At 65.8% G+C, this 216,653-nt stretch carries 220 protein-coding genes, 7 tRNA genes, 4 pseudogenes and 1 riboswitch; of the genes and pseudogenes, 100 read left to right on the top strand and 131 right to left on the bottom strand.

Annotated elements, in window-relative coordinates:
* Positions 1-5: 5 nt before the first annotated feature.
* The 12 genes from WS61_RS08170 to WS61_RS08120 all read right to left on the bottom strand — a co-directional run bounded on the left by WS61_RS08170 (position 6) and on the right by WS61_RS08120 (position 10,699).
* Entirely contained in the window at positions 6-1,334 is a 1,329-nt protein-coding gene (locus WS61_RS08170; RefSeq protein ID WP_059500000.1) for a hypothetical protein, read from the bottom strand.
* A gap of 3 nt (positions 1,335-1,337) precedes the next feature.
* Positions 1,338-3,632, bottom strand: coding sequence for a transglycosylase SLT domain-containing protein (locus WS61_RS08165; RefSeq protein WP_059499999.1), 2,295 nt, complete (start codon positions 3,630-3,632; stop codon positions 1,338-1,340).
* Complete coding sequence (locus tag WS61_RS08160) at positions 3,632-5,668, bottom strand: hypothetical protein (protein ID WP_157692713.1); 2,037 nt, start codon at positions 5,666-5,668, stop codon at positions 3,632-3,634. The genes WS61_RS08165 and WS61_RS08160 overlap by 1 nt, the downstream gene beginning before the upstream one ends.
* 12 nt (positions 5,669-5,680) lie before the next feature.
* Complete coding sequence (locus WS61_RS08155) at positions 5,681-6,109, bottom strand: hypothetical protein (protein ID WP_157692712.1); 429 nt, start codon at positions 6,107-6,109, stop codon at positions 5,681-5,683.
* A gap of 168 nt (positions 6,110-6,277) precedes the next feature.
* A complete protein-coding gene (locus tag WS61_RS08150) occupies positions 6,278-7,243 on the bottom strand; it encodes an AAA family ATPase (protein WP_059499996.1) in 966 nt (321 codons plus the stop codon).
* Positions 7,243-7,752, bottom strand: coding sequence for a hypothetical protein (locus WS61_RS08145; RefSeq protein WP_059499995.1), 510 nt, complete (start codon positions 7,750-7,752; stop codon positions 7,243-7,245). The genes WS61_RS08150 and WS61_RS08145 overlap by 1 nt, the downstream gene beginning before the upstream one ends.
* A 5-nt stretch (positions 7,753-7,757) precedes the next feature.
* Positions 7,758-8,558, bottom strand: a complete 801-nt coding sequence (locus WS61_RS08140) for a hypothetical protein (RefSeq protein WP_059499994.1) — start codon at positions 8,556-8,558, stop codon at positions 7,758-7,760.
* Positions 8,555-8,830 (bottom strand): hypothetical protein, encoded by a 276-nt coding sequence (locus WS61_RS08135; RefSeq protein ID WP_059499993.1) that lies wholly within the window; start codon positions 8,828-8,830, stop codon positions 8,555-8,557. Before WS61_RS08135 ends, WS61_RS08140 begins: the two co-directional genes overlap by 4 nt.
* Positions 8,831-8,838: 8 nt before the next feature.
* A complete protein-coding gene (locus WS61_RS32880) occupies positions 8,839-9,102 on the bottom strand; it encodes an AlpA family transcriptional regulator (protein WP_095211633.1) in 264 nt (87 codons plus the stop codon).
* A 102-nt stretch (positions 9,103-9,204) separates the two neighbouring features.
* Positions 9,205-9,930 carry a hypothetical protein gene (locus WS61_RS08130; protein ID WP_059499992.1) on the bottom strand — a complete coding sequence of 242 codons (726 nt, stop codon included), beginning with the start codon at positions 9,928-9,930 and terminating at the stop codon, positions 9,205-9,207.
* Between the two features lie 90 nt (positions 9,931-10,020).
* Positions 10,021-10,341, bottom strand: a complete 321-nt coding sequence (locus tag WS61_RS08125) for a hypothetical protein (protein ID WP_059499991.1) — start codon at positions 10,339-10,341, stop codon at positions 10,021-10,023.
* Positions 10,334-10,699, bottom strand: coding sequence for a hypothetical protein (locus WS61_RS08120; RefSeq protein ID WP_089424780.1), 366 nt, complete (start codon positions 10,697-10,699; stop codon positions 10,334-10,336). The genes WS61_RS08125 and WS61_RS08120 overlap by 8 nt, the downstream gene beginning before the upstream one ends.
* A 339-nt stretch (positions 10,700-11,038) precedes the next feature.
* Between WS61_RS08120 and WS61_RS35570 the strand changes: the two genes are divergently transcribed.
* Together WS61_RS35570 and WS61_RS08110 are read left to right on the top strand one after the other, a co-directional pair.
* Positions 11,039-11,383: a helix-turn-helix domain-containing protein gene (locus tag WS61_RS35570; protein WP_257127199.1), complete on the top strand. Its 345-nt coding sequence runs from the start codon at positions 11,039-11,041 to the stop codon at positions 11,381-11,383.
* 39 nt (positions 11,384-11,422) lie between these two features.
* Positions 11,423-11,701 (top strand): hypothetical protein, encoded by a 279-nt coding sequence (locus WS61_RS08110; protein ID WP_059499989.1) that lies wholly within the window; start codon positions 11,423-11,425, stop codon positions 11,699-11,701.
* On the opposite strand, the gene WS61_RS08105 is transcribed toward WS61_RS08110, so the two are convergent.
* From WS61_RS08105 to WS61_RS36040, 3 genes and pseudogenes are all read right to left on the bottom strand, one after another.
* Positions 11,695-12,420: a hypothetical protein gene (locus WS61_RS08105; RefSeq protein ID WP_059499988.1), complete on the bottom strand. Its 726-nt coding sequence runs from the start codon at positions 12,418-12,420 to the stop codon at positions 11,695-11,697. The genes WS61_RS08110 and WS61_RS08105 overlap by 7 nt on opposite strands.
* 193 nt (positions 12,421-12,613) lie before the next feature.
* Positions 12,614-13,069 (bottom strand): AlpA family phage regulatory protein, encoded by a 456-nt coding sequence (locus WS61_RS32875; protein ID WP_179949664.1) that lies wholly within the window; start codon positions 13,067-13,069, stop codon positions 12,614-12,616.
* A 50-nt stretch (positions 13,070-13,119) separates the two neighbouring features.
* Positions 13,120-13,434: pseudogene (locus WS61_RS36040) on the bottom strand (AMP-binding protein); the annotation flags it as partial.
* Between the two features lie 303 nt (positions 13,435-13,737).
* Here WS61_RS36040 and WS61_RS34795 point away from each other — a divergent pair.
* The 4 genes from WS61_RS34795 to WS61_RS35170 all read left to right on the top strand — a co-directional run bounded on the left by WS61_RS34795 (position 13,738) and on the right by WS61_RS35170 (position 16,708).
* Positions 13,738-14,334, top strand: a complete 597-nt coding sequence (locus WS61_RS34795; RefSeq protein WP_081079311.1) for a hypothetical protein — start codon at positions 13,738-13,740, stop codon at positions 14,332-14,334.
* Positions 14,331-15,461: an ImmA/IrrE family metallo-endopeptidase gene (locus WS61_RS32870; protein ID WP_081079312.1), complete on the top strand. Its 1,131-nt coding sequence runs from the start codon at positions 14,331-14,333 to the stop codon at positions 15,459-15,461. Before WS61_RS34795 ends, WS61_RS32870 begins: the two co-directional genes overlap by 4 nt.
* 188 nt (positions 15,462-15,649) lie before the next feature.
* Positions 15,650-16,513 (top strand): hypothetical protein, encoded by an 864-nt coding sequence (locus WS61_RS08080; RefSeq protein WP_257127198.1) that lies wholly within the window; start codon positions 15,650-15,652, stop codon positions 16,511-16,513.
* A gap of 18 nt (positions 16,514-16,531) precedes the next feature.
* Positions 16,532-16,708: a hypothetical protein gene (locus WS61_RS35170; protein WP_179949663.1), complete on the top strand. Its 177-nt coding sequence runs from the start codon at positions 16,532-16,534 to the stop codon at positions 16,706-16,708.
* 55 nt (positions 16,709-16,763) lie between these two features.
* On the opposite strand, the pseudogene WS61_RS08075 reads toward WS61_RS35170, so the two are convergent.
* The 4 genes and pseudogenes from WS61_RS08075 to WS61_RS08060 all read right to left on the bottom strand — a co-directional run.
* Positions 16,764-17,565, bottom strand: a pseudogene (locus WS61_RS08075) (iron chelate uptake ABC transporter family permease subunit); the annotation flags it as partial.
* A gap of 372 nt (positions 17,566-17,937) precedes the next feature.
* Positions 17,938-18,291: a DUF4148 domain-containing protein gene (locus tag WS61_RS08070; RefSeq protein WP_059499984.1), complete on the bottom strand. Its 354-nt coding sequence runs from the start codon at positions 18,289-18,291 to the stop codon at positions 17,938-17,940.
* A 359-nt stretch (positions 18,292-18,650) separates the two neighbouring features.
* Complete coding sequence (locus WS61_RS08065; protein WP_059499983.1) at positions 18,651-18,920, bottom strand: hypothetical protein; 270 nt, start codon at positions 18,918-18,920, stop codon at positions 18,651-18,653.
* A gap of 101 nt (positions 18,921-19,021) precedes the next feature.
* Complete coding sequence (locus tag WS61_RS08060) at positions 19,022-20,128, bottom strand: substrate-binding domain-containing protein (protein WP_059499982.1); 1,107 nt, start codon at positions 20,126-20,128, stop codon at positions 19,022-19,024.
* Between the two features lie 131 nt (positions 20,129-20,259).
* Here WS61_RS08060 and WS61_RS08055 point away from each other — a divergent pair, with 131 nt between their 5' ends.
* From WS61_RS08055 to WS61_RS08040, 4 genes are read left to right on the top strand one after another with little or no spacing between them, the layout of a single operon-like run.
* Complete coding sequence (locus WS61_RS08055; RefSeq protein WP_059499981.1) at positions 20,260-20,760, top strand: NAD(P)H-dependent oxidoreductase subunit E; 501 nt, start codon at positions 20,260-20,262, stop codon at positions 20,758-20,760.
* Entirely contained in the window at positions 20,757-22,334 is a 1,578-nt protein-coding gene (locus WS61_RS08050; protein ID WP_059499980.1) for an NADH-quinone oxidoreductase subunit NuoF, read from the top strand. The genes WS61_RS08055 and WS61_RS08050 overlap by 4 nt, the downstream gene beginning before the upstream one ends.
* A gap of 17 nt (positions 22,335-22,351) precedes the next feature.
* On the top strand, positions 22,352-25,303 hold the full coding sequence (gene fdhF / locus WS61_RS08045) for a formate dehydrogenase subunit alpha (protein ID WP_059499979.1): 2,952 nt from the start codon (positions 22,352-22,354) through the stop codon (positions 25,301-25,303).
* A gap of 7 nt (positions 25,304-25,310) precedes the next feature.
* Complete coding sequence (locus WS61_RS08040) at positions 25,311-25,562, top strand: formate dehydrogenase subunit delta (RefSeq protein ID WP_059499978.1); 252 nt, start codon at positions 25,311-25,313, stop codon at positions 25,560-25,562.
* A gap of 8 nt (positions 25,563-25,570) precedes the next feature.
* On the opposite strand, the gene WS61_RS08035 is transcribed toward WS61_RS08040, so the two are convergent.
* Positions 25,571-27,217: an FAD-dependent monooxygenase gene (locus WS61_RS08035; RefSeq protein ID WP_059499977.1), complete on the bottom strand. Its 1,647-nt coding sequence runs from the start codon at positions 27,215-27,217 to the stop codon at positions 25,571-25,573.
* 58 nt (positions 27,218-27,275) lie between these two features.
* Between WS61_RS08035 and WS61_RS08030 the strand changes: the two genes are divergently transcribed.
* Complete coding sequence (locus tag WS61_RS08030; protein ID WP_059499976.1) at positions 27,276-29,183, top strand: tetratricopeptide repeat protein; 1,908 nt, start codon at positions 27,276-27,278, stop codon at positions 29,181-29,183.
* Between the two features lie 81 nt (positions 29,184-29,264).
* Here WS61_RS08030 and WS61_RS08025 read toward each other — a convergent pair whose 3' ends face one another.
* A complete protein-coding gene (locus WS61_RS08025; protein ID WP_034206702.1) occupies positions 29,265-30,560 on the bottom strand; it encodes an MFS transporter in 1,296 nt (431 codons plus the stop codon).
* A gap of 346 nt (positions 30,561-30,906) precedes the next feature.
* On the opposite strand from WS61_RS08025, the gene WS61_RS08020 reads away from it, so the two are divergent.
* Entirely contained in the window at positions 30,907-31,851 is a 945-nt protein-coding gene (locus tag WS61_RS08020) for a hypothetical protein (protein WP_179949665.1), read from the top strand.
* Positions 31,852-31,929: 78 nt separating this feature from the next.
* On the opposite strand, the gene WS61_RS08015 is transcribed toward WS61_RS08020, so the two are convergent.
* Positions 31,930-32,622, bottom strand: coding sequence for a DUF2968 domain-containing protein (locus tag WS61_RS08015; protein WP_059499975.1), 693 nt, complete (start codon positions 32,620-32,622; stop codon positions 31,930-31,932).
* Positions 32,623-32,737: 115 nt separating this feature from the next.
* Positions 32,738-33,928: a gamma-glutamyl-gamma-aminobutyrate hydrolase family protein gene (locus tag WS61_RS08010; protein WP_059499974.1), complete on the bottom strand. Its 1,191-nt coding sequence runs from the start codon at positions 33,926-33,928 to the stop codon at positions 32,738-32,740.
* Between the two features lie 271 nt (positions 33,929-34,199).
* Between WS61_RS08010 and WS61_RS08005 the strand changes: the two genes are divergently transcribed.
* The 8 genes from WS61_RS08005 to WS61_RS07970 all read left to right on the top strand — a co-directional run bounded on the left by WS61_RS08005 (position 34,200) and on the right by WS61_RS07970 (position 42,208).
* Complete coding sequence (locus WS61_RS08005; protein WP_059499973.1) at positions 34,200-34,880, top strand: GntR family transcriptional regulator; 681 nt, start codon at positions 34,200-34,202, stop codon at positions 34,878-34,880.
* 6 nt (positions 34,881-34,886) lie between these two features.
* The gene (locus WS61_RS08000; RefSeq protein WP_059499972.1) at positions 34,887-36,263 is read left to right on the top strand and encodes an amidase; all 1,377 of its coding nucleotides are present in this window, start codon (positions 34,887-34,889) and stop codon (positions 36,261-36,263) included.
* Between the two features lie 147 nt (positions 36,264-36,410).
* The gene (locus WS61_RS07995) at positions 36,411-36,923 is read left to right on the top strand and encodes a disulfide bond formation protein B (RefSeq protein ID WP_059499971.1); all 513 of its coding nucleotides are present in this window, start codon (positions 36,411-36,413) and stop codon (positions 36,921-36,923) included.
* Positions 36,924-37,552: 629 nt separating this feature from the next.
* Positions 37,553-38,557, top strand: a complete 1,005-nt coding sequence (gene xdhC / locus WS61_RS07990) for a xanthine dehydrogenase accessory protein XdhC (RefSeq protein ID WP_059499970.1) — start codon at positions 37,553-37,555, stop codon at positions 38,555-38,557.
* 18 nt (positions 38,558-38,575) lie between these two features.
* On the top strand, positions 38,576-39,601 hold the full coding sequence (locus tag WS61_RS07985) for an adenosine deaminase (RefSeq protein WP_059499969.1): 1,026 nt from the start codon (positions 38,576-38,578) through the stop codon (positions 39,599-39,601).
* A gap of 27 nt (positions 39,602-39,628) precedes the next feature.
* On the top strand, positions 39,629-39,970 hold the full coding sequence (locus tag WS61_RS07980; RefSeq protein ID WP_257127197.1) for a hypothetical protein: 342 nt from the start codon (positions 39,629-39,631) through the stop codon (positions 39,968-39,970).
* A gap of 16 nt (positions 39,971-39,986) precedes the next feature.
* Entirely contained in the window at positions 39,987-41,306 is a 1,320-nt protein-coding gene (gene guaD / locus WS61_RS07975; protein ID WP_059499968.1) for a guanine deaminase, read from the top strand.
* 113 nt (positions 41,307-41,419) lie between these two features.
* Positions 41,420-41,557, top strand: a riboswitch (yybP-ykoY riboswitch).
* A gap of 78 nt (positions 41,558-41,635) precedes the next feature.
* Positions 41,636-42,208, top strand: a complete 573-nt coding sequence (locus WS61_RS07970; protein ID WP_059499967.1) for a TMEM165/GDT1 family protein — start codon at positions 41,636-41,638, stop codon at positions 42,206-42,208.
* A gap of 74 nt (positions 42,209-42,282) precedes the next feature.
* Here WS61_RS07970 and WS61_RS07965 read toward each other — a convergent pair whose 3' ends face one another.
* Entirely contained in the window at positions 42,283-42,984 is a 702-nt protein-coding gene (locus WS61_RS07965; RefSeq protein ID WP_059499966.1) for a DUF4136 domain-containing protein, read from the bottom strand.
* A 187-nt stretch (positions 42,985-43,171) separates the two neighbouring features.
* Here WS61_RS07965 and pepN point away from each other — a divergent pair, with 187 nt between their 5' ends.
* From pepN to WS61_RS07950, 3 genes are all read left to right on the top strand, one after another.
* Positions 43,172-45,865 carry an aminopeptidase N gene (gene pepN, locus WS61_RS07960; protein ID WP_059499965.1) on the top strand — a complete coding sequence of 898 codons (2,694 nt, stop codon included), beginning with the start codon at positions 43,172-43,174 and terminating at the stop codon, positions 45,863-45,865.
* 283 nt (positions 45,866-46,148) lie between these two features.
* Positions 46,149-47,162 carry a class 1 fructose-bisphosphatase gene (locus WS61_RS07955; RefSeq protein ID WP_006485729.1) on the top strand — a complete coding sequence of 338 codons (1,014 nt, stop codon included), beginning with the start codon at positions 46,149-46,151 and terminating at the stop codon, positions 47,160-47,162.
* A 206-nt stretch (positions 47,163-47,368) separates the two neighbouring features.
* Positions 47,369-47,444: transfer RNA gene (locus WS61_RS07950), tRNA-Thr, on the top strand.
* 167 nt (positions 47,445-47,611) lie between these two features.
* Here WS61_RS07950 and WS61_RS07945 read toward each other — a convergent pair.
* Positions 47,612-47,848: a hypothetical protein gene (locus tag WS61_RS07945; RefSeq protein ID WP_059499964.1), complete on the bottom strand. Its 237-nt coding sequence runs from the start codon at positions 47,846-47,848 to the stop codon at positions 47,612-47,614.
* Between the two features lie 446 nt (positions 47,849-48,294).
* Between WS61_RS07945 and WS61_RS07940 the strand changes: the two genes are divergently transcribed.
* The gene (locus WS61_RS07940; RefSeq protein WP_006476609.1) at positions 48,295-48,549 is read left to right on the top strand and encodes a GlsB/YeaQ/YmgE family stress response membrane protein; all 255 of its coding nucleotides are present in this window, start codon (positions 48,295-48,297) and stop codon (positions 48,547-48,549) included.
* 174 nt (positions 48,550-48,723) lie between these two features.
* Here WS61_RS07940 and WS61_RS35565 read toward each other — a convergent pair.
* The 3 genes and pseudogenes from WS61_RS35565 to WS61_RS07930 all read right to left on the bottom strand — a co-directional run.
* A pseudogene (locus tag WS61_RS35565) lies at positions 48,724-49,095 on the bottom strand (exo-alpha-sialidase); the annotation flags it as partial.
* A gap of 1 nt (position 49,096) precedes the next feature.
* A complete protein-coding gene (locus WS61_RS07935; protein WP_059499963.1) occupies positions 49,097-51,460 on the bottom strand; it encodes a TonB-dependent receptor in 2,364 nt (787 codons plus the stop codon).
* Between the two features lie 128 nt (positions 51,461-51,588).
* The gene (locus WS61_RS07930) at positions 51,589-51,981 is read right to left on the bottom strand and encodes a DUF2946 domain-containing protein (RefSeq protein ID WP_059499962.1); all 393 of its coding nucleotides are present in this window, start codon (positions 51,979-51,981) and stop codon (positions 51,589-51,591) included.
* 240 nt (positions 51,982-52,221) lie between these two features.
* Between WS61_RS07930 and WS61_RS35165 the strand changes: the two genes are divergently transcribed.
* Entirely contained in the window at positions 52,222-52,326 is a 105-nt protein-coding gene (locus WS61_RS35165; protein ID WP_162499609.1) for a chorismate mutase, read from the top strand.
* 223 nt (positions 52,327-52,549) lie between these two features.
* Positions 52,550-53,143, top strand: coding sequence for a chorismate mutase (locus WS61_RS07925; RefSeq protein ID WP_059499961.1), 594 nt, complete (start codon positions 52,550-52,552; stop codon positions 53,141-53,143).
* Positions 53,144-53,172: 29 nt separating this feature from the next.
* Here WS61_RS07925 and WS61_RS07920 read toward each other — a convergent pair whose 3' ends face one another.
* Together WS61_RS07920 and WS61_RS07915 are read right to left on the bottom strand one after the other, a co-directional pair.
* Positions 53,173-54,300 carry an exonuclease domain-containing protein gene (locus WS61_RS07920; protein ID WP_059499960.1) on the bottom strand — a complete coding sequence of 376 codons (1,128 nt, stop codon included), beginning with the start codon at positions 54,298-54,300 and terminating at the stop codon, positions 53,173-53,175.
* A 141-nt stretch (positions 54,301-54,441) separates the two neighbouring features.
* Positions 54,442-54,645, bottom strand: coding sequence for a cold-shock protein (locus WS61_RS07915; RefSeq protein ID WP_059499959.1), 204 nt, complete (start codon positions 54,643-54,645; stop codon positions 54,442-54,444).
* Positions 54,646-55,038: 393 nt separating this feature from the next.
* On the opposite strand from WS61_RS07915, the gene WS61_RS07910 reads away from it, so the two are divergent.
* Both WS61_RS07910 and WS61_RS07905 read left to right on the top strand, forming a co-directional pair.
* Entirely contained in the window at positions 55,039-55,305 is a 267-nt protein-coding gene (locus WS61_RS07910; protein WP_034206682.1) for a hypothetical protein, read from the top strand.
* Positions 55,306-55,806: 501 nt separating this feature from the next.
* Positions 55,807-56,958, top strand: coding sequence for a porin (locus WS61_RS07905; RefSeq protein ID WP_059499958.1), 1,152 nt, complete (start codon positions 55,807-55,809; stop codon positions 56,956-56,958).
* Positions 56,959-57,066: 108 nt separating this feature from the next.
* On the opposite strand, the gene greB is transcribed toward WS61_RS07905, so the two are convergent.
* Positions 57,067-57,633: a transcription elongation factor GreB gene (greB, locus tag WS61_RS07900; RefSeq protein ID WP_059499957.1), complete on the bottom strand. Its 567-nt coding sequence runs from the start codon at positions 57,631-57,633 to the stop codon at positions 57,067-57,069.
* 129 nt (positions 57,634-57,762) lie between these two features.
* Between greB and WS61_RS07895 the strand changes: the two genes are divergently transcribed.
* The 3 genes from WS61_RS07895 (at position 57,763) to WS61_RS07885 (ending at position 58,121) form a co-directional block, all read left to right on the top strand.
* Positions 57,763-57,839 (top strand) — tRNA-Arg (locus WS61_RS07895).
* Between the two features lie 66 nt (positions 57,840-57,905).
* Positions 57,906-57,982 (top strand) — tRNA-Arg (locus tag WS61_RS07890).
* 62 nt (positions 57,983-58,044) lie between these two features.
* A tRNA-Arg gene (locus tag WS61_RS07885) sits at positions 58,045-58,121 on the top strand.
* Between the two features lie 200 nt (positions 58,122-58,321).
* Here the strand turns inward: WS61_RS07885 and WS61_RS07880 are convergent.
* From WS61_RS07880 to WS61_RS07865, 4 genes are all read right to left on the bottom strand, one after another.
* The gene (locus tag WS61_RS07880) at positions 58,322-60,688 is read right to left on the bottom strand and encodes a bifunctional (p)ppGpp synthetase/guanosine-3',5'-bis(diphosphate) 3'-pyrophosphohydrolase (RefSeq protein WP_059499956.1); all 2,367 of its coding nucleotides are present in this window, start codon (positions 60,686-60,688) and stop codon (positions 58,322-58,324) included.
* 63 nt (positions 60,689-60,751) lie between these two features.
* Positions 60,752-60,955 carry a DNA-directed RNA polymerase subunit omega gene (gene rpoZ / locus WS61_RS07875; RefSeq protein ID WP_006025620.1) on the bottom strand — a complete coding sequence of 68 codons (204 nt, stop codon included), beginning with the start codon at positions 60,953-60,955 and terminating at the stop codon, positions 60,752-60,754.
* A gap of 58 nt (positions 60,956-61,013) precedes the next feature.
* Entirely contained in the window at positions 61,014-61,697 is a 684-nt protein-coding gene (gene gmk, locus WS61_RS07870) for a guanylate kinase (RefSeq protein WP_059499955.1), read from the bottom strand.
* A 6-nt stretch (positions 61,698-61,703) separates the two neighbouring features.
* Positions 61,704-62,627, bottom strand: coding sequence for a YicC/YloC family endoribonuclease (locus tag WS61_RS07865; protein ID WP_059499954.1), 924 nt, complete (start codon positions 62,625-62,627; stop codon positions 61,704-61,706).
* Positions 62,628-62,800: 173 nt separating this feature from the next.
* On the opposite strand from WS61_RS07865, the gene rph reads away from it, so the two are divergent.
* The 5 genes from rph to WS61_RS34790 all read left to right on the top strand — a co-directional run bounded on the left by rph (position 62,801) and on the right by WS61_RS34790 (position 66,003).
* Positions 62,801-63,541 carry a ribonuclease PH gene (gene rph, locus WS61_RS07860; RefSeq protein ID WP_059499953.1) on the top strand — a complete coding sequence of 247 codons (741 nt, stop codon included), beginning with the start codon at positions 62,801-62,803 and terminating at the stop codon, positions 63,539-63,541.
* Positions 63,534-64,160 (top strand): RdgB/HAM1 family non-canonical purine NTP pyrophosphatase, encoded by a 627-nt coding sequence (rdgB, locus tag WS61_RS07855; protein WP_059499952.1) that lies wholly within the window; start codon positions 63,534-63,536, stop codon positions 64,158-64,160. The genes rph and rdgB overlap by 8 nt, the downstream gene beginning before the upstream one ends.
* Before the next feature lie 34 nt (positions 64,161-64,194).
* The gene (gene hemW, locus WS61_RS07850) at positions 64,195-65,409 is read left to right on the top strand and encodes a radical SAM family heme chaperone HemW (RefSeq protein WP_059499951.1); all 1,215 of its coding nucleotides are present in this window, start codon (positions 64,195-64,197) and stop codon (positions 65,407-65,409) included.
* Positions 65,410-65,453: 44 nt separating this feature from the next.
* Positions 65,454-65,541 (top strand) — tRNA-Ser (locus tag WS61_RS07845).
* A 102-nt stretch (positions 65,542-65,643) separates the two neighbouring features.
* Positions 65,644-66,003 (top strand): hypothetical protein, encoded by a 360-nt coding sequence (locus tag WS61_RS34790; RefSeq protein ID WP_157692711.1) that lies wholly within the window; start codon positions 65,644-65,646, stop codon positions 66,001-66,003.
* 83 nt (positions 66,004-66,086) lie between these two features.
* Here the strand turns inward: WS61_RS34790 and WS61_RS07835 are convergent, their stop codons facing one another.
* From WS61_RS07835 to WS61_RS34785, 6 genes are all read right to left on the bottom strand, one after another.
* A complete protein-coding gene (locus WS61_RS07835; protein WP_059499949.1) occupies positions 66,087-66,359 on the bottom strand; it encodes a pyocin activator PrtN family protein in 273 nt (90 codons plus the stop codon).
* A gap of 158 nt (positions 66,360-66,517) precedes the next feature.
* Positions 66,518-66,817, bottom strand: a complete 300-nt coding sequence (locus tag WS61_RS07830; RefSeq protein ID WP_157692710.1) for a hypothetical protein — start codon at positions 66,815-66,817, stop codon at positions 66,518-66,520.
* Positions 66,810-67,082, bottom strand: a complete 273-nt coding sequence (locus WS61_RS07825; RefSeq protein WP_059499947.1) for a hypothetical protein — start codon at positions 67,080-67,082, stop codon at positions 66,810-66,812. The genes WS61_RS07830 and WS61_RS07825 overlap by 8 nt, the downstream gene beginning before the upstream one ends.
* On the bottom strand, positions 67,075-67,278 hold the full coding sequence (locus WS61_RS07820; RefSeq protein ID WP_059499946.1) for a hypothetical protein: 204 nt from the start codon (positions 67,276-67,278) through the stop codon (positions 67,075-67,077). Before WS61_RS07820 ends, WS61_RS07825 begins: the two co-directional genes overlap by 8 nt.
* The gene (locus WS61_RS07815; protein WP_157692709.1) at positions 67,271-67,513 is read right to left on the bottom strand and encodes a hypothetical protein; all 243 of its coding nucleotides are present in this window, start codon (positions 67,511-67,513) and stop codon (positions 67,271-67,273) included. The genes WS61_RS07820 and WS61_RS07815 overlap by 8 nt, the downstream gene beginning before the upstream one ends.
* Positions 67,506-67,811 (bottom strand): hypothetical protein, encoded by a 306-nt coding sequence (locus WS61_RS34785; protein ID WP_157692708.1) that lies wholly within the window; start codon positions 67,809-67,811, stop codon positions 67,506-67,508. Before WS61_RS34785 ends, WS61_RS07815 begins: the two co-directional genes overlap by 8 nt.
* Positions 67,812-67,896: 85 nt before the next feature.
* On the opposite strand from WS61_RS34785, the gene WS61_RS07810 reads away from it, so the two are divergent.
* On the top strand, positions 67,897-68,151 hold the full coding sequence (locus WS61_RS07810) for an Arc family DNA-binding protein (protein ID WP_059499944.1): 255 nt from the start codon (positions 67,897-67,899) through the stop codon (positions 68,149-68,151).
* Between the two features lie 4 nt (positions 68,152-68,155).
* On the opposite strand, the gene WS61_RS07805 is transcribed toward WS61_RS07810, so the two are convergent.
* From WS61_RS07805 to WS61_RS07730, 17 genes are all read right to left on the bottom strand, one after another.
* The gene (locus WS61_RS07805; RefSeq protein WP_059499943.1) at positions 68,156-68,422 is read right to left on the bottom strand and encodes a DUF4224 domain-containing protein; all 267 of its coding nucleotides are present in this window, start codon (positions 68,420-68,422) and stop codon (positions 68,156-68,158) included.
* 210 nt (positions 68,423-68,632) lie between these two features.
* Positions 68,633-69,082, bottom strand: a complete 450-nt coding sequence (locus tag WS61_RS07800) for a hypothetical protein (protein ID WP_157692707.1) — start codon at positions 69,080-69,082, stop codon at positions 68,633-68,635.
* Between the two features lie 20 nt (positions 69,083-69,102).
* On the bottom strand, positions 69,103-69,510 hold the full coding sequence (locus WS61_RS07795) for a DUF2280 domain-containing protein (RefSeq protein WP_059499941.1): 408 nt from the start codon (positions 69,508-69,510) through the stop codon (positions 69,103-69,105).
* Between the two features lie 89 nt (positions 69,511-69,599).
* Complete coding sequence (locus tag WS61_RS34780) at positions 69,600-69,818, bottom strand: hypothetical protein (protein WP_157692706.1); 219 nt, start codon at positions 69,816-69,818, stop codon at positions 69,600-69,602.
* A 10-nt stretch (positions 69,819-69,828) separates the two neighbouring features.
* The gene (locus tag WS61_RS07790) at positions 69,829-70,842 is read right to left on the bottom strand and encodes a hypothetical protein (protein WP_059500008.1); all 1,014 of its coding nucleotides are present in this window, start codon (positions 70,840-70,842) and stop codon (positions 69,829-69,831) included.
* 201 nt (positions 70,843-71,043) lie between these two features.
* A complete protein-coding gene (locus WS61_RS07785; protein WP_157692705.1) occupies positions 71,044-72,789 on the bottom strand; it encodes a phage tail tip lysozyme in 1,746 nt (581 codons plus the stop codon).
* Positions 72,782-72,967, bottom strand: coding sequence for a hypothetical protein (locus WS61_RS07780; RefSeq protein ID WP_059499939.1), 186 nt, complete (start codon positions 72,965-72,967; stop codon positions 72,782-72,784). The genes WS61_RS07785 and WS61_RS07780 overlap by 8 nt, the downstream gene beginning before the upstream one ends.
* Positions 72,964-73,467, bottom strand: coding sequence for a phage tail assembly chaperone (locus WS61_RS07775; RefSeq protein WP_059499938.1), 504 nt, complete (start codon positions 73,465-73,467; stop codon positions 72,964-72,966). Before WS61_RS07775 ends, WS61_RS07780 begins: the two co-directional genes overlap by 4 nt.
* Positions 73,468-73,661: 194 nt before the next feature.
* Entirely contained in the window at positions 73,662-73,913 is a 252-nt protein-coding gene (locus WS61_RS07770; RefSeq protein WP_157692704.1) for a hypothetical protein, read from the bottom strand.
* Between the two features lie 62 nt (positions 73,914-73,975).
* Complete coding sequence (locus tag WS61_RS07765; RefSeq protein WP_157692703.1) at positions 73,976-74,848, bottom strand: hypothetical protein; 873 nt, start codon at positions 74,846-74,848, stop codon at positions 73,976-73,978.
* Between the two features lie 23 nt (positions 74,849-74,871).
* Complete coding sequence (locus WS61_RS07760; RefSeq protein WP_059499935.1) at positions 74,872-75,306, bottom strand: hypothetical protein; 435 nt, start codon at positions 75,304-75,306, stop codon at positions 74,872-74,874.
* Positions 75,307-75,342: 36 nt separating this feature from the next.
* On the bottom strand, positions 75,343-75,933 hold the full coding sequence (locus tag WS61_RS07755) for a hypothetical protein (protein WP_157692702.1): 591 nt from the start codon (positions 75,931-75,933) through the stop codon (positions 75,343-75,345).
* Complete coding sequence (locus WS61_RS07750; RefSeq protein WP_059499933.1) at positions 75,930-77,138, bottom strand: replication protein; 1,209 nt, start codon at positions 77,136-77,138, stop codon at positions 75,930-75,932. The genes WS61_RS07755 and WS61_RS07750 overlap by 4 nt, the downstream gene beginning before the upstream one ends.
* A 12-nt stretch (positions 77,139-77,150) precedes the next feature.
* Complete coding sequence (locus tag WS61_RS07745; RefSeq protein WP_059499932.1) at positions 77,151-77,441, bottom strand: hypothetical protein; 291 nt, start codon at positions 77,439-77,441, stop codon at positions 77,151-77,153.
* On the bottom strand, positions 77,438-77,647 hold the full coding sequence (locus WS61_RS07740; protein WP_218921201.1) for an AlpA family transcriptional regulator: 210 nt from the start codon (positions 77,645-77,647) through the stop codon (positions 77,438-77,440). Before WS61_RS07740 ends, WS61_RS07745 begins: the two co-directional genes overlap by 4 nt.
* Before the next feature lie 123 nt (positions 77,648-77,770).
* The gene (locus WS61_RS07735; protein ID WP_157692701.1) at positions 77,771-78,355 is read right to left on the bottom strand and encodes a hypothetical protein; all 585 of its coding nucleotides are present in this window, start codon (positions 78,353-78,355) and stop codon (positions 77,771-77,773) included.
* A 143-nt stretch (positions 78,356-78,498) separates the two neighbouring features.
* The gene (locus WS61_RS07730) at positions 78,499-79,950 is read right to left on the bottom strand and encodes a site-specific integrase (RefSeq protein ID WP_059499930.1); all 1,452 of its coding nucleotides are present in this window, start codon (positions 79,948-79,950) and stop codon (positions 78,499-78,501) included.
* A gap of 309 nt (positions 79,951-80,259) precedes the next feature.
* Here WS61_RS07730 and WS61_RS07725 point away from each other — a divergent pair, with 309 nt between their 5' ends.
* The 5 genes from WS61_RS07725 (at position 80,260) to WS61_RS07705 (ending at position 84,000) form a co-directional block, all read left to right on the top strand.
* Positions 80,260-80,652, top strand: a complete 393-nt coding sequence (locus tag WS61_RS07725; protein ID WP_059499929.1) for a hypothetical protein — start codon at positions 80,260-80,262, stop codon at positions 80,650-80,652.
* 347 nt (positions 80,653-80,999) lie between these two features.
* A complete protein-coding gene (locus WS61_RS07720; RefSeq protein ID WP_059499928.1) occupies positions 81,000-81,293 on the top strand; it encodes a hypothetical protein in 294 nt (97 codons plus the stop codon).
* Between the two features lie 317 nt (positions 81,294-81,610).
* Positions 81,611-82,102 (top strand): energy transducer TonB, encoded by a 492-nt coding sequence (locus tag WS61_RS07715; protein WP_059499927.1) that lies wholly within the window; start codon positions 81,611-81,613, stop codon positions 82,100-82,102.
* A gap of 302 nt (positions 82,103-82,404) precedes the next feature.
* On the top strand, positions 82,405-83,715 hold the full coding sequence (locus WS61_RS07710) for an MFS transporter (RefSeq protein ID WP_059499926.1): 1,311 nt from the start codon (positions 82,405-82,407) through the stop codon (positions 83,713-83,715).
* A 105-nt stretch (positions 83,716-83,820) separates the two neighbouring features.
* Positions 83,821-84,000: a hypothetical protein gene (locus WS61_RS07705; RefSeq protein ID WP_059499925.1), complete on the top strand. Its 180-nt coding sequence runs from the start codon at positions 83,821-83,823 to the stop codon at positions 83,998-84,000.
* Positions 84,001-84,019: 19 nt separating this feature from the next.
* Here the strand turns inward: WS61_RS07705 and waaC (WS61_RS07700) are convergent, their stop codons facing one another.
* Positions 84,020-85,018 (bottom strand): lipopolysaccharide heptosyltransferase I, encoded by a 999-nt coding sequence (waaC, locus tag WS61_RS07700; RefSeq protein WP_059499924.1) that lies wholly within the window; start codon positions 85,016-85,018, stop codon positions 84,020-84,022.
* Between the two features lie 196 nt (positions 85,019-85,214).
* On the opposite strand from waaC (WS61_RS07700), the gene WS61_RS07695 reads away from it, so the two are divergent.
* Entirely contained in the window at positions 85,215-86,762 is a 1,548-nt protein-coding gene (locus WS61_RS07695; RefSeq protein WP_059499923.1) for a chloride channel protein, read from the top strand.
* Positions 86,763-86,878: 116 nt separating this feature from the next.
* Here WS61_RS07695 and WS61_RS07690 read toward each other — a convergent pair whose 3' ends face one another.
* From WS61_RS07690 to WS61_RS07670, 5 genes are all read right to left on the bottom strand, one after another.
* Entirely contained in the window at positions 86,879-87,280 is a 402-nt protein-coding gene (locus tag WS61_RS07690) for a YXWGXW repeat-containing protein (RefSeq protein WP_059499922.1), read from the bottom strand.
* A gap of 160 nt (positions 87,281-87,440) precedes the next feature.
* Positions 87,441-87,695, bottom strand: a complete 255-nt coding sequence (minE, locus tag WS61_RS07685) for a cell division topological specificity factor MinE (protein ID WP_006476634.1) — start codon at positions 87,693-87,695, stop codon at positions 87,441-87,443.
* 12 nt (positions 87,696-87,707) lie between these two features.
* Positions 87,708-88,523 carry a septum site-determining protein MinD gene (gene minD / locus WS61_RS07680; protein ID WP_006476635.1) on the bottom strand — a complete coding sequence of 272 codons (816 nt, stop codon included), beginning with the start codon at positions 88,521-88,523 and terminating at the stop codon, positions 87,708-87,710.
* Positions 88,524-88,582: 59 nt separating this feature from the next.
* Entirely contained in the window at positions 88,583-89,368 is a 786-nt protein-coding gene (gene minC, locus WS61_RS07675; protein WP_059499921.1) for a septum site-determining protein MinC, read from the bottom strand.
* A gap of 170 nt (positions 89,369-89,538) precedes the next feature.
* Positions 89,539-90,162: a GNAT family N-acetyltransferase gene (locus WS61_RS07670; protein WP_257127200.1), complete on the bottom strand. Its 624-nt coding sequence runs from the start codon at positions 90,160-90,162 to the stop codon at positions 89,539-89,541.
* A gap of 553 nt (positions 90,163-90,715) precedes the next feature.
* Between WS61_RS07670 and WS61_RS07665 the strand changes: the two genes are divergently transcribed.
* Positions 90,716-91,876 carry an alkane 1-monooxygenase gene (locus WS61_RS07665; protein WP_059499919.1) on the top strand — a complete coding sequence of 387 codons (1,161 nt, stop codon included), beginning with the start codon at positions 90,716-90,718 and terminating at the stop codon, positions 91,874-91,876.
* Positions 91,877-92,294: 418 nt separating this feature from the next.
* Here the strand turns inward: WS61_RS07665 and WS61_RS07660 are convergent.
* Together WS61_RS07660 and serS are read right to left on the bottom strand one after the other, a co-directional pair.
* A tRNA-Ser gene (locus tag WS61_RS07660) sits at positions 92,295-92,385 on the bottom strand.
* A gap of 117 nt (positions 92,386-92,502) precedes the next feature.
* Positions 92,503-93,804: a serine--tRNA ligase gene (gene serS, locus WS61_RS07655; protein ID WP_059499918.1), complete on the bottom strand. Its 1,302-nt coding sequence runs from the start codon at positions 93,802-93,804 to the stop codon at positions 92,503-92,505.
* Between the two features lie 258 nt (positions 93,805-94,062).
* Here serS and WS61_RS07650 point away from each other — a divergent pair, with 258 nt between their 5' ends.
* Positions 94,063-94,335 (top strand): DUF2164 domain-containing protein, encoded by a 273-nt coding sequence (locus WS61_RS07650; protein WP_059499917.1) that lies wholly within the window; start codon positions 94,063-94,065, stop codon positions 94,333-94,335.
* 43 nt (positions 94,336-94,378) lie between these two features.
* On the opposite strand, the gene WS61_RS07645 is transcribed toward WS61_RS07650, so the two are convergent.
* From WS61_RS07645 to WS61_RS07635, 3 genes are all read right to left on the bottom strand, one after another.
* On the bottom strand, positions 94,379-95,689 hold the full coding sequence (locus tag WS61_RS07645) for a replication-associated recombination protein A (protein ID WP_059499916.1): 1,311 nt from the start codon (positions 95,687-95,689) through the stop codon (positions 94,379-94,381).
* A 175-nt stretch (positions 95,690-95,864) separates the two neighbouring features.
* On the bottom strand, positions 95,865-96,554 hold the full coding sequence (gene lolA, locus WS61_RS07640) for an outer membrane lipoprotein chaperone LolA (RefSeq protein ID WP_059499915.1): 690 nt from the start codon (positions 96,552-96,554) through the stop codon (positions 95,865-95,867).
* A gap of 37 nt (positions 96,555-96,591) precedes the next feature.
* The gene (locus WS61_RS07635) at positions 96,592-98,901 is read right to left on the bottom strand and encodes a DNA translocase FtsK (protein ID WP_059499914.1); all 2,310 of its coding nucleotides are present in this window, start codon (positions 98,899-98,901) and stop codon (positions 96,592-96,594) included.
* Positions 98,902-99,325: 424 nt separating this feature from the next.
* Here WS61_RS07635 and trxB point away from each other — a divergent pair, with 424 nt between their 5' ends.
* From trxB to WS61_RS34770, 5 genes are all read left to right on the top strand, one after another.
* A complete protein-coding gene (gene trxB / locus WS61_RS07630) occupies positions 99,326-100,288 on the top strand; it encodes a thioredoxin-disulfide reductase (protein ID WP_059499913.1) in 963 nt (320 codons plus the stop codon).
* 135 nt (positions 100,289-100,423) lie between these two features.
* Positions 100,424-101,203 carry a Smr/MutS family protein gene (locus WS61_RS07625; RefSeq protein WP_034206656.1) on the top strand — a complete coding sequence of 260 codons (780 nt, stop codon included), beginning with the start codon at positions 100,424-100,426 and terminating at the stop codon, positions 101,201-101,203.
* Positions 101,190-101,813 carry a trimeric intracellular cation channel family protein gene (locus tag WS61_RS07620; protein ID WP_006491172.1) on the top strand — a complete coding sequence of 208 codons (624 nt, stop codon included), beginning with the start codon at positions 101,190-101,192 and terminating at the stop codon, positions 101,811-101,813. The genes WS61_RS07625 and WS61_RS07620 overlap by 14 nt, the downstream gene beginning before the upstream one ends.
* A gap of 167 nt (positions 101,814-101,980) precedes the next feature.
* Positions 101,981-102,550 (top strand): hypothetical protein, encoded by a 570-nt coding sequence (locus tag WS61_RS34775; RefSeq protein ID WP_157692700.1) that lies wholly within the window; start codon positions 101,981-101,983, stop codon positions 102,548-102,550.
* Between the two features lie 2 nt (positions 102,551-102,552).
* On the top strand, positions 102,553-103,377 hold the full coding sequence (locus WS61_RS34770) for a hypothetical protein (RefSeq protein WP_157692699.1): 825 nt from the start codon (positions 102,553-102,555) through the stop codon (positions 103,375-103,377).
* Here WS61_RS34770 and WS61_RS34765 read toward each other — a convergent pair.
* The 5 genes from WS61_RS34765 to WS61_RS07590 all read right to left on the bottom strand — a co-directional run bounded on the left by WS61_RS34765 (position 103,367) and on the right by WS61_RS07590 (position 108,133).
* Positions 103,367-103,552, bottom strand: a complete 186-nt coding sequence (locus tag WS61_RS34765; protein ID WP_157692698.1) for a hypothetical protein — start codon at positions 103,550-103,552, stop codon at positions 103,367-103,369. The two genes, WS61_RS34770 and WS61_RS34765, sit on opposite strands and share 11 nt — an antisense overlap.
* Before the next feature lie 178 nt (positions 103,553-103,730).
* The gene (locus WS61_RS07605; RefSeq protein ID WP_059499910.1) at positions 103,731-104,849 is read right to left on the bottom strand and encodes an ABC transporter ATP-binding protein; all 1,119 of its coding nucleotides are present in this window, start codon (positions 104,847-104,849) and stop codon (positions 103,731-103,733) included.
* Between the two features lie 112 nt (positions 104,850-104,961).
* A complete protein-coding gene (locus WS61_RS07600; protein WP_011544828.1) occupies positions 104,962-105,819 on the bottom strand; it encodes a carbohydrate ABC transporter permease in 858 nt (285 codons plus the stop codon).
* Positions 105,809-106,747: a carbohydrate ABC transporter permease gene (locus WS61_RS07595; protein WP_059499909.1), complete on the bottom strand. Its 939-nt coding sequence runs from the start codon at positions 106,745-106,747 to the stop codon at positions 105,809-105,811. Before WS61_RS07595 ends, WS61_RS07600 begins: the two co-directional genes overlap by 11 nt.
* Before the next feature lie 138 nt (positions 106,748-106,885).
* Positions 106,886-108,133 carry an ABC transporter substrate-binding protein gene (locus WS61_RS07590; RefSeq protein WP_059499908.1) on the bottom strand — a complete coding sequence of 416 codons (1,248 nt, stop codon included), beginning with the start codon at positions 108,131-108,133 and terminating at the stop codon, positions 106,886-106,888.
* A 427-nt stretch (positions 108,134-108,560) separates the two neighbouring features.
* Here WS61_RS07590 and zwf point away from each other — a divergent pair, with 427 nt between their 5' ends.
* The 3 genes from zwf (at position 108,561) to WS61_RS07575 (ending at position 112,705) form a co-directional block, all read left to right on the top strand.
* Entirely contained in the window at positions 108,561-110,030 is a 1,470-nt protein-coding gene (gene zwf, locus WS61_RS07585) for a glucose-6-phosphate dehydrogenase (RefSeq protein WP_059499907.1), read from the top strand.
* A gap of 88 nt (positions 110,031-110,118) precedes the next feature.
* Positions 110,119-110,799 carry a 6-phosphogluconolactonase gene (pgl, locus tag WS61_RS07580; protein WP_059499906.1) on the top strand — a complete coding sequence of 227 codons (681 nt, stop codon included), beginning with the start codon at positions 110,119-110,121 and terminating at the stop codon, positions 110,797-110,799.
* Positions 110,777-112,705 (top strand): bifunctional transcriptional regulator/glucokinase, encoded by a 1,929-nt coding sequence (locus WS61_RS07575; protein WP_059499905.1) that lies wholly within the window; start codon positions 110,777-110,779, stop codon positions 112,703-112,705. Before pgl ends, WS61_RS07575 begins: the two co-directional genes overlap by 23 nt.
* Positions 112,706-112,809: 104 nt before the next feature.
* Here the strand turns inward: WS61_RS07575 and WS61_RS07570 are convergent, their stop codons facing one another.
* Positions 112,810-114,027, bottom strand: a complete 1,218-nt coding sequence (locus tag WS61_RS07570; protein WP_059499904.1) for a Bcr/CflA family multidrug efflux MFS transporter — start codon at positions 114,025-114,027, stop codon at positions 112,810-112,812.
* A gap of 247 nt (positions 114,028-114,274) precedes the next feature.
* Between WS61_RS07570 and WS61_RS07565 the strand changes: the two genes are divergently transcribed.
* The 9 genes from WS61_RS07565 (at position 114,275) to WS61_RS07525 (ending at position 122,441) form a co-directional block, all read left to right on the top strand.
* The gene (locus WS61_RS07565; protein ID WP_059499903.1) at positions 114,275-114,727 is read left to right on the top strand and encodes a hypothetical protein; all 453 of its coding nucleotides are present in this window, start codon (positions 114,275-114,277) and stop codon (positions 114,725-114,727) included.
* Positions 114,728-114,905: 178 nt separating this feature from the next.
* Positions 114,906-116,189 carry a glutamate-1-semialdehyde 2,1-aminomutase gene (gene hemL / locus WS61_RS07560; protein ID WP_059499902.1) on the top strand — a complete coding sequence of 428 codons (1,284 nt, stop codon included), beginning with the start codon at positions 114,906-114,908 and terminating at the stop codon, positions 116,187-116,189.
* A 15-nt stretch (positions 116,190-116,204) separates the two neighbouring features.
* Entirely contained in the window at positions 116,205-117,326 is a 1,122-nt protein-coding gene (gene ribD / locus WS61_RS07555; RefSeq protein WP_059499901.1) for a bifunctional diaminohydroxyphosphoribosylaminopyrimidine deaminase/5-amino-6-(5-phosphoribosylamino)uracil reductase RibD, read from the top strand.
* A gap of 14 nt (positions 117,327-117,340) precedes the next feature.
* Positions 117,341-117,970 (top strand): riboflavin synthase, encoded by a 630-nt coding sequence (locus tag WS61_RS07550; RefSeq protein ID WP_059499900.1) that lies wholly within the window; start codon positions 117,341-117,343, stop codon positions 117,968-117,970.
* A 383-nt stretch (positions 117,971-118,353) separates the two neighbouring features.
* A complete protein-coding gene (locus tag WS61_RS07545) occupies positions 118,354-118,872 on the top strand; it encodes a DUF1993 family protein (protein WP_059499899.1) in 519 nt (172 codons plus the stop codon).
* Positions 118,873-119,029: 157 nt separating this feature from the next.
* Entirely contained in the window at positions 119,030-120,172 is a 1,143-nt protein-coding gene (gene ribBA / locus WS61_RS07540) for a bifunctional 3,4-dihydroxy-2-butanone-4-phosphate synthase/GTP cyclohydrolase II (RefSeq protein WP_059499898.1), read from the top strand.
* A 53-nt stretch (positions 120,173-120,225) separates the two neighbouring features.
* Positions 120,226-120,741, top strand: a complete 516-nt coding sequence (ribH, locus tag WS61_RS07535) for a 6,7-dimethyl-8-ribityllumazine synthase (protein ID WP_034206641.1) — start codon at positions 120,226-120,228, stop codon at positions 120,739-120,741.
* Complete coding sequence (gene nusB / locus WS61_RS07530) at positions 120,738-121,175, top strand: transcription antitermination factor NusB (protein WP_006476662.1); 438 nt, start codon at positions 120,738-120,740, stop codon at positions 121,173-121,175. Before ribH ends, nusB begins: the two co-directional genes overlap by 4 nt.
* Positions 121,176-121,244: 69 nt before the next feature.
* Positions 121,245-122,441 carry a pyridoxal phosphate-dependent aminotransferase gene (locus WS61_RS07525; protein WP_059499897.1) on the top strand — a complete coding sequence of 399 codons (1,197 nt, stop codon included), beginning with the start codon at positions 121,245-121,247 and terminating at the stop codon, positions 122,439-122,441.
* 107 nt (positions 122,442-122,548) lie between these two features.
* On the opposite strand, the gene WS61_RS07520 is transcribed toward WS61_RS07525, so the two are convergent.
* Positions 122,549-123,676: a lytic transglycosylase domain-containing protein gene (locus tag WS61_RS07520; RefSeq protein ID WP_059499896.1), complete on the bottom strand. Its 1,128-nt coding sequence runs from the start codon at positions 123,674-123,676 to the stop codon at positions 122,549-122,551.
* 596 nt (positions 123,677-124,272) lie between these two features.
* On the opposite strand from WS61_RS07520, the gene WS61_RS07515 reads away from it, so the two are divergent.
* Positions 124,273-125,829: a UbiD family decarboxylase gene (locus WS61_RS07515; protein WP_059499895.1), complete on the top strand. Its 1,557-nt coding sequence runs from the start codon at positions 124,273-124,275 to the stop codon at positions 125,827-125,829.
* A gap of 65 nt (positions 125,830-125,894) precedes the next feature.
* The gene (locus WS61_RS07510; RefSeq protein ID WP_059499894.1) at positions 125,895-126,563 is read left to right on the top strand and encodes a LysE family translocator; all 669 of its coding nucleotides are present in this window, start codon (positions 125,895-125,897) and stop codon (positions 126,561-126,563) included.
* A gap of 117 nt (positions 126,564-126,680) precedes the next feature.
* Here WS61_RS07510 and WS61_RS07505 read toward each other — a convergent pair whose 3' ends face one another.
* Positions 126,681-126,977, bottom strand: a complete 297-nt coding sequence (locus tag WS61_RS07505) for a hypothetical protein (RefSeq protein ID WP_006488565.1) — start codon at positions 126,975-126,977, stop codon at positions 126,681-126,683.
* A 514-nt stretch (positions 126,978-127,491) separates the two neighbouring features.
* On the opposite strand from WS61_RS07505, the gene WS61_RS07500 reads away from it, so the two are divergent.
* Together WS61_RS07500 and WS61_RS07495 are read left to right on the top strand one after the other, a co-directional pair.
* Entirely contained in the window at positions 127,492-128,421 is a 930-nt protein-coding gene (locus tag WS61_RS07500; RefSeq protein WP_059499893.1) for a Rossmann-like and DUF2520 domain-containing protein, read from the top strand.
* Between the two features lie 75 nt (positions 128,422-128,496).
* On the top strand, positions 128,497-129,060 hold the full coding sequence (locus tag WS61_RS07495) for a YggT family protein (protein ID WP_059499892.1): 564 nt from the start codon (positions 128,497-128,499) through the stop codon (positions 129,058-129,060).
* Between the two features lie 14 nt (positions 129,061-129,074).
* Here the strand turns inward: WS61_RS07495 and WS61_RS07490 are convergent, their stop codons facing one another.
* Both WS61_RS07490 and crcB read right to left on the bottom strand, forming a co-directional pair.
* Entirely contained in the window at positions 129,075-129,425 is a 351-nt protein-coding gene (locus tag WS61_RS07490; protein WP_059499891.1) for a DUF190 domain-containing protein, read from the bottom strand.
* A 23-nt stretch (positions 129,426-129,448) separates the two neighbouring features.
* On the bottom strand, positions 129,449-129,835 hold the full coding sequence (crcB, locus tag WS61_RS07485) for a fluoride efflux transporter CrcB (RefSeq protein ID WP_059499890.1): 387 nt from the start codon (positions 129,833-129,835) through the stop codon (positions 129,449-129,451).
* A gap of 403 nt (positions 129,836-130,238) precedes the next feature.
* Here crcB and WS61_RS07480 point away from each other — a divergent pair, with 403 nt between their 5' ends.
* Positions 130,239-131,450: a S53 family peptidase gene (locus WS61_RS07480; protein WP_059499889.1), complete on the top strand. Its 1,212-nt coding sequence runs from the start codon at positions 130,239-130,241 to the stop codon at positions 131,448-131,450.
* Positions 131,451-131,480: 30 nt separating this feature from the next.
* Here WS61_RS07480 and WS61_RS07475 read toward each other — a convergent pair whose 3' ends face one another.
* The 3 genes and pseudogenes from WS61_RS07475 to WS61_RS07465 form a co-directional block, all read right to left on the bottom strand.
* Complete coding sequence (locus WS61_RS07475) at positions 131,481-132,350, bottom strand: Sir2 family NAD-dependent protein deacetylase (RefSeq protein WP_059499888.1); 870 nt, start codon at positions 132,348-132,350, stop codon at positions 131,481-131,483.
* A 183-nt stretch (positions 132,351-132,533) separates the two neighbouring features.
* Positions 132,534-132,850: pseudogene (locus WS61_RS07470) on the bottom strand (DUF4406 domain-containing protein).
* The gene (locus WS61_RS07465; protein WP_059499887.1) at positions 132,847-133,446 is read right to left on the bottom strand and encodes an NUDIX domain-containing protein; all 600 of its coding nucleotides are present in this window, start codon (positions 133,444-133,446) and stop codon (positions 132,847-132,849) included. Before WS61_RS07465 ends, WS61_RS07470 begins: the two are co-directional and overlap by 4 nt.
* Positions 133,447-133,545: 99 nt before the next feature.
* Between WS61_RS07465 and WS61_RS07460 the strand changes: the two genes are divergently transcribed.
* From WS61_RS07460 to WS61_RS07450, 3 genes are all read left to right on the top strand, one after another.
* Entirely contained in the window at positions 133,546-134,301 is a 756-nt protein-coding gene (locus WS61_RS07460; protein ID WP_059499886.1) for a DeoR/GlpR family DNA-binding transcription regulator, read from the top strand.
* Positions 134,302-134,431: 130 nt separating this feature from the next.
* Positions 134,432-135,040: a chromate transporter gene (locus tag WS61_RS07455; protein ID WP_059499885.1), complete on the top strand. Its 609-nt coding sequence runs from the start codon at positions 134,432-134,434 to the stop codon at positions 135,038-135,040.
* Positions 135,037-135,579: a chromate transporter gene (locus WS61_RS07450; RefSeq protein ID WP_059499884.1), complete on the top strand. Its 543-nt coding sequence runs from the start codon at positions 135,037-135,039 to the stop codon at positions 135,577-135,579. Before WS61_RS07455 ends, WS61_RS07450 begins: the two co-directional genes overlap by 4 nt.
* A 38-nt stretch (positions 135,580-135,617) precedes the next feature.
* On the opposite strand, the gene scpB is transcribed toward WS61_RS07450, so the two are convergent.
* The 3 genes from scpB to WS61_RS07435 all read right to left on the bottom strand — a co-directional run bounded on the left by scpB (position 135,618) and on the right by WS61_RS07435 (position 138,959).
* Positions 135,618-136,427, bottom strand: coding sequence for a methylmalonyl-CoA decarboxylase (gene scpB, locus WS61_RS07445; RefSeq protein ID WP_059499883.1), 810 nt, complete (start codon positions 136,425-136,427; stop codon positions 135,618-135,620).
* On the bottom strand, positions 136,424-137,647 hold the full coding sequence (locus tag WS61_RS07440) for a CaiB/BaiF CoA-transferase family protein (protein WP_059499882.1): 1,224 nt from the start codon (positions 137,645-137,647) through the stop codon (positions 136,424-136,426). Before WS61_RS07440 ends, scpB begins: the two co-directional genes overlap by 4 nt.
* A gap of 61 nt (positions 137,648-137,708) precedes the next feature.
* Positions 137,709-138,959 (bottom strand): MFS transporter, encoded by a 1,251-nt coding sequence (locus WS61_RS07435; protein WP_059499881.1) that lies wholly within the window; start codon positions 138,957-138,959, stop codon positions 137,709-137,711.
* Between the two features lie 181 nt (positions 138,960-139,140).
* Here WS61_RS07435 and WS61_RS07430 point away from each other — a divergent pair, with 181 nt between their 5' ends.
* Entirely contained in the window at positions 139,141-140,070 is a 930-nt protein-coding gene (locus WS61_RS07430; protein ID WP_059500006.1) for a LysR substrate-binding domain-containing protein, read from the top strand.
* Between the two features lie 108 nt (positions 140,071-140,178).
* Positions 140,179-140,805, top strand: a complete 627-nt coding sequence (locus tag WS61_RS07425) for a LysE/ArgO family amino acid transporter (protein ID WP_059499880.1) — start codon at positions 140,179-140,181, stop codon at positions 140,803-140,805.
* A 3-nt stretch (positions 140,806-140,808) separates the two neighbouring features.
* On the opposite strand, the gene WS61_RS07420 is transcribed toward WS61_RS07425, so the two are convergent.
* The 3 genes from WS61_RS07420 to WS61_RS07410 form a co-directional block, all read right to left on the bottom strand.
* Positions 140,809-141,975, bottom strand: coding sequence for an enolase C-terminal domain-like protein (locus WS61_RS07420; RefSeq protein ID WP_059499879.1), 1,167 nt, complete (start codon positions 141,973-141,975; stop codon positions 140,809-140,811).
* 346 nt (positions 141,976-142,321) lie between these two features.
* Positions 142,322-142,666, bottom strand: coding sequence for a cupin domain-containing protein (locus WS61_RS07415; RefSeq protein ID WP_027783759.1), 345 nt, complete (start codon positions 142,664-142,666; stop codon positions 142,322-142,324).
* 153 nt (positions 142,667-142,819) lie between these two features.
* Entirely contained in the window at positions 142,820-143,689 is an 870-nt protein-coding gene (locus WS61_RS07410) for an oxidoreductase (protein WP_218921200.1), read from the bottom strand.
* Positions 143,690-143,794: 105 nt separating this feature from the next.
* On the opposite strand from WS61_RS07410, the gene WS61_RS07405 reads away from it, so the two are divergent.
* Positions 143,795-144,730, top strand: a complete 936-nt coding sequence (locus tag WS61_RS07405; protein ID WP_059499878.1) for a LysR family transcriptional regulator — start codon at positions 143,795-143,797, stop codon at positions 144,728-144,730.
* 40 nt (positions 144,731-144,770) lie between these two features.
* Here the strand turns inward: WS61_RS07405 and WS61_RS36035 are convergent, their stop codons facing one another.
* Positions 144,771-145,121: a hypothetical protein gene (locus WS61_RS36035; protein ID WP_157692697.1), complete on the bottom strand. Its 351-nt coding sequence runs from the start codon at positions 145,119-145,121 to the stop codon at positions 144,771-144,773.
* 35 nt (positions 145,122-145,156) lie between these two features.
* On the opposite strand from WS61_RS36035, the gene WS61_RS07400 reads away from it, so the two are divergent.
* The 3 genes from WS61_RS07400 (at position 145,157) to trmB (ending at position 146,820) form a co-directional block, all read left to right on the top strand.
* Positions 145,157-145,669 carry a GNAT family N-acetyltransferase gene (locus tag WS61_RS07400; protein WP_059499877.1) on the top strand — a complete coding sequence of 171 codons (513 nt, stop codon included), beginning with the start codon at positions 145,157-145,159 and terminating at the stop codon, positions 145,667-145,669.
* A 177-nt stretch (positions 145,670-145,846) separates the two neighbouring features.
* Positions 145,847-145,921, top strand: a tRNA-Gly gene (locus WS61_RS07395).
* Positions 145,922-146,052: 131 nt separating this feature from the next.
* Positions 146,053-146,820, top strand: coding sequence for a tRNA (guanosine(46)-N7)-methyltransferase TrmB (trmB, locus tag WS61_RS07390; RefSeq protein WP_059499876.1), 768 nt, complete (start codon positions 146,053-146,055; stop codon positions 146,818-146,820).
* A 125-nt stretch (positions 146,821-146,945) separates the two neighbouring features.
* Here trmB and WS61_RS07385 read toward each other — a convergent pair whose 3' ends face one another.
* From WS61_RS07385 to WS61_RS07375, 3 genes are all read right to left on the bottom strand, one after another.
* Positions 146,946-147,776 (bottom strand): undecaprenyl-diphosphate phosphatase, encoded by an 831-nt coding sequence (locus WS61_RS07385; RefSeq protein WP_059499875.1) that lies wholly within the window; start codon positions 147,774-147,776, stop codon positions 146,946-146,948.
* 79 nt (positions 147,777-147,855) lie between these two features.
* A complete protein-coding gene (locus WS61_RS07380; protein WP_059499874.1) occupies positions 147,856-148,437 on the bottom strand; it encodes a DUF1439 domain-containing protein in 582 nt (193 codons plus the stop codon).
* Positions 148,434-148,751, bottom strand: coding sequence for a YkgJ family cysteine cluster protein (locus WS61_RS07375; RefSeq protein WP_059500004.1), 318 nt, complete (start codon positions 148,749-148,751; stop codon positions 148,434-148,436). The genes WS61_RS07380 and WS61_RS07375 overlap by 4 nt, the downstream gene beginning before the upstream one ends.
* Before the next feature lie 172 nt (positions 148,752-148,923).
* On the opposite strand from WS61_RS07375, the gene hemN reads away from it, so the two are divergent.
* The 16 genes from hemN (at position 148,924) to ureG (ending at position 163,814) form a co-directional block, all read left to right on the top strand.
* Positions 148,924-150,315 carry an oxygen-independent coproporphyrinogen III oxidase gene (hemN, locus tag WS61_RS07370; RefSeq protein WP_059499873.1) on the top strand — a complete coding sequence of 464 codons (1,392 nt, stop codon included), beginning with the start codon at positions 148,924-148,926 and terminating at the stop codon, positions 150,313-150,315.
* Between the two features lie 86 nt (positions 150,316-150,401).
* On the top strand, positions 150,402-150,659 hold the full coding sequence (locus tag WS61_RS07365) for a hypothetical protein (RefSeq protein WP_059499872.1): 258 nt from the start codon (positions 150,402-150,404) through the stop codon (positions 150,657-150,659).
* Positions 150,660-150,763: 104 nt separating this feature from the next.
* Positions 150,764-151,420 carry a protein-L-isoaspartate O-methyltransferase gene (locus WS61_RS07360; RefSeq protein ID WP_059499871.1) on the top strand — a complete coding sequence of 219 codons (657 nt, stop codon included), beginning with the start codon at positions 150,764-150,766 and terminating at the stop codon, positions 151,418-151,420.
* Positions 151,421-151,434: 14 nt separating this feature from the next.
* Positions 151,435-151,758 (top strand): rhodanese-like domain-containing protein, encoded by a 324-nt coding sequence (locus WS61_RS07355; protein WP_006476692.1) that lies wholly within the window; start codon positions 151,435-151,437, stop codon positions 151,756-151,758.
* Positions 151,759-152,105: 347 nt separating this feature from the next.
* Positions 152,106-153,413: an urea ABC transporter substrate-binding protein gene (gene urtA / locus WS61_RS07350; protein ID WP_059499870.1), complete on the top strand. Its 1,308-nt coding sequence runs from the start codon at positions 152,106-152,108 to the stop codon at positions 153,411-153,413.
* Positions 153,414-153,561: 148 nt separating this feature from the next.
* On the top strand, positions 153,562-155,181 hold the full coding sequence (gene urtB, locus WS61_RS07345; RefSeq protein ID WP_059499869.1) for an urea ABC transporter permease subunit UrtB: 1,620 nt from the start codon (positions 153,562-153,564) through the stop codon (positions 155,179-155,181).
* Position 155,182: 1 nt separating this feature from the next.
* Positions 155,183-156,370: an urea ABC transporter permease subunit UrtC gene (gene urtC / locus WS61_RS07340; RefSeq protein WP_059499868.1), complete on the top strand. Its 1,188-nt coding sequence runs from the start codon at positions 155,183-155,185 to the stop codon at positions 156,368-156,370.
* Positions 156,367-157,224 carry an urea ABC transporter ATP-binding protein UrtD gene (urtD, locus tag WS61_RS07335; RefSeq protein WP_034206610.1) on the top strand — a complete coding sequence of 286 codons (858 nt, stop codon included), beginning with the start codon at positions 156,367-156,369 and terminating at the stop codon, positions 157,222-157,224. Before urtC ends, urtD begins: the two co-directional genes overlap by 4 nt.
* A 4-nt stretch (positions 157,225-157,228) precedes the next feature.
* Positions 157,229-157,921, top strand: coding sequence for an urea ABC transporter ATP-binding subunit UrtE (urtE, locus tag WS61_RS07330; protein WP_034206609.1), 693 nt, complete (start codon positions 157,229-157,231; stop codon positions 157,919-157,921).
* Positions 157,922-158,331: 410 nt separating this feature from the next.
* The gene (locus WS61_RS07325) at positions 158,332-159,207 is read left to right on the top strand and encodes an urease accessory protein UreD (RefSeq protein ID WP_059499867.1); all 876 of its coding nucleotides are present in this window, start codon (positions 158,332-158,334) and stop codon (positions 159,205-159,207) included.
* Positions 159,208-159,445: 238 nt separating this feature from the next.
* Entirely contained in the window at positions 159,446-159,748 is a 303-nt protein-coding gene (gene ureA / locus WS61_RS07320) for an urease subunit gamma (RefSeq protein ID WP_006406310.1), read from the top strand.
* A gap of 13 nt (positions 159,749-159,761) precedes the next feature.
* Complete coding sequence (locus WS61_RS07315; protein ID WP_059499866.1) at positions 159,762-160,067, top strand: urease subunit beta; 306 nt, start codon at positions 159,762-159,764, stop codon at positions 160,065-160,067.
* A gap of 28 nt (positions 160,068-160,095) precedes the next feature.
* A complete protein-coding gene (gene ureC / locus WS61_RS07310; RefSeq protein ID WP_059499865.1) occupies positions 160,096-161,802 on the top strand; it encodes an urease subunit alpha in 1,707 nt (568 codons plus the stop codon).
* 18 nt (positions 161,803-161,820) lie between these two features.
* On the top strand, positions 161,821-162,483 hold the full coding sequence (gene ureE, locus WS61_RS07305; protein WP_059499864.1) for an urease accessory protein UreE: 663 nt from the start codon (positions 161,821-161,823) through the stop codon (positions 162,481-162,483).
* A complete protein-coding gene (locus WS61_RS07300; protein ID WP_059499863.1) occupies positions 162,470-163,150 on the top strand; it encodes an urease accessory protein UreF in 681 nt (226 codons plus the stop codon). The genes ureE and WS61_RS07300 overlap by 14 nt, the downstream gene beginning before the upstream one ends.
* Before the next feature lie 16 nt (positions 163,151-163,166).
* Positions 163,167-163,814 (top strand): urease accessory protein UreG, encoded by a 648-nt coding sequence (gene ureG / locus WS61_RS07295; protein WP_059499862.1) that lies wholly within the window; start codon positions 163,167-163,169, stop codon positions 163,812-163,814.
* 64 nt (positions 163,815-163,878) lie between these two features.
* Here the strand turns inward: ureG and waaA are convergent, their stop codons facing one another.
* The 4 genes from waaA to WS61_RS07275 all read right to left on the bottom strand — a co-directional run bounded on the left by waaA (position 163,879) and on the right by WS61_RS07275 (position 168,738).
* Positions 163,879-165,231, bottom strand: coding sequence for a lipid IV(A) 3-deoxy-D-manno-octulosonic acid transferase (gene waaA, locus WS61_RS07290; protein ID WP_059499860.1), 1,353 nt, complete (start codon positions 165,229-165,231; stop codon positions 163,879-163,881).
* Positions 165,232-165,268: 37 nt separating this feature from the next.
* Positions 165,269-166,153 (bottom strand): Kdo hydroxylase family protein, encoded by an 885-nt coding sequence (locus tag WS61_RS07285; RefSeq protein WP_059499857.1) that lies wholly within the window; start codon positions 166,151-166,153, stop codon positions 165,269-165,271.
* 23 nt (positions 166,154-166,176) lie between these two features.
* Positions 166,177-167,172 carry a lipopolysaccharide heptosyltransferase I gene (waaC, locus tag WS61_RS07280; protein ID WP_059499856.1) on the bottom strand — a complete coding sequence of 332 codons (996 nt, stop codon included), beginning with the start codon at positions 167,170-167,172 and terminating at the stop codon, positions 166,177-166,179.
* Between the two features lie 171 nt (positions 167,173-167,343).
* On the bottom strand, positions 167,344-168,738 hold the full coding sequence (locus WS61_RS07275) for a phosphomannomutase/phosphoglucomutase (protein WP_059499854.1): 1,395 nt from the start codon (positions 168,736-168,738) through the stop codon (positions 167,344-167,346).
* A 244-nt stretch (positions 168,739-168,982) separates the two neighbouring features.
* Here WS61_RS07275 and WS61_RS07270 point away from each other — a divergent pair, with 244 nt between their 5' ends.
* Genes WS61_RS07270 through WS61_RS07250 form a run of 5 tightly spaced genes read left to right on the top strand, consistent with a single transcriptional unit; the run spans position 168,983 to position 174,420 of the window.
* Entirely contained in the window at positions 168,983-170,239 is a 1,257-nt protein-coding gene (locus tag WS61_RS07270; protein WP_059499852.1) for a lipopolysaccharide biosynthesis protein, read from the top strand.
* The gene (locus tag WS61_RS07265; RefSeq protein WP_059499851.1) at positions 170,236-171,060 is read left to right on the top strand and encodes a glycosyltransferase; all 825 of its coding nucleotides are present in this window, start codon (positions 170,236-170,238) and stop codon (positions 171,058-171,060) included. The genes WS61_RS07270 and WS61_RS07265 overlap by 4 nt, the downstream gene beginning before the upstream one ends.
* 51 nt (positions 171,061-171,111) lie before the next feature.
* The gene (locus WS61_RS07260) at positions 171,112-172,248 is read left to right on the top strand and encodes a glycosyltransferase family 4 protein (protein WP_059499850.1); all 1,137 of its coding nucleotides are present in this window, start codon (positions 171,112-171,114) and stop codon (positions 172,246-172,248) included.
* A gap of 15 nt (positions 172,249-172,263) precedes the next feature.
* On the top strand, positions 172,264-173,286 hold the full coding sequence (gene galE, locus WS61_RS07255) for a UDP-glucose 4-epimerase GalE (RefSeq protein ID WP_059499849.1): 1,023 nt from the start codon (positions 172,264-172,266) through the stop codon (positions 173,284-173,286).
* Positions 173,287-173,313: 27 nt separating this feature from the next.
* A complete protein-coding gene (locus tag WS61_RS07250) occupies positions 173,314-174,420 on the top strand; it encodes a glycosyltransferase (RefSeq protein ID WP_059499848.1) in 1,107 nt (368 codons plus the stop codon).
* 84 nt (positions 174,421-174,504) lie between these two features.
* Here the strand turns inward: WS61_RS07250 and WS61_RS07245 are convergent, their stop codons facing one another.
* From WS61_RS07245 to WS61_RS32810, 3 genes are read right to left on the bottom strand one after another with little or no spacing between them, the layout of a single operon-like run.
* Entirely contained in the window at positions 174,505-176,388 is a 1,884-nt protein-coding gene (locus WS61_RS07245; protein WP_059499847.1) for a nucleoside-diphosphate sugar epimerase/dehydratase, read from the bottom strand.
* 12 nt (positions 176,389-176,400) lie between these two features.
* On the bottom strand, positions 176,401-177,417 hold the full coding sequence (locus WS61_RS07240; RefSeq protein ID WP_059499846.1) for a glycosyltransferase family 4 protein: 1,017 nt from the start codon (positions 177,415-177,417) through the stop codon (positions 176,401-176,403).
* A 7-nt stretch (positions 177,418-177,424) separates the two neighbouring features.
* Positions 177,425-178,393, bottom strand: coding sequence for an SDR family oxidoreductase (locus WS61_RS32810; RefSeq protein ID WP_095211634.1), 969 nt, complete (start codon positions 178,391-178,393; stop codon positions 177,425-177,427).
* Between the two features lie 345 nt (positions 178,394-178,738).
* Between WS61_RS32810 and WS61_RS07230 the strand changes: the two genes are divergently transcribed.
* Positions 178,739-180,163, top strand: coding sequence for a UbiA family prenyltransferase (locus tag WS61_RS07230; protein ID WP_059499844.1), 1,425 nt, complete (start codon positions 178,739-178,741; stop codon positions 180,161-180,163).
* Between the two features lie 129 nt (positions 180,164-180,292).
* Here the strand turns inward: WS61_RS07230 and WS61_RS34755 are convergent, their stop codons facing one another.
* The 18 genes from WS61_RS34755 to rfbB form a co-directional block, all read right to left on the bottom strand.
* Positions 180,293-182,260, bottom strand: a complete 1,968-nt coding sequence (locus tag WS61_RS34755) for a hypothetical protein (RefSeq protein WP_157692695.1) — start codon at positions 182,258-182,260, stop codon at positions 180,293-180,295.
* 55 nt (positions 182,261-182,315) lie between these two features.
* Complete coding sequence (locus tag WS61_RS07225) at positions 182,316-182,663, bottom strand: hypothetical protein (protein WP_059499843.1); 348 nt, start codon at positions 182,661-182,663, stop codon at positions 182,316-182,318.
* 100 nt (positions 182,664-182,763) lie between these two features.
* The gene (locus WS61_RS07220) at positions 182,764-183,966 is read right to left on the bottom strand and encodes a glycosyltransferase (protein WP_059499842.1); all 1,203 of its coding nucleotides are present in this window, start codon (positions 183,964-183,966) and stop codon (positions 182,764-182,766) included.
* Positions 183,963-185,039, bottom strand: coding sequence for a glycosyltransferase family 1 protein (locus tag WS61_RS07215; RefSeq protein WP_059499841.1), 1,077 nt, complete (start codon positions 185,037-185,039; stop codon positions 183,963-183,965). Before WS61_RS07215 ends, WS61_RS07220 begins: the two co-directional genes overlap by 4 nt.
* A gap of 25 nt (positions 185,040-185,064) precedes the next feature.
* Positions 185,065-186,216 (bottom strand): glycosyltransferase family 1 protein, encoded by a 1,152-nt coding sequence (locus WS61_RS07210; RefSeq protein WP_059499840.1) that lies wholly within the window; start codon positions 186,214-186,216, stop codon positions 185,065-185,067.
* Entirely contained in the window at positions 186,213-187,130 is a 918-nt protein-coding gene (locus WS61_RS07205; protein WP_059499839.1) for an NAD-dependent epimerase/dehydratase family protein, read from the bottom strand. Before WS61_RS07205 ends, WS61_RS07210 begins: the two co-directional genes overlap by 4 nt.
* Positions 187,108-188,142: a GDP-mannose 4,6-dehydratase gene (gene gmd, locus WS61_RS07200; protein ID WP_059499838.1), complete on the bottom strand. Its 1,035-nt coding sequence runs from the start codon at positions 188,140-188,142 to the stop codon at positions 187,108-187,110. Before gmd ends, WS61_RS07205 begins: the two co-directional genes overlap by 23 nt.
* Positions 188,143-188,156: 14 nt before the next feature.
* The gene (locus WS61_RS07195) at positions 188,157-191,867 is read right to left on the bottom strand and encodes a glycosyltransferase (RefSeq protein WP_059499837.1); all 3,711 of its coding nucleotides are present in this window, start codon (positions 191,865-191,867) and stop codon (positions 188,157-188,159) included.
* Complete coding sequence (locus WS61_RS07190; protein WP_257127196.1) at positions 191,867-193,378, bottom strand: methyltransferase domain-containing protein; 1,512 nt, start codon at positions 193,376-193,378, stop codon at positions 191,867-191,869. The genes WS61_RS07195 and WS61_RS07190 overlap by 1 nt, the downstream gene beginning before the upstream one ends.
* On the bottom strand, positions 193,345-194,565 hold the full coding sequence (locus WS61_RS07185) for an ABC transporter ATP-binding protein (protein ID WP_059499836.1): 1,221 nt from the start codon (positions 194,563-194,565) through the stop codon (positions 193,345-193,347). The genes WS61_RS07190 and WS61_RS07185 overlap by 34 nt, the downstream gene beginning before the upstream one ends.
* Positions 194,565-195,359, bottom strand: coding sequence for an ABC transporter permease (locus tag WS61_RS07180; RefSeq protein WP_059499835.1), 795 nt, complete (start codon positions 195,357-195,359; stop codon positions 194,565-194,567). Before WS61_RS07180 ends, WS61_RS07185 begins: the two co-directional genes overlap by 1 nt.
* Positions 195,359-196,804: a mannose-1-phosphate guanylyltransferase/mannose-6-phosphate isomerase gene (locus WS61_RS07175; protein WP_059499834.1), complete on the bottom strand. Its 1,446-nt coding sequence runs from the start codon at positions 196,802-196,804 to the stop codon at positions 195,359-195,361. Before WS61_RS07175 ends, WS61_RS07180 begins: the two co-directional genes overlap by 1 nt.
* A gap of 516 nt (positions 196,805-197,320) precedes the next feature.
* Positions 197,321-197,608, bottom strand: a complete 288-nt coding sequence (locus tag WS61_RS07170; RefSeq protein WP_059499833.1) for a hypothetical protein — start codon at positions 197,606-197,608, stop codon at positions 197,321-197,323.
* Positions 197,608-197,883: a hypothetical protein gene (locus WS61_RS34750; protein ID WP_373557112.1), complete on the bottom strand. Its 276-nt coding sequence runs from the start codon at positions 197,881-197,883 to the stop codon at positions 197,608-197,610. Before WS61_RS34750 ends, WS61_RS07170 begins: the two co-directional genes overlap by 1 nt.
* 158 nt (positions 197,884-198,041) lie before the next feature.
* Complete coding sequence (gene rfbD / locus WS61_RS07165; RefSeq protein ID WP_059499832.1) at positions 198,042-198,941, bottom strand: dTDP-4-dehydrorhamnose reductase; 900 nt, start codon at positions 198,939-198,941, stop codon at positions 198,042-198,044.
* Positions 198,934-199,485 carry a dTDP-4-dehydrorhamnose 3,5-epimerase gene (gene rfbC / locus WS61_RS07160; RefSeq protein WP_059499831.1) on the bottom strand — a complete coding sequence of 184 codons (552 nt, stop codon included), beginning with the start codon at positions 199,483-199,485 and terminating at the stop codon, positions 198,934-198,936. The genes rfbD and rfbC overlap by 8 nt, the downstream gene beginning before the upstream one ends.
* Complete coding sequence (gene rfbA / locus WS61_RS07155) at positions 199,470-200,363, bottom strand: glucose-1-phosphate thymidylyltransferase RfbA (RefSeq protein WP_059499830.1); 894 nt, start codon at positions 200,361-200,363, stop codon at positions 199,470-199,472. Before rfbA ends, rfbC begins: the two co-directional genes overlap by 16 nt.
* An 11-nt stretch (positions 200,364-200,374) precedes the next feature.
* Positions 200,375-201,436, bottom strand: a complete 1,062-nt coding sequence (gene rfbB / locus WS61_RS07150; protein ID WP_059500002.1) for a dTDP-glucose 4,6-dehydratase — start codon at positions 201,434-201,436, stop codon at positions 200,375-200,377.
* A 342-nt stretch (positions 201,437-201,778) separates the two neighbouring features.
* Here rfbB and WS61_RS07145 point away from each other — a divergent pair, with 342 nt between their 5' ends.
* Positions 201,779-202,618 (top strand): symmetrical bis(5'-nucleosyl)-tetraphosphatase, encoded by an 840-nt coding sequence (locus tag WS61_RS07145; protein WP_059499829.1) that lies wholly within the window; start codon positions 201,779-201,781, stop codon positions 202,616-202,618.
* 32 nt (positions 202,619-202,650) lie between these two features.
* Here the strand turns inward: WS61_RS07145 and WS61_RS07140 are convergent, their stop codons facing one another.
* The 8 genes from WS61_RS07140 to WS61_RS07105 all read right to left on the bottom strand — a co-directional run bounded on the left by WS61_RS07140 (position 202,651) and on the right by WS61_RS07105 (position 209,254).
* A complete protein-coding gene (locus tag WS61_RS07140) occupies positions 202,651-203,508 on the bottom strand; it encodes a 1-acyl-sn-glycerol-3-phosphate acyltransferase (protein ID WP_059499828.1) in 858 nt (285 codons plus the stop codon).
* 19 nt (positions 203,509-203,527) lie between these two features.
* Positions 203,528-204,805 carry a dihydroorotase gene (locus tag WS61_RS07135; RefSeq protein WP_059499827.1) on the bottom strand — a complete coding sequence of 426 codons (1,278 nt, stop codon included), beginning with the start codon at positions 204,803-204,805 and terminating at the stop codon, positions 203,528-203,530.
* A 61-nt stretch (positions 204,806-204,866) separates the two neighbouring features.
* Entirely contained in the window at positions 204,867-205,898 is a 1,032-nt protein-coding gene (locus tag WS61_RS07130) for an aspartate carbamoyltransferase catalytic subunit (protein ID WP_059499826.1), read from the bottom strand.
* Between the two features lie 73 nt (positions 205,899-205,971).
* Positions 205,972-206,484, bottom strand: a complete 513-nt coding sequence (gene pyrR / locus WS61_RS07125) for a bifunctional pyr operon transcriptional regulator/uracil phosphoribosyltransferase PyrR (RefSeq protein ID WP_059499825.1) — start codon at positions 206,482-206,484, stop codon at positions 205,972-205,974.
* A complete protein-coding gene (gene ruvX, locus WS61_RS07120) occupies positions 206,471-206,920 on the bottom strand; it encodes a Holliday junction resolvase RuvX (protein WP_059499824.1) in 450 nt (149 codons plus the stop codon). The genes pyrR and ruvX overlap by 14 nt, the downstream gene beginning before the upstream one ends.
* A complete protein-coding gene (locus WS61_RS07115; protein ID WP_006491354.1) occupies positions 206,917-207,495 on the bottom strand; it encodes a YqgE/AlgH family protein in 579 nt (192 codons plus the stop codon). The genes ruvX and WS61_RS07115 overlap by 4 nt, the downstream gene beginning before the upstream one ends.
* 182 nt (positions 207,496-207,677) lie before the next feature.
* Positions 207,678-208,979: a hypothetical protein gene (locus WS61_RS07110; RefSeq protein ID WP_059499823.1), complete on the bottom strand. Its 1,302-nt coding sequence runs from the start codon at positions 208,977-208,979 to the stop codon at positions 207,678-207,680.
* A 104-nt stretch (positions 208,980-209,083) separates the two neighbouring features.
* Positions 209,084-209,254 carry a rubredoxin gene (locus WS61_RS07105; protein WP_004186709.1) on the bottom strand — a complete coding sequence of 57 codons (171 nt, stop codon included), beginning with the start codon at positions 209,252-209,254 and terminating at the stop codon, positions 209,084-209,086.
* A gap of 254 nt (positions 209,255-209,508) precedes the next feature.
* On the opposite strand from WS61_RS07105, the gene WS61_RS07100 reads away from it, so the two are divergent.
* Positions 209,509-210,375, top strand: a complete 867-nt coding sequence (locus WS61_RS07100) for a hydroxymethylpyrimidine/phosphomethylpyrimidine kinase (RefSeq protein ID WP_012492910.1) — start codon at positions 209,509-209,511, stop codon at positions 210,373-210,375.
* 187 nt (positions 210,376-210,562) lie between these two features.
* Here the strand turns inward: WS61_RS07100 and groL are convergent, their stop codons facing one another.
* From groL to WS61_RS07070, 6 genes are all read right to left on the bottom strand, one after another.
* A complete protein-coding gene (gene groL, locus WS61_RS07095; protein WP_059499822.1) occupies positions 210,563-212,203 on the bottom strand; it encodes a chaperonin GroEL in 1,641 nt (546 codons plus the stop codon).
* 45 nt (positions 212,204-212,248) lie between these two features.
* Positions 212,249-212,542 carry a co-chaperone GroES gene (gene groES, locus WS61_RS07090; protein WP_004186661.1) on the bottom strand — a complete coding sequence of 98 codons (294 nt, stop codon included), beginning with the start codon at positions 212,540-212,542 and terminating at the stop codon, positions 212,249-212,251.
* A 402-nt stretch (positions 212,543-212,944) separates the two neighbouring features.
* Positions 212,945-213,457, bottom strand: a complete 513-nt coding sequence (locus tag WS61_RS07085; RefSeq protein ID WP_059499821.1) for an SRPBCC family protein — start codon at positions 213,455-213,457, stop codon at positions 212,945-212,947.
* Between the two features lie 41 nt (positions 213,458-213,498).
* Positions 213,499-214,131, bottom strand: a complete 633-nt coding sequence (locus WS61_RS07080; protein WP_059499820.1) for a hypothetical protein — start codon at positions 214,129-214,131, stop codon at positions 213,499-213,501.
* Entirely contained in the window at positions 214,128-214,547 is a 420-nt protein-coding gene (locus WS61_RS07075) for a hypothetical protein (RefSeq protein ID WP_059500001.1), read from the bottom strand. Before WS61_RS07075 ends, WS61_RS07080 begins: the two co-directional genes overlap by 4 nt.
* A gap of 384 nt (positions 214,548-214,931) precedes the next feature.
* Positions 214,932-216,653: beta strand repeat-containing protein (locus tag WS61_RS07070; protein ID WP_373557111.1), on the bottom strand; the 1,722-nt coding region annotated here is incomplete at its 5' end.

The following is a 216,653-nucleotide window of genomic DNA, read 5'->3' as shown; positions in this document are numbered from 1 at the left end:
ACGGGCTACACCCTTCGCGCCAATGCGCGCCAGCATGAAAAACCAACCACTGTCAGATTTAGTCTAGTCCACCGCAAGTCAGAGATGGACGCGATGAGCGTCCCCTGCAGCTTGCCGAACGTCTCGATCGAGCGAATCATCTGCGCGATGTTCGACACCCGCGCGCTCGCGGGTGTCGACAACTCGCCGTTGACGAGCCCCCAATACGTCTGAGGACGCACGCCGAAGCTCTTCGGCAAATCCGATACCGGCCGGCCGTCTACCTTCGCCGCGAGCTCGAACTGCAGGCGCATCTGGCTGTTCGGGTTCGGCCCGTACGCCTCGACGAGCGCGATGTCTTTCGACATCCGCCCGAGGTGGCCCATCATCGCCTGGAACGCGCTGCCCTTGCCGAACTCGTTCATGTACTCCAGGTAAGCCTCGGCATCCTTGAAATGGATCTGCCGCGCCTCGCTGCCGCGGTTCGCTCGCGCGCCCGTTCCGGGCATGCCGCCGTTACCCGGTTCGAGCTTGTTCAGTCCGTCCGTGCTGATCGTTTCCCACGCGGCACGCAGCAGATCCGTCACCCGGTCGTCGCTCATCAGCGTCCCGTCTTCATTCACGTATCGGTCGCGCGCGAGCTTGGGCATCAGCTTGTTCACCCATTCATCCCGCGCAGCGTCACCGCCCTTGCCAAGTACCTTCGTGGAGTCGTGGGGCTGCGGCGTGTACCCATAATCCAGCCGGCCGACGTCGCCGCCGCTCCGATTGAAGCGCTCGCGCAGCGCGCCGATCACGTCGAGCCACGCGCGCGCGCCCCTCTGGGCGATCGCATTGCCGCTGCTGCCGTCGGCGTTGGCGAAAATTTCACGGAACAGGTCACGCGTCATCGTCGGGTTGTCGGCATCGAACAGGTACATCGCGATGCGTCGCGTGAGTCCAGCTCCCTCGTTGGACTTCACTGCGGTGATGTATTCCATCAACTGGCCGATTGACTCATTTTTGATCGCGGCGGCGTTGTCCTGCGTGCGAACGATGTCCTCGACGAGCGCATGCGCGCGCTTGCCGCCGCGGGCGAGGTCCCCCGCAATCCGCGTGTCGGTTTGCACCGTCTTCAGAGCGGCCAATTGGGCATTCCGATACGTGCGCTCAGCCTCAGCCTTCATATCGGCCGCCGCCTGCTCGGCGGCCGCCATCGTTCGGTCATCAGCCGACATGGCCATCCACTTCGCCCGATCCTGGCGCGCGAGCCGCCGCGCCGTGTCACGGATCCGGTTGTCGATCTCGTCGATCTCGCTGCGCGCGAGCGCCCGGCCAGCGGCCCGGGAAACGGCTTCAATGCATGCGGGATTCACGTTTCATTCTCCATTCGCGAGGAAGCACTGTGCCGCGATGCGGAACAGCGGGATGATTTCGTTCTGCCGAGCCATTTCGGCATCGATCAGGGCCATTTGCTCGGATAGCGTCGACAATCGCGTTTCCCCTGTCTCGGGGTTTGATTCCGCCCACACGGGGCGATCCGCGTTCGCCGCGTGAAACTCGGGCGTGTAGTCGGTCAACTGCCCCGCCGGCGGCAAGGCGGTATGCTCCATCACCGGCAGGGATGCGTCGTCCTGCGCTGGTACAGTCACCGCTTCGTGCTTCGGCGCAGCCTCTGCCGCTGCCTCGCGCGCTGCGGTCGCGATCGCTGTTCGGCGGCTCGGCGGCGCGCCGACCACATCTCGCTGGTTACGGAGTGCGGTGAGTTGCTGGTCAACACGTGGCAGCGCCGCGCGCGCGAGCTCCGCGTTCCGGTTCGTCTCGATGGCGCCGCGCAGTCGCGCGATCTGAGCGTCTTGCGCATCGATGCGCGACTGCAGCTCGACGGGTGCGTCGCGCTCCATCTGCGCTTGCTCGCGCGCCATACGCGTCTTCGATACCGAATACGTTCGACGCGACTGCATCGAATCCATCACGTCCTGCAGCGTGGGTCGAGGCTGCGCCTCTAAGTCCGCAAGCTGCGCTCGGAGTTGCGACACCTGCCCTCGCTCGGCCGTGTTGCCGATATCGGCGAGCAGATCAGCGCGCGTATCTTCCAAGCGGCCGATCATGTCGTTCAGCGCGTCCACGTGCCGAATCTGGTCCGGCTGGATCAGATCGCCGACTTCGACACGGTCGCCGATCGACAGTTGATCGATCGTACGCTGGAAGGCCGTCAGATGCGTCGCCAATGCGTCGAGGTCATCGGGCTGGCCGAGGCTGGCCTGCTCGAGAAGCTGACGGTTATAGACGACCCGCGCGGCGTCGACCTGATCCGGGGTTGGCTGCGCGCCACGCAGCGCCTCATCGGCGCCGCGATCCGCCAGATACTGCTGAACCCGCCGAAGGTATGCACGCGTTTCGGCGGCCGGTGGCTGCTTACCCTGGCGCACCGCATTCGCCTGAGGTGGCCCCCCGTTGTAATCGGCGATGATGACAGCCAGGTTGTCCCCGTACTGTCGCCGAGTGGCGGCCAAATACCGCGCCATGCCGTCGATCGACTGCACTGGGTCGGTGGGGTCGGTCACGCCGAACTTCCGCATGTTGCCCGGCATCATCTGCGCGATACCGGCCGCGCCCTTGCGAGAGACCTGCCCGGAATTTGAGCGCTCCCCGGCATTCTTCAGCGCGACCATCAGGTCGCCGAATTCCGGTGGCAATCCTTCGCGCTGTGCGGCCTGCACCGCATATGCATCGAGACGTGAGTCGTTGAACGGAAGTGCCTTTCGCTCGCTCAAGCTCATCGCCGACAACTGCCGTGCGGCAGCCGGATCAACCTGCGGCGCCGCTGCACGCGCCTGCGCTTCGGCATGAACACCTCGATAACCGAGCGCACCAAAGATGCCCGCCGTCGCAGCCGCAACAGCCAACGCAATTGGGTCGAATGGATCGTACTGATCCGACAACTGCTGATAGCCGGCGGACTGAAGTACGGCCTTCGTCATCGCTGTCTGCGCGATTTGCAGACCCGGCCCTGCGGCAAGGCCGAGTGCGACCGTGCGGGCAATCGTGCCGCCGGCGACCGGGATCACGCCAGCGAGCGCGGCGCCCGTGCCTGCGACCGCGCCGGCGGCCGTCCGGGTGCCGAGATCAACACCCTTCTCGCGAAGCCCCTGCGACGTCGTTTCGCCTTCGCTCGCGCCGGTCAGCGCCGCGCCGGTGAACGGGTTACCCGTGGCGAGCGAGAATCCGATGTATTTCGTCAACCCGCGCGACAGGCCAAACACCGTCTGCTCGGCAATGTTGGAGGTAGCCGGATCCGGCGCCAGACGGGACGAGAATCCATACAGGTTGTCACCGATCGTTGAAGAATACGAGGCACCGCTGGCGAGGTTCGCACGAGCCTGCTCACCCTCCTGCCAACGCTTCGCCTGTGCCTGCGGATCGGTCAACAGGGATGGATCCGTGTTTGCCGTATACCCGGCCACCACGTCACCGAACGACTTGATCGAGTCGAACCCGAAAGCCCCGACCTCGGCAGCCGCCGCCGCGACACCGCGGAACGGCGCTGTGACGGTGTCGATGACCTTAAACGGGGGCGACACCTGCGGCGATGGCAGTGGATTTGAATTCGCGGCGTCGATCGCGCGAAGCGTGTCCTGCGCGTACGGGTCGGTAAAGAGTGTCTGCGCCATTATTTCAGCCTGATCAGGATCGGTTGCTTTTGCGAGTTCGTCGCGTAGCCGGTGCCGGCCGTCACGGCGTACACGCCCTGCGGTGAGACGCGAACCAAGCGCGCAGCGGGCAACTTCGTTACGAAGTCGGCCACCGGAACCTCTGTCTGTCCGATGTGCACCTTGCCGTCATCGATCGGGGTCATGATGCTCGACGCGCTCACGCCCTTGACCGAGGTATTGAAGCGTGCGTCGTCCCACCCGTACGGCTTGAGCGTCTTTCGTCCGTTCAGGTCGACAACGCCGCCTGTCGCGCCGCTGATCGACGCATTCAACTGGCCATCGTCGACCGCCGCGTTCGAGAGGTTGTTTTTGGCTGCCCCATACGCGTACAGGTATTTCGTCGTGTCGATCGCATCCTGGGCGGCTTTCGCACTCGCGAAGGCTTCGCGCAGTTGGGCCGACGCCAGTGCCGTGACGCCCTGCAGCAGCTTGTCGTCGACACCCGCACGCTTGTCGCGGATCGCCTCGGCGCCCTGATAGATCAGGGACGCGATACGCTTGCCGCCCGTCGACGTGAGCTGACTGGACCCGGCGAGCAAAGCGAGGCGGTCGACCGGTCGCTCGTCATGCAGCTGATCGGCGAGCGCACCGATGCGATCCGCGTTCCCGATCGCGAAGCCAATATCGCTGACCTCCTGCCCGCGCTGATCCGCCGGCAACGCGTCGAGCATTCGCGCGAGCTGCCGCGCTTCGTCGTTTGTCAGCAGCGAGATCGGGTGGCCGGCTTTTTGCTCGACTACGCCGGCCGCAGCGGAACGCACGGACAGCGATTTCGCGATGGTGGTCGGGTTCGCGAGGTCCAGTTGAGGAATCTCTCGAATCGCCCCAACCGACGCCGCGGTTTCCCACGGTGCCGTCTTGTACCCGTCGGTCAGGCGGCTGTTGATCGTCCGCCACGTTGCGAGCTGCTTCTGCTCGAGCGGGTCGGTACCGATCTTCGGGTTGGCCTGATCCCGTTCCATCCCTTGGATCATCGCTGCGCGCTCACTCGCACTTGCCGTCGAAAAGGCGTTGGCCGGACCGTTCAGGCGAACCAGCTCCTGGGCCTGTTTCTCCATCGCGGTGCCCTTTGTCCGCGCGAGGAAGTCGGTTTTGTACTCGGGCGACATGTACGAACCCGAATCGTTGAACTCGATCGCTTGATTCACGGCCGTGATCGCGTCGTTTTCCCGCGCGCGATTCTGAGACGCGATCTGGTTTTCGATCTGCGCCTTCAACGACACTACCGTCGACAGCACCTGGTTATGCTTGCCCGCGTCGAGCTTGCCCGCGTAGTAGCCGTCCGGCGACGTCAGATCCTTCTCCAGCTTCGTCAGCGCGGGAAGGTCGTCGTTTGCGCGCGCAGTGATCGCCATCGACTGCGCATGCGCTGCCCATTGCGAATCCGTCCAGTCCTGCAGTCGCTTCTCCGCGATAGGTTTCGCGATTCCTGCCAGCGCAGCCATATTCGGGTACACCGCCCGCACCCTCGCAATGGCTCTATCGATTCCGGCCGGGTTCGTTGCTATTTCCTTGCCCGCCGTATCGAGCAGCGTTTCCGTGTTCGCCCCGATGAGCTGCTGATTGTTCTTCGTGAGCGTCTCCTGCACGCTCAAGGCCGTGGCTCGATCCAACGCCTGCGCCTGGATCATCGCAACCTTCTTGAAATGGCTGTCCGGCTGCGCGCCGATCGTCGAGTCGAACGACTGCTTCTGCGCGTCGGCGAGCTGCTTTTCGTACGTCGGTTGATCAATTGCGCCGCTCATCAACTGCTCGTCGAGCGATTTTTTCGCTGCCTTGACGTTCACCTCATGTGTCTGGAACGCAACGACGTTGTTCGTCCGGGCGAGATCTTGTTGCTGTTGCATGAAGTCAACGGTGGCCTGCGTGCCGGCCTCGCCAAGACCCTGCAGCGCGCGTCCGGTCGCCGCGCCGAACGCGGCCGGATCGGCTTGGACTGCCGGGCCCGGCTGCGCGACAGCGCTCGCTGGATCGCCAAGGGGAATTCGTGCCATGTGTCCTCCGGTTTAGCTGGTCAGTTTTTTCCAGCCGGTTATCAGTTGCGACGCCCCCGACAGCACCGACGTCATTGCACCGATGCCGCCAGCGCGCTGCTGCTGTTGCCCGGCGGCCAGCGTCATCTGCGCCTGCCCGCGCATCGCCTGTGCCTTCGTGTCGGCGCTCAGAATCGTGTTGAACGCGTCGGTCTCCGTGTTCTGACCGATGCGCTCGCGCACGTCGTTGGACGTGCCGGTGCCGACGTCGACGCCGGACGCCGACAGTGCTGCGGTCGCTTGTCCGGCCGTGGTACGCCCCTGCTCGCGGATACGCTTCGCCTGCTGGTAGCCGGCCGCTTGCGTCTGGTCAGCCTGCATCAGCTCCTGCTGCGCGTTGAACTCGGCCGCTTGCTGCGCTGCGGCGCCCTGTTGCGCGACACCGCTCGCAGACGTCAGCACCGACCCAACCGCCGGCAGAAGCTTCGCGCCAGTCGTCACAGCTCCCAATACCGTCACCGGATCACACATGCGACACCTCGAAAGTCATTGCGGCCCTGTTCAGGCCATACGAGTTACAAAACCACGCAGCTCGGCCGACAGATCGGTCGGCGGCCGCGGCGAGTACAACTAGCGACTCCATCCATGCCTCCACGTACCGGAGGCCAGATCCAGATACCGCGCGCCATCGGCCCGGCAATCGCGAAATTGCAGGCTTGCGGCATCGAACCAGAGACGCACAGTGCCCTCCCATGTGTGATGGCGCTGCTTGGCGCAGATCAGAGCGGTATCAGCCTGCTGCTCGGCTTCTTCGCGCTTCTCATCGGAGAGCGTGTCCTTGCGCAACAGCGCCTCTTTGGTCTTGTTCCGGTGCACGATCAGCACGTTATCGACCAGGTCCGTAATCTCGCCGGCGCCCTTCATATCGAACTTATCCGGCACGACGGCCTCCTTCTCACCCTTGCGCGCGTGGTGCACGAGGTGGATGTGCACGCCCGTATCTCGCGCCAGAGAGCACAGCGCGTCGACGAACGTTTTCTGGCCGGCGTAATCGTCCGGGGCGATACCGCACCTCAGCAGGCTGTCGATCACGACGTGATGCACACCGAGTTCCTTGCGGCAGTACCGCGCGACGGCGAGCATGCGCGCGCGCTCGACCGTACCGACATGCGCGTACAGCCACAGCCGATCGTTCGTCCACCGTCCGAAGCTGCGAATGAAGTCCGGCGCCGGCATCGCGGTTGCCGCGGCCTGGCGCGTCAGGCGCTCCATGGTCGCGATCGGCCGCATCTCCATCGACGCGATGCACACGCGGTCGCCGGCCGACATGGCGTGCAGCATCGCCTCGCCGAGCACCGCGGACTTGCCATGACCGTTCACGCCGCCCCAGAGCGTCACCTCGCCCTCGCGGAAGCGGAGGGCGTCGCCAACGCTAGACCACGGCGTTGCCGTACCGGATGCGACTTCCTTCGGGCTGTGCAGGTGCTCGACAAGATCTTCGATGAACTCGCTGGCACGGCGCACGTCCGCGCGGCCGTCGTCCTCGTCTCTGGCGTATGCCTCCCAGTCGATCGAGTCGGGTAGTGTTCGGGCCATCAGGCCACCTCCTTGGTGTTTCCGTTTCGTTCTGCGGCGAGCTGCGCCACGAGCTGGCACGCGTGGTCATAGGGATTCGGCAGCGTGTCGCCCAACGCATCGAACAAACGGCGCGCAAGCGTGTGCGATGCCGGCCAGCACATCGGCGCGATCACCATCGGGAACCAGTCGAAGAGCGCGAAGTCCTCGCCCGGCACCGCGCGCCGCTCGCCGCAATGGACGCGCGGACCTTCGCGGAACGTGAGCACCAGCGTGTCGGGCACCGCGGCCGCGATGTCAGCGAGCGTGTGCAGCAGATCGCTCCAGGGCACGTCAGCCGACGCGAATACCTCGACGTCGAGCGCGGCGATAGGACGCCAGTCGTAGCGCTGGCCGGCGGCCGCCGAGAGCGTCACGTTGTCGAAACGCAGCGGCCCAGCCAGCGCCACGAGCACCGGCAAATCCGGTACGCGGCCGGCGCGGCGCATGGACACGAGCGCGGCACCGTTGGATGGATAGCGAAGGCTCATGGCGGTCAGGCGAAGGGGTTGTCGGCGGACTGGCCGTTCGCCCGCGGGGACGAGCTCTCGAGCCAGTCCGCCTTGAAGCCGCCCCACCCGCGGACAACACATGTCCGCAGAGCGTCAGTCATCGAGATCCCCGCCTTGTCCGCCTCGGCCTTGGCGGCATCGAACGCTGTTGCAGTGGGCGCCAGCCTCTTGGTCCTGCGGACAGCGAGCCAGTCCTTGGCGAGTTCCGAGGGAACCCCAAAAGATTCGAGATGCGCCTGCGCATCGAAGCGCGGAGCGCGCTGTGTTTGTTTCTTTGAAGATGAAGAAGAAGATGAAGAGCCGTCACCCAAGGGGGGCTTTGGTGAAGCTTTGGTGCCATCACCCAAGGGGGGCTTTGGTGCGCCCTTCGATGCGCTGCCGTCGCCTGTCTGAAATCGCGACGACTCGCCACGAACCGAACGCACGTACTCGTCCTTGACCATCCGCGACGAGTACCATAGCGGGCCTTCCTGCTCGGCAACCAGCGTCACCGGTTCGCCGTCACGGCGACCGGAGCGCGGCACGTAGATGCACGCGGCGCACGGCTGCCCGTTGTCGGCGCCCTTCAATACGCCCTTGTGGACGATGGCTCGGAGCGTCGCGAGCGGCGCACCGATCGCCTGGGCAATCTCCTTGAGCGGCCAGCGCAGGACGCCGTATTCCTCCGAGTCGTGCAGCAGGCACATCACGTCGATCCACACGCCCTTCTCGGCGTGGGTGCAGCGCCGCAGGTTACTGTTCGCCTGCCAGTCGCCCGGGTAAAACTGGAACGATGGACGCGTCATGCCGGCAGCCCCATCGCATCTTCCATGCGCCGGATCTGCGCCGCGCTGCGGTGCCGGATTTCCAGACGCATGAGATAGCTGCAGCGAGCGCGCAGGACGCGCGTGCCGGCCGCGCACATCAGCCGCCCGAGCGCGTCGATACGCAGCTCGCGCGCGTGGTCATCGACAGATCGCCCGAGCGCGGCCGCAGAGCGTATGGCGGCGCACGTCGACCAGCTTCGCAACTGGATAGTGCCGACGCGGCGCGCGCGGGTCGCAAGGTTTGCCGTCATGGCGCACCTCACGCGGGTTGGAGAACGCGGTAGCCGTCCGGGTCGGCCAACCAGCGATGAATCTCGCGATTCGGCCAGCCGACGCATCGTGCAGAGCCAATCTGCACACGCCGAGGAAACCGTCCATTCATCTCGCGTCGCCGCAAGGTCTCATGGCTAAAAGGGACGATGTGCTTGAGATCCGCCCAGCGCGTGAAGCCATCGAGCGGCAGCGACTGGGGGATGGGATTCGCACCATCAGCGATCGGTGCGCGGGCAGGGGTTGTAGACATGTGCAGAACCTTGCGGTCGTTTGAACACGTCCGATACTAGGGATGTCGATGTTCTCTGCGAATCCCCGAAAATCTCGCGTTAATTTACCCCCATGGCGTGCGTCACCCTGGCCCCTTCTCGCGTCTGTAGCGCTCCCCGCTCGCGTTCATTAATTTTCTGGCGCGCAATAGCGACTCTGTGCCGAATTCCGGAGCACCGTCATCCACGAAGGGATCTCGGAAGTCATGGACTTGATCCCGATACTTGTTCTGCCACTTCTCGACGGTGTCTCGATCCACGGCAAAAGAGGCCATGACAGATTTGACCGGATCGTCATCGATACCAAATTGCGCTCGCATCTCAGGTGCAGGACGACGACGCTTGATCTTTGTGAGAGCGATGATCTCCAACACCCGCTCTGGCGTGGTGCCGAATTTTTCGCAGCCACCGTCAATATGCGGATCCTCCGCAATGGACTTGCACCAGTCGCGGGCCGCCTTCATCAGGCGGATATATTGCACGGCGATTGCTACACACCCTGCTGCAACGAGCGTGATAGGTCGAGGCCCCGGTTTCGGAATACCCTTCAACAGCCCAGGCTCCTCTCGCGTATCGACCATGCGAAGCGCTGCAATCAGTTGCATCGCAACGCTTTCGTCGACTGCTTGAATGTCACCCCGAACATAGGCCTCAAGATGCTCCACGATACCAATCCTGGCCTCCTGTCGATTGGCCAGAAAGTCTTGTTCGGACACAGACAGTGTTCGGAAACGCATATCGTGCAAATCATTTTCGGCGGTCTGGAACCGTAACAGCCCCTCGTCCGTTCCTTTGTCCTCGCGATCCATTGCGCCCTCACGCACCCCCTTATGAGGAACCGCGCCGGCCGGGTAAGGGAGCCCGGTTTTCGCCCCGTCGAGCTAGGCGCGGTGAAACGATTATGCCGCAGCAGCGCGCTCCCCCTGCAGCGTGTTCACATAGGCTTCCGTCAACTGCGCGAGCCGGCGCACCTCCGCCGCGGCGTCAGCCAGCATCTCGATCAGGACGGCGCGATCGTCATCAGGCATGACCGCTGCGCCCGCCGGCGACATGCTGTCGCGAAGCAGCACCGACGCCAACACATCGAGCCGCGTCGTCTCGCACGCGAGCGTCACGTCCGGCGACTGCTGATCGTAACGTCGGCAGATCGACGTCGCGCCGGCCTCGAAGGTCGCCGAAAACTCGCCCGATTCCGATCGAAGTTGGGACGCTTTAGCCATGCTGGACCTCCCGTTCAGCCTCGAATCGAGCGCGCGAGTCGGCCGTTTGACGCATCCGCCCCTCAAGGTCGACAAGGTACCTCGCGATCACTTCGGCCGCGTTCAGCAGACCCAGATGAGCAGACAGCCCGAGCGGCTCGGCATCCGACATTTCCGGCTCGGAAAGGCTGTTGTGAACGAGACGGGAGATGGTCCGAAGCGCGTCGCCTGCACGCGCAACATCAGCCAAGTCGGAAAAATAGACAAAGCCGCCTTGATCTGCGCCAGTGTACTGATCGCGCATCAGCGCGCCGCGAAATGCAGCGTCGGTGTAATCGGACTTCGGAGAGGAAATAAGCGAGGGATTTTGGGTCGACATGACGGGTCCTTTGTGATCAAAGAACCTGCGCCCCCATCGCCAAATAGGGGTGGGCAGGCAGATGACGAGGTTGGCGAACCGGACACAAAGGAACCCGGCATACCCGAAGGTATCCCCACCACTGCCCGCCCGTTGATTGGACGCACGCGTAGTGTACAGACGAAAAAATACCGCCATATGGCGGTCGTCGTCCGCCTTTGTGGAATCAGGTCGCCAAACCCGGCCGCTGTTGTTTCAGCGACGGTTCAGATTATCCCCCCGATTCGCAACCCGTCAAGTAGGAATTTGTAAACTTGCGCGATCGTGGCAAGATGGCGGCTCGTATTCGGGGAGAACGTCATGGCTGACCCGATGGAAGAACTGCGCGCGACGGCGGCCCGGCTGAAGCGTGAAAGCGATGATCTGGTACGCAAGGTCGATGCACTCCCACGGCACCGTGAAAGTTCGGGCGGCTCGTTGTCGGCAGAACAAATTCTGCAGATCGCACGCCGCGCCGTGCAGTTGTTCGAACAGCAACCGCCACGGCCGGTGCATGTGACGCAGGCGCAGGCCGCCGATATGCTCGGCATCACCGCCCGGACAGTGCACACGCTCGTGCGCACTGGGAAGCTGAAGCTGAACGGCGTCGGCCGTATCCCGATCGGGCAGATCGATTTGTTTCTCGCCCGCACGAAAAACAAGTGACCATTTCGCCGCTCCAGTGCGGCATACCGGGGGACCACCATGAAGAAAAAAGCATTGCTTCTGATCGCCTGCATCGCCGCGGCGCCGACCTTCGCCCAGTCGCTGTATGGGAGCCATCGATCGAGTCCGAATCTGTACGGCGGCTCGACGGGCTTCGGGTCCGATCAGACCGTCAGCGGCTACACGCGCAGCGACGGATCGTACGTGCAGCCCTACCATCGCTCCGCGCCCGACGGGAACCCGTACAACAACTATTCGACGCAGGGGAACGTCAATCCGTACACGGGCCAGCGCGGCTACAAGAATCCCGGCTACTGATTCCGCCGGCGACGACAGAAAAACAGCTTGCTGGACCGAATGAAGAACTGCAGTTGCACGGGCCACGCCGCCGCACATGCCGGTCGATAGTGATGCGGTAGCGGTGGCGACGCCCATCGACCGGCCAGTGGCACGAAATCAGCTGGAATCGCCTCGATGCCATCGAACATCGACGGCTGGGTTTCCTCGGTATGTGACGCGCGCGCCACTCGTCGATTGAGCGTCCGCGGTCCAATCGCCAGATACGTCGCCACACGCACTGCGTCACCATCGAATCGTTCAAACGTACGCAGGTATGCGATGGCCTCGGAGAATCGGCCACCGATCGCCCTCGCTGCAGCAGCGGCTTCTTCGCGCATCTCAAGCGCGACGAGCGGCTCGTATTTTTCTGGAGATGAGAGGCGTGCGCCGACGGCACTGGGAAGAAAGTCGCCATCGTCGTCGATATCGTCTCGATCGATTCGCAACGCGAACCGCTCCTTCCGATTGACGAATTTCCCGAACTGCCGCTGCAGTCGAGCAACAATCATGTTGCGCAGGCTTTCGTCGCCCGGGTCAGGGGCTGCATCGGGATCTGCGTGGAACTCATCCACGATCAGCCAGGTTTCGCTCATCAAATCGTCAACGGAGTGATCCCCTTCCGAAGACCAGGCGATCCGCTCAAGCTGCTTGCGGATCAGGATCGTGATGCGCTGGAAGAACGCGAAGGCCCTGTTCAACGGCCCTCCCAGCGCGCCAGAGGCGCCTTACGCGCCGGTGAATCACCAGCGCAGTACTTCCTCGACGACGATGGCCGGACGCGACGTTCGGTACTCGATCTAGAGTGCATCGCGCGATGCTAAATCAATCGTATGAAAGATCAACGAATCACGGCAACTATCGTAGGAGCAGTGCTTCTTAGTTTGACGAGCGTCACGGCTCGATACAACTTTCCGCCCACGCGATCACGTCCTTCGCGCGCCAGAGCGGCCGTGCACGCTCGGTCGCGCTCTTGCCTGACGGGATGCGGATCGGGTGCGGGAAACCGTCCTGCGTGGTTATCCATTGCCGCGTGTGCTGCTCGCTACGGTGCAGATAGGCGGCCAGTTCGGCGAGATCCCAGAGCGCGTGCGGCGTCAAGCGTGAAGCAATCTTGCGTGCCAGTTCGTCGATGCGCAGACTCTCATCTTTCGTCGGCACACTCTGCGATACCCGCTCCTGCCCTGCTTGGCGCGCCAACCACGCATCAATGTCTTTCTCCAGCCACGCCGCGCGGTCCGGCACTAGTTCGAACGGCTTCGGGAACGTGCCGGCGTTGATCATGCGGAAGAGCGTCGATTGGCCAAGACCGACTTTCTTGACCACTTCCTTCATACGGAGCGCGCGCATAGCATCCTCCCACGTTGCAACTGGCGTTCACGCATTGTGTGCGCAGGCGCGCGAGGGCCGGTACGGTACACCCGTGCGCCCGGCGCGCCGTATGGATCTGGCACGAAGCGCTAGGCCGTTTGCGCCGGACGCGCAAGGTTGCCGCGCGCGACGCCCGGGGTCGCCCAGATACAGCTCGCCCGTCGCGCCGGCGGGCACGCACGCGCCGAACGCATCGAGCACCAGCGTGCGCGCATTCGGCAGCGGCAGCCGAGCGGCACGCCGCTCAACGGATCGCGCGCGTCGGCGGTAATCACCCCAGTATCGCATGGGATCGCGCCGACCGTCGCTTCGGTCGGCCCGTAACCGTTGATCAGGCGCACCGCCGAGAACGTACGGCGATGGCCGCGAATTCACGCCGGTACGCCGGCGGAAATGCGGCGATGCTGGGGCCGCTTACCGTCGTCAACGAGGGCACCGCGCAGGGCACGAGCATGCACACGCACGGCGGCGTGCAGATCGGTAGCGGCAATACCGAGATACCGAACTGATGTGCTGCGTGGCACATCGAGCCAGCGGCACTTGCAATCAGCCGGGTAAACGCGGCAACAGATCCTAGTTGACGATCATTGGATTTTCCGACAATATCCGGTTGACGATTCCGTCATTAACCGAAAAAGTGAGCGCTGATGCAAATGCCATTGCCGTGGAAGTCAAAGGCCGCCTTGTCCGAAGACCGCCTGAACCTGATTGCCTCGAATCTGCGTGAAATCTTCTACGGCGTCGAGACGCTTCTCGACTCCGAAGACGATTGTAACTACGGCCGGGGTGCATTGTTCTTCAGCCGTTCGCGCCAACGTCTTATTCGTCTGGCAACTTCGGGCGACTATCAGTGGCTGAAACTGACCAACCCCGCGATGGACGTTACGCTGGAGATCGGTGGACTTCCGTTTCGGTTCTTTCGAGACGATCACGAAACTCCCAAAAAGAAGGGCTTTTGGCGCCGCAACGATTCCGATCGACTGTTCGATCCGGACGATCGCGAGCCGGTGATCTTCCGCTTTATCGTTCAGCGTCCTTTGACGGACGATGATGAACTCGAGATCTATTTCGTCGGCTACAACGTCATGCAGGAGGCAGTGTGCGAGTGGCGTTACGGTCATGTTCGTGTTCTCCGTGACGTCAATGATCAACTTCCGGCAGAGGTGCCTCAAGCACCCGCGCGTGCAGATATCCCGGAATCCGAGGAGTCCGCTCCGCGTGCAGGTAATGACAACGCGAAATGACAGCCGTATTTGATGGAGCAAACCTTCGCCTCGTTCGCTGCGCACAGGGATTGTCGCTGGCGGACGTTGGCGAGGCTGTAGAGAAGTCCAAGCAATATATTCAACGTATCGAGGCGGGAACTGATACGCCGACGTCTCAATTGGTTGATGCATTAGCGTCCTTCCTCAACGTTGAGCCCGAGTTCTTGTTCGCAGGTGACAAGCAGGCGTTGAGAGAGGACGTGTTTCATTTTCGGAAATTGATCGGAACGAAGCCAACGGACAAGCAGGCCGCTATGGCTACGGGGGAGCTTTTTCGAAAGATAGTTGATTTCATCGACAGTACGCTTAGGCTGCCGAGAGTCGACTTCCCGGAACACGATATTGGGTCGCCGGAAGCCGCCGAACGTGCAGCCGAGAAATGCCGCATTCACTGGGGGCTTGGTGTCGGCCCGATTGGGAATATGGTTCGGGTTGTCGAAAATGCCGGGGCTGTTGTTACTACATTTGAAAGTGCGGGGCGTGGGATTGATGCACTCTCGATTGCCGCGCCGCGACCTATCGTAGTTACGAACAGCAATGACGTCTCTGCATGTCGAGTGAGGTTTGACCACGCCCATGAAATCGGCCATCTCGTCGGCCATGTTGGCCGGAGCACCGGGGACAAAGCGACCGAAGCAGAGGCGAATCGTTTTGCGTCAGCATTCCTGTTGCCGCGGAGTTCGTTTGCGAAGGAGTTTCCGGCGCTACGCGGCGGCACGCAAATTAATTGGATTGCTCTATCAGAAATGAAAATGCGTTGGCGTGTTAGCAAGGCCGCATTGCTGTACCGCGCACGCCAATTGGGGATTCTGTCCGAGGATCTGTACAAGCGCGCTCTGATCGGACATTTGTTTGCAAAGGGCGAGCGATATGGCGAGCGCGAGGATCCTCAGATTCCGCATGAGAGTCCCGAACTGTTCGACAGTGCCATATCACTCTTGTCTGAACGACTCGGTATGTCGCTTGAGCAAATTGCTGCATCGGTGAAGATGAAGAAGGCACTGCTTTTGTTGGTAGCGCCTCAGGCTCGTGCTCTTGAAAGACGGTCGACGAGCGCAGTGGTTTCGCTTAGGGCATATCGCAAAACGGCTCCTGGCAGGGTCTGAGCCAGGGAGGCGCGCGTACTCACTTTATGCCTGCGGGTTGGCATTGGGCCAACCGGCTGAGTGAGTACGCTCCTTGAGCGTAGGCAGGCTTGCACGCTCCTGAATCGAACAACGGCGCATAGGCCGGATATGTAACTCGAGCGAGGCGTGCATTGATCACGATAAATACCGAAAAACAGCTCATCCGAGTGGATGACTGGTCGACAATCGTCGAACGGGCTGGATTCACCAACAATCTGGATCCGAAGCAGCACGAGCTCAAGGAAATCATCGGCCGCTACGTGTTCAAAGATAAGTTGCGATGCGGCTTGTCGAGTTGCCATACGCCGCACAATCGCGGCTTCATCGTAGTGACCAAGAGTGGCTTGGAAACCAATATCGGAAAAGATTGTGGGAAAACGCACTTCGGCGTGGATTTCAATGACAAGTCCCGCCAGTTCGAGCGCGATATCACCGAAAAGGAAAACCGTGAGACGCTGTGGAGCTTCCATTTCCGCCTGGATGAGCTGATGCAGACCATCGAAGAAATTCGTAAAGGGGAGAGAGGTGCGGACTGGGTTTACAGGCACACCCGCCCTCTCGTGGAATTGAATAAAGGAGTTCCTGAAAAAATCGTCCGATACGTCTGCGACATGGTTAAAAGGGGAAGCAGCATCGTGACGGTCCCGCGTCAGGCCACCAAGGAAGAGGCGGACGCGGAAGAAGCGCGCATCGGCCGCCACGTGCCGCGTCCGTTCATCATCGACGAACCTGTTGGCCAAGTCAGTAATCTCGATGCGCTGTATCGCGAGAACGATTTGAGGGAGATACTCGTTCTCGACTTGGAAATGAAGTGCAAGGAACTGTCCGAGTTGGATGTGGATACCCTTACCTACGACCAATTGACGAAGTGGGTCAAATGGGTGGGGACAGTCGAGGCGAAGCTCCAGCGCGCTCGGGATGCAGTAGCGTCGGGCCGGCAACTTCTCACCGTTGCCAATCTGTCCTGTCTAGGCGAGGTGTCATCGGCCGACGCATGGGAGTTCGAGCAATATCTCAAGCCCCTCAACTGATCGATCGCAGAGAGAGCCATGGATAAAGACCGGATCAAGGAACTCTACGGCATTGAGCTCAAGCCACGCGTGCTCGTCCGGCCGAAATCTTCGGTTAGCCTCGCCACGCCGGAAGGAAGGCGGGAGATCACCGCGACGATCCGGAAGGTCATGGTCCAGCATCGCGACGTACTGATCGCCCTCAAGGATCGGTAATCGGCTTTCACGCGGGCTTCTGCGTGGTGCTCAAGATCGCCATCGGCTGCCCTGCGACAGCGGCACCGGCACGCCAAGCTGCGCGTGCGCCGCGCACCTGGCGCAGCAGGTTCGGTGCGACCAGCCCGACATACGACAGCGGGCCCGCGATGCTGACGGCCACGCTCGTGAACGCGACGGCGACGATCGGCGCCGCGAGCGGAGTCGCGTCGACGCGCATCCCGGCCGCCGCCTCGCCGCCGAGCACGAGCGGATTCAGCGGTCGGATCACGAACGGTAGTGCGATCAGCGGCACGACGAGCCAGCGCACGGCGAGCGCGAGGCCCGTCGCGCCCGGCTGGTTCAGGCTGCCGTTGGTCCACAGCGCGGCGCCCGCGATGTTCTGCTCGAAGAAGGCGAGCACGAGCGTCGACGGCGCCGCGAACAGCAGCATACACACATTGCCGGCAAGCACGAGCCGCAACGGCGTCGCGCGCCAGCCACCCGCCGCGACGATCGCGCACGCGGCCGCCGCGAGCCCGCACACGAACAGCAGCGGCACCGACGCGACGCCGGCCAGCGCCGGCACCAGCATCGCCGCGAGCAGGCCGAGCTGGGCGCCGCCCATCACGCCGAGCAGGTCGGGCGACGCGAGCGGATTGCGCGTGAGCGACTGGAACAGCGCGCCGGCGATGCCGAGGCAGCCGCCCGCGACGAGCGGCAGATTGAGGTCGAACAGAAACACGTGCGCCAGCGAGCGCGACATCGCTGCCTGGTACCGTGTCCCGCCACACGCAAAGGTCGGGCCCGACGCGTTGCGGCACATGGTCCGCGTACGGCACGCGGCCGGACTGTGGCACCAGAGCAACCAACGAAATCGCGAGTAGCCGAGTGAAACAGGGGGTTCTTCTGGGGGTTTTTTATTCACCATTCCGCATCGGATCATTGCCAGATAAGGCATAGCGGCCGCAATGCTGTTGCCGCCGCCCCACCAAATTCCGCGCTCGTCGCACGAACCCCGCATGACGGAAGTCTGCGGGGTTTTTTGTTTCCGGCGTCCGACTCCCTCCGAAAAAGCGCCCAGCCACGGATGGGCCGGGCGGAATGCCGCCGATGTCCGGCGGCAGGAGGTGACGGATGTTCTGCCGCGCCCGCGCGATCGTCGCTGCGCCGAGCGGTGACCGGCCTGATGGTTCGGGCGTCGGACGCAGCGCCGCGCCCGCACCTGCCCATACCGGGCGATACGCGGCTTAGCTGCCGCGATACAGCGACTGCATTTCTTCCGCGCTGGCCGGGCGCACGCCCATTGCGCGCGAACCCGACGCCGATGCGCCCTGTGCCTGCGCACCGTAGCCGCTGGCGTCGGCGCCTTGAGCTTGTGCCAGCGCGCTGCGCTGCTGCTCAGCGATACGGGCCGTGGCGGCCTGGATCGCTTCCGGATAGTGCGGATCTTCGCCGCGGGCTGAGTTGTAACCGGCCTGCTGGAGTTGAACCAGTTCGGCGCGCACCTGCGCTCGGGTGATCGTCGAACCCGACTGGGCGAACGAAGCGACCGGAGCAACGAGAGCAGCAGCAACGACAACGGCTTGAACGAGCGACTTCATGATGACCTACCTCCAGATTTGTCTGATTCGGCGGTGAACACCTTGATCAGCGCCGACAAACCGAAGTTTATGTAGGTGGGTGCTTAAGAATAAGGCAGGTTTCAGGAAGACATCCTTCCTGATTTGCGGGTTAACCCTAGAATCGTGTCGGAACGGCAATACGGGCGAATGGCCGCTTCGTCCTCCCCGTATCGCGTGAAGGGCCGCAAATGCACGAGCCCCGCGAAGCGGAAGGCTTCGCGGGGCTCGAATAGAGTGGAATCAAGCGGAGCGTCTGCTGTCGTCTGCCAGCCGATCAAACCGCTGCGCCGAAGACAGGCGCGCCTCGCTCGCACGCACGCACACACGCCGCCTGCCCGTTACCGGGCATCCATCGGGCACTTCAGGTTGCAGCCGTTCGGGTCGCCCAGGTCACCCTTGCGGCGCAATGCCGACTTTTTGCCGCTCTGATATTTCTCCGACGGCGCCGACGCCGCGAACGGCATCTGTGGATGTTCGTTCAGGCGGAACTGTTCGCTGAGGATACCGCCGGGCACCCCCGGGGAATTCTGCGCGAACGCAAACGGCGAAGCGACGACCAGCAGCCCCGCGGTCAACGCTGCCGTGGCAAGGGGAACGGAAAATTTCATGGCGGGATGACGCCTGAACGGCGTGCTTGTTGGAACGTTGATCAAGCGGCAAGCGTAGCGCAATTCCCCCACTGTTGCAGCGCGGCTCGATCGCGTCTTCGTTACCGCGAATTGCCGTCCGCGCCGCTCGCGTCGTCGCGGCCGGCCAGCCCGGCGGCGATGGGCTCCAGCGCGCCGCACGCGGCCGGATCGTAGCCGTCCAGATGCGCGACGCGCTCGACGAAGCGTGCGTCACGCAGCAATGCCAGCACATCGGCGAGCGGCCGCACATCGAGCCGTGCGCGTTCGCATGCGAAGTAATAGTCCTCGTCGACGATCGGGATGAAGTCGAGCCCGAAGTGATGTGCAGCCGGCTCGACGCCGAACCCCAGATCGGCCATTCCGCTCGCGACGAACGCCGCGATCGCCGAATGCGTGAGTTCGGCCGACGCATAGCCGTCGATGCGCTCCGGGTCGATGCCGATCGCGCGCAACGCAAGATCCAGCAACATGCGCGTGCCCGATCCCGGCTGGCGGTTGACGAAGCGGACGTCGTCGCGCGCCAGATCCGCCAGCCCGCGCACCTGCTTCGGGTTGCCGCGCGGGACGAACAGCCCCTGCTGGCGGCGCGTCAGATGAATCAGCACGTGGCGCGTGTCGTCGAGCCAGGGCCGATAGATTTGCGCGCACTGCGCGCGAAACGCGCCGCGCGGCAAATGGAAGCCCGCGAGATCGCATTCGCCGCGCGCGAGCGCCTGCACGGCCTCGACGCTTTCGCGATACTTGATGTCGACGGCCGCCTGCGCATCGACGAGCGCGGAAACGAGCGTCGCGACCGCGTAACCGTGCGACGCATGAATGCGCACGGCGCCGTCGCGCTGCGCGAGCCGCCGGTTCAGCTCGCTGGCCACCTCGGCCGCCAGCGTGCGCAGGTTTCCGTCGAGGCGGCTGCGTGCCAGACGCTGCGCATCGACGACCGCCTGCCCGAGCGCCGACAACGTCGAACCCTTGCCGCGCGCGGTTTCGATCAATTCCCCGCCGATGCACGATTCCAGCGCGCGCAGCATGCCCCACGCGTGCCGGTACGACAGCCCCTTGGCTTGCGCGGCCTGCGCGATGCTGCCCGTATCGGCCACAAGCTCCAGCAGCGGAGCGACGTCGGACAGACTGGCCGAACGGCCTTCCGTGTCGCGTACGGTCAGATACGCGTCGCATTCGATCCGAATCAATTATGCACCCCGATTTCCTATTGCGACCGCGAAATCTTCCGCTTATCGTTGGTCGAAATCAATCAGAACGAAGTCCCGCTGCGCACTATATGAATTTCGAGCGCATATGAGACTTTGGAGGAGCATAACCGATGTCCCCGAATTCCCCCGCGCCCGACGCGCTCGTCGAGCGCCATGCGAGCGCCGGCCGGTCGCTCGTCGCGATCCTGCACGCGATCCAGGACGAGGCGGGCTACGTGCCGCCGGGCTGCGTCGCGCCGCTCGCAAAGGCGCTGAACCTGTCGCGCGCGGAAGTGCACGGCGTCCTGACCTACTACCACCATTTCCGCACCGCGCCGCCCGCACGCGTGACGATCCAGATGTGCCGCGCCGAAGCGTGCCGCAGCATGGGCTGCGAAACGCTCGCCGCCCACGCGGAAGCCCGCACGGGCTGCCGGTTCGACGCCGCGCACGGCGATGCCGCCGCAGCCCACACACCGGACGACGTCGCGCTCGAATCGGTCTACTGCCTCGGGCTGTGCGCGCAATCGCCGTCGATGACAATCAACGGGGTGCTCCACGCAAAGGTCACGCCGGAGAAGTTCGACGCCCTGCTGGCCGACGCGGTCGCCCACACGCCGGAGGCCGCATGACGACCCGCATCTACGTTCCGCGCGATTCGTCCGCGCTGGCACTCGGCGCCGACGCGCTCGCCGCCGCGATCACGGCCGAAGCCGAACGGCGCGGCGTCGCGGTCGAGGTGATCCGCAACGGTTCTCGCGGGCTGCTGTGGCTCGAACCGCTCGTCGAAGTCGGGACGGCCCCGGGCCGCGTCGGCTATGCGAACCTGTCGGCCGCCGACGTGCCGGCCCTGTTCGACGCCAACTGGCTCGAAGGCGGCACGCATCCGAGCGGCGTCGGCCTCGTCGACGCGCTGCCCTATCTGTCGCGCCAGCAGCGGCTCACGTTCGCGCGCATCGGCCTGACCGATCCGCTGTCGATCGACGACTACCTGCAACACGACGGCCTCGCCGGCCTGAAGAACGCACTGGCGCTCGACGGCGACGCCGCATGCGAAACGCTGATCGAGTCGGGGCTGCGCGGCCGCGGCGGCGCGGCGTTTCCGGCCGGCATCAAGTGGCGTACCGTGCGGCAAGCGCGCGCCACGCAGAAATACATCGTCTGCAACGCGGACGAAGGCGATTCGGGCACGTTCGCCGACCGCCTGCTGATGGAATGCGATCCGTACTGCCTGATCGAAGGGATGATCATCGCGGGCGTCGCCACCGGCGCGACGGTCGGCTACATCTACGTGCGCAGCGAATACCCGCACGCGATCGCCACGCTCGAAGCCGCGATCGGCCGCGCGCGCGAAGCCGGCTGGCTCGGCGAGCACGTGCTCGGCTCCGCGCACGCGTTCGAGCTGCACGTTGCGAAAGGCGCGGGCTCGTACGTATGCGGCGAGGAAACGGCGCTGCTCGAATCGCTCGAGGGCAAGCGCGGCGTCGTGCGCGCGAAGCCGCCGCTGCCCGCGCTCGCGGGCCTGTTCGGCCAGCCGACCGTGATCAACAACGTAATCACGCTCGCGACGGCGCCGGTGATCTTCGCGCGCGGCGCCGCGTTCTATCGCGACTACGGGATGGGCCGCTCGCGCGGCACGCTGCCGTTCCAGCTGGCAGGCAACATCCGTCACGGCGGCCTCGTCGAGCTGGCGTTCGGCGTCACGCTGCGGGAACTGCTGTTCGACTTCGGCGGCGGCACGGCCAGCGGCCGGCCGGCACGCGCCGCACAGGTCGGCGGCCCGCTCGGCACCTACCTGCCCGACCACCAGTGGGACGTGCCGCTCGACTACGAGGCGTACACGGCGATCGGCGCGGTGGTCGGCCACGGCGGCATCGTGCTGCACGACGACACGTCGAATCTCGCCGAGCTGGCCGAATACGCGATGAAGTTCTGCGCGATCGAATCGTGTGGCAAGTGCACGCCGTGCCGGATCGGTTCGACGCGCGGCGTCGAGACGATCGCGCGGATTCGCGACGGCGATACGTCGGAGCGGCAGGTCACGCTGTTGCGCGACCTGTGCGACACGATGCTCGCCGGCTCGCTGTGCGCGATGGGCGGCATGACGCCGTACCCGGTGCTGTCCGCGCTCGACCATTTCCCCGAAGATTTCGGGCTCGCTGCCGGCAAGGATGCCGCGTCGGGCCCGGTCAAGGCTGCGGCCTGACCCAGAAGGAGCCCTGCATGTCCCTCGACACGAACAACGTCCGCCAAGGCGGCTGCGGCTCGGGCCAATGCGCGTGCAAGAGCGCCGCACAGGCGCGCGCCCGCGATCCGTTGGACGATACCGACTACGGCACGCCGCAACGGCATGCCGACACCGACGTCACGCTCGAAATCGATGGCCAGCCGGTCACCGTGCCGGCCGGCACGTCGGTGATGCGCGCGGCGATCGAAGCCGGCATCAACGTCCCGAAGCTCTGCGCGACCGATTCGCTCGAGCCGTTCGGCTCGTGCCGGCTGTGCCTCGTCGAGATCGAGGGCCGGCGCGGCTATCCGGCGTCGTGCACGACACCCGCCGAAGCCGGCATGAAGGTGCGCACGCAGTCGGACCGGCTGCAGTCGCTGCGCCGCAACGTGATGGAGCTGTACATTTCCGACCACCCGCTCGACTGCCTCACCTGCCCGGCCAACGGCGACTGCGAGCTGCAGGACATGGCGGGCGTGGTCGGCCTGCGCGAAGTGCGCTACGGCTTCGACGGCGCGAATCACCTGAAGGACACGAAGGACGAGTCGAACCCGTACTTTACGTACGACCCGTCGAAATGCATCGTCTGCAACCGCTGCGTGCGCGCGTGCGAGGAAACGCAGGGCACGTTCGCGCTGACGATCGCCGCACGCGGCTTCGAATCGCGCGTCGCCGCGGGCGAAAGCGAATCGTTCATGGCGTCGGAATGCGTGTCGTGCGGCGCATGCGTGGCCGCATGCCCGACGGCCACGCTGCAGGAAAAATCCGTCGTGCAGCTCGGGCAGGCCGAGCACTCGGTGATCACGACCTGCGCGTACTGCGGCGTCGGCTGCTCGTTCAAGGCCGAGATGAAGGGCACGCAGGTCGTGCGCATGACGCCGCACAAGAACGGTCTCGCGAACGAAGGCCACGCATGCGTGAAGGGACGCTTCGCGTGGGGCTATGCGACGCACAAGGACCGCATCACGAAGCCGATGATCCGCGAGAAGATCACCGATCCGTGGCGCGAAGTGAGCTGGGACGAAGCCCTCACCTACGCGGCGACGCAATTCCGCAAGCTGCAGCAGAAGTACGGCCGCGACTCGATCGGCGGCATCACGTCGTCGCGCTGCACGAACGAGGAAACCTATCTCGTGCAGAAGCTCGTGCGCGCCGCATTCGGCAACAACAACGTCGATACCTGCGCGCGCGTGTGCCACTCGCCGACCGGCTATGGCCTCAAGACGACGCTCGGCGAATCGGCCGGCACGCAGACGTTCGCATCGGTCGGCCAAGCCGACGTGATCGTCGTGATGGGCGCGAACCCGACCGACGGCCACCCGGTGTTCGGCTCGCGGCTGAAGCGGCGCGTGCGCGAAGGCGCGAAGCTGATCGTGATCGACCCGCGCCGCATCGACGTGGTCGACGGCCCGCACGTGAAGGCCACGCACCACCTGCAGTTGCGTCCAGGCACCAACGTCGCGATCGTCAATGCACTGGCGCACGTGATCGTCACCGAAGGGCTGGTGGCCGACGCATTCGTCGCAGAGCGCTGCGAGACGCGCGCGTTCGAGCAATGGCGCGACTTCGTCGCGCAGGCCGACAATTCGCCCGAGGCGACAGCGGACGTGACGGGCGTGCCGGCCGAGCTGGTACGCGCCGCCGCGCGCCTGTACGCAACGGGCGGCAACGCCGCGATCTATTACGGGCTGGGCGTGACCGAACACGCGCAGGGCTCGACGACGGTGATGGGCATCGCGAACCTCGCGATGGCGACCGGCAACGTCGGCCGCGAAGGCGTCGGCGTCAATCCGCTACGCGGCCAGAACAACGTGCAGGGTTCGTGCGACATGGGCTCGTTCCCGCACGAACTGCCCGGCTACCGCCACATCGGCGACGAAGTCGTGCGCACGCAGTTCGAGCAGGCGTGGGCGGCCACGCTGCAGCCGGAACCCGGGCTGCGGATCCCGAACATGTTCGACGCCGCGCTCGACGGCAGCTTCAAGGGGCTTTACTGCCAGGGCGAGGACATCGTCCAGTCGGACCCGAACACGCAGCATGTCGCGGCCGCGCTGTCGGCGATGGAATGCATCGTCGTGCAGGACATCTTCCTGAACGAAACCGCGAAATACGCGCACGTGCTGCTGCCGGGCTCGACGTTCCTCGAGAAGGACGGCACGTTCACGAACGCGGAACGCCGGATCTCGCGCGTGCGCAAGGTGATGCCGCCGCTCGCGGGCTACGCGGACTGGGAAGTCACGCTGCTGTTGTCGCAGGCGCTCGGCTACGACATGCACTACTCGCATCCGTCGGAAATCATGGACGAGATCGCGCGGCTCACGCCGACCTTCTCGGGCGTGTCGTACGACAAGCTCGACGCACTCGGCAGCATCCAGTGGCCGTGCAACGAACACGCGCCGGAAGGCACGCCGACCATGCACATCGACACGTTCGTGCGCGGCAAGGGCCGGTTCGTGATCACCAAGTTCATTCCGACGCCGGAGAAGGTCACGCAGCGCTATCCGCTGATCCTGACGACGGGCCGCATCCTGTCGCAATACAACGTCGGCGCGCAGACGCGCCGGACCGAAAACGTGCGGTGGCACGAAGAGGATCGCCTCGAGATCCATCCGCACGATGCCGAGGATCGTGGGATCCGCACCGGCGACTGGGTCGGCATCGAATCGCGCGCGGGGCAGACGGTGCTGCGCGCGCTCGTGACGGAGCGCATGCAGCCGGGCGTCGTGTACACCACGTTCCACTTTCCCGAATCGGGCGCGAACGTGATCACGACGGACAGCTCCGACTGGGCGACGAACTGCCCCGAATACAAGGTGACTGCCGTGCAGGTGATGCCGGTTGCGCAGCCGTCCGACTGGCAGCGCGCGTATGCGCGCTTCAACTCGGAGCAGCTCGACTTGCTCGAGCGCCGCGCCGCCGCGCCGGCCGCCGTCACGACAGGCAAGTGAGGCCGCAATGGACAACGACCACCTGATCGACATGGCCAATCAGATCGGCGCATTCTTCGAATCGATGCCTGATCGCGACGAAGCGCTGACCGGGATCGCCGAGCATATCCGGCGCTTCTGGGAGCCGCGGATGCGACGCGCGTTGCTCGCCGCGCTCGACGACCCGTCGAGCGAAGCCGGGCAACGCGCGATGCCGATCGTGCGCGATGCGATCGCCGCGCATCGCGCGTCGCTCGTCCCTGCCGCAGCGCCCGCCTGACCGCCCGGCTACGCGGACACCGACATGCCCGCGAACCAGCTTTCGCAGTGGCGCAGCAATGCGTTGGCGTCGGTCGCCGTGCGTCCCCGCGCGGCGACATAGCCATCGGGCCGCAGCAGATAGAACGACGGCCGCGAGCGGCCGTATTCCTGCGCGAGCCCCGCCGCACCGTCGCCTTCGGCATCGGCGACGCGCCACACGCGCACCGCTTCCGGCATGATCCGTTCGAGCCCCTGCACGAGCGCCTGCGCATCGGCCGGGATCGGCGGCACTTCGCCGGCGTCGGTATTCACCGGTTCTTCCAGCAGCAACAGCGTGAAACTCGCCGGATCGTGAAGGTCGTATAGCCGCGCCGTGCCGGGCGCCCGACCGAGCGGCCCGTCGAGCACGTGCACGAGCGCATCGGGCGCGCGCTCGCCCGCGCGCGGGCCGCCGTCGAGCACGCGCTCGAGCGTGAGCGGACTCTTCCGATACTGCACGCCGAGTTCGCTCACCGTGCGCCTGAGCGCGTCGCGCATCGGCCCGAACGACGCCAGCAGCGGCACGACATGATCGCGCAGCAGCTTCATCGCACCGCGTTCGGCTTCGACCACCTGGGTGACGAAACCGGTCTGCCGCAACACGTCGCGCTCGATCGGATGGCGCTCCGCGTGATACGTGTCGAGCAACCGCTCGGGCGCGCCTGCGCCGAGGACGCGCGCGAGCTTCCAGCCGAGGTTGAACGCCTCCTGGATGCCGGTGTTCATGCCCTGCGCGCCGGCCGGGCTGTGGACGTGCGCGGCGTCGCCCGCGAAGAACACGCGGCCATGACGCAGCCGGTCGACCATCCGGCTGTGCAGGTGGAAATAGGACGACCACGCGAGATCGCTTGGCGAGATCGACGCGCCGACGCGCGCGCGGATGATCGCGTCGCATTCCGCGAGCGACGGAGCCGGTGCGTCGGGCGACGCACCGCCGCCGGGCGGCCGATCCGCCACGAGCCGGTAACGGCCGCCTCCCATCGGAAACAGGCCCGCGATGCCTGCGGGCGTCGTGAACAGATGGATCTCCTCGTCCGGCCATTCGGGTATCGCCGCGAAATCGGCAAGCAGGAAAGTCTGTTCGAACGCATGCCCGGCAAAGCCGAGGCCGAGGAGATGCCTGACCGTGCTGTGCGCGCCGTCGGCGGCAATCAGGTATGACGGGGTGAGCGACTCTTCGCGGCCGTCGGCGCGGCGCAGCGTCACGTCGAGCGACGTGCCGCCCGCGTCGCATGCGGTCAGCGCCGTCCCGCGTTCGACGGTCACGCCCAATGTGGCCAGGTGTTCGGCGAGCAGCCGCTCGGTGATGCTCTGATCGAGAAACATCAGATACGGATAGCGCGTTTGCAGCGGATCGAAATCGAGCCGTGCGATCACGCGGCCGTCGGCATGCAGCTCGGCCGCATGTGCGCGATGGCCGAGCGCGAGAAACGGTTCGACCGCACGATGCTGCTCCAGCAGCTCGAGCGTGCGCGCCTGGATGCCGATCGCACGCGAAAACGGCGCCGGCGCGACGAGACGATCGATGATGCGCACCGGCACGCGGGCACGCGCGAGGCTCATCGCCGCGGCAAGGCCGGTCGGCCCCGCGCCGACGATCAGCACGGGTGGGATATCGGACAGTGTGTCAGCCATGAGACCCTCGATGACACGCGACTCTGCAAGTCTACGCCGCTCCGCGTCACGGGGCCATATGCCGACCGGCCGATACGCGCCCGCGCCGCGCGGTGTGGGAAAATACGCGCTTTCCGCCAGTTTTCGCGTCATGGATTCCGCATTCGACCGGGCATACGCCGCGCACCGCGCGGGTCGCCTCGCCGAGGCCGAGCACGGCTATCGCAACGCGCTCGCCTCCAACCCCGCTGACGCCGACGCGCTGCACCTGTTCGGCGTGCTGCGGCACCAGCAGGGCCAGCACGCCGAGGCGGCCGATCTCGTCGGCCGCGCCGTCGCGCTGCGTCCGGACGATGCCGCGCTGCAGCTCAATCTCGGCAACGCGCTGAAAGCGCTCGGCCGGCTCGACGAAGCGATCGACCGCTTTCGCAACGCGCTGACGCTCGCGCCCGAGTTTCCGCTCGCGCACTACAACCTCGGCAACGCCTATGCGGCGGTGCAGCGTCACGACGATGCGATCGACGCCTTCGGGCGCGCGCTGCAGCTCACGCCCGACGACGCATCGATCCACAACAATCTCGGCAACGCGCTGAACGCGCTCGGCCGCCACGACGACGCGCTCGCCGCGTTCCGTCGCGCGCTCGAGCTCCGGCCCGGGCATGCGGGCGCGCACAACAATCTCGCGATGGCGCTGAGCGCGATGGGTCGCGCCGACGAGGCGATCGCGCACTTCCAGGCCGCGATCGCCGCGCAGCCGCGGTTCGTCGCCGCGCATTTCAATCTCGGCAACACGTTCGACGCGGTCGGCCGGCATGCCGAGGCGGCAGCCGCCTTCGAAGCCGCGCTCGCGCTGCACCCGCCGTTTCCGCTCGCGCTGTTCGGGCTCGCGAACGCACTCTGCGCGCAGGCGCGCCACCGCGACGCGCTGCCCTACTACGAACGCGCCGTCGGGCTCGATCCGTCGTTCGGGCTCGCGTGGCTGAATCTCGGCAACGCGCATCACGCGCTCGGCGCGCACGAGATGGCGCTGCGCGCATTCGACCAGGCGCTGCGCGTCGCGCCCGATCTCACGCTCGCGCGGCTGCATCGCGCGGTCACGCTGCTGACGCTGCGCGACTTCACGCGCGGCCTGCCCGCCTACGAAGCGCGCCACGAGACGCCCGGCGCGACGCCGCTCGGCGCGCTGCCGCGCTGGCAGGGCGAGCCGATTGCGTCGCGTACGTTGCTGATTCGCGCGGAACAGGGGTTCGGCGACACGCTGCAGTTCGTGCGCTTCGTGCCGCTGGCCCGCGCACGCTGCGCGCGCGTCGTGCTCGAAGTCCAGCCGGAACTCGTCGCACTGCTGACGCCGGCCGCGTCGCGCTGGCGCGTGACGCTCATCGCGCAAGGCGCCGCGAAGCCGCCTGTCGCGGACGTCGGCTGCACGCTGATGAGCCTGCCGTTCCTGCTCGGGCTTCAGCCGGAAGACATCGTCGGCTCGCGCTATCTCGATGCGCCCGACAGCGCCCGGCGGCGCTTTCGCGGGTCGCTCGGCGGGCAGTCGAAGCGCAAGTTCGGCCTGGCATGGTCGGGGCGCCGGCAGGCGCAGGAAAACCGCTCGATGCCGTTCGACGCGCTCGCGCCGTTGCTCGCGCTGCCGGACATCGACTGGATCGTGCTGCAGCCCGCGCTGGACGACGACGAACGAGCGCGCGTCGACGCACATCCGCGCGTGCATCGCCTCGACGGCCGGCTGAACGACTTTGCCGATACGGCGGCGCTGATCGAACGGCTCGACGGCGTCGTCACGATCGACACGGCCGTCGCGCACCTCGCGGGCGCGCTCGGCAAGCCGCTGTGGGTCATGCTGCCGTTCGCGCCCGACTGGCGCTGGTTCACCGGCGACGACTGCCCGTGGTATCCGCAGGCCAGGATCGCCCGGCAGCCTGCGCCGGGCGCATGGCTCGACGTGGCGGCCGCGGTGGCCGACATGCTGCGCGAGGCATGACCGCCAACGAGAAAGGGAGCGCATGCGCTCCCTTTTTTCGATGCGATGCGCGGCCGACGCCGCGCGATAGACCGGCCGCCGTCAGGCCGACTTGTACTGGTTGCGCGCGTCGGCGGTGCGATAGAGCACGAGCGTCGCGATCAAGCCGCAGATCGCGGCCACGCTCAACCACAGCCCGGGCGCCGCTTTATTGCCCGTCTGGTGGATCAGCAGCGTCGAGATCGCCGGCGTGAAGCCGCCGATCGTCGTTGCCAGGCTGTACGCGAGCGAGAAGCCGGCCGTACGCACGTCGGCCGGCATCACTTCGGTCAGCGCGACGACCATCGCCCCGTTGTACGACGCGTACAGGAACGACAGCCACAGCTCGACCGCGAGCAGCCGCAGGAACGACGGATCGCCGACGAGCCACAGCACGGCGGGATAAGCCGACAGCAACGTCAGCACGGTGAACGCGATGAGCACGGGGCGACGGCCGATGCGGTCGGACAGCGCACCGGACAGCGGCAGCCACACGAGGTTCGAGATCCCGACGCAGACGGTCACGACCAGCGCGTCGAGCGACGACAGATGCAGCACTTCCTTGCCGAATGTCGGCGTGTAGGCGGTAATCATGTAGAACGACACCGTCGTCATGATCACCATCCCCATGCCGGCCACCACGACACCCCAGTTGTCGAGCATCGAGCGCATGATCTCGCCCATCGTCGGGCGGTGACGCTTTGCAAGAAATTCGTCGGTCTCCTTCAGCGACCGGCGGATCAGGAACAGGAACGGCACGATCAGGCAGCCGATGAGGAACGGAATGCGCCAGCCCCACGCGGTCATTTCCTCGACCGGCAGTGCGCGGTTCAGCACGACGCCGACGAACGCGGCGAACACGACGGCCACCTGCTGGCTCCCCGACTGCCACGACGTGTAGAACCCCTTGTGGCCCTTCGTCGCGATCTCCGACAGGTAGACCGACACGCCGCCGAGTTCGACGCCTGCCGAGAAACCTTGCAACAATCGGCCGAACAGCACGAGCACCGGCGCCAGCACGCCGATCGTCGCGTATCCCGGTATCGCGGCCACCGTGAGCGTGCCGATCGCCATCAGCCCGAGCGTCAGGATCAGCCCCTTGCGGCGGCCGTGATGGTCGATATACGCGCCGAGCACGATCGCACCGACCGGCCGCATCAGGAAGCCCGCGCCGAATACCGACAGCGACAGCATCAGCGATGCGAAGGCGTTGCCGCTCGGAAAGTACGTTTTCGCGATGGCCGACGCGTAATACCCGTAGACCATGAAGTCGTACATTTCCAGGAAGTTGCCGCTGACGACCCGGAAGACGGTGCGGACTTTCGATTCCTGCGCGATGGCAGGGGACGCAGTGGACATGTTTTCTCGCTCAGCTCGGACGGCGCATACCGCACCGCATGAATCCGACGATGCACGACGCGCCGGGCCGAGCCGGTGCGCACGGGCATCGCTGCCCGCCGGCGGCGCGTAACGGTGCGCCGCCGGCATGATTCGCGAATCATGCCACGTCAGCCCGACATTTGCCTTGTGGCGCCCTGTCATGACCGTCGCGGTATCCGTCTCGTACACGTCGCCCCGAAACGGGTACGAGAATCAGATTGATCTGATCGACCGGCATTCGCCTGCCGACCACAATGCAGGATTTGCTACGACATTTCCGCGCCGCGCCGGCACGGTCGCCCGTATCGCACGGCGTACTCTTTTCATGACCCCATTGCCTCTCGTCCCGGTCGAAGGCGCGCTCGCCCGCCCGCGCGCCACCCCGCTCGATCACGTCCCGCCGTTCGGCCGCGAATGGCGACTCCCCGGTGCGCCCGACACACGGCCCGGCAGGACCTGCCTCGCGACACTGACGACGTCCTGCATCGATGTCGACCGGCCACACCACGCGTGCCGATGGCAACCGCTGCCTGCGGTGGTATCGCTGCCGGCTTCGGTCGGGGTGGCCGTCACGCCGGCTACGGCAGCCACCCGTCGCGTGCGCCGCCCTCACGACCGGCGCGCGATCTACGCCGTCTGCTGGAGCATCGGCGCACTCGGCATCATCGGCGGGCTGATCGGCGCGTACGACCCGCCTGCGGGGTTCGGTCCTGCATACGCGACGCAAGCAGCCGGCAGTTCGGCCGATGTCGTCGCAACATCGACCGGCACGATTCACGCCGCTACGGCACGACCTGGTACGTCGACGCACGTCATACCGCAGCGCAACGTGGCGACGCCTGTCGCGAACACGATCGGACCGCTGCCAGCCACGCATCGCATCGCAGTTCGCCCGGCGTCGCTTCACCCGCAAGCGGCGGCCGACGCGCGGCAGGTCCACCCTGCCTCGCCACGTCGGGCAACCAGCCCGCGCGCAACGAAAGCACCGCCCCGCACACCGGTCGTGCCGCGGCTGGCCGCACATCCGTCGGCCCAGCGCAGCGCGCGCCCCACCGGCACACCCGATCGACTCGCTCCCCCGCCGCGTCTGGCAGACACGCGCGATACCCGCGACTCGCTCGACGATCCGGCCACGTTGATTGCCATGGCGAACGCGCTGCGCGCCACCCAGCCCGCGCGCCCGGCGCCGCCGCCCGCGGCCGGTTTCGACTGGACGTCGCAACTATCGCACCGTCGCGTGACCGACGCGCCGGACGCGTTCGCTCACTGACGCCCGCGCAATAAAAAACCCGGCGAAGATCGCTTCGCCGGGTTTTTGCTCGTCTCGCTCCGTCCGTTCGACGAATCGTTACTTGTGCGCGGGCAGCCCCGTCTCGGTCTGCTTCTCGAGTTGCCGCACCTGCTCCTGCAGATCGCGCAACTGCAACTGCGCAGCCCGCTTCTCGACCTGCAGCGCCTGTGCCTGCTCCTGCGCCGACTTCTGCCGCTGCGCGACTTCGGCCTGCTGGCTGCGCGCGATGCTCAAGTCGGCCTGCAACTGCTGCGCACGATTCGCCTGCAGCGCGATCACGCGTTCGAGAAATGCCTTCTGCGCCTGCAGCTCGGTCCGGCGGATCTCGATATCGGCAAGCTGCGCCGTCTGCTGGACGAAGTTCGCGTACACCATCTCCGCGCGGTTCTTTTCCTGCGAACGGATCACGCGCCACAGGTTCTTGTCCTGGAACAGCGCGACGTAGTACGTCATCTCCCGCGGATCGAACATCAGGCTCGCGCCGTAGCTGCCGTTGTACGTCGTGCGCATCTCGACGATCCGGCCGTCGTGCAGCAGTTGCGTCAGCTCGGCGACGTTGCCTTGCGCGGCGGCGTCCGTCGCGGCCGATGCCGCCGGCTGCGCGCCGCCGCTCAGGCTCGTGACCGCCGGACGCGTACCGGCGGCAGGTGCGGTCGCATCGGCGGACCAGGCCGTGCCCGCTTGTGCGCAGGCAACCAGCGCGACGATCCACGTCGCGCATCGTGCAGGGAAGAAGTTTCGGAAAGCCAACGTCAGACTCCGGCGAACGAATCGGAACTCGCGATTATCGTTCAAAACGAAACGGCCGCATCTCGAATTTATCGGAATGCGGCCGGCCGTCGTGCGACGCGAAAAATGCCGCGTACTACAGACGCGTTTCGCGCGCCGCGCGCAGGAACGCATCGAGCAGCGGCGTGCAGTCGAGCAGTTCCGAGCCGCCCGCGCGATGAAACTCCGGATGCCACTGCACGCCGACGACGAACGGCGAACGCCGATGGCGAATGCCTTCGATGATCCCGTCGCCGGCCGACACGGCCTCGATGTTCAGATCGCGGCCGAGATCGCGGATCGCCTGGTGGTGTATCGAGTTGACGATCGCTTCGCTGCGCCCCGGGAACATGCTCGCGAGCGTCGACGAGTCGGGGAAGCGGATCGCGTGGCGATGCTGGTCGTAATGCTCGCTCACGTGCGCGTTCGCGGTCGGCACGTCGGTGGCGATGTCCTGGTACAGCGAGCCGCCGAACGCGACGTTGATCAGCTGGCAGCCGCGACACACGCCGAGCACGGGTTTGCCGGACTCGACGAATTCGTGCAGCAGTTCGAGCTCGTACATGTCGCGCACGCGATCGCCCGGCCATTCGGGGCGCGCATCCGACGCCGCGTAGGTCTGCGGCGACACGTCGGCGCCGCCTTGCAGCAGCAGGCCGTCGAGATGCTTCGCGTAATCGCGCAGGCGGATGTTGCTCGGATGGATCATGCCTTGATGGCCGACCGTCGGAATCATGAACACGAGCACGTCGCGCGACATCACCCAGTGGGCGATCGACTCCTCGAGATACTGCAACGTCTTGCCGCGCAACCCCTTCGCGCCCGGCTCCGGATGGAAGATCCGCGCCGACACGCCGATGCGCAGCGTGCGCTGCGTGATGCGCTGGCCGGCACGGTCGAACAGCCGTCGCGCGCGGGCCGCGACGATCCGGCCGAACACCGACCACGGCGTGTCGCTCTGCTTCAGGTAGGCCGGCGGCGCATTCTGCGCGTTCGCGGGCGGTGGCCGGGGCGTGTCGAAATCGGGCGGCGCGCCGAAGCCGGGCGGCGGCGAGCCGGGCTTCGGCGGCGCGGCCGAGGCGGCGCCATCACCGACGGCGCCCGCCGCGCCGGGCGCACCCGGCTCGGATGCGGCCGTGACGGGCGACGCACCGTCGTCGGCGACGTTCTCCGCGGCGGCCTGCGTGGCCGGCGCAGCGGGCGTTTTCGCCGGATCGGGACGGGGGGAATCGGAAGAAGCGGAAGAGGTGCCGGGCAGACCGGCCGGAGAAGGCGTGTTTTCGCTCATGACGATGGTCTGATGCGTCGCTCGCGCGTAGGGATAGACGAGGATTCATTATGCTTCAGTGCACGATCGCGCGGCAAACCGGCAACATCCTGTCGATATTGTTGCAAGTCGTTGGCCAGTCGTACCGGAGAGCGGCTCGGTCACGCGCCCGCCTCGTATCGACCATGCTGGACATCGCTGATATATCACAATAATATCCAGAGATCGTTCATCCTTTCCGAGCCATCCGCGCCATGATCGCGCCCCTTCCGGCCCTTGCGCCGCACCCCGTGTGAGCACCCTCACCGACGTCGCCCGCGACCGCGCCGCCGCGTCGCCGGCCAGCCTCGCCGAGCGCGCGTACGCGCTGATTCAGCGGGACATCATCACGATGCGCCTGAAGCCGGGCGCCGCGCTCAACGAAGCCGATCTCGTCGCCCGCACGGGGATCGGCCGCACACCGGTGCACCAGGCCGTGCATCGGCTCGTGCTCGAAGGGTTGCTGTCCGTGATGCCGCGCAAGGGCTTGATGGTGCAGCCGCTGTCGCTCGACGACATCGTCGCGGTGATCGACGTGCGGCGCATCAACGAAGCGCACTGCGCCGAACTCGCCGCGCGCCATGCGACGCCCGACGATCTCGCGCGCCTGGCCGCGCTGCTCGACGACGGGCAGGCCTGCGTCGACACGCACGACGTCGAGGGCATGATGGCGCTCGACCGCGCGTTTCATCAGACGATCGCCGCGGCCGCGCGCAACGCGGTGCTCGCCGACATCCTGCGCGCACTGCACGATCGTTCGCTGCGCTTCTGGTTCGTCACGCTGTCCGAACCGCACCATCTCGCAGACGTCCAGCACGAGCACCGCGCGCTGTTCGATCGGCTGTCCGCACGCGACGCCGCCGGCGCGCGCGCAGCCGTCGAACGCCATATCGATTCGTTTCGCTCCACGCTTCTTCAACATCTTCGCCCCTGAGCCGCCATGACCACTTTCACGCCCTTCCCCCCGCTCGCCCAGCTCGCCGCCGATCTCGCCGCCGGCCGGACCACGAGCCGCGCGCTCGTCGACACCGCACTCGACCGGATCGCCGATCCGTCGGGCCAGGGCGCCGTCGTCTTCACCGAAGTCGATGCGGACAACGCCCGCGCGGCCGCCGACGCACACGACCGGCTGCGCGCCGCGGGCACCGTGCTGTCGCCGCTCGCGGGCATTCCCGTGTCGGTCAAGGACCTGTTCGACGTCGCGGGCCAGGTCACGCGCGCGGGTTCGCGCGTACTCGACGGCGCGCCGGCCGCGCGCACCGATGCGGTCGCCGTCGCGCGGCTCAAGCGTGCGGGCGCGGTGCTGGTCGGCCGCACCAACATGAGCGAGTTCGCGTTCTCGGGGCTCGGGCTGAATCCGCACTTCGGCACCCCGCGCTCGCCGTATCATCGCGACGTGCCGGGCGATGCACGGATTTCGGGCGGCTCGTCGTCGGGTGCGGCCGCATCGGTCGCCGACGGGATGGCTGCGGTCGCGCTCGGCACCGACACCGGCGGCTCGATCCGCATTCCGGCCGCGCTGTGCGGGCTGACGGGCTTCAAGCCGACCGCGAGCCGGATTCCGACGCAAGGCGGCGTGCCGCTGTCGACGACGCTCGACTCGTTCGGCCCGATCGGCCTGACGGTCGCGTGCTGCGCGCTCGTCGACCGGATGCTCGCGGGGCTCGAGCCGCACTTGCCGGCTGCCCGGCCGCTCGAGGGCGTGCGGCTCGGCGTGCTGACGAACTACGTGACGGACGGCGTCGATGCCGACGTCGCGGCCGCGCTCGACACCGCGCTCAAGCATCTCGAAGCCGCCGGCGCGATCGTCACCGAAGTGCGCTTCCCCGCGCTCGACCGGTTGCCGGAGATCAACCGTTTCGGCTTCTCGCCGATCGAAGCGTACGCATGGCATCGCCCGCTGCTCGCCACCCATCGCGACCGGTACGACCCACGCGTGCTGACGCGGATCCTGAAGGGCGAGCCCGCGACGGCCGCCGACTATCTGGACCTGCTCGCCGCACGCGCCGCGATGCTCGACGAGGCCGCGCACACGGTCTGGTCGCGCTTCGATGCGCTCGTCGCGCCGACGGTGCCGGTCGTGCCGCCGCGCATCGCCGAACTCGAAACGGACGACGACGCGTTCACGCGTACCAACGCGCTGATCCTGCGCAACCCCAGCGCATTCAACTTCCTCGATGCATGCGGGCTGTCGCTGCCGTGCCATCCGCGCGATGCCGCGCCGGTCGGCCTGATGCTCGCGGCGGCGCCGCATCGCGACGATGCGCTGCTCGCGATCGGCCAGTCGGTCGAAGCCGTGCTGAACACGATCCGCTGACCGCGCCAGCCGGTGGCCAGCCGTTCGCCGGCGGCCCGCGCGCGGTGCGGCAGGGTGCCGCACGCGCGCCGTCAGTTTCGTGCCAGACCGTTCGCGCTAAAATCGCGCGATTGTTTTCCGGACCGACCGACGAGGAACCCCGCCGACATGAACGACTACACGCTTGCACTACGCCGCGAACGCCGCCTGCTGATGCTGCTCGGATGGGTGTGCATCGCCCTGCTGGCCGGCGCGCTGTACCTGCAGTACGTGAAGAACGAAGACCCGTGCCCGCTGTGCATCATCCAGCGCTACTTCTTCTGCGCGATCGGGATCTTCGCGTTCCTGGCCGCGGGGATCCGCAACTGGCGCGGCATCTGGGTGCTCGAACTGCTGATCGCGATCGCCGCGGCCGGCGGCGTCGCCACGGCCGCGCGACACCTGTCGATCCAGATGAATCCGGGCTTCAGCTGCGGCTTCGACACGCTGCAGCCGATCGTCGACAGCCTGCCGCCCGCGCAGTGGTTCCCCGGCATGTTCAAGGTCGCCGGGCTGTGCGAGACCGTCTACCCGCCGATCTTCGGCATCCTGCTGCCCGGCTGGGCGCTGATCGGCTTCGCCGTGATCCTGATCGCGGTCGTCGCGAGCCTCTGGCGCCATCGCCGCAAGCTCGCGAGCTGACCGGCCGGCCGTTTTGCCGGTCCACGGCCTGCGCGGCCCGGCCGAATGAATGGGTCGTGCGGCGCCGGCGAGTCGCCACCCGGTCGCGGCGGGCGCCTGCGCCGGCCTCGCCCGGTCGTCGCGCGTAAACACCTACCCCGCCGCCGCCCGGATCGCCGAGCCGGCGTGCGTCGCGCAATCGCCGCGCTCGCGCCCGTCACACGGGCGTTTCGGCCCGATGTGCATGCCTCGGCGCCCCGATCCCGCGCAGCGGGCCTATGATCGACATGGTCGCCGCCTGATAGCCCGGATCACCGCCCGCCCATGTTCCCGCCGCGTGGCGGTGCTATCTTCGGGACTGGATGGCGATCTACGTGCGCGAGGCCAGGCGGTCTCACCGCTGCCTGCGTAACGCGCGCCCGATCCGCAATGTCGACTGGATTCATCATGACAACGCAAACCATCCGCATCCGTCACCCTCATGGCGTCCGCGCGTCCGGCGGCGCCGTTCGCGCACGCCGTCGGTCCCCGGCCGCCGCACCGCATCGGCCGTGCAGCCGGGCTGCCCCGCTCACGTCCGTCCTCGTTGCCGCCGCGCCCGCCAGCCCGCGCCGCGTGTCGTGCCGCGTCGTCCCGAACGGAGCGTGCTGATGGAAGCCTGGCTCGGCGATCTGCAGCAACTGCTCGCGCACGGCGAAGCGGCCGTGCTCGTGACGGTCGCGCACACCGACGGCTCCGCGCCGCGCGAGGCCGGCACCAAGATGCTCGTCACGCGCGACACGGCACGCCATACGATCGGCGGCGGTCATCTGGAATGGAAGGCGATCGAGATCGCGCGGCACCTGCTGAAGGACGGCGCGCACGTGCCGCACGCACGCCGGCTCGAGCGGCTCGCGCTCGGCCCGAGCCTCGGGCAGTGCTGCGGCGGCGCCGTGGTGCTCGCATTCGAGCGGCTCGACGTCGGCGATCTCGGCTGGATCATGTCGCTCGCGAAGCGCGTCGCGGCCGGCGCCGCGACCGTCCGTAGCGTATCATTCGGCCCCTCGCCGGGCGCGCCGCTGTTGAGCGAGCCCGAATCGGAAGCCGCGCGCGCCGACTGCCTGCTGTGGGAAACCGGCGGCGTATCGCTGATGACCGAAACGATCGCCCCGTACGCGTTCCCCGTCATGCTGTTCGGCGCCGGGCACATCGGCACCGCGCTCGTGAAGGTGCTGGCGACGCTGCCGTGCCACGTGCGCTGGATCGACCGGCCCGATGCGGTATTCCCGCCGGCCGACGCGCTCGCCGGCATCGGCAACCTCGCGATCGACGCGGCCGCTTCCCCGGCGGACGCGGTCGATGCAGCGCCGCCGCAGTCCTACTTCGTCGTGATGACGCACGACCACGCACTCGATTTCGCGCTGGCCGAGCGCATCCTGCGACGCGGCGACTATGCATACTTCGGGATGACCGGCTCGCACACGAAACGCGCGCAGTTCGATCATCGCCTCGCCGCGATCGGCATCGACCCGGCCCAGCTCGCGCGGATGCGCTGCCCGATCGGCGTCGAAGGCATCGTCGACAAGGCGCCCGAAGTGATCGCGATCTCGGTGGCCGCGCAGTTGCTGCAGGCCGTCGAGGCGAATGCGTCCGCGCAGGCTTCCCCATCCTACTGACCGACCAAGAACGACGCCATGACCCCGACATTCAAGGACAAGATTGCCCGCGCACCGAAAGCGGAACTGCATATCCATATCGAAGGTTCGCTCGAGCCCGAGCTGATCTTCGCGCTCGCGCAGCGCAACGGCGTGAAGCTCGCGTACGATTCGATCGATGCGCTGCGCGCCGCGTACGCGTTCACCGACCTGCAATCGTTCCTCGACATCTACTACGCCGGCGCGAGCGTGCTGCTCACCGAGCAGGATTTCTACGACATGACGGCCGCGTACTGCGAACGCGCGCTCGCCGACAACGTCGTCCATACCGAACTGTTCTTCGACCCGCAGACGCACACCGAGCGTGGCGTGCCGATCGAGACGGTCGTCGCGGGCATCGAGCGCGCACTCGCCGATGCCGAACGACGCGGGCTGTCGAGCAAACTGATCCTGTGCTTCCTGCGCCACCTGTCCGAAGAAGATGCGCTCGCGACGTTCGAATCCGCATTGCCGCTGTTCGAACGCTATCGTCATCGCCTGATCGGCGTGGGCCTCGATTCGTCGGAGCTCGGCCATCCGCCGACGAAGTTCGCACGCGTGTTCGAGAAGGCGCGCGCGCTCGGGCTGAAGCTCGTCGCGCACGCCGGCGAGGAAGGTCCGCCCGCGTATATCTACGAAGCACTCGACGTGCTGAAGGTCGACCGGATCGACCACGGCGTGCGCAGCATCGAGGATGCGGCGCTCGTCGAACGCCTCGCGAAGACGCGCACGGCGCTCACCGTCTGCCCGCTGTCGAACCTGAAGCTGTGCGTGTTCGACGACATGGCGAAGCATACGCTGAAGGCCCTGCTCGACCGTGGCGTGGCGGTGACGATCAATTCCGACGATCCGGCCTATTTCGGCGGCTACGTCAACGAAAACTACTTCGCGACGGCCGAAGGGCTGCAACTCACGGACGCCGAAGTCCATGCGGTGATCCGCAACGGCTTCGAGGCGTCGTTCATCGAGCCGGCGCAGCGCGACGCACTGTACGCGCGCCTCGACGCTTACTGGAAGGCCGCGTGACGACCCGCATCGAGGAACGCTAGACGGATGAAACACGGCAACGACATTCGCTTCGCGATCGCCGGTTCGGCCTGGCGCCGGGCCGGCCGGCTGCGTGCAGGCGGAGCGACCGTGCAGCGCGTCGTCGCCTGCTTGCACCGGCCGTCGCGGCTTGCCGTGCCGTTCGCCGTCGTACCGGATGCGGGCGCACCGGTTGCGGACGCAACGGCCGCGAGGTGCGCGGGCAACCACTCGTTGGCGGCTCCGGCCGCCACGTTCACCCGCGCCGTTGCCCCGGCCGTGCCGCACGTCGCGTGCCGCCGCCGCTCGCGAAGCACCGTCCCGCCGCCATGCGGCGTCGATCGCCTTCTTCCGTTCGCCTTACCTTGATGCAGGACCTTTCGTCATGACGCAAACCGCTTTCCGTTCCCAACTGCTGACCTTCAACGGCGACCCGGCGCAATCGAGCCAGGCCGCGAACTACGAGACCGACGGACTCCTGATCGTCGACGCCGGCAAGGTCGTCGCGGCCGGCCCGTATGCACGGCTCGCCGCGACGCTTGCGCGCGACGCGGTGGTCCACGACCTGCGCGACAAGCTGATCGTGCCCGGCTTCATCGACACGCACATCCACTATCCGCAGACGGACATGATCGCGTCGCCGGCCCCGGGCCTGTTGCCGTGGCTCGACAAGTACACGTTCCCGACCGAGCGCCAGTTCGGCGACCCCGAGCATGCGCGCGAAGTCGCCGAGTTCTTCGTCGACGAACTGCTCGCGTGCGGCACGACGAGCGCGCTCGTCTACTGCACGGTGCACAAGCAGTCGGCCGATGCGCTGTTCGCGGCGAGCGACGCACGCGACCTGCGGATGATCGCGGGCAAGGTGCTGATGGACCGCAACTGCCCCGAATTCCTGCGCGACACCGCGCAATCGGGCTATGACGACAGCGCCGAGCTGATCGACCGCTGGCACGGCAAGGGGCGCCAGATGTACGCGCTCACGCCGCGCTTCGCGCCGACGTCGACCGAGGCGCAGCTCGAGGCGTGCAGCGAACTCGCGCGCCGCCATCCGGACGTGTTCGTGCAAAGCCACGTCGCGGAAAACGTCGACGAGGTGAAATGGGTGGCCGAGCTGTTCCCCGGCCACCGCAGCTATCTCGACATCTACGACCGCTACGGGCTGCTGCGTCCGCGCGCGGTGTACGGCCACTGCATCCACCTCGACGACGAGGATCGCCGCCGGATGGCCGAGACGCGCACCGTCGTCGCGCACTGCCCGACGTCGAATTTCTTCCTCGGCAGCGGGCTGTTCGATTTCGACAAGGCCGGCGAATACGACGTGCCCGTCACGCTCGCGACCGACGTCGGCGGCGGCACGTCGTTCTCGATGCTGCAGACGATGAACGAGGCGCACAAGGTCGCGCGGCTGTCGGGCCATCATCTGACCGCCACGCGGATGTTCTGGCTCGCGACGGCCGGCGCCGCGCAGGCGCTCGACCTCACGGACACGGTCGGCACGCTCCAGCCGCGCACCGAAGCCGATTTCGTCGTGCTCGACCCGCAGGCGACGCCGCTGCTCGCGCGCCGCACGAAGCGCGCGGATTCGCTCGAGGAACTGCTGTTCGCGTTCGCGCTGCTCGGCGACGACCGCGCGGTGTACCGCACCTATGCGGCCGGCGAACTCGTGCACGAGCGCGGCGCCGCTCGCCGCCCCACCGCCGCGTAACGCCCGGCGGGCACGCCGTTCCGGCAGCGCGGCAGCTTCGCCGCCGTGCATGCCGGCGATCGAATGCATGGCGGCCGGACCGCTTTCCCGCGTGCAATGCGCCGTGCTAGAATTCGCCGCTCATTGGGGAGTAGCCGCTCCGCTCGATGTCCCGCGCCACCGGCGCGCATCGTGACGGAGGCGTCCGTCAACAGACTTGGCCGTTCGGCCATGGCGGGCGCAGCCACGTTGGCCTGGCGAGACCGATGGTTCACAGCGCGCCGCATCAGGGCCCGGCGCGCGGTGGATCGTCGCTCGCACGCACAACAACGGCCCGTGGAACCCCATTCGTGTCTCAAGCCTTCCTGATCTCCACCGGCGCCGTCGCCCTCGCTGAAATCGGCGACAAGACCCAACTGCTTTCCCTCGTCCTGGCTGCGCGCTATCGCAAGCCGATGCCGATCATTCTCGGCGTGCTCGTCGCGACGCTCGTGAATCACGGGTTCGCCGGTGCGCTCGGCGAATGGCTGGGCGTACTTGTCACGCCGTCGATCATGCGTTGGGCGCTCGCGTTCTCGTTCATCGCAATGGGGCTGTGGATTCTCGTGCCGGACAAGCTAGACGAGGACGAAGCCAATGCGACCCGCTCGCGGCTCGGCGTGTTCGGCGCGACGCTCGTCGCGTTCTTCCTCGCCGAAATGGGCGACAAGACGCAGATCGCGACCGTTGCGCTGGCGGCGCGCTTCCAGGATTACATCGGCGTCGTGGCCGGCACGACGTTCGGAATGATGCTCGCGAACGTGCCGGCGATCCTGCTCGGCGACCGCTTCGCGCACCGTCTGCCGACGAAGCTCGTGCACGGCATCGCGGCCGTGCTGTTCGTCGTGCTCGGCGTGCTGGCGCTGCTGGGTATCGGGGTTTGACGCAGGTTTGACGCCCGCTCGATGCAGGCGAGCGAGCGGCGCGGCCGCGCGGCCGCGCCCGTACCGCGATCGCGTTACTTCGCGACCGCCGCGCCCGACGCCGGGGCCGCCGGCACCGCGCGCTCGTTGGCGGCCGGCGCGGCCGGCCCGCCGCGCTTGTCGACCGGCAGCCGCACGGTGCGGATCGCGCCGTTCGACAACGGGAAATCGGCGAGCGCGCTGCGCGCGAGGAACGGCATCGCGTACAGCAGCGCGCCGTTGTCGCCGGTGGTGCGCGCGGTCACGTTGTAGACCTCCTTGCCGGTCGCGCGCTCGGTGATCCGGATGCCGAGCGTGTAATCGAACACCTGGTAGGTCTGCGCGACATAGCCGGCCGGCATCCCGCCCCATGGCCCCCACGGGCCCCACGGCCCGCCCCGCCAGTACGGCCCCGGCCCCATGAACCACGGGTCGTAGTAGACCGGCTGCGGCACCGTCACCAGATCGCTGCCGACGCCGTACGTCAGGCCGACCAGATAGCGCGCCTGCGCGGCCGGCACCTGGCGGAACGCGTACACAGACAATTCGTTCGCGACGATCGGCTCGTAGGTCGACTGCTCGATGCTGTGCTTCTGCGCGTCGGTGCGCGTGAAGGCGTAAGTGCGTGTCGCGTCGCTGCCGCTCCAGTCGGAGAAGGCCGTGACCTGCGTCGTCACGTAGCTCGTGCAGCCCGCCAGCAGCGCCACGCACAGCACCGCAACCCAGCCCGCACCGCGTTGTATCCATTCGCGTTTCATGTCGATCCTCGTCGATCCGTCACCCGCTCGTCGCACCGCGCGAAGCGCACGGGATGCCGATAATACGCGGACTCCCGGAAGCGGTAAAAAGTTCGCAGCGGCACGCGGCGGCAAGCCTTTGTACAATGGCCCGGTTCGCCCGGCCCGCGCCGCGGGCCCGATCCCCACTCCACCGATCTCGACGACCATGTCCGACAACGCCTCCTCCACCGTGATCCGCCGCGCCGACTACACGCCGCCGGCCTTCCTCATCGATGCCGTTGCACTCGAATTCGATCTCGCGCCGGCCCGCACGATCGTCAGGAATACGATGCGCGTGCGCCGCAATCCGGACGCCGCGCCCGCGCCCCACCTGGAACTGATGGGCGAGGCGCTCGAATTCCTCGGCGCGCGGCTGAATGGCGCGCCGCACGGCGCGGTGCGCGCGCACGAACACGGCCTGACGGTCGAGAACGTGCCCGAGGCGTTCGAGCTGACGCTCGAAAGCGCGTGCGCTCCCGATCAGAATACGACGCTGTCGGGCCTCTACGTGTCGAGCGGCAACTTCTTCACGCAGTGCGAAGCCGAAGGCTTTCGCCGCATCACCTACTTCCTCGACCGCCCCGACGTGATGGCGTCGTACACCGTCACGCTGCGTGCCGACAAGGCCGCGTACCCGGTGCTGCTGTCGAACGGCAACCTCGTCGATTCGGGCGACCTGCCCGACGGCCGCCACTTCGCGAAATGGGAAGACCCGTTCCGCAAGCCGAGCTACCTGTTCGCGCTGGTCGCGGGCAAGCTCGTCGCGATCGAGGAAACGATCACGACCGGCTCCGGCAAGGAAAAGCTGCTGCAGGTGTGGGTCGAACCGGCCGATCTCGACAAGACGCGCCACGCGATGGATTCGCTGATCCACTCGATCCGCTGGGACGAAAAGCGCTTCGGTCTCGAGCTCGATCTCGACCGCTTCATGATCGTCGCGGTCGGCGATTTCAACATGGGCGCGATGGAAAACAAGGGGCTCAACATCTTCAACACGAAGTACGTGCTGGCGAACCCCGAGACCGCGACCGACACCGATTTCGCGAACATCGAGTCGGTGGTCGGCCACGAGTACTTCCACAACTGGACCGGCAACCGCGTGACCTGCCGCGACTGGTTCCAGTTGAGCCTGAAGGAAGGCCTGACGGTGTTCCGCGACCAGGAATTCTCGGCCGACATGGCCGCGGGCGACGACGTCGAATCGGCGGCCCGCGCGGTGAAGCGCATCGAGGACGTGCGCGTGCTGCGCCAACTCCAGTTCGCCGAGGATGCCGGCCCGATGGCGCACCCGGTGCGCCCGGAGAGCTACGTCGAGATCAACAACTTCTACACGATGACGGTCTACGAGAAAGGCTCGGAAGTCGTGCGGATGTACCAGACGCTGTTCGGCCGCGACGGCTTCCGCAAGGGGATGGATCTCTACTTCAAGCGCCACGACGGCCATGCGGTGACCTGCGACGACTTCCGTCACGCGATGGCCGACGCGAACGGGCGCGACCTCGCGCAATTCGAGCGCTGGTACAGCCAGGCCGGCACGCCGCGCGTGTCGGTGCGCACTGCGTACGACGCGGCCGCGCGCCGCTATACGATCACCCTCGCGCAAGGCTACGGCGACGCGTCTCCGGCCGCGCGCGAAACGCAGCAGGGGCCGCTGCTGATCCCGTTCGCGATCGGCCTGATCGGCCGCGACGGCCGCGACCTGCCGCTGCGTCTGGACGGCGAAGCCGCCGCATCGGGCACGACGCGCGTGCTCGAGTTCACCGATACCGAGCAGACCTTCACGTTCGTCGACGTGCTGGAAGCGCCGCTGCCGTCGCTGCTGCGCAACTTCTCGTCGCCGGTGATCGTCGAGTACGACTACAGCGACGACGATCTCGCGTTCCTGCTCGCGCACGACAGCGATCCGTTCAACCGCTGGGAGGCCGGCCAGCGCCTCGCGACACGCGCGCTGCTGACGCTCGCCGCACGTGCCGCCGCCGATGCGCCGCTCGCGCTCGGCGAGAATTTCGTCGCCGCGTTCCGTCGCGTGCTGACCGATGAAAGCCTGTCGCCGGCATTCCGCGAACTCGCGCTCACGCTGCCGTCGGAGACCTATCTCGCCGACCAGATGGCCGAGGCCGACCCGGCCGCCGTGCATCGCGCGCGCCAGTTCGTGCGCCGCCAGCTCGCGAGCGCGCTGCGCGCCGACTGGCTCGCCGCATACGAACGGCACCAGACGCCCGGCGCCTATGAGCCGACGCCGGAAGCCTCGGGCCGCCGCGCGCTGAAGAACCTCGCGCTCGCGTATCTCGCCGAACTCGACGATCCGGCCGATGCCGTGCGCCTCGCCACGGCCCAGTACGACGCGGCGAACAACATGACCGATCGCGCGGCTGCGCTCGGCGCGCTGCTGTCCGCGGCCGCCGCGGGCGCGAACGGGCCGGCCGAGCACGCGCTCGACGACTTCTACCGTCGCTTCGAGAAGGAGGCGCTCGTGATCGACAAGTGGTTCGCGATGCAGGCGGCGCAACGCGGCACGCCCGCGCAGCCGACGCTCGCGAAGGTGCGCAAGCTGCTCGCGCACCCCGCGTTCAACCTGAAGAATCCGAACCGTGCGCGCTCGCTGATCTTCAGCTTCTGCGCGGCCAACCCCGCGCAATTCCACGCGGCGGACGGTTCGGGCTACGCGTTCTGGGCCGAACAGGTGCTCGCGCTCGACGCGATCAACCCGCAGGTCGCGGCACGCCTCGCGCGCTCGCTCGAACTGTGGCGCCGCTTCACGCCGACGCTGCGCGACCGGATGCACGAAGCGCTCGAACAGGTCGCCGCCGGCGCGAAATCGCGTGACGTGCGCGAGATCGTCGAGAAAGCGCTCGCGTAAGTCGGGCGATCGACGCTGTCGCGTCCGCGCGATCGAGCCGGCGCCGCCCGACGCGGCGCCGGCTTTTTTATTGCGCGTGCCCGTCCTGAAAGCAGACGCACGCGCGGGGTCGGACCGCGCGGCGTCCCTGCGTCGCGATGCGCGCCCCGCCGTCATCGCCGCCCGACCCCGGCCCGATTCGGCGGCCCGGCCATGTAACCGGACGAAAAAAGCCGGCGGCATCGGAAGCGCGACGGGTAAAATTGCGGCCATTCAAGGATTCTTTGGCCTTTCGGAGTCTGTCATGTCCATTGCCCGCCGCACCACGCTGTCGAAGTTCCTGATCGAACAGCAACGTGAGACCAACAACCTCCCCGCCGACCTGCGCCTGCTGATCGAAGTCGTCGCCCGCGCGTGCAAGGCGATCAGCTACAACGTGTCGAAGGGCGCGCTCGGCGAGGCGCTCGGCACCGCCGGCAGCGAGAACGTCCAGGGCGAAGTGCAGAAGAAGCTCGACATCCTGTCGAACGAAATCCTGCTCGACGCGAACGAATGGGGCGGCAACCTCGCCGCGATGGCGTCGGAAGAAATGGAAACGTTCTTCCCGATCCCGGCGAACTACCCGCGCGGCGAATACCTGCTCGTGTTCGATCCGCTCGACGGCTCGTCGAACATCGACGTGAACGTGTCGATCGGCACGATCTTCTCGGTGCTGCGCTGCCCGGACGGCAAGCAGGCGACCGAAGAATCGTTCCTGCAGCCCGGCACGCAGCAGGTCGCGGCCGGCTACGCCGTCTACGGCCCGCAGACGGTGTTCGTGCTGACGACCGGCAACGGCGTGAACTGCTTCACGCTCGATCGCGAAGTCGGCTCGTGGGTGCTCACGCAGAGCAACATGCAGATCCCGGCCGATACGCGCGAATACGCGATCAACGCGTCGAACGCCCGCCACTGGTACGACCCGGTCAAGCGCTACGTCGACGAACTGAACGCCGGCAAGGACGGCCCGCGCGGCGACAACTTCAACATGCGCTGGATCGCGTCGATGGTGGCCGACGTGCACCGGATCCTGAATCGCGGCGGCATCTTCATGTATCCGGCCGACAAGCGCACGCCCGATCGTCCGGGCAAGTTGCGCCTGATGTACGAAGCGAACCCGATGTCGTTCATCGTCGAACAGGCGGGCGGCGCCGCGACGACCGGCACGCAGCGCATCATGGAAGTGCAGCCGACCGGCCTGCACCAGCGCGTGCCCGTGTTCCTCGGCTCGAAGAACGAAGTCGAGCGCGTGACCGGCTATCACGACGAAGCAAAATAATTGCACTGCAGCACTGGACGGAGGCGCGAGACATCAGTACAATCGCGCCTTCGCGATGTGGCCCTAACGGGTCGCGTCGCAGTGAAGTGAAAGCGGAAAGTCCGCCGGATCGAGGGTTTCGCGAAGCAGCCGCAGCAAGCTGAAAAAAATTCGCAAAACCTATTGCCAAGATCGCGGATTTCACCATATAATTTCATTTCTATGCTGCCGGTGTAGCTCAGTTGGTAGAGCAGCGCATTCGTAATGCGAAGGTCGTAGGTTCGACTCCTATCTCCGGCACCAAGACATAAAGGTCTGACAAGCATCGCTTGTCAGACCTTTTCTCTTTTCCGGCGCCGAAATCCTGAAGTCGTTCGACGACGCCCCGCCCGATCGCCGCTTACGCCGCGCGCGATCACATGCGCGTTCGGCAACCGCGCACGTAGCCTTGCTCGTTGCCGATCGTCGCGTCAGCCGTTCTCCACACAACCTCGCTGACGCATCGACACGACGTTTCCACGCACGCGACGGCCACCAGCGATCGCATCGCCCCTCGCGGTGCGCAGCGTCACGGTCTGCGCGGCGGCCATGGCGACGATGGCCAACTGGCCGACCTCGACGGCGCACTCAACGGCACCGTCCATCTCGGGCTCGGGCGCGACGCACGCACCGACGACATGGCCGCCACGGTCGATCTCCCGCTCCACCGCACACCACGACCGAATCCCGTCCTTCAGGATACCGAACGATGACGGACATCGGATATGAGCGCCCTACGCCGATCCGCGCCACACGATGCCCCGGATCGGCGAAGCGGCGAGTCGTGCCGCCTCGCCCGTTTTGCACTGCTTTCGATCGAGGCGAGCGGCGATGCGCGACGGTCGCGCGACTGATTGCGACGCAGCCGACGGACTCCAGCGGCGGCCAATCCTTACAAATCCATTTCGCCAAGCGTGGGCGCACGAATCGTGCCCTACGCAGACAAATCCCCTTGGCAAATCTGCTTAAGGGTGCATAACATTACTTAACGATCCTGACCCGTCTATCGCGTTACATTGCGTGGGCGGCGCGGCGGTCGCAGCCGCTTTCAGTTTTTCGGCGTGCGGCAGCCGACGCGCGGTCATTTCGACTCAACCCCAAGGAGAGGACCACCATGACTCATGGCTTGATTATGTGGCTCATCATCGGCGCGATCGCCGGCTGGCTTGCCGGCTTGCTCGTGAAGGGCGGCGGCTTCGGGCTGATCGTCGACATCATCGTCGGCATCGTCGGCGCGGTCATCGGCGGCTGGCTTGCCGGACTGCTCGGCATCAGCATCGGCAGCGGCTTCATCGGCTCGGTGATCGTCGCGGTCATCGGCGCGGTGATCCTGCTGTTCGTGATCCGGCTATTCAGGCGAGCGGCCTGACGTTTCTCTCCCCACGCGCCTTCGGGCGCGTTTTCGCATCGGGCCGGCGCGCGGCCGGCTCCGTCAGCGTTGCGTTTGCTGCCGCCAACCATCGAGCACGCCGGCCGCCAGCAATCCCCTTCGCGCACACCTTCGCGCCCGATCGATACGGTGCGCGGCATCCCCTCTTCATCCCGCATCGAGCGGCATCGACCACGATACGTATACCGCACGCCGGTCCGGGCTCGTCGCGCGCTTCGGGCGATTGTCGGCGCGCGTGTAGATCCGCTCCGGCACCGTGTAGACGGTGACGGGCGCGGACAGCGTGCGGCCCGCATCGTCGCGTGGGTCGACGACATGAGCACCGTCGACCCAGGCGACCCAAAGCGGGCACCGCGCGTCGAACGCGGCGCCGGTCGCGAGCGGCTGCCTCCTGCGCAGACGCGGCCTGCATGCTCATATGCGCGGCGACCGGATCGGCGGCCTCGGCCCACCGTGCGCGTCGGCGGGTGACAGCGCCGCCAACCACGGCGCACGGTCTGCCGCGAACGATTTCACAGCGACGATTTCACAGCGACCATTTCAGTTCTCCATAGAAAGTGCGGCCCGGATACGGGTGGAACGTGTAGTAGCGGCGGTCCGTCAGGTTATCGATGCCGGCCGACGCGCTCCAGTGACGATCGAAGCGGTAGCGCGCCTTCAGATCGACGACCGTGAACGAACTCGTCCCGCCGTAGACGTCCGGATTCACGTCGCTGTTGTCGAGCGTGTTGAACTGGCGTCCCGAATAGCGCACGCCGACGCTCGCGAGCCAGTGCTCGTCGAAGCGATACGACGCGAGCAGGTTCGCGCGCATGCGCGGAATGCGCGGGAAACGCGAACCGACGTAGGCCGGGTTCGCGGCATCGGCGAGAATCTGCGCGTTGCTCGCCGATACGTTCGCATCGACGTTGAACCCGTGCAGCCCGACGTTCTCGCCGCTGAACGCGAGTTCGACACCGCGCACGCGTACGCGGTCGACGTTCGAGATGTTCGTGACGGTCGTCGCGCCCGACACCGTCGTCTGGCTGTAGATCGAATCGCGCAGGTCGCTCTGGAACACGCTGGCACGCACGACGCCGACGCCCACGTCGCGCTCGGCGGTGAAATCCCAGTCGATCGCCTTTTCCGGCCGCAGGTTCGGGTTGTTGTTGACGATCGCGTTGTTCGAAATCGTGCCCTGGAACAGTTCGCCGACCGTCGGGAATCGCGTGCCGGTCGCGAACGACAGCCGGAAACGCCAGACCTCGGTCGCATCCCACTGCAGCGCGACTTTCGGCGACAGCGCATTCGCGCTGCGGTCCGCATAGCCGAGCGTGCCGTTCGCGTTGCCGAGCGCGCCGCCGTACGCATCCCAGCGCTCGTAGCGCAGCCCGAGCGTCGCCAACCAGCCCGGCGCGAAACGCCACGTGTCCTGCCCGAACAGCGCCTGCGTGCGCGTGTCGCCGCGATAGACGCTCGCGAGCGACGTGGTCGGCCCGGCCAGCCAGTCAGCCGTGTTGTACGTGACGTTGCGCAGGAAGTAGTTGTCGTAGTGATAGCCGAACGTGAACGCATGCCCCCTCACTTCGGGCGCCTCCGCCTTCAGGTCGAGCGTGCGCCAGCCGGTGCCGTCGCCCTGGAACAGCGTGCCCGCGCCGCCCTGCACGGTCGAGGCCGCGCGCAGCACGTCGCGCGAGACGTCGTACGCCGACACGACGCCCGACAGCCGCCAGCCGGAATCGAGCCGGCCGTTCAGCCCGAGCGCATACAGCCAGTTCTCCTGGTCGCCACGCTGCGGCGCGAAGGCGTTCGGCGCGACGGTCATGTTCCGGCCGCCGATCGACACGTTGCCGCCGTAGACCGGATGGCCGGCCGCATCGCGCAGGAAGGTCTCGCCGTGCTGCCGGTAATGGTTCTCCCAATGCCCGAGCGTCAGCGTCGCATCGACATGATCGGTGAACGCATAGCCCATCCGGACCGTCTCGTTGAGCTGCTCGGTCCGCTCGATCGTCTGTGCGCCGACGATCGTCCGCGGCTTGCCGTTGGGTCCGATGTCGGTCGCGGCGCCCGTCACGGGCACGGCGGCACCCAGTTTCGGGTTGTAGGCCGAATTGGGGCTCGCATACTGCATCGGCTGTCCGTCGTTCTCCAGCCGGTCGAGCGACAGCGCGAACCAGAACCGGCCGACGCGGTTCGCGATTCGCGCGGTCTGATGATTGCCGCCGAAGCTGTCCGCGAACCCGTAGCCGTCGTGGTAGCGCTGCGTAAAGAACTGCGTCGACAGCGACGCCTCGAGCCGTTCCGGGCGGCGCGTGGTGAGCAGCACGGTCGAGCCGATCGCATTGCCCGGATACAGCGCGGAAAAAGGGCCATAGAGCACGTCGACGCGCGCGATGTCGTCGGGCGGAATCAGCGACCAGCGCGGCGGATACGCATAGCTCGACCCGAGCAGGTTCGACAGCAGCACGCCGTCGGCATAGACGAGCCCGCGCGCGCTCTGCAATTCGTTGAAGTCGCGGCCCGCGAATATGCTGTTGCGGTCGCCGATGTAGCGCTTGCGAACCATCAGGTTCGGCGCGTACTTCAGCGCGTCCTCGGTGGTGACGTTGGTGTGCGCATCGATCTGCTCGCGCGTGATCGACGTGACGACGGCCGGCGTATCCGGGTCGACCGGTTGCCGTTGCGCGGTCACGCTGACGGCGGTCAGCGTATCGCCGGCCGGTGCGGCCGACGCAGCGACGCCAGCGGCAGCCGGTGCGGCGGTGGCGGGACGGCCGATGCCACCGCTGCGGGCGGCTTCCGCGCGTCCATCGTCCATCGAAGCCGCGTGAGCGGCCGGCCATGCGAAAGCGGCCGCGCATGCAAGCGCGAGCCGGCCGCGCGACGGCCGCGCGGCAAGAGTAGACGACATGAGTGAGTTCCTGAAAACGTGATCGGACGCCGCCGGACACGAGCGCGCGAGCCGCGCACGAACGGCGCGACGCGCGGACCCAGGCCGCGGGCGGCTCGCGCGCCACCGGGGCGCGCGGACGACATCAATCAGACCGGAACGTTTTCAGGCGGGGCGCGCGGCTGCGCGAGACGGATGCCCTTGCGGCGCACATCGGCAACGATCGGCGCGGCTACCCAATACGCGAACGTGCGCACGAAGCCCGGCATCGCGGGCAGGCTCGTACCCAGCGCGACGTTCGCCGCGAAGCCGGGACAGTACACGCAATGCGGGACGCCGGCATGGTCGAACGACGACGTGTCGCGCTCGTCGCCCGCTTGCGCGAGCACGACCTGACGGGCGCCCGCTGCACTGCACAACTCGAGCGTGAGCGCGCCGCCGGAGCCGCTCGACGCGAGACGCGCGTAGCCGACGACGGGCGACAGTACGTTCAGTACCAGCGCCAGCCATACGAGGCCGATCCATCGCGTCGTTCGTCTCATCGCGGTCCAGAAAAAAGTGCGCGCAAGTATAACAAGCAGTCCGATTGTTGCCGATTGTGCAGCGTGCAATACCGGGCATCGCACCGCGCGTCTGAGCGCATGTGCCGTTAATACAACAGAGACAAAATCTAACGATTCGCCGCTGGCATAAATCCGAGCGCGAGGTTGATAATCATTGCACCTGCTGGAGAAACGATCATGGACGAAAGACCAACTCGCATGCCCCCGCCCGAGCAAGTGATGAGCCCGGATCCGGAACCCGTCGGCGTGGAATTTCTCGCCGAATTGCCCGAGCACGTTCGGGCATTCTTCGACGAGCAGCACAAGCTGTACGCGCCGAAGTGAACGTCAGTTCGGTTCTGTAACCGCCACGTGTCGATCATCGTTATCGTGCGGTTCATTCGTGCGCTTCGCGCGCAATTCGCCTCGCACCCGGGCCGCAACAGCCTGACGGTGCCGGATCAGCTCGCCGGCTGATTCTCCTGTCGCGACGCTGCGCCGCGCGACTGTCTTCGTCTATCCTTCTGGTTTTCCACGTCCGGCCCGCCCGGCTCTCCCGATCGTTCCGATGAAGCAAGCCATTCGTGCCAGCCTCGCTGTCGCCGTGCTCGGCGTCGCCCTCTTTTCGTCTCCTCACATCGCCCGTGCAGACGGCGACGACACCGCCCTCACCAACGTCGTGGCGCTCGCGTCGCAGCGCCTCGCGCTCGCCGAACCGGTCGCGCGATGGAAATGGGCGAATCACAAGGCCATCGAGGACGGGCCGCGCGAAGCGGCATTGCTCACCGCAGTCGAAAAACGCGCCGTCCAGGCCGGCGTCGATCCCGCATTCGCCCGCACGTTCTTCGAGGATCAGATCACCGCAAGCAAGGACGTGCAGAACGCACTGTTCGCGACCTGGCGCACGACGCGGCCGCCGGAAGGCACGCCGCCGGATCTCGCGACCAGCACGCGCCCGGCACTCGATCGGCTGACGCAGAAAATGCTCGCCGGTCTCGCGCAGGTCGCCCCGCTGCGCGATGCGCCCGACTGCCAGGCGCGGCTCGCGCGCAGCATCGCAAACTGGAAGACGCTCACGCGCTACGATTCCACGCAAACGCAGGCGCTCGATACCGCGCTGTCGCATGTGTGCGCCGCCGGCGGAGCCAGCGCGATCGGCTGACGCGGCCGGCGCGGATCGCGCCGTGGCGCTCAGTGCGCCGGCGTCAGTGCCATGAGCGGAATCACTTGCAGGCCGCGCGCGAGATGCGTCTGCAGCAGGCGATGAGTGAAGGGTTCGAACCCGCCACCCGCCGCGTCGGCCACCAGCCGCGCGGCTGCATCGAGCGATTCCGCCGAACCGAGATAGCACCAGCCGTCGATCACATGAAACAGGCGACGCTCGCCGCTCGCCTCGAACGCGACAGCCCCCTCGAACGGCCAGGGCGCACCGCCCCCGCGAGCGGCGTCGGCCGCCGGGCGCCGGTTGTACGACGGGCGCAAGCGGGCGATCCATTGCGCTTCGGCAAGCATCGCCCCCAGCTCGTTGCCGGTCTCGCGCCATTCGACGCGGCGCACCTGCTGCGCCAGCCGCATTTCCTTCGACGAGCGGCGCTCGCCGGTCAACAGCGCGCGCAGCCGCTGCCGTACGCGCACGCTGCGGCCGACATACAGCGCTTCGTCACGCTCGCCGAAGAGCGCATACGCGCCACACCCTGCCGGCGCGGTATCCAGCCAGGCCTCGGTCAGGTCGCCGCCCAAACGGAAGTGGCGTGTCGTCCGCGCGATCTGGTCGCGCAGCCGCTCGAGCGGCACGATGTCGTGCAGTTGGCGCCAGAACTGCCAGAGCAGGTCGGCATCGGCCAGTGCCCGGTGGCGCGCGGCCGGAACGAGCCCATGCCGCTCGATCAACGCATCGAGCCCGTGCCGCGATTCGCGCGGAAACAGCGCGCGCGACAGCCGCACCGTACAGAGCACATCGGGATTGAACGCCAGGCCGGTACGCTCGAATTCGGCGCGCAGGAAGCCGCGATCGAAGCTCGCGTTGTGCGCGACGAACAACTTGCCGTCGAGCCGCTCGAACAGCGCCGGCGCGAGCGACGCGAACGTCGGCGCATCGCGCACCATCGCGTCCGAGATGCCCGTCAGTTGCTGGATGAACGGCGGAATCGCCTGCCCCGGATTGACGAGGCTCGTCCATGTCGACACGCCGAGCGGCCCGATTTCGACCACGCCGATTTCGGTGATCCGGTGGTCGGCGGACGAGCCGCCGGTGGTTTCAAGGTCGACGAAGACGAGCGGCTGCTCACTGGCGGGATCGGACGGACGGGAATCGGACATGAAAAGACAAGGAAACGATGCTTTCATGAGTATGCACCGGCATGCGTACTCGCGGCCAGCCCGGGCCGGTTCGTTCCGTCCCCGGAAAACAAAAAGCCCCCGCGATGCGGGGGCCGGACGTGATCGGCAATGCGAGGCGCGTCAGACCGCCTGGATATTCGCTGCCTGCTTGCCTTTCGGCCCGACTTTGACGTCGAACGAAACACGCTGGTTTTCCTTCAGCGTCTTGAAGCCTTCCATCCGGATTTCGGAAAAGTGCGCAAACAAATCTTCACCACCATTGTCCGACGTAATAAAGCCAAAACCTTTAGCATCGTTAAACCATTTCACGATACCGGTATCCATGTCTTCGTTCCCCACTCGATAAGATCAAAAAAGCTATTTTTATAGCCGTTTCCCGAAATCCCGAAACATCGCGCCAGCACCCGTACCAGCATGCCGCCCGAGGACGGAGTGCTGACTTTATAAATTGGACAATCCGGGTGCGTCAAGAAAATTTTTAGCGATCGCTTTCTCGAAAAGGCGCTAATACCACTGGAATCGGTACACCGTCGCCTTTGATTAATTGATGCGCATCAAAAACCTGTCAATATTACCGGGACCGGATCATCATTAATGCGAGGCGTGAAATTCCTACCGGGGACAAATCGATTCGGTAAAATCCTCGGGTTTTTTCCGGGTTGCAGAAATCCGGGGACGTTGCGATCCTGAATCAACGCCGAAAGGAAGGAGAGGGTCATGTGGTTGGACGGAATCATGCGCTTCGCGAGCCGGCTCGGGCGCGTACGTCGCAAGTCCCGCGCCTTGGCCGAGTCCGCGCGCGAAGCGCCGTGCGACACCGAATTCGATACGACGTGGCACGGCGATCACTGGCAGAACCTGCTCGCATCGCCTCTGGATGCCCGTCACTACGTGATGGAAGATTGGACCTACACGCCGCCGCCGATCGAAGCAGAAGACGCCGCGCCTGCGGGCAAACGCAAGCGCCGCTCGTACACGCCGTAGCGCACCGGGCAGCGGGACAAAAAAAAGCGCGACTGGGAAGTCGCGCCGACAAAGGTTTGGAGATCTTTTCCGTCAACGAAAAAGTCTGCTTCGGAAAGCAGAGATTGCAGTATAGCGAGAGAACTACCTTTCATTATCCATGCCCCACACAAACCTCTATTGCCGATGTGTCAATAATCGCGCTATCGCGACTCCCGCCCGCTGCTGATCGTCTGTCGCAATCTCGCAACGCTCGCTCGGCAGTCCTGATCGTCACTTCCCTTCGTTGCACTGCCGCAAACCCTTACTGGGCAACCGTTTGCGCGGTTTTTCTGATTTTTGCGGATTCCAAAATACATTATTTCTTAAAGCGTAAGACACCCCTACTCCGCACACTCCGTACACTGCAGACGGCTTTCTGATAAGCGCACCGCCGTTCTGCCGGACCGGCTACAGCGTCAAGCAAAACACGGCCAGTCCGCCGCAGGTTCGATCGACATCATCGTGTTTGGAGACATATCCATGAAAAAAACCCTGATCGTCACCGCGTTGTCGGGCGTGTTCGTTACCGCAGCCCATGCTCAAAGCAGCGTGACGCTGTACGGCCTGATCGATGCAGGCATCACCTACACGAACAATCAGGGCGGGCACAGCTCATGGTCGGAACGCAGCGGCCAGATCAATGGCAGCCGCTGGGGCCTGCGCGGCACGGAAGATCTCGGCGGCGGCCTGAAAGCAATCTTCGTACTGGAAAACGGCTTCAACATCGCCAACGGCACGCTCGGCCAGAACGGCCGCGAATTCGGCCGCCAGGCGTTCGTCGGCCTGTCGCAAGACCAGTTCGGCTCCGTCACCCTCGGTCGCCAATACGATAGCGTCGTCGACTACATCGGGCCGCTGTCGCTGACCGGCACGCAATTCGGCGGCACCCAGTTTGCCCACCCGTTCGACAACGACAACCTGAACAATTCGTTCCGGATCAATAATTCGGTCAAATATACGAGCGTCAATTTCGGCGGCCTGAAGTTCGGCGCGTTGTACGGCTTCTCGAACAGCACCCAGTTCTCGAACAATCGCGCATACAGCGCGGGCGTGTCGTATTCCTACGCCGGCTTCAATATCGGCGCCGGCTACCTGCAGTTGAACAATGACATCTCCGGGCTCACGTCGGCTGCGGTGACCAACAGCGCCGGCGCGGTGGCAGGCGACAACACGTTCGTCGGCAAGCGTCAGCGCGTGTTCGGCGGCGGCCTGAACTACACGTTCGGCCCGGCCACCGCCGGCTTCGTATTCACGCAATCGCGCGTGAACCGGGCGCTCGGCATCTCTGCGGGTGCGTCGGGCGTGTCGAACGGCCTGGCTCTCGACGGCACGTTTGCCCGCTTCAACAACTACGAAGTCAACGCACGCTACGCGCTCACGCCGGCCTTGTCGCTGGCCGGGTCGTACACGTACACCGCAGGCTTCCTGGACGGCCGCCATCCGGGCTGGAATCAATTCAACCTGCAGACCGACTATGCGCTGTCCAAGCGAACCGACGTGTATGTACAAGGCGTGTATCAGCGAGTCAGCACGGACGGCCTGGGCCTCGGCGCCTATGTCAATGGTCTCGGCGGCGCTTCGTCGACCAACAAGCAGATCGCGGTGACCGCCGGCCTGCGTCACCGTTTCTGACCGGAGCGGCTTCGGCACAAAAAGCGCCTCGCGAGGCGCTTTTTTTTCGGGGAGGGAAGCAGGTCTCGCGGACGGCCGGACGGCCCGGCGCAGCGCCGACCATGCGGTTCACGTCCGGCTGTCCGCGGCCGGGTAACGCACATCGAGGATATCGATCGGCTGCGGGCCGGCCGGCGTCATCAGCGTGACGGTATCGCCGATCCTCGCCTTGATCAGCGCGCGTGCGACCGGCGAAATCCAGCTGACGCAGCCGCGGTCGAGATCGACCTCGTCGATCCCGACGATCGTCACCGTGTGATCCTCGCCGTCCGGCGTCTCATAATCGACCGTCGCGCCGAAGAACACCTGATCGACATTCTCCTGCCGGCTCGCGTCGACGACTTCCGCGAGGTCGAGCCGCTTCGTCAGGAAGCGGATCCGGCGGTCGATCTCGCGAAGCCGCCGCTTGCCGTAGATGTAGTCGCCGTTTTCCGACCGGTCGCCGTTCGACGCGGCCCACGATACGAGCCGCACGACCTCGGGACGCTCGACGTCGATGAGGTTCAGCAGCTCGTCGCGCAGCCGCTTGTGGCCGGCCGGCGTGATGTAGTTCTTCGCGCCCGCCGGAATCGCGGGTTGAGCCTGGTCGAGATCGTCGTCGTCACCGTCCGACTCTTTGACAAACGCCTTGTTCATGATGCAGATTCAACGTGAATGACCGATCCCCCAAGGGTACACGAAGGGCGGCCGACCGAGGCCATGCCGCCTTATTCGCGAATAAGGCTTCCCTTTTTATACGACTCTGCTATACTTCCGCTTCTGCGTGCGGCTGTAGCTCAGTTGGATAGAGTACTTGGCTACGAACCAAGGGGTCGTGGGTTCGAATCCTGCCAGCCGCGCCACTTTTTCGAGGGCCTTCCCAACCGAAGGCCCTTTCAGTTCGAAGCAGTAGAAGTTTGTTTTTGCGTGCGGCTGTAGCTCAGTTGGATAGAGTACTTGGCTACGAACCAAGGGGTCGTGGGTTCGAATCCTGCCAGCCGCGCCACTTTTTTTGGGGGCCTTCCCATCGCAGAAGGCCCCGACAGTTGAAGCAGTACCGTTTTGCGTGCGGCTGTAGCTCAGTTGGATAGAGTACTTGGCTACGAACCAAGGGGTCGTGGGTTCGAATCCTGCCAGCCGCGCCACCTTGAAAGGGCTTTCCTCCGGGAAAGCCCTTTTTCTTTTTGCGCTCGCCTTCCCTCGCTCGCGCCATCGGCCCGGGCACCCTCGGCAAAGCGCCGGCAACGTCGGCCGCACGTTCGGCAGCCCCCAATGAAAACGGCGGCCATAGGCCGCCGTCCGTCGATCGTCGATCGTCGAATTCGCCCGCCCCCGCGCGTCGGCGTCAGTAATCCTGCCGCTCGCGCTCGATACGCATGCCGCCGTCATGGCGCGCGTGCGCACCGTCGTCGGTCGAACGCTCGCGCATGATCCGCATCACGTCCGGATTGGTTCTCACGCGCCGCATCACGTTCGCGAGATGCACGCGGTCGCTGACCTGGATCACGAAGCGCAGCACCGTCGATTCGTGCGTCAGATCCTCGTCCATCGCGATATGGACGATGTTCGCGTCGGCCGACGTGATGTCCGCCGCGACGCGCGCAAAGATGCCCTTCGTGTTCTTCACGAGCGCCTTCACCGCGACATCGAACAGGCGGCCCGGCTGCGGCGCCCACTCGACGTCGATCCAGCGCCCCGGATCGCGGCGATGGATGCGCTGCGCGACACGGCAATCCGTCGTATGAATCGCCATACCCAGACCGATGCCGATGTAACCCATGATCGCGTCGCCCGGAATCGGCCGGCAGCAGGCGGACAACTGCACGGACATCCCTTCGGTGCCGGTGATCACGACCGGCGGCGCGTGATGCGCAGGATGCCGCTCGGACTTCGGGAGATCGTCGTCCGCGTCGCGGCCGCTCATCAGCACCTCGATGCGCTTGGCCATCACCGCGGCGACGCGACGGCCGAGGCCGATGTCCGCGAAGATCTCCTGGCGGCTCTTGTTACCCGTCCACTGCACGAGCTTCTCCCACACTTCCGGCTCGATATCGGCCAGCGAGAGACCATAGACCTTCAGGCTCTGGTCGACGAGCCGCTCGCCCAGTTGCACGGACTCGTTCAGGCGCATCGTCTTCAGATAGTGGCGAATCGCCGAGCGCGCCTTGCCGGTACGCACGAAGCCGAGCCACGCGGGGTTCGGCTTCGAATACGGCGCGGTGATCACCTCGACGATGTCGCCGCTCTTCAATTCGGTGCGCAGCGGGAGCAGTTCGTTGTTGATCTTCACGGCCACGCACTGGTTGCCGAGATCGCTGTGGATCGAATACGCGAAATCGAGCGCCGTCGCGCCGCGCGGCAGCGCCATGATCTTCGACTTCGGCGTGAACACGTAGACCGCGTCGGGGAACAGGTCGATCTTCACGTGCTCGAGGAATTCGCTCGAATCGCCAGCTTCGCTCTGGATGTCGAGCAGCGACTTCAGCCACTGATGCGCGCGCTTCTGCACATCGCTGAGATCCGCGCTGCCGTTCTTGTACAGCCAGTGCGCGGCGACCCCCGCCTCGGCGATCTCGTGCATCTTGCGCGTGCGCACCTGGAACTCGATCGGCGCACCGAACGGGCCGACGAGCGTCGTGTGCAGCGACTGATAGCCGTTGATCTTCGGGATCGCGATGTAATCCTTGAACTTGCCGGGCACGGGCTTGTACAGCGCGTGCAGCGCGCCGATGCACGTGTAGCAGTCGAGCGGGCTGTCGACGACGACCCGGAAGCCGTACACGTCGAGCACCTGCGAGAACGACAGCTGCTTGTCGCGCATCTTGCGGTAGACGCTGTAGATGGTCTTCTCGCGGCCGGTGATCTCGGCGTCGATCTTCGCGTCGGCCATCGCGCGCTGCGCGGCCTCGAGGATCTTGCTGATCACTTCGCGGCGGTTGCCGCGCGCGGCCTTCACGGCCTTCTCGAGTGTCGCGTAGCGATGCGGGTTGAAGTTCGCGAAGCTCATGTCCTGCAGCTCGCGATACGTGTTGTTCAACCCGAGCCGGTGCGCGATCGGCGCGTAGATGTCGAGCGTTTCGCGTGCAACGCGACGGCGCTTTTCCATCGGCACCGCACCGAGCGTGCGCATGTTGTGCAGGCGATCGGCGAGCTTGACGAGAATGACGCGCACGTCGCGCGCCATCGCGAGCAGCATCTTGCGGAAGTTTTCCGCCTGCGCTTCCTCGCGGCTGCGGAATTCCATCTTGTCGAGCTTCGACAGGCCGTCGACCAGCTCGGCGACCTTCGGGCCGAACCGCTCGGCCAGCTCGTTCTTGGTCACGCCCTGGTCTTCCATCACGTCGTGCAGCAACGCGGCCATCACGGCCTGCGCGTCGAGCTTCCAGCCGGCGCAGATTTCCGCGACGGCGACGGGATGGGTGATGTAGGGCTCGCCGCTCTGGCGATATTGACCGAGGTGGGCTTCGTCGCTGAAGTGGAACGCCGCCTTGACCTCTTTGATTTCGTCCGGAGCGAGATATTCGGCAAGCACGGCCGTCAGTTTCGCGATCGAAACGACGCCGTGCTTGCGCGGCTGCTCGGGCGTGGCGGTCGGCCCGAACAGATGCCGGAAGGACTGTTCGAGGACCGCGTCGATGTACTGGCGCGCAGGCGACTGGGCCGGGGCTTCGGTGGTCGGATCCGCGGAGGCGGACGATGGGGTGGTGCTCATATTCGCCTCCAGGTCGAGTCGTTGCGCGCGTGGACTACATGGCTGGAACGGGCCGGATGCGCGTTACACCGGCACCTTCTTCAGCATCTCGACGCCGACCTGGCCGGCGGCGATTTCGCGCAGCGCGACGACGGTCGGCTTGTCGCGGCTTTCGATTTTCGGCGTATGGCCTTGCGCGAGCTGCCGCGCGCGATAAGTGGCGGCGAGCGCCAGTTCGAAGCGATTCGGGATTTGCTTCAGGCAGTCTTCGACGGTAATGCGAGCCATGTTGGTAATTCCTTCTGAATATAGTCCTTATTCTACCTTATGTCCCTCGTGCCCCGCGTCATTCCGCGTGGGGCAGATGGATGCCGAGCTCGATGAACAGCTCCGCGTGTCGCGCGTACTGCGAAGCAAAACGCAGGCGCGTCGCCGCGACGATGCATTCGAGTTCCGCGAGCGCACGCTCGAAATTCTCGTTGATCACCACGTATTCCGCTTCCGACGCGTGCGCGATCTCGCTGCCGGCGGCCAGCAGGCGTCGCGTGATCACGTTCGGTTCGTCCTGGCCGCGCTTCTTCAGGCGCTCCTCGAGGGCATCGAGCGACGGCGGCAGGATGAAGATGCCGACCGCGTTGCGGAACTGCTTCTTCACCTGCAACGCACCCTGCCAGTCGATTTCGAGCAGCACGTCGTGGCCGTTCTTCATCTGCTCTTCGATCCAGACGCGCGACGTGCCGTAGTAGTTGCCGTGCACTTCCGCGCTCTCGAGGAATTCGTGCGCCGCGTGACGCGCGCGGAAATCCTCGACGGTCGTGAAGTGGTAGTGCTGGCCGTCCTGCTCGCCCGGGCGCGGCTTGCGCGTCGTGTACGAGATCGACAGGCAGATGTCGCTGTCCTTCGACAGCAGCGCATTCACGAGCGTCGACTTGCCGGCGCCCGACGGTGCGACGACCATGAACAGGTTACCGGGATAGACGCCGCCGTGCAGCGAATGCGACGCGTGGCCGTCGCGATGGGATTCGGTCATGTTGCTTTACTCCAGGTTTTGCACTTGCTCGCGCATCTGCTCGATCAGCAGCTTCAGCGCCATCGACGCGTCGGCGAGTTCCTTCGCCGCCGCCTTCGAGCCGAGCGTGTTCGCTTCGCGATTCAGTTCCTGCATCATGAAGTCGAGACGCTTGCCGACGCGGCCGCCCTTCTCGATCACATGACGCGTTTCGTTCAGGTGCGCGGTGAGCCGCGACAACTCTTCCGCGATGTCGATCCGGATCCCGTACATCGTCACTTCCTGACGGATGCGCTCCGCGGCTTCCTCGCGCGTGACGACCGTCGAGCCGCCTTCGGGCGCCGCGAGGCCGAGCGCTTCCTGCAGCCGCTCGACGATCTTCTGTTGATGCTTCGCGATCAGCTCCGGCACGAGCGGCGTGATGCGCGCGACGATCGCTTCCATCTCGGTGACGTTCGACAGCAGCATCGTCGCCAGTTGTGCGCCTTCGCGCGAACGCACGACGACGAGCTCGGCGATCGCTTCCTTGCCGCATGCGAGCACCGCGTCGCGGATCGCATCGGCCGACACCCCGCTCTCGGCGAGCACGCCGGGCCAGCGCAGGATTTCGCCCGCGCGCAGGCGGCCGACGCCCGGGAACGAATCGAGCACCGCGCGTTCGAGATCGGCAAGCTGGCCGAGCGCCGACTGATTCAGCGCGCCCGCGCCGATGCCCTGCTCGCCGCGCTGCAGGTTGATGCGCACGTCGACCTTGCCGCGCGACAGCTTGTTCATCAGCATTTCGCGCAGCGCGGGTTCGCACGCGCGCACGTCGTCCGGCATCCGGAAATTGAGATCGAGGAAGCGCGAGTTCACGGTGCGCAGTTCGACCGACACGCTGGTGCCGCCGTTGCCGGTGGCCGTCGCGAGTTCGCGCGTCGCGCTCGCGTAGCCCGTCATGCTGTAGATCATGGTTCGTCTCGCCGTCTGGTGCCCTCGCGGGCGGGGAATACATCGAGGCGCCCGGCGCATCGGAAGGCGCGGGGCGGGAAGCGCGCATTATCCCATTTTTGCGGACCGTCCCGCCGGGCACGCCCGCCGTTCGGCGCTAAAATCGGGGTTTCCTCCCCTTCCGCGATTTCCCCATGACGTCTTCCGTTTCCCGCCCGAGCGGCCGCCGCGCCGACGAACTGCGCAAGGTCGCCCTCACGCGCCACTACACGAAACACGCCGAAGGCTCCGTGCTGGTCGAATTCGGCGACACCAAGGTGCTCTGCACCGCAAGCGTCGCCGAACGCGTGCCCGAGTTCCTGCGCGAGCGCGGGCAAGGCTGGCTGACCGCCGAATACGGGATGCTGCCGCGCGCGACCCACACGCGCAGCGACCGCGAAGCCGCCCGCGGCAAGCAGACGGGCCGTACGCAGGAAATTCAGCGCCTGATCGGCCGCGCGCTGCGCGCGGTATTCGATCTCGAGGCGCTCGGCCCGCGCACGATCCACATCGACTGCGACGTGATCCAGGCCGACGGCGGCACGCGCACGGCCAGCATCACCGGCGCGTTCGTCGCTGCGCACGACGCCGTGTCGACGCTGATCGCGGCCGGCAAGCTCGCGCGCTCGCCGATCACCGACCATGTCGCCGCGATCTCGGTCGGCGTGTACGAAGGCGCGCCCGTGCTCGATCTCGACTACGCGGAAGATTCGCGCTGCGACACCGACATGAACGTCGTGATGACGGGCGCGGGCGGCTTCGTCGAAGTGCAGGGCACGGCCGAAGGCGTGCCGTTCTCGCGCGCCGAGATGAATGCGCTGCTGGACCTCGCCCAGGGCGGGATCGCCGAGCTCGTGCGGTTGCAGAAAGATGTCCTGGGCACGAGCCATGCCTGACGACCTCACCCTCGCGCCGCTGTCGCGCATCGTGCTCGCATCGAACAACCCGGGCAAGCTGCGCGAATTCACCGCGCTGTTCTCGACGGTCGGCATCGAAATCGTCCCGCAGGGCGACCTCGCGGTGCCGGAGGCGGAAGAGCCGTTCGGCACGTTCATCGAGAACGCGCTGACCAAGGCGCGCCACGCGTCGCGGCTCACCGGGCTGCCGGCGATCGCCGACGATTCCGGCCTGTGCGTGCGCGTGCTGCGCGGCGCGCCGGGCGTCTATTCGGCGCGCTATGCGCAGCGTGCGGGCCGCGCCAAGGGCGACGCGGCGAACAATGCGTATCTCGTCGAGCAGTTGCGCGGTGTCGACGACCGGCGCGCCTACTACTGCTGCGTGCTCGCGCTCGTGCGCCATGCGGACGATCCGGAACCGCTGTTCGCCGAAGGGCGCTGGGCCGGCGAGATCGTCGATACGCCGCGCGGCGAACACGGATTCGGCTACGACCCGTATTTCTACCTGCCGTCGCTCGGCGCGACGGCCGCCGAACTCGAGCCGGCCGTGAAGAACACGCACAGCCATCGCGCGCTGGCGCTGAAGGCGCTGCTCGCACGGCTCGCGGAGGAAGCATGACCGTCCCCGATATCGCTTCGCCGCAGGAGGTGGCATGAGCCAGGCCGCGGAAACCGGTGCACGCGTCGTCGCGACCTTCACGTCGCCCGGTCAGGTGCGCCTCACGTCGCTGCCGCCGCTCGCGCTGTACGTGCATTTCCCGTGGTGCGTGCGCAAGTGCCCGTACTGCGATTTCAACTCGCACGAATGGAAAGGCGAGCGGTTTCCGGAAGCGGAATATCTCGACGCGCTGCGTGCCGACCTCGAGCAGGCGCTGCCGCTCGTGTGGGGTCGGCAGGTGCATACCGTGTTCATCGGCGGCGGCACGCCGAGCCTGCTGTCGGCGGCCGGCCTCGATCGGATGCTGTCCGACGTGCGTGCGCTGCTGCCGCTCGACGCCGATGCCGAGATCACGCTCGAGGCGAATCCGGGCACGTTCGAAGCCGCGAAGTTCGCGCAGTTCCGCGCGAGCGGCGTGAATCGCCTGTCGGTCGGCATCCAGAGCTTCAACGAGGCGCACCTGAAGGAGCTCGGCCGGATTCACGACACCGCGCAGGCACGCGCGGCCGTCGAGATCGCCGCGAAGAATTTCGACAACTTCAACCTCGACCTGATGTTCGCGCTGCCGAACCAGACGCTCGACGAATGCCGCACCGACATCGAGACCGCGCTGTCGTTCGCACCGCCGCACCTGTCGCTGTATCACCTGACGCTCGAGCCGAATACGCTGTTCGCGAAGTTTCCGCCGGTCGTCCCCGACGACGACGCGTCGGCCGACATGCAGGAATGGATTCATGCGCGCACGGCCGAAGCCGGCTACGAGCACTACGAAGTGTCCGCATACGCGAAGCCGAATCATCAGTGCAAGCACAACCTGAATTACTGGCGCTTCGGCGACTATCTCGGGATCGGCGCGGGTGCCCACACGAAGCTGTCGTTCCCGAACCGGATCCTGCGGCAGGCGCGCTACAAGCATCCGGCGACCTTCATCGAGCAGGCGAAGGCCGGCACGGCCGTGCAGGAAGAGCGTGAAGTCGGCGCGCGCGACCTGCCATTCGAATTCATGCTGAACACGTTGCGGCTCGTCGAGGGCTTCCCCGTGCACAGCTTCGTAGAACGCACGGGCCTGCCGATGAGCACGATCGAGCCGGCGCTGAAGGAAGCGGAGCGGCGTGGACTGATCACACGCGATTTCACCCGGATCGCGCCGACGCCGCTCGGCCAGCGTTTCCTCAACGACCTGCAGGAATTGTTCCTGCGCGACGACTGACCGGATGAACCCGGCGGCATTTCGGTTACAATGCCGCCTCGTGTGGAAGCGTGGCCGAGCGGTTTAAGGCACTGGTCTTGAAAACCAGCGACGGGAAACTGTCCGTGAGTTCGAATCTCACCGCTTCCGCCAGAAGGCCTTATGTGGCAAGGGTTTCAGAAGATCAAAGCGAATCAACCCGCCATACAGCCCGCCCAAAAACAAAGTCGTATTTCTGCCACTGGGAGGCACGAAATGCCTGACTATATTTTGCTGGCCCGCGTCGTGCTCCATAAAGACGATGCACGTACCCAAGAGCACTCCCCTGACGCCGACGAATATGAAACGCTGCATACTGAAATGCATGCTCGCGGCTTCCGTAGATACGCTGTCGACGATGACGACAAGCTGATGTATAAGCTCCCTCCGGGCGAGTACCACATAGAACTCACCGCGGAGACGGGCTCCGAGGCACGTAACGAAGCACTTTCCCGGGCAAAGGCCGCGGCAACAGCGGCCACATCTGCGCGCCGTAACTCTGTAATAACTTCAGGAGGAGGCGGTATAAGTTGGTGTCGCCTGAAGAAGATTTCCGAAGACCCAGACGCGGAATAACTCAACTTCATTGACCCACCCTATGCAACAAGGCCGCACCGGTCGCCCCGTGCGGCGTTTCGTGTTGGCATCCCACGCCACTGTCAACGATATGCCTGACCGCAGAGCTGGTCGCATTCCTTGACGGCGGCGGCGCGCCGTGCGTCGATGTAGGCGGCAAGGTCTTCCACGTGGACGCCCTTGGCCCCTTTCTGTGATTTTTCCATCCGCACGACGGGCAGTCGGATTTCGCCGGCGCCGATCTTCCGCAGCAGCGTCGCCACCGTGAGCGGGGCGAAATAGTCCCGGCACACGACGTCGATCGGCACGACAGCCGTCGCACTATACTGCGCCATCAGAATGAAGACAGTGTTCACGATTCGATTCTCCGAAATTCCACAACCCACACCACACTTGGATGCTCGCCGGTCGATCCGGGTTGCTGCCTGGTCCGAGGCAGTATCCGATCTTGTGGCGTTCCTCGACCGTCACGCCTTCGGCGCGTGCGTCCGATTCACTAACGTCGCGCGGCAGCTCAACCGGCGAAAGACGCCGACCGGATATGACCGGCCAACCCCTCGTCGGCCGGTGGATCACCGCGGAGCGGCAGCAGCGACGAATCGCTGAACCTAAGCTTGTGGGTCACGCGCGGCCGGCCGCTGAGCGGCCCCACACCCACCACCGGCGCGCCGAACAGCGTCACATTCCACAGGTGCGAGCCGTCCGGCGGCGACGCGCCGACGCCCTCCACAAAGACGGTGCGGCCGACAAGGCCGTCCAGCTTCGAGTAGATCACGCGGGCAAGGTCGCCGGGCCTACAGCGCAGTTCACGCATGATCGGCCTCCCTCTCGCCCTGTTCCGTCTCCAGGCCGTCGCCACGCAGTGGCTCGAGCGCGTAATCGGGAAACAGGTAATAGTTCGTGAGAATGGGGCCGTCTTCGTCGGCAGCTGCGCCGAACACGGCCTGCCCGAGAACCGTCACTTCCCAATAGTCGCCGTGGCGCAGGCGATCGACAACGACGATGCGCCCGGGAAGCGCAGGATTTTTCGAGCGCACGACGCGCGCCAGATCGCCCGGCCGGCAACGAAGCTTAGCCATGGCACACCTCCCGCGAGATCACGTCGAGCGTACCGGGAAGCGCCTCGGCCAGTTTCAAAATGTGCTTCAGCGTTCCATGGATCGGCAGGCTACCGGGCTTGTCATCAGGCACTGCACTGTACAGCACACGCAGCAGGTCACACACGAGATGCGCGTCGAGCTGGGCGTCGATGAAGCTCTGTTCGATGTCAGCCATGGCTCACCTTCGCGGTCAGTTCCTTGTATGCGGTCTCGGCCAGATCGAGATACGTTTCAGCAACATCGGCGCCGACGATGGCGACGGCCGCCGTGTACGCATCGCCGTTCGCCTCTGCGAAGCGCGCGATTGCGGATAGCAGATTGCTCATGCGGAGGAAGCCTTCCCGCGAGCACGACACGCCATCGATGCCGCGGCGCACGAGCGCTTCGAATTCAGGGTTCGTCTTAGCCATGCCGCACCTCTGCGCGGGCCAGGTCAGCGAGACGGCGCAACGCGTCGCCACTGATGTCGAGCGCGGCGCGATCGATCGGGGCCAGCGCGGCCGCGCGCACAGCGTCGGACACGATGCGCAACATCTCCAAGCTTTGCGGGGATGCCGATCGCAAAGGTGCAGCCGGCCGGCGATCCAGCGTCGGAGCAGACACATCCCCTCGTACCAGTTCGCCGATGCCGGCGGCCACTTGCCGAAGGGTTCGCGCGTAGTGGCGGGGCTGACGCGGGGTCGCGATTTCGTGAGCGGTGTTGTTCATCTGGGCTCTCCTCGTTGAACGTGATCCCATAATGAACCACCGTGGTCCCATTGTCAACACCACCGTGGTCCATTAGTATCCGGCCATGACCCGCGAAGACCCCCAAATGAAATTGCGCCTCCCGGCCGACCTCAAGGATCGGCTGTCGGAGCTTGCAGCCGCGAATGGCCGCTCCCTCAATGCCGAGGTGCTGCTGCGCCTCGAGGCGAGCATCTCGGGCGACGCCTCGGCCGCGCCAGCGTCAGCAGCGGCCGTCGACGAGCGCATGCTAGACCTATTTGCTGAGAAGGTCGGGCGGCTACTGGATGAGCGAGAAAAGCGCCGTTCGAAGCAGCGGTAACTGGCTACCTTGGCTTGGATCGATTTCGCTTGATGTGCGCGTCAAGCGCATCGAAGTCCGGCTCCGTCGCAACCCGACTATCGATCGCCGACTCCTCTGGAGCGATCCCGAGCTTCTGGTCGTGAAAGGCCCGTGCGACCTTCGGCAGCCCATTTGTGTCGACCACATATCGCCAGCCGTTGCGGTCAAGCCAGCGCGCCATCGTCGCTCGCTGATTCGGCTTGCAGCCGACCAGATCGGCGAGCTCGCCCGCGGTGAGATAGGCGCTCATGTGATGATCGATTGTTGAGGCGGCGAGCCATTATCACAAACCGGATTCCAAATCCCACTATGGCGGGCACGATGGCGGGCAGACGGCCGCCGACGCCGCACCCGCCATACCACTCGGGCCACGTCGGCGGACCTCGGCTCCGCTAACTACCGGAAATTCGGGAGTTTGTTCCCTGCGAATTTGCAGAGTTACCGGCTATCCGAAAGCGAGTCAGTACCGCAGATCGAGCTCGCGCTCGAGCGCGTCGAGTTCGTCGTCGGACAACAGCATCAGCTCAAAGCGCGCGGCCCACTGATGCGCACGGCGGTCGCGCAGCTCGGCCAGGTATCGACGGGCATCCGCCTCGATCTCGGTAGCCCGGTCGGCGTCACGGTCGGCCGGCACGCGCCAGCGCCACAGCAGCTCACGAAACGCCTCACACACGGCCCACGGATGGCGGGCGGCCGGATCGGCCCCGATAGCATCGACAAACGCCGTGGGCGTCCAATCCGGCAGCGGCCGGCGATAGGCTAGCGCCATCAGCACCGGTTCGCGCCGGGCCCGCGCCTGGTACGCGCCGAACTGTTGCCAAGCCTGCTCGATCGCGCGCACCGCGGCACCAGTTGTGTCGGCCCGTTCGGCCTCCAGACGCGCAACCTCCTCGCGCAGCTGCTGCAGCATCCTCCTATGGCGGGTCGTCATCAACGGTTACCCCCCAACGCGGCGAGCCGGCGCTGCAGGTCGGCCAGCTCGGCGCCCTCGCACTCGCGCGAGATCTGCTCGATCAGCTGAGCGGTCAGCACGATATTGCCGGAGTTCTCGGCGCGGTTCATGAGCCGCTCCAGCCGACGCAGGCGCACGGCCCGGTGTGACATGGCGCTCTGCCCGAGGTCGGCGAGAAAGGCCGCACGAATCGCCTCGAACTCGGCCCGCCGCTTCTTCCCAACCTTGGCGCCGGCCGCCTTCGTCGGGTCGTAGCTCTCGCAGTGCTGGGGCGTGACGTTCATACCGAATTCCGCCAAGACGTCCCGCGCCACCTGCGAGGGGCTGTCGAAGCAGGCCAAGCCTTGCACGATGCGGGCTTTCACGGGTTCGGGTAACGCGGCCATCGGTCGAATCCTTCTATGTCCTGTCTATGTAAAGAGCCGAATTCCGGCTCTATAGAAGTGCAGTTTCACCACTTCTAAATACGGAAAAATCACGCATTTAAATCCAGGCTCTCGGCAATCCTGCGGTCGAGTGCAGAGTTCCGCTTCCCATGTCGCGCCTTGTTCGGTTGCGGTGGCGGCGCGATGATCCACTCGCGATCGAGGCAATCTCCGACGATTCGATCGAAGGCGGCGGCAGCGGCTTCCCGGAAAGGCTCAACGTCGAATTGACGTTCTGCCAGCGCAGCGCGCGTTACTGTGTCGTGCATTCCAACCTCCTCAATATCCGATAGGGCGCTGGATTTCGCCGTTGATCACGCCAAGCGGCACCGGGCCGCTCACGGACTGCTGAGACTTGTTGAACAGGTCGAGGTTGAGCACTGTAGCGTCGACGGCGAGACAGATCATGTGCGTGTACCAATCATTCCCGCGCGTGTCGCCCCAATGAGAAATGTCCATCACGTAGTAATAGCCGTCTCCGTAGGCGCTCCCATTCAGCTTGTTCTGCTGGGTCGCGTTATAGTTCGCGATCTGCTGACCGTTGGCGAGGCTGTATTCGGCCTGCTGGATGCTGTTGTTGTTGAGCTGAACTACGCGGCTGATTTGGATGCGCGGGTTTAGCAATGCCGTGACATTGATGCCGTCTATCGTCTGTTGCGGCAACCCGATCATGCCGGTTCTCGAATTGATGACCTGCACCTCGCCTGGCATAACCGACGTGCGTGGAACGACCTGCAGCTTGCCGAACTGGATTGACCACAATGTATCGGTCGTTCGAGCAAACTCACGGAGATAGCTGCGCGCAGTCCCAGACATTACCTTTCCACGTAGCAACGGACGGTGCGGCAGATCAGGCACATATCCAACACGCACACCGTACTTGACCATCGCGCCGGCGCACGCGTTGAAATGATCGATCGCCGTCGAACCCGCAGCCAATGTGAGATTCACATGCGCGAACAGGTAGGCCGCGTCGCCGTCGGCGGCCGTAATGTCGACATACGTGTCAACAGGGCTTTCTCGGCCGCTCCGCGCCTGCACGATAGAACCATCGAAGATGACGCCGAAATTTCCCTCGTAGCCGGCCTGCAATACGACCCGGGTGAACTCCAGATTCACCAAGCTATTGGCCGTATTGCCGCTCAGGTTGTACACGCGGATGCGAGCCGAATTCGGCGTCTCACGGTCGCCACGCTGCACATAGAAACGGACGCGGAGATCAGATAGGTCGATACCATCGCCTGACGACGTGCCGACGAGCAATGAGATCTTCCGGAGGTACTGCACTGTCATGTTGGCATCCTCAATGCAGAGCACCCGCAAATTGCACGGCTTCCATGCTCACCCATTCGAGCATTGGATCGGCCTTCCAAACGCGATCGAGTACAGCTGCCGCCGTGGGGCGATCATGGGTACCGTGATCTCGGCCGAGACTGTCGTGGACTCGCCAAAACGGATAGTCGCGGCTGGGTTGTTCATTCGTCACGAGGCACCTCAGTAGGAATAGCGCTTGAGCAAGTCGCGATTGAGCTGATGAAACTCGGATGCCACTGCACGAGCTGTCGCGTGCGGATCAGATGCCCCATCAATGTTGACGTTCACAGTCGCCGAGATCTGCGCAGCAAGATCGCCACGGCGAGCAGCCTCACCATCAGCGTCGCGCGGCCGCTCGTAATAGCGGGACACCACCTGACCGGCTTGGCTCGCATTCTGAGCAGCGCGCAGGAGCACGCCAGCCGCCGACTCTTTACCCTGAGTCAGCTCGTAGTTCACGAACGCAAGTTGCTCGTCAAGCGACGAATCTCGAATGTTTTTGCCCGACCACGCGGCGAAATCCGCCTGGCGATCGGCATGCCACTGTCCGATGCCGAACGCTTTGCCGTTGTCGCCAACGGCGCCGGCGCGTAATTTACTTTCCGACCACAGATTCGCGACCACTCCGGCCGCTTGTTTAGCGGTCCAACCCATCTTCTCGAAGAACATCAGTGCGCGCGCCTGGAGCGAACGGTTTGGATCTGCTGTCGCTCGATCGAGAAGTGATTCGCCGGCGTCAACAGCCCCTTTGTTCGCATCGCTTCCACGGGGTCCCGTGAGTTTGGCACCCCCGCCATCCTTCATCGAATCGATTTCGGCCTGTGTGTAGCCGCCAGTTGAATCCAGTCCACGTCGATCGGTACCAGTGAAGATGTCCCACAGCGACCGATACTTGCCGCCCGACTTGTCTGTGATGAACTTGTCAACGATGTCGCGAACGCTATCGCCAATCTTCCAGCCAGCGAAGGCTGCGCCTACGGCGCCGATCACTGTTGCAAGCGATCCGATGCCGCCGATCACCGCACTGCCGCCAAGAAGTCGAAGCATGCCCAGCAACGCAAACGCTCGCGTCGACCATCCTTCCGTCGCTTTGTCCAGTTCGACGAGTTTGTCGGCCATCCATTTCAACGGTGGCCCCATGGCCGTCGCGGCGTTCACGAACGCTGTCGCGATGTCGGCTACGCGGTTGGCGATGGTCGCCCCGTGATCATCCATCCACGACGCAAACTGAGCGAGCTGCGGGCCGAGCTTATGCAGCAGCACGCCTTCGACCTTGGTGCCGAGATTCTCAAACGACGCCGTCAGATCGCGAATCTGCACCATGAATTGGTGCGCGTCGTCGGTCGCCTGGTCGAGGCCTGTCTGCTCGGACATCTTGCGATACTGTTCGATGTACCGGTCGAATTCGCCGTTGCGCATCGCGAGCAGCAGATTCTCGTCGATGCCGAGATAGCTGCCGTACTGGCTTGCCAGGCCGTAGGGCTTCTTCGCGAGCGCCGCCCCCAGATCCGACATGATGTCGACGGTATCGCGCAACTGCCCGTTCGCGTCACGCGTCTGCACGTCAAGGGATTTCAGATAGTTTTCGCCGCCTGGGTTGTTCCGTAGGAAGCGCGCGAGGTTCTCGATCGAGCCGGCGGCGGTACCGGCAGATATCCCCATGTTTTTCGCGGCGAACTCGAACGCTCGCAGACCTTGCGCGGATGCGCCGGTGCGCTGTGCGACAAAGTACAGACTCTCGAGGCGAGATGCGAAGGCAGTCACGCCGGCGCCGACAGCGAGCGCAGATCCGGTCACGGTTAAAACAAGCTTTTCGACCGTCTTGGTTGCGGCCTCGACGCCCTCCGTGAAGCTTCTGAGCCCCTTCTGGTCGACCTTGAAGCCAAGAGCCACCAAGAATTCTCGGATCACGCTCGAATCAGCCACGCTTCTGCTCCTGTTGGCGGCGCCACGCCGCATCATTGTCCGCCCGAACTGCGAGCGAGTCGTTCATCAGCGCGATATCGGCCAGGCCCAGTTTCCCGTCGAGCAGCGATTCGTAGAGACACATCTGCGCGTGCACGGGTGCAAGCAGCCAGTCCTCGCCGCCGGGCAGCGACTTCAACCAGCGGTAGTCGCCGCTGCCGGGCTGCTCGCTTGGCCGGTAAGCAGCCCGCCGATAAAATTTCCGAGGTTCGCCACGATGACTCGTACCACGAGCGGCAGCATCGCCTCGATACCCAAGTCGTCGAACATCGACGTGCGATGCTGCGCAGACCAGACCTTTGCCCAGCCGTTCTGGTGCTGCCGCTCGACCACGGACAAGCACGTGCCGAGCACGTATTCGGCATCGTCGTCCTTCAGGTTCGCGAGCGCATCGGCGAACGGCTGGAGCACCGGCGCGATCGATTCGACCAACTTCAGTGCGCTCCGCACACCATCCGGCGGGGTGCCGGTGTCGGGCGCCGCTGAACCGCCCTTCGCGATCTCCGAATAAAGCCCCATCAGCACCGGCAGCATCGGCGGAATAATCGGCGCGATACGCCGGCTCACGTGGAACTGCTGCATCGCATTCAGCTTGCCGATCTGGTACCGCTTCCCGCTCAATTCGATTTCGGTCGCCATCAAATGTCCTCAATTGATTAGAGAGTTAGATCACGATGCGGCAGGGAGCGCGCAATGCGCCCCCTACGCACCGGCGGGCCGCGCCCACTCCCGGCGGGCCGCCTGCTGTCGGGGTTTTTCGGAGCCGTGGCACTGTCCGACTGATCCACGCCGAGCAACGATGAACTCGGGTTGCTTCCAGCGAGGCAACAACGTTACGAAGCGGCCTGCGCCGCCCAGAAGCGGCGATGCCGCTCATTGATGTCGTCGATGGGTGCGGCGTCGTGCGTGGGCGTCGTATGCACGCCTTGAGCGTCCCAGAAACGCCGGTTGATCTCGTTGATGTCCGTCCCACGGTCGGCCGTCTGACTGCGATCAGCGGTCGGCCCGCGATTGGCCGTCGACGGCTTCGCGTCGAAGGTCAGGGGGGCACTCACCGAGTTCTTCAGCCGGTTGCCCTTCGGCAACGCCACTCGGCTGCCGCGCGAGATTCCGCCGTCGATCGTGCGACAGCGAATCAGTCGTTTCGTCATTTCGTAACCTCGGTGGGTTGATCCTCGAACTGCACATCGGCGTCCCGCCGAAGCGCTTCGCGATAGTTGTGCAGGCGCACGTGCGTGTCCTGCTCGCCACTCCATTGCAGATCGGGCATCATGAGTGCCTCACGCGCCGCGGAAATGTCGATCGGCATGCCACACCGCAGCGCGTCGTCGATGAACTGCCGCAGGGGGACGATCTGCTCTCGAAGCTCCAGTAGCTGCTTGATGCGCTGCCCCAGATCCGCGCGCATCACCACGTCGGCGGCAAGCCGCGCATCGTGCGTCGCCTGCTCCATGGCCTTGGTGGCCGCCGTGACGTCAGCGTCGAGCAACTCGCACGCACCCAGCGCCGCATCGCGCCGCGCCTCTGCGTCGAGCACTGCAGCGCGACCGGTACGCAGGTTCGGATCGAGCGGAGCCGACAGACCAGCCTTGAGCCGGTCGGCGAGTTGCGCGCCGGCCGCCGCGGTCTCCGCTTCGTCAGCAGCGTGCAGGCGCGTCACCTCGGCCTCGCACCCGTCCAGGTGCTCGCGAGCGCGCGCCGCCGCAACCTTGGCTGCGTCCACTACTTCGGCCGTCGCTTTGCACCGCTCGATGCACTCTCGCAGGTGCGCGCGCTCTTGGCCGGCCGCAATATCGGGCAGCTTGGGCGGTTTCGGGGGTTCGGTGGGCTTGAACGCGTCGGGCGAGAAAACGATCGGGGGAGCGAACGGCTTCGGCTCGCTGCGCGTGACCTCGAGCGACATGCCATAGGCTGGGTTGCTTTGCACGTAGAACAGCTTCAAGTCATCGACAGTGGAGCGCGGGACATAACTGGCCAGTACCTTCCCATCCTTATCGATCAGGCTCCAGCCCGACAGCATCGGGATATCGTTCGAGACCGTGCTCACGCCATCACCCCCAGTTGGTCGGCCGGCACTTCCTGGAACGTGAAACGCTGCCCCGGGCACCGCTGGTGCAGCGCGCTGGCGAAGTTCCAAGCGATGTCGTGCGGCAGGAAGTTGATGACGACGCGGCCGTCGGGCGCGACGACCTGGTACAGCTTCGGCTGGCCGGGATGGGTCAACAGCCCCGGCAGGAAGTGGTCGGCAGGAACGTTCGGGTTCGAACCGGGCGCCGGCGCCGATGCCACCGCGGTCGGAACGATCCTGAGCGTGCTCGCGAGGCTCGCGTCGGTCTTCCGATAGTCCTCGACCAGGCGGGTGCAGGCATGCAGCGGCAGATCCCGATGGAATTGGCTGCCCGCCGCATCCACGATGGAGTGCGGCACCTCCTGGGCGCCCGGGTGTTCGTTGACGGTGGTTAGGGGATTGAAGGTCATCGCTCGGCGGTCCGGGTTCGTGATGGCCGGACTATCTCACCCCCGACTCATCGCACCGCTATTCGATGATTTCCGCGCCCGGCGCTCTGCCGAGGCGTGGTTCGCGAACGCCCGGTAATCGACGTTCTGCCCGGCCTCGGGCCCCTCGGCATACCGGCCGGCCCGGTTGTCGTGCAGCGTCCAGCCGCGCGGGGGCGCCGCAGCCACCATCGCCCATAGCTCTTTCGTCGATGCGCTCGGCGCGCGCCCGAGCGCGGCGCGAATCGCCAGCCGGATCGGACCCACCGCGCCAAGCTGCCGCCCGCCGGCGAACCGATCGTGATGTGCGTGCACGTACAGGTCGACCAGCACGTCACTGAACGTAGCCGGCACGCCGCCGCGCAGCCGCGCATGCACCTCGCTCCGGCCAACGATCCGGAGCGCCTCGGCGACCAGCTCGGCGTCCTCGCAGGCCTTCAGGAAGATCCGGCACCGGCGCGCCCAGAAAGCGGCGACGCGCGCCGGCGGCCACCGGTTCGGACGCCGCGACATGGCGGGTTGATGGCGGGTCAGCCGGCGCTTTCGCTTCGCGGGCGCGACGGTGCTCGCGACAGGGGGGAACAGACCTCCGCCTCCGACATCCTTCATCGTCCCCCTCCCATCAAAGCGCCGGCCGCGACGGGTCCGGCAGAGTTGCGGAAACGTCGGTCGAGCGCATCCCACCACGGGCCATCGCCTGCGGCGTTGTAGACGCGCATCCGGAATTCGAAATCGGGCTCGCCAGGCTCCTGCACGACGCCGAGCGTGAGCCCGTGCTCGACGATGCCGGTCCAACTCGAATGCCAGGCAGCCCCGACACCGGGCCCACCCGCGCCGGCCGTGCGCGCGAGCTGCAACTTCCCTGTCACATCGCCGAATCCCTTTGGGCCGATGAGGTAATCGAAACCAACGCGCGGCGGCAGTTCGACGCGATCGCGCACGGCGGGGAAGTATCGGGCCACAGCATCGATGTCGCCCTTCAGGTGCTCGATCAGTGCACGGATGGCGCCGGCACGCGCCTCGACAAACAGCGCAGGATCTACGCGGCCGAGACGGTCGCCGAGTGCTGCGTTGTACGCATCGATGACGGCCAGCTCCGCATCGCTGTACGCGGTCTGCAGTTCGTCCAGCCATCCTGCCGCATTCAACCAGGTCGAGGCGTGCGGGATGAATTTCGGATCGCTCCACTGGCCGGATGTCGTGGCCCGCTGGACGCCGGCCATGATGGCGGCGAATAGCTGCTCGTCCGGGTTCCGCTTTGCGAAGGCCTTCAGCGCAGCGTCGTGAGAGCGCTTACGCGGATATGCCGCCCAGAATCGCTCAAAGCGCTCGCGCAGCGAGTGCGGGATTTCTTTTGGAGTTGTCTTTCTTTTCTTTCCTTTCTTTTGTGGTTGTCGATTTGGCAACTGTTTCGTTGCCGATTTGGCAACCCCTTCGGTTGTCGATTTGGCAACCCCCGGTTGCCGATTTGGCAACTGTTGTTCATCCGGCAACGGTTGCCGAATTGGCAACTCCCAAGACGAGGAATCAGTGTTCACGGCAAGGCGGTGCCCGTGGCGTCCGGCGCTGCGCGTGACGATCCCCAGGGCCTCCAACTCACGAACAGCGCGGCTGAGATTGGCCTTGTCGATACCGGTCATATCATGCAGCTGCCCGAGACCGATCTCGTCAGCGGTCTTGTTGTAGCCGTAGGTCTTGCGGATGATCGCGAGCAGCACGTTCAACTGCCGTGCTCCAAGCCGAGCGGCCAGGATCGCGTCGAGCAGGTTGTTCGGGATCCGCGTGAAAGGGCTTTCGAACGGTTCGGTCGACATCAACCCGTCCGATCACACGGCAAACGGACTGCGCAGATACGCCAGGTCACGCAAGCGCGCGGCCGGCTCCTCGAGACGCTTCTGCACCGGCCGCAGGAAGCCAGTGAGAATGTCGCCGTGGTGCTGCGGTTCCTCGGCCGCGAGCAGGACAAGCAACTGCGCAGCAAGCGCGTCAGGCGCCGCCGTATCGGCATCGATCTGGGCGAGGATAGTGGCCGCCGCGCGGCCGGCCTCGATGGAGCGCACCGCGGCGTCCGCCAGCTCGGTAACGGTCGGAGTGGGGATCAGCACGCCGTCGCTCATGCTCGCGCTCCTTCCGCGTGACGTTGTGCATGACGCGCGAGATACGCGTCGAGCTCGGCCGTATAGAAAAGCGTCACGGCCTGATTGAGCTTGAACGGCTTCGGAAAATCAGCGTCGCTCTTTACCCACCGCCACAACGTGCGGGCACTGATACCGAGATACTTTGCTGCTTCGTCAGGGCGCTTCGCGCCGCCTTGGATAGTCATCTTCATCGCTCCGCGTGACATGACGTGCCGTTTGCACGTTGAGCGGATCATCTGCCACGCATGGAGCGATGCGAAACACTCATGCGCTTCAAAGTGGGTACGTTGAAGCGCAAACTACCCATTTTAGGGCGCAGAGTGGGTATTTTGGTTGGCAGCCTGATTGGTGTTTGCTTTCTCTTTCGTCCACGTGGTGCACCATCCCTCTATCACCTTGGTGCTTTTGAGAACATCGCCGTATTTGTCGAACATGTCGCGCGCGAACTCGGCATTCTTCTTGTACGTGTCGCAGCCGCGCGATCGGGCAAGTTGCCAATCATCCCAACACGACTTCACTGCAGATTTTGCAGCGGCTTTCGGGCTCAACTGATGACGAAGTTTTGCTCGATCACTGGCGTCTGATCGTTCACGAAGCCTTCGATGGGCCTCGGATAAGGGAACGGCGTACAGCTCGCTCCAGATTTCCATATAGGCCTTCATGGTGAAGAGATCCAACGCCGATACGTTTCTGCCCTGGAGATGTTTAGCGAGCATGGAAAGATCAGTGGTGCCTCTCATCATCACCATGGCGTCTGCAACGAACCACACCGATTTTTGAAGCTCTAGCTTATCGGCTTCCGGATAGCAAATCTCGAGGTATTCAATCGCTCTTTTACTGATCACTGCGGCCTGAGAACCATCCAACCCACTTTGCGCCAGAGCGGACTTCACTTCGGAAAGCGCTAACTCGTCCCTTTCGTATGGGTCTAACCCGTCGTAATGCATATGCGCCCTCACGCATCCCTCGTTGAGGTACCGCGCCGGCCGGCGAGGGAGCCGGTTTTCGGGGATCAGCCTAGGCGCGGTGAAAACGATTATGCCTGTCGCTGAAGCGGCAAGACAGTACCTTTCTTGAACGGCCGGGAAATGAAAACGGCCCAGTCGGCCATCAGCTGCCGGCGACGCTCCAGCACGTCGCCACGCCAGTACGACATCTCGGACTGATCGCCGGGAATGTGCGCGAGCGCCACCTCGATCAGCTCGCGTGGATGACTGGTGCACTCGCCCGCCCAATCCCGAAACGTCGACCGGAAACCGTGCGGCGTCGCCGGTACCTCCAGCCGCCGCACCATCATCAGCAACGTCATATCGCTGAACACCTTGCCGCGCGGGCTGGGGAACACCAGGGCATCCGGATCGTCGGGATCGTTCCGCGGTAGCGCCTTCAAAAAGGCCACGACTGCCGCCGATAGCGGGACGCGATGTTCTTTCTTCTGCTTCATGCGGTCGGGCGGCACGCGCCAGACGCCGGCATCGAGATCGAACTCGGACCAGCGAGCACCTCGAGCCTCCCCAGATCGGGCAGCCGTCAGAATTGTGAATTCGAGACATCGCGCGCCCATCGCGTCGATCGCGCGCAGACGCTCCATGAACGCTCCCATAGCCACGACTGCCGCCGATAGCGGGACGCGATGTTCTTTCTTCTGCTTCATGCGGTCGGGCGGCACGCGCCAGACGCCGGCATCGAGATCGAACTCGGACCAGCGAGCACCTCGAGCCTCCCCAGATCGGGCAGCCGTCAGAATTGTGAATTCGAGACATCGCGCGCCCATCGCGTCGATCGCGCGCAGACGCTCCATGAACGCTCCCATATCCTGGTATGGGAGGGCTGGGTGATGCCGCACCTTCGCAATCGCCGACGGCTTCGCAAGCAAGTGATCTAGGTTGCCGCGCCATAGCGCCGGATTCTCGCCGTCGCGGTACCCCTTCACGCGCGCCCAGTCGAGCACATTCTCGATCCGGCCCCGTAGGCGCGATGCGGTTTCCGTCTTGGTCGTCCAGATCGGATCGAGCACGCGCAGCACGTGCTCGCGTGTGATGTGTCGGACGAGCATCTTCCCGAGGATCGGGTCGGCGTATTCGGCGATCGTGTTTCGCCACTGGTCGCCGTGCTTCGCATTCTTCCAACCGTGCGCGCGCGACGCGATGAACTGACGTGCGGCCTCGGCAAACGTGATCTCCGATGCGTGCGCGGCACGCAGCGCGCTCTCGGCCGCCTTACGCTCGAGGACCGGATCGACGCCGGCCCGGATCTTGTCGCGCTCGACCTGCGCTTTCGTTCGGGCATCCTGCAAACTCACTGCCGGATATGGGCCGAGCCCGATCTCGCGGCGCCGGTCGCCGATCTTCACGCGCAAGATCCACGAGCGCGCGGTCGGCGACGCAACCTGCAGATACAACCCCGCAACCTTGCCGACCGGGTACGAGCCCGGCTCTTTCAAGCGCGATACAGCCAACGCGCCCAACTCCTTCGCCACCTTCGGCATGAACCCTCCATAACCCGCCAACGAACCCACCATAAACCGTGTCATTGGAAGGCTACAGGGTGTCACCGCATGTCGCAAGCAATTCCACCAATCCCTTTACTGTAAAGGCATTAAAGCTGCGACATGCAGTGACATATCAAGTCAATATGGCGGACACCGCTTCCGCCAGGAAGTTCGCCCAACCCCGTCCATTCCCGGAATGACGGGGTTTTTGTTTGGCCGCACACGTGCGCTCCGCACGTTCCGACGCGCCTCGCCGGATGCCGTTACAATCCCGCGCTCCGATTCGCGAAACGGGAAATCCACGTCATGAAGCCCTTCCTCGTCTCGTCGCTCGTCGCCGTGCTGGCCGTCGTCAGCACGCATGCAGCGGCCGACACCGCCGCCGGCAGCGACGCACAGGCGTCGTGCGCGATCGCGTACGTAACCGGCGTCGGCGGTTCGCCGCGCGGCCTGAGCGAATACCTCGCCAGTCCGTCGCCGTACAACTACCTGAAGGACAACGAGCTTCAGTGCAAGGTGGGCGACGACGGGCGCACGTCGAACTGCACCGGCGTGACCTACCTTCGCAACGAACAGGTCAGCGTATACGACGATTCCGATCCTGCGACGCTGACCGTCGTCGCGCGCGTGGAACTCGATCACGGCCAGAAGTATCCGGTGATCGTCGTCGTGCAACGCAAGGACGCGCGCTGCAAGTAGCGATGTCGCGGTGCGACACGCCTGTCGATCGAGTCGGAACGCGCGTTTGCGCCGTGCCCTGCGCGGCACCTGGCTGGCAGGCCGGGGCGGCGGCGCCGTACACGAACGCGCCGCACGCGATCAATACGACAATCCCCGCTTCCGTCGCTCGCCAATGGAATCGGCGCCCGATCGTCGGCGCCGAATCGGCATGGTATGCGCACCCGGCCGGAAGTCGCCGCACCACCGCCGCACGCCTCCCGACCCACCCCGCCATCGCCTAGAATTCGTTCAACACGGCGACACGAACGCCGCCGCGTATTCGATGCCGCACGCGCCACCCTTGCGTACGGCACACGGAGATCGCCATGACCGACCTGTCGACCGCGACGAACCACGTCGATTACGAAGGCTTCGAGATCCATGTCGTGCCGGCCGCGGTGCCCGGCAGCGACACGCGCTATACCTACACCGGCTACGTATGTCATCCGGGTGCGAATCCCGCGCTGCCCGGCCATGCGGTGCCGTTCCACGCGGACGGCGAGGAAAGCTTCGCGAGCCTCGACGAGGCCGCCCACGAAGCCGTGCACATCGGCAAGAGCATCATCGACGGCACACATCCCGACCTGTCGGTACTGTCGCTCGTGACGCACGGCTTCTGACGCGGCCGGCCCGCATCGCTTGCGATCGAGCGGACGGCCAGCCGAAATTGCCGCATCGGCCGAGCGCGCCGCCCGCCCGGACGGATCGCGGCATGCCGTGGCTTTCAACTTCGCAACACGCGCGTGCCCCGATGTGGCGCTGTCACATGTCGCGTCGCATCGGGGCGCACCATGCACACGCACGTTGCTCGACGCGGCGCCCGGCCGCCATCATCAGCGATCGCAGCGACCGGTCCCGCGCGCTATGCGTTTCTCCCCATATCGCGTCGCGTCGGTGCGCCTATCATTTTTTTATCGTCCCTCCTGGCCGTCACCTCATGCGCCCCCTTCTCCGTCCGCGCGTCGCCCGGCTGCGTGTTGCCGCGCTGGCCGCCGTCGCCCTGCTTGCCGCGTGCACGATCACGCCACCTTCGTCGCTACGCTCGGTCCTGACGATTCCGTCCGTCACACGCAGCGGCAGCCTCGACCAGTATCGCGTCGAGGTCGCCCATCGTGTCGCCGAACGCAATCCGTCCGGGATGCTGCACGGCACACCGCAGGCCATGCTGCGTTCGCTCGTCGTCGTGGCCTTCACCGTCGACGGCAGCGGCCGCGTCATCAATGCATCCGTCTATCGCAGCAACGGCGACAGCGAAGCGGAAGCGCTCGCGCTCGCGTCGCTGCGCCGCTCGGCCCCGCTGCCGGCGCCGCCGTCGCGGCTGCTCGACGGCAACGGCCGGCTCGAACTGATGGAAGGCTGGCTCTTCAACGACGACGGTCACTTCCAGCTGCAAAGCACCGCGTCCGCGCAGGCGCAATCGATCGATTGACGCGCCGCCGCGACCCGATTGCGGGTGAGCGGCGGCGGTGGCTATAATTTTCCGCACTCGCGCGGCCATCACGCCGCGCGTGCGTTCGCGCGCCCCACCCGGCAAGCGAGCCGACCACGCCGGCACCGGGCGGCGACGTACCCGTCTCCATCGTCGACCGGCGGGTGACGTCCGCGCCACGGCGCGCGTCCACGCCGCCACCGCGTCATCCGCATCATCATCTGCCCGGCTGCTCCCGGCAGGCAAGCGCCTGCCCGAATGCATGCTCGGCCGACCGCCCCAACGACAAAACGGAGACATCCATGTCCGCATCCCCCCCGGCCGTTGCACACGCAACCGGTTCGGCCGGCGCCGTCAGCCACCGGCGCATCGTGTTCGCGAGCTTCATCGGCACCGCGATCGAGTTCTACGATTTCTACGTGTACGCGACAGCCGCCGCGCTCGTCATCGGCCCCGTGTTCTTCCCGCACGGCTCGGCGACGGCGCAGGCGCTGTCCGCGTTCGTCACGTTCGGCATCGCGTTCATCGCGCGCCCGATCGGCTCGTTCCTGTTCGGGCACTTCGGCGACCGCATCGGCCGCAAATCGACGCTCGTCGCATCGCTGCTCGTGATGGGCGTGTCCACCACCGCGATCGGCTTCGTGCCCGGCTACGACGCGATCGGCGCGCTCGCGCCGGTACTGCTGTGCGTGCTGCGCTTCGGCCAGGGGATCGGCCTCGGCGGCGAATGGGGCGGTGCGGCGCTGCTCGCGACCGAGCACGCGCCGCAGGGCAAGCGCGGCTGGTTCGGGATGTTCCCGCAACTGGGGCCGTCGGTCGGCTTCCTGATGTCGAACGGGCTATTCTTCGCGCTCGCGCTGTCGTTGTCCGACGAGCAGTTCCGCAGCTGGGGCTGGCGCATCCCGTTCCTCGTCAGCGCGGTGCTCGTCGCGCTCGGCCTGTACGTGCGACTCAAGATCACCGAAACGCCCGCGTTCCAGGCCGCACTCGATCGCAACGAGCGCGTGCGCGTGCCGGTCGCGACGCTCGTCACGCAGCACTGGCAGCCGACGCTGCTCGGCGCGCTCGCGATGGTCGTCTGCTACACGCTGTTCTACATCTCGACGGTGTTCTCGCTGTCGTACGGCGTATCGACGCTGCATATTCCGCGCCAGAGCTTCCTCGGCCTGCTGTGCTTCGCGGTCGTCTTCATGGGCCTCGCGACGCCGCTGTCCGCCTGGGCGTCGGACCGCTTCGGTCGCAAGCCGGTGCTGGTCGTCGGCGCGATCGCGGCGCTGCTGTCGGGATTCGCGATGGAGCCGCTGCTCGGCAGCGGCTCGATGCCGCTCGTCGCGCTGTTCCTGACGATCGAGCTGTTCCTGATGGGCGTGACGTTCGCCCCGATGGGCGCGCTGCTGCCGGAATTGTTCCCGACCAACGTCCGGTATACGGGCGCGGGCGTGGCGTACAACCTCGGCGGGATTCTCGGTGCGTCGATCGCACCGTATATCGCGCAACTGCTGGCTGCGCATGGCGGGCTGTCGTGGGTCGGCGGCTATGTGTCGGTGGCCGCGGCGATCAGCCTGATCGGCGTACTGCTGATGCGCGAAACGCGGGACGCGTCGCTCGTCTGACCCTCCGGGGCGACCCGGGTTGTGCGGCGGCGAGCGCTCTCTATACTCGATCCTGGGCGCGTCGTTACGCGCCCTCGGATCCCGCCCCCGACAGGAGCCGCCGCCATGAATATCCGCCTCGCCAACGCCGATCTCGTCCTGATCCTCGCACTCGCGCTGGGTGGCGCGCTACTGCTCGCGCTGCGGTTCCGGCCGAAGACCTGGCGCGGCCTCGTGTTCGAGGCGCTGCTGGCGAATCTGGCGGCCATTGCCGCCGTCGTCACGGTCGAGATGTTGCTGGCCTGATCGCGGCCGCCGCGCCGCGTCAGGCGGACAGCCGCGCGCGCAACGCGCCGTAGGCCGGGCAGACCGTATCGATCGCGTCCAGCGCCTCGCCGACGGTCGGCATCGCCCCCGGCTCGCCGATCGACAGCGCCGTCGGCGCGCCGCCGATGCCGCAATGGTGGCGCGACGTCGCGACGAAAATCATCACGGTCGGCCGCTGCAGTGCGTGCGCCATGTGCACGAACCCCGTATCGACGCCCACCACGAGCGCAGCCCGGCCAAGCGCCGCGCCGAGCTCGCGCACCGTCATCGCCGGTAACACGATCGCGCCCGGCGCACGGGCGGCGATATCCTGCGCATCGTCGTGCTCGGCCGCCGATCCCCACGGCAGCAGCACGCGCACGCCGCGCGCCATCATCTGCGTGGCAAGGGCGGCCCAATGCTCGGCCGGCCACTTCTTGTCGGGGTTGGACGTGGCATGGAACAGCAGCATGAACGGCCCGCCGTCGGTCACGGCGGCTGGCAGGCTGGCGTCCTGCGGCGCGACGATGCCGTACGCGGCAGGCCCTTCGGGCACGTAGCCGAGCGCTTCGCCGGCACTCACGCGCATCCCGTGCCATGCATCGCAGTCCGGTCGCGGACCGAAACGGTGCGAATACGCGAAGCGCGCGCCCGTTTCGCCGAGATCCTGCGTCTGATAGCCAACGCGGCGCGCGGCGCGCGCCAGCGACGAAATGATCGCGCTCTTGTAGACGCCGTGCAGATCGATGACCGCGTCGTACCGATGCGCACGCAACGCACCGATCGATGCCGAGATCGCCTTCAGGTCACCGGCGTTGCGCATTTTCTTGAAGCGGCGCAGCGGCGCGCACAGGACGACGCTCACGCCCGGATGCCAGCGTACGACCTCCGCGCACGATTCGTCCACGGCCCAGTCGACCGTCACGCCGGGGAAGGCGCGATGCAGGTCGGCAACGACAGGCAGCGTCTGGACGACGTCACCGAGCGACGTCACTTTCACGATAAGGATGCGTTTCACGATTTGCGGGGGAATCCTCGACTGGCCATCTCGGCATGCTAACGACGGTTGCTATGTGCAGACATTACGCGAGCATTACATTTGCAACAAATTGCATCTGTTTTGTGAATTTTTGTCGCCCCATTCGGGCTTTTGTCGTCCCCGCCGGCATCCGGTTCTTTTTATAATCGACTCTTTGCCCCTCCGGCCCGCCCCAATGCCGCGCCCCGCCCTCCCCGCGCTGTTTCCCGCCCTCACCCGCCGCTCACTGCGAATCTGGCGCCAATATGGTGTTTTCTGGCTGGGCGCGATCGTCGTCGGCCTCGCCGCCGTACTGTACGCCCGATTGATCGACTGGGGTTACGAGACCTTCCGCGCGATGCGCGATCACGCCGTCTGGCTGCCGCTGTTGCTGACACCGGCGATCGCCGCGATGTCGGCATGGATCACGCGGCGCTTTTTTCGCGGCGCCGAGGGCAGCGGCATCCCGCAGGTGATCGCGACGCTGCATGCGCGCCCGAGCGCATTCGGCGCTCGGCTGCTGACGCTGCGCATCCTGTTCGGCAAGGTGCTGATCTCGTTCCTCGGCATCCTGGGCGGCTTCACGATCGGTCGCGAAGGGCCGACGGTACAGGTGGGTGCGGCGCTGATGTTCAACCTGCGGCGCTTCTACCCGCGCTCGAACGCGCAGATCGAACGCCAGTTGGTGCTGGCCGGCGCGGCGGCCGGGCTGTCGGCCGCCTTCAATACGCCGCTCGCCGGGATCGTGTTCGCGATCGAGGAGCTGACCCGCAGCTTCTCCGCGCGCGCCAGCGGCGTACTGATCACCGCGATCATCCTCGCCGGCGTCGTCGCGCTCGGCCTGAACGGCAACTACACGTATTTCGGCACGATCGACGCCGGCCTCCATTTCCCGAAACTGCTGGCGGTCGCGGTGCTGGTCACCGCGATCGTGACGGGCATCGCGGGCGGCCTGTTCTGCTGGCTGCTGCTCAACACGGGGCGCTGGCTGCCCGCGCAACTGCTGGGCCTGTATCGCGAGCGGCCGATCGCGTTCGCCGCGCTGTGCGGCTTCGCGATCGCCGTCGTGGGCCTCGTATCCGGCGGCACGACGTTCGGCAGCGGCTATGCCGAGGCGCGCGGCCTGCTCGACGGCAGCCAGCAGCTGTCGGTGTTCTATCCGTTCCTGAAGATGATCTCGATGGTCGCGTCGTACCTGCCGGGCATCCCGGGCGGGATCTTCGCGCCGTCGCTGTCGATCGGCGCCGGCTTCGGCAACCTGCTGCACGCCGTGTTCAGCAACATGAGCCTGCCGATGCTGATCGCGCTCGCGATGGTCGGCTATCTTGCCGCCGTCACGCAGTCGCCGATCACGTCGTTCGTGATCGTGATGGAAATGATCAACGGTCATGCGCTGGTGATTTCGCTGATGGCGACCGCACTGGTATCGAGCCGGGTCTCGCGCTTTTTCGCGCCACCGCTCTACGAAACGCTCGCGCAGCGCTATCTCGCGCCGCCGGCCGCTGCCGCCGCGCCGGCAGCGGCCGCCGCAGCGGCCACTGCGGGCAACGTGACCGACGTGACCGAACCCCAGGATGCGAACGCGGCCCCCGCCGATCCGCTCGACACGCTGCGCGACGAAGGCGGCGACGAGCCGGCCGCCGCGGCGGCCGACAGCGCCGCGCATGCGCCGCACGATGCCGGGCCGGCCGCGACCGACGCAAACGGTTCGGCGCAGCGGCACGGCCCCCACGACGCTCAGTAGATCACGACGGGTGCCGGCCGGTAGTAGACCGGGCGCGCCGGCACGACGATGCACCCGGCCAGCGTGATCGCGACGAGCACGATGGCGATTGCGGTTCTTTTCATCGCGCGCCTCCGTCAAGCCCAGTGGCCGCGCGTCCAGAACCAGTTCGGGCCGCGCTGGTCCCAATGCCCCGGCACCCATTGCATGCCCACGCGCTCGGCTTCCCAGTGGCCGCCGATCCACACGTAGCGGCCATGATCCCAGTGCCAGTGCCCGCGCTCCCACACATAGCCCACGCGCGTGGCCGGTACGACCTCGTAGCGCACGGGCGGCGGCGCATTCGGCGCGACGACGACGATTTCCGCGGTGCGCACGGCGACCGGCTCCGCGATGACCATGCGCCCCTGCGGCGCGAGCACGGGCGTGCCGACGAGCATCTCGTCCGCATGCGCGGCACACGGTGCGACGACGGCTGACAGGCCCGCGGCGAACAGCGCGAGCGAAACGATACGACGTGAAACGGTAGAAACGGCCATCACAACCTCCGGGTTGAACAAGTCACGCGAGCGTATTCGTTCAATGCGGGAGGGTCGATTACGGCCGACAGGCGCCGTGTTACGGCGTGCCCGAAAGTGCAACAGGGCGTAAGACGCGCACGGCGGCGGGCGCCGCCGTGCGGAAGGACGCGCGCAAGCGTCAGGCTTGCGGGATCTCGATCTTCACTTCGAGGACTTCGAGATCGTCCTGGCGCTCGAGGCTCACGCGAATGTCATCGTCGGAAATATGAACGTACTTCGAGATGACCGCGACGAGCTCTTTCTGCAGCGCGGGCAGGTAATCGGCCGGCGGCCGGCCGCCGACCCGCTCGTGCGCGATGATGAGCTGCAGGCGCTCCTTCGCGACCGATGCGGACTTCTTCTTCTCGCCGAGGAGAAACGAAAGGATGGACATGGGCGGCCTCCGTTACTTGCTGCCGAAGAGGCGCTGCAGCAGGCCCGGCTTCTGGTAATCGGTGAAGCGCAGCGGCTTGTCCTCGCCGAGAAAGCGCGCGACGACGTCCTTGTACGCTTCCGCGACGTCGGTGCCGTCGATGTGCACGGCCGGCAGACCCTGGTTCGATGCGTGCAGCACGGCCTCCGACTCCGGCACCACGCCGATCAGCTTGATGCGCAGGATCTCGCTGATGTCCTCGAGCGACAGCATCTCGCCCTCGCTCACGCGCTTCGGGCTGTAACGCGTGATCAGCAGATGTTCCTTGATCGGCTCCTTGCCTTCGGTCGCGCGCTTCGTCTTCGACGACAGGATGCCGAGAATGCGATCCGAGTCGCGCACCGACGACACTTCCGGGTTCGTGACGATCAGCGCTTCATCCGCGAAGTACATCGCGTGCAGCGCGCCCGCCTCGATACCGGCCGGCGAATCGCAGACGATGTATTCGAAGTCCATCGCGACGAGATCGTTCAGCACCTTCTCGACGCCGTCGCGCGTCAGCGCGTCCTTGTCGCGCGTCTGCGACGCCGGCAGGATGAACAGGTTCTCGCACTTCTTGTCCTTGATCAGCGCCTGGTTCAGGTTCGCTTCGCCCTGGATCACGTTCACGAGGTCATACACGACGCGACGCTCGCAGCCCATGATGAGATCGAGGTTGCGCAGGCCGACGTCGAAGTCGATCACGGCCGTCTTGTGGCCGCGCAGCGCGAGGCCCGACGCGAAGCTCGCGCTCGTCGTCGTCTTGCCCACGCCGCCCTTGCCCGAGGTCACCACGATGATTTTTGCCATTTACCCAATACCCTGTGTTCGTCAATGAGAGCCGATCGATCCGGAGCGCACCGCGTGAATCACGTCAGCCGCAGCGGTTCGATCATCAGTTTTTCCTCTTCGAGCCGGATCTGCACCGATTTGCCCAGTACGTCGGCGGGCAGCGGGTTCTCGGTCGTTCGATAGATACCCGCGATCGAAATCAGTTCCGGTTCGAGACACGTGCAGAAAATGCGCGCGTCGTGATTGCCGTGCACGCCCGCCAGCGCGCGGCCGCGCAACGGCGCGTAGATGTGGATATTGCCTTCCGCGATGATTTCCGCGCCGTGACTGACCGGCGCGAGCACCACGAGGTCTCCTTTCGCGTAAATCTGCTGCCCCGAACGCAGCGGCCGGTCGATCACCAGCGTCTGGCCGCCGGCCTGCGAGAGCGTCGGCGCGGGCTCCGACGACTGTTCGGGCGCCGCTGCGGTTGCCGCAGCGGCGGCGGTTTCGGCGGCTGGCACGGCCGCCGGTTCCGCTTCGTCGGCAGGTTTCGCGGCCGGCGCGCGGCGATCGCGCGCCTCCAGCAACGGCAGGCCGGCTTCCCCCGCCCAGCCCTGCGTTGCCAGTGCGACGACGCCCACCGGACGCATCCGCACGTCGTTCAGCATCTGCCGGATGTCCGCGAGCGCGACGCGTTCGCCGTCAGCCAGGCGGCGGACGTCGATCGCGACGACATCGTCGGCGAAAAACTCGGGAGTCGCTTCGAAGCGCTTGACCAGTTCGGTACGCAACGCATCGAGATCGGTCGTCTTCACGGTGAACAGCAACGTATCGACCGATCCGCTGCGCAGCTCGAAGAATGGCGATTTTTTAAGCGACATGGACACTCTGCAAAAATTTTTTGCGTATTTTACAGGCGTCCACGCGTGCGGCCATTATTTTTGGGACGAGGAGCGGTGGCGACCCGGGCGGACGCGGCACCGGCCAGCGGGCGGGCCGGTGGGCGACCAGGCTGTCATTGCGCCACGCGGCTGCCTATTTTGAGGTCGCGTCAGTGCTTCACCTGCGACACGAACAGCGATTTCATCGCGCCGGGCATCCGTGCGATCGGCGCGTGTTCGCCGGTGTTGCCGAAGCCGGCACGCTCGTAGAAGCGGATCGCGTTGCGGTTCGCATCGGCGATCCACGCGTAGACGTCGGTGGCGCCGCGCTCGGCGAGCCATGCGGTGGCCGTCTCCAGCAGCAGCACGCCGCCGCGCAGGTGACGCACCGCATGCGCGACCCACAATTCGCTGACGAACGCGCGCCGATCGGGGCTGTTGTCGAAATACGCGCCGATCATGCCGGCCGGGTGGCCTTCGGTGTACAGCAGGAAAGTCGTCGACTCATCGGACACGGCACGCTGCGCGGCAATCGCCGACGCCTCGTCCGTTTCGACGGTCAGCAATTCGGCCTCCGGCGCTTCGCCGGGGGCGTAGGGCTCACGCAGCGACGCGGCGCGGAGTTCGCGATACACGCCGCCCTGATCGGCAGCGATACGACGAACGGTCAAGGTCGAACTCATGCAGGCACAGCCCCCTTCGGACAGCAAGCTAGTAGCTTCAACCGAAAGCGGGGCATGAGTCAAATCGTAATTTTCAAATGGCGGCGCGGATCGAAAGGCGGCAGATGTCATCAGCGGCGATACGCGCCGCCCGGTGTGCAGGTGCAGCATCAGCACATCGACGCAGGCCCGCCGACGGTGAGCGCGATCTCGCGATCCGACGCTTCGCGTCGTTCTCCTTGCGACGCGCGGTCGTCCGGTTTCGAGCCGCGTTGCATTGCATCGCCGCGACCGTAATGCTCCGTAATATAAGCAACCGAAAAGCCCGCTGTGCCCCTCCTTCGCCGACCTCTCTATTGCAACGCAACATTTGTTGTAACTCGTCGTACCGACCTGTGCTTGGCGCCTGCGGAGTCATTCCTCCGACAAACACCTCGCCGCCGCGGGCCGATCCACCCGCGTCGGCATGTTTCAATCAGCGCGCGTCGGCCCCTCCCCGACGCATGTTGCGCACATCCCGTCGTTTGGAGCGACGCGCCTAGCGCCGGAGTTTGGCAAGCGCGCGCACCGGTCGTATAACAGGCAGAACCGGACGACGATCCGGCTGCCGCGCGCGTCGCGGACCACGAGGATTCGAACGATGTTGCATGCGGCCGCCCGCGGGCCGGCCGACTGGAGGGAGACAATGGCAATGACCGACGGACCGGCTTCGGGCTGGTCGGATGGCAAGCGTTATCTGTGGCTGCTCGGCGCGCTGACGATCACGCTGCCGATCCTCGCCGCGCAGCTCGCGCTGTCGACGGGCCTTCACGTGTTCTGGTGGTTCGGCCCGCTGTTCGCGTTCGGCGTGATCCCGATCCTCGACACGCTGATCGGCGACGATCGCGACAATCCGCCCGAAGCCGTCGTGCCGCATCTCGAACGCGAGCGCTATTACCGGCACATCGTCTATCTCGCGACTTTCGTCGAATACGTCGCGTTCTTCATGTGCGTGTGGATCGTCGGCACGCATACGCTCGCGTGGTACGACTACGTCGGCTTCGCGCTCTCGCTCGGCGCCGCGACGGGCATCTCGATCAATACCGCGCACGAGCTCGGACACAAGACCGACCGCTTCGAACGCTGGCTCGCGAAGATCACGCTCGCGCCGGTCGCTTACGGCCACTTCTACGTCGAGCACAATCGCGGCCATCACGTGCGCGTCGCGACGGCCGAGGATCCGGCGAGCGCGCGCTACGGCGAGTCGTTCTGGGCATTCCTGCCGCGCACGGTGACCGGCAGCATCCGCTCGGCGTGGCGGCTCGAAAAGGGCCGCCTCGAACGGCTCGGGCATTCGCCGTGGACCTGGCGCAACGAAGTGCTGCACGCGTGGGCGATGACTGCGGTCGTGTGGGGCATCGCGATCGCGGTGGCCGGCAAGGTCGCGATCCCGTTCCTCGTGATCCAGGCCGTCTACGGCGCGTCGCTGCTCGAAGTCGTGAACTACGTCGAACACTACGGGCTCGGCCGTCGCAAGCTGCCAAGCGGCCGCTACGAACGCTGCACACCGCAGCATTCGTGGAACAGCAATCACGTCGTCACGAACCTGTTCCTGTACCAGTTGCAGCGACACGCCGACCATCACGCGAATCCGACGCGCTCGTACCAGGCACTGCGCCACTTCGACGATGCGCCGCAGTTGCCGGCCGGCTACGCGACGATGATCCTGCTCGCGTACGTCCCGCCGCTCTGGTATCGCGTGATGAACCCGCGCGTGGTCGCGCACTATCGCGGCGACATGGCGCACTCGAACATCAAGCCGTCGATCCGCGACAGGGTACTGGCGCAGTATCCGGCGGCGGCGTGATCGTTCGGGATGGGGGAGAAGCCGGCGGACGCGGCTTGAAACGGTCGACGCGCCGGTTTTGCGCGCGCTCGGTGTGGCAGCTGCGCCGTCACGCCTAATCGAACATGGTCCTTCTGCGGCGGGGCCGTGGCGTGCTCGACGAGCGCTGCGAAGATCCACGACCGCGATGACCTCAATCGGCAAAATAACCGTCAGGACTTCCGACGGTCGGTTCGTCGCCGGCGGGTGGGCTCGTCATGCAGCGAGACTGCATCGACGATGCGGCACCATCGTGCGCGCAGTGGAATCGCTATTGTCTCGGCACGACCCGATGCGCCGGTAGCCGGCCTGCCGTCGCCGCATCGGCAATCGACACATTGCACCGGCGGCTCAAAACGAAAAACCCCTTGATCCTTCCGGATCAAGGGGCTTCGTATTTTGGCGGAGAGGGTGGGATTCGAACCCACGGTACGGGGAAACCGTACGCCTGATTTCGAGTCAGGTACATTCGACCACTCTGCCACCTCTCCTTCCTTACTGCATTTCGCGGTTGGTCGTTTCCGCGAAAGAAAAGATTATAAAACGATCTTTTCTTGGCTGACAAGCCCTTTCGGCAAATTTTTTTGCAGGGCTTCGGAAGGCCCGCGTTACGACGCCTGTGCCGGCGCGTCGATCCGCTCGATGCCACCCATGTACGGACGCAGCACTTCCGGCACCGTGACCGAGCCGTCCGCGTTCTGGTAGTTCTCCAGCACCGCGACGAGCGTGCGGCCGACCGCCAGGCCCGAACCGTTCAGCGTATGCACGAGCTCCGGCTTGCCTTGCGCGTTGCGGAACCGCGCCTGCATCCGGCGCGCCTGGAACGCCTCGGTGTTCGAGCAGCTCGAGATCTCGCGATAGGTGTTCTGCGCGGGCAGCCACACCTCGAGGTCGAACGTCTTCGCGGCCGAAAAGCCCATGTCGCCCGTGCACAGCGTGATCACGCGGTACGGCAGGCCGAGCTTCTGCAGGATCGCTTCCGCGTGGCCGACCATCTCGTCGAGCGCCGCGTACGACGTTTCCGGCGCGACGACCTGCACCATCTCGACCTTGTCGAACTGGTGCTGACGGATCATCCCGCGCGTGTCGCGGCCGTACGAACCGGCTTCCGAACGGAAGCACGGGGAATGCGCGGTGAGCTTGATCGGCAGCGCGGATGCGTCGACGATCGACTCGCGCACGGTGTTCGTCAGCGAAATCTCGGACGTGGAAATCAGGTATTGCGTGACCGTGTTTTCCGCGCCGCCCTTCTCGACGCGGAACATGTCGTCCGCGAACTTCGGCAACTGGCCCGTGCCGTACAGGATCTCGGGATTCACGATGTACGGCGTATACGTCTCGGTATAGCCGTGCTGCTGCGTGTGCGTGTCGATCATGAACTGCGCGAGCGCGCGGTGCAGGCGTGCGATCGGGCCGCGCAGCATCGTGAAGCGCGCACCGGCGAGCTTCGCCCCCGTCTCGAAATCGAGACCGAGCGGCGTGCCGACATCGACGTGATCCTTCACCTCGAAGTCGAACTGGCGCGGCGTGCCCCAGCGGCGCACCTCGACGTTGTCGGCTTCGTCCTTGCCGACCGGCACGCTTTCGTGCGCGACGTTCGGCATGCCCAGCATCAGGTCGGACAGGCGCGCCTGGATCTCGCCGAGCTTGGCTTCCGACGCCTTCATGTCGTCGCCGATCCCGCCGACCTCGGCCATCACGGCCGACGTGTCCTCGCCCTTCCCCTTCATCGCGCCGATCTGCTTCGACAGGCTGTTGCGGCGCGCCTGAAGCTCTTCGGTGTGGGTCTGGATCGCGCGGCGCTCCGCCTCGAGGGCGGAGAACGCGGCGACGTCGAGGGTGTAGCCGCGATCGGCGAGGCGCTTGGCGACGCCGTCGAGGTCTTTGCGCAGCAACTGGATGTCGAGCATGGGAGGACTTGGAAAATCGTTGTGTAAGACGGGAATTCTAACGCACCCCGCGGCCGCCACGGCACCGTCCGGACGGACGATGTCGCAAATGGGCGGCCATGGCAGTATCGCACTGGCGGTCCGCCGCATCGGCGGCCGGCGAACGGCCGAGCGCCTCGCGATGACGGATCGCAATACGCTCGCGATACGCCCGCGCCGGCTCGCGGCAACCGAATCGAGCGGAGCGCCGGCTCCGCGTCACAGCCTCCAGGGAATCCGATGACCATCGAACTCGACAAGGATCTACGCGACCGCGCGATCGCGTCGCTGCAACGTTATTTCACAGAAAACATGGACGAGCCGATCGGCAACATCCAGGCCGGCGCGCTGCTGCATTTCTTCGTCCAGGAAATCGCGCCGGCGATCTACAACCTCGCGATCGCCGACGCGCAGGAACGCCTGCATGCGCGAGTCGCCGAACTCGACATCGAATGCCACGAAGAGCCGTTCGAATACTGGAAGAAACAACCGCCGGGCCGCAACAAGCGCTGACGCATCCGCGGCGGCGCAGGCCGGAGCGCCCCGCGCGGCGCCGTCAGTCCTTCTTGCCGGCCTCGCGATCGAGCTCGCGCAGCCATGCAAGCTTGTCGGCGATCTTCGATTCGAGCCCGCGCGGCACCGGCTGATACCAGCGCGGCTCGCGCATCCCGTCCGGCAGGTACGTCTCGCCGGCCGCGTACGCGTTCGGCTCGTCGTGCGCGTAACGATAAGCGTGACCGTAGCCGAGCTCCTTCATCAGCTTGGTCGGCGCGTTGCGCAGGTGCACGGGCACCTCGCGCGACTTGTCCTGCTTCACGAACGCCATCGCCTGGTTGAACGCGTTGTAGCCGGCGTTGCTCTTCGCCGCGCACGCGAGATAGATCACGGCCTGCCCGAGCGCGAGTTCGCCTTCCGGCGAGCCGAGCCGCTCGTAGGTTTCGGCGGCGTCGTTCGCCACCTGCAACGCGCGCGGATCGGCCAGGCCGATGTCTTCCCATGCCATCCGCACGATGCGCCGCGCGAGATACTTCGGATCCGCGCCGCCGTCGAGCATCCGGCAGAACCAGTACAGCGCGCCGTCCGGGCTCGAGCCGCGCACCGACTTGTGCAGCGCCGAAATCTGGTCGTAGAAGTTGTCGCCGCCCTTGTCGAAGCGCCGCGCGTTCAGCGTCATCGCGCTGCTGACGAAATCGGCATCGATCGTCGCGACCCCGGCCGACGTCGCCGCCGTCTGCGCCTGTTCGAGCAGGTTCAGGAAGCGGCGCGCGTCGCCGTCCGCGTAGCCGACCAGCGTATCGATCGCCTTGTCGTCGAACGCGAGGCCGTCGAGCGCGATGTCCTGCGCACGCTTCAGCAACTGGCGCATCTCGTCGTCGTTCAGCGACTTCAGCACGTACACCTGCGCACGCGACAGCAACGCCGAATTGACCTCGAAACTCGGGTTTTCGGTCGTCGCGCCGATGAAGGTCACGAGGCCCGACTCGACGAACGGCAGCAGCGCATCCTGCTGCCCCTTGTTGAAACGGTGGATCTCGTCGACGAACAGGATCGTGTGGCGCCCGGTGCGGTTCAGCGTGTCCTTCGCCTGCTCCATCGACTCGCGAATGTCCTTCACGCCGCCGAGCACCGCGGACAGCGCGATGAACTCGCAGTCGAACGCGAGCGCGGTGAGCCGCGCGAGCGTCGTCTTGCCGACGCCGGGCGGCCCCCACAGGATCATCGAATGCGGCTTGCCCGATTCGAACGCGAGCCGCAGCGGCTTGCCTTCGCCCAGCAAATGCGTCTGGCCGATCACCTCGGCGAGCGTTTTCGGCCGCAGCGCCTCGGCGAGCGGCCGGCGCGGCTCGACTTGAAACAGGTCGGACATGAACCCTCGCTCCACATCAAACGATGGCGGCCGAACCGGCCGCCGGACTCGACATTATGACAGCCGCACGACGGCGCCGCCGCGCCCGGTGTCCGGGCCGGTGCCCACCCACAGAAACGACACGGGCCTGCCGTCGCCGGCAGGCCCGTTGCGGAAAAGCAGCGCGCGGCGCCCGTCAGCCGTTGATCACGTCCGCGCCCTTCGGCACGACGAACTTGAACGTATCGCCCTTCAGCGGCGGGTTCGTCTGGATGTTCGTGAAGGTCAGCAGCGTCACGTTGCCGAACACGTCGTGCAGCTCCATCGCGGCGAGCGTGCCGTTCCGGAAGCCGATGCCGATCCGCTGGAACTGCGTGTCCTGCGCCTTCGGCAGCATCTCGAGCCACTCGATGCCGCCCTTCTCGCCGGCATCGCGCAACGTGTAGCTCTTGTCGAGATCGTTGCTGCCGAACAGGATCGCGGCCGGGCTCGCACCGAGTGCGCCGTTCAGCTTGCGCTCGGTGACCTGGTTCAGGTCGCGGTCGTACACGTACAGCTTGTCGCCGTCGGCCTGCAGCACCTGCTGGTACGGCTTCTGATACGTCCAGATGAATTTGCCAGGCCGCGAGAACACGAACGTGCCGCTCGAATTGTCGGTGGGCTTCGGCGCGGCCTGCGCGGCGCTCGCGCCCTTGGCCGGCGCCTTGACGATCTGCTGCGTGAAATCGCCCTTCGCCGAACGTACCTGCGACACGAAGGCCTTCAGTTGCTCGGTGCCGCCCGCGAACGCGTGCGTCGCCGCGAGCATCAGCGATGCGCCGGCGAGCGCCGCGCCGAGCCAGCGCCGCGTCGAACGAAGAGACATTGCGAACGAATGTTGCTGCATATTGCGGTTTTCTCCCTGGGTGGCCGGCGCCGCGGACTCATTCCGCGTCGCGCGCCGGCACAAGAATTTCGCGGTTGCCGCTCGACGACATCGCCGACACGAGCCCCGACTGTTCCATCTGCTCGAGCAGCCGCGCCGCGCGGTTGTAGCCGATCCGCAGATGACGCTGCACGAGCGAGATCGACGCGCGGCGGTTCTTGATGACGATCTCGACCGCCTGGTCGTACAGCGGATCAGACTCGCCGCCGCCTTCGCCGGTTCCCGCGCCGGCCGAGCCCTCGTCGCCGTCGGCGGTGCCGCCTTCGAGCAGGCCCTCGACGTAGTTCGGCTCGCCCTGCTCCTTGAGCTTTTCGACGACGCGATGCACTTCGTCGTCGGCGACGAACGCGCCGTGCACGCGCACCGGCAATCCCGAGCCGGGCGGCAGGTACAGCATGTCGCCCATCCCGAGCAGCGATTCGGCGCCCATCTGGTCGAGAATCGTGCGCGAGTCGATCTTCGACGACACCTGGAACGCGATCCGCGTCGGCACGTTCGCCTTGATCAGGCCGGTGATCACGTCGACGGACGGCCGCTGCGTCGCGAGGATCAGGTGGATGCCGGCCGCACGCGCCTTCTGCGCGATCCGCGCGATCAGCTCCTCGACCTTCTTGCCGACGACCATCATCAGGTCGGCCAGCTCGTCGATCACGACGACGATGTTCGGCAGCCGGCCGAGCGGCTCGGGATCGTCCGGCGTCAGGCTGAACGGGTTCGGGATCTTCTCCTCGCGCTTCGCCGCCTCGTCGATCTTGTTGTTGTAGCCCGCGAGGTTGCGCACGCCGAGCTTGCTCATCAGCTTGTAGCGGCGCTCCATCTCCGCGACCGTCCAGTTCAGCGCATGGCCGGCCTGGCGCATGTCGGTGACGACCGGGCACAGCAGGTGCGGAATGCCTTCGTAGACGCTCATTTCGAGCATCTTCGGATCGATCAGGATCAGGCGCACCTGCTCGGCGGTGGCCTTGTACAGCAGCGACAGGATCATCGCGTTGATCCCGACCGACTTGCCCGAACCGGTCGTACCGGCCACCAGCAGGTGCGGCATCTTCGCGAGATCCGCGCACACCGGCTTGCCGCCGATGTCCTTGCCGAGGCTCAGCGTCAGCGCCGACGCTGCGGCCGCATACACCTCGGAGCCGATGATCTCAGACAGGTGCACCGTCTGGCGGCGCTGGTTCGGCAGCTCGAGCGCCATGTAGTTCTTGCCGGGAATCGTCTCGACCACGCGGATCGACACGAGCGACAGCGAACGCGCGAGATCCTTCGCGAGGTTGACGATCTGGCTGCCCTTCACGCCGGTGGCCGGTTCGATCTCGTAGCGCGTAACGACCGGGCCCGGATACGCGGCGACGACGCTCGCCTCGACGCCGAAGTCCTTCAGCTTCTTCTCGATCAGGCGCGACGTGAATTCGAGCGTATCGGCGGAAATCGCTTCCTGCGTCTTCGGCGCGGGATCGAGCAGCGACACCGGCGGCAGCGTCGAATCGCCCGGCAGGTCGGTGAACAACGGCACCTGGCGCTCGCGCTCGACGCGCTCGGACTTCGCGGGCGTGACGACCGGCGGCACGATCGTCACCGGCTCGTGATCCTCGATGCGCACGCGCTCCTCCTCGACCTTGCCTTCGCGGCGCACCGCCGCGGCCTCGCCGAGCTTGCGGTCGCGCTCGGCCTCGCGGCGCAGCTTCGCGACGTTGACCGCGGACAGGATCGCGCCGCCGACCCGCTCGGCGACCGACAGCCACGAGAAGCGGAAATACAGCGACAGGCCGATCGCGAGCGCGATCAGCAGCAACAGCGTGCCGCCCGTGAAGCCGAACGCATGCGACATCGCACCCGCGACGGCCTCGCCGACGACGCCGCCCGGCGCACGCGGCAACTGCACCTTCAGCGACCACATGCGCAGCGCCTCGATGCCGTCGCAGGCGAGCACGACCAGCACGAACGCAAGGATTTCGGTCAGCCAGCCGATCGGGCGCTCCGGTTCGTCCGGAATCGCGTCGTGGCGCGTGATGCGGCGGTAGTTGACGGCGATGCGCCGCCCGAGCGGCACGATCAGCCAGTAGGCCGACAGGCCGAACAGCAGCAGGATGATGTCGGCCGTCCACGCGCCGACGCGGCCGGCCCAGTTCGAGATGTGATCGACCTGGGCGGCGTGCGTCCAGCTTGGATCGCGCCGGCTGTAGCTCAGCAGGGCCATCACCAGAAAGGCGCAGAGCGCGACCTGGAGAATCCAGCGGATCTCCGTGAGGAGCTTCGACATCCGGTGCGGCAACGCCTGTGCCTGGGCGGAATAAGGAGCTTTTGCCATGAATCCGTATAAAGAGGACGGGCCGTGCGCCCGCCTGTCGTTCGATCGCGCTTATTGTAAACGCTGCACCGCGCCGCCAAGTGTAAATGACGGTTACATAAGAGGGCCGGGATCACGCATCGAGCGGATACCGGGATACCGCGCGTGCGAGCCCGACACGCGCCGGCCCGTTACTCGCGCTCGACTGTGGCAGTGCGCCGCCCGATGCGGCGGTGCCGGGGTCGTCGCTGGCGCCCCGCCCTGCTTGCCGCGCCGCCGGCCGCCGCGAAACACTATCGTCACGATTGAAACTCTCGTTCGGCAGCGCAGCAACGGGGCCTTTATAATGCGCGTCTGATACCCATCTATGACGGCATCCCGGTCAACCCGGATCGTACGGCGAGCCCTACCCCGCCCGCCGCGGCCGCCTTTTACGGATTCGCACATGTCCACGCCCAAACACGCCAAAGTCCTGATTCTCGGTTCCGGCCCCGCCGGCTACACGGCCGCCGTCTACGCGGCACGCGCCAACCTGTCGCCGGTGCTGATCACCGGCATCGCGCAGGGCGGCCAGCTGATGACCACGACCGACGTCGAAAACTGGCCGGCCGACGCGAACGGCGTGCAGGGTCCGGAGCTGATGGCGCGCTTTCTCGAGCATGCCGAGCGCTTCAACACCGAAATCGTCTTCGACCACATCCATACCGCGAAGCTGCACGAGCAGCCGATCCGCCTGATCGGCGACTCGGGCGAATACACGTGCGACTCGCTGATCATCGCGACCGGCGCGTCGGCGCAGTATCTCGGCCTGCCGTCCGAGGAAGCGTTCATGGGCAAGGGCGTGTCGGCCTGCGCGACCTGCGACGGCTTCTTCTATCGCGGCCAGGAAGTCGCGGTGATCGGCGGCGGCAACACGGCCGTCGAGGAAGCGCTCTACCTGACCGGCATCGCGAAGAAGGTCACGGTGATCCATCGCCGCGACAAGTTCCGCGCGGAGCCGATCCTGATCGACCGCCTGCTGGAGAAGCAAAAGGAAGGCGTCGTCGACATCAAGTGGGATCACGTGCTCGACGAGGTGACGGGCGAGGAATCGGGCGTCACGGGCCTGCGCATCAAGAACGTGAAGACCGGCGCGACGGAAGACCTGCACGTGCAGGGCGTGTTCGTCGCGATCGGCCACAAGCCGAACACCGACCTCTTCCAGGGCCAGCTGGAGATGAAGGACGGCTACATCCTGACGAAGAGCGGCCTGCAAGGCAACGCGACGTCGACGAGCGTGCCGGGCGTGTTCGCCGCGGGCGACGTGCAGGACAACGTGTACCGCCAGGCGATCACCAGCGCGGGCACGGGCTGCATGGCCGCGCTCGATGCGCAGCGCTACCTGGAAAGCCTGCACGACAAGAAGTAAGCCGGGAGCGTTGCCGCGCCGGACGCTACAATGGCGTCCGCTGCCGCGAAGCGGGCTCGACCGGAAAGCCGCTGCCGCCGCGCAGCGGCTTTTTTGTGCCCGCGCGCCCGAACGCGCCTGCCCCGTTACCGAATCATGGCGAAGAACCAGCCCCATCCGAGCGATCCCGCGAAGCGGAAGATCGCTGCCCGTCCCGTGACCCCGGCGCCCGAGGCGCCGCCGCCCGCGCCCGATGCGGCCGCGTTGCGCGGCCAGGGCCTCGCGGGCCTCGGTGCGTTGCGTAAGTCGCTGCAAGGCGAAGCCGATCGTCGCGAACGCGCGCGTATCGAAGCCGCGAAGGCCGAGCGCAAGGCGGAAGCCGACGCGAACCTGTTCCGCAACGAAATCGGCGCGATCCGGCCGCTGAACGCGCCGCCGCGCGCGTCGTCCGGCCGCATGCCGCCCGACCCGGTGCCGAAACAGACGCAGCGCGACGAGGAAGCCGTGCTGAACGCGACGCTGTCGGACGAATTCGATCCGGAGACGCTGCTCGACAGCGACGAATCGCTGTACTACCACCGCCCCGGCATCAGCCGCGAGGTGGTGCGCAAGCTGAGGAGCGGCGCATGGATCGTGCAGGCGCAGATCGACCTGCACGGCATGCGGCGCGACGAAGCGCGCGATGCGCTCGCCGAATTCATCCGCGAAGCCGGCAAGAAGGGGCTGCGCTGCCTGCGCGTGATCCACGGCAAGGGACTCGGCTCGATCGGCAAGGAGCCCGTGCTGAAGGGCAAGGTGCGCGCATGGCTCGTGCAGAAGGAAGAGGTGATCGCATTCTGCGAGGCCCGCGGCCACGACGGCGGCGCGGGCGCGGTGCTGGTGCTGCTGCAGCCGCACGCGGCGCCGGCCGACCGGGGGCCGCGTGCCGCATCCTAGGCTGACGCTCGCGATCGCGGTACTGGAGGCGATCGCCACGCTGGCTTTCGCGATTTCGGGGTTCATCGAGGCACGCAAGAACCGCCTCGACTCGGTCGGCACGTTCGTCGTCGCGCTCGCGACCGCATTCGGCGGCGGCACGCTGCGCGACATCCTGCTCGAGCGCCGGCCGTTCTACTGGGTCGTGCACGACGACTACGTGATCGCGATCTTCGTGCTCGCGCTGTTCGCGCCGTTCGTGCTGCGGATGCTGTCGCGGCTGTCGGCCGAACGGCTGCTGCTGATCGCCGATGCGATCGGGCTCGGCATCTTCAGCATCTCGGGCACGGCGATCGCGCTCGACGCCGAGATGCCGCGCTTCATCGCGGTGATGATGGGCGTGATTACCGGCGTGGTCGGCGGGATCGTCCGCGACGTGCTGTGCAACGACATCCCGCTGATCCTGCGCGATTCGCGGCCGTACGCGACCTGCGCGTTCGTCGGCTGCTGGTTCTACCTGCTGCTCGTGTGGCTGCAGTTCGACTCGGTGTACAGCGTGCTGCTCGCGACCGGCTTCATCCTCGTCGCACGGCTCGCGACGTTCAAGTTCGACGTGCGGTTGCCGCATTGAATCCGAGCATCGTTTGAGTCACGAGGGACGTCGAAACGGGCTCTCGTCGCCACACGCCGGTGATCCAAAAACACGCGATCTATCGGACACAATTATTTACATTTCCCTTTCACTCCCCACAGTGCCGTGTTACGTTCCGCCCAACAAACGCGAACGAGTGGACTGGGATGACTATTTTTTACGCGGTAGTTGAAGACGATCCGCTGGACAGCGGCGGCTACGTCCTCGATGGCGGTAAGTGCGGAACGATCGTAGGTGACGACGGCAAACGCCGGAAAATCACGTTCGTCGGACAACGCGCGTGGTGCAGCACATGCGAGAGCGTCGGGACAATTGAAGCCGCCCCCGGCGCGCCGAGCAAAAAGCGATTGCGCGACTTCACTTCTGCGGGACGAGTTCAAGCCCTGAGCAACGATTGGATCCGATGTCGCTGCGAGCGCCCTCCCCGCATCATTTCCCGATACGGCCGTCGATGGAAAATAAGCGCTTCGAATTGCGACCTCCGGACGAAATCCGAACTCGTCACAACCGATACGGTCACGGCAGCACCCCAGCTCGTCTATAACGATTGCTTCGTTCTTCGGGACGCCGACGGTGCCCCTCTGCGCGACATCGCCTATGCATTGCAGCGAGACACCGGGGCATTTGAATACGGACGAACGGACGCGCATGGACAAACGCACCTGCTCGCGTCCACTTCACATGCCGAAAAAATCATGATTTATCTCGCGGAATAGCCATGCTCGAACGCGTCCACGTTTCTCCTGAAGGCAATCGATACAAACGGATCGCAGCACGCAAGACCACGCCGACAAACAATCCGTCGCCGAAGCCCATCACCGTCCGATTCAAAACATTCTGGAAAACGGTCCGCACATGGACCGACGCCGACGCCGCCGAATACCAGCGCGCAGTTCCACAACTGGCAAAACAACTGCAGACGGAAACGTACTGGGACCGCAACGGCAGCACGCGCACGAATCGATTTACATGCGAGGACTTCGCGTTACGGTTGCTTGTCCAGTTCGCCGCCCTGCGCGGATTGCCGCTCAAGTTGACCACCGGTGTACGCAGTTATCGAAACGAGGAGGTCTACGGAGAATCGGAACACCAGCGATACGATTCGACGATGTACGGTTTCGCCGAGATGGTGTCGTTGACTTTCGGCGCACCGGACACACAACGCACCGATTCGAATACAGTACGACTTTCAACGGCCGAGCCGCTCCTGCCTGGAGACATGCTGGTACAGGCCAACGATCGCGCAGGCATCGGGCATCATGTTCAGTTGGTCACGAACACCTCGCCCTCTTCCGTTTCGATCATGCAGGGAAATTCGAGCGGTGTGATCGTGCGTCCGTTCACGACGATCATGAGGATATTCGGCCACAATCGCGCAGATCCGCAAAGCGCCAGTTATGCCGGTATGGGCGTCGAAAACGGGTGCTACACACGCGGCGAGGAAGGGTGGGACTACAGAAACGAGACCACAGGCGCCGAAGTGAAGGACTTTCTAAAGCAATTCCAACTGTATCGCTGGAATTTCGCTGCATTCAATCAGTAATGCCGAGGTTGGGATGCGTGCGTTCTTTTCGGTAATCGCAGATAGCGACCTGTTCGGTACACTCGCGACCATTTGTCTGGTCGTAGCCGTGGCCGGCCTGTTTTCCGCCGTCCGCCGCTCGATGTTTTATTTTCTGGCCGTCTTCGCGTGCCTTCTGTTCATGCCACTCATGCACGCGATCGGTTCGTACTTCTTGTCATTGCCGAGTCCGTAACTGCCTCCGTCGACTATCTGGGCGCGCGGGCCAGGCACCTGCTGGGACAAATCCGCTACGCTCATGAATCGCGGCAATCGACGGCATCCGGATCGAACGATGATCCGGACGCGTCGTCGACGCCTCGATCCCGCTTACCTCACGCGATCCGCTCTTCCGACGCCGGATCGAACAGCACCGCCTTCGACACGTCGAACAGCAGCGACTGCGTCTGCCCCGGCTGCGGGTTCGCGGCCGGATGCACGCGGCTCACGATCCGCTTGCCGTTCACTTGCGCGAACACGTGCGTGTCGGGGCCGGTCGGCTCGGTCACGTCGACGCGCACGTCGATCGGCTGCAGCCGCGACGCCTCGCCGTTGTGCGCGCTGCGCGCATCGGTGATGCGCTCCGGACGCAGCCCGAGAATCACTTCGCGGCCGACGTGCGACTTCAGCTTCGCCGCGTCGAACGGCAGGAGCAGCGCGCTGCGCGCGAGGCCCGTGTCGATCTCGAGCGCGATCCCGCTGCCCTGCTCGACCAGGCGGCCGTTGATGAAGTTCATCGGCGGCGCACCGATGAAGCCCGCGACGAACAGGTTCGACGGCGAATCGTAGATCTCCTGCGGCGCGCCGAACTGCTGGACGACACCGTCCTTCATCACCGCGATGCGATCGCCGAGCGTCATCGCCTCGATCTGGTCGTGCGTCACGTAGACGATCGTCGTGCCGAGGCGCTGGTGCAGCAGCTTGATTTCCGCGCGCATCTCGATGCGCAGCTTCGCGTCGAGGTTCGACAGCGGTTCGTCGAACAGGAACAGCGACGGATCGCGTGCGAGCGCGCGGCCCATCGCGACGCGCTGGCGCTGACCGCCCGACAGTTGCCCCGGCTTGCGGTCGAGCAGATGCTGGATCTGCAGCATCTGCGACACGCGCTCGACGATCTGCTGCTGCTCGTTCTTCGGTACCTTGCGGATGTTCAGCCCGAACGAGATGTTCTCGCGCACCGTCATCGACGGATACAGCGCGTACGACTGGAACACCATCGCGATGTCGCGATCCTTCGGCGACAGGTCGTTGACGACCTTGCCGTCGATGCAGATCTCGCCGCTCGTCACGGTCTCGAGGCCGGCGATCATGTTGAGCAGCGTCGACTTCCCGCAGCCCGAGCCGCCGACCAGGATCAGGAACTGTCCGTCCTCGATCTCGATGTCGACACCCTTCAGGACCGGCACCCCGTTCGGGTAGGTCTTGTACACGTCACGGATGGAAAGGCTTGCCATGCTGTGAATCCTCTGTCTCGTCTCGCGCGGCGCGCTCCGGCGCCGCGTCGGGTTCGTTTCGATGCGCCGCGCGTCCTGCGCGGCCGGTTCGTCGTATCGGATAAAGCCGCGCTTACCCCTTCACCGCGCCCGCCGTCAGCCCGCGCACGAAGTAGCGGCCGGCGACGATGTAGACGAGCAGCGTCGGCAGCGCGGCGATGATCGCGCCGGCCATGTCGACGTTGTATTCCTTCACGCCCGTCGACGTGTTGACGAGGTTGTTCAGCGCCACCGTGATCGGCATCGAATCGACGCCGGAGAACACGATCCCGAACAGGAAGTCGTTCCAGATCTGCGTGAATTGCCAGATCAGGCACACCATGAAGATCGGCAGCGACACCGGCAGCAGGATCTTCGTGAAGATCGTGAAGAAGCCCGCGCCGTCGATGCGCGCGGCCTTCACGAGTTCGGCCGGCACGCTCACGTAGAAGTTGCGGAAGAACATCGTCGTGAACGCGATCCCGTACACGACGTGCACGAACACGAGGCCCGGAATCGTGTTGGCGAGGCCGAGCATCCCCTGCAGGCGCGCCATCGGCAGCAGGATCACCTGGAACGGGATGAAGCAGCCGACCAGCATCATCGTGAACAGCGCGTCCGCGCCGCGAAAGCGCCAGTGGGTGAGCACGTAGCCGTTGAACGCGCCGATCAGCGACGAGATCAGCACGGCCGGAATCACCATCTGCAGCGAGTTCAGGAAGAACGGCTTCATCCCGTCGCAGCGCACGCCGGTGCAGGCGCCGCTCCATGCCTTCACCCACGGGTCGACGGTCCACGTGGTGGGCGGCGTCAGCAGGTTGCCGGTGCGCAACTGGTCGAGGTCCTTGAACGACGTCGACAGCATCACGTAGATCGGGAACAGGAAATACAGCGCGAACAGGATCAGTGCCGCATAGATCACCGCCCGGCTGATCGTCATCTTAGGCTGCATTGCGGGTGCTCCTCGATTCCATATACATCAGCGGCACCAGCACCGCGACCACGGTCGCGAGCATCATCACCGAGGACGCCGCGCCCAAGCCCAGCTGGCCGCGATTGAACGAAAACGTGTACATGAACATGGCCGGCAGCGACGACGACGTGCCCGGGCCGCCTGCCGTCAGCGCGACGACGAGGTCGAAGGTCTTGATCGTGATGTGGCAGAGGATCAGCAGCACCGAGAAGAACACCGGCCGCATGCTCGGGATCACGATCTTGCGGTAGATGGTCGGCAGCGTCGCGCCGTCGACCTGCGCGGCCTTGAAGATCTCGCCGTCGACGCCGCGCAGCCCCGCGAGAAACAGCGCCATCACGAAGCCGGTCGACTGCCACACGGCCGCGATCACCACGCAGAAGATCGCCTTGTCCGGATCGTCGAGCCAGCCGAACGAGAAGCTCGTCCAGCCCCAGTCGTGCATCACCTTCTCGAGGCCGAGCCCCGGGTTCAGGATCCACTGCCACGCGGTGCCGGTGACGATGAACGACAGCGCCATCGGGTACAGGAAGATCGCGCGCAGCGCGCCTTCGTTGCGGATCCGCTGATCGAGCAGGATCGCGAGGAACAGCCCGAGCGCGACGCAGATCGCGATGAACGGGATCCCGAACCAGCCGAGGTTCGCGGCGGAAGTCCACCACACGTCGTTCTGGAACAGGTCCGTGTAACGGCCGAAGCCGTCGAATTCGTAGTTGGGCAACAGCCGCGAATTGGTCAGCGACAGATAGCCGGTAATCAGGATGAAGCCGTAGATGAACACCACGGCGATCGCGACGCTCGGCGCGAGCACGAGCTTCGGGATCCAGCGATCGGCGAAGGCCGACATCGGCGACGTACGCCGTGCGGCGGCAGCGCCGGATCCGTTTCCGCTAAGAGGGGCAGCCACTTGATTCGACTCCTGGAACGAGGGCGGCGCAGGCCGGGCCGGCGCCGGGTACGGCACGAGCCCGCGGGCGAGCCCGTTTGCTGCACATGCAAAAACGCCCGGCCGACGAAGCGTTTCCGGCCGGGCGCCTGGCGCGCGTTACTTGACCTTCGCGGCCTTCGCGAGCGCGGCGACCGCGCTCTTCGAATCCTGCTGCGAGTTCATGAACTTCGTCACGACGTCCGTGATCGCGCCGGCGGTCGCGTCGCCTTGCGCCATGCCGTGCGCGAGCGACGGTACGAAACCGCCCGACTTGATCGCGGTCTGCTCGTCGGCATACGACTTCTTCGCGCAGTCGTCGAACTTGTCCATCTTCACGCCGAGACGCACCGGCACCGAGCCCTTCAGCAGGCTGAACTGCTCCTGGAAGTCCGGCGTCATGATCGTCTTCGCGAGCGCGAGCTGGCCCGGCGTCGCGTTCTTCTCGCCCTTCTGCTGGAAGAACACGAACGAATCGACGTTGAACGTGTATGCGTTCGCCGTGCCCGGCACCGGCGCGCAGATATAGTCCTTGCCCGACTTCTTGCCGGCGTTCTCGAACTCGCCCTTCGCCCAGTCGCCCATGAACTGCATGCCGGCCTTGCCGTTGATGACCATCGCGGTCGCGAGGTTCCAGTCGCGGCCGTTACGGCCGGTGTCGAAGTAGCCCTGGATCTTGCGTACCGTGTCGAACACCGACAGCATCTGCGGCGACGTCAGCGTCGCCTGGTCGAGATCGACCAGCGCCTTCTTGTAGAACGCCGGGCCCTGCGACAGCACGACGTCTTCCCACAGCGTCAGGTCCTGCCACGGCTGGCCGCCCATCGCGATCGGCTGGATGCCCGCGGCCTTCAGCTTGTCGGCCACCGCGAAGAATTCGGGCCAGGTGGTCGGCACCTTCGCGCCGACCTTGTCGAGCGCGGCCTTGTTGATGTACAGCCAGTTGACGCGGTGCACCGAGAACGGCGCGGCGACGGTGTGGCCCTTGTACTTGATGATCTTGTCGATTTCCGGCGGCAGGTTCTGCTTCCAGTCGCCGGCGGCCGAATCGATGTTGACGAGCACGCCCTGGTCGGCCCAGTCCTGGATCAGCGGGCCCTTGATCTGCGCGGCCGACGGCGCGTCGCCACTGATCACCTTGGTCTTCAGCGCGGTCATCGCCGCAGCGCCGGCGCCGCCCGCGACCGCGAAGTCCTTCCACACGTAGCCCTGCTTCTGCACGTCGTCCTTCAGCACGCCGACGGCCTTCGACTCGCCGCCCGAGGTCCACCAGTGCAGCACGGTTACGTTTTCGGCTGCCTGCGCCGCCACGGCGCCAGCCATCAGGCCTGCGGCGCAGAGCGCGCCCATGATCGAGCGAACTTTCATTACTTATCTCCTCCAGACTGAATCAACTCGTGAAGTTCCCTGACCGGGAACCGGCTTCTTGATAACGACGGGGAAATCGAGCCGCGGGACGCATGCAGCGTACGGGCCGATGACCGGCCGGGCTCTTACAGAAAGCGTGAATCGAGATTCAACGGCGTGTCTCCTCTTTGTGTTTCTGGCCCGCCGCGATGCGGCACGAGCCCGGGGCTCGACGGCGCGCGGACGATGCGCTTCGTCAATGTCCGATAACATTCGGCACAAGGCGTTCCCGGAAGCGAAGCTCGCGCAGCTCACCGACCGCACTTCTTTTTTTCTTCACCCAGGTGCTACCCCTTGCGGCGGATTGTAGTTAAACTACAATTCAGTGTCAAAAATATTTTTATCGCACTACGGATCGCTTCCCAGCACCCCAACACGGCGGAGACACATGCATACCGATTCCAGCTTTACCTTCGTACTTTTCGGCGGCACCGGCGATTTGTCGATGCGCAAGATCCTGCCCGCGCTGTTCGAAGCGCACCGCGGCAACATGCTCGCGGAAGGCGGCCGGATCATCGCCGTCGCGCGACACGAATCGGACCGGGCCCACTATCTCGAGTGGGTCGACACGCACGTGAAACCGCATGCGGCGAAGGCAGCCGGCAACGCGTTCGACGAAAGCGCCTGGAAGTCGTTCCTCGAGCGCATCGAATACGTGAACCTCGATCTCGGCCGCGCGGAGGACTACGTCGTGCTGCGCGACGCGATCGCGCATCTGCCCGGCATCCGCGTGTTCTACCTCGCGACGGGCCCGTCGCTGTTCGTGCCGATCTGCAAGGCGCTCGCGTCGGTCGGCCTGAACGAAGGCTCGCGCATCGTGCTCGAGAAGCCGCTCGGCTACGACCTGAAGTCGTCGAACGCGATCAACGACGCGGTCGGCGAGATCTTCGCGGAAGGCCAGATCTACCGGATCGACCACTACCTCGGCAAGGAGCCGGTACAGAACCTGCTCGCGCTGCGCTTCGGCAACGCGCTGTTCGAGCCGCTGTGGCGCCGCGAATGGGTCGAGAGCATCCAGATCACGATCGCCGAGGAGCTCGGCGTCGAAGCGCGCGGCGATTTCTACGACAATACGGGCGCGCTGCGCGACATGGTGCAGAACCACTTGTTGCAGTTGCTGTCGATCGTCGCGATGGAGCCGCCGCACTCGATGGATTCCGACTCGGTGCGCGACGAGAAGCTGCGCGTGCTGCGTGCGCTGAAGCCGGTCGATCCGCGCGACATCGGCAAGGTCGCGGTGCGCGGCCAGTATCATGCGGGCGTGATCAAGGGCGTGCAGGTGCCGGCCTACGCGACCGAGCCGGGCGTGAAGCCCGACAGCCAGACCGAAACCTTCGTCGCGCTGAAGGTCGAGATCGAGAACTGGCGCTGGGCCGGCGTGCCGTTCTTCCTGCGCACCGGCAAGCGTCTGGCCGACCGCGTCGCGGAGATCGTCGTCAACTTCCGCCCGGTGCCGCACTCGGCGCTCGGGGCCTCCGCGCTGCGCCCCGGTGCGAACCGTCTCGTGATCCGGCTGCAGCCGAACGAGACGATCCGCCTGTACTGCCTCGCGAAGCAGCCGGGCGAAGGGATGAATCTCGCGAGCGTGCACCTCGACCTCGCGTTCGACCAGTTCTTCAAGGAAGGGCAGATGGAGGCGTACCAGCGCCTGCTGCTCGACGTGATCAACGGCCGGCTCGCCCTCTTCGTGCGTCGCGACGAACAGGAAGCCGCATGGCAGTGGGTCGAGCCGATCCTGAACGAATGGGCGCGCACGCTGAAGCCGCCGAAGCCGTACGCGGCGGGCACGTGGGGGCCGGCCGCGTCGAGCGCGATGCTCGCGCAGCACGACACCTGCTGGCTCGAAGAAGAAAACTGATGCAACCCGTTGCCGCGTACGCCACCGTACGCGGCAACACGCTTCACGATTCGTACGATTTGAACAGACAAAGCAGTCCGGAGGAGATGTGATCGAGATCCACGCTTTCGACACCCAGGAAGCGCAAAGCGAAGCGCTCGCGCGCGCCGTCGGCGACGCGCTGCGCGCGGCGCTCGCCGGCCCCGCGCGCCCGACGCTCGCGGTGTCCGGCGGCACCAGCCCGCGCCCGTTCCTGCACACGCTGTCGCATGCGGCGCTCGACTGGGCCGGCGTCGACGTCACGCTGGTCGACGACCGCTGGGTGCCGGACGACGACGCGGCGAGCAACGCGCAACTCGTGCGCGACACGCTGCTGCAGCACGCGGCGGCCCCTGCCCGCTTCCTGCCGCTCGTCGACACGCGCACCACGCTCGACGCGCAGGTCGCCGCGCTCAACGCGAACACCGATTACCGCGTGCCGACCGTCGCGGTGCTCGGCATGGGCGAGGACGGCCACACCGCGTCGATCTTCGCCGACGCGCCCGAATGGGACCACGCGATCACGACGCCCGAGCGTTTCGTCGCCGTGCATCCGGGCGCGGCGCCCCATGCACGCGTGAGCTATTCGCTCGATGCGCTCAAGCGCGTCGAGCGGCTGTTCCTGCTGATCGCGGGTGCCCGCAAGCGCGACGTGCTCGACGCCGCGGCCGCGTCGCTGCAGAAGAACGCGATTTCCCAACTGGCCAACGACAAGGGGACCCAGCTCGATGTCTACTGGTGCGCAAAGTAAGGCGGTCGTCGCGGGTCAGCATGCCGACGGCCCGCGCCTGCTCGCGGACGTCGGCGGCACCAACGCGCGTTTCGCGCTGGAAACCGGCCCGGGCGAGATCACGCAAATCCGCGTGTATCCCGGCGCCGACTATCCAACGATCACCGACGCGATCCGCAAGTATCTGAAGGATGTGAAGATCAGCCGCGTGAACCACGCGGCAATCGCGATCGCGAACCCGGTCGACGGCGATCAGGTCACGATGACCAATCACGACTGGCGCTTCTCGATCGAGGCGACGCGCCGCGCGCTCGGCTTCGACACGCTGCTGGTCGTCAACGACTTCACCGCGCTCGCGATGGCGCTGCCCGGCCTGACCGATGCGCAGCGCGTACAGATCGGCGGCGGCACGCGCCGCCAGAACAGCGTGATCGGGCTGCTCGGGCCCGGCACCGGGCTCGGCGTGTCGGGCCTGATTCCGGCGGACGACCGCTGGATCGCGCTCGGCAGCGAAGGCGGTCATGCGTCGTTCGCGCCGCAGGACGAGCGCGAGGATCTGGTGCTGCAATACGCGCGCAAGAAATTTCCGCACGTATCGTTCGAACGCGTGTGCGCGGGCCCCGGCATGGAGATCATCTACCGGGCGCTCGCCGCGCGCGACAAGAAGCGCGTCGCCGCGTCCGTCGATACGGTGGAGATCGTCGAGCGCGCGCATGCGGGCGACGCGCTCGCGCTCGAGACGGTCGAATGCTTCTGCGGGATTCTCGGCTCGTTCGCCGGCAGCGTCGCGCTGACGCTCGGCGCGCTCGGCGGCGTCTATATCGGCGGCGGTGTCGCACTGAAGCTCGGCGAGCTGTTCACGCGCTCGTCGTTCCGTGCGCGCTTCGAGGCGAAGGGCCGCTTCGCGCACTATCTCGCGAACATCCCGACCTACCTGATCACCGCCGAATACCCGGCGTTCCTCGGCGTGTCGGCGATTCTCGCGGAGCAGTTGTCGAATCGTTCGGGCGGCGCGTCGTCTGCCGTGTTCGAGCGGATCCGCCAGATGCGCGACGCGCTGACGCCGGCCGAGCGACGCGTCGCCGATCTCGCGCTGAACCATCCGCGCTCGATCATCAACGACCCGATCGTCGACATCGCGCGCAAGGCCGACGTGAGCCAGCCGACGGTGATCCGCTTCTGCCGCTCGCTCGGCTGCCAGGGTCTGTCCGACTTCAAGCTGAAGCTCGCGACCGGGCTCACCGGTACGATTCCGATGAGCCACAGCCAGGTGCATCTCGGCGACACGGCCACCGATTTCGGCGCGAAGGTGCTCGACAACACGGTGTCCGCGATCCTGCAACTGCGCGAGCACCTGAATTTCGAGCACGTCGAAAACGCGATCGAGATCCTGAACGGCGCGCGGCGTATCGAGTTCTACGGGCTCGGCAATTCGAACATCGTCGCGCAGGACGCGCACTACAAGTTCTTCCGCTTCGGGATTCCGACGATCGCGTACGGCGACCTGTACATGCAGGCCGCGTCGGCCGCGCTGCTCGGCAAGGGCGACGTGATCGTCGCGGTGTCGAAGTCGGGGCGCGCGCCCGAGCTGCTGCGCGTGCTCGACGTCGCGATGCAGGCCGGCGCGAAGGTGATCGCGATCACGTCGAGCAACACGCCGCTCGCGAAGCGCGCGACCGTCGCGCTCGAGACCGACCACATCGAGATGCGCGAATCGCAGCTGTCGATGATCTCGCGGATCCTGCATCTGCTGATGATCGACATCCTCGCGGTCGGTGTCGCGATCCGTCGCGCGTCGACCAACGGCGAACTGCCCGAGGCCGTCGCGCAGGCGAAGGCGCGCGCCACCGACGACGAAACGGCCGACGTGCTCGACTGGCTGAGCCACGGCGCGTCGCCGGCGGCGAAGGACGTCGCGCGGGACTGACGCGCGGCACGGCGAGCGCCGCTGCCCGCGTCCCGACGAAAAACGCCACCGGCGCATCGCGCGCGGTGGCGTTTTTCATTGCGCGGCCCGGCTGGCGGGGCAGCTCAGGCGCCCGCTTTCACCGGTCGGCCGTGCCAGCGCAGCACGAGGCAGCGCCCGGCGAAACACAGCAGGCCCGACACGCCGATCGTCACGCCCATCGCGAACGGCGTGCCGTCCGCGAGCGCGCCGATCGCGACGCTCGCCAGCGCGCCGAGCGCGAGCTGCATCGCGCCGAACACGGCCGCCGACGCGCCCGCGTTGTGCGGATAGCGGTGCATGAGGTCGGTCGTGCAGTTCGCGGACAGGATCCCGACCACGCCGACGACGAAGAACAGGCACACGACGATCGACCACAGCCCGCCCCACCCCGTCAGCGCGACGAGCGCGACCGCGAGCGACGCGATGCAGCTCACGAGCGACGCGGCCGCGATGATGCGCAGCGAACCGATGCGGCCGACGAGGCGCGTGTTCGCGAAGTTGCCGATCATGATCCCGACGACGTTCAGGCCGAACAGCAGCCCGTAGTGCTGCGGCGACACGTGGAAATACTCGATGTACACGAACGGCGTCGCGGTGATGTACGAGAACATCGACGCGAACGCCATCCCGCCGCACAGCATGTGCCCCCATGCGACGGGGTCGGACAGGATGCGCCCGTACGATGCGAACGACGCGAGCACGGCCGCGCTCTTGCGCCGCTCCTTCGGCCAGGTTTCGGGCACCCGCAGATACGCGGTCGTCGCGCAGATCGCGCCGAACGCGGCCAGCACGACGAACACGCCGCGCCAGCCGGAGAAACGCAGGATCTGGCCGCCGATCAGCGGCGCGAGCAGCGGCCCGACCGCGGTGACGATCGCGACCATCGACAGCACCTTCGCCGCGTCGCTCGGCTCGTGCGCGTCGCGTGCGATCGCACGCGCGAGCACCGACGCGGCGCCGGCGCCGAGCGCCTGCAGGAAGCGCACGACGATCAGCATGTCGATCGAGCCCGACACGAAGCAGCCGACGCTCGCGAGCGTGAACAGCGCGATGCCGCCGAGCAGCACGGGCCGGCGGCCCCACGTGTCGGACAGCGGGCCGTACAGCAGCATCCCGATCGAGAAGCCGGCCATGAAGCTGGTCAGCGTGCGCTGCGCAGCGCCGGGGCTGACGGAGAAGCCGGCGGCGATCGACGGCAGGCTCGGCAGGTACATGTCGGTGGCGATCGGCCCGCAGGCCGCGAGCGCGCCGAGCAACAGGATCAGCCGGGCATCGGGCCGGCGCCGGACGACGTGGGACATGGGTATCCGGAATGGGAGTCCGCGTGCATCGGGGCGCGCGTGACGGTGAAGACGGGAAGCCGCACCGCAAGCGGCGCGTTCAGGCCCATGATTGTACGCGCAACTTTTTTGCGTGCCTCGGACCGCGTGCGGCGGCCGGGGAGCCACCCACGCGCGTCGCGTGCACCCGCGAACACGCGGGCGGATTCGATTAAGCTTGCGGCTTCCCGCCGCGCTTGTCCAATCCATTCGACGTACGACCGAACCGATGACCGCTTTCCTGCTGATCTGGAGCCCCAAGAAATGGCCGTGGCCCGAACTGCCCGACGTCGCCGCACGCGTGAAGGCCGGCGAGGCCGTGCATGACGTGTGGGGCTGCGGCTTCGCGCGCGGCATCCTGCCGGGCGACCGCGTGTTCCTGCACCGCGTCGCGAAGGAGCCCAAGGGCGTGTTCGGCTCCGGTTACGTGACACGCGCACCGTACGAGGTGCCCGATCCATCGACCAGGCGCGGCTACCGGCTGTGCATCGACTTCGTGTACGACTGGCTGGTCGACGCGCACCAGGACGTCGTGATTCCGCGCGACGCGCTGCGCGTCCATCCGTATTCGGTGCAGACCTGGGATGCGCAGACTTCCGGCACGTCGATCAAGCCGATGGTCGAAGGTCCGCTCGAAAAGCGCTGGGCCGAGCTGACCGGCAAGCGCAAGCCGCCGCGATAACCGAAAACCGGGTCGAATCTGGCCCGCATTGCCGGCCCGGCAATTCCCTGCGCGCCGAAAGGCCGCGGACCGGCGGCGGGCCTGCCTCGCGTGTCTCCGGTACAATCGGACGATCGTTCCGCCCAGGCGCCGCGGCCCGTGCACAGGCCCCCGCGCCGTTCTCTCGCAGGTTTCGCTCATGTCCAACAATCAGATCCTCTTCGAACGCGCCCAGAAGACCATTCCGGGCGGCGTCAACTCGCCGGTGCGCGCGTTCCGTTCGGTCGGCGGCACGCCGCGCTTCGTCGCGCGCGCGCAGGGCCCGTATTTCTGGGATGCCGACGGCAAGCAGTACATCGACTACATCGGTTCGTGGGGCCCGATGATCGTCGGCCACGTCCATCCGGAAGTGCTGTCGGCCGTGCAGAACGTGCTCGCCGACGGCTTCTCGTTCGGCGCGCCGACCGAAGCCGAGATCGAGATCGCCGAGGAAATCTGCAAGCTCGTGCCGTCGATCGAGCAGGTGCGGATGGTGTCGAGCGGCACCGAGGCCACGATGAGCGCGCTGCGTCTCGCGCGCGGCTTCACGGGCCGCAGCCGCATCGTCAAGTTCGAGGGCTGCTACCACGGCCACGCGGACAGCCTGCTGGTCAAGGCCGGCTCGGGCCTGCTGACGTTCGGCAATCCGACGTCGGCAGGCGTGCCCGCCGACATCGCGAAGCACACGACCGTCCTCGAATACAACAACGTCGCCGCGCTCGAGGAAGCGTTCGGCGCGTTCGGCGACGACATCGCCGCGGTGATCGTCGAGCCGGTGGCCGGCAACATGAATCTCGTGCGCGGCACGCCCGAATTCCTGAACGCGCTGCGCGCGCTGTGCACCAAGCACGGCGCCGTGCTGATCTTCGACGAGGTGATGTGCGGGTTCCGCGTCGCGCTCGGCGGCGCGCAGGCGTACTACGGGATTGCGGCGGACCTCACCTGCCTCGGCAAGGTGATCGGCGGCGGGATGCCGGCCGCCGCGTTCGGCGGCCGCCGCGACATCATGGCCCACCTCGCGCCGCTCGGCGGCGTCTACCAGGCCGGCACGCTGTCGGGCAACCCGATCGCGGTCGCCGCAGGCCTGAAGACGCTGCAGCTGATCCAGGCGCCGGGCTTCTACGACGCGCTCACCGCGCAGACGAAGCGGCTCGCCGACGGCCTCGCGGCCGAAGCCCGCGCGGCCGGCGTGCCGTTCGCGGCCGACTCGATCGGCGCGATGTTCGGCCTGTACTTCGCCGAGCGCGTGCCGGGCAGCTTCGCGGAAGTCACGAAGAGCGACATCGAGCGCTTCAACCGCTTCTTCCACCTGATGCTCGACGAGGGCGTGTACTTCGCGCCGTCGGCCTACGAGGCCGGCTTCGTGTCGAGCACGCACGACGACGCGGTGATCGACGCGACGCTCGCGGCCGCGCGCCGCGCGTTCGCGGCACTCGCCGCCTGACCCGGGGCCGCGCGCATGTTCTCGGATACCGATTTCGCCCACATGCAGCGCGCGCTCGCGCTCGCCGCGCACGGCATGTACACGACCGCGCCGAATCCGCGCGTCGGCTGCGTGATCGTCAAGCACGGCGACGTGATCGGCGAAGGCTTCACGCAGCCGGCCGGCCAGGATCACGCGGAAGTGCAGGCGCTGAAGGACGCGCGTTCGCGCGGCCACGACGTCGCGGGTTCGACCGTGTACGTGACGCTCGAACCGTGCAGTCATTTCGGCCGCACGCCGCCGTGTGCGAACGCGCTGATCGACGCGCGCGTCGCGAAGGTCGTCGCGGCGATGGAAGACCCGAACCCGCAGGTGTCGGGCCGCGGCCTCGGGATGCTGCGCGACGCGGGCATCGACGTGCGCTGCGGGCTGCTCGCACACGAGGCCGGCGAGCTGAACATCGGCTTCGTGTCGCGGATGACGCGCGGCCGCCCGTGGGTACGGATGAAGACCGCCGCATCGCTCGACGGCCGCACCGCGCTGCCGTCCGGCGAAAGCCAGTGGATCACCGGCGAGGCCGCGCGCCTCGACGGGCACGCGTGGCGCGCACGCGCGTGCGCGATCCTCACCGGCATCGGCACCGTGCGCGAGGACAATCCGCTGCTGACCGTGCGCGGCATCGACACGCCGCGTCAACCGCAACGCATCCTCGTGGACAGCCGCCTCGACCTGCCGCTCGACGCACGGCTGCTCGAAGGCGCGCCGCTGCTGATCTTCTGCGGCCGGCTCGACGCCGCCGGCGAAGTCCGCGCAAACGTGCTGAAGTCGCGCGGCGCGGAAGTCGTGCCGCTCGCGAATGCGCACGGCAAGGTCGACCTGCCCGCGATGCTGGCGGCGCTCGGCGCGCGCGGCGTCAACGAGCTGCACGTCGAGGCCGGCCACAAGCTGAACGGTTCGCTGCTGCGCGAACGGTGCGTCGACGAATTGCTGGTGTATCTGGCGCCGAGCCTGCTGGGCGCCGACGCGGCCGGCATGTTCGATCTCGCCGCGCCGGCGAGCCTCGATGCGCGCACCCGGCTGTCGTTCCACGGTATCGAGCGGATCGGCGACGACTTGCGGATCCTCGCGCGGCTCGCGCCGCCCGACGCCGCTCACTGAACGGAATCGTCACGATGTTTACCGGAATTGTCGCGGCCGTCGGCCGCATCGAATCGATCGCCCCGCTCGGCACGTCGGCCGACGCCGGCGTACGCCTGACCGTGCAGGCCGGCGGGCTCGACCTGGCCGATGTCGCACTCGGCGACAGCATCGCGATCCAGGGCGCGTGCATGACGGTGATCGAAAAGACCGACACCGCATTCGACGTCGACGTGTCGCGCGAAAGCCTGAACCGGACGGTCGGCCTCGCGCAGCCCGGCGAAGTGAATCTCGAGAAGGCGCTGCGCGCGCACGATCGCCTCGGCGGGCATATCGTGTCGGGCCACGTGGACGGTCTCGGTACCGTGTCGCGCTTCGCGCCGGTCGGCGAGTCGCACGAACTGCGGATCGTCGCGCCGCGCGAACTCGGCCGCTATCTCGCGTACAAGGGCTCGATCACGGTGAACGGCGTGAGCCTGACCGTCAATACGGTCGACGATCGCGCGGACGGCTGCGAATTCTCGATCAACCTGATTCCGCATACGGTCGAAGTCACGACGCTGCGTCACGTGAAGGCCGGCGACAAGGTCAATCTCGAAGTCGACATGATCGCGCGGTACGTGGAGCGGATGCTGTCGTCGTCGCAGGGCGTGCATCAGGACTGATCGGCCGGCGCCGTCCGGTGCGGGGAATGACGGCTGGCGGTTCGCCCGGCATGGTTCGGGCGTCGCCGCCTCCTCCTCGCTCAACCGCTCGCCGGCCGCCGGCCGCCGGCCGCCGGCCCGATCGTGTGCGTGGGCCAAGCGGGCTTCGCCGCGCTTTGCTCCCACCCTACTTCGTGCCGGGCCGCTCCGTCGCCGGCCATCCGATACGCCGCCATCGGATCGCGTTCGGTCGTTGGCCGTTTGGCCAGCCGACACCTGGCCAAACGGCCAACGACGCGCACGGGTCATGCCGTCGCGCTAAGATGCGTCGACAGCGGTTTCAACGCCGCAACGCACGACGTGCCGCGCACCGCGGCGCCTCTTTTCCCACAGGAGTCGTCCCCATGTCCATCTCGATGTACCAGGCTTCGCTGCCCGTCCTGATCCGCGGCCTCACCAACCTGCAGCACATCCTCGGCAAGGCGCAGGCCCATGCGGCCGAAAAGCAGATCGATCCGTCGGTGTTCGTCGGCGCACGCCTCTATCCGGACATGCTGCCGCTCGTCCGCCAGGTCTACATCGCGACCGACACGGCCAAGGGCTGCGCTGCGCGGCTCGCCGGCGTCGACATCCCGAGCTACCCGGACGTCGAGCAGACCTTCGACGAGCTGCATGCGCGCATCCAGAAGACGATCGACTACCTCGAAAGCTTCGACGCCGCACAGATCGACGGCAGCGAGACGCGTCAGGTCGTGCTGAAAATGCGCGTCGGGCCGATCGAATTCACCGGCCAGTCGTACCTGCTGAATTTCGTGCTCCCCAACTTCTTCTTCCACGTGACGACCGCGTACGACATCCTGCGCCATAGCGGCGTCGAACTCGGCAAGCTGGACTACCTCGGCGGGCGCAACGAGCACGCGTGACACGCGGTCGCGCAACGCCCGGCCCGCGGCCGTCCGCACCCGCGCGCAGGCCGGCCGCAGCGCTTTCCGGAGCGCAAGCCGGCCCCGCCCGGCCTGCGCCAGCCGAAACGCCGCCCGGCTGGCGTAAAATACGCACTTTCCTCTTTCTCGCCCCCTTATGACGCTCGCCTCCACGCTCGACATCATCGCCGAGCTGAAAGCCGGCCGGATGGTGATCCTGGTCGACGAAGAAGACCGCGAAAACGAGGGCGACCTCGTGATCGCCGCCGAATTCGTCACGCCGGAAGCGATCAACTTCATGGCCAGGTACGGCCGCGGCCTGATTTGTCTGACGTTGACGCAGGAACGCTGCAAGCAGCTGCACCTGCCGCTGATGACCTATCGCAACGGCACGCAGTACGGCACCGCGTTCACGGTCAGCATCGAAGCGGCCGAAGGCGTGACGACCGGCATCTCGGCCGCCGACCGCGCGCACACGATCGCCACGGCGGTCGCGCACGACGTGCGCCCCGAGCATATCGTGCAGCCGGGCCACGTGTTCCCGATCATGGCGCAACCGGGCGGCGTGCTCGTGCGCGCGGGCCACACCGAGGCCGGCTGCGACTTCACCGCGCTCGCGGGCCTCACGCCGGCCGCGGTGATCTGCGAGATCATCAAGGACGACGGCACGATGGCGCGCCTGCCGGACCTGATCGAATTCGCGAAGGAACACAACCTGAAGATCGGCACGATCGCCGACCTGATCCAGTACCGCAGCCGCACCGAATCGATCATCGAGCGGATCGCCGAGCGCACGATGCAGACCGCGCACGGCACGTTCCGCGCGGTGCTGTACCGCGACCAGCCGAGCGGCTCGCCGCACATCGCGCTGGTGCGCGGCATGCCGTCGCCCGACGTCGATACGCCGGTGCGCGTGCACGAGCCGCTGTCCGTGCTCGACCTGCTCGAGACGGGCATCTCGACCCACTCGTGGACGCTCGACGCGGCGATGCGCGAGATCGCGGAACGCGACCTCGGCGTGATCGTGCTGCTCAACTGCGGCGATACGAAGGAACACCTGATCGACGTCTTCAAGGCGTTCGACGAGGAAGAAAAGGCCGCTGCGCTCAAGCGCCGGCCGGTCGATTTCAAGACGTTCGGCATCGGCGCGCAGATCCTGCGCGATGTCGGCGTCGGCAAGATGCAGGTGCTGTCGAATCCGCGCAAGCTGGGCAGCATGTCCGGCTACGGCCTCGAAGTCACGGGCTTCATTCCGATGCCCGGCGGCGAGGCCAAGTCCTGCCCGGCGTCCCACGCGTAACCCGCCACGGCGCTTTCGCCCTATAACCGTTCATCCACACCACGGACCAGATCATGGAAATCGGACAATACCAACCGAATCTCGAAGGCGACGGCCTGCGTATCGGCATCGTGCAATCGCGCTTCAACGAACCCGTGTGCAACGGCCTCGCCGACGCGTGCGTCGAAGAACTGGAGCGCCTCGGCGTCACCGGTGAAGACGTGCTGCTCGTGTCAGTGCCCGGCGCGCTGGAAATCCCGCTCGCGCTGCAGAAGCTCGCCGAAAGCGGCCAGTTCGACGCACTGATCGCGCTCGGCGCGGTGATCCGCGGCGAGACCTACCATTTCGAACTCGTGTCGAACGAGAGCGGCGCGGGCATCACCCGCATCGGCCTCGACTTCAACCTGCCGATCGCGAATGCGGTCCTGACGACCGAAACCGACGAGCAGGCCGTCGCGCGCATGACCGAAAAGGGTCGTGACGCCGCACGCGTCGCCGTCGAGATGGCCAACCTGACGATGGCGCTCGACCAGCTCGGCGACGACGAGGACGAAGAGGAAGACGAAGACGACGAAGAGGAGCGCGCATGAAGAAGAGCGCCCGCCGACAATCGCGCGAGCTGGCGACGCAGGGCCTGTACCAGTGGCTGCTGTCGAACGCGCCCTCCGGCGAGATCGACGCGCAACTGCGCGGCGCGCTCGGTTACGACAAGGCTGACAAGGAACTGCTCGAAGCGATCCTGCACGGCGTGATCCGCGAACATGCGACGCTCGTCGAAGCGCTGGCGCCGTCGCTGGACCGTCCGATCGATCAGCTGTCGCCGGTCGAACGCGCGGTCCTGTTGATCGCGACGTTCGAGCTCACGCACCACGTCGAGACGCCGTATCGCGTGATCATCAACGAAGCCGTCGAACTCGCGAAGACGTTCGGCGGCTCCGACGGCTACAAGTACGTGAACGGCGTGCTCGACAAGCTGGCCGCGAAGCTGCGCCCCGCCGAAACGCAGGCGCGTCGCAACGGCTGATACCGTTGGTTGGTCCACGGGCGCGCAAGCGCCCGTTTTTCATTCTTTTCCCCTCCGTCCCGCCCGCCGATGAATACCACCGCCGATTCGCTCGTCACGCTCGCCGCACGCGTCGACGCGATCCAGCCCTTCCACGTGATGGAACTGATGAAGGAGGCACAGCGGCTCGAGTCCTTGGGGCGCGACGTTATCCACATGGGCATCGGCGAGCCGGATTTCACCGCGCCGGAGCCGGTCGTCGAGGCTGCCGCGGCCGCGCTGCGCCGCGGCGTCACGCAGTACACGAGCGCGCTCGGCATCGCGCCGCTGCGCGAGGCGATCGCCGCGCACTATGCGCGCGCGTACGGCCTCGCGATCGCGCCCGAGCGGATCGTCGTGACGGCCGGCGCATCGGCCGCGCTGCTGCTCGCGTGCCTCGCGCTGGTCGGCCGCGACGACGAAGTACTGATGCCCGACCCGTCGTATCCGTGCAACCGGCACTTCGTCGCGGCGGCCGAAGGTCGCCCGGTGCTCGTGCCGAGCGGCCCGGACGCACGCTTCCAGCTCACCGAAAACGACGTCCGCACGCACTGGAACGCGCGCACGCGCGGCGTGCTGCTCGCGTCGCCGTCGAACCCGACCGGCACGTCGCTCGAACCGGACGAACTGAAGCGGATCGTCGAAGCGGTACGCGCACGCCACGGCTTCACGATCGTCGACGAGATCTACCAAGGGCTCAGCTACGACGCCGCGCCCGTATCGGCGCTGTCGTTCGGCGACGACGTCATCACCGTGAACAGCTTCTCGAAGTATTTCAGCATGACGGGCTGGCGGCTCGGCTGGCTCGTCGTGCCGCCCGCGCTCGTCGGCTCGTTCGAGAAGCTCTCGCAGAACCTGTTCATCTGCCCCTCCGCGCTCGCGCAACACGCGGCGCTCGCCTGCTTCGAACCCGCGACGCTCGACATCTACGAAACACGCCGGCTCGAATTCAAGCGCCGCCGCGATTTCATCGCACCGGCGCTCGAACGGCTCGGCTTCACGGTGCCAGTGATGCCGGACGGCGCGTTCTACGTGTATGCGCATTGTGGCGGCGTCGCCCACCCGGCGGCCGGCGACAGTGCCGCACTCACGCAGGCGATGCTGCACGACGCAGGCGTGGTGCTAGTGCCGGGCATGGACTTCGGTGTCCATGCGCCGCGTGACTATATCCGCCTGTCCTATGCAACGGCCTACTCTCGGCTCGAAGAGGCCGTCGGCCGGCTCGCGGCGCTGTTCGGCCAGCACTGACGCCGCGGCCGGGGCGTACCGCCGCTTCACGCATCGCAAAAAGAAAAAGCACCCGAGTCGGGTGCTTTTTTCATGTCGTGCCGGCCGGAGCCGCCGAAACGCGACCGTTACGCGCCGAGCTCCGAATGATCGCCGTGCGACTGCTTCGCGGTATCGACGCTCGCGTCGTCCTGCGGGGCGGCTTCCTTCGGCGCCGCCTTGATCGAGGTCGTGCCGTCGAGCGTCGCATGCACGCGCTTCGCGCCGCCTGCCGCGGCCGTCACGGCAGCGGCAGTGACGATCGGCTTCGCGGGTTGCGCGGGCGCCTGCGGCGCGTTGATCGGCACGCTGCGGCCACGCGCGACGTCGCGCAGGCGGCTGCGTTCGGCCATCACCTTCGAACCGTAGCCGTTGTCGTCGGGATTCGTCGAGCCGTTGTACAGGCGCAGGCCGTTCGCGAGCGAACCGCCGCGCGCGATACAGTCCTTCAGTACCAGTGCGCCGACCTGCAGGTTCGCGAGCGGCTGCAGCGCGGTGTCGGTACCGCCGAAATACTCGAACTTGTCGGAATGCACCTTCGACATGACCTGCATCAGCCCCTTCGCGCCGACGCCGCTTTCGGCGTACGGGTTGAAGCCCGATTCGATCGCCATCACCGACAGCAGCAGCAGCGGATCGAGGCCGACGTCACGACCGGTCTGGAACGCCGCCTTGACGAGCTGGCCGAGCGGCTCCTGGGCGACGCGGTAACGGCGCGACAGATAGGTGGCGACGAGCGCCTGTTCGCGGTTCGACGCGAGCGCGCGATCGTCGCGGGCATCGGCCGCCACGCGCTGAATCGGGATCAGTTTCGCAAGCGCGACGGGCGACGGGCCGTTACGGGCCGGATCGGACGCATCGCCCGGGGCGCCCTGAGCGCCGGCTTCCGGTGCGACGTCGAGGCCAACTGCAAGCGCATCCGTTTCCGGACTCTCTTCCTGCTGCGGCTGCGCGCCGGCAGGCGCGAAGTTCGGCAGCGGATGGCCGGACAGCAGGCGCGCCGGACCGGCCTGCACGGCCGCGGACACGACCGGCATCAGCTTCGCGGCGAGCGTGCCGCGCACGGTTGGCAGCAACCACAGTGCAAGCGCGACCGCGACAGCGAAACAGCCGACAACGCTGAATAGATGGTGACTGACACGCGTCCCGCGACGCAGCAAGTTGCGCACGATTTGCGCATGCTGCTCGGTGGGACGCCACGATAACCAAGCGTTCATTCAGATCATCTCCCATGAACATGACTCGTGCGGCTCGCTCAGCTCGATGGCGAGACGGAAAACGCGCCGCGGAATCACGACGCCGCACGCCTTGGTTGGGACGCGCAAGCATCGGGGAAACGGTATAAGTACCGTTCGAGGCCACGGTGTAAGAAGGCCGGCGCCTTCGCACACTGGGCGAGGCGGGCATACGCGGTGGCACCCACGCAAAAAACCAGCGTCTGGTGGCGCTGGCTGGGACTACGACAAAGGCCGTCGAAAACGCCGTGCAGGATTCGGCGGACGGTGACGCGCTGCGTCAAAGATCGGTGATTGGCGGCTCGAAGCCTTTTACCCTGCAACCAATGTGAGCGGATTCTAGCAGGGTTTTATAGATCGTCAACACTATAAAACTTTCAAATCATAACAAAAAGTAATTTAAAACCACTCTTCAGAACGCAATCCCCGTGCCGTAAGGGGTTTGCGCTCGATCGACTTTTTTCTGCGCCGGGCGGCCGCGCGGCGACCCGGGTAAAATCGTCGGTCGATTCGGGGTCGCAGCCGGCCGCTGCCCCCGCCCACCGCTGCCCGCCCTGCGGGCAGCCCGGACCTTCTTCATGAAATACAAAGACTTACGCGATTTCATTCAGCGCCTCGAGGCGCTCGGCGAACTGCGGCGCGTCACCCAGCCCGTGTCGCCCGTGCTCGAAATGACCGAGCTGTGCGACCGCGTGTTGCGCGCCGGCGGCCCGGCGCTGCTGTTCAACGCGCCGCCCGGCCATGCGTTCCCGGTGCTCGGCAACCTGTTCGGCACGCCGCGCCGCGTCGCGCTCGGGATGGGCGTCGATGCGGGCGACGATGCCGCGCTCGGTTCGCTGCGCGATCTCGGGCGCCTGCTGTCCGCGCTGAAGGAACCCGATCCGCCGAAGAGCCTGAAGGACGCCGGCAAGCTGCTGTCGCTCGCGAAGGCGGTGTGGGACATGGCGCCGAAGTCGGTGTCGTCGCCGCCGTGCCAGGAAATCGTCTGGGAAGGCGCCGACGTCGACCTGAACAAGCTGCCGATCCAGACCTGCTGGCCCGGCGATGCGGGGCCGCTCGTCACGTGGGGCCTGACGGTCACGCGCGGGCCGAACAAGCCGCGCCAGAACCTCGGCATCTACCGTCAGCAATTAATCGGCCGCAACAAGCTGATCATGCGCTGGCTCGCGCATCGCGGCGGCGCGCTCGACTTCCGCGAGTTCGCGCTGCGGAACCCGGGCAAGCCCTATCCGGTCGCGGTCGTGCTCGGCGCCGATCCGGCCACGACACTCGGTGCGGTGACGCCCGTACCCGATTCGCTGTCCGAGTATCAGTTCGCCGGCCTGCTGCGCGGCAGCCGCACGGAACTCGCGAAGTGCCTGACGCCCGGCGTCGACACGCTGCAGGTGCCCGCGCGCGCGGAAATCGTGCTGGAAGGCTTCATTCATCCGCAGGAAGGCGCCCCCGCCCCTGCGCCGGCCGGCGCGCCGCCGCGACCGGCGGGCAACGCGGCGGCCGCGTACGAACACGCGCTCGAAGGGCCGTACGGCGACCATACCGGCTACTACAACGAGCAGGAGTGGTTTCCGGTGTTCACCGTCGAGCGCATCACGATGCGCCGCGACGCGATCTACCATTCGACCTACACGGGCAAGCCGCCCGACGAGCCCGCCGTGCTCGGCGTCGCGCTCAACGAGGTGTTCGTGCCGCTGCTGCAGAAGCAGTTCACGGAAATCACCGACTTCTACCTGCCGCCCGAAGGCTGCAGTTACCGGATGGCCATCGTCCAGATGAAGAAGAGCTACGCGGGCCACGCAAAGCGCGTGATGTTCGGCGTGTGGAGCTTCCTGCGGCAGTTCATGTATACGAAGTTCATCGTGGTCGTCGACGAGGACGTGAACATCCGCGACTGGAAGGAAGTGATCTGGGCGATCACGACGCGCGTCGACCCCGTGCGCGACACGGTGATGGTCGACAGCACGCCGATCGACTATCTCGACTTCGCATCGCCGGTGGCCGGCCTCGGCTCGAAGATGGGGCTCGACGCGACCAACAAGTGGCCGGGCGAAACGAATCGCGAATGGGGCCACCCGATCGAGATGGACGCGGCCGTGAAGGCGCGCGTCGACCGGCTGTGGCAGGAGATCGGCCTCTGACGCCACGCGGCCGGCGGCCGGCACCCGCCGGCCCGCGCATCGCAATCGCCGCACGCACCCCGAAGATGAACTTTCCGCCTGCCTCCATGCTGTCCGACGGATTCTTTCTGTCGCTATCGTTGTGTCTCGACATCGGCCTCGTGAACGTGGCGATGCTGTCGCTGACGCTGTCGCACGGCTTCCGGCCGGGCTTCTGGCTCGGCGTCGGCTCGTGCGTCGGCGATCTCGTTTACGCGGCGCTCGCGCTCGCGGGGATGGCCGTGCTGCTGCAGTTCGAACCCGTGCGCTGGATCGTGTGGATCGGCGGCGGCGCAGTGCTGCTGTTCCTCACGTGGAAGATGGCGCGCGAAGCGCTGGCGCCCGTCAAGGCAGCCGACGACGACGCAGACGATGAACCGCCGCCGCGGGCGAGCGCGCGGCGCAGTTTCGCGCGCGGGATGCTGCTCGCGATGTCGTCACCGAGCGCGATCCTGTGGTTCGCGGCGGTCGGCGGCGCGCTGATCGCGAAAGCCGGCGCGACCACCCCGGCCACCGCGTCGGTGTTCCTGTCGGGCTTTTTCCTCGGCGGTCTCGCGTGGACGCTCTTCATGTGCACGCTCGCGAGCCAAGGCCGCAAGCGTGCAGGCGCCGGGCTGATGCGTGCGTGCCATGTCGCGTCGGCGCTGCTCTTCGCGTATTTCTCGTACAGCGTGATCGTCGGCGGCTACCGCGACCTGATCGTGCACGCGACGTAATCGCGACCGCCCTGCCGAGCCGCGCGCCGAAATGGCGGCCCCAATGAAAAACGGCGCAGCGCCCCTCGCGGGACGTTGCGCCGTTTTGCCGCGCGCGGTCAGGCCGCGCGGGACGAATCAGCGACGCCAGTAGCCGTGATGGCCCCAGCCGCCGTAGCCGTGGCGCCAGTACGGGCGACCGTAGTAGCCGCCGACGACCACAGCGGGCGGCGGCGCATAGTAGGCCGGTGCCGGCGCGTAGTACACGGGCGGAGGCGGCGGCGCGTAGTAGACGGGCGGCGGCGGTGCATAGACGGGATATGCGGGTGCGACCGGGATACCGATGCCGACCCCGATCGACACGTGAGCCTGCGCGGCGCTTGCGGCACCCAGGCCCAGCGCGGCGGCGGCGATGAACGGAATGAGCTTTTTCACTTCGATTCTCCTGCTGGAGCGGTATTTTAGGCGCTCCTGTCGGCAACGGCGGGCATGCACGTCGCATGCAAGCAATGTAGCGAAAACCCGCCCCGCGCGTATCGTGCATTTGTTGCAAATTGCAATTGTCCGCGGCCGGAGCCGCCGTCCGGCGCGGGGCCTCGCACGGGCGCCAACCCTTGCGGGTCGCGCGATTCCATCCGAGGAGTCGGGGCGCGACACGACGATCGGTCAGTCTTACCGGATCCGGCGCGCGCAGCTGGCGCGCGTACGTAATGAACGATTACAAATTCGAGACAACATGCCGACATTTCAAGCGGGACGCAGCCGCATGGAGTTTCGGGGACGGATTCCGAGTCGTGATCCCGCCACGATACCGGATGCCCACCCACGCATCGATCGCGCCGCGCATCGGTAATTCATACGTGCAGCCGCCTCGCATGCTGCCTTCCGCGACATCGCCGTCATTCCTGCGATACTGGCGGCTGCTTCGTTTTCGCTTACATCCGCTGCCATGCCGCTTCCCGACACACCCCGCCTCGGCTTCATCGGCGCCGGCCGCCTCGCGCGCTGTGTCGCGCAGCGTTTCGCGCAGGCCGGCTTTCCCGTCGTCGCGATCGCGAGCCGCACACCCGCATCGGCCGCCGGCCTTGCCGCGCGCATCGACGGCTGCCGCGCGGTCGATACCCCGCAGCAAGTGGCCGACGCCGCCGACCTGATCTTCGTGACGACGCCCGACGATCATCTCGCGTCGAGCGCCGCGGCGTTGCGCTTCGACGCCTCGCGCGCCGCCCGCCAGGCGGTCGTCCATTGCAGCGGCGCATCGGCGGTCGCGCTGCTCGACCCGGCGAAGCAGCAAGGCGTGGCCACCGGCGGCTTCCATCCTCTTTATCTGTTCGGCGGCACCGATGCCGACCTCGCGCGCATCGACGGCTGCTCGGTCACGATCGAAGCGGACGGTGCGCTGCACGCGACGCTGCTGCGACTTGCCGCCGCACTCGGCTGCCATCCGCTGTCGATTCCGGCCGGCGGCCGGATGCTGTATCACGCGGCCGCCCACTACGCGGCGAGCTTCGCACTGTGCGGGCTGTCGGAAGCGGTCGAGCTGTGGCGCGGCCTCGGTTTCGACGAGGACGCCGCGCTACGCGCACTGTTGCCGATGCTCGCCGGCACGATCGAAACCGCCCGCGACAAGGGGCTCGCGAATGCGCTGTCCGGGCCGGTGTCGCGCGGCGACACGGGCATCGTCGAGCGCCAGCTCGCGCTGCTCGAGGCGCGCGGCGGCGATCATGCGGCACTGTACGCGCTGCTGACGCGCCGCGCGGTCGCGCTCGCGGCGAAGCGTGCGACGCCGCCGGTCTCGCTGCCGGCGCTGGCCGAAGCCGTCGAAACGTCGCTCGCGCGCGCGGCCGCGCGCCCCTCCCCGTCGCGAGACGAGGCGTGATAAGGTGTCGGCCGATGCGCCGCCAACCGGCGTTGGCGGCCGCACGCTACTGACTGTATAAAAAGGATGCCAACGATGTTCGGCGAGATCGCCCGTTTTCTGCTCAATACCGTCTTCACGCTATTCGGCGCCGCACTGATCCTGCGCGTCTGGATGCAGGCCGTCCGCGTGCCGCCGTACAACCCCGTCACGCAAGCCGTGCTGCAGGCGACCAACTGGCTCGTGCTGCCGCTGCGCCGCGTGATCGCGGGCGTACGCGGCATCGACTGGGCCAGCGTCGTCGCCGCGCTGCTCACCGCGCTCGTCTACGTCGTGCTGATGGTCGTGATGGCCGGCTTCGATCCGGCCACCGTGATCGCGACGCTCGTCGTGGTCGCGCTGCTCACCGTCGTGAAGTGGGCGCTCAATCTCGTGATCTGGATGACGATCCTGATGGCGCTGCTGTCGTGGCTCAACCCGCACTCGCCGGCGATGCCGATCCTCTACCAGCTCACCGCGCCGTTCCTGAACCCGCTGCGCCGCGTGATCCCGAACCTCGGCGGCATCGACCTGTCGCCGATCCTGCTGTTCGTGATCGTGCAGGTGCTGCTGATGATCGTCACGCGCGCGGCCGTGTCGCTGACGATGTTCGGCATCTGATCCGGCGCGACGCCCTACGCCGCCGGCCCCTGCGCCGGCGGTGCGCCGAGCGTGTCGATCACGCCGAACCGCGCGGGCATCATCGCGTAGCACACACGCACTTTCTCGTGCGATAGCCGCTCGAGCAGCCGTTGCGCTTCGTCCTCGGTGACGATGAATTCGACCTCGATCGCGACCGAGCCCTGCAGTTCGAAGAAGCGATCCTCGTGCAGCACGCGATGCTGGCCGAAACCGGCCATCGCGCGAAACGCGGATCCGCCCGCGACGCCCATCCGGTTCGCCTCTTCCAGCAGCCATTCCCACAGCGGCTTCCAGTGCAGCCGGTGCTGCTCGTGCACGTAGAAACGCAAAAAGACCCTGTCCATCGCTCCCTCCGATGGCGGCCCGCTCAGGCCGCCGCGAGCCACGCGCGCGCGGTCCACATGCCGAGCGCCGTCAGCGCGAACGATCCAGTCAAGTGTAGGGCAGCCACCGCCAACGCCCATCCGAATTCGGCCTCGAGCGCGTGCGTCATCACTTCGACCGAAAAGGTCGAGAACGTCGTGAGGCCGCCGAGAAAGCCCGTGATCACGAACAGCCGCCACTCGGGCGGCAACCCGACGCGCGCGGTAAACATGACGGCGGCCACGCCGATCACATAGCCGCCGATCAGGTTCGACGCGAGCGTGCCGAGCGGCACCGCGGGAAAGAACGCGTTGAGCGCGAGGCTCAGGAACCAGCGCAGCAACGCGCCGAGCCCGGCGCCGACGAAGATCGCGACGATCGAATAGAACAAGGGCACTCCTCTCTGACGCCGCCGCGCGGCGCACGCGGCCTACGCCGAACTGTATGCGCAATCGCGCCGCGCCCGCAATGCCGACAGGCGGCGGATCGTGTCGCGAACGCATGACGCCTTTCACGATTTCCACGCGCGCGCCGCAGTGGACATTTACCGAACAATTACATCGGACATTACGAATCGATTTTGAATCGACCGATTATTTATCGGATTTTTCGAAAATCGATAAAGCAGTTCGATCCGGCTCGGGCTATCCCTGCACAGCACCAATCCATAAGGGATCCCGCGTACTTTCCCTTATCAGACATTCCCTTATTCAGTCGATATTCGATGTAGTTACCGTCGTCGATTTCGTAAAATTGATTCGCCACTCCACTCCATCGACATGGAGACTCGAAAAATGAACAATATCCGCCCGTCGTCCATGTTGATTCCGGCGCTGTGCGCGTCGCTGCTCGCGTCGGGCGCCGTGCTCGCCGACGGCAACGGGCCGCCGCCCTACGTCGAAGGCCATCGTGCACCGGCAGGATTCGCGCGCCCGCCGTTCCACACGAAGCCGCGTGCGAGCACGGCCACGATCGCCGGCCTCACGCCAGCACTCACCCGGCATGCATACGGGTTCGATGCGATCGCGAACCAGGGCGACGGGATGGTCGTCGCGATCGTCGACGCGTACGACGACCCGAAGATCGAGTCCGATCTCGGCGTGTTCAGCAATGCGTTCTCGTTGCCGGCCTGCACGTCGTCGAACGGCTGTTTCACCAAGGTGTACGCGCACGGTGCGCGGCCCAAACCCGATTCGGGCTGGTCGCTCGAGATCTCGCTCGACGTCGAATGGGTGCATGCGATCGCGCCGAAGGCGAAGATCGTGCTCGTCGAAGCCGCATCGGCCAGCTTCAGCGACCTGCTGGCCGCGGTCGACGTCGCGGTCAGGCGCGGCGCGTCGGTGGTGTCGATGAGTTTCGGCGGCAACGAATTCGGCAGCGAGACGGGCTTCGACAGCCACTTCAACGTACCGGGCGTGACGTTCGTCGCGTCGTCCGGCGACAGCGGCACCGGCACCGAATACCCGGCCGCGTCGCCCTATGTGGTGTCCGTCGGCGGCACGACGCTGTCGTCCGATACGGCCGGCAACTACATCGGCGAGGCGGCGTGGAGCGGCAGCGGCGGCGGCGTGAGCAGCGTCGAGGCCGAGCCGGCCGGCCAGGCTGCCTGGCCGATTCCGGTGGCCGGCAAGCGCGGCGTGCCCGACGTCAGCTACGACGCGAATCCGTCCAGCGGTTTCGCGGTGTACGACTCGGTCACTTATCAAGGACAGGCCGGCTGGTTCCAGGTTGGCGGCACGAGCGCGGGTGCGCCGCAATGGTCGGCGCTCGTCGCGATCGCGAACTCGCTGCGCACTGCGGCCGGCAAGAAATCGTTGAGCGGCACCTACGACACGCTCTATACGGTCGGCAAAACCGCGTACGGCAGCGACTTCCACGACGTAACGACCGGCTCCAACGGCAATTGCGGCAGCATCTGCAACGCGGCGGGCGGCTACGACTACGTGACGGGCCTCGGTTCGCCGATCGCGCCGGCGCTCGTGCAGGCGCTCGTCGCCCGGCCGTAACCGGCGCGGCCGCGGCCGGTCGGCGCGGGCTCAGCCGCCGCGCCACGCGCGCTCGAGCGCGTTCAACATCGCCAGCGCACCGCCCTTCAGCCCGATCACGTCCGCCCGGCGCGCATGCGCTTCGCGCGCGTTGATGCGAATCACGTCGGCACCGAACCGCTCGCTCAACAGGCGCACGGTCGGAATCGCGGTGCCCGCGCCGATCTCGACCACGGCGACGCGCCCGGCCCGCGCGATCCAGTCTTCAAGCGCGCGCTCCTGAGCGTCGTAGCGCGCGCCGAGCCAGCCGGTGTCGCCGAACATCAGGATGTTCGGCCGCGCGAGCCCGCCGCAGTGCGGGCAGCGCGGCATGTCGCCCACCAGGCGGCACGTCGTTTCGTCGACCTCCGGCATGAACGGCGCCGCGTCCCACGTCTCGTCCGTGCACGGGCGCAGGCACTGCATCGCATGAATCGAACCGTGGATCTCGACGATGCGCGCCGGATCGAAGCCGGCTTTCTGGAACTGGCCGTCGACGTTGCTCGTCAGCACGAAACCGCCGTTCGGCATCGCGTCGATCCAGCGGCGCAGGATCGCGAAGCCCGCGTGCGGCGCGGTGGCGCGGTAGAGCGCGAGACGATGCCCGTAGAAGCCCCATGCGAGCGACGCACGCGCACGAAACGCGTGCGGCGACGCGATCTCGTGGAATTCGAAACGCTCGTGGCGCAGCGCCGGATACGCGCGCCAGAAGCCGTCCGTGCCGCGAAAATCGGGCAAGCCGGAATCGACGCCGATGCCCGCGCCGGCCGTGACGAGCAATGCGTCGGCGCGCGCGAGTGCATCGACGGCGGATGCCACGAGACCGGCGGGAAGCGGCGCGGCGGCGGAGTCGGATGGATCGGCGGAGTCGGAAAGCGGCATGATGGGAAAGCGGCGAAGTCGAACGTTGCGCGAATGGCGTCGCGATCATACGCCGGTTCGGGCGTCGCGCCGCCTCGGCGACGCCACTGCGGGCTGCTGCGCGTGTGCGGATACCGGCAACGCGAATACCGGCTGTCCGCAAGTGTCGCGCCGGCGATGCCGCAACCCGGCGCTCATGCTTGCTCAATCGGTCGAATCGTCCTGCGCGACCGGCATCTCGTCAACCGCGAAATAGACCGGCTTGCCGAGTTGCCGCGCAAGCGCCACGTCCGCATCCGCTCCGCGCGACGCGCCGCCGATGCGCAGCATCGCAGCAGCCGGTGCGCGGCCGGATACAGGAAGGCTTCGCCGATCGCGTCGCCGATCATCGGCACGTGCCCGCGGCGATACACGGCGAGCGCCGCCGCTTCCAGCCGATGCAGGTTCGCGGCGATGCGCGCGGGGTCGCCGTGCGTGCCGCTGCGATAGGGGCCGGCGACCAGCACGAGCCGCGGCGTCATGCGGCGCGCCCGCCCGCGGTTTCCCGCAGCGCGACGTACTGGAGCAGCATGATCGTCTTCGCATCGACGATCTCGCCGCGCTCGACCGCATCCAGCGCCGCCTGCAGCGGCATCTCGACGACCTCGAGATCCTCGCCCTCTTCCGCGACGCCGCCGCCCGCGCCGGTGCGCAGCGACGCATCGTATTCGCCGACGAAGAAATGCAGCTTCTCCGTCACGGACCCCGGGCTCATGAACGCCTCGAACACCTTGCGCACGCCGCGCACGCGATAGCCGGTCTCCTCCTCGGCCTCCGCGCGGATGCGCGCTTCGGGTGTTTCGTCGTCGAGCAGGCCGGCGGCCGCTTCGAGCAGCATGCCGTCGTGCCCGCTCACGAACGCCGGCATCCGGAACTGCCGCGTCAGCAGCACGTCGCCCGTCTCGGCATGACGCAGCAGGATCGTCGCGCCGTTGCCGCGATCGTAGGTCTCGCGGCTCAGACGTTGCCACGTGCCGTCGCGGCGCAGGAAATCGAACGTCACCTTGCGCAGCACATACCAGTCATCGGACAGCACCGTCGTATCGACGATGCGGACCCGCTCCCGCGTAGCAGCCATTGCAGCCATTGCAGCCATTGCAGCCTCCGCTTCGACAAAGGACGGCGCTCATGGTAACGTGCACATTCGTGCAATTTCAAGAATTTTCGTGCAAACACGATGCTGACGACGCAACGCAAGAAAGCGATCCTCGATGCGCTCGCGCGTGACGGCCAGGTGCTGGCTGCCGAGCTGAGCGTGCAATTCGGCGTGTCCGAAGACACGGTGCGCCGCGACCTGCGCGAACTCGCGGCCGAAGGGCTGCTGCAGCGCGTGCATGGCGGCGCGCTGCCGGCGTCGCCGGCCGTCGCGCCGTTCGCGCAGCGTGAGGCGCTCGAAACCGCGGAGAAGCGGCGCATCGCGCGGCGGGCCGCGCAGATGATCGCGCCCGGGCAAGTCGCGATCGTCGACGGCGGCACGACCTCCGCGCTGCTCGTCGGCCAGTTGCCGGTCGACCTGCGCGCGACGATCGTCACGCATAGCCCGAGCGTCGCGGTCGCGCTGGCCGCGCATCCGTCGATCGGCGTGATCCTGATCGGCGGGCGGCTCTACAAGCATTCGATCGTCGCGGTCGGCGCGGCGGCGATGGAAGGCATCGCGCGCATCCATGCGGACCTGTACTTCATGGGGGTCACGGGCGTGCATCCGGTCGCGGGGCTGAGCACCGGCGATTTCGAGGAAGCGGCGATCAAGCGCGCGCTAGCCGAACGCGCGGCCGAGACGGTCGTGCTCGCGTCGCAGTCGAAACTGCGCGCGGCGTCGCAGTTCGTGATCGGCGATATCGCGCTGGCGCAGGCGATCGTCGTCGAAAAGGAAACCGACGCCGCGCTGACGGAGCCGATCGAAGCCGCCGGCGTGACGGTGGTGCGCGCATGACGCGCGGCGGCCCGGCCGCGTCGAACCGGTAGCGAAGCCGGGGGTACGGGCGCCGCACCAATGTCAGCGTGCTGACAGGCACTGCTTGCTAACATGGGCGATCGCCCGATCCCCACGTGCTACCCGCCCGATGCCTCCCGCCTCCACCCCGACTCCCCCGGCCCCTCCGGCAAGCGACGCGCCGCCAGGCGTCCTCGCACTGTTCGTCGCGTTCGCGCAGATCGGCCTGACCAGCTTCGGCGGCGGACTCAGCGGACGGATGATGCGCGACTTCGTGCACGGGCGGCGATGGCTCGACGAAGAGGCGTTCCTCAACGGCCTCGCGCTGTCGCAGGCGTTGCCGGGCGTCAACGTGAAGAATCTCGCGATCTGGATCGGCTACCGTCTCGCCGGATGGCGCGGCGCGGTGGCGGGCTTCACCGGCATCATCGCGCCGCCCGCGGTGCTGATCGTGCTGTTCGGCGTCGCGTTCTCGACCCTCACGCGCTTCCCGCTCACGCATGTCGCGCTCGCCGGCGCGGCGGCCGCGGCGATCGGGCTGTCGATCTCGATGGCGATCACCGCGGTGCGCCGCCTGCCGCGCCGCGCGCTGCCGTTCGCGGTCATGACGCTCGTCTTCGTGTCGGTCGCGGTGCTGCACTGGCCTCTAGTGTGGACCGTGCTGATCGGCGGCACGCTGAGCGTCGCGCTCGAATACCGCCGTGCGGCCGCTGCACCGGGCGGGAGCGACGCGCGATGAACGCGTCCGCACGTTACGCCGCGCTGTTCGGCGTGTTCGCGCCGCTGTCGATCGCGACGATCGGCGGCGGGCAGGCGGTCATCGCGGACATCCAGCGGCAGGTCGTCGACGTCCATCACTGGATGAGCGCCGCGCAATTCGTGAACGACTTCGCGATCGCACGGATGGCGCCGGGCCCCGGCTCGCTGCTGGCGACGCTGATCGGCTGGCAGGTGGCCGGCTTCTGGGGCGCGGTGATCGCGACGCTCGCGCTGTTCGGGCCGACCGCGTTCCTGATCTACGGTGTCGCGCATCTATGGCGGCGACATCGAGGCGCGCGCTGGCAGATCGCGCTCGAAGCGGGCCTGCGCCCGGTCGCGGCCGGCATGATTCTCGCGTCGGTGTGGGTGCTGCTGCAGGCGCTCGACGGCGGTTGGCCCGCGCGCGCGATCGCCGTCGCATCGACGTTGTGCGTGATCTACACGCGCGTTCATGCGCTGCTGCTGATCGCGATCGGCGCACTGCTGCTCGTCGGCATACATGCGCTCGGCGGCGCATGACGCGCGGCCATCGTCACATCGCAACCTCCGCTTTCCGCCTAAATCCCGCGAAACACCGGCGCGCGCCGCTCCGCGAACGCGCGCAACCCTTCGTCGAAATCCGCGCCTTCGCACGCCCGCCGGCGCAACTCGGCGATGCGTTCGAACGCATCGGCCGGCAATGGCCGCGCGTCCTGCAGCACGCGCAACTGCTCCTTCACCGCGTGCACCGCGAGCGGCGCCTTCGCGGCGATCGTGCGCGCGACGTCGAGCGCCGCGTCGTCGACCTCGCCGGCGTCGGCCAGCCGGTTCACGAGCCCGTGGTGCGCGGCGCGTTCCGCATCGAGCGGCTGCGCGCAGAAGAACATCTCCTTCAGCACGTGGATCGGCAGGTTGTCGTAGAAGCGCAGCAAGCCGCTCGTCGAATACGGCAGGCCGATGTTCGCGGGCGTCATCGCGAAACGCGCGTCGCGCGCGGCCACGACGAGATCGCAGCTCATCGCGAGATCGACCGCCCCGCCCCACGCCGATCCGGCCACCGCCGCAATCACCGCGCCCGGATAGGTACGCACGCGCCGCAGCGCGCGTTCGAGCGGCTTGCCGTATGCGAGCGGATCGCGATCGTCGGCCAGTTCGCGCAGGTCGTGCCCCGCGCTCCACACATCGCCGCTACCGTCGTTCGACAGAATCACGACTGGCGGCGGACGATGTCCGGCCAACGCATCGAGGTGTGCAACGAGGGCGTCGAGCAGCGGCGCGTCGAGCGCATGCCGTCGCGCCGGGTTCGCGAACCGCACGCGCGCGATCCGCTCGCCGATCAGGTCGACCGTCACGGTCGACGCCCCGTCCCGTTTCGTCGTGTCGGTCATTGCACGGCCTCCGTCACCGCATCCGCCTGGAAGATCGCGCGCTCCGCCAGCAGCGCGTCGATCGCGTCGTCGCCGTAGCCGGCTTCGCGCAGCACGTCGACCGTATGCTCGCCGAGCAGCGGCGGCGCGTGGCGCGTGCGCGGCGCCGGCAGGTCGTCGCCCATCCCGCCGAGCGGCGTGACGACCTGACGCAGCGTACCGAGCGTCGGATGCGCGACCGGCTCGACCAGCCCGCAATGCGCGAGCTGCGGATCGTCGAATACTTCGTCGAGCGTATGGATCGGCCCGGCCGGCAGCCCGGCCTCGACGAACCGTTGCGTCCATTCGCGCTTGCCGCGCGTGCGCAGGCGGCTTTCGAGCAGCGCCTTCAGTTCGTCGCGATGGGCGACGCGCGCATCGTTGGTCGCGAAGCGCGGGTCGGCCGGCAGTTCGGGCAGATCGAGCAACCGGCACAGCCGCAACCACATGTCGGTCGTGATCGGTGCGAGGTTCAACGGGCCGTCGGCCGTCTCGAACACGCCGTACGGTGCGATCACCGCATGCGCGTTGCCAGTGCGGCACGGCACGTCGCCGAGGCTCAGGTAGCGTTGCCCGTGCACGCTCAACAGCGCAACGAGGCTTTCGAGCAGCGACGTGCCGACATGCTGGCCGCGCCCGGTGCGCTCGCGCTCGAACAGCGCAGCCATCACGCCGGTCGCGACCCACATCCCCGAGCTGAGATCGCCGATCGCGGTGCCCGTGCGGGTCGGCTCGCCGTCCGGGAAACCGGTGAGGCTCATCAGCCCCGCGTAGCCCTGCGCGATCTGGTCGAAGCCCGGCCAGTCGCGCAGCGGGCCGCGCGGGCCGAACGCGGTGACGCTGCCCATCACGAGCCGCGGATCGCGCGCGCTCAGTGCAGCGTAGCCGAGCCCCATCGCGTCCATCGTGCCAGCCTTGAAATTCTCGATCACGACGTCGGCCTGCGCGATCAGGCTCCGCACGACGTCGAGGCCGGCCGGTTGCCGGAAGTCCACACAGACGCCGCGCTTGTTGCGGTTGCAGGACAGGTAGTACGTGCTCACGCCGCGATCGAACGGCCCCCACGCGCGGCTCATGTCGCCGTGCGGCCCCGACTCGACCTTGATCACGTCGGCGCCGAGATCGGCGAGCACCATCGAGCAGAACGGCCCCGACAGCGCGCGACTGAGATCGACGATCCTGATTCCCGTTAATGCCTGCATTCCGGACTCCTGATATTGATGATGGGGTGTGGCGTGTTCGCGAACGACTGCGGCGTGCCGCTCATTCGGGCAGTGTCTGGTGGCGCGTTTCGACCGCGAACGGCAGGATCAGGATGCCGAGCCCGAACACGGCAGCGGTCCATGCGACCGGCACGCCGAGCGATCCGTAACCGTGAATCGCGGCGCCGAGCAGGAAGTTCACGCCCGCGCCGATGAAGCGGCCGACCGAAGCGTTGAACGCGAACGCGGTGGCCCGCACGCGCGTCGGATATTGCTCGGGCAGCCACAGCGAGAAGATCGCGAAGTTGCCGCCGAAGAAGCCGAGGAACGCGAGCGACACCATGAACGCGGCGAGCCCGTTCGGCTGATAGAACGCCCAGCCGAATGCAAACACGATCGAGCCGGCCATCCCCGCGAAATACACGCCGAGCGCGGTACGCCGGCCGAGCCGCTCCGACAGCCATGGCGCCGCCAGACAGCCGGCAATCGTTGCGCACGACAGGATCGCCGCACCGATCGACGCCAGCCGCAGCGCGCCGACGTGATCGATGCCCGCGCGTGTCGCCAGCGTGGTGACCGCGCTCGCCTCGTAGACGGAGCCGGCCCACAACCCGACGATCGCGACGCCGACGAGGCTCGCGCTCGTCAGCGTGCGGCGCAGGAACGCCGGCGCGAAGATCTCGCGCAGCGGATGCGCGCGGCGCGCGTCGGCCACGTCGCCGTCGCGCGCGCCGTGCCGACGCCACTGCCCCGGCTCCTTCACGCGCATGACCGTAAACACCGCGAGCAACGCGGGCGCCAGCCCGCACAGGAACATCGCGCGCCAGCCGTAGGTCGCGCCGATCGTGTAGTTCAGGCAGGCCGCGATGAAGAAGCCGAAGTAGTAGCCCGTCTGCAGGTAGCCGGCGCCGATCCCGGCGATCAGCCGGCACGCGGCCAGCGCCCATACGTCGTGCACGAACGCGGCCGCGCCGGTGAACACCGAATAGATCAGGATGCTCGCCGCGAGCGTGCGCACGCGGCCGAAGCGGTCGGCGAGCGGCCCCCAGACGAACGACAGCCCCCAGCCGATCAGGAACAGCGCGAACAGGATCGAGCCGTACATCCCCAGATTCGCGGGCGTCGCCGCGATGCCGGAGGCCGGCAGCAGTTCGGTCAGCGCGGGAATCAGCACGAGCGCGTAGATCACCGAATCCACGCCGTCGAGCACCCAGCCCGCGTACACGGCCCAGAAGCCCTTGACCTGCTCGCGCGTGAGCGGCGTGCGCCGCGGCTTCGCGCCGGCCACCGGCGCGTCGATCGCCTTGAACATCTTCGTCTCCTTGCCGGCGGAGCCGGCGCTTTTGCCATGTCCGGTCCGGGATGGCCGGCAGTCGAGCTCTTTTGTGAGACGAGTATAGAAACGCGATCGATCGCCGAAAAATATGATATTCATCTTGCTCGATCGGATTAGCTTATGGCTCGAATCGAGCGCGAATCGGGAGACGGCGGCGATGGACTTGAGACAGTTGCGCTATTTCGTGAAGGTCGTCGAATACGGCAACGTCACGCATGCGAGCGAGGCGCTGCACGTCGCGCAACCGGCCGTGAGCCAGCAGATGCGCAATCTCGAGCAGGATCTCGGGATGCAACTGCTCGAACGAAGCGTGCGCGGCGTCGCGCCGACCGCCGCCGGCCGCACGCTGTACCGGCACGCGCTCGAACTGCTGCGCCAGGCCGACGGCACGCGCGAGCTGCTGCGCCGCGACGCCGACACGCCGCAAGGCCGCGTGACCGTCGGCATGCCGTCGAGCACCGCGCGCGTGCTGGCTATTCCGCTCGCCCGCGCGGTGCGCGACCGCTTTCCCGGCATCATGCTGGAACTGATCGAGGCGCCGAGCGCCGATCTCGACACGCTGCTCGAACGCGCACGCCTCGATCTCGCGATCGTCGTCGATGCGGTCGACACGCGCGGCATCGCGATCCATCGGCTGCTGACGGAAACGCTGTACCTGATCACGTGGCCCGGCTTCGCGGTGCCGGACGCCCCCGTGCCGCTCGACGCGATCGCGCGGATGCCGCTCGTGCTGCCGAGCGCGCCGAACACGATCCGCAACCGCGTCGACTGGGCGATGCGCGAGGCCGGGCTGTCGTACGAGATCAGCTTCGAGGCGAGCTCGACCGGGCTGCTGTTCGCGGCCGTGATGGCGCAGCTCGGCGTGACGATCCTGCCGTGGACGGCCGCGCACGTCGAGATCGAGGAGCGCAAGCTCAAGCTGTCGACGGTCGCGCACCGGTTGTTCGTGCGCGACCTGTCGCTGTGCTGGCACGACACGGCGCTCGTCAGCAACGCGGTGCAGAAGGTGAAAGCCGAAATCGTCCGGCTGTTCGACACGCTCGGGCAGCGGCCGGAGTGGGCGGCCGGCCATGCCGGTCGCGCGTGACCGGCGCGCAGGCGCCCAGCCGGGCATTGACAACGCCCCCCGACGGCCCTTAACGTTGCTTCCATCGTAACCATCACCGGTTCAGCTTAAGAGGTTGTCGGCCCGCTCGTGCTCGACACCTCCGCCTTCCTCGAAGGCCTGCTGCTTGGCGCCGGCCTGTTCACGTCGGTCGGTCCGAAGGACGCCTTCGTCATCAAGCGCTCGATTTCGGGCCCTCACCTGCTCTCCATCTCCCTCGTCTGCGCGGGCAGCGACGCGCTGCTGATCGCGCTCGGCGCGCACGGGCTGTCGTCGTTGCTGTCGCGCCATCCCGGCGTGGTGGCGGCCGCACTGTGGGCCGGCGTCGCGTATCTCACCGGTTACGGGCTGCTTGCGCTGCGCGCGGCGATCGTCGGGCGGCGGCCCGCGCACGTCGACGGCGCTCCCGCTCGCAGCGAACCCACTCGGTCGCGCACGGTGCTCGCGGCCGCCGCGGTTTCGCTGCTCAATCCGTATGCATGGATCGATACGGTGCTGCTGCTCGGAACCGTGATCGCGAGCCACACGCCGTCCGCGCGCGAGCCGTTTGCGATCGGCGCGATGACTGCTTCGCTCGCGTGGTTCCTGATGCTCGCGTACGGCGCACGCGCGTGCCGTGCGTGGTTCGCTCGTACGCTCGCGTGGCGCGTGCTCGACGGCTTCGTCGCGGTGACGATGCTCGGCTTCGCGGTTCGTTTCGCGATCGACGCGCTTTAGGCGTCAGCGGTCCGACGCCGAAACCGTGCGGAATGCGTCGTGCGCGTGGGCATGCAGTTCGAACCCGATACCCGGCGCCTGCGGCACGCGCGCGTATCCCGCGTCGACGATTTCGCCGTCGGCGAGGCCGCTGAACGGATGGAATGCGAACGGGCTGACTTCCGCGCCGCCGAGCCCCAGCGCCGCGACGACGTGCAGCGAGAACAGATGGCCGCCATGCGGCCAGAACGCGTCGCGCCGCCAGCCGCGCGACACGAAGTGATCGACGATCTGCAAATAGCCCGGCAGCCCGTAGCTGTGCACCGGATCGAACACCAGCACGTCGCGGTCGGCGCGCAGGCCGCCGTAACGGTCGAGCAGCTTCGCCTCCGCAAGCGAGAACAGCGCTTCGCCGGCCGCGATCGGCGGTGCGTACCGCGTAGCGACGTCTGCCTGGAGCGGCAGGTCGAGCGGGTCACAGATGTCCTCGAACCACCAGAGACCGAACGGCGCGAGCATGTCGACGGCCTGGCAAGCGGTCGTCGCGTCGTACGTGTTCATCGCGTCGACCGCGAGGTGCGATGAACCGGCAAGATGCGCGGCCGCGGCTTCGATACGGCGCCGGTCCTGATCGAGATTCGCGCCGCCGATCTTGATCTTCGCGTGCGTGTAGCCGAGATCGACGATCCGGCGCATCTCGTCCGACAGGCGCGCGAGATCGTCATGCGGATAGCGATAGCCGCCGCCCGCGTACACGCGCACGCGTGGTGCTGTCGCCCGCTGGAAGCGGTCGGCGAGAAAGCCGTGCAGCGGCAGGCCGGCGATCTTCGCGGCGGCGTCCCAGATCGCCATGTCGAGCGTGCCGACCGCGACGCAACGTTCGCCATGTCCGCCCGGCTTCTCGCCGGTCATCATCGCGCGCCATGCGCGCAACGGGTCGAGGTTCGTGCCGGTTTCGTCGGCGAGCGTGTCGGCCGCGGCCAGCAAACGCGGCGCGAACCGTTCGCGGATCAGGCCGCCCTGCGCGAAGCGGCCGATCGACGCGTAGCCATAGCCCGTCACCGGGCGGCCGTCGCGCACGACGTCGGTGACGACCGCGACGACGCTCGTCGTCAGGCCACCGGACGCAATCGCCGGATCGGCATAGCGGGACACGGGAATCGCACGTTCGTGAATCGCGGTGATGCGCATGGTCGGGCTCCGGAGGGGTGTCCGGCGCAGGCGGAAAGTTCATGCGCTGCAGCGGAAACGATGGGCGGATCGCTGCATCTTAGGGGTTTGCGCGGCAGCGTGCAGGACCGACGGCGCGCGTCATCGTGTCGTCGCCGGACAACCGCGTGTCGCATACGTTATGTCGCGGGTTGCAGTCGGATAGCGGAGCGCGCCGAGCCTGTCACCACGCTCGGCGCGCTGTTTTCCGAACCGGTCGACTTTTATTGAACCGGAATCCTCGTTTGCCCCTCCTGGCTTCGTGAATCGGAAGGATGTGGGCGATGAGGGTATGCCTGACGCGGATTGGGTCGAATCGATCGCCCGCTCAGGCGAACACGAAGTACTTGCGCACCGTCTCCACCACTTCCCACGTCCCCTTCATGCCGGGCTCGATCACGAACACGTCGCCGGCTTTCAGGTGCACCGGCTCCTCGCCTTCCGGCGTGATGATGCAGTAACCGTCGAGGAAGTGGCAGTACTCCCATTTTTCGTAATTCACCTCGAACTTGCCCGGCGTGCAGATCCACGTGCCCATGATCTTGCTGCCGTCCTTCGAGACGTACGCGTTGAGGTTCACGGTGTGCGGATCGCCGCCGATGCGCTTCCACTTGGTCGCGTCAAGGACAGGCGTCGGACAGGTTTTGCGCAGAACGGTAATGAAATCGGACATGTCGGCTCCAGGCTAACGATCGTATGAGAGGCCTGTCACGTTAGTTCGAAAGCGTTGTCGCGACTTGTATGCGTCCGACACCGACTCGTCAATTTTCGACATCGGCTGGTGGGCAGGCACGCTGCCGTCGCGATTAGTTCGTCCGTCGCCAGATCAACCCGCATGGTCAGTTTGCGTGCGATCTTGAAAGTCGGTGTCGCGGCTGAGCGCTTCCCACGCGTCGAATTCGCGCTGCAATTGCGCGATTTTCTCGCGCGCCTGATCGAGCGCATCGCCGCCTATGATGAAACGCGTCGGAGGATCCTCCGCTTCTACCGCGGCGATGATCGCGCGGGCGCCGCGCATCGGATCACCTCGTTGCTGGCCGTGGGCGGCAAAAATTCCGTCGCGGGCCTTGCCTGCGGTTTCCGCATAGGCGGGAATCCGTACGGACGACTGCTTGGCCGACTCGAGTCTGCGAAAGTCTGTCCGGAATGCGCCGGGCGCCACGATGGTGACGCCGATCCCGAATGGCCTGACTTCCTTCGCCAGCGTTTCCGTCATGCCCTCGAGCGCGAACTTGGCCATGTGATAGTAGCCGACCGACGGAAAGGTGACGAAACCGCCGATCGAGCTGATGTTGATGACGTATCCGTGACCGCGCTCGCGCATTCCCGGCAATACGGCCTTGACGAGGTTCAGCGGGCCAAACACATCGGTTTCCATCAGATCGCGAACCTCGGCGTCCACGCCCTCCTCGATCGACGCGAAGTAGCCATAGCCGGCATTGTTGACAAGCACATCGACGCTGCCGAAACGCTCCTCGGCCGCCGCGATGGCCGCCGCTATCTCGTCCGGCTTGGTAACATCGAGCTCAACCGCGAGCAGCTTGCCTTGCCCGTCGGCGAGATCGGCGAGATCATCCTTGCGCCGGGCGGTCGCCACGACACGGTAGCCGGAGCGCAGCGCCTGCACGGCCAGCGCGCGGCCGAGCCCTCTCGAACAGCCCGTGATGAACCAGACATCGTTTTTTCCAATCATCATTCACGCTCCCAACCTATCTCGAATGTCGATAGGGAAGATTCTTGCGTCGGTACGACCGCACAACAAGACCGATACATTGGAAGGGCCGTTGAACAGGATCGAACGATGACACGAGGAAACCTCGACGACCTTGCCGCTTTCGCGTGCGTGGCGCGCTTGCGTAGTTTCACGCGCGCCGCGGCCGCACTCGACACCTCGACGTCGAACCTCAGCCACACGATCAGGCGGCTGGAGACGCGCCTCGGTGTGCAACTGCTCCAGCGCAATAGCCGCAGTGTGTCGCTCAGCGCAGCGGGCGAAGCGCTGCTCGCCACGCTCGCCCCCGCTCTCGAGAGCATAGACGGCGCGCTCGACGCGCTTCAGCGAGGCAGCGACAGCGTGTCGGGGACGCTCCGTCTGACGGCCACCCGCCAGGCCTACGACATGATCATTCGCCCGGTACTGCCGGCATTCACCGAAGCGCACCCCGACGCGACGGTCGAAGTGCTGATCGAATATGCGTTCCGCGACATCGTCGCCGATCGATTCGACGCGGGCATTCGCCTCGGTGAGAAAATCGAGCGGGACATGATTGCGGTGAAGGTCGGCCCGGATCTGCGTATGTCGGTGGTCGCCACACCCGCGTATCTCGCGCGCCACGGCACACCGCTTCATCCGCACGAACTCACGCGGCACCGTTGCATCAATTACCGGATGGTCACGGCAGGAACAATCTATGCATGGGAATTCGAGCGCGACGGCAGCCGTCTGGAAGTACGCGCGCCGGGGCCCCTCACTTTCAACGATCCCGACTTGATGCTTGAATGCGCGCTCGACGGTCTCGGCATCGCCTATGTCCTGGAACGCGAAGCGGCACCCCACGTCGAAGCGGGAAGATTGAAGCGGATCTTGCCCGACTGGACGCCGCCTTTTCCCGGCTTCTTCGTGTATTACGCATCGCGACGACAGATGCGGCCGGTGCTCGCTGCATTTCTGGCTGCCGTTCGGGAAGCGTCTCCTGCTTCAGCGTACCGCCCCACAGGCTCCGTACCTGAACGCTAATCAGTTACCCTGAACAATTCGTTTTGCCGGCCGCTCGACGTTATGCCGTCGAGACAGCGACAACCGGGCGGGTGAGCCAAGCGATGAGAACGAGGGCGTAAAAAAGCCGCAGCTTCCTCAGGATCATCCGCAGGTCGTGACCAGCACCGCACAGCCCCGCGATCGAATCGCGTAGCGGACTGCGGATCAGGTTTGGCGTAGCCATCTTGAATGAATTCCACCAGTGCCGGTATCTGGTCGGCGGCGGAAATTCGTTGCGGTGTTGAGTGTCGTCCGTGCGGCGACTATCCCTGCCATCCCACCGCACGCACAACGGCGGCAAACCGCTGAAGTTCGACGATCGACGCAAACCGTAGCGGCCATTCGACATCGGCACTTCGGTAGTCGACAATCGATGCCACACGCCTTGTCCGAATCACCAAGATCATGTCCACGCCTACGCTACGCCTCATCGACCGTCAGCTTTCGAGCGACATAGAACGATTGCAAACCGTGTTAGAGGGTGCCCCCGGTTATAGTCTGGCCGTCGAAGGAAAATTGCCCGGACCTGGCGCTGCGATTGAGGTGCTTGATGCGCTACCGCCGGATAAGGACTACGTGGACAAGTTCGTTTACGAAATCGCCCACGACGGCGAGGCGGTCGGATGTCTTGAGATGGTGAGAGGCTACCCGGAAACCGACATCGCGTTCATCGGCCTCTTGTTGTTCCGGGAAGAATCGCAGGGCCGCGGATTCGGTCCACAGGTTCTGCAACTAGCTGAAGCAATCTGCACGGATTGGCAATGCCGCGCATTGCGTATTGCCGTCATCGACACAAACCCGCGAGCGCTCCAATTCTGGAAGCGCGAGGGCTTCATCGAACTACTTCGCAAGCCGGCGATAGATTACTCTGGACTGGCGATCGTGATGGAACGCGAGTTGGTTACACGTGCTGCTTGACTCGAGCATCGAACGACCGCCCGCGGCGCCGCAGAATGAGACCGCGATTGGCCGATTTCCGACAACCACTGCCGGCGACACCACCGCTCCAGCATCGAGCAGTGCCGGTTTCGATGCCAGCGGCCAAAACGCCTCGCTTGCCATCTCTACCCCAACCCCTGTACAATCACCCGTTCTGCGGGCGTCGTATAATGGCCATTACCTCAGCTTCCCAAGCTGATGACGTGGGTTCGATTCCCATCGCCCGCTCCACTTTCCGGCTGCACGGCAGCCTGCGCAAAAGCCGCCTCGTCGAAGGCGGCTTTTTTGTACCATGTGCCGGTTCCCGGCGCACTGTGCGCGCAGCGGGCCCCAAGCCCGCAACAACGCCATTCTCTGTACCGATGATGCACGACGATCCGAACGAAGCCGGCCTGCCGCCACGCGACGATGCCATTCCCGACGAAGCGCCCGAAGGCGCCGACGCAGTCAACCCGCTGCACCACCGCCGCATCCGCAGCTTCGTGACGCGCGCCGGCCGCGTGTCGACCGGCCAGCGCCGTGCGCTCGACGAATTCGGCCCGCGCTTCGTCGTCCCGTATGCGCCGGAACTGCCCGACTGGGACGCGATCTTCGGCCGCAGCGCGCCGCGCATCCTCGAGATCGGCTTCGGGATGGGCGCATCGACCGCGGAAATCGCCGCGAACCGCCCCGGCGACGATTTCCTCGGCGTCGAGGTGCACGAGCCGGGCGTCGGCGCGCTGCTGAAGCTGATCGGCGAGCAGGATCTGGCGAACATCCGCATCATCCAGCACGACGCGGTCGAGGTGCTCGAGCACATGATCGCGCCGGAAAGCCTCGACGGCGTGCACATCTTCTTCCCCGATCCGTGGCACAAGGCGCGCCACCACAAGCGCCGGCTGATCCAGCCGCCGCTCGTCGCGCATCTCGCGTCGCGCCTGAAGCCCGGCGCCTACATTCACTGCGCGACCGACTGGCAGAACTACGCGGAACAGATGCTGGACGTGCTCGGCGCGGAACCGACGCTCGAAAACACGGCCGCCGACTACGCGCCGCGCCCCGACTACCGCCCGGTGACGAAGTTCGAGCGGCGCGGGCTGCGGCTCGGCCACGGCGTGTGGGATCTGGTGTTCCGCAAGCGCGCAGGCTGACACCCGGCCGGCGCGCGACCCGGTGGCTCCGCCAAATGAAACGGCCTGATCGGCAATTGCCGATCAGGCCGTTTTTCATGACGCCCGCGATGCGCGCCGGACCCGACCGGCGTATCTGCCCGGCATCACGCCCAGTTCAGCCATCCGCTGTATCCCACCAGCAGCACGAACAGCCCAAACGCGATCCGGTACCACGCGAACACCGTGAAGTCGTGCGTCGCGACGTAGCGCAGCAGCCAGCGCACGCACACGAACGCGCTGACGAATGCCGAGACGAGCCCGAGCGCGAACAGGCCGAGCGAATCGACGGTGAACGCCTGCCAGTCCTTGACGGTTTCGTAGAGCGTCGCGCCGAAGATGATCGGAATCGCGAGAAAAAACGAGAATTCGGTGGCCACGCGCCGGTCGAGACCGAACAGCATCCCGCCGATGATCGTCGAGCCCGAACGCGACATGCCGGGCACGAGCGCGAAGCACTGCGCGATGCCGACCTTGAGCGCGTCGAGCGGCGTCAGCGCATCGACCGACATCACGCGCGGCGGCTCGCTGCGTTCGCGCTGCCGCGCCTCGGCCCACAGGATGATCGCACCGCCGACGACGAGCGCGAACGCGACGGGCACCGGCGAGAACAGCACGGCCTTGATCTTCTTCTCGAACAGGAGGCCGAGCGCGATCGCGGGAATCGTCGCGATCACGACGTTGAGCGTGAAGCGCTGCGCGTCGGGCCGGCTCGGCAGCCCGGACACGACGGACACGATCCGTTGCCGGTATTCCCAGCAGACGGCGAGGATCGCGCCGAACTGGATCACGACGTCGAACGTCTTCGCGTGCGAATCGTTGAAATTCAGGAAGCTGCCCGCGACGATCAGGTGACCGGTGCTCGACACCGGCAGGAATTCCGTCAGCCCCTCGACGACGCCGAGGATCAATGCCTTGCAGATCAGGATCCAGTCCATCCGTGGCCCAACTCCGAAATGGTCGAAAGAAAAGGCCACTCTTGCACGCGCGGCCCGCCCGGCCGTGCGCGCCCCGTCGTCACTTTTCGACGATCGCCACGCGTATGCCGTTTGTAAGGATCGTAATTGTACCGGGTTCGTAGTTCACCCCGGCAAATTGGAGTTGTTCCGGCTTGAACGTGTAGATCGGATAGTTGGTCAGCAGCTGCGTTGCGAGCAGGCCGGCGGCCGCGCCGACCTGCTGCGCGTATATCTGCGCGTCGCCGTCGAGCACGAGGCTGTCGACGGCCGGCGCCTTCAGCACGACCGAGCGGCTCGGCGCGTCGTACGCGAGCTGGCCCGACACGGTGAACTTGCCGCTGACGGGCTCGCGCAGGAACGGGCTCGCGAAATGGGCATCGAGCTGCACGGCGACGCGGTTCTGGTCGGGCAGCAGGTTGACGGCCGGGTTCGCGAGCGACACGTCGACCACCTGCGCGACCGTCTTCTGGTACGGAAACTTGCGCGCGACGGCCTTCTGCACGTCGCCGCGCGAGAACGTGTAGTGATCGGGGATGAACGGGAACGTCGATGCGCACGCGGCAAGCGATACGCACACACCGACGGCGCCGACAGCGGCAGCGAGAAAACGGCGCCGGCTGGGCGCGCGAGGGACGGTCATGCTGAACTCTCTCCTGGATGCGCCGGCCGCGTCGCGACCTCGAGGCGCGTGAGCCACGCGAGCGCGTCGTCGCGCGACGCGCCGCACATGTCGGCGGACGGCTGCAGCCCGGAACAGCACGCAGGACGCTCCGGCCGGCCGAAAATCATGCAGCGGAGGTCGTCGCCGAGCTGCGCGCAGCGCACGCCGGCCGGCTTGCCGTCGGGCATGCCCGGAATCGGGCTGGAAATCGACGGCGCGATGCAGCACGCGCCGCAGCCCTCGCGGCACGCGTGCGGCGGCGGGACTTCGGCGGGCGCCGGGCGAACAGGCATTTCGACGGACACTCGGCTCTCTCGACGGACAACGAAAAACGGTGCGGCAACCGGACGCGGCATCCGGCAGCCCCACCCCGCATTGTGCCATCGCCGGCTGCGACGTTATTACACAATGCAGCCCGATCGGGCGTTCATATACTCGAAAGCATCTAAAAAACGCGAGACCGTCATGCGTTCTGGTTCTGCCGACACGATGTTCCGTCCCGATTTACTCGCGAAATACGGCGCGAACGGGCCGCGCTACACGTCGTACCCGACCGCGCTGCAATTTCGCGACGATTTCGATCCGGCTGACTACGTACGCGCAGCCGGCGACCCCGGCGCATCGTCGAGCGACCTGTCGCTGTACTTCCACATCCCGTTCTGCAACACCGCGTGCTTCTACTGCGGCTGCAACAAGATCGCGACCAACAACCACCGCCGCGCGCGCCCGTATCTCGGCCAGCTCAAGCGCGACATGGCGCTGCAGGCCGCGCTGTTCGATCCGTCCCGCCCCGTCACGCAACTGCACTGGGGCGGCGGCACGCCGACCTTCCTGTCCGACGACGAAACGGCCGAGCTGATGGCGGCCACGCGCGAGTATTTCGTGCTGGCGCCGGACGCCGACGCCGAGTTCTCGATCGAGATCGATCCGCGCACCGTCACGCCGGCGACGCTCGTCCACCTGCGCACGATCGGCTTCAACCGGCTGAGCCTCGGCGTGCAGGATTTCGATCCGATCGTGCAGCAGGCGATCAACCGCATCCAGCCGCGCGCGATGACCGCCGACCTGCTCGCCGCCGCACGGGCGACCGGCTTCCATTCGGTGAGCGTCGACCTGATCTACGGGCTGCCGCACCAGACGGTCGCCGGGTTCGCGCGCACGCTCGATACGATGATCGAGCTGGCGCCCGACCGCCTGTCGGTGTTCGGCTACGCGCACATGCCGCACCTGTTCAAGATGCAGCGGCAGATCGACGATGCGGCGCTGCCGCCTCCGGAAACGCGCATCGCGCTGCTCGGCCTCGCGATCGACATGCTGACGTCGGCCGGCTACGTGTACATCGGGATGGACCACTTCGCGCGGCCGTCCGACGAACTCGTGCGCGCGCAGCGCAACGGCACGCTGCAGCGCAATTTCCAGGGCTACAGCACGCGCGCGGATACCGACTTGATCGGCTTCGGCGTGTCGTCGATCGGCAAGGTCGGCGACGTCTACGCGCAGAACGCGAAGGACCTGCCCGCATACGGCGCCGCGCTCGACGCGGGCCGGCTGCCGATCGCGCGCGGCGTAAGGCTCACGCCGGACGACCGGCTACGCCGCGACGTGATCACGCAACTGATGTGCAACCTCGAGCTGCCGTTCTCGCATGTCGAGGCCGCGCACGGCATCCGCTTCGCCGATCATTTCGCGCGCGAGCTCGACGCGTTGCGCCCGTTCGAGCGCGACGGCCTGCTGACGATCGCACGCGATCGGCTGACGATCCATCCGCCCGGCCGGATGGTCGTGCGCAACATTGCGATGGCGTTCGATGCGTACCTCGACCAGACGCCGCGGCAGCGCTACTCGCGCACGGTCTAGGGTGCGGTTCGCGCGGGTGCCCGCCGCACGCGGGCGGCCGGTTTGATAGAGTGTGAGGCTTACATCCGCTTCGCCAGCCCCCCAAGATGCGCACCACCAAAGCGACCCACGCGGTCGAACGCCTGAAGACCCGCTCCGGCAACCCGCAATTCGCGGCCGTCGCGATGGCGGGCGGCCTGTTCTATCTCGTCGACCGCTCGGGCGGCACCGCCGAGAAGTGCTGCGAGCCGCTGCCGCTCGACGCGTTCGTCAAGTTCGTCGACGAATTCGGCCCCAAAAAGCCGCGCAAGGCGAGCAAGCTCGACCTCGCCTTCGAGGCGCAGATCAAGAAGAGCAAAGGGTAAAGGTCTGTTGCAGGCCGCCTGAAGGCTTCGCTGCCGTGCCGTTTGGTACAATCACGAAGTTTCTCTATCCCCGCTGATGGCCGACCAGGCTGCGTGACCACACCATGAATATCGAAAACGCGCGTTTCAACATGATCGAACAGCAGATCCGTCCGTGGGACGTGCTGGATCTGGATGTCCTGGGCCTGCTGTCGATCGTCAAGCGTGAAAACTACGTGCCGGCCGAATACCGCGATCTCGCGTTCGCCGATCTCGAACTCCCGCTGCCCGGCGGCGCCAGCAAGATGCTGTTCCCGCGCGTCGAAGCACGCGTGCTGCAGGAACTGGCCGTCAAGAAGCACGAGAACGTGCTCCTGATCGGCGCGGGTTCGGGTTACCTGGCCGCGCTGTTCGCGCACCGCGCGCAGCACGTGACGGCCGTCGAGATCGATCCGACGATCGCGAAGTTCGCGGAAGACAACCTGCGCAACGACGGCGTGACCAACGCCGAAGTCGTGCTCGGCGACGGTTCGCGCGGCTGGGCCGCGAAGGCGCCGTACGACGTGATCTGCGTCGCGGGCGGCCTGCCGGTCGTGCCGCAGGAAATGCTCGAACAGCTCAAGATCGGCGGCCGCCTGTCGGCGTTCGTCGGCGGCCGTCCGGTGATGAAGGCGCAGATCATCACGCGTATCGACGACAAGCAGTACCGCGTCGCCGACGTGTTCGAAACGTACATCGACCACCTCGTCAACGCGATCGAGCCGTCGCGCTTCAAATTCTGAGCGGCGGAGCCTCCATGCAGATCCTGACGCCCGCGATGCTCGCGGAATGGCTCGGCGACACGGCGCGCCCCGCGCCGGTCGTGCTCGACGTGCGCGAGCCGTGGGAAATCGCGACCGCACAGATCGCCGGCAGCGTGGCGATTCCGATGCAGCAGATTCCCGCGCGCAGCGAAGAGCTCGACGACGAAGCGGAAATCGTCTGCGTGTGCCATCACGGGATGCGCAGCGCGCAGGTCGCGATGTTCCTCGAATCGCGCGGCTTCACGAAGCTGTACAACCTGCAAGGCGGGATCGACGCGTGGTCGCGCGACGTCGATCCGTCGGTGCCGCGCTACTGATCGATCCTCCCGGCGGCGCATCATGCGCCGCCGCGCCGCCCGGCACCCTGCCGCCGGCCACACGAAATCGCCGAACGGGCGCGCACTGCGCGCCCGTTTCTCTTTTCCGCTCCTCCGTTTCCTGCATGGCGACGCCGCAGCACCGCCGTGCACCATTTGAGCTCGCGCGCCTGCACCGCAACGGACCGTGCATGCTGCACGGCGCGTCATCCGCACCGTCCCGATGCTCGCCGGCGCCCCTCGCAGGCACGCCGGGCGTGCATCCGCACGACTGGCACATGCCTTGCGTTACACGATGGCCGGCGCCGCCACGGCGCACGCACATCCAACACGACAAGGGGATCCCGATGAAACGTCGCAGTCTGTTGAAGTTCGGTTCGATGGCCGGCGCACTCGCGCTGGCGGGCAAGAGCCCGTTCGCGCACGCGGCCGATGCGGGCACCGGCCCGATCAAGGTCGGCATCCTGCATTCGCTGTCGGGCACGATGGCGATCTCGGAAACGTCGCTGAAGGACACCGCACTGATGACGATCGCCGACATCAACAAGAACGGCGGCGTGATGGGCCGCAAGCTCGAACCGGTGGTGGTCGATCCCGCGTCGAACTGGCCGCTGTTCGCCGAGAAGGCGCGCCAGCTGCTCACGCAGGACAAGGTCGCGTGCGTGTTCGGCTGCTGGACGTCGGTGTCGCGCAAGTCCGTGCTGCCGGTGTTCGAGGAACTGAACGGGCTGCTCTACTACCCGGTGCAATACGAAGGCGAGGAAATGTCGCGCAACGTGTTCTACACGGGCGCCGCGCCGAACCAGCAGGCCATTCCGGCCGTCGAGTACCTGATGAGCGCGGAAGGCGGCGGCGCGAAGCGCTTCTTCCTGCTCGGCACCGACTACGTGTATCCGCGCACGACCAACAAGATCCTGCGCGCGTTCCTGAAATCGAAGGGCGTGAAGGACGCCGACATTCAGGAGGTCTACACGCCGTTCGGCCACAGCGATTACCAGACCATCGTCGCGAACATCAAGACCTTCTCGCAAGGCGGCAAGACGACCGTGGTCTCGACGATCAACGGCGACTCGAACGTGCCGTTCTACAAGGAGCTGGGCAACCAGGGGATCAAGGCGACCGATGTGCCGGTCGTCGCGTTCTCGGTCGGCGAGGAAGAGCTGCGCGGGATCGACACGAAGCCGCTCGTCGGCCACCTCGCCGCGTGGAACTACTTCATGTCGGTGAAGAACCCGACCAACACGAAGTTCAAGGACCAGTTCGCCGCGTGGGTGAAGGCGAACAACCTGCCGGGCGGCGCGAAGCGCGTGACCAACGATCCGATGGAAGCCACCTACGTCGGCATCCATATGTGGAAGCAGGCCGTCGAGAAAGCGAAGAGCACCGATGTCGACAAGGTGCGCGTCGCGATGATCGGCCAGACGGTGGCCGCGCCGTCGGGCTTCACGCTCGCGATGGACGGCAACCATCACCTGCACAAGCCGGTGATGATCGGCGAGATCCGCGGCGACGGGCAGTTCAACGTCGTGTGGAAGACGAAGACGGCCGTGCGCGCGCAGCCGTGGAGCCCGTTCATCGCGGGCAACCAGGGCAAGCCGGACGTCGTCAGCTCGATTCCGGCGTTCCTGCGCCGGCAACGCGCGGCGCTGGCCTGATGCGGTGCGGCACGTCGCGCTTCGTGTGCGGCGTGCCGCCCGCACGCCCGCTGCCGATGCGCCGGCACGCGCTTGCCGTGACGAACCGCTCGCGCCGGCGCCGCGCCGCCGCACCACTGCGCTTCCCCACGCCCGACAGGACTTCCCGATGCCTACACGCTTTCGCCGAGCCGCCCGCGCGATCGCGGCATGCGCCGCCCTCGCGGGCATGCTGCCGCACGCCGCGTTCGCGCTGACGGCGGCCGATACCGCCGCGCTCGCCGGCGACGACTTCGACGCGAAGACGGCCGCGATCGAACGGCTCGCCGTCGACACCGATCCGCGCGCCGTTGCGGTGCTCAATGCGCTGTCGAGCGGCGATGCGCTCGCGACCGGCGACGGCCGCCTGCTGATCCAGGCAGGCGACACCGCGCACGACGCGCTCACGCAGGCCGCGACGCCGGCCGGCGACGCGCAGCCGGTGATGCTGAACAACCTGCTGCGCACGAAGATCGCCGGCGCGCTGTCGGGCTTCGCGCTCGCGTCGCCCGACGTCGCCGCGCGCCGCGACGCGATCGACGCGCTGCTGAAATCGCCCGACCCGGCGCTCAAGCCGATGATCGACCGCGCCCGTGCAAAGGAAACCGATCCGGCATTGAAACGTCGGCTCGACGCGCTGTGGGCGATCGCCGCGCTGCACGACGCCGATCCGGCCAGGCGCCTCGAAGCCGTGCAGGTGGTGGCCGCGCGCAGCGATCTCGACATGATCGAACAACTGCGCCCGCTGGTCGCGAAGAACGCCGACGGTAGCTACGCGGAACCCGATGCGCAGGTCCGCGCCGCCGCGCAACAGGGACTCGACGCGCTCCACGCGCTGCAGCGCCGCGGCGAAATCGCCGGCACGCTGTTCGCCGGCCTGTCGCTCGGCAGCGTGCTGCTGCTCGCCGCGCTCGGCCTCGCGATCACGTACGGGCTGATCGGCGTGATCAACATGGCGCACGGCGAATTCCTGATGATCGGTGCGTACGCAACCTATGTCGTGCAGACGCTGATCCAGCGCTACGCGCCCGGCGCATTCGACTGGTATCCGCTCGTCGCCGTGCCCGTGTCGTTCGCGGCGGCCGCGCTCGTCGGCATCGTGCTCGAGCGGCTCGTGCTGCGGCACCTGTACGGCCGCCCGCTCGAAACGCTGCTCGCGACCTTCGGCGTGAGCCTGATCCTGATCCAGGCGACGCGCATGCTGTTCGGTGCGCAGAACGTGCAGGTCGTGAACCCGTCGTGGATGAGCGGCGGCGTGACGGTGATGCAGAACCTGATCCTGCCGTACAACCGGCTCGCGATCCTCGCGTTCGCGCTCGCGGTGGTGTTCGTAGCGTGGGCCGTGCTGACGAAGACGCGGCTCGGCCTGTTCGTGCGCGCGGTCACGCAGAACCGCCGGATGGCCGCCTGCGTCGGCGTGAAGACCGCACGCGTCGACGCGTATGCGTTCGCATTCGGCGCGGGCATCGCGGGCCTCGGCGGTTGCGCGCTGTCGCAGATCGGCAACGTGGGCCCCGATCTCGGCCAGAACTACATCATCGATTCGTTCATGGCCGTCGTGCTCGGCGGCGTCGGGCAGATCGCCGGCACCGTGCTCGGCGGCTTCGGGCTCGGCCTCGCGAGCAAGGCGATCGAGCCGTTCTGGGGCGCCGTGCTCGCGAAGATCGCGGTGCTCGTGATGATCGTGCTGTTCATCCAGAAACGCCCGCAGGGCATGTTCGCGCCGAAGGGCCGCAGCGCGGAGGCTTGACGTGACTTCATTCACCGATTCGATACCGAACCCGGTCGCCGGTACGTCCCAGTCCACCACCGCCGCGCGCGCGGCGGACGGCTTCGCGCTCGGCCTGCCGCCCCGCCCTGCGCTGCTGTCGCGCCGCGCATGGCTCGCGCTCGTCGCGCTGTGCGTGGCGATCGGCATCGGCGTGCCGCTCGCCGCGCTCGTCGTGCCGGAAGCCAGCGCGCTCCATCTGTCCGCGTACACGATGACGCTCGCCGGCAAGCTGATGTGCTACGCGATCGCCGCGCTCGCGCTCGATCTCGTGTGGGGCTACTGCGGGATCCTGAGCCTCGGCCACGGGTTGTTCTTCGCGCTCGGCGGCTATGCGATCGGCATGTACCTGATGCGCGAGATCGGCCGCGACGGCAAGTACGGCAGCGACCTGCCCGACTTCATGGTGTTTCTCGACTGGCACCAGTTGCCGTGGTACTGGAGCGGCACGCAGCATCTCGCATGGGCGCTCGCGCTCGTCGTGCTCGTGCCGGCCGTGCTCGCGTGGGTGTTCGGCTTCTTCACGTTCCGCTCGCGCGTGAAAGGCGTGTACCTGTCGATCATCACGCAGGCGCTGACGTTCGCCGCGATGCTGCTGTTCTATCGCAACGAGACGGGCTTCGGCGGCAACAACGGCTTCACGGATTTCAAGCGCATCGCCGGCTTCGCGATCACGTCGCCGGGCACGCGCACGGTGCTGTTGCTGCTGACGTTCGCGACGCTCGTGCTCGCGTTCATCGCCGCGCGCGCGATCGTCACGAGCAAGCTCGGGCGCGTGGTGACGGCCGTGCGCGACGGCGAGACGCGGCTGATGTTCCTCGGCTACAGCCCGCTCGCGTACAAGCTGTTCGTGTGGACCGTGTCGGCCGTGCTGTGCGGCATCGCCGGCGCGCTGTACGTGCCGCAGGTCGGCATCATCAATCCCGGCGAGATGTCGCCGGGCAACTCGATCGAAATGGCGATCTGGGTCGCGGTGGGCGGGCGCGGCACGCTGATCGGGCCGATCGTCGGCGCGTTCGCGGTGAACGGCGCGAAGAGTTTCTTCACCGCGTACTTCGCCGAATACTGGCTGTTCTTCCTCGGCCTGATCTTCGTGCTCGTGCCGCTGTTGCTGCCGCGCGGAATCATGGGCCTCGTCGAAACCGTGCTCGCAAAGGGGAAACGCGCATGAACGGAACGGCGCTCTACCAGTTCACGCCGCCGCCCGAGGACGAGCTGCTCGCCGTCAGCGGCAGCGCGTCGATGGGGCGCGTCGTGCCGCCCGGCATCGACACGTCGCACGGCACGATCCTGTATCTCGAGGATATCGAGGTGAGCTTCGACGGCTTTCGCGCGCTGAAGAAGCTGTCGCTCGCGATCGACGCGGGCGAGCTGCGCTGCGTGATCGGCCCGAACGGCGCGGGCAAGACGACGATGATGGACGTGATCACCGGCAAGACGCGGCCCGATGCGGGCAAGGTGTTTCTCGGCCAGACGATCGACCTCGCACGGATGAACGAGCCCGAGATCGCGCGTGCGGGCATCGGCCGCAAGTTTCAGAAGCCGACGGTGTTCGAACAGCACCCGGTGTGGGAAAACCTCGAACTCGCGATGCAGACCGACAAGGGCTGGCTCGCGTCGCTGCGCGCGCGGCTCGATCGCACCGCGCAGGCGAAGATCGAGGAGACGCTCGCGCTGATCGGACTCGAAAGCCACGCGTATCGCGCCGCCGGCGAGCTGTCGCACGGGCAGAAGCAGCGGCTCGAAATCGGCATGCTGCTGATGCAGCGCCCCGCGCTGCTGCTGCTCGACGAGCCGGCGGCCGGGATGACCGACCACGAGACGATGGAGCTCGCCGAGCTGCTGAACACGCTGCGCGGCACCTGCTCGATGATGGTCGTCGAGCACGACATGGAATTCGTCGCGGCGCTCGCGGGCGACACGGGGCGCGTGACGGTGATGGCCGAAGGCGCGGTGCTCGCGCACGGCACGCTCGACCAGGTCAAGCGCGACGACGCGGTGATCGAGTCTTACCTCGGACGATGATGCGATGCTGAAAATCGAAGCGCTGAACCAGTACTACGGCGGCAGCCATATCCTGCGCAACGTGAACCTCGCCGCCGACGACGGCAAGCTCACCGTGCTGCTCGGCCGCAACGGCGTCGGCAAGAGCACGCTGCTGCGCTGCCTGATGGGCGTGGTCGCCGCGAAGAGCGGCAGCGTGTCGTGGCGCGGCACCGCGCTCGGCGCACTGCCGCCGTATGCGCGCGTCGCGGCCGGGCTCGCGTACGTGCCGCAGGGCCGCGACATCTTTCCGCGGCTCACCGTCGAGGAGAACCTGCTCGTCGGCGCGGCGAGCCGCAAGGCGCCCTCGAAGGTGCCCGATCGCATCTACGACCTGTTCCCGGTGCTGAAGGACATGCGCGCGCGGCGCGGCGGCGACCTGTCGGGCGGCCAGCAGCAACAGCTCGCGATCGGCCGCGCGCTGATGAGCGAGCCGCAGTTGCTGATCCTCGACGAGCCGACCGAGGGCATCCAGCCGTCGATCATCCAGGACATCGGTCGCACGCTGCGCCAGCTCGTCGACGAATCGAAGATGACCGTGCTGCTCGTCGAACAGTATTACGATTTCGCGCGATCGATCGCCGATCGCTACTGGGTGATGAGCCGCGGCGAGATCGTCGCGGGGGGCGATGCGCGCGATATGGAGACGAACGGCGTGCGGGAGCTGATCGCGGTGTAGCGGGCAACGCGGTAGGGGCCGCGCGATGGCGGTGAGTGGCGTTTGGCGTTTGGCGTTTGGCGTTTGGCGTTTGGCGTTTGGCGTTTGGCGTTTGGCGTTTGGCGTTTGGCGTTTGGCGGTCGGCGTTTGGCGGTCGGCGTTTGGCGGTCGGCGGTCGGCGGTCGGCGGTCGGCGGTCGGCGGTCGGCGGTCGGCGGTCGGCGTTTGACGAGCGGTGTTAGGCGGATGGCGCTCGTCGCCCGGCATCCGGCATCCGGCATCCGGCATCCGGCATCCGGCATCCGGCATCCGGCGATTATGCAAACGGCCGTACATTCCCGACGCCCCCGCCCGCTCGGCAACGCCTCTGCTCACGCGTATATTGTTGCGTTAACATCCTCGTTTCCCGCGCCCGTCCCCAGCTTCCTGCCGATGTCCGCCCCCGACTCCCACGCTCCGCTGTCCCGCCCCGCCGTCGCCAAGTCCTGGCATGGCCGCCTCGAACTCGGCTTCGAACGGCACGGAGCGCGCACGACGCTCGTTCACCGGCTGCACGATGGCCCGCTGCGCGTGCAGCGGCCGCTGTATCCGGAAGGCGACGCGATCTGCCACGCGGTGATCGTTCACCCGCCGGGTGGCGTCGCGGGCGGTGACCGGCTCGACATCGACATCGCGCTCGGCGACGGCACGCATGCCGCGCTGACGACGCCCGGTGCGACCAAATGGTACAAGTCGAACGGCCTCGACGCGACGCAGCGCATCGGCATCACGGTCGGCGCGCACGCGAAGCTCGACTGGCTGCCGCAGAACAACCTGTTCTTCGACGCCGCGCATGCCTCGCTCGACTTCACGGTGGCACTCGGCGCCGGCGCGAGCGCGATCGGCTGGGACGCGACGCAGCTCGGCCGACAGGCGGCCGGCGAAACCTGGTCGGCGGGCCGCATCGCGTCGCGCTCGGCACTCGTCGATGCCGAGGGCCGGCCGCTGTGGACCGAGCGCGCACTGCTCGACGCGCACGATCCGTTGCGCGGTGCACTGCAGGGCCTCGCAGGCTTTCCCGTGTACGGCACGCTGTGGGCAGCCGGGCCCGCGTGCGATGCGGCGCTGGCCGAAGCGCTCGCCGCGCGGATGCCGTTCGACGATACGCTGCGCGCGGGCGCAACCTGCGTGACGCCGGGCGTCGTGCTGGTGCGTGCGCTGTCGACGTCGATGGAAGCGCTGCAACGTCACTTCACCGACTGCTGGCTTTATCTGCGTCCGATTGTGCACGGCGTCGATGCACGGCCGCTGCGTCTCTGGCGAACCTGAACGTACCGAACGCGGCACGCACCGTTTCGGCGCAGCACCGCCGCCGATGCCGCCCGCATTCGATGCATCGCGCACCATAAACGCGCACACCCGCACATTTCGTCGGCATGGCACGGGCCTTGCTGCTTACATAACCGATACACGACGCACGTAAAACGGCGCGGTGCTACGATGAGCCGCGCGCTGCCCGCACCGCCGCGCACCGATAAAAATTACGTTTTCCTGAACGACTGCCTTCATGAAACTGACTCCCCGCGAAAAGGACAAGCTGCTGATCTTCACGGCGGCGCTGCTCGCCGAACGCCGCCGCGCGCGCGGCTTGAAGCTCAACTATCCGGAGGCGGTCGCGTTCATCACCGCCGCGCTGATGGAAGCCGCGCGCGACGGCAAGACGGTCGCCGAAGTGATGCACTACGGCACCACGCTGCTCACGCGCGACGACGTGATGGACGGTGTGCCGGAAATGATTCCCGACATCCAGGTCGAAGCGACCTTCCCCGACGGCACCAAGCTCGTCACCGTCCACCACCCGATTCCGTGACCGAGGCCCGCGCATGATTCCCGGCGAAATCCTCACCGACGACGGCGAGCACGAACTCAACGCGGGCCGCGCGACGCTGTCGCTCGTCGTCGCGAACACCGGCGACCGCCCGGTGCAGGTCGGCTCGCACTACCACTTCTTCGAAGTCAACGACGCGCTGTCGTTCGATCGCGCGGCCGCGCGCGGCTTCCGGCTCAACATCGCGGCCGGCACCGCGGTGCGCTTCGAGCCCGGTCAGACCCGCACCGTCGAGCTGGTCGAGTTGGCCGGCGATCGCGCCGTCTACGGTTTTCAGGGCAAGGTGATGGGGCCGCTGTAAGCCGCGCCCCGCTCTTCAGGAACAGCACATGACATTACGCTTGAGCCGCCGCGCGTACGCGGAAATGTTCGGGCCGACGACGGGCGACCGCGTGCGGCTCGCCGATACCGAACTGCTGATCGAGATCGAACGCGACTTCACCACGTACGGCGAGGAAGTGAAATTCGGCGGCGGGAAAGTGATCCGCGACGGGATGGGCCAGTCGCAGCGCGTGGCCACCGACGTGCCCGACACGATCATCACGAACGCGGTGATCCTCGATCACTGGGGCATCGTGAAGGCCGACATCGCGATCAAGCACGGCCGCATCGCCGCGATCGGCAAGGCCGGCAATCCGGACATCCAGCCCGGCGTGACGATCGCGATCGGAGCCGCGACCGAAGTGATCGCCGGCGAAGGGCTGATCGTCACCGCCGGCGGCATCGACACGCACATCCACTTCATCAGCCCGCAGCAGATCGACGAGGCGCTCGCGTCGGGCGTCACGACGATGCTCGGCGGCGGCACGGGGCCGGCCACCGGCACCAACGCGACGACCTGCACGCCGGGCCCGTGGCACATGGAGCGGATGCTGCAGGCCGCCGACGGCTGGCCGATCAACCTCGGCTTTCTCGGCAAGGGCAACGCGAGCCTGCCGCAGCCGCTCGTCGAACAGATCGCGGCCGGCGCGATCGGGCTGAAGCTGCACGAAGACTGGGGAACGACGCCCGCCGCGATCGACAACTGCCTGTCGGTCGCCGACGACACCGACACGCAGGTCGCGATCCACACCGACACGCTGAACGAAGGCGGCTTCGTCGAATCGACGGTCGCCGCGTTCAAGGGCCGCACGATCCACACGTACCACACCGAAGGCGCGGGCGGCGGCCACGCGCCCGACATCCTCAAGGTGTGCGGCGAGGCGAACGTGCTGCCGTCGTCGACCAATCCGACGCGCCCGTACACGATCAACACGCTCGACGAGCATCTCGACATGCTGATGGTGTGCCATCACCTCGATCCGTCGATCGCCGAGGATCTCGCGTTCGCGGAGTCGCGGATCCGCCGCGAGACGATCGCGGCCGAGGACATCCTGCACGATCTCGGCGCGCTGTCGATGCTGTCGTCCGACTCGCAGGCGATGGGCCGCGTCGGCGAAGTGATCATCCGCACGTGGCAGACCGCGCACAAGATGAAGGTGCAACGCGGCGCGCTGGCGGAAGACAATGCGCGCAACGACAACTTCCGCGCGAAGCGCTACGTCGCGAAATACACGATCAACCCGGCGATCACGCACGGTATCGCGCATGAAGTCGGTTCGATCGAACCGGGCAAGTGGGCCGACCTCGTGCTGTGGGAGCCGGCGTTCTTCGGGATCAAGCCGTCGATGATCCTGAAAGGCGGGATGATCGCGATGGCGCAGATGGGCGACCCGAACGCGTCGATCCCGACGCCGCAGCCGGTGCACTACCGCGAGATGTTCGCGACGCGCGGCGGCGCGCTCGCGCGCACGTCGCTGACGTTCGTGTCGCAGATGGCAGCCGACGCGGGCATCGCCGAACGCTACGGGCTCGCGAAGCATGTCGTGCCGGTGCGCAACTGCCGCAACGTGACGAAGGCCGACATGATCCACAACGCGTGGCGGCCGTCGATCAGCGTCGATCCCGAAACCTACGACGTGATCGCCGACGGTCAGTTGCTCACCTGCGAACCGGCGACGGTGCTGCCGATGGCGCAGCGCTATTTCCTGTTCTGATTTCCTGTTTTTCGTTCCATGCGCACCCTCGACAAACGCATTGCCCCGAACGTGAAACTCGCCGCGTCGCTCGTCGCGCGCGCGCCGACGCTCACGCTCGCCTATGACGCCCGCTGCAAGAGCCGCCTCGCGGCGACGCTCGACACCGGCGAGGACGTCGCGGTCCTGCTGCCGCGCGGCACCGTGCTGCGCGACGGCGACGTGCTCGTCGCCGACGACGGCGCGCTCGTGCGCGTCGCGGCTGCCGCCGAGACCTTGCTGCTCGTGCGCGCCGCCGATCCGCTCACGCTGATGCGCGCCGCGTATCACCTTGGCAATCGCCACACGCCGGTCGAGATCGGCGACGGTTATCTGAAGCTCGAAGCCGATCCGGTGCTCGCGGACATGCTGCGCCGGCTCGGCACGCAGGTCGACGAAACGAGCGCACCGTTCCAACCGGAAGCCGGCGCGTACGGCGGCGGCCACAAGCACGGGCACGACGCGACATTCGCCGAGGATTACGCGCTCGCACAGCAGGTGTTCGGCGAACACCACGGCCATTCGCACTCGCACTCGCACTCGCACTCGCACTCGCACGATCACGATCACGATCACGATCACGATCACGATCACGATCACGATCACGATCATCAGCATGGTCCGGGCTGCGCGCACGGCCACCACGGTCATGACCACCACTGAGCTCGTCGCGCTGCTGCATCTCGCGTCGCCCGCATTGCCGATCGGCGCGTTCAGCTACTCGCAGGGCTTCGAAGCCGCGCTCGACGCGAACCTGATCCGCGACGCCGACACCGCGCGCGACTGGATCGCGAGCGGCCTGACCGACGTGCTCGCGCACGGCGAGTTGCCGTTCCTCGCGCACCAGCTCGCGCGCTGGCACGCACATGACGCGGACGCGCTGGCCCGCGAGAACGCATGGTTCGTCGCAAGCCGCGAGTCGGCCGAACTGCGCCGCGAGACCGAACAGATGGGCTGGTCGCTCGCGCAACTGTGCGCGTCGCTCGAATGGGGCGATGCCGCGCGCCGCGCGACGCTCGCATCGTTCACGCCGATCGCGCTGCCGACCGCATTCGCCTACGCGGCCGCCGCGCACGATGCCGGCGCCGATGCAACGCTCGCCGCGTACGCGTTCGGCTGGGTCGAGAACCAGACGTCGGCCGCGCTGAAAGCGGTGCCGCTCGGCCAGCTCGCCGGCCAGCGCATCATCGTCGCGCTGCGCGGCGCGATCGACGCGGCCGTGCGCCGCGCGCTCGCGACGCCGCCCGACGCCGTCAACACGTTCGCACCGCAACTCGGCATCCTGTCCGCGCGGCACGAAACCCAGTATTCGCGGTTGTTCCGCTCCTGAACCTCATCGCCCGACCATGAACGCACCTGCTTCCTCCTCCGCTCGCCGCACGAAGAAACTGCCGCCGCTACGCGTCGGCATCGGCGGCCCCGTCGGCTCCGGCAAGACCACGCTGCTCGAAATGCTGTGCAAGGCGATGCGCGAGCGCTACGACCTCGTCGCGATCACGAACGACATCTACACGAAGGAAGACCAGCGGCTGCTGACGGTCGCGGGCGCGCTGCCCGAGGAACGCATCATGGGTGTCGAGACGGGCGGCTGCCCGCACACGGCGATCCGTGAAGATGCGTCGATCAATCTCGAAGCCGTCGACCGGATGCTCGCGCGCTTTCCCGATGCGGACATCGTGTTCATCGAGTCGGGCGGCGACAATCTCGCGGCAACCTTCAGCCCCGAGCTGTCGGACCTGACGATCTACGTGATCGACGTCGCCGGCGGCGAGAAGATTCCGCGCAAGGGCGGCCCCGGCATCACGAAGTCCGACCTGCTCGTGATCAACAAGACCGACCTCGCGCCGCTCGTCGGCGCGAGCCTCGACGTGATGGCGTCCGACACGAAGAAGATGCGCGGCGAGCGGCCTTACGTGATGACGAACCTGAAGGCGCTCGACGGCGTCGCGGACGTGATCGCGTTCATCGAGAAGAAGGGCTTGCTGACGGTGTGAGCCGCGCGGCGGCGAGCGGCGACGCCGCCGCGCGTGTCCGGGCGGCAGCGCGCCGCCCGTCCCGTCATGCGTCGTCGTCGACGGCGTCCGGCAACGCGCGCACGCCGGTTTCGGCGGGCGGCAGCAGTGCGGCGAGCACGTCGACCGTGCGCGCGGTCGCGCCGCGGTGACGCGACGCGAAGGCCGCGCCGGCCGCGCCCATCGCGATGCGCCGCGCCTTGTCGGCGAACAGCGCGTCGAGCACGTGCGCGAGATCGAGCGGATCCTCGACCTGCATCGCGGCGCCTGCCGCGACCGCATCGGCGGTCGCCTGCGTGAAGTTGAACACGTGCAGCCCGATCAGCACCGGCACGCCGACCGCGCATGCCTCGATCAGGTTCTGCCCGCCGAGCGGCAGCAGGCTGCCGCCGATGAACGCGATGTCGGCCGCCGCGTAGTACGCGCCGAGCTCGCCCATCGAATCGCCGAGCAGCACCGTCACGTCGCCCGGCAGCGGTTCGGCGGCCGGACGGCCCGCCGCGAGCGCGGCCGCATCGGCGGCCCAGACGGAGCGCCGCACGCACTTGAGCCCGCTGCGCGCGACGAGCGCCTCGACTTCGGCGAAGCGCTGCGGATGACGCGGCACGAGCACCAGCAGCGCGCCGGGCGTGCGCATTTCCGCGAACGCCTGCAGCACCAGCGCTTCTTCGTTCTCGCGCGTGCTGGCGGCGACCCACACCGGCCGCGCACCGATCGCATCGCGCCATGCATGGCCGCGCGCCGCGAGTTCCGGCGGCGTCGTCATGTCGAACTTCAGGTTGCCGAGCACGGTCACGTTGCGTGCGCCGAGCGACGTCAGCCGCTCGGCATCGGCCGGACTCTGCGCGAGCACGCGCGAGAAGCCGCCGAACACGTCGCGCGTCGCCGCGCCGAACTTCGCCGCGCGCCGGAACGAACGCGCGGACATCCGCGCATTGGTCAGCACGAGCGGCACGTCCGCGCGGCGGCACTCGTCGATCAGCGTCGGCCACACCTCGGTTTCCATCACGAGGCCGAGCGTCGGCCGCCATGCGTGCAGGAAGCGCCGCACCGCGCCCGGCATGTCGTACGGCAGGTAGCAGCGCAGCACGCGATCGCCGAAGATCTGTTCGCCGGTCGCGCGGCCGCTCGGCGTCATGTGCGTGAGCAGGATGCGTGCATCGGGACGCGCGCGCAGCAGCGCATCGATCAACGGCTGCGCCGCGCGCGTCTCGCCGACCGACACCGCATGCACCCAGATCAGCGGCGTGCGGTCGTCGCGCGAGCGGCCCGCGACGTGTCCGAAGCGCTCGCCGATATGCTCGCGATAGCCGCGCTCCTTGCGCGAGCGCACATAGAGCCGGATGACCGCGGCCGGCGCGACGAGCCACCACAGCGTGCGATAGATCGCCCTCAGCATGCGGCCGCCCGGGTGTGGCGTCGAAACAGGTGCGCGCTCAAACCAGCGCCCTGCCCGTCAGGCGTTCGAGAATGCCGAGCGGCGCGCATTCGCGGCGGACCATCGCATCGACCGGCAGGAAGAAGGTCTGCTCGAGCATGAACTGGCCGGACATCACAGCGTGCGAAGTCTGATCCGAGAAACATATCCACACGCTGCCCGGCGGAAACGGCATCGTTTGCTGCGGGCAAGTCTTCTGGTAGTCGAGATCGGCCTTCATCCCGTCGTGCAGGTTCAGCATCAGGTGGTCGTACGCGCTGCGCGGCGATTTCGTCACGTGCAGCAGGTTCAGCAGCCACGCCGAGCCCGGGAACTGCGGCCGGATCTTCGGCAGGAAACGCTTCGCGACGTCCTCGAACGGCTCGCCGACACGCCACACGCGCGGCACGCCGGCCGGATTCACGTTCGTGAACACGCGCAGGATGCGCTCGCCGTAGTTCGGCCGCGACGGGAACGCATCGACGTGCAGCCGGCTGTCGTCCTTGCGCCACGACGTCTGGCGCGTCTCGACCTGCATCAGCCGCAAGCTCGTCGGCGCGACGCGCAACTTGCCGCGGTATTCGGGAAAGAGGCCGTCGACGAGCGTGCCGGCCTGCTGCTGGAAGCGCGCGACGAGCGCGCGCACGGCCGATTGCGTGACGCTGTCGCCGAGCACGCCGGCGAGCGCGCCGCCGTTCGGCGCGAGGCTGATGTTCTTGCGTTTCGGATCGGCGAGCGCCGGATCGAGCAGCGCTTCCTCGCCGCCTTCGATCGCGAAGCGCAGGTGCGGGAAATACAGCACCTTGCCTTCCTCGACCGCGGCCAGCAACTGCTCGCGCGGCGCCGACAGGTTGTGTCCGCTCCAGTCGGCGGACGAGACTTCGATGATCTGGGATTCGCTCATGATCGGTTCGCGTGTGGACAGCGTTACAGGAGACCGAAGCCCGCGAGCGCCGACTTCACCTGCGCGATCGACGGGGGCTGCCCCGCCGTGCCGAGATTGACGACGTTCGGCGACCAGTAGCCGCCGGTCCGCCAGGCCGTCGCGAAATTGTACAGTTCGATCGTCGGACGCTTCAGCGCGGCCGCGATGTGAACCAGACCTGTATCAACCCCGACCGTCGCGGCCGCACCGTCGATCAGCCCGACCACGGCCGGCAGCGACAGCTTCGGCGGGACGATCGCCGCCGCGCCGAACTCCTTCGCGAGCCGCTCGCTGGTCGCCCGCTCCGCGTCGTTGCCCCACGGCAGCACGAGCGACACACCGCGCCGCACGAGCGCCTGGCCGAGCTCGATCCATGCGGCGTCCGGCCACTGCTTGTCGGCGCGCGACGTCGCATGGACGAACACGACGTACGGCACCGGCAGGTTCAGGCCGAGCGCGGCCACCGCGAGCGCCGCCGCGCGCGTGTCGAGGCCGAATTCGACCGGATCGGCCGGGGTCGGCGCCAGGTCGTCCAGCGCGGCCGCGACGAGCTGGCGCGAGCGCTCGACGACGTGCGTGCGCGGCGCGATCGGCACGCGCTTGCGGTAGAAGAAACGCACCGGCCATTCGTAGCCGGCGCCGTCGGTGCGGTTGCCGAGCCCGACGAGCGGGCCGCGCGCCCAGCTCGCGACCCACGCCGTCTTGATGAGGCCCTGGCAGTCGATCACGAGATCGTACTGCTCGGCCGCGAGGCGCCGACGGAATGCGCGGATCTCGCGCCACGTCGCGCCCGAGAACGGCTTCTTGCGCCAGCGGCGCAGCGAGAACGGCAGCACGTTGCGCACGCCGTCGACGAGCCGCACGAGGTCGACGAAACTTTCCTCGACGAGCCAGTCGATCTGCGCATCGGGGTGACGGCGCCGGATATCGGCGATCACCGGCATGTTGTGCACGACGTCGCCCAGCGACGACACGCGCACGATCAGGATCTTTTGCACGCTGAAAAAACGCCGGCTGGCAGCCGGCGACGGACATAAAGGAGGGATTTTATCCCGGCCGAAGGGCCGGATAGACAAAAAGCGGCCGCGCGCCCGGGGCGCGCACCGCTTTTCGGGATATGCACGGCCGACGAACGGCCGTCGTACGGGCGGCCCGCCGGCCGCCGGCGCTCAGAACGGCAGCTTGACGTCCGGCTTCGCGGCCGTCAGCACGCGGCGGAAGTCTTCCTGGATGCGCTTGAGCCCTTCCTGCGTCTCCGCCTCGAAACGCATCACGACGACCGGCGTCGTGTTCGACGAACGCGCGAGACCGAAGCCGTCCGGATACTCGACGCGCAGGCCGTCGATCGTCACGACTTCTTCGGCGCCGTCGAACTTCGCCTCTTTCTGCAGCTTGTCGATCAGGCGGAAATTCTCGCCCTCGTCGAGCCAGAGCTGCAGTTCGGGCGTGCTCATCGCGTCCGGCAGGCTGTTGAGCAGCGCGCTCGGATCGGCCGTCTTCGCGAGGATCTCGAGCAGGCGCGCGCCGGTGTACAGGCCGTCGTCGAAGCCGTACCAGCGATCCTTGAAGAACACGTGGCCGCTCATTTCGCCGGCGAGCGGCGCACCGGTCTCGCGCAGCTTCGCCTTCACGAGCGAGTGGCCCGTCTTCCACATCAGCGGCTCGCCGCCCTTCGATTTCACCCACTGCGCGAGGTGGCGCGTGCACTTCACGTCGTAGATGATCTGGGCGCCCGGGTTGCGCGACAGCACTTCTTCCGCGAACAGCATCAGTTGGCGGTCCGGATAGATGATCTGGCCGTCCTTCGTGACGACGCCCAGGCGGTCGCCATCGCCGTCGAACGCGAAGCCGAGCTCCGCATCGGTGTCCTTCAGCGCCTGGATCACGTCCTGCAGGTTCTCCGGGTGGGCGGGATCGGGGTGGTGGTTCGGGAACGTGCCGTCGATGTCGGTGAAGCGCTCGACGAGCTCGCAGCCGAGCGCCTTGAAGAGGCGCGTCGCGAGCGGGCCCGCGACGCCGTTGCCGGCGTCGACCACGAGCTTCAGCGGCCGCGCGAGCTTCACGTCGCCGACGATGCGTGCGATGTATTGGTCCGCGACGTCGATCGCTTCATACGTGCCGCTGCCCGTCTCGAACCGCTCGTCGACGATGCGGCGGTACAGCGCCTGGATCTGCTCGCCGTAAATCGCGGCGCCACGCAGCACCATCTTGAAGCCGTTGTAGTCGGGCGGGTTGTGGCTGCCCGTGACGACGATGCACGAATCGACGCGGCGCTCGCCGCCCTTCAGCGCCAGCGGCACGTTCGCCGCGAAATAACCGACCGGCGTCGGCACCATGCCGACGTCCACGACGTCGACCCCGGCCGCACGCAGGCCGTCGGCCAGCGCGCCGACCAGCTCCGGCCCGGACAGGCGGCCGTCGCGCGCGACGACGACCGCATCGCCGCCCTGCGCACGCACTTCGCTGCCGAATGCCCGGCCGATGCCGCGCGCGGTGTCGACGTCGAGCGTCTTGCCGACCACGCCACGAATGTCATATGCCTTGAAGATGGATTGGGAAATCATCGATTCTCTTCTCTCGGTTGCGTGCATGGAAAATTGTCTGGCTTGCGCGGCCGCCATTCGCGGGTCCCGCACATGATACGTGCCTGCCGGCACGACACGGCGAGCAACGGCTGGAGCAGCCGCGATCCCACTTATAATCGCGGGTTTTGATGACGCGCATGTCGCCCATTTTAATGCCTAGCCGTCCCGCCGCCGCCCACCCGCCGTTTCCGGCCGCCCGCCGCGCGCACCGCCGCTGCCGCGCATGCTGAAGCGCTTCGGCAACCCGGACGTCGCGAAGGCCGTCGCGAACCTCGTCTGGCTCGGGCTCGAACGGCTCACGCAGATCGGCGTCGCGATCGCGATCAGCGGCCTGCTGGCCCGTTATTTCGGGCCAGATGTGTTCGGCAAATGGCAGTATGCGAATACGCTTCTCCTGGTACTGGCGCCGCTCACCTGGGTGTGCGGCGCGGAAATCCTCGTCCCGACCATCGTCCAGCGCCCGCCCGCCCAGCTCGGTGCGGTGCTCGGCAGCGCGTTCGTGCTGCGCATCGCCGTGTCGGCGGCCGCGCTCGTCGCGACCTGGATCGCGATCGCCGCGGGCGCCTTCGACCCGCTGGTCGGCGCGATGCTCGCCGGCCTGGCGGTCACGATGGTGTTCCGCGAGCCGTTCGTCGGCGTGATCAACGCGTGGCTGCAGAGCATGACCTACAGCAAGCCGCAGCTCGTCACCAGCATGGTCACCGCGCTCGCCAAGGCGCTGCTCGTCTGGCTGCTGGTGCGCGCGGCCGCCGGGCCCGCCCGCTTCGCGTGGCTGTGGGCACTGGAAGCCGCCGCGATCGGCTTCGCGCTGCTGCTGTACTACCGTCACCGTAACGGCGGTACGCTCGGCTGGACGTTCGATACCCCGCTGTTCCGGCACTTTGCGACGGCCGGCACCGTGTTCTGGCTCGGCCTCATCTGCATGTACCTGTTCCTGAAGCTCGACCGCCTGATGCTCGAGCGCCACGTATCGTTCGCCGACCTCGGCCGCTATTCGGCCGCGCAGCAGCTCAACGAGAACTGGATCACGCTCGCGCTGATGCTCGCGCAGACGATCGCGCCCGCCTTCGTCTACCGCGTGCAGGACGTCGCCCGGCTGCGCCGCAACATCGTCCGGCTGATCGCGATGACGGCCGGCCTGATGACGGCCGGCGCGCTCGTGCTCGACGCGGCCGCCCCGCTGATCGTCGGCAAGGTGTTCGGCCGCGGCTACGAGGCGTCGGTCGACATCTTCCGCTGGGCCGTCTGGCTGTCCGTGCCGGCCGGCATCGAGGCGATAGGCAATCTTATCGTGCTCAAATATCAAGCAAAATTCGTGTTGCTGACGAAATGGCTGCTCGCGCTGGCGATCGCCGCGCTCGTCAACCTGTTCGCGATCCCGCGGCTCGGCCTGTACGGCGCGCTCGTCGGGCTGGCGGCCGGCTACCTGGCCGCCGCTGCCGTCAACTTTTATTACATCCGTTTCAAGCTGCGAACATGACGTCCCCCGATTGCCCGCCCCCGCTCGACGACGTGGCCGTACTGATGCCGGCCTACAACGGGCACGACGACGTCGTCCGAACTCTCGCGTCGTTTCGCGAGGATGCGCCCGTGCACGTGCTGATCGTCGACGACGGCAGCACGCCGCCGATCGTCGCGCCCGACTTGCCGGGCCTGTCGATCGACGTGCTGCGCATGCCGCGCAACGGCGGCATCGAACGCGCACTGGCGGCCGGCATCGATGTGCTCGCGGCGCGCGGTTTCCGCTACGCGGCCCGCATCGACGCGGGCGATCTCGCCGCGCCGCAGCGCCTCGCGAAAGAGCGCGCCTATCTCGGCGCCCACCCGCGCGTGGCCTGCGTCGGCATGTGGACGCAGGTCGTGTCGCGCGCCGGCGAACCGCGCTTCATGCTGACGCCGCCCGCCGATCCGCGCACGCTGCGCCGCACCCGCTTCCTGCGCTCGCCGCTCGTGCATCCGTCGGTCATGTTGCGCATCGACGCCGTGCGCGAAGTGGGCAACTATCGCGCGAAGTACCGCGCAGCCGAGGATCTCGATCTTTTTTTACGGTTAATGCAACGCTACGATTGCGCGAACCTGCCGGAACTCGGCCTGTATTACGAGCTTAACGAGGGCGGGATCAGTGCGACCAAACGCCGGCGCCAGCTGGTGTCGACGCTCACGCTGCTGCTGCGCCACTTCAACGTGCTGAACCCGTACGACTGGGCCGGCCTCGCCAAGAACCTGCTGCATTTCGTGACGCCGTACCGTACGCTGCAGCGGATCAAGCAGACGCTGTTCGCCGCGCGGCCGTCCGCCTGACGCGTATCCGGCCCGTTCGGCAATTTCGACGCTTTATTTTTTCTTTTTTTCATGTCCGCCACCTCCCCGCTGCGCATCGCGCTCGTCTGCAACACGGCCTGGGCGATCTACACGTACCGCCACGGGCTGATCCGTGCGCTCGTCGCGCGCGGCGCCGAGGTCGTCGTGATCGCGCCGCACGACCGCACGGTGCCGCTGCTCGAACAGATGGGCTGCCGCTACGTGGCGCTCGCGGTCGCGTCGAAAGGCACGAGCCCGCGCGAGGATCTCGGCACGCTCGCCGCGCTGGTGCGCCACTACCGCGCGCTGCGGCCCGATCTCGTGTTCCATTACACGATCAAGCCGAACATCTACGGCTCGGTGGCCGCGTGGCTCGCGCGCGTGCCGTCGATCGCGGTGACGACGGGGCTCGGTTACGTATTCATCCAGAAGAGCCGCGCGGCGAGCGTCGCGAAACGCCTGTACCGGTTCGCGTTCCGCTTCCCGCGCGAAGTCTGGTTCCTGAACCGCGACGATCTCGCGACCTTCGCCGACGAACGGCTGCTCGCGCATCCCGAGCGCGCGCGGCTGCTGCACGGCGAAGGCGTCGATCTCGACCAGTTCGCGCCCGTGCCGCTGCCCGCCGGCGACGCGCCCGTCTTCATCCTGATCGGCCGGCTGCTGTGGGACAAGGGCGTGCGCGAATACGTGGAGGCCGCGCGCCGCGTGCGCGAGCACGTCCCGAACGCGCGCTTCCAGCTGCTCGGGCCGCTCGGCGTCGACAATCCGAGCGCGATCGGTCGCGCGGATATCGACGCGTGGGTCGGCGAAGGCATCGTCGAGTATCTCGGCGAAGCGCACGACGTGCGCCCGCACATCGCGGCGGCCGATTGCGTCGTGCTGCCGTCGTACCGCGAAGGCGTGCCGCGCACGCTGATGGAGGCATCGGCGATGGGGCGGCCGATCGTCGCGACCGACGTGCCGGGCTGCCGCGACGTCGTCGCCGACGGCGAAACGGGCTTCCTGTGCCGCGCGCGCGACAGCGCGAGCCTCGCGGAGCAACTGAATCGCATGATCGCGCTCGGGCCGCAAGGCCGTGCGGCGATGGGCGCACGCGGCCGGCACAAGGTCGCGGCGGAATTCGACGAACAGCAGGTCGTCGAACGTTACAGGGAGACCATCCATTCGTTGACAGGATTCACACTCTGAAGGAGCGCATCAGCAATGACCGCTAAAGGCACCATCCTCGTCACCGGCGGCGCCGGCTATATCGGCTCGCACACGGCCGTCGAACTGCTCGACAACGGCTACGACGTCGTGATCGTCGACAACCTCGTCAACAGCAAGGCCGAGTCCGTGCGCCGGATCGAGCAGATCACGGGCAAGACGCCCGCGTTCCACCAGATCGACGTGTGCGACGAAGCCGCGCTCGCGAAGGTGTTCGACGCGCACCCGATCACCGGCACGATTCACTTCGCGGCGCTCAAGGCCGTCGGCGAATCGGTCGCGAAGCCGCTCGAGTACTACCAGAACAACATCGGCGGCCTGCTCGCCGTGCTCAAGGTCATGCGCGAGCGCAACGTCAGGCAGTTCGTGTTCAGTTCGTCCGCGACCGTGTACGGCGTGCCCGAGCGCTCGCCGATCGACGAATCGTTCCCGCTGTCCGCAACCAACCCGTACGGCCAGTCGAAGCTGATCGCCGAGCAGATCCTGCGCGATCTCGAAGTCTCGGACCCGTCGTGGCGCATCGCGACGCTGCGCTACTTCAATCCCGTCGGCGCGCATGCGAGCGGGCTGATCGGCGAGGATCCGGCCGGCATTCCGAACAACCTGATGCCGTACGTCGCGCAGGTCGCGGTCGGCAAGCTGGAGAAGCTGCGCGTGTTCGGCTCCGACTACCCGACGCCGGACGGCACCGGCGTGCGCGACTACATCCACGTCGTCGATCTCGCGAAGGGGCACATCGCCGCGCTCGACGCGCTCGCCAAGCGCGACGCGAGCTTCGTCGTGAACCTCGGCACGGGCCAGGGCTACAGCGTGCTGGAAGTCGTGCGTGCGTTCGAGAAGGCGTCGGGCCGCCCGGTGCCGTACGAACTCGTCGCGCGCCGCCCGGGCGATATCGCCGAGTGCTATGCGAACCCGCAGGCCGCCGCCGACATCATCGGCTGGCGTGCGACGCTCGGCATCGAGGAAATGTGTGCCGACCACTGGCGATGGCAGGAGGGGAACCCGCGCGGTTTTGTATAATCCGCTGTCCATTTTTCGAGCGATCCCATGCTCAGCTTCGCGTCCGGCTTCATCGTCTCCTTGCTCGTCACGCTGTTCATCGTGCGCTACGCGCACCTTCACGAGAAATTCTCGATCGACAGCGACCTGGCCGGCGTGCAGAAATTCCACGTGCGGCCGGTGCCGCGAGTGGGGGGCATCGGGATCCTCGCCGGGGTCGTCGTGGCGGCGCTGCTCGTATCGCGGCGCTATCCGACGATCGCCGGCAGCATTCTCGGGATCGCTGCCTGCGGGTTGCCGGCGTTCCTGTCCGGCCTCGTCGAGGACCTGACCAAGCGCGTGTCGCCGCGCGCGCGGCTGCTCTGCACGATGGGCGCGGCCGCGCTGGCGTTCTGGCTGATGGGCATCGCGGTCAAGCGCATCAGCGTGCCGCCGCTCGATTTCCTGCTCGGGTATGTCGCCATCTCGGCGTTCATCACGGTGCTCGCGGTCGCGGCGCTCGCGAATGCGATCAACATCATCGACGGCTTCAACGGGCTCGCCTCGATGGTCAGCTTCATGATGTTCGCGTCGCTCGCGTACGTCGCGTTCCACGTCAACGACCCGGTCGTGATGTCCGCGTCGATCATCATGATGGGCGCCGTGCTCGGCTTCTTCCTGTGGAATTTCCCGGCCGGGCTGATCTTCCTCGGCGACGGCGGCGCGTATTTCATCGGATTCATGCTCGCGGAGCTCGCGATCATGCTCGTGATGCGCAATCGCGAAGTGTCCGCGTGGTACCCGGTGCTGCTGTTCATGTATCCGATCTTCGAGACCTGCTTCTCGATCTACCGGAAGAAGTTCATTCGCGGGATGTCGCCGGGGATTCCGGACGGCGTGCACCTGCATATGCTCGTGTACAAGCGGCTGATGCGGTGGGCCGTGGGGACGAAGCATGCGCACGATCTGACGCGACGCAATTCGCTGACTTCACCTTATCTGTGGCTGCTGTGCCTGGTCGCGGTGATTCCGGCGACGCTGTTCTGGCGGCATACGGTGCATCTGTTCGTGTTCGTCGTGCTGTTCGCGCTCACTTATGTCTGGCTTTATCTCAGCATCGTGCGGTTCAGGGCGCCGAGGTGGATGGTCGTGCGCAAGCACCGACAGAGCCGCTGAGCGATACGCCGATTTCCAGACAAAAAAGCGCCCATGCCGGGCGCTTTTTTTGTCACAACGTGTGCGGCTCACAGCCTGATCGCATCACCCGTTCGATGCGACGCGCACCGACGGCACGCTCTGCAACACGGGGGCAACGGCCGTCTGGTATTCCGGCACCCAGCGCCGCAAATCGCGCCGCACTTCGTCGTCGGACAACACGCGGTGCTGCATCAACCACGGCAGCAATTCATCGAGCAGATTGTCCGGTACTTCGCGCGCGCGCGCGATCCGCAGTTTCGGGTGCGGCGTACGCGTCGTCGCCTCGTCGTCCGCCAGCAGTTCCTCGTACAGCTTCTCGCCCGGCCGCAGCCCGGTGAACTCGATGCGGATCTGCTCTTCCGAGAAGCCGTACAGGCGGATCAGGTCGCACGCGAGATCGACGATCTTCACCGGCTCGCCCATGTCGAGAATGAAGATCTCGCCGCCCCGCCCCATGCTCGACGCCTGCAGCACGAGCTGCGATGCTTCCGGAATCGTCATGAAGAAACGCGTGATTTCCGGGTGCGTGACCGTCACCGGCCCCCCCTTCGCGATCTGCTGCTGGAACTTCGGGATCACGCTGCCCGCGCTCCCGAGCACGTTGCCGAACCGCACCGTCTCGAACTGCGTGCGCCCGCTCGTCTGCTGCAATGCCTGGCACGCCATTTCGGCGAGGCGCTTGCTCGCGCCCATCACGTTGGTCGGATTGACGGCCTTGTCGGTCGAGATCAGCACGAAATGGCGCACGTCGTGGCGAATCGCCGCGCGGGCCACGCGATAGGTGCCGAGCACGTTGTTGCGCAGCGCCTGCCATGCGTTGTGCTCTTCCATCAGCGGCACGTGCTTGTAGGCAGCCGCGTGGAACACAATGTGCGGTGCGTGGCGCGACATCACCTGGTCGAGCAGCAGCGAATCCTTCGCATCGCCGATGATCGGCACGACAGGAAGATCGGGGAAGCGCTCGCGCAGCTCCTCGGTCAGCCGATACATCGCGTATTCGGACAGGTCGAACGCGACGAGCTGCGCCGGCGCGAAGCGCAGAATCTGCCGGCACAGCTCGGAGCCGATCGAGCCGCCCGCGCCCGTCACCATCACGACGCGGCCGCGCAGCAGCGCCTCGACATGCGGCGTATCGATCGTCACGGCATCGCGGCCGAGCAGATCCTCGAGATCGATGCTCCGTACCTGCGACAGGAAGCCCTGCCCCGGCATCAGTGCGGTCAGCGAAGGCAGCACCATCGCTTTCACGCCGGCGCGCACGCACAGGGTCGCAACGCGACGCTGTGTTTCGACCGACGCCGACGGAATCGCGATGATCGCGTATTCGACCTTCATCGCATCGGTCCAGTGCTTGAGATCGTTGAACGAGCCGAGCACCTTGTAGCCGTAGATTTCGCGGCCCTGCTTCGTGACATCGTCGTCGAGCAGGCCGACGAGGCGCCATTCGCCGGAGCGCGACAGTTCGCGCGCAAGGCTCGCGCCGGCCGTGCCGGCGCCGAGCACCAGCACCGGCTTGCCCTTGCCGACGAGCCCGCCGTACAGGTAGTACTCCTTCGTCGCGCGATACAGCGCGCGCGCGCCGCCCATCGCCAGGAACAGCATCAACGGCGACACGAGCAGCACCGAGCGCGGGATGATCGGCTGCGGCTGGAACATCACGGCGCCGATCATCACGATCACGCCGCCGCCGGCCCCTGCCTTTGCGATGCGCATCAGGTCGGGGAGGCTCGCAAATACCCATAGCCCGCGATACAAGCCGAATACATGGAACATCAACGCGTAGACAGGCAGCACCCAAGTCAGCGCCATCAGCGCGCCATTCAGGAAATCAGGCGGAATGCTGCCATTGAAACGAACGAGATAAGCGAACAACCATGCGGCGACAACCGCCGTCAGGTCGAACAGAAAAGCACTCAGTGACAGCCAGGATGCTCTGGATCGCAACATCGGCGGGAAACCTCAAGAATTGTTTTCGGCGGCCGCTTGAAACCGGTGCCAGCGCCTGTCGATCAACCATCCGAACCACGCCAGGACGCCATACCACGCGAGGAACGACAGCCATTGCTGCAGTTCGGGGCGGCCCTTTGCCCACACGGCCAGAATTATGCCTGCGAGCATGATGAGGTACCAATAAAGAGCGGTCCGACCGTGACCTACCCCCGATCGGACCATTTTTTGATAATAATGCTCGCGGTGTGCTTGCCAGAACTTTTCACCACGTAACAGACGTCTCAAAAGTGTTACAGATGCGTCGACAATAAAGGGCGCGAACATCATCGCGGGAAACCAGATTGGCCAGATATCGGTACGCCAGCCCCAGTAGCCCAACGCGCCGGCCAGGAAGCCGAGCGGAATCGACCCGGCGTCGCCGAGAAATAGTCTCGCCGGGTGGAAATTGAGCAGAAGAAAGCCCAGCGCCGCGCCGGCGATCGCCGCCCCGGAAACGACGAGATCGGGCGACGCCTGTGCCCCACTGAGCGCCGCGGCCGCGTACCCGCCGAAGCCGAACAGCGCCATGCCGCCCGCAAGGCCGTCGGCACCGTCCATGAAGTTGTACAAGTTCGTCAGCCAGACCATTGCGAAACCCACGCCGGCGAGCAGCCACCAGGGCGCATCGGCCGGAAACACGACGATCAGTGCGACGACTGCCACGAGGTGCGCCGAGAATCGCACACGGGCCGGCAGCCCGCGCCGGTCGTCGATCTGCGACATCGCAGCCAGCCCGGCAGCGGCGATCGCGATCAGCCACAGTCGCGGCGCCAGCGTGAGCAGCGCAACGACACAGACCGGCACGATGCCCCATCCGCCAACTCGCGGTGTCGGCAACGTATGGAGCGAACGATCGTTCGGAATATCGGTGGCAAGACGCCAGGCCAACCCGGTGGCGAGCAGTACGCGGAGAATCGTCGTCGAGGCGAATGCGGCGGCCAGAGCCACCGCTGCCGTGGTGAGCCAAGTGGGATTCGCGAGAAGCATGTGGCTTTTATTTTCGTGTATCGCGCGAACGATACCATGCGGCAGTCGCTTCGAGGCCCTGGCGGGTCGTATAGGGTGGATGCCACTCAAGCACCCGCTTGATCCGGCTGGTATCGAGTTGAAGGCTACCGGTCAGACGATCGAGCGCCGCACTTCGGCCGGTCAATCGACCGACTAGCCGAAGTGCAGGGAGCGGCACCGGGAAGAGTCGGGCCGGCCTGCCAAGCGCATCGCCTACCATTCGTAGCAGTTCGCTCACCGAAGGCGGATCATCGTCGGCAACATGAAAGCATTCGAGCGTCGCGCAAGGATCGCTTGCGCAATGCAGCAACGCGTCGGCAAGGTTATCAATGTAGACAATGCTGCGCCGTGCAGCAACGGCGCCGAGCGGCAACGGAATGCCGCGCGACACGGCGTCAATCATCCTCAGGAAATTTGCACGCACCTCAGGACCGTAAACAAGCGGTGGACGGACGATCACCGTCTCCAGACCGGTCGAATCGCTGAACTGTCGAAGCAGCATCTCTGCGTCATGCTTCGAACGTCCGTAAGGATCCTCGGGGCGAGCTGGAGCATCTTCGTGCAGCGACAGGCCCCCATCGCTCTCCGCGATGGCCTTGATGCTACTGACATATACGATGCGACGTACCCCGTACCGGTGCGCGGCTTCGGCGATACGCAAGGTGCCGTCGACGTTCATCGCACGAAACTCGGCATCGGGATCCGAAGCCGAGTCGTTCATCACGTGTACGCGCGCGGCGAGATGCACGATGCAATCGACTGCACCGGGCGCGGCCGGCCAATGTTCGCAGATATCCGCGAACTCGTGACCCGTATATACACATTCGTCAACACCGAAGGGCGCAGTGCCGGCACCCCGAACGATACCGGTCACCCGATGACCGTCCTCGATCAACGTACGACATAGGGCGCGGCCAACAAAGCCATTTGCCCCCGTTACCACGACATGCATCAGCGAAGTTCCCCCGGGCAAAGCGATCAAAAAAAGCATGATCGCGGTGGACCGTCAAGTTGCAGTGCGCCGCGTATTCATACCGGTAATGGCAAGCATGCTCCAGTATACCGTCCGGGCATCTGCCTCCCTCTCTCGATGTCTGCGTGACACGCGCAAACGTGTTAGGCCAGTTTTAATAAAACCCGTTGCCCGTATGACGCGGCCCCAATTGATGAGCCCCGGTCGGCGGGTTGATGCGCCATACGTTTTCCTGCATGATGGCGTCCGTTTAGCAATACGAAAGCTTGCCCGATATGCGTGCCGGGCGCAAAGTACTCAAAGCAGCGCTGGCGGCAACAAATACACATGATTAGCAGACCACTCGTTGTCGACCTCGACGGCACCTTGCTTCGCTCCGACGTTCTTATCGAGTCGGGATTCTCTTACCTGAAGTCCTTTCCGCTTCGTTTCGCCACCCCGCTGTGGTGGTTGGCCAAAGGGGGAAAGGTCGCGTTGAAATCGAAACTGGCAACCCATACAGAGCTCGATGTCGGCGTGCTTCCGTATGACTCGCAGATCGTTGACTGGCTCAGAGAAGAACGCGCGAATGGGCGTCCGATCGTGCTTGCAACCGCAAGCCACGCAAAGTACGCACATGCGATCGCCGATCATCTACAGTTATTTGATGAGGTCTTTGCGACCGACGATCAGGTTAACCTGTCCTCCCACCAAAAAAGAGACCAACTCGTTGCCCGATTCGGTGAAGACGGCTTCGATTACGCGGGCAATTCCCGGGACGATATTCCTGTCTGGCAGGCAGCAAAGCGCGCCTATGTCGTCAATGCAACGGCAGCCGTCAAACGCGCTGCGCAGAAAACCGGCAACGTCGAACGGGTATTTGAATCCAGGCCCCCAGCCTTAAAGGTGTGGGCCAAGTCGCTGCGCATGCATCAATGGTTGAAAAATCTGCTGATCTTTCTGCCGCTACTCGCTGGACATATGCTGGGGTCGCCACATCTGGTTGCCAATGCAGTGCTGGCCTTCGTGACTTTCGGGCTCTGTGCATCGAGCGTTTACCTGCTCAACGACCTGCTCGACCTGGAAGACGATCGGCACCATCCGACCAAATGTCGTCGCCCGCTAGCGTCCGGTGCCCTACCGCTGACATGGGGACTTGTGGCCTTTCCTGTGTTGCTCGTCTGCGCGTTCGCACTAGCGCTCGTCGCGCTACCTTGGCGCTTCTCAATCGTGCTGCTCGGCTACTATGCACTGACCCTTGCCTATTCGGCAGTACTGAAGCGACTGGTGATGGTTGACGTCGTCGTGCTCGCGATGCTGTACACCGTGCGTATCGTTGCAGGCACAACTGCGATCGGTGCACATTTGACGTTCTGGCTACTTGCCTTCTCGATGTTCATCTTTCTCAGTCTTGCCCTAGTCAAGCGCTACGCTGAACTACTCTCAATGAAGAGGCGCGGTCTCACCCAATCGCGCGGGCGCGGCTACGTCGCAACCGATCTCGAGCTGGTTTCGTCTCTCGGCGGTGCGTCGGGGTATCTGTCGGTGCTCGTGCTGGCGATGTACATTCAGGACCCGAAGACAGCCCAACTCTACAGTCATCCGCAATTGATCTGGTTCGCCTGTCCCCTTTTACTTTACTGGATCAGCCGAACATGGATCATCGCGCATCGAGGTCACATGCACGATGATCCGATCATCTTCGCCGTCCGCGATCACGTGAGCTTCATTGTGATTGCGCTGTGCGGGCTAGTTTTCTGGGTGGCCATCTGACGAGAATCAAGGCCGCGAAGCAGACGGCGCCCTCTCTGTTCGACCACATTCGCTGACCTTCCGCATACCGTGACTGAAGCCGGGAGCCGCTTACATAGATAGCTCTCCAGGGCCAAGCGCCCTCAGTTATCACTTAATCGTCAGTAATATCAACCCCATGCCCAGCGTACGGTCATCTCCGTTGATGCCCAAATCTTTCGGACTAACGGGGTCGTGGAATTTGAAATCTAATTTCAGCACGCCCGATCTCCCTATATCCGACATGGCGTCTTGCGGTATACGAATATCAATTTGGTTGTTATCGGAAGAGTTCAGCGAAACAGGCCCAGCATTCACACCATTCACAACAACATCTACCACCTGCTCTGCGCGCTTGGCAGTTACGAGTGCATTTGCGGAAAATGAAAGCTCGCTAACATCATTCTTTTTCAGCGGCAGCATGATCGACGCCTGACTCGCGTCGGACCATGTACCCCATGATTCTGATTTTGACCACCCCGAACCCAAATAGAGCCTACCGCTTCCAACCCTACGGAAAGATAACGTATCGCCAACGCCAACCGCCAGGGGTACTTCATAGGTCCCACGGTCTTCATGAAGTGTCGGGCATCCCGGCTTCAAATTAAAATAGATCCACCCTTGCTCGGATCGAGAAACAGAACCGACGTACTCCTCCCCGCCCTTACCATTTGAACATTTAAAATCCGATACATCGCCGAAGTTTCCGTTCAGAAGGACTTTGCGGACCTCACCGTTCACAGCATAGTAATAAATGACCTTGTCATTCATTATCCCATCGATATGCAATCCCCGCTCTATGAAGATCTCCGGAACTGGATTATACATTCTCGGAAACTTTGCCATGGCCTCCTCAGCAATCGGCGTATAGTATAGATAGCTCCACCAATCCCCCTTGTAATATGAAAAATTGACAACAGAAAGAGTCGCCACGCCGATACACGCCAGCACTCGAGATCCAACTCCATCGGCACACAAAATAGCCATGGAGAACAAAAGCGGAATACCGGACCAGTACGCATAACGAAGAACGAATGACGCCCCAGAGTTAAAATTTGTCGCTGAAATAGACGGGGCCGCCAGCATTATAGAAGCAAGCATCAAACTGATCGCAAGAACGAAATTTCTAGCCCTTAATTTTCGCGCCAAAATTCCGTACATTGCCATCATAGGCATAATCACTAGCAGCGGCCAAAGCAGCACAACCAAGCCCTGGCACAGATCAAAATAGAAAGACCATAGTCGCCCGGCAGAAATCAATTCAGTGTTCGTGAAGCCAGAGCTAGCAATAAGATTGCCGACGCCAAAGCGCAAAAAATAGAAAGCAACCGAAATAAATGACAAAGCAACACATATCAACCATTCCACTATCTTCCGAACAGATGGCACGATGGATTTGGTTCGCCTGGCGTTAAAATAAAAATCAATAACCAGCAAAATCGCTACCAAAAACAAGACCGGAGGATTTTGCTGTGCCGCAATTGCTGCCGCAATTGCCGCCATCACGTACCGGCGACTCAATGCGCCTATCATAGACACAACAAGCAACGACGCTGAAAACACCTCAGGATGCGTCCAACTGACGTAAGGTATCGTTCCGCAACTCCAATACAATGTCAGCAGAAACAACCGTTGCTCTCTGCCAACCCCGCGCCAAGCACAGATCGCGCAGGACGCGGCAAGAGCAAAAGCCAGATTAGTCGCCACAAAGGCCCAAGGCGTTGCTAGGCCGAATAATTTAACCCCAAAAAAAAATGGAACAACAAATAAAGAATAAAGCCAAAAATGATAAGAGTAGTATCGGCTGCCCGCATCACGAAAAAACGGGGGAGATGTCGACAACGAGCTTCGCGCGGCGACTTCTGGAACATTGGTCCCGACATCTCCGTCATACGACTGCACTGCGCGATAGTCATCTTGAGTTATATTTGGTGTTCCATGCTCAAGAAAAGCTTGAGCCATAAGAGTATATTCCAACCCATCGCCAGAAATATTAGGTCGCACATCTCGAACACTCAAGCTCGCAAAAAACACGACAAGAATCAACGCCGCCCAGAAAAATTTTCTGTGAGAAAGCATCAACACCCCCCGAAAGAACACATCACTAGCAGCCTCACTGTCAGGCCGTCTTTATTTATTTGAGCGAGATGATAAATATCCCAACACATACAAATACAGCACCCAAAATTGACATCGGCGACACCAGCTGCGACATTACAAACCCATAAGCAAACAACAACAAGATCGTCATCCCAACCATAACTGGATAAGCAACCTGCAACTGAATCGATTTCAATGACATGGAATAAAAAATAAAACCAATGCCATAGCACCCTACCGCCACTACCTTCAATCCCATGCCACCCAGAATCTGAAAAAGCCGCGCGCTATCAGGCGACAAGTCCGCAGCCAACTTCAAAAGCACACTCGCGGCCGCACTGGCAATACTGCTCAGCATCAACGTCAAATATCCATAGATCATACCCGCTCCATTTCTCAGTTCCTATTCCGTCCTCTGCCGCGAGAACCCCATCGTTCGGTGCGGGTACCAATGGCCACGCTGGCCTACCGGCACTCGAGCGTCACGCCTTGTCAATGCGCAGTAGGCTGTCTATGCGGCTAACCAAAGGCCTGATCATCTCGCTCCAACCGTGCTCCTGCTCGACGAATTGCCGCGCATGACCGGCCATTTCCACCGCCTCGGACGGGTGTGCCATCAGCCACTCGATACGCTCGACGAACGCCTCCGGCGTGTCCGCGATCAATAGGTCCTGCCCGCTCTTCGCCCCGAGCCCTTCGTGCCCGAGCGATGTCGTGACGACCGGCAGCCCGAGCGCCATGTATTCGAGGATCTTGTTCTGCACCCCCGCGCCAATCCGCATCGGACATACACCGACCGCGCCGTCGGCCGCCGCCTCGGCAACCGATTCAACGCGGCCGGTCACCTCGACGCCATCGTACTCACGGAATCGCTCCGCCAATGCGGGTGCGATGGATCCGACGATTCGGAACCGATAGTCCGCGCGCTTGCGCAACAGCGGCAGCACCGCTTCGGCGAAGAAGTGGCACATGTCTTGGTTTTGAACGGTCCGCATGTCGCCGATGAAGACCAGCAAGCGGCTCGCCATGCTCCGCGCCGAATACGGCAGTCCGGACAGGTCCACGCCGTTCGAACACACCATTACCCGCTTGTCCGGCTCGCCGGGGAACAGGTAATCGCGATCGGTCCTCGACACCAGCACCGACAGGTTGAAGTCGTCGACAATCGTGCGCTCGTAGTCCAGCAGACGCTTCGCTTCGATGCTGAATACACTCGACTTCAGACCCCTCGCGTTCCTGAGCTGCTTGACGCGACTGTAGTTGAGCGAAATCGCGTCGGTCATTTCGAGGATGCGCGGCTTGTCCGACCAGCGCACATACTCGGCACAGCGCACCAGATGGACCAATACGCCATCGTGCGACGGCAGCAGCCGAGACACGGCCTCCTGGAACGCGCCGCTCCGGTAGTACGCCACCTGGAGCGGCGTGCGGGTCGGCAACGCAAATAACGTGTTGACATACGAACGCGCCTTGGACAGAAAAATCCGTTCGACTTGGTCGAACACGCCATCGTCAGGCAATTCGGCACGCAACTCTTCCGGTGTTTCACACAAGCTCAGAAGCGTCAGCGAGTAATGTCGCGAGAGCACCCTGCACAGGTGATAGATCCGCAGCTTGTCGCCGCCGATCACCGGATACGGAAACCGGGGCGTCAGCACCAGTAGCTTCTTCTTGTCCCGGCTCATGACAGACGCGCCCAGAAATCCTGAATCGACGGACGAACGGCGGACTCCGAGAAGGTACGCGCGCGGTCCATGCCGGCGCCGACCGCCACGTCGAATCGCGTGCTGTCGTCCCATACCCTGCGGATCTGTTCCGCCATGTCTTCTACCGAATAAGGATCGAACTGCAGGCCGCACTCGCCGACGATCTCGGGCATCGATGTCGTGTTGCTGCATGCGACGGGCGTACCGGACGCCATCGCCTCCAGCAATGGAATCCCGAACCCTTCGAATAACGAAGCAAAGATGAACGCGCGGGCCTGCCGGTACTGCTCGCGCAGTTCCTCCCGCGACACATAGCCAAGCAGTTCGACGACGCCCGCCAACCCGAGTGCGTCCGCCCGCCCGAGAAAATGCGCATGATGGTCAGCCTTGATTCCCGCGATCCTGAGCCGCGCGTCGTTGCCCAACGCGGACCGCGCCTGCGCGAAGGCCTGCAGCAGACGATCGACGTTCTTGCTCGGCACCTCGCCCGCCACGGTGAACAAAACCGGCTGGCGCGCGGCTTGACTCAACGGCGGTGCGAACCAGTCATCGGGAATCATGCACGGAATGACGGGGACGTCCGCTTCCTCCAGCCCGAACCGGTCCACCAGTTCGCGTTGCGAATACCTCGAGATGGTCAGCACGGTGTCGGCCCGACGCACGAGTCGCGGCACCACATGGCGGCGATAGACACGCCCGAGAGTCTGGTACAGCGATTGCGTCGGCGGTAGCACGTGCCACGGCTTCATGTAGATGAGGTCATGGACGACCGCGATGACCCGCGTATTGCCGGTGGACCGCAACGGCCCGGTGTTGTACGGACACAGCAGATAGTCAAGCTTTTGCGCACGGCACAGACGTGGCAACTCGACCTGCTCCCACCACGGGAAAAAGCCGCGGCCCCCACTGACGCACGGCCACTCGTCCGTGCACACGCCGTCTGGCCCCAGACCGAGCACCGACGTGCCAACCGGCTCCACCAGCTGTCGCGCGAACCGCCCCATGCCGCGATGGTTGCCCACCATCCAAGTGATGTCCACCCCCAACTTCACACGGTGCTCCTAGCAACGAATTGATTCATGAACGACGCGCACCGCGCAGAACGGCGTCGTAGACAGCAAGAGTCCGATCCGCACAGGTTGACCAGTTCAGCGCACGTGCGCGCGCAAGGCCTGCCGCGCGCAATGCATCGGCCTTACCCGGCTGCTTGACGATCAGCCGCATTCCTTCGGCGATCTCGCCAACACTAGCCGGATCGATCAGGATAGCCGCATCCGCTGCAACTTCGGGAACGGATGTCGTGTTGGAAGCGATCACCGGCAGCCCCGAAGCAAAGGCCTCGGCGACCGGCAGCCCAAAGCCCTCGCACAGCGACGCGAACACCAGCGCGCTGCCTGCCTGCATCAGCGCGCGCACGTCGTGGTCGGGAAGGTACTGGAGCCAGCGGACGCCGCCCCCCTGGTCCGCACTCAATCGTGCGACGAGTTGCTCGCATCCCCAGCCGGCCCGACCGACGATGACCAGTGGGATGTCTCGGCGCAACGCGGCCGGCAGGCTCGCATGGGCGTCGACCACCCGCTCGAGGTTCTTTCGCGGCTGCAGGGTTCCAACACACAGGAAGAATTGCTCGGGAAGACCGAGCCGCTTCAGCACCGCAGCTCGTTCGATCGGATCGATCTGGTCGAAGAAGCGTGGATGCACACCCAGCGGCACGACAGAGATCCGGTCCGGCGCGATGCCGAAATGCTCGACGATTTCCCGTTTCGAATAATCCGAGATCGTGATTACATGGTCAGCCCATTGCCCTGAGCGCCGCAGCAGCCAGCGGCGCAACGCAGCCAGCCGGATCGTCGTCCACTCCGGATGCGACAACGGAATGGCGTCCATCAGCGTCGCAATCACGGGGATGCCCGAAAGCCGCGGAATCAGGTGATCCGTCGCATGGAATACGTCCACCCGTTCCGCACGCAACGCCTGCGCGTCGACCCAGGACCACGGAGTGACGGCGCCCAGCATCGTCGCGATCTCGTGCCGACCGAGATTTACCGGCGGCCGCGCGCCCGGAAACACATCGTTGCCGACGACCGCACCGAAGCCGGCAGGTACCAGGTCGATCCGGCCGCGAGCCAGCAACGCATGACCCAGCTCGCGCGTATACGACCCGATGCCGTCAACGCCGCCATGCGCGCTGCTCCGCGCAAGGGCGGTCGTACCGAAACCGACTTTCACCCACGCCCTCCGCTGAACATCCAGCGCAGCGTGCTTTCCAGCGGAATGTTATCGAGCGGCCCGACGGCGGCCTGCAATCGCGTACCGTCGCCCTGCAATCGGCGCACTTCGTTCGCTCGCACGAATGCCGGATTGACGCGTACCTCGATCGTGTAGCCGGCGATCTGCTCCATCATCGCGATCACTGCTTTCAGTGATACGGCTCGCCCTGAACAAACGTTGAACACGCCGCCGGCCGGCGCCAGCTGCAGCAGACGCCGGTATGCATCCGACACACGGCGTACGTCGGAAAAATCGCGCTCGACGTCGATGTTGCCAAGTTCGATCACGCGCTCGCCACGCTGGAAATGACTGACTATCTTCGGCAGCAAAAATTGCGGCGACTGCCCGACGCCCGTGTAGTTGAATGGACGCGCGACGACAATCGGCAACTTGTCGTGCCACAGGCGCGACATGTACTCCATCGCCAGCTTGCTGACGGCATAGTCGTTCGCGGGATTCGGCTCGACTGACTCGTCGATGACCTCGACCGCGGCGTTGCCATAGATGTTGGCACTGCTCGCCAGCAGGACCGCCTTCGGGCGGTTCTCCGAGTTCGCCAGCGCCTCCAGTAGGTTACGCGTGCCGACCACATTGGTACGATAGATCGCGTCGGCGTCCCCGTGCGCGACGAATGCGATCGCCGCGAGGTGCGCGACCACGTCCGGCTGCACGTCGGCCACGACTTGCGCCAACGCTGCGCGATCGCAGAGGTCCACCCGATACATGTCGGCCCCCGTGACTTCGGCACCGTGTGCGGTACCGAACACGCGATAGCCGGCGGCCCGCAGCGACTGCGCCAGATAGTCGCCGGTGAAGCCGCCGAGCCCCGTGATCAGGGCACGCGGGGCGTCAGAACGAGAAACCGCATTCATTGCGACGCAAATCCGCTTCGACCATCATCGCGCACAGCTCTTCGAGCGTCGTCTTCGGCTCCCAGCCAAGCTTCTGCTTCGCTTTCTCCGGATTGCCGATCAGCAAATCGACTTCAGCCGGGCGATGGAACTTCGGATTGACGCGAACCACCGTCTTGCCCGTCGCGACATCGACTGCGGTTTCACTCGCGTCGCTGCCCTTGAATTCGAGCTCGACACCGGTCGCCTTGAACGCCATGCGGACGAAATCGCGCACGGTCTCGGTCCGGTTCGTGGCCAGCACGTAAGTATCCGGCTCATCGGCCTGCAGCATGCGCCACATGCCTTCGACATATTCCTTCGCGAAGCCCCAGTCGCGCTTCGCATCCATGTTGCCCAGTTCGAGCACATCGAGCTGACCGAGCTTGATCTTCGCGACAGAGTCGGTGATCTTGCGCGTAACGAATTCGCGGCCGCGCAGCGGTGACTCGTGATTGAACAGGATCCCGCTGCAGCCGAAGATGTCGTAGCTCTCGCGATAGTTCACCGTGATCCAGTGCGCATACAGCTTTGCCACGCCATATGGGCTGCGCGGATAGAACGGCGTCGATTCGATCTGCGGGATCGCCTGCACCTTGCCGAACATTTCGGACGTGCTCGCTTGGTAAAAGCGGATCTTCGGGTTGACGATACGGATCGCCTCGAGCAGGTTCAGCGGACCGATGCCGGTGATCTCTGCGGTGGTAACCGGCTGGTCGAACGACACGCCGACAAAGCTTTGCGCAGCCAGGTTGTAGACCTCCGTCGCACCCGTCGTCTGCAGCAAGCGGATGCTCGCCGACAGATCGGTCAGATCGTATTCGACGAGATGCAGGTTCGGGTTCTTGGCGATGCCGAGCTCTTCGATGCGCCAGAAGTTCACCGAGCTGGTACGGCGGTAGGTACCGTAAACGGAATAGCCCTTCTCGAGCAGAAGTTCGGCGAGATATGCGCCGTCTTGGCCGGTGATGCCGGTAATGATGACTGTTTTCATAGTGATGCTCTTCCTTACGAAAGTGATGCGCTTTTTGCGAAAAGCTTGGCCAACTCGTGAGAACTCTGCGCCCAAGTCAAGATGGGCATGCCTTCGGACGAAGGTGCCTGCCCGCTGCCTTCAAGCTCCAGCCAGGCGTTTATCTCGGTGGCCAGTTCTGCGCCGGTCGCACCGGCGAAATAGTAGGCATGATCGCCTGCGACTTCCCGGAACACGGGGATATCTCGGGCAATGATGGGAATCCCATGCTGTGCGGCCTCGATCAAAGGAAGGCCGAAGCCCTCCCCGTATGAGCCTGCCACCAGGCACGAACATGCCGCGTAAATCTCGTCCAGGTATTCGTCACTGATACCTTCCAGCCAGAACAGGCGGCGGCCGAGCTCTCGATGCCCCTTCAGCCGCGACAACAAATCGCCGACCAACCACCCTTGCTTGCCCACGAGGACAAGATTGACTTGCTGATTTTCTCGCCAAAGCTGCTCGAAGGCATCCAGTACTTGAGCATGCCCCTTGCGCGGCTCTAGTGTCCCGACCATCAAGAAGGACGGCGATTTTTTCAGCGTCCCGAGCAAACTGACCGCATCCGCAGGAAGCCCAGTTGATGCTACGGAGTTCCGGATATCCGCGCCCAAGTGGAACCAGTCGATCGAGAAGCTCGCTTGCCGCTCCGGCGCATGCTGTGCCATCCATCGAGCAAGATCGTCCGCGACCGCCCGCGAAATGCAGAATGCACCGTCGCTTTCGGCGACGATCTCAAGCCACCTGCCGAAGTTCTCGGCCACACCGGGCCCAAAATACTGGGGCAAGTAAATACACAGCAGGTCGTAGACGACAAACTTAACCTGCACGCCGTGAAAACGGAGCTGCTGGTAAAACGCCCGCTGAGCGGGCACGAGTTCCGGCGCGAGGTCTAAGCCGACGAACACATCGCCCTGCCCATAGTCGATCGGCGCATCATGCAGCCATGCGTCCTCGAACCCCATGAGCTTTGCAGCAAATCGTCGCGCATAAACATACGTCTGCGTCGGTGTCGCGTAAACCGGTTCCACCCGGAAGCCCGTGGGAGGATTCTCGAGCCACTCCTTGATCAAGCTCCTGACCACGCGTTGAATGCCGCTTTTCGCATCGTGCTGCACCAGCTCGGAGATATCCACCAAGAGCTGACGCTTGCCGTTGCGCGGTACGAAGTTCTTGGCCAGAGCCACCGCGGTTTGCTGCAAACGAATGTCATCGGCCGCTCCTGCCTCGCTGATGATTTCGCGCGCAAGTATACCGGGATGAGATACGGCGGCAACATGGAAACGCTCAATGGCATCCCGATACTGCTCCGCGCACAAAGCCGGCGCGTGGCGACTCAGGATGACCTGCCTTGCAGCATGGCCGAGCTTCATGCGCAACGCTGCATCGGAACGCAGCGTTTCCAGCGCCATGCTGAGTTGCCGATCGTCGAACTCGTCCGGTAGCTTCCAAACAGTGTCATCGTCGAGATCGGCCATGCTGCCGTTCTCGTTGACGATGACTGCCTTGCCGTAATTCATGCAATCGAGCACCGCTGCAGACGTCTCGCCTCTCGACAAGGTTCGCAGCTGCACGCCAACGTCGGCTGCCGCAAGATACTGGCGGAAGACCACAGCATCCGTCCAGCCGGTGATCCGGACGTTCGTGCTCAGACCGAGATCGCGAATCAGGCGAGTCACGTCTCGCCCGTATTGCCCCGGGTCATTCTCGCCGACGAAAACCAGATGGCAGGTCGGATCCTTTGCCAGTTGCGAACCACTCCAAGCCTTGAGCAGCTGGAGATTCAGCTTCATCGGCCCCAGCAACCCAAATGCGCAAACCAGGTAGTCGTCTTCTCCGATGCCCAGCTCTGCGCGCGCGCGCCCCTTGTCGAAATCGACATCGTTGGCACGCAGCAACGGGATTTCGATCCAGTCGTCGACGTTACCGCCATACCATCGCATGGCCTGGCGTTTCGAATTCTCGGCGTGAACGATCAGGCCCAGACTTTTTTGAATCACCTCGAGGCTGCACGGATACTTCCAGACGACATCGCCGGGATCCGCTTGCCGATGCCGTTCGGCCAGTCCCGCATAGCCATGATTCTCATACAGCGATTGCGACCATGAACCGGGCAGCAGCCCTTGGCACTCCATTTCCGCAACGATGCCTGACAGGAAAAAGTCATGCAGTACAACCACTCCGGGAACAGCGTCCAGAAGCGGAAACATGTAGCGATGGAACGACGAGTTGCCGAAGTGATAGACCACTCGGTCGTACAGACCGGCGTTTTCAAGAAACCATTGAGGCGACCTTACCGACACCCCGTCGAAGTGCGGGTTTCCGGCAGTCTCAGGATCGACGATGACATCGATATCATAGAAATGCGCCAGTTCGGGTAACAGCTCGGCGCTATAGCCCGCAATTCCGGTGCGCGCCGGCGGTAGCGGCGAAACGTAGGCGAGCTTCAGGCGGCGGGTTTCACGCTGAGGTGGGCGCTGTTTGGCGCGAGCATGCCATTGCTCCATCGCCGCAACCGTACGGCGCGCACTCTCGTCCCACGAAAACCGGCGCGATTGACTCTTCCCGTGCCGAATCAATGCGTCCCGGAAAGATGCATCGGTCAAGCCTCGCTGTATCGCATCGGCGATGGCCACATCAGAATGCGGGTCGAACAACGCGTCATCCCACCCGATGACTTCCGGCAAGCTGGACGTATTCGCACCAATGACGGGTGCGCCGCAACGCATCGCCTCGAGTGCAGGCAGGCCAAAGCCTTCGTGCCATGATGGGAAGACGAATAACTTGCAGAGGTTGTAGAAAAATAGCAGATCCTCGTCCGATACGAATCCGGTCAGCACGACCTCGTCCCGATTCAAGCCGTGTTGCTGCGCGAGGCGCTCGAGTTCCTGCCGGTTGGCTGGCTGTACCGAGCATACGATCGCCAGTTGGTGATCGCGCCGCACCGTTTCTGGCAGCAACGCATAAGCGCGAATCAGGCCTTCTACATTCTTGCGATGATCGATGCCGCCCGTGTAGAGAACGAACGGTTTCGTCAGTCCATATTGCTTACGCAACGCCGCTTCCCGCTCTGGGAATACGTCAATGGTCTGGAACGAATCGTCTGCGTCGGTGCCGATGTTGACCGATCCGTCTTCGGACAACCCCAGATGCGTAATGCCCTCCTGCCGTGACGACTCGGAAATACCCAGCCACAAATCGGCCCGACGCAAATGCTCGATCTTCTCCAGATACCAGGATTTCACGGCGGGATTGTTAAGGTACGGATCCGGATTGATGTACGGAATCAGGTCGTAGAGCGTGGTGGCGACAGGAATTTCGCGTTGTAGCCGATGTATGCTGGTAACCGCATCGTCGCCCAGTCCCTCGAACAGACTGGTGACATAGATGAAATCGGGTTTCAGCGCGCACAGAAAGGATTCGAATCCCAGTTCCGCAGCATGCCGCCGCCAGTCGTTCGATTTTTCGACGTGCGATACAGGGCCCGCTGCATGCCAAATCCGAATATTTTCAGGCGGCAGCAACTCCGCAAAGGCCTCGCGAATCGTCCCGATGGTTTCCGGAAACAAACCGCTCAAAGCCAGAACAATTTCATGCTCCCCGCGATTGCGCACCAGTCCTTTTGCGATTGCCTGCGTGTAGCGGCCTATGCCTCGATTGCGCGACCCCGTACTCTGCGCGCCCTGCATATCGATGACGATCCGCATCAGGCCCTCTCCTTCTTCTTGTAGCTTTTTGCCGCCCGAACCAGGGAAGCATGAATGTGTTGGGCACGCGGGCTCAAGCTCTCCAGCGGCACATCGGACCGAGGGTGATACGAATGCACGGTGCCGGAAACGACGGAAATCAGTCGTTGCTTGACGCCCGGGACACGATTAAGGGCGGATACCGCCAGCCGTCGGAACCATGGATTTTTTTCTCCGAACTGAGCGGTACGCAGGATCACGCGCTTGAGCCCCGCTTTGCAAACTGCTTTTCCGTGCCCTTTCAGCACAAGTCCCACGATCCGAACCGGTCGAGTAATGCGCCACGACGTGCTGTGATACACGGCATGCAATTGCGCATTCGCCTGATGCATCATGGCCTCGGCCTGTTGGAGCCGTGCATGCGCCTCGGAAAGCTGATGTTCGGCCCGCTGGCGCTCTTCGTCGGCAGGCTGGCTTCGCCCTTCGGCCAACTGGATTCGTTCCTCGGCAAGCCGGATACGCTCCGCCGCAATCTGGTTTCGCTCCTCCGCAAGTTGATTGCGCTCCACGGCAAGCTGGCTCTGCTTCTCGACCAGCTTGCCTTGCTCGTCGAAGCGCCGGAGTCGTTCCTCGGCACTCTGCGACTGTGCGACGAGCGCGCCGAGACGGCCAGTCAGTTCAACCAACCGTTCCCCTGACTGGCGCAACAATTCCTCCGCTTGCTGCAACCGTTCTTCGACATGCAAAGTATTCGCTGCAAGTCGTGCTTCGTATCGCGTTGCGAGGGCCTCGATAGTAAGTCCGTAATCGGTATCAAACGCCTGATCAAACGCTCCCTGCGTCGAGCCAGCTTCCTTCTGCGCAACCACGGCATAGTCGGGACTCACCCCACCGAGAACATTCAGCAAGTGAGTCGCCGTCCCTGGATCATGCAATTCCGCAGGCTCCTGAAGCCGTACTACCTTGACACGATCGAAGCCAGCATGCTCAGCGACGAAGGAGAGCAATAGCGGCGGAACCGGCTTCTGGTGCGACGGATCGATATAGAAGTTGCACGTCGCCACCGCGATGTTTTCCGGATTGGGCGTCTCGAGAATGAGCAGGCCACCGGGTTTCAACACGCGCAGCGCCTCGCGCACGAGCGTCTTCAATTGCTCGAAGCTCACATGTTCGACAACATGAAAGGCCGAAATCAATGCGTGGCTGTTCGAGTCGAGTGCGGCGAGACGCTCGATCGCGTCACCCTGAAATGCCGGCAGATTTCGCTCGCGGCATGCCTCCAGCATCTCGGCGTCGAGATCCACGCCCGTCGCGTTGAAACCGGCCTCAATCATCACCTCGAGCCACTCGCCGCGACCGCACCCGACATCGAACGTCATGGCGCCCGGATACAACGCGGCCAACGGCTGCACGAACGGCCCGTATTTTTCGAGCCGGCCTTTGATCAGGTCTCTCGACCCGCGATGCCGGTCCTCGAACGCACGATAAAAACTGTCCACTACGGCAAACTCCTCACCGTCGTCGGCAACCATGCAACGCCGACGAAATCATCCATCTTTATGTTCACGACGTTGAACACCAGAGCATGATCGCGCCATTGGTAATTGTTCGCGAGATGCGCATCCCCGGTGTGCAACGCAACGGCAACGGAATAACTGCCCACGCCGATGTTCGCCTGGAATTCGAAATGCAACTCCACGGACTGCCCTTCGGCAAGATCGACCAGCACCCGTTTCAAGTGGTAAGTGTTCGTGCCGAACACCGTCTGCCCGAGTCGGTCCTTGATCATGTACCCGACTACCAGCTCGGGAATCGCCTGTGCGCATCTGACCTTGACGCGCAGCGCGACTGATTGCCCGACACCGATAACCTCGACCGGTTGCCCGGTCTGGTCGACTAGCGCGACGTCTTCAATCAGCGCCTCGCCGGTTCCCGACACGGTCTGCACGGCGCCGCTGCCGAGCGTTTCCTGCCTGACCTCACTATTCTCCCGGTCAGCCAGCATCGCGTTGTAGTAGTCCATGACCGCTTCGGGCGGCCCTTCCATCTCTAACCGCCCCGCATTCAGCAGAACCGCGCGATCGCAGATCGCCTGAATCGCGGCCTTGTCGTGTGCCACGATCAGAAGCGTCGTGCCTCGCTTGCCGAACTCGCGGATGCGGTCGAAGCTCTTGTGTTGGAAATACGCATCGCCAACCGACAGCGCTTCATCGACGATCAGCACATCGGGCCGGCGAGCAGTCGCGACGCTGAATGCGAGACGCATCTGCATCCCGCTCGAATACACGCGCACCGGCTGATCGATGTATTCGCCGATTTCAGCGAACGCCTCGATTTCCGGCATCAGCGCAGTCAGTTCGTCGACGCTATAGCCGAGCAGTTGACCGGCCATCATCACATTCTGGCGTCCGGTGAAATCGAGATGAAACCCCATCCCGAGTTCCAGCAGCGCGGCCACGCGCCCGGTCATCGTCACGCTGCCAACGGTGGGCTGCGTGGTACCGACAATCATTTTCAACAGCGTGCTCTTGCCTGCGCCGTTGATGCCGATGATGCCGAGCGCTTCGCCCGAGCGCACCGAAAAATTCACGTCGCGCAGTACCCAGTGAAGCTTGTGATGTTCCTTGCGACGCGGATCCATCCACTCCAACAGACGCGACCAGCGCGTCGGGTACTGCTTGTAGGCCTTGCCCAGATTGGTAACGGTAATGGTGCCCATCAGAGTTCATCCACCATTTCGCCCGCATGCTTGCGGAACAGCCCTAGGCCGAAGAAACACAAACCGACGCCAAGAACGGCCGGCAGCCAAAGCGATTGCCAGTCGGGCCATGTGCGCTGCACCAGCGTGACTTGAAACGCCTGGATCAACGATGCCATCGGATTGAAACTCATGCCCGATTTCACCGCGTCGGGCAGGATGTCGACCGAATAGACGATCGGTGTCAGCCAGAACCAGAAGTTCAGCACGATCCCGAAGAATTGCCCGACATCACGGAAAAATACGTTCAACACGCCCAACGTGACGCCGAGGCCAATCGCGAACAGGATCATCACCAGCAGCACCGGGAAAACCGCCAAGTACTGTACGCCCGGGAAATTGCCCGTGATCAGCAGGAATGCGGTGAACAGCCCGAACACGATCACGAAGTTGACGAGCGCGTTGGCGACCACGATCACCGGCAAGCACAGCCGCGGAAAGCTCAATTTCTTGAGCAGGTTGGCGTTGTCGATGAAAGCAGTCTGCCCGCGGCTGACGATTTCAACGAACATCCCCCACGGCAGCACGCCGGCGCATAGATGGATGCTGTATGCAAAGGTGCTTTCCACACCGGGCAGACGAGCATGCATGACTCGCGAGAAGATCACCGTGTAGACGACGATCATCGCGAGCGGATTGAGCACGGTCCATGCTGCGCCGAGCAGGGAATTACGGTACTTGGACTGGAATTCCCGCTTGACACTGCCCGCGATGAAGCCGCGATAGGCCCATAGGGCTCTCAGCATTCCCAGCATCAAGCCCGCCCGTACACGTCTTGAAAGCGAACGATGTCGTCTTCCCCAAGGTACTCGCCGCTCTGGACTTCGATCATCACGAGATCTAGTACGCCGGGATTCTCAAGGCGATGCTTGTGGCCGGCAGGGATGTAGGTTGACTCGTTGGTGCCTACGAAGATTTCCCGATCGCCGTTGATGACCCTTGCCATCCCGGACACAACGATCCAATGTTCACTGCGATGATGGTGCATCTGCAGGCTAAGACTCCCGCCTGGCTTTACTTCGATACGCTTGATCTTGAAGCGCGGCCCTTCTTCAAGCACCGTGTAGGTTCCCCACGGACGACTTACAGTACGGTGCAGCTTGTACGCGTCGTGATTACGCTTCTTCAGACGAGCAACGACCTGCTTTACGTCCTGCGCTCGATCGGGATGTGCAACCAGTAGCGCGTCCGGCGTATCGACAATCATCAGATCAGTCACGCCGACCGCGGCAACGACACGGTCCGGGCTCTGTACGTAAGTGTTACGGCTATCGACGAAGATCGCATCGCCAACAACACGGTTGCTGTCCTGATCAGGTGTGGCCAGGTCGCGCACTGCGCCCCACGAGCCGATGTCGCTCCAGCCGAAACTGGAAGGAACTACCACTACGTTCGAAGAACGTTCCATCACAGCATAGTCAACCGAGATATCAGGCATCTTCTCGAACGACTCGGCAGGAATCTCCAACATTTGTGCAGTCGACTTGTCCGCCTGCAACGATGCCCAGCATGCCTCGGACGCTGCCGCAACGTCTGGGGCATGACGAGCCATCTCATCCAGGATAACCCCGGCCTTGAAACAGAACATGCCCGAATTCCACAGATAGTTACCGGCTGCAACGTATTCGGCAGCCTTAGCTGCATCCGGCTTCTCGACGAAACGCACCGCCACTCGGCCATCGCCGATGCTGTCACCTGCCTCGATGTAGCCAAAGCCCGTGTCCGGACTCGTCGGGACGATACCGAACGTCACTACCTTGTCTTGCTTCGCGAGTTCGGCCGCCCGAGAGACTGCTGCGGAAAATCCGGGCAGATCCTGCACGAGATGATCCGCCGCAAGAATCAGCATCAGAGCGTCACGCCCGTGCTTTTCGGCCACGTGATGTGCTGCCATCGCCACCGCGGGTGCTGTGTTGCGCCCCATCGGCTCGAGCATAAAGACGGCCGACTGCGTTTCGCCAAGCTTCGCGCACGCAAACTCGTCCTTGCTCATGAAGTAGTAGTCGCGATTCGTGACCGTCAGAACCTCTCCGCACTCCGCTCGCGTATCGTTGTCGGCAACCGCAACTGCCCGACGATAGGTTTTCAGCAGCAGGCTCTCGCCATCAGCGAGCTTCATGAATGGTTTCGGATGACCCTCGCGGGAAACTGGCCAAAGTCGTGTGCCAGCACCACCGGACAGGATGACGGGAATTAACATCACTTACACTCCAGATCTAGTTTTCCGTCGACGAAAAAACGCTTTCGCCACTTGATTCAACATACGTTGCCAGCGAGAGCAACAGTCGGTGGAATTCGGCTCGGCTGGGACAGAATTATAGCCGGGCAACCACCCCCCATCAGGAAAGGATGGAGTCCAGATGGCTCCGCTGGACGCCGCTCGGCGTGCCCGGGCTGGCAAGCCGCCTCCAGCCGTCCGCTCCCGACGATCCGACACTACTTGATGATGATTTCGATATCGCCGAAGGCTCGGGAGGCGCCCGCGTCGAGCCAAGCGATCCCCTCCTGCACCAATGCCAATCGCAAAATGTGACGCCCCTCAACGGAGGGCGCTAACAACGCGCCAACAACAATGACCGAAACATATCGCCCATGCGGTCCTCGAACAACTGGCAGGCCCAAGCGTACAATTCCCGATCCAACACGGTCAGATCGTGAATGACTTCGAGCTCGTCCACAGACAACGCATCCACGCCCGATCGACTTGACGACGTATTCAGTTCGGGAACCGAAAAATTCGGAAAAAATCGCAGGTATGCGCAAGCAGACTCATCGAGTCGCACATCCGTTCGGTGATGCCGAAGAATGCAAAGGACTCGAGTCGCCTCTTGGCGAGATCAAGCAACGCACGGTCGTTTTTGCGGGTGGCAAACTCCTTGACGGCCGCATGCTCGTACTCGATCGGGTCACACGAGAGCTTTTCGTAATCGAAATCGGCAGCCAGAAATAGTGTTTGAGTATTGACGATGTCCCAATTCGTATCGGGATCCCGAACGAAATCCATCAGGGTCCAGCGCTCTTGTTCATCTGCTGATGGCGGTGCGCATTTGCATCCCGCTTTGCACGCAAGTACCACGAAACGGTACGCTGCACCAGATCTCTCAGAATCGTCAGATAGGTCAGATTTCGCCCAGTGTATTCGCCAAGGCCGTGCCAGAGATGCTCGCGAAAAAATCTGTATCGCCCCATGCCTTCCAGCGGCGACGCGAACAGTTCCGGCAGCAATTGCGCCGCGCAAATGTCTTCTGGATCGAACTGATCGTTCAGAAAGGAGGTCAATGAAGTCCCTCCAGTCTTCGGGATGTGGAGGAAATAAATTGGATGCGTCATTCAATCATGTGTGTTGCAAGTTGCACCAAGCGGCACCGTTCGTTGCACCCCGGCAAAAGCAACGGGCCGCCATTCGACCGATGCACTGACACTCCGCCTCGTTCCTGCTATTCACTCAGGCAAAGTCGGAGTGCGTCATCCCAGACTGGCATCCGCAAGCCGAATACATTGCGAAGCTTGTCCGGCGCCAGTCTCGAATTGGCCGGCCGCTTCGCCGGTGTCGGATAATCGCGCGATGCTATCGGCACGACCTTCGGCTCATGGCCCGCCAGCGCGGTGGCGAAGATCGCCTCAGCAAAACCGCACCACGAAGTCTCACCGACCGAGGTGACGTGATATATGCCAGAGCGGCGCGTCCACCAGTCGACATCCGCCGCCGCCGTGCCCTGAGCGACGATATGTGCCGTCGTAGCTGCAATCGTCTTCGCCCAAGTAGGCGCGCCGACCTGATCCGCCACGATCCGCAATTCCGGGCGCTCGGCGCTAAGCTTGAGCATCGTCAGCAGGAAATTCCGGCCGCGTCGGCCGTACACCCAGCTCGTGCGCAGAATCAGGTGCGCGCATCCTGTCGCCGCGATGGCCTGCTCGCCCTCGAGCTTGGTCAGCCCGTATACGTTCTGCGGGTTGGTCGCGTCCGTCTCGACATAGGCGCCCTCTTTGGTCCCGTCGAACACATAGTCGGTCGAGTAATGAACCAGCGCTGCGCCGAGGCGCGCCGCCTCCTCCGCAAAAACACGCGGCACGTCGGCATTCAGCCGACGCGCGACGTCGACGTCCGTCTCCGCCTTGTCGACGGCCGTGTACGCAGCCGGATTCACGATGATCGACGGCTTCAGCTCGCGTACGACGCTACGCACCCGATCGAGATCGGTCAGGTCGAGCATCGAACGGTCGCACGCCACCACGCGGCCGAGGCCTTGCAGCGAACGCAGCAGTTCGAACCCGACCTGGCCATTCACACCCGTCACGAGGATCGTCGGTTCAGGAGTCACACCCACCTCACGCATAAACTTCTGCTTCGCTCAAACGCTTGCCGGCCGCATCCTTCGCCGCCAGCAGCGGCTCGAAATCGATCGGCCATTCGATCCCGATCTCCGGATCGTTCCACACGATGCTGCGCTCGTGTTCCGGGAACCAGTAGTCAGTCGTCTTGTAGAGGAACTGCGCGGCCTCCGACAGCACGACGAACCCGTGTGCGAAACCGGGCGGCACCCACAGTTGGCGATGGTTGTCGTTCGACAGCACCACACCCACCCACTTGCCGAAGTTCGGCGAACCCTTGCGAATGTCGACGGCCACGTCGAACACTTCGCCTTCGACCACGCGAACGAGCTTGCCCTGCGCGTGCTGGATCTGATAGTGCAGACCGCGCAACACACCCTTCGACGAGCGCGAATGGTTGTCCTGCACGAATTCGATGCCGGGCGCGACCTGCTCGGCGAATTCCTTCCCGTTGAAGCTTTCGTAGAAGAATCCGCGCGCGTCGCCGAATACCTTCGGCTCGATGATCTTGACTTCGGGCAGCGCCGTTGCCGTTACTTGGATGGCCATGCGACTTGATCCGTAAGAATGTTCTTCAGGTACTGACCGTATGCGTTCTTCGCGAGTGGCTGGGCGAGCTTCAGCACCTGCTCCGCGTCGATCCAGTTGCGGCGATATGCGATTTCTTCTGGACATGCGACCACGAGACCCTGCCGCTTCTGCAGCGTCGCGATGAAACTGGCCGCCTCGATCAACGAATCGTGCGTGCCAGTATCGAGCCACGCATAGCCGCGCCCCATGATCTCGACATTCAGCGCGCCGCCATCGAGGTAGCGGGAGTTGACGTCGGTGATTTCCAGCTCGCCGCGCGGCGACGGCTTGATGTCGGCCGCGATGTCGCATACGCGGTTGTCGTAGAAATACAGGCCCGTCACCGCGTAGTTCGAACGCGGCTTGGCCGGCTTCTCCTCGATCGACAGCGCGCGGAACGACTTGTCGAATTCGACGACACCATAACGCTCCGGGTCGTGCACGTGATACGCAAACACGGTCGCGCCGCTTTCCTGCGCGTGCGCACGCTCGAGCTGCTTCGCGAGATCGTGCCCGTAGAAAATGTTGTCGCCGAGGATCAGCGCCGACGGATCGTTGCCGACGAACTCCTTGCCGATGATGAACGCCTGTGCGAGCCCGTCGGGCGACGGCTGCACCGCGTACTGGATGTTCATCCCCCACTGGCTGCCGTCGCCGAGCATCGACTCGAAGCGCGGCGTGTCCTGCGGCGTCGAGATGATCAGCACATCGCGAATACCCGCGATCATCAGCGTCGACAGCGGGTAGTAGATCATCGGCTTGTCGTACACCGGCAGGAGCTGCTTCGATACGACGTGCGTGATCGGATACAGCCGGGTACCGGAACCGCCGGCGAGAATGATGCCTTTACGTGCCATCGCTTCTCTCCTCAGGTGCGTTTCGCGTAGTTCGTCTCGACCCACTTGCGGTACTCGCCCGATGCGACCTCGTCCGCCCAGGCCTGGTTGTCGAGGTACCAGTCGACCGTCTTCGCCAGACCGGTCTCGAACGTTTCCGCCGGCTTCCAGCCGAGCTCGCGTTCGAGCTTGCGTGCATCGATCGCGTAGCGGCGATCGTGGCCCGGGCGGTCGGTCACATAGGTGATCTGGTCGCGGTACGACCCTGCTGCCTTCGGGCGCGCCTTGTCGAGCAGGTCGCACAGCGTATGCACGACTTCGAGGTTCTTCTTTTCGTTCCAGCCGCCGACGTTGTACGTCTCGCCCGGCACGCCGCGCGCGAGCACTTCGCGGATCGCGCTGCAGTGGTCGCCGACGTACAGCCAGTCGCGCACGTTCTGGCCGTCGCCATACACCGGCAGCGGCTTGCCCGCGAGCGCGTTCGCGATCATCAACGGGATCAGCTTTTCCGGGAACTGGTACGGGCCGTAGTTGTTCGAACAGTTCGTCGTCAGTACCGGCAGACCGTACGTATGGTGATACGCGCGCACCAGGTGGTCGGAGCCCGCCTTCGTCGCCGAATACGGGCTGTTCGGCGCGTACGGCGTCGTCTCCGAGAATTGCGGGTCGGTGGCCGACAGCGAACCGAACACCTCGTCGGTCGACACGTGCAGGAAGCGGAACGCGGCCTTGTCGGTTTCGTTCAGGCCATTCCAGTATTGCCGAGCGGCTTCCAGCAGCGTGAACGTACCCACGACGTTGGTCTGCACGAAATCGGCCGGGCCGTGGATCGAGCGGTCGACGTGGCTTTCGGCGGCGAAATGCAGCACCGCGCGCGGCTTGTGCTCGGCGAACAGCGCGTCGAGCGCGGTACGATCGCAAATGTCGACGCGTGCGAATACGTGCTTCGGATTGCCGTCCAGCGATTGCAGTGTACGGAGGTTGCCCGCGTAGGTCAGCTTGTCGACGTTGAGCACCGCTTCGTCGGAATCGCGCAGCCAATCGAGTACAAAGTTGGCACCGATAAACCCTGCGCCGCCCGTAACCAGAATCATGAGACTCCCTCTGTAGTAATGCGCGGCGAGCGCCATCAGGCGGTCGCCGCGTCAAAATTCGAAGCACTTGGCGATGGCCGCCACGTCAGACCGGGAATTTTAACCGGTCGACATGGCCTCCAAAGTCATGAAATGCTAATTTTGTTGGGGAAAGCGACAATTATAGGGAGCCGCCCCCAGCAAAAGCCATGCCGCTAACAACTTGATACAGCGCTTCGAACCCTTTCCAGGCGCGAAATTTATTGCCAGATTCCCGCGCTGTTGCGGAACAGAAATTGCACGGCGCCGCATTGACTGGATAATTTTTCCCGCGTTCTCGATACTCGCAAAGTCCGCCGCCCCATGACCCTCGCTCCCATCGCCATCGGCGACATCCAAGGCTGTCATTCCGCTTTCCAGTCGCTGCTGGCCAAGCTTTCAGCTCCCGCCGACACGCCGCTCTGGATCGCCGGCGACGTCGTCAACCGCGGCCCGGGCTCGCTCGCCGCCTTGCGCGCCATTGTCGAGCTCGGCCCGCGCGCGACGGTCGTTCTCGGCAACCACGACCTTCATTTGCTCGCCGTCTCGGCCGGCATCCGCACCGAACGCCCCGGCGACACCATCGGCGAGATCCTCGACGCGCCCGACGCCGACGCGCTGCTCGACTGGGTCCGCCACCGCCCGTTCGTGCATGTCGAAGACGGAAAACTGCTCGTGCATGCCGGCGTGCTACCGCAATGGGACACCACGCTCGCGCTCGAACTCGCCGACGAACTGCAGCACGCGCTGCGTGCCCCCGACTGGCGCGACACGTTGCAAGGCCTGTACGGCAACGAGCCAAACCGGTGGAGTCCGAACCTGAAGAAACGCGACCGGATGCGCGTCGCATTCAACGCGTTTACGCGCCTGCGCTTCTGCACCCCCGACGGCGTAATGGAGTTCAAGGCGAACGGCGGCTCCGACAGCGCGCCGCCCGGCTACCTGCCGTGGTTCGACGTGCCGGGGCGCCGCACCGAGGACGTGACGGTCGTGTTCGGGCACTGGGCCGCGCTCGGCCTGATGCTGCGCGACAACGTCGTCGCGCTCGATTCGGGTTGCGTATGGGGAAACCAGTTGTCGGCCGTGCGACTCACAGCCGATCCGGCGCAGCGCACGGTCACGCAGGTGCAGTGCGAAGCGTGCCGTTCGCCGGGCGGCGAGTGACGGCACGCTGATTCACGCGCCCCGGTGGCGCGTCAGCCCTCGCGCCCCGGCACGGGCGCGTCGGTCGTCGCATCGCCCGCAGCATCGGCGCCGAGCTCGGTCGCCGGATATGCATGCTTCTGCAGTTCGGCAAGCGACTCGGCCGTCGGCTTGCCGACCTTCTCCTGCAGCGTCGCCAGTGCGGCGGCGATCGCGTCGCGCGCCGCCGCGGACGTCGCCCGGCGGTCGCCGCCCGGCGCGATCGGTTCGCACACGTACAAGTGCGCGACGAGCGGGCCGCCACGCAGCACCATGTCGAGCGACTTGCCGAGCGACAGGTCGCCCGTGTACGCCGGCGCGACCGACTGCCGCCCGTGCGCGTCCTCATACATCAGACAGATCGGCTGCACCGCGCAGCCGGCCGATACCGCGGCCTGGAACAGGTTCGCATGGAACGGCAGCAGATCCTGGCCGTCGGAGGTCGTCCCTTCCGGAAAGACGCACATCACGCCGCCGTTGCGCAGGCGCTCGGCCATCTCGTGCATGATCCGCATCGCCTCGGTACGCTTCTCGCGCTGCAGGAACACGGTATCGAGCTTCTCGGCGAGCCAGCCGACGACCGGCCACTGCCGCACCTCGGCCTTCGACACGAACGGCGTCGGCCGCCACGCGTTGACCGCATAGATGTCGAGCCACGAGACGTGATTGCCCACGACGAGCGCGCTCGCGTCGAGCCGCGCGCCGTCGTTGTGGACGACGAGGCGCATCCCGCAGATCCGCAGCATCTTGAGCGACCAGCGGCGTATCAGCTCGGCGCGGCGCGCGGGCGTGACGTGCGAAAAGCGCAGCGCGACGATCGCCATGCCGCGCAACAGGTGAAAGACGAGACGCAGCTTGCGAATGGCGTTCATGGCGAAGGTCCGACGGGGTTCAGTGGCGCTCGAACGCGATCTGCCCGGCGACGAGCGTCGTGCGCACGATGGCCGGCAGTTCGTAGCCGAGGAACGGCGAGTTGTGGCCCTGGCTCTTCAGCGCACGCGGCTCGACGCGCCAGTGCGCGCGCGGGTCGAACACGCACAGGTCGGCCGCGCCGCCTTCGGCGAGGCGGCCCGCCGGCAGTTGCAGCACGTCGGCCGGCGCGGAGGTGATGCGGCGCAGCGCCTGCGCGAGCGGCGTGCGCGTCTCGTCCGCCCACTTCAGCGTCAGCGACAGCAGCAGCTCGAGCCCCGTCGCGCCCGGCGTCGCTTCGCCGAACGGCAGCAGCTTCTCGTCGTCGTCGACCGGCGTGTGGTCCGAGCAGATCGCGTCGATCGTGCCGTCGGCGAGCGCCACGCGGATCGCTTCGCGGTCGCGCTCGCTGCGCAGCGGCGGGTCGAGCCGGAACTGCGAATCGAAGTAACCGATGTCGACGTCGATCAGGTGGACGTGGTTCGCGCCGACGTCGCAGGTCACGGGCAGTCCTTCCGCCTTCGCCGCACGCACGAGCGCGAGGCCGGCCGCCGACGACAGCCGCGCGAGGTGCACGCGCGCGCCCGTCACGCGCATCAGTTCGAAAATGGTGTGCAGTGCGATCGTCTCGGCCGCGACCGGCACGCCGGAGAGCCCGAGCCGCGACGCGAGCGCACCGCTCGCGGCCACGCCGCCGCGGCCGATGAACGCGTCGAGCGGACGCAGCCACGTCGTGTAGCCGTAGGTGCTCGCGTATTGCAGTGCGCGAAGCAGCACCTGCGTGTCGCGCACCGGCACGTTGGCGTGCGTGAAGCCGACGCAGCCGGATTCCGTCAGCGCGACCATCTCGGTGATGACTTCGCCCTTGAGGCCGACCGTCAGCGCGCCGAGCGGATGCACGTTCGCCTGCCGCAGGTTGCGCGCGCGGAACTTGAGCATTTCGACGAGGCCCGGCTCGTCGAGCACGGGGTCGGTGTCCGGCGGGCACACGAGCGTCGTGACGCCGCCCGCGACGGCCGCGGCCATCTCGGACGCGAGTGTCGCCTTGTGCTCGTAGCCGGGCTCGCGCAGCCGCGCGCACAGGTCGACGAGGCCGGGCGCGACGATCAGGCCCGATGCGTCGATCGTCCTGTCCGCGTTGAAACCGGCCGGCGCGCTGCCTAGCGCGGCGATCTTGCCGTCCGCGACGAATACGTCGGCCTGTCCTTCGGTGCCGGCGACGGGGTCGATCAGCGTGCCGCCTTTGATATGAATCTTCATGCGCTGTCTGTGAATGCGTTGATTGCGTTGAATGCCTGGATCGGGATGCGCGAAAGCGCGCTCAGTCGCTGTTGCCGGCGACGATGCCCATCACCGCCATCCGCACGGCGATGCCGAACGTGACCTGGTTGAGGATCACCGACTGCGGACCGTCGGCGACCTGCGAATCGATCTCGACGCCGCGGTTCATCGGGCCCGGGTGCATCACGATCGCATCGGGCGCGGCGAGCGCGAGGCGCTCGGGCGTCAGGCCCCACGTCTTGAAGTACTCCTGCGCGGACGGCAGCAGCGCACCGCTCATCCGTTCGTTCTGCAGGCGCAGCATGATGATCACGTCGACGCCCTTCAGCCCCTCGTCGAGGTTGTGGAACACCTTCACGCCCATCTGCTCGAGCCCGCCCGGCAGCAGCGTGCGCGGGCCGATCGCGCGCACTTCCGGCACGCCGAGCGTGGTGAGCGCGTGGATGTCGGAGCGCGCGACGCGCGAATGCAGGATGTCGCCGACGATCGCCACGCGCAGCTTCGTGAAGTCGCGCTTGTAGTGACGGATCGTGTACATGTCGAGCAGGCCCTGCGTCGGGTGCGCGTGGCGGCCGTCGCCGGCGTTGATCACGTGCACGTGCGGCGCGCAGTGCTCGGCGATCAGGTACGGCGCGCCGCTCGACGCGTGGCGCACGACGAACAGGTCGGCATGCATCGCCGACAGGTTGTTGATCGTGTCGAGCAGCGATTCGCCCTTGCTGGTCGACGACGCATTGATGTTCAGGTTCAGCACGTCGGCCGACAGGCGCGTCGCGGCGATCTCGAAGGTCGTGCGCGTGCGCGTCGAGTTCTCGAAGAACAGGTTGAACACGGACTTGCCGCGCAGGAGCGGCACCTTCTTCACTTCGCGGTCCGTCACGCTGACGAACTGCTCGGCCGTATCGAGGATGTGATTGACGATCGAGCGCGGCAGGCCCTCGATCGACAGCAGGTGCTTCAGCTCGCCGTTTTTCGTGAGCTGCGGGTTGCCATTCAGGAACCCGTAGCGAAACCGGTCGGGGCTCGCGGCCGCTGCGGGATTGCCGGTGCGGCCAGTGGTGTCGGTGGTCATGGTGTGCGTGATTCCAACTATGCAAACGGGCCGCGGTGCAAACCAGCGGCCCGGGATACGGTTCGCGTGTCGTTCAGGTGCCGTGCGACTCGGCGTGCAGCGTGAACCGCGTATCGTCGCGCGCGAGCACGAGCGTCGCGTCGGCCGGCACGTCGAGCGTGCCGCCTACGAAGCGCGCGGCGACCGGCAACTCGCGGCCGCCGCGATCGGCGAGCACCGCGAGCTCGACCGCGGCCGGACGGCCGTAGTCGAACAGCTCGTTGAGCGCCGCGCGCACGGTGCGCCCGGTGTACAGCACGTCGTCGACGAGCACGATGCGCGCGCCGTCGACGTCGAACGGCAGCGACGTCGGGCTGGCCTGGCTGTGCAGCCCCTTCTTCGCGTAGTCGTCGCGGTGCAGCGCGACGTTGACGACGCCGAACGCCGGTGCGCCGAGATCGCGCGCGAGGCGCTCGGCGAGCCACGCGCCGCCGCTATGAATGCCGGCGAGCCGCGGGCCGCCCGGTTCGGCGAACGCCGTGCCGTACGCGGCGCGGATCTGGTCGAGCAGGACGCGGTAAAGCGCCTCGGCGTCAATGGTGCTCATGGTCGGACAATTGATCGAAATACTGTTGAAGGATGACGCGCGCGGCTTCGGCATCGAGCATGTCGGTGCGTGCGCGACCGCGCACGTCGCGCTCGCGCAGCCCGGCCTCGGCCTCGACCGACGAATAGCGCTCGTCGATCCACGTGACGGGTAGCCCGAAGCGGCCGTTCAACTGGTTGCCGAAGCGCTTCGCCTGCTGCGTCATGTCGTGCGGCGTGCCATCCGGATGCATCGGCAAGCCCACGACGAGCGCATCCGGCCGCCATTCGGCCAGCAGGTCGCCAACCGCCTTGAAGCGGTGTTCGCGGTTCAGGTTCTGGATCACGACGAGCGCACGGGCGGAGCGCGTCAGCCCGTTGCCGATCGCGACGCCGATCCGTTTCTCGCCGTAGTCGAACGCCAGGAGCGTCGCATCGCGCGCGCTCGCGCCGCTCATGCGTGCCCTGCCTCGCCGGACAGCATCGACGAGCTGACGCCGAGCAGGCCGAGGGCGGCTTCGAAGCGCTCTTCGGCCGGCGTATCGAACACGATGCGCGGGTCGGCGGCGACCGTCAGCCAGCCGTTGCGGGAAATTTCTTCCTCGAGCTGCCCGGCGCCCCAGCCTGCATGACCGAGCGTCAGCAGGAAGCGTTTCGGGCCGGTGCCCGTCGCGACCGCCTCGAGCACGTCCTTCGACGTCGTCATCTCGAGCCCGCCGTCGACGGACATCGACGAGTTGTAGCTCGCGCCCTCGACCGGCTCGTGCAGCACGAAGCCGCGCTCGGTCTGGACCGGGCCGCCGAAGTACACGGGAATGTGCAGCAGCGGCTCGATGTCGAGCTTCAGGTCGATGCGGTTGAACAGCGATTCGAGGTCGATGTCGGTAGGACGATTGATGACGAGGCCGAGCGCACCGCGCTCGCTGTGATCGCAAAGATAGACCACCGTCCCCGAGAACGTCGGATCGGCCATGTTGGGCATGGCGATCAGGAACTGGTTGGTGAGATTGATGCGATCGGAAGGCTTTGACATGGTTTGAATTTTAGCAAAGACGCCGCGACCTGACCGGGCCGCGATCAACAAGCAACGCCGCGCCGCGCTGGCAACGGCGCGCGCGGATCACACGGCACTCTAACACGCGCGCGGGCGCTGTCGGCAGCGTGTTGCAGGCCCATGCGACAAGGGCCGCCGCCGTGTGTCCGTCCCCTTGTTCGTCAGGTCCGGCCGAGCGCGGCGCCGAGCGCTTCGGACGCCGCCGTGAGGTCCGGCGGCGCGACGCCGGCCGCGATCTTCAGGAGCGCCGCACGCAGCATGTCGGACGCGTGGCGGTGCGCATCGAGGCCGCCGTCGGCGAGCGGCACGCCATGCGCCGCACGGCGCCACGCCAGACCAAGCGTGTCGGCCAGCAGCGCCGCGTGGCCGAGCCCCAGCGCGCATGCGGCCGTGCCGACCCGATAGGCCGCGCCGGACGCGTGCCACGCGGCGCCCGCGTCGGCGGTGGCCGGATCGGCCGCCAGGTCGGCCATCGATGCATCGGCGGTCTGCAGGAAATCCTCGTAGGCGTGCGCGTTGACGGTCACGACGCCGAGCGCGCGAGTGGGCGCGGCAGCGACCGCATCGTGCTCGGCCCGCGCGGCGTCGGCCTCCCACAATGCTTCGGATGCGGGCGTGCCGGCGACGTGCCAGTCGACCGTCAACCCGTAGTCGTGCAGCACGTCGACGAGCGCGACGTCCTCGGCCGCGGCGCCGAACAGCGCGAAATCGCGCCATAGCAGCGCCACCGTCTCGCGCACCAGTTCGGGCGGTGCGCCGCGCCGGCCCTGCGCGTGTTCGCCGAGCAGCAGGTTGGTTCGCGCGAGAAAGCGCTTCAGCTCGGGCGCGCCGCTTGCGCGCAGCGCGCGCACGCATGCGGCCGCGAGCCGCCAGAAATCGTACGGTGCGTCATCGGCGAGCGCGGCCAGCATCGCGTCGAGTTCGTCGAGCGCGGCCCCCGGCGCGCCGTGTTCGGCACGCAGCACGCCCAGCAGCGCCTGCTCATAGCGGGCGCGAAGCCGGGCCGCGAATGCATCGGGCAGCGCGCGCAGCGTGGCAGGCGGCACCGCGCGGCCGACCAGCGCGAGCGCATCGAGCGGCGCGCTCGCGCGCAGGTCGGCGGCGCTTTGCGCACGCAACGCACGGAAATGCTCGAAGAGAACGGGCGAGCACGCGAGCTCGCGCAGGTTGTGGCGCCCGACGGCCGCACGAAAATCGTGCAGCGCGGCCCGCCAGCCGGCCGAAGTCGGCTCGGTGCCGACGAGCGGCACGGCGGCCGACAGTTGCCCGGCGAAACGCGCGGCCGGCAGCCAGCCGGCTTCCGCCAGCACGGCCGCGGCCGCGGCAAGCGGAGCCGCGGCGTCGTCGCGCCGCTCGAATGCGTCGGCAGCCGCCGCCAGCCATGCTTCGGCCGCGCGCACGGCTCCGCCACGCGGGTTGGGCAATGCGTCAGGGTGGGGAACGTTCGCCGGATCGGACGTCATGGACACGCGCGCCTGTCATCGTCGAGTCGCTCGCGCGAATCGCGGCGCGCGAGCGCCGAATCCGTGCGAGGCCTGAGCGGAGTGTGCGTGGGCCAGCGGTCCGATCAGATCTGGACCATCTCGAAGTCTTCCTTGCGGGCGCCGCATTCGGGACACGTCCAGTTGATCGGGACGTCTTCCCAGCGCGTGCCCGGGGCAATGCCCTCTTCCGGCAGCCCGGCTTCTTCGTCGTAAATCCAGCCACAAATCAGGCACATCCAGCTCTTGTATTCCATCTTAAGCCGCGTCGGGGAAAGTCGGTAAATTCGGGAGCCATGATGGTACCGTGTCGGGGCCGGACTGCCTAGCAATCGCGCTGGAGGACGGCGACTACGTTGCGCTGCGCTAAAAAATCCGTCGTACCGGCCGGATTCCACCGCATAATGGCTGAAAGTGCGGCCTGCCGGGCAACACAGGGCCGAAAACGCCCCTCTCGCCTCGCGGTCCGCATCTCCGTCGCTTTTCCGTTTTTCTCTTGCCCCATTTTTACATGTCCAGCAACGCCCCTCCGATCGTCCTCACCTTCGGCCTGTCCGATCCCACCGGCGGCTCCGGCCTCCAAGCCGATCTGATGACCCTGGCGAGCATGGGCTGTCACGGCGTGTCCGTCCTGACCGGCTATACCGTGCGCGACTCGGCCGCCTGCGATGAAGTCACGGGCCTCGACCCCGACGTCGTCGCCGCGCAGGCGCGCATGCTGCTCGAAGACATGCCGGTTGCCGCGTTCAAGATCGGCGCGGCGACGCGCGCGGAAGTCGTGAGCGCGATCGCCGAAGTCGTCGCCGACTACGACGGCGTGCCGCTCGTGCTCGCGCCGGACTTCACGCTCGACGACGAACACGTGCTCGCCGCCGACGACCTGCGCGAATCGATCGCCGACCTGCTGGCGCCGCAAACCACCTTGCTCGTCGCTGACCACGCGACGCTGATCGCGCTCGCGCAGCCGGACGGCGATGCCGAGGCGCCGAACCTCGATGCGGCCGTGTCGCACCTGCTGTCGCAAGGTTGCGAATACATCCTGTCGTCGGAAACGGGCTCGCACCGGCTCGTCAATACGCTGTACGGCGAAGAAGGCCAGCTTCGCGAAGACATGTGGGATCGCTCGCCGCACCGGCTGATGGGCATCACCGATACGCTCGGCGCAGCTATCGCGGCGCTGCTCGCGAACGGGCAGGAGCCGCCGGAGGCCGTGCGCGAGGCGCAGGAATACCTGTACCAGGCCGTGCGCGACGCGTTCCGGCCCGGTATGGGCGCATACCTGCCCGACCGGTTCTTCTGGGCGCGCAGCAACGACGATTCGGACACACCGCCGGCCGTGAAGGCCGACCCGGCGCCGAGGACGTCGCACCGGCATTGAGTCGCGACGCGGCAGGCAGGTCCCGCCGCCGCACGCCGCGCCGCGCCTGGTGCGTGACAGATCCGGCCGCCTCGCGCACGCATCGAAAATTACGCGCGCATAAAAAAAGACCCGCATCGCTGCGGGTCTTTTCTTTTGGCTGGAACGCGCATCGCTGCGCGTTCCGGACACCATCGACCGAAGTCGATTACATGTCCATGCCCATGCCGCCCATGCCGCCCGGCATGCCGCCCGGCATCGGTGCGTCTTCCTTCGGCAGTTCTGCGACAGCTGCGTCCGTCGTCAGCAGCAGGCCTGCAACCGACGCTGCGTTCTGCAGTGCGGTGCGCGTGACCTTGGTCGGGTCGACGACGCCGGCTTCGACCATGTCGACGTACTCGCCCGTTGCTGCGTTGTAGCCGTAGTTGCCCTTGCCTGCAGCAACCGCCGCCACCACGACGCTGGCTTCTTCGCCGCCGTTCGTGACGATCTGGCGCAGCGGCTCTTCCATCGCGCGCAGCACGATCTTGATGCCGGCGTTCTGGTCGGCGTTCGCGCCGGTCAGGCCTGCGATCGCGGTGCGTGCGCGGATCAACGCGACGCCGCCGCCTGCCACGATGCCTTCTTCCACAGCTGCGCGGGTTGCGTGCAGTGCGTCTTCGACACGTGCCTTCTTTTCCTTCATTTCGACTTCGGTCGCAGCACCGACCTTGATCACTGCAACGCCGCCTGCCAGCTTGGCCACGCGCTCTTGCAGCTTTTCACGGTCGTAGTCCGACGTCGCTTCTTCGATTTGCGCGCGCACTTGCTTCACGCGTGCTTCGATGTTCGCCGCTTCGCCTGCGCCGTCGATGATCGTCGTGTTTTCCTTGCCCACTTCGATGCGCTTCGCCTGGCCCAGTTCTGCCAGCGTTGCCTTCTCGAGCGTCAGGCCGGTTTCTTCCGCGATGACCTGGCCGCCGGTCAGGATCGCGATGTCTTCCAGCATCGCCTTGCGACGATCGCCGAAGCCCGGCGCCTTGACCGCAACGGTCTTCAGGATGCCGCGGATGTTGTTGACGACCAGCGTGGCGAGCGCTTCGCCTTCGACGTCTTCTGCGATGATCAGCAGCGGACGGCCTGCCTTCGCGACTTGCTCGAGCACCGGCAGCAGGTCACGGATGTTCGACACCTTCTTGTCGTGCAGCAGCACGAACGGATTGTCGAGGACGGCGACTTGCTTGTCCGGGTTGTTGATGAAGTACGGCGACAGGTAGCCGCGGTCGAATTGCATGCCTTCGACGACGTCGAGCTCGTCGGCCAGCGACTTGCCGTCTTCGACGGTGATGACGCCTTCCTTGCCGACCTTGTCCATTGCTTCAGCGATGCGATCGCCGATCGACGAATCGCTGTTCGCCGAAATCGAGCCGACCTGTGCGATTTCCTTGTTGGTCGTGCACGGCTTGCTGATCTTCTTCAGCTCTTCGACAGCCGCTGCGACTGCCTTGTCGATGCCGCGCTTCAGGTCCATCGGGTTCATGCCCGATGCGACGTACTTCATGCCTTCGCGAACGATCGATTGCGCGAGGACGGTTGCCGTCGTCGTGCCGTCGCCTGCGTTGTCGCTGGTCTTGGAAGCGACTTCCTTGACCATTTGCGCGCCCATGTTCTGGAGCTTGTCCTTCAGCTCGATTTCCTTCGCGACCGACACACCGTCCTTGGTGACCGTCGGGCCGCCGAAGCTGCGCTCGAGCACGACGTTGCGGCCCTTCGGACCCAGCGTGACCTTGACTGCGTTGGCGAGAATGTTCACGCCTTCGACCATCTTCGAACGGGCGGAATCGCCGAATACGACGTCTTTAGCTGCCATCTTTAACTCCTTGAATTCTTGGGAATATGTACCGTCGGAGGACGCTTACTTGGCGTTGACAACGGCCATGATGTCTTCTTCGCGCATGACCAGCAGTTCCTGGCCATCGACCTTCACGGTCTGGCCTGCGTACTTGCCGAACAGGACACGATCGCCGACCTTCACGTCGAGCGCGATCGGCGCGCCCTTGTCGTCGCGCTTGCCCGGGCCGATGGCCAGGACTTCGCCCTGATCCGGCTTTTCAGCAGCGGCGTCGGGGATCACGATACCCGAGGCGGTCTTGGTTTCCTGATCCAGGCGCTTGACGATCACGCGATCGTGCAAAGGACGAAGGTTCATATTCACTCCTCTCTTGACTGAGATTGAAGAACGCTTAGGGAAACTGCCCGGCTCATCGCCCGGCAGAGAATTGTTAGCACTCTCGTGCAGCGAGTGCTAATTATATGGACGGGTTTTGACAAATTCAAGAAGGGAAACCGGGGGAATTTTCGGGGCGGCGAGGCGGCGGGAAAAATGCAGAAACACAACAAAACCCCTTTAAAAACAGCCACTTGAATACGACAACCGTCCCGATGGACGACCCCGTGCGATTCACCAACCTCATCCAGCCCCGATTGGACACCGGGTAAGCCCGGAGTTCCTGAGACCGGCGACATCGCCGCGAAAAAACCGTGTGGGCGCCGATTTCATCCGCCGCGCCACGTTCGTGCGCCTGCGTCGCCGGAGCAAGCGTCGCGCGCCTCACGCATCGGCACAGTCCCCGCCCGACAGCGGCCGGAAGGTCCGGCCGTCCGTCTCGACGGCCGCGCCCAGCCGCCGCGCGAGCCCCTTCGCGCCTTCGCGCATCACGACGTCGTGATTCCATCGGAACAGCGGCCGTGCGAGCGGCTCCAGCCAGTTCATCCAGCCGTGCGTGCGAATGTGCCAGTCGTAGCGCACGACGGTGCGCGCGCCGTCAGCGACGAACGACCAGCGTCCGTCGCCTTCGATCGCGCCGCTCGCACGGCCTTCGAGCACATGCGGCCGCTCGACGCGCCGCACGCGCATGTCGAAGGTCAGCCGGTACGGCAGCGCGCCCTTCCACGTGTACCGATGCAGCGCGCCGACGCCGCGTGCGTCGCCATGCTCGAGCTCGACGGTGCGCACGGCGCCCTTCCACCAGTCGGGCCAGCGATCGACCTGATAGATCGCATCCCAGACCGCCGCGAGCGGCGCATCCACCCGCCAGATCGTCGAAAACCGGTACTCCGCCATGCAGCCTCCGGCATGCGCGTCAGGAACGCGGATCGGCGCCGTCAGGGCGCGAAGAAACGTTCGGGAAACGCGACGTCGATCTCCACATCGTCGAGCGTCACGGTTTCGAGCGGCACGTCGTCGCCGTCCGCGTAGCTGACGACCTTCAGCGGAAAACCGTCCGCGGCGTCGAGCCACAGCCGGTAGCGATGCACGCCGTCGACCGCGTGCGCGGGCGCGCCCGTGACCAGCACGCGCAGCGCGGTCCGGCCGCCGACGGCCTCCTCGCCTTCGGTCACCGTCGCGCCGCCTTGCTGCAGCGCATGGACGTTGCGCAGCAGTTCGCCGACGTCCGAGCGGTCGACCCGGTGGCCGGTGCGATCGCGCACGAGCGGATTGGACGGCGACAGCGTCAGCGCGGGCGGTGCATGCGTGCCGAACGGCCGCAACCGCACCTTGCCGTCGCCGGGATCGTACGCGAGCACCGCGCCGCGATGCGGCGACACGAAATCCATCCGGACGAAGCCCGGTTTCAGGTATGCGTAGCGGATTTCGGTGTGCTCGCCGTCGCGCGCCGACGAGCGGATCGTCGCGCGGTACGAGCGGACGTGGTCGAAATGCGCCTGCGCGACGGTCACGGGATCGGCTGTCATGCTCGCTCCTATCAGGCTCGCGGCCAGCAACGCGGCGATCACGGCGCCGCCTCGACATCGAGCACGCCTTCCATCCCGCGCTCGCGATGGCTTCTGAAAAACAGCAGCCGGTGCGTGCAATAGTAGGCGAATCGCCCCGGCTGCAGCGGCGTGAAACGAAACGTCCTCGGCGTCGTGCCGAGCTCGGTGCGTACCGCGATGCCGGCCTGCGGCGCGTCGATTTCGAAGCTGTGCGGCACCACGCCGGGCTCGGCCGACACGGTCAGCTCGACCGGCACGTGCGCGCGCACGATCACGTGATCCGGCCGGAAGAAATAGCTGCCGCCGACGATCGCCACGCGCTGCACGCCATCGGCGTCGACCGGCACGCGCACGGGCGGGTCGCCGTCCGCTCGCGCAAGCATCGTGCCCGCGAGCAACGCTGCCAGCCCGAACCCCTTCATCATCGCCGTCTTCATCGCTTGCTCCCTGCGAGCGCCGCGCGTCATCCCTTCCATGCGTCGGTCGGGCCGCCCAGCGCACCGCATGCGTCGATCGCGAGCTCGCGCAGGCGCGTTCCATTCCGGTCTCCTTGGCGGCTGCCGCCGGACGGGATGATCGGTTGCGTCGCGATCATTATCCCGCCGGCCGGCCGTACCGGAACTCGGTATGTAAACGGACGGCGACGGCCGGTTATTCCATGGCACGCCGTGCCGCAACGCGGCGAGCGGCGGCGATCATTGATGCGAAGAAAGAAAACGGCAAGCCCGAAATGACAACGCGGCATGACATCGCTGTCATGCCGCGTTGCGCGATCGTTGCGCACGACGGCCGATGCGGCGCCGTCGTGCGGTTTCGGCCGGTTACCTCGGCAGTGCGCCGGTCAGCGACTGGAGCAGCGTCGTCACCGGTGCGAGCGGGTTGTTCGGCGAGCTGTTGCCGGAATGCGGCGTCACCGACAGGCTCGGCGCGGAGCCGAGCACCGTGCCAGCCGACGTGCCGACCGCATTGACGACCGTCGCCGTCGAGTTGGCACCCGTCGTCAGCAGCGAGCCGACCGCGCCCGCCGTGCCGCCGGCCGCATTCGCGCCCGAGCCGAGCAGACTGCCGCCTGCCGCTGCCGTCGAACCGGCCGCGCCCGACAGCGCGCCGGCCGCCTGGCCGAGCGCCGCCGGACCTGACGCGAGTGCGCCCGTCACCGAACCGAGCGCGCCAGTCAGCGCGCCGGCCGGGTTGCCGCCGCCGGTCAGGCCGCTCACCAGATTCGTGATCGGCGCGATCGGGTTGCCGCCGGCGGCGCCGGACAGCGTGCCGACCACCTGGTTCACGACGCCTTGCACCGGCGCCAGCGGGTTGGAACCGCCCAAGTTGCCGAGGGCGCCCGTCACCGAGTTCAGCGCGCCCGTCAGTGCGCCGGCCGGATTGCCGCTGCCGAGCGTACCGACGACCTGATTCACGACACCCTGCACCGGCGCCAGCGGGCTCGTGCCACCGAGTGCGCCGAGCGCGCCCGCCACCGAGCCGACCGCGTTGCCGAGGGCGCCCGTGGCCGTGCCGACCGCGTTGCTCAGCGTGCCGGCCGCGTTGCTGCCGCCGAGCGTACCGACCACTTGGTTCACGACGCCTTGCACCGGCGCCAGCGGGTTCGTCCCGCCGAGATTGCCGAGCGCGCCCGTCACCGAGCCGAGTGCGCCGGTCAGCGCGCCGGCCGGATTGCCGCCCGGCAGGGCGTTCTGCAGACCGCTGACGAGGTTCGTGATCGGCGTGATCGGGCTGCCGCCGCCTGCACCCGACAGCGTGCCGACGACCTGGTTCACGACGCCCTGCACCGGCGCCAGCGGGTTCGCGCCGCTGAGCGCGCCCGTCACCGAGTTCAGCGCGTTCGTCAGCGCACCGGCGGGATCGCCGTTGCCGAGCGTACCGGCGAGTTGCGTGACGGCGCCTTGCACCGGCGCCAGCGGGCCGCCTGCGCCACCGACGTTGCCGAGCGTGCCCGTGATCGTGTTGACCGCGTTGCTCAGTGCGCCGGCCGGGTTGCCGCTGCCGAGCGTGCCCGTGACCTGGTTCACGACGTTCTGGATCGGGGTGATCGGATTCGCGCCACCGCCGAGGTTGCCCAGGGCGCCGGTTACCGTGCCGAGTGCGCCGGTCAGAGCGCCTGCGGGGTTACCGCCGCCGATGCCGCCCAGTGCACCCGTCACCGTGCCCAGCGCGCCGGTCAATGCGCCTGCGGGATTGCCGCCGCCAACGCCGCCCAGCGCACCCGTTACCGTGCCGAGTGCACCGGTCAATGCGCCTGCGGGATTGCCGCCGCCAACGCCGCCCAAGGCGCCCGTTACCGTGCCGAGTGCGCCGGTCAGAGCGCCCGCCGGGTTGCCACCACCAACGCCGCCCAGTGCGCCCGTCACCGTGCCCAGCGCGCCGGTCAATGCGCCTGCGGGATTGCCGCCGCCAACGCCGCCCAAGGCGCCCGTTACCGTGCCGAGTGCGCCGGTCAGAGCGCCCGCCGGGTTGCCACCACCAACGCCGCCCAGTGCGCCCGTCACCGTGCCCAGCGCGCCGGTCAATGCGCCTGCGGGATTGCC

Origin of the sequence: Burkholderia sp. ABCPW 11 (assembly GCF_001523445.1) — a bacterium.
In the GTDB taxonomy this organism is placed as follows: domain Bacteria; phylum Pseudomonadota; class Gammaproteobacteria; order Burkholderiales; family Burkholderiaceae; genus Burkholderia.
Note: the sequence above shows the minus strand (reverse complement) of the source record. Positions and strands in the feature narration are given on the sequence as shown.

Coding starts and splice junctions, on each gene's coding strand:
- WS61_RS07920 (WP_059499960.1), bottom strand. CDS start 54,300: ATGTCCGATTCCCGTCCGTCCGATCCCGCCAGTGAGCAGCCGCTCGTC.
- WS61_RS07725 (WP_059499929.1), top strand. CDS start 80,260: ATGAAGCCCTTCCTCGTCTCGTCGCTCGTCGCCGTGCTGGCCGTCGTC.
- gmk (WP_059499955.1), bottom strand. CDS start 61,697: ATGACCGAATCCCATCGCGACGGCCACGCGTCGCATTCGCTGCACGGC.
- WS61_RS07415 (WP_027783759.1), bottom strand. CDS start 142,666: ATGTCCGATTTCATTACCGTTCTGCGCAAAACCTGTCCGACGCCTGTC.
- WS61_RS07180 (WP_059499835.1), bottom strand. CDS start 195,359: ATGCTGGGAATGCTGAGAGCCCTATGGGCCTATCGCGGCTTCATCGCG.
- WS61_RS08135 (WP_059499993.1), bottom strand. CDS start 8,830: ATGACGGCAAACCTTGCGACCCGCGCGCGCCGCGTCGGCACTATCCAG.
- WS61_RS35165 (WP_162499609.1), top strand. CDS start 52,222: ATGAGCCCGGATCCGGAACCCGTCGGCGTGGAATTTCTCGCCGAATTG.
- WS61_RS08165 (WP_059499999.1), bottom strand. CDS start 3,632: ATGGCGCAGACACTCTTTACCGACCCGTACGCGCAGGACACGCTTCGC.
- WS61_RS07270 (WP_059499852.1), top strand. CDS start 168,983: ATGCTGAAGCGCTTCGGCAACCCGGACGTCGCGAAGGCCGTCGCGAAC.
- rpoZ (WP_006025620.1), bottom strand. CDS start 60,955: ATGGCTCGCATTACCGTCGAAGACTGCCTGAAGCAAATCCCGAATCGC.
- WS61_RS07100 (WP_012492910.1), top strand. CDS start 209,509: ATGTCCAGCAACGCCCCTCCGATCGTCCTCACCTTCGGCCTGTCCGAT.
- WS61_RS07440 (WP_059499882.1), bottom strand. CDS start 137,647: ATGCAGGCATTAACGGGAATCAGGATCGTCGATCTCAGTCGCGCGCTG.
- trxB (WP_059499913.1), top strand. CDS start 99,326: ATGTCCACGCCCAAACACGCCAAAGTCCTGATTCTCGGTTCCGGCCCC.
- WS61_RS08035 (WP_059499977.1), bottom strand. CDS start 27,217: ATGGCTGACACACTGTCCGATATCCCACCCGTGCTGATCGTCGGCGCG.
- ureE (WP_059499864.1), top strand. CDS start 161,821: ATGCGCACCCTCGACAAACGCATTGCCCCGAACGTGAAACTCGCCGCG.
- WS61_RS07495 (WP_059499892.1), top strand. CDS start 128,497: ATGTTCGGCGAGATCGCCCGTTTTCTGCTCAATACCGTCTTCACGCTA.
- WS61_RS07715 (WP_059499927.1), top strand. CDS start 81,611: ATGCGCCCCCTTCTCCGTCCGCGCGTCGCCCGGCTGCGTGTTGCCGCG.
- WS61_RS32870 (WP_081079312.1), top strand. CDS start 14,331: ATGACAGCCGTATTTGATGGAGCAAACCTTCGCCTCGTTCGCTGCGCA.
- minD (WP_006476635.1), bottom strand. CDS start 88,523: ATGGCAAAAATCATCGTGGTGACCTCGGGCAAGGGCGGCGTGGGCAAG.
- WS61_RS07325 (WP_059499867.1), top strand. CDS start 158,332: ATGTCCGCCCCCGACTCCCACGCTCCGCTGTCCCGCCCCGCCGTCGCC.
- WS61_RS07795 (WP_059499941.1), bottom strand. CDS start 69,510: ATGGCCGCGTTACCCGAACCCGTGAAAGCCCGCATCGTGCAAGGCTTG.
- rfbB (WP_059500002.1), bottom strand. CDS start 201,436: ATGATTCTGGTTACGGGCGGCGCAGGGTTTATCGGTGCCAACTTTGTA.
- WS61_RS07790 (WP_059500008.1), bottom strand. CDS start 70,842: ATGACAGTGCAGTACCTCCGGAAGATCTCATTGCTCGTCGGCACGTCG.
- WS61_RS07930 (WP_059499962.1), bottom strand. CDS start 51,981: ATGAGACGAACGACGCGATGGATCGGCCTCGTATGGCTGGCGCTGGTA.
- minE (WP_006476634.1), bottom strand. CDS start 87,695: ATGTCCATCCTTTCGTTTCTCCTCGGCGAGAAGAAGAAGTCCGCATCG.
- WS61_RS07315 (WP_059499866.1), top strand. CDS start 159,762: ATGATTCCCGGCGAAATCCTCACCGACGACGGCGAGCACGAACTCAAC.
- greB (WP_059499957.1), bottom strand. CDS start 57,633: ATGAACAAGGCGTTTGTCAAAGAGTCGGACGGTGACGACGACGATCTC.
- WS61_RS07175 (WP_059499834.1), bottom strand. CDS start 196,804: ATGTTAATTCCCGTCATCCTGTCCGGTGGTGCTGGCACACGACTTTGG.
- WS61_RS07380 (WP_059499874.1), bottom strand. CDS start 148,437: ATGACCGTCCCTCGCGCGCCCAGCCGGCGCCGTTTTCTCGCTGCCGCT.
- WS61_RS07690 (WP_059499922.1), bottom strand. CDS start 87,280: ATGGCCGTTTCTACCGTTTCACGTCGTATCGTTTCGCTCGCGCTGTTC.
- WS61_RS07405 (WP_059499878.1), top strand. CDS start 143,795: ATGACACGAGGAAACCTCGACGACCTTGCCGCTTTCGCGTGCGTGGCG.
- WS61_RS07525 (WP_059499897.1), top strand. CDS start 121,245: ATGAATACCACCGCCGATTCGCTCGTCACGCTCGCCGCACGCGTCGAC.
- WS61_RS07570 (WP_059499904.1), bottom strand. CDS start 114,027: ATGTCCCACGTCGTCCGGCGCCGGCCCGATGCCCGGCTGATCCTGTTG.
- guaD (WP_059499968.1), top strand. CDS start 39,987: ATGACGCAAACCGCTTTCCGTTCCCAACTGCTGACCTTCAACGGCGAC.
- WS61_RS08040 (WP_059499978.1), top strand. CDS start 25,311: ATGGACAACGACCACCTGATCGACATGGCCAATCAGATCGGCGCATTC.
- WS61_RS07565 (WP_059499903.1), top strand. CDS start 114,275: ATGACCGCTTTCCTGCTGATCTGGAGCCCCAAGAAATGGCCGTGGCCC.
- WS61_RS07825 (WP_059499947.1), bottom strand. CDS start 67,082: ATGGCTAAGCTTCGTTGCCGGCCGGGCGATCTGGCGCGCGTCGTGCGC.
- WS61_RS07400 (WP_059499877.1), top strand. CDS start 145,157: ATGTCCACGCCTACGCTACGCCTCATCGACCGTCAGCTTTCGAGCGAC.
- WS61_RS08130 (WP_059499992.1), bottom strand. CDS start 9,930: ATGGATCGCGAGGACAAAGGAACGGACGAGGGGCTGTTACGGTTCCAG.
- urtE (WP_034206609.1), top strand. CDS start 157,229: ATGCTGAAAATCGAAGCGCTGAACCAGTACTACGGCGGCAGCCATATC.
- WS61_RS07410 (WP_218921200.1), bottom strand. CDS start 143,689: ATGATGATTGGAAAAAACGATGTCTGGTTCATCACGGGCTGTTCGAGA.
- WS61_RS08150 (WP_059499996.1), bottom strand. CDS start 7,243: ATGGCCCGAACACTACCCGACTCGATCGACTGGGAGGCATACGCCAGA.
- gmd (WP_059499838.1), bottom strand. CDS start 188,142: ATGAAAACAGTCATCATTACCGGCATCACCGGCCAAGACGGCGCATAT.
- WS61_RS07625 (WP_034206656.1), top strand. CDS start 100,424: ATGGCGAAGAACCAGCCCCATCCGAGCGATCCCGCGAAGCGGAAGATC.
- WS61_RS07815 (WP_157692709.1), bottom strand. CDS start 67,513: ATGGCTAAGACGAACCCTGAATTCGAAGCGCTCGTGCGCCGCGGCATC.
- WS61_RS07730 (WP_059499930.1), bottom strand. CDS start 79,950: ATGCCGAAGGTGGCGAAGGAGTTGGGCGCGTTGGCTGTATCGCGCTTG.
- WS61_RS34755 (WP_157692695.1), bottom strand. CDS start 182,260: ATGCTTTCTCACAGAAAATTTTTCTGGGCGGCGTTGATTCTTGTCGTG.
- WS61_RS08020 (WP_179949665.1), top strand. CDS start 30,907: ATGACCCCATTGCCTCTCGTCCCGGTCGAAGGCGCGCTCGCCCGCCCG.
- WS61_RS07185 (WP_059499836.1), bottom strand. CDS start 194,565: ATGGGCACCATTACCGTTACCAATCTGGGCAAGGCCTACAAGCAGTAC.
- WS61_RS07775 (WP_059499938.1), bottom strand. CDS start 73,467: ATGGCGACCGAAATCGAATTGAGCGGGAAGCGGTACCAGATCGGCAAG.
- WS61_RS07130 (WP_059499826.1), bottom strand. CDS start 205,898: ATGACCACCGACACCACTGGCCGCACCGGCAATCCCGCAGCGGCCGCG.
- WS61_RS07980 (WP_257127197.1), top strand. CDS start 39,629: ATGAAACACGGCAACGACATTCGCTTCGCGATCGCCGGTTCGGCCTGG.
- rfbA (WP_059499830.1), bottom strand. CDS start 200,363: ATGGCACGTAAAGGCATCATTCTCGCCGGCGGTTCCGGTACCCGGCTG.
- WS61_RS07865 (WP_059499954.1), bottom strand. CDS start 62,627: ATGATCTACAGCATGACGGGCTACGCGAGCGCGACGCGCGAACTCGCG.
- WS61_RS07300 (WP_059499863.1), top strand. CDS start 162,470: ATGACCACCACTGAGCTCGTCGCGCTGCTGCATCTCGCGTCGCCCGCA.
- WS61_RS32875 (WP_179949664.1), bottom strand. CDS start 13,069: ATGCGCGCGCTCCGTATGAAGGAAGTGGTCAAGAAAGTCGGTCTTGGC.
- WS61_RS07450 (WP_059499884.1), top strand. CDS start 135,037: ATGAACGCGTCCGCACGTTACGCCGCGCTGTTCGGCGTGTTCGCGCCG.
- WS61_RS34770 (WP_157692699.1), top strand. CDS start 102,553: ATGCTCGAACGCGTCCACGTTTCTCCTGAAGGCAATCGATACAAACGG.
- WS61_RS07250 (WP_059499848.1), top strand. CDS start 173,314: ATGCTCAGCTTCGCGTCCGGCTTCATCGTCTCCTTGCTCGTCACGCTG.
- WS61_RS07985 (WP_059499969.1), top strand. CDS start 38,576: ATGACCCCGACATTCAAGGACAAGATTGCCCGCGCACCGAAAGCGGAA.
- hemL (WP_059499902.1), top strand. CDS start 114,906: ATGTCCAACAATCAGATCCTCTTCGAACGCGCCCAGAAGACCATTCCG.
- lolA (WP_059499915.1), bottom strand. CDS start 96,554: ATGCAGCAACATTCGTTCGCAATGTCTCTTCGTTCGACGCGGCGCTGG.
- WS61_RS07145 (WP_059499829.1), top strand. CDS start 201,779: ATGACCCTCGCTCCCATCGCCATCGGCGACATCCAAGGCTGTCATTCC.
- waaA (WP_059499860.1), bottom strand. CDS start 165,231: ATGCTGAGGGCGATCTATCGCACGCTGTGGTGGCTCGTCGCGCCGGCC.
- WS61_RS07600 (WP_011544828.1), bottom strand. CDS start 105,819: ATGCAGCCTAAGATGACGATCAGCCGGGCGGTGATCTATGCGGCACTG.
- hemN (WP_059499873.1), top strand. CDS start 148,924: ATGCGTTCTGGTTCTGCCGACACGATGTTCCGTCCCGATTTACTCGCG.
- WS61_RS08055 (WP_059499981.1), top strand. CDS start 20,260: ATGTCCCCGAATTCCCCCGCGCCCGACGCGCTCGTCGAGCGCCATGCG.
- xdhC (WP_059499970.1), top strand. CDS start 37,553: ATGGAAGCCTGGCTCGGCGATCTGCAGCAACTGCTCGCGCACGGCGAA.
- WS61_RS07360 (WP_059499871.1), top strand. CDS start 150,764: ATGAATATCGAAAACGCGCGTTTCAACATGATCGAACAGCAGATCCGT.
- WS61_RS07745 (WP_059499932.1), bottom strand. CDS start 77,441: ATGAGCGACGGCGTGCTGATCCCCACTCCGACCGTTACCGAGCTGGCG.
- WS61_RS34775 (WP_157692700.1), top strand. CDS start 101,981: ATGACTATTTTTTACGCGGTAGTTGAAGACGATCCGCTGGACAGCGGC.
- WS61_RS08120 (WP_089424780.1), bottom strand. CDS start 10,699: ATGTCGACCCAAAATCCCTCGCTTATTTCCTCTCCGAAGTCCGATTAC.
- WS61_RS08110 (WP_059499989.1), top strand. CDS start 11,423: ATGAAGAAAAAAGCATTGCTTCTGATCGCCTGCATCGCCGCGGCGCCG.
- WS61_RS35570 (WP_257127199.1), top strand. CDS start 11,039: ATGGCTGACCCGATGGAAGAACTGCGCGCGACGGCGGCCCGGCTGAAG.
- zwf (WP_059499907.1), top strand. CDS start 108,561: ATGCATACCGATTCCAGCTTTACCTTCGTACTTTTCGGCGGCACCGGC.
- WS61_RS08030 (WP_059499976.1), top strand. CDS start 27,276: ATGCCGACCGGCCGATACGCGCCCGCGCCGCGCGGTGTGGGAAAATAC.
- WS61_RS07910 (WP_034206682.1), top strand. CDS start 55,039: ATGTGGTTGGACGGAATCATGCGCTTCGCGAGCCGGCTCGGGCGCGTA.
- WS61_RS07995 (WP_059499971.1), top strand. CDS start 36,411: ATGAACGACTACACGCTTGCACTACGCCGCGAACGCCGCCTGCTGATG.
- WS61_RS08140 (WP_059499994.1), bottom strand. CDS start 8,558: ATGACGCGTCCATCGTTCCAGTTTTACCCGGGCGACTGGCAGGCGAAC.
- groES (WP_004186661.1), bottom strand. CDS start 212,542: ATGAACCTTCGTCCTTTGCACGATCGCGTGATCGTCAAGCGCCTGGAT.
- WS61_RS07645 (WP_059499916.1), bottom strand. CDS start 95,689: ATGTCCGACCTGTTTCAAGTCGAGCCGCGCCGGCCGCTCGCCGAGGCG.
- WS61_RS08050 (WP_059499980.1), top strand. CDS start 20,757: ATGACGACCCGCATCTACGTTCCGCGCGATTCGTCCGCGCTGGCACTC.
- WS61_RS07220 (WP_059499842.1), bottom strand. CDS start 183,966: ATGAGCCGGGACAAGAAGAAGCTACTGGTGCTGACGCCCCGGTTTCCG.
- WS61_RS08000 (WP_059499972.1), top strand. CDS start 34,887: ATGACCACTTTCACGCCCTTCCCCCCGCTCGCCCAGCTCGCCGCCGAT.
- WS61_RS07800 (WP_157692707.1), bottom strand. CDS start 69,082: ATGCTGCAGCAGCTGCGCGAGGAGGTTGCGCGTCTGGAGGCCGAACGG.
- WS61_RS07915 (WP_059499959.1), bottom strand. CDS start 54,645: ATGGATACCGGTATCGTGAAATGGTTTAACGATGCTAAAGGTTTTGGC.
- WS61_RS07460 (WP_059499886.1), top strand. CDS start 133,546: ATGCTGACGACGCAACGCAAGAAAGCGATCCTCGATGCGCTCGCGCGT.
- WS61_RS07820 (WP_059499946.1), bottom strand. CDS start 67,278: ATGGCTGACATCGAACAGAGCTTCATCGACGCCCAGCTCGACGCGCAT.
- trmB (WP_059499876.1), top strand. CDS start 146,053: ATGATGCACGACGATCCGAACGAAGCCGGCCTGCCGCCACGCGACGAT.
- urtA (WP_059499870.1), top strand. CDS start 152,106: ATGAAACGTCGCAGTCTGTTGAAGTTCGGTTCGATGGCCGGCGCACTC.
- WS61_RS07705 (WP_059499925.1), top strand. CDS start 83,821: ATGAATATCCGCCTCGCCAACGCCGATCTCGTCCTGATCCTCGCACTC.
- WS61_RS07925 (WP_059499961.1), top strand. CDS start 52,550: ATGAAGCAAGCCATTCGTGCCAGCCTCGCTGTCGCCGTGCTCGGCGTC.
- WS61_RS34785 (WP_157692708.1), bottom strand. CDS start 67,811: ATGAACAACACCGCTCACGAAATCGCGACCCCGCGTCAGCCCCGCCAC.
- pepN (WP_059499965.1), top strand. CDS start 43,172: ATGTCCGACAACGCCTCCTCCACCGTGATCCGCCGCGCCGACTACACG.
- WS61_RS07635 (WP_059499914.1), bottom strand. CDS start 98,901: ATGGCAAAAGCTCCTTATTCCGCCCAGGCACAGGCGTTGCCGCACCGG.
- ribBA (WP_059499898.1), top strand. CDS start 119,030: ATGACGCTCGCCTCCACGCTCGACATCATCGCCGAGCTGAAAGCCGGC.
- ureC (WP_059499865.1), top strand. CDS start 160,096: ATGACATTACGCTTGAGCCGCCGCGCGTACGCGGAAATGTTCGGGCCG.
- WS61_RS07265 (WP_059499851.1), top strand. CDS start 170,236: ATGACGTCCCCCGATTGCCCGCCCCCGCTCGACGACGTGGCCGTACTG.
- WS61_RS07190 (WP_257127196.1), bottom strand. CDS start 193,378: ATGGTTGCCGACGACGGTGAGGAGTTTGCCGTAGTGGACAGTTTTTAT.
- ureA (WP_006406310.1), top strand. CDS start 159,446: ATGAAACTGACTCCCCGCGAAAAGGACAAGCTGCTGATCTTCACGGCG.
- pyrR (WP_059499825.1), bottom strand. CDS start 206,484: ATGAGCACCATTGACGCCGAGGCGCTTTACCGCGTCCTGCTCGACCAG.
- rfbD (WP_059499832.1), bottom strand. CDS start 198,941: ATGCGTGAGGTGGGTGTGACTCCTGAACCGACGATCCTCGTGACGGGT.
- WS61_RS08010 (WP_059499974.1), bottom strand. CDS start 33,928: ATGAGCGAAAACACGCCTTCTCCGGCCGGTCTGCCCGGCACCTCTTCC.
- WS61_RS07575 (WP_059499905.1), top strand. CDS start 110,777: ATGTCTACTGGTGCGCAAAGTAAGGCGGTCGTCGCGGGTCAGCATGCC.
- WS61_RS07475 (WP_059499888.1), bottom strand. CDS start 132,350: ATGCCGCTTTCCGACTCCGCCGATCCATCCGACTCCGCCGCCGCGCCG.
- WS61_RS07135 (WP_059499827.1), bottom strand. CDS start 204,805: ATGAAGATTCATATCAAAGGCGGCACGCTGATCGACCCCGTCGCCGGC.
- scpB (WP_059499883.1), bottom strand. CDS start 136,427: ATGACCGACACGACGAAACGGGACGGGGCGTCGACCGTGACGGTCGAC.
- WS61_RS34795 (WP_081079311.1), top strand. CDS start 13,738: ATGCAAATGCCATTGCCGTGGAAGTCAAAGGCCGCCTTGTCCGAAGAC.
- WS61_RS07550 (WP_059499900.1), top strand. CDS start 117,341: ATGTTTACCGGAATTGTCGCGGCCGTCGGCCGCATCGAATCGATCGCC.
- groL (WP_059499822.1), bottom strand. CDS start 212,203: ATGGCAGCTAAAGACGTCGTATTCGGCGATTCCGCCCGTTCGAAGATG.
- WS61_RS07105 (WP_004186709.1), bottom strand. CDS start 209,254: ATGGAATACAAGAGCTGGATGTGCCTGATTTGTGGCTGGATTTACGAC.
- WS61_RS07375 (WP_059500004.1), bottom strand. CDS start 148,751: ATGCCTGTTCGCCCGGCGCCCGCCGAAGTCCCGCCGCCGCACGCGTGC.
- WS61_RS07520 (WP_059499896.1), bottom strand. CDS start 123,676: ATGAACGCTTGGTTATCGTGGCGTCCCACCGAGCAGCATGCGCAAATC.
- WS61_RS07830 (WP_157692710.1), bottom strand. CDS start 66,817: ATGCGTGAACTGCGCTGTAGGCCCGGCGACCTTGCCCGCGTGATCTAC.
- WS61_RS07285 (WP_059499857.1), bottom strand. CDS start 166,153: ATGAGCGAATCCCAGATCATCGAAGTCTCGTCCGCCGACTGGAGCGGA.
- rdgB (WP_059499952.1), top strand. CDS start 63,534: ATGCCTGACGACCTCACCCTCGCGCCGCTGTCGCGCATCGTGCTCGCA.
- WS61_RS08025 (WP_034206702.1), bottom strand. CDS start 30,560: ATGTCCACTGCGTCCCCTGCCATCGCGCAGGAATCGAAAGTCCGCACC.
- WS61_RS07805 (WP_059499943.1), bottom strand. CDS start 68,422: ATGAGCGCCTATCTCACCGCGGGCGAGCTCGCCGATCTGGTCGGCTGC.
- WS61_RS07245 (WP_059499847.1), bottom strand. CDS start 176,388: ATGTTGCGATCCAGAGCATCCTGGCTGTCACTGAGTGCTTTTCTGTTC.
- WS61_RS07355 (WP_006476692.1), top strand. CDS start 151,435: ATGCAGATCCTGACGCCCGCGATGCTCGCGGAATGGCTCGGCGACACG.
- WS61_RS07275 (WP_059499854.1), bottom strand. CDS start 168,738: ATGATTTCCCAATCCATCTTCAAGGCATATGACATTCGTGGCGTGGTC.
- WS61_RS07590 (WP_059499908.1), bottom strand. CDS start 108,133: ATGAAAGTTCGCTCGATCATGGGCGCGCTCTGCGCCGCAGGCCTGATG.
- WS61_RS07195 (WP_059499837.1), bottom strand. CDS start 191,867: ATGCGGATCGTCATCGATATGCAGGGCGCGCAGAGTACGGGGTCGCGC.
- rph (WP_059499953.1), top strand. CDS start 62,801: ATGACGTCTTCCGTTTCCCGCCCGAGCGGCCGCCGCGCCGACGAACTG.
- nusB (WP_006476662.1), top strand. CDS start 120,738: ATGAAGAAGAGCGCCCGCCGACAATCGCGCGAGCTGGCGACGCAGGGC.
- WS61_RS07545 (WP_059499899.1), top strand. CDS start 118,354: ATGTCCATCTCGATGTACCAGGCTTCGCTGCCCGTCCTGATCCGCGGC.
- WS61_RS07650 (WP_059499917.1), top strand. CDS start 94,063: ATGACCATCGAACTCGACAAGGATCTACGCGACCGCGCGATCGCGTCG.
- serS (WP_059499918.1), bottom strand. CDS start 93,804: ATGCTCGACATCCAGTTGCTGCGCAAAGACCTCGACGGCGTCGCCAAG.
- WS61_RS07170 (WP_059499833.1), bottom strand. CDS start 197,608: ATGGATTTCGTTCGGGATCCCGATACGAATTGGGACATCGTCAATACT.
- WS61_RS07430 (WP_059500006.1), top strand. CDS start 139,141: ATGGACTTGAGACAGTTGCGCTATTTCGTGAAGGTCGTCGAATACGGC.
- WS61_RS07810 (WP_059499944.1), top strand. CDS start 67,897: ATGACCCGCGAAGACCCCCAAATGAAATTGCGCCTCCCGGCCGACCTC.
- WS61_RS07515 (WP_059499895.1), top strand. CDS start 124,273: ATGAAATACAAAGACTTACGCGATTTCATTCAGCGCCTCGAGGCGCTC.
- WS61_RS07905 (WP_059499958.1), top strand. CDS start 55,807: ATGAAAAAAACCCTGATCGTCACCGCGTTGTCGGGCGTGTTCGTTACC.
- WS61_RS07230 (WP_059499844.1), top strand. CDS start 178,739: ATGATTAGCAGACCACTCGTTGTCGACCTCGACGGCACCTTGCTTCGC.
- hemW (WP_059499951.1), top strand. CDS start 64,195: ATGAGCCAGGCCGCGGAAACCGGTGCACGCGTCGTCGCGACCTTCACG.
- fdhF (WP_059499979.1), top strand. CDS start 22,352: ATGTCCCTCGACACGAACAACGTCCGCCAAGGCGGCTGCGGCTCGGGC.
- WS61_RS07490 (WP_059499891.1), bottom strand. CDS start 129,425: ATGGACAGGGTCTTTTTGCGTTTCTACGTGCACGAGCAGCACCGGCTG.
- WS61_RS07455 (WP_059499885.1), top strand. CDS start 134,432: ATGCCTCCCGCCTCCACCCCGACTCCCCCGGCCCCTCCGGCAAGCGAC.
- WS61_RS07695 (WP_059499923.1), top strand. CDS start 85,215: ATGCCGCGCCCCGCCCTCCCCGCGCTGTTTCCCGCCCTCACCCGCCGC.
- WS61_RS07760 (WP_059499935.1), bottom strand. CDS start 75,306: ATGACCTTCAATCCCCTAACCACCGTCAACGAACACCCGGGCGCCCAG.
- WS61_RS07465 (WP_059499887.1), bottom strand. CDS start 133,446: ATGGCTGCTACGCGGGAGCGGGTCCGCATCGTCGATACGACGGTGCTG.
- WS61_RS34780 (WP_157692706.1), bottom strand. CDS start 69,818: ATGCACGACACAGTAACGCGCGCTGCGCTGGCAGAACGTCAATTCGAC.
- WS61_RS07605 (WP_059499910.1), bottom strand. CDS start 104,849: ATGGCAAGCCTTTCCATCCGTGACGTGTACAAGACCTACCCGAACGGG.
- WS61_RS07710 (WP_059499926.1), top strand. CDS start 82,405: ATGTCCGCATCCCCCCCGGCCGTTGCACACGCAACCGGTTCGGCCGGC.
- WS61_RS34790 (WP_157692711.1), top strand. CDS start 65,644: ATGCCTGACTATATTTTGCTGGCCCGCGTCGTGCTCCATAAAGACGAT.
- WS61_RS07510 (WP_059499894.1), top strand. CDS start 125,895: ATGAACTTTCCGCCTGCCTCCATGCTGTCCGACGGATTCTTTCTGTCG.
- ribH (WP_034206641.1), top strand. CDS start 120,226: ATGGAAATCGGACAATACCAACCGAATCTCGAAGGCGACGGCCTGCGT.
- WS61_RS07225 (WP_059499843.1), bottom strand. CDS start 182,663: ATGATCTATGGATATTTGACGTTGATGCTGAGCAGTATTGCCAGTGCG.
- WS61_RS07880 (WP_059499956.1), bottom strand. CDS start 60,688: ATGAGCACCACCCCATCGTCCGCCTCCGCGGATCCGACCACCGAAGCC.
- WS61_RS07140 (WP_059499828.1), bottom strand. CDS start 203,508: ATGAACGCCATTCGCAAGCTGCGTCTCGTCTTTCACCTGTTGCGCGGC.
- WS61_RS07085 (WP_059499821.1), bottom strand. CDS start 213,457: ATGGCGGAGTACCGGTTTTCGACGATCTGGCGGGTGGATGCGCCGCTC.
- WS61_RS07500 (WP_059499893.1), top strand. CDS start 127,492: ATGCCGCTTCCCGACACACCCCGCCTCGGCTTCATCGGCGCCGGCCGC.
- WS61_RS07765 (WP_157692703.1), bottom strand. CDS start 74,848: ATGCTGTCGGGCTGGAGCCTGATCGATAAGGATGGGAAGGTACTGGCC.
- urtB (WP_059499869.1), top strand. CDS start 153,562: ATGCCTACACGCTTTCGCCGAGCCGCCCGCGCGATCGCGGCATGCGCC.
- WS61_RS07435 (WP_059499881.1), bottom strand. CDS start 138,959: ATGTTCAAGGCGATCGACGCGCCGGTGGCCGGCGCGAAGCCGCGGCGC.
- WS61_RS07750 (WP_059499933.1), bottom strand. CDS start 77,138: ATGTCGACCGAACCGTTCGAAAGCCCTTTCACGCGGATCCCGAACAAC.
- WS61_RS08070 (WP_059499984.1), bottom strand. CDS start 18,291: ATGAAGTCGCTCGTTCAAGCCGTTGTCGTTGCTGCTGCTCTCGTTGCT.
- urtD (WP_034206610.1), top strand. CDS start 156,367: ATGAACGGAACGGCGCTCTACCAGTTCACGCCGCCGCCCGAGGACGAG.
- WS61_RS07740 (WP_218921201.1), bottom strand. CDS start 77,647: ATGACTATCCAAGGCGGCGCGAAGCGCCCTGACGAAGCAGCAAAGTAT.
- WS61_RS07955 (WP_006485729.1), top strand. CDS start 46,149: ATGTCCATTGCCCGCCGCACCACGCTGTCGAAGTTCCTGATCGAACAG.
- ruvX (WP_059499824.1), bottom strand. CDS start 206,920: ATGAGCGGCGCGAGCGCGCGCGATGCGACGCTCCTGGCGTTCGACTAC.
- WS61_RS07720 (WP_059499928.1), top strand. CDS start 81,000: ATGACCGACCTGTCGACCGCGACGAACCACGTCGATTACGAAGGCTTC.
- WS61_RS07935 (WP_059499963.1), bottom strand. CDS start 51,460: ATGTCGTCTACTCTTGCCGCGCGGCCGTCGCGCGGCCGGCTCGCGCTT.
- WS61_RS08145 (WP_059499995.1), bottom strand. CDS start 7,752: ATGAGCCTTCGCTATCCATCCAACGGTGCCGCGCTCGTGTCCATGCGC.
- WS61_RS07240 (WP_059499846.1), bottom strand. CDS start 177,417: ATGCTTCTCGCGAATCCCACTTGGCTCACCACGGCAGCGGTGGCTCTG.
- ureG (WP_059499862.1), top strand. CDS start 163,167: ATGAACGCACCTGCTTCCTCCTCCGCTCGCCGCACGAAGAAACTGCCG.
- WS61_RS07480 (WP_059499889.1), top strand. CDS start 130,239: ATGAACAATATCCGCCCGTCGTCCATGTTGATTCCGGCGCTGTGCGCG.
- WS61_RS07670 (WP_257127200.1), bottom strand. CDS start 90,162: ATGACATCTGCCGCCTTTCGATCCGCGCCGCCATTTGAAAATTACGAT.
- WS61_RS07365 (WP_059499872.1), top strand. CDS start 150,402: ATGCGCACCACCAAAGCGACCCACGCGGTCGAACGCCTGAAGACCCGC.
- WS61_RS08065 (WP_059499983.1), bottom strand. CDS start 18,920: ATGAAATTTTCCGTTCCCCTTGCCACGGCAGCGTTGACCGCGGGGCTG.
- WS61_RS07260 (WP_059499850.1), top strand. CDS start 171,112: ATGTCCGCCACCTCCCCGCTGCGCATCGCGCTCGTCTGCAACACGGCC.
- WS61_RS07420 (WP_059499879.1), bottom strand. CDS start 141,975: ATGCGCATCACCGCGATTCACGAACGTGCGATTCCCGTGTCCCGCTAT.
- WS61_RS08125 (WP_059499991.1), bottom strand. CDS start 10,341: ATGGCTAAAGCGTCCCAACTTCGATCGGAATCGGGCGAGTTTTCGGCG.
- WS61_RS07115 (WP_006491354.1), bottom strand. CDS start 207,495: ATGTCAAAGCCTTCCGATCGCATCAATCTCACCAACCAGTTCCTGATC.
- galE (WP_059499849.1), top strand. CDS start 172,264: ATGACCGCTAAAGGCACCATCCTCGTCACCGGCGGCGCCGGCTATATC.
- WS61_RS32880 (WP_095211633.1), bottom strand. CDS start 9,102: ATGTCTACAACCCCTGCCCGCGCACCGATCGCTGATGGTGCGAATCCC.
- WS61_RS07205 (WP_059499839.1), bottom strand. CDS start 187,130: ATGAATGCGGTTTCTCGTTCTGACGCCCCGCGTGCCCTGATCACGGGG.
- WS61_RS07940 (WP_006476609.1), top strand. CDS start 48,295: ATGACTCATGGCTTGATTATGTGGCTCATCATCGGCGCGATCGCCGGC.
- WS61_RS07075 (WP_059500001.1), bottom strand. CDS start 214,547: ATGAAGACGGCGATGATGAAGGGGTTCGGGCTGGCAGCGTTGCTCGCG.
- minC (WP_059499921.1), bottom strand. CDS start 89,368: ATGTCGCTTAAAAAATCGCCATTCTTCGAGCTGCGCAGCGGATCGGTC.
- WS61_RS07965 (WP_059499966.1), bottom strand. CDS start 42,984: ATGAAACGCGAATGGATACAACGCGGTGCGGGCTGGGTTGCGGTGCTG.
- WS61_RS08160 (WP_157692713.1), bottom strand. CDS start 5,668: ATGGCACGAATTCCCCTTGGCGATCCAGCGAGCGCTGTCGCGCAGCCG.
- WS61_RS07110 (WP_059499823.1), bottom strand. CDS start 208,979: ATGACGTCCGATCCGGCGAACGTTCCCCACCCTGACGCATTGCCCAAC.
- WS61_RS07385 (WP_059499875.1), bottom strand. CDS start 147,776: ATGGACTGGATCCTGATCTGCAAGGCATTGATCCTCGGCGTCGTCGAG.
- WS61_RS07755 (WP_157692702.1), bottom strand. CDS start 75,933: ATGAAGGATGTCGGAGGCGGAGGTCTGTTCCCCCCTGTCGCGAGCACC.
- WS61_RS35170 (WP_179949663.1), top strand. CDS start 16,532: ATGGATAAAGACCGGATCAAGGAACTCTACGGCATTGAGCTCAAGCCA.
- WS61_RS07665 (WP_059499919.1), top strand. CDS start 90,716: ATGGCAATGACCGACGGACCGGCTTCGGGCTGGTCGGATGGCAAGCGT.
- rfbC (WP_059499831.1), bottom strand. CDS start 199,485: ATGGCCATCCAAGTAACGGCAACGGCGCTGCCCGAAGTCAAGATCATC.
- ribD (WP_059499901.1), top strand. CDS start 116,205: ATGTTCTCGGATACCGATTTCGCCCACATGCAGCGCGCGCTCGCGCTC.